The sequence below is a fragment of the Caballeronia sp. LZ062 genome, assembly GCF_031450785.1.
Taxonomy (GTDB): Bacteria; Pseudomonadota; Gammaproteobacteria; order Burkholderiales; family Burkholderiaceae; genus Caballeronia.
In genome coordinates, this window is the sequence record NZ_JARTWB010000001.1 from 915,424 (window position 1) to 1,145,049 (window position 229,626).

Sequence of the window (229,626 nt, forward strand, 5' to 3'; positions counted from 1 at the left end):
CGCTGCTGGTTATCGGCGTGCTGAGTTTCTTCGTCGCGCCGCCGGTCATCCGGCACGTCGCCGAACAGCAGCTCGCCCGACAGCTCGACCGGCCGGTCAGCATCCGGCGCATCGCGCTCAATCCCTATACGCTCGATCTCGAAGCCGACGACGTGCATATCGGCGAAGCGCCCGGCCACGCGGCGAGCGCGCCGGGCTTCGTCGATGTCTCGCGGCTCGTCGTGCGGGCGTCGTGGGCGTCGCTCTTCCGGCTCGCGCCCGTCGTCGATGAACTGAAGATCGACTCGCCGCGCGTCAGCATCGTCCGTTACGACGCCGAGCATTTCAATTTCTCGGATTTGATCGCGAAATTCTCGAAGCCCGCGTCGCCGCCTTCGGACAAACCCGCGCGGTTCTCGGTGTCGAATATCCGGATCGAAAACGGACGCATCGACTTCGATGACCGGCTGACGAAAACGAAGCACATCATCGACCGGTTCGCGCTCGGCGTTCCGTTCATCGCGACACTGCCGTCCGCCACGGACATTTTCGTGACGCCGCTCTTGCAGGCGCGCATCGACGGCTCGCCGCTCGTGCTGAAAGGCCGCACCAAGCCGTTCGCGCAGTCGCGCGAATCCGAGATTGCGCTGACGCTCGACGGCCTCGACGTGCCGCACATGGCGTCGTATGCGCCCGCTTCGCTGCCGGTGGCCGTTAAAAGCGGGCGGCTTTCGACCGACCTCAACGTGCGTTTCGCTATTTCGGGCGACGTGCCGACCATTCGCATCGACGGCACCGCCGATCTCGCCGACGCCGCCGTGACCGACCGCGCGAACGCGCCGCTCATCGCCGCGCGGGCGCTGCACGTGAAGATCGCGAATATGGAGCCGCTGCGCAGCGTCTATCACTTCGACGAAATCACGCTGTCCGGGCCGGACGCGCATCTCACGCGCGATGCGTCCGGCGTCTTCAACGTGACCAAGCTCGCGTCGCCTTCGAAGCCTGAGACCGGCAAGCCGGACGACAACAAGTCGCCGCCGCTGGATCTCGCGATCCGCCACCTCGCCATCGACGGCGGGCGCCTCGCGTATGCCGACGATCTGTTGAAGCAGCACGTTGAAGCCGCGTTGACGGACCTCGCCGTCACGCTCGACGGTTTCTCCACGCTCGGGAAAACGCCCGCGCGCTACACGCTCAAGACCGCGTCGGACAAGGGCGGCACGCTCGGCGCCTCGGGCAACGTCACGCTTACCGCGCACACGGCAGACGCGAAGATCGCGCTCGACGCGCTGGCGCTGCCGCCGCTGCAACCGTACATCGCGAATCTGATCGCGGCGCGCGTCGTCGCGGGCACGGTGAGCGCGAATCTGCCGGTGTCGGTCGACTGGTCGAAGCCGGATGCCGGCGTGCAGGTCGGCGCGGGCGATGTCGCGCTCGCCGGACTCACGCTACTGCCGTCGAACGCCGCGGGCGCGACGCCGATCAAGCTCGGCTCGGCGGTCGCGAAGATCGGCAAGGTGGATGTCGCCGCGCGCACCGCCGCGCTCGATAGCGTGCAGGTGAGCGGCCTTGCGCTTGCGGCGACGCGCCGGAAAGACGGCAGCATCGATCTGGCCGCGCTCGCCGGCCCGCACGAGGCCGCGCCGGAGCAGACCGCGACGCGCAAGGTCCAGAAGGCGCAGCAGGCTGGTCCGGCGTGGCGTTATCAGATCGGGCAGATCGGGCTGGACGGCGCATCCGCTACGTTCATCGACGAGACGCCCGCGCGGCCCGTGAAGCTGACCGTCGCGCCGCTGTCGGTCAACGTCAGGCAGTTCAGCGACGACCTCACGAAGTCACTCGCCGTGGACGGCAAGCTCGCGCTCAACGGTCGCGGCGCGCTCGGCGTGAACGGCAATGTCACCGTCAGTCCGCTCAAGCTCGCGCTGCACGTGAAGGGCGATCAGGTCGATGCCTCCGCTTTCGAGCCGTACTTCGGCGACAAGCTCAACGTGGAAGTGGCGAGCGCATCGCTCAACGCGAACGGCGACGTGACGCTGTCGGGCAGCGGCAAGACGCTCGCGGCGACCTACAAGGGCGACGCGTCGCTCACGGACGTGCGCATGATCGACAAGGCGACCTCGGACCGCTTCGCCGGCTGGAAGCTGCTCGGCCTCACGGATCTGAAGGCGAGCTACCGTGAGCGCGGCACCGACGTTGAGGCGGCGCGCGTTACGTTCGCCAATTTCTACGGGCGCGTGTTGCTGGACGCGCAGGGCAAGCTGAATCTGAAGAACGTCGTCGCGAGCGACAACGCGCCCGCGCAATCGGTCACTCAACCGGCCGCGTCCGCGCCTGTTGCCGCGAGCGCGCCTGGCGAGACAGCGAAATCGGGGCCGCCGCTGAACATGCGCTTTGGGCAGCTCGTGCTGCAGAACGGCCGCGTCACCTACACCGACAACTTCATCAAGCCGAACTACACGGCGAATCTCGTCGCGATCAACGGGACCATTGGCGCGTTCGGCACGCATTCGACGACGCCCGCGCCCGTGGATGTCACCGCGAAGCTGGCGGCAAACGGGCCGGTGTCGATCAAGGGGCAGGTGAATCCGCTGATCGCGAAACCCGCGCTCGATCTGACCGCAAGCGCGCACGACGTCGAATTGACCAACCTCACGCCTTATTCCGCGAAATACGCGGGCTACCCGATCACGAAGGGCAAGCTGAACGTCGATCTGCACTACATGCTCGCCGACGACAAGCTGACGGCGAACAATCATCTTTTCATCGATCAGCTGACGTTCGGCGATCACGTGGACAATCCGAGCGCGACGAAGCTGCCGGTGCGGCTCGCCGTATCGCTGCTCAAGAATTCGCGCGGCGAAATCGACGTGAACATTCCGATTTCCGGATCGCTGTCGAATCCGGAGTTTTCGGTCGGCGGACTCGTTTGGCAGGCCATCCTCAACCTCGTGCAGAAGGCCGTCACCGCGCCTTTCTCGCTGCTGGCGCACGCGTTCGGCGGCAGCGGCGAAGAGCTGAACTACGTCGAATTCGACGCCGGATCGGCCACGCTCACCGATGCCGCGCAAAAGAAGCTCGACACGGTCGCGAAGGCGCTCGCGGACAAGCCGTCGATCCGGCTGGACGTGACGGGGCGCGTCGATCCCAAGGTGGACGAGCCGGGCTTGCGCAGCGCGTGGCTCGACGCTCAGGTCAAGCGCGCGAAGGTGCGCGACATGTCGGGCAACGGCGAGAACGTCGACTGGGCGAACGTTAAGGTGTCCGGCGACGACTACGACAAGTATCTGACGAAGGTCTACAAGTCCGCGGATTTCAAGAAGCCGCGCAATATGATCGGCCTGACCAAGAGCTTGCCGGACGCCGATATGAAGGCCGCGCTGCTAGAGAACGCGCCCGTCGACGAGGCGTCGTTGCGCGATCTCGCTCAGCGGCGCGCGCAGGCGGTGAAGGAGTATTTCGACGGCAAGATCGACAGCAGCCGGATTTTCGTGGTTGCGCCGAAACTGACCGCCGAGGGCATCGACGATAAAGGCGCTGGAAGCCGCGTGGATTTGGGCCTGAAGTAGCAGCGTTAGCCGAACGGACGATCTCGAAGAACAGCGGAGGGCGAATTAGGATGAGCGAAACCGGAGATTCGGAAGAAAACGGGAGTCAGCCGATGGGAACGCCTTACGAGCAGGACGTCGTCGCGTGGGCCAGGGAACAGGCCGCGCTGTTGCGTGCAGGAAAGCTCACGGCCATCGATATCGAGCATATCGCAGAGGAAATCGAGGACGTGGGCAAGAGCGAGCAACGGGAATTAGCGAGCAGGATGTCGGTGTTGCTGGCGCATTTGTTGAAGTGGCAAGTCCAGCCGGAGCGACGCGGAGCGAGCTGGCGAACCACGCTGCGCATCCAGCGCATGGCGATCGAGCGGCGTCTCAATAAGACGCCGAGCATGAAACCCATGCTTTCTGATCAAGACTGGATCAGCGATATGTGGGGCGATGCCCGCCAGCAGGCAGCGAACGAGACGGGGATCGGCGTGGCCGCCTTTCCCGAAACCTGCCCCTGGCCGATGACGCAAGTCCTCGATCCGGAGTTCTATCCCGAGTGAGCGCACGCGCGACCTCGCGTCAATGCGCCCCCGCCGCCGCTCCACCGCCGCCGCCCTTCGCCACCTTCGTGATCCATATCAGCGGAATGATCAGAATGAAGATCACCGCCGAGATCAGGAAGATATCGTTGAGGCCCATCATCGCGGCTTGCGAGTTGACGGTGAAGTTGAACATGCCGCGCGCCTGCGCTTCGCTGATATCGAGCGTCGATTGCGACGCGCCGAGCGACTGCCAAAACGTCGGGTTGAAGGCATTCGCCTGCTCGGTCAGCCGCTCGTGATGCAGCGCGATGCGGTCGTCCCATGCATTCCCCGCGAGCGACGTCCCCACCGCGCCGCAAAACACCCGCGCGAAGTTCGATAGGCCAGCTGCCGCCGGAATCTTCGAAGGCGGCAGGCCCGACAGCACGATGGCTGTCAGCGGCACGAAGAACATCGCCATTGGAATGCCCTGAAGCAGCGTCGGCAGCACGAGATGGAACGTGTCGATCTCGATCACGTACTTCGAGCGCAGCCAGAACACGAACGCGAAGCCGATGAACGCCATTGTCGCGATCACGCGGGCGTCGCTGCGCGGCAGGATCTTGCCCATGATCGGCGCGAGTATCACGGCGAACACGCCGAGCGGCGCAGTGACGAGGCCGGCATCGACGGAACGGTAGTTGAGGTATTGCTGCATCCACTGCGGCAAAAGCACGAGGTTGCCGAAGAACACGCCATACGCCACCGAAATCGCCACCGTGCCGCCGAAGAAATTGCGCCCGGTGAAGAGCCGCAAATCGACTACCGGATTCGCCTCCGTCAGTTCCCATACGACGAAGAACGCGAACGAGATAACCGCGACGATCGCCAGCACCACGATCACCGGCGACGAGAACCAGTCGAGGTCGCGTCCCTTGTCGAGCATGATCTGCAGCGACGCCACCCACGCGACGAGCAGCGCGAGCCCGATCACGTCGATGGGCGCTTTGCGTGTCGGCGATTCACGCGTGCGGTAGATGACCCACGTCACGCCCGCCGCGAAGATGCCGACCGGTATGTTGATATAGAAGATCCACGACCACGAATAGCTGTCGGTGATCCAGCCGCCGAGCGCCGGGCCGGCAATCGGGCCGACCGTCGCGGTCATCGCCCAGAGCGAGAGCGCCATCGACGCTTTCTCTTTCGGATATGAGCCGAGCAGAATGGCCTGCGAAAGCGGAATCAGCGGCCCGGCCACCGCGCCTTGCAGTACGCGGGCAATCAGCAGCACCGGCAGATTCGGCGCGAGTCCGCACAGCCACGAGGACAGCACGAACATCAGAATGGCGCCGACGAAAAGCCGGATCTGCCCGAGCCGTTGCGTGAGCCAGCCGGTCAGCGGGATCGAAACCGCGTTCGACGCCGCGAACACGGTGATGACCCACGTGCCCTCGTTGACCGACACGCCGAGGTTCCCGGAGATCGTCGGAATCGCGACGTTGGCGATCGACGAATCCAGCACGTTCATGAAGGTCGCGAGCGCCACCGCGAAGGTGGCGAGCACGAGCTGGCCGCCCTTGAGCGGCGGCGGAGGGGGTGCGGCGTTGGTTTGCGGCGGCGTGCTCATGCATCTCCCGGCGAAGCGCCGCGACGTTCAGGTCGCGGCCGGATGTCAACGAATCCGCCAGTGTGCCTGCGCTTCAAAAAAGCTGCAGAGCCGCCGTCCGCAGCTTACTTCGCTGAAATGTCGATATTGCCGAGATACTTCTTCGCATACTTGTCGATGGTGCCGTCCGCTTTCACCTTCGCGATGGCGGCATCGAGCTTCGCCTTCAGCGCACCGTCACCCTTGCGGACGCCATACGCGATGCCGCTGCCGAGAATCTTGTCGTCGCGCACCGGCGCGCCCGCGAACGAGAATCCTTCGCCATCCGGCTTCGACAGGAAGCCGCTCTGTCCGGCGGGCGCAAGCACGAGCGTCGCGTCGAGACGGCCGGATTTCAGGTCCGCATAGACCTGATTCTGGTCCTGATACGGCACGACCTTGACGCCTTCGTTTTCCCAGTGCGCCTTGGCGAAAGTCTCCTGAATCGAGCCTTGCAGCACGCCGACGCTCTTTCCCTTCAGCGCCGCCGCCGTCGGCTCGATCCCGCTGCCCGTCTTCGCGATGAGTTGCGTCGGCACGCGATACACGACCGTCGTGAAGTCGATTGCCTGTCGGCGCTGCTCGGTCGCGTTCATCGCGGAATTGATCGCGTCGAACTTGCGGCCCTGCAGCGCAGGAATCAGGCCGTCGAACGACGTTTCAACCCACTTGCACTCCATTTTCGCGGCGGCACAGACTGCGTTGCCGACGTCGATATCGAGCCCTTGCAACTCGCCCGTCGCCGATTTCGATTCGAACGGCGGATATTGTGCTTCGAGGCCGAAGCGCAGCGTGTCGGCGGCAAGCGCCGCGCCGCTCGCGAACGAGCACGCGACGAAAAGCGCGGCGGCGAGGTGATTCTTCTTCATCGTGGTCTCCAGGAGATCAAAGGGCTAAATCTGGCAAAGGCGGCGCGCGCCTTCGATGAGCGTATCGTCGTCCTTCGCGAACGACAGGCGAATCAGGCGATTGTCGGTGCCGTCCGCGTAGAACGCGGACAGCGGAATGGTCGCGACGCGCGCCTCGCGAATCAGCCGCAGCACGAAGTCGCTGTCGGGCGCGTCCGATATGGCGCTGTAGCGTGCCAGCATGAAGAAGCTTCCCGCGCTCGGCAGCAATTCGAAACGCGAGCCGGCGAGCGCACGGGCGAGCACGTCGCGCTTGTGCTGATAGAACGGCCCGAGATTCAGATAGCTCGATTCGTCCGCGAGCGCCTCGGCGAACGCCATCTGCATCGGCGTGTCGGCGGAAAACGTCATGAACTGGTGAATCTTGCGGATCTCGGCGGTAAGGGCGGCGGGCGCCAGGCAATAGCCGACGCGCCAGCCCGTCACGTGATAGGACTTCCCGAACGACGACACGATCACGCTGCGTTCGGCGAGCGCCGGATAACGCGCCATGCCGTGATGCGGCGCGCCGTCGAACACGACGTGCTCGTACACTTCGTCCGACAGCACGACGATCTTCGTGTCGCGCGTGAGCGCCGTGAGCCGCTCGATGTCGGCGGACGTGAACGCGCTGCCCGTCGGATTGTGCGGCGTGTTGACGAGGATCATGCGCGTCTTCGGCGTGATGGCGGCGGCGACTTCGTCCCAGTCGATGCTGAAGTCTTCGGGCGACAGCTTGATCGCAATCGGCGTTGCGCCCTGAAGCTGCACGATAGGCGCGTAGCTGTCGAACGACGGCTCGAAGTAGATCACCTCGTCGCCGGGATGCACGAGCGCGCTGATCGTCGCATACAGCCCTTCGCTCGCGCTCGCCACCACGGTCACTTCGGTGCCGGGATCGTACTGCGCGCCGTAGACCTTTTGCGTCTTCATGGCGATCGCTTCGCGCAGCGCGAGCACGCCGGACATCGGCGAATACTGGTTATGTCCTGCCTGCATGGCTCGCGTGACGCTTTCGACGAGCCTCGGATCGCACGCGAAATTAGGCGCACCTTGCGACAGGTTCAGCGCGTGGTGTTCGTCGGCAAGCTGGCCGATCACGGTGAAAATGGTGGTGCCGACCTTCGGCAGCTTCGATTCGGGAATGCAGGCGCTTTGCACGACGGCTCGCTCCAAAAGACAGTGCGTCGATTCAACCCCGGCAATAATCGGCCGACAATCGAAACTTTGTCATACTAGCCATGTGCGCCGCTCATGGCTAGATTCCATAACCCGATGAAACCGCTGCCCTCGCTCGACGTCCTGAAGACCTTTCTCGTGGTCGCCCAGAAGCTCAATTTCACGCGCGCCGCCAATGCGCTCAACGTGACGCAGGGCGCAATCAGCCGACAAATCGCGGGACTGGAAGCGCAGCTCGGCTACGCGCTTTTCGTGCGGCAGGCGCGCGGGCTCGCGCTCACGCATCACGGCGCGCTGCTGATCGCGCCGTTGCAACAGGCGTTCGCGCAAATCGACGAGGCGCTCGCCAAGGGCGGCGGCGCGTCCGGCGCGCTGCGGGTCAAATGTCCGACCTGCGCGATGCGCTGGGTGCTCCCGCGCGTGATCCGGCTGCAGAACGAACGGCCGGAGCAGGTCGTGGAGGTGACGGCGTCGGTGTCGCATGGCGTCGAGTTCAATGCCGAACAGTTCGACGCGGCCATCGTTTTCAGCGCGACGAACGCAAAGCCGTCGGGCAAGGGACTGACGGTGCATCATCTTTTCGATGAAGTGCTCACGCCCGTCTGCGCGCCCGAACTCTGGAAGCCGCGCGACACGACGGAGCCCACGCCAGGCGATCTCGCGGGTCAGACGCTGCTGCATCCGACGCGCGATCGCCGCGACTGGCTGCTGTGGCTCGGCGCGTATGGCTACAGCGGCTTGCCGTCCGCGAAGGCGCAGCACTTCGACACGCTCGACCTCGCCATTTCGTCGGCGATGCAAGGCTTGGGCGTGACCATCGGCGATGTCTCGCTGATCGAGGAAGACCTGCGCGCGAGGCGCGTGATCGCGCCGTTTTCGCTGCGCGTGCCGAGCGGCGCGGCGTATTACCTCGTGTATCCGGAACGGCCCGCGCCGTCGCCCGCGTTGCAGCAGTTCGCGCAGTGGCTGCAAGGCGAAGCAGCGGCCACGCGCGACAAACTGCGTCTCCAGTAAGGTCACATGCCGTGTTTGGTGACGACCGTTTCCCACTGGCCGTTCTTCACCTGATACAGCGTCGACGACGCGTTCTTCAGCGCGCCGTTGTCATCGAAGGCGATGGGTCCCGTGATGCCTTCGAACGAAATCTTCTTCAGCACGGGGCGATACACCTTCGGATCGGCTGAATTCGCCTTCTGCATCGCGTTGATCGCGGCCCACGCTGCGTCGTAGCCGAAAGGCGCGTAGGAAAGAATCGCCACGCCGAAGCGCTTCTGGAACTTGTCGCTGAACGCCTTGCCTTGCGGCAGCTTGTCGAGCGGGCTGCCGTATTCCCACGCTTGCGCGCCCTCGGCTGCGTCGCCGGCGAGCTTCAGGAAATCGGCGTCCATCACGCCGCCGCCGCCCACGAACTGCGCGTTGACGCCAAGCTGCTTCATGCGCTTGACCACGGCCGCCGCTTGCCGGTCAAGTCCGCCGAAGAAAATCAGGTCCGCGTTCAGGGCCTTGATGCGCGTGAGTTGCGCGCTGAAATCGACGGTCTGGTTGTCGCTGAATTCGCGTCCGACGATGTTGCCGCCTTTCGCCTTCACCGCTTTCTCGAACTCGTCGGCTTCGCCCTGACCGAAGGCCGTGCGGTCGTCGATGATCGCGATGCGTTTGGCTTTCGTCGTCGTGACGGCGTAGGCGCCCGCGTTGCCGGCGTTCTGCGCGTCGCTCGAAATGACCGTGAACACGTTTTCGAGGCCGCGCGTGGTAATGGTCGGGTTCGTCGCGGCCGGGTCGATCACCGGGATGCCGGCGTTGTTGTAGACGGGCGAAGCGGGAAGTGTCGTGCCCGAATTAAAGTGGCCGACGACCACGGCCACGCCGTCATCGACGAGCTTCTGCGCCGCCTGCACGCCGACGCGCGGGTCCGCCTGATCGTCTTCCGCCTGAATCTCGAACTTGGCTGTTTTGCCGCCGATGCTGATCTTCTTCGCGTTCGCTTCGTCGAGGGCAAGCTGCACGCCGTTCTGGAGGTCCTTCCCGTAACCCGCGTTTGCGCCGGTGAGCGGCGCGGCGAAACCGATCTTCACGGTGACGTCTTCTGCTGCGGCGGTCACGGGCACGACGGCGATTGCGGCGCTGGCGCACGCCACCAGCCATGCCAAGGGTTTGAGGCTCGTACGGACACGCATGGTTTCCTCTCCTTTTGTGGTTTGGCAATCCAGGGAACGCGGCTACTGCATGGAACATGACCAATTACCCGCCGGCAAGACGGAGTTGCCCTCGTTCGGACGAAACTCGCGCCCATGCCCCGCACGGCGGCGGACAAGCGCAATGTAGGGAGCCAAATTGGCCGCGTCTTGTCGATTAGTCGCGCGACGACTGCGGATTTCGGCACAGCCCGAACGAGCCGCTCGCGCAGACGCGACGCGGCACCGCGCGATCCGCCCGCCTTCGACGCACGACGATTTGCGCCGCTTCATGTACTGCGCCTATTACGCCGATGCAAACGTCGAACTTGACGGAAGTGCATATACACATCTATGCTTCGATCTATGACGACCCACTCATCTCCTCTCGACTGCAACTGCTTCGCCATCCGGCAGGCAGCGCGTTATGTGTCGCAACTGTATGAGCGGCACATGGGCGAAGTCGGCCTGACATCGGCGCAATTCACGCTGTTGGCGTCGATCGCGCGCAAGCCCGGCGTGCAGATGGTCGAACTCGCGGACGCCATGGTCATGGACCGTACGACGCTCGTGCGCGCACTCAAGCCGCTTCAGCGCGACGGCTTCGTTCAGGCGGAGCAGCAGTCGGCAAATTCGCGTGCGGTCGGCCTCACGCTGACGGCGGCGGGCAAGACGCTGCTGGCTCAAGGCGTCGAGAAATGGCACACCGCGCAAGCCGAGTTCGAGCAGAAATTCGGCGAGAAGCGCGCGAAATCGCTGCGTCAGATGCTGTTCGAGATGACCGCGATGGAATGATTCAGCAAGCGAGGCACGCATCGGCGGGTGCTTTTTCGACACTTCATTAGTGCATATGCACTGAAAGCGGAGCAGCCATGCAAGTCAAGGGAAAGGTCGTACTCGTCACCGGCGCGAATCGCGGGCTCGGTAAGCAATTTGCGAAGTCGCTGCTGCAGGCGGGCGCCGCCAAGGTCTACGCGGCGGCGCGCGATCCCGGCAGCGTGGATATCGAAGGCGTCGAAGCGATTCGTCTCGACGTCACGAAGCCCGCCGATATCGCCGACGCTGCGTCGAAGTATGCGGACGTGCAGATCGTCGTGAACAACGCGGGCGCGCTGGCGCGCGGCGCGTTGCTCGATGGGGCATCGACGCAAGACATGCGCGATCTCTTCGACGTCAACGTGATCGGCCCGCTCGCCGTGACGCAGGCGTTCGCGCCGACGCTGAAGAAGAACGGCGGCGGCGCGGTCATCAACGTGTTGTCGGTCTTGAGCTGGGTTGCGTTGCCGGATGCGGGCGCCTATAGCGCCTCGAAGTCGGCGGCATGGGCCGTGACCAACGCCCTGCGCGACGAGTTGCGCGCGCAGGGCACGCTCGTGGTCGGCGTGCATCCCGGCTATATAGACACCGACATGGTCGCGGACGTCACCGCGCCGAAAATCTCGCCCGCGAGCGTCGTCGAGCAAGTGCTTGCCGCCGTCGAACGCGACGAAGAAGAAGTGCTCGTGGATGACACCGGACGCGCCGTCAAGCAGTCGCTGTCCACCGCGAAGCCGATCTACATCACCGGCATTCCCCGCTAGGCTGGCTTCGGCGCCTTCTGCATCTCTTCGAAGCCGGCGGCGGCTTCCTGCACGTCAGGCGGGAAGTCGCCGAATTCCTGGACCTGCCGCACTTCGATGATCTCGTTCTCCGAAGCCGGACACCGTTTCGCCCATTCGATTGCCTCTTCGCGCGATTTCACCTGAATCATCCAGTAGCCGCCGAGCACTTCCTTCGCTTCGGCGAACGGGCCGTCGGTCACACGCGGCTTGCCGCCTTCGAACGTGACGCGCGCGCCCATCGACGGCGGATGCAGCCCGTCGAGCGCGAGCAGCACGCCCGCCTTCTGCAAGTCTTCGTTGTACTTCATCATCGCGGCGACGGCTTCGGCGCTCGGCATCGTGCCGGGCTCTGCGCTTTCGTAGCCGCGCGGGATCATCAGCATCATGAAACGCATGGGCGTATTCCTCGTCAAAGTCATGGACCGCGCAGGAGTGCGCGTTCAATGTTCACGACGAGCAAGCAGCAACGGGATCGACACGCGCGATAAAGCGCTGGCTTAGGCGTTTATCCCTATCCGATTCAGGTTGCCTTCCGGCTGGGCCGTGTCAAATAATGTAATCCATTACATCTCGTCCGCCGTCTGGCGTTCAGCATGTCTGAAACCGTGCGTCCCCGCGAGGAAGTGTCCATTGCCGATGTTGCCCGGCGCGCCGGTGTATCCGTCGCGACGGTGTCGCGCGTGCTCAACAGCCACAGCAACGTGCGCGAAGCGACGCGCGAGAAAGTGCGCGAGGCGGTGGCGGCGAGCGGTTATCGCGTGAACGAGCTTGCGCGCAATCTGCGCACGGCGGAAAGCCGCCTGCTGCTGACCATGGTGCCCGACTTCGGCAATCCGTTCTATGCGGCCATCGTGCGCGGAATCGATACAGTCGCGCGGCAGAACGGCTACTTCATGCTGCTGTGCGATACCGGCGCGGACCCGCTGCGCGAACGCAGCTATTTCGACCTTTTGCGGGGACGCCGCGCGGACGGGGCGATCTGCCTCGATCCCGCCGCCGTGCAGAAGGCGCTGGTGGAACAGGCATCGATGCTGCCGTGGGTCGCGTGCTGCGAGTTCGATCCGGCCGCGCGCGTGCCTTACGTGGGCATCGACAATCATCTTGCCGCGGGCGATGTCGTGCGTTATCTGCTGAAGAAGGGGCACGAGCGCATCGCGCTGATCAATTCAGGAGAGGGCTATCTGTATGGCCGTCAGCGGCTCGCGGGTTATCGTGATGCGCTGCAGGCTGCGGGTATCGCCGCGAATCCGGCATGGCAAGTGGAACTGGACAGCCTCGACTACGATGCCGGCGAGCGGGCCGCCGCGCAGCTCGCGTCGCTCGGGCGCGACCGGCCTACCGCCATCTTCGCCGTGTCGGATACGCTCGCCATCGGCGTGATGAACGGCCTGCGCGGCGTGGGATTGCGCGTGCCGGAGGATGTCGCCGTCGTCGGCTTCGACGATATCGCCGTGGCCGCGCACGCCGTGCCGCCGCTCACGACCGTCGCGCAGCCGATGCGCACGCTCGGCGAAACGGCGGCGAATCTGTTGCTCAAGCGCCTGCGCGATCCGCACGCGGACGTGCCCGGCGTGCTGCTGCCGCATCGCCTGATACAAAGAAGGAGCGCCTGACGATGAGCCTTGCCGTGCGCTTTGAAGCAGTCGAGAAACAGTTCGGGCCGGTGCGCGTGCTGCACGGCGTGAGCTTCGATCTCGCGCCCGGCCGGATCTACGGCTTGCTCGGTGAGAATGGCGCGGGCAAGTCCACGCTCATGAAAATTCTCGCGGGCTACGAACGCGCGAGCGCGGGCGACCTGCTGATCGACGGCAGGCCCGCCGCTTTCGCCAGTTCGCGCGATGCCGAGCGCGCGGGCATCGTGCTGATCCATCAGGAACTGAACCTCGCGGATCATTTGAGCATCACGCAGAACATGTTTCTCGGCCACGAACTGCGCAAAGGCTTCTTTCTGGATGAACCCGCCATGCGCGAGGACGCGCGCGCCGCGCTCGGCGAAGTCGGCCTGCACAAGAATCCGGACACGAAGGTGCGCGAGCTGATCGTCGCGGAGAAGCAGTTGGTCGAGATCGCGAAGGCCATGCTGCGCCGCGCGCGCCTGCTCATCATGGACGAGCCGACCGCCACGCTGACGCCTTCGGAAACGCAGCGCCTTTTCGCGCTGATGGCACGGCTGAAAGACGCGGGCACGACTATCGTCTATATCTCGCACAAGCTCGATGAAGTCGAACGCGTGACCGACGAAGTGATCGTGATGCGCGACGGCCGCTTCGTCACACGCGCGCCGACCGCCGACCTCACGCGCCGCGAAATGGCGAATCTGATGGTGGGCCGCGAAGTCTCCGACATGTTCCCCGCGAAACCCGCGCTCGCCGACACGGCGCCGCTCGCGTTTCAGGTGGACGGCGCGTCCGTGCCCGGATGGGCGGAAGGCGTGAGCTTTTCCGTTCGCCAGGGCGAAGTGTTCGGCTTCGCGGGGCTCGTCGGCGCGGGACGCACGGAGCTGTTCGAGGCGCTCGTCGGCTTGCGGCCGCTGGCGGCGGGGCGCGTCGCCATCGAAGGCGAGACGGTGAAGCTCAAGAACCCGCGCGACGCGATGCGCCACGGCATCACGTACTTGAGCGAAGACCGCAAGGGACGCGGCCTGCACGTGGACATGGCGCTGAAAGACAACCTTACGATGATGACGCTGGAACGCTACGCGCACCCGCTCATCGACTCGCGCGCCGAGCGCGACGCGCTGACGCTCGCGGTGAAGGACTTCGGCATTCGCACCGGCAATACGCGCAGCCGCGCCCGCATGCTGTCGGGCGGCAATCAGCAGAAGCTCGCGCTCGCGAAATACCTGCATCCGGATCCGCGCGTGGTCGTGCTCGACGAACCCACGCGCGGCGTCGATGTCGGCGCGAAACGCGACATCTATTTCCTGATTCATCGCCTCGCCGCCGAAGGCCGCGCGGTGATCGTCATTTCTTCCGAGCTGATCGAACTGATCGGACTGTGCCATCGCGTCGCCGTGATGCGCGCGGGCGAACTGGTCGCGACGCTCGGCATGGACCTTCTGACCGAAGAGAGGTTGATCGCGCATGCGACCGGCACACACTGAAGATACCGCGCAAGAAAGCCGTCTCACCGCCGTCGCGCGGTTTCTGCTCGGCGTCGGGCCGCTGATCGGGCTGGTCGCGCTGTGCATCGGCGGGACGCTTCTGAACGGCGACTTCGCCACCTTCGACAACGCGATGAACGTGCTCACGCGCACGTCGTTCATCGGCATCATTGCGGTCGGCATGACCTTCGTCATCATCTCGGGCGGCATCGACTTGTCCGTCGGGTCGATGGCCGCGCTCATCGCGGGCAGCATGATCTTCATGATGAACGGCTTGCTTCAGGGCGTGCGCGGCCATGCGCTGCCGCCGCTTCTGATCGTGGCGCTCGGCATCGTGCTGGCGCTCGTGCTCGGCGCGCTCTTCGGCTTCGCGCACGGACTGCTCGTGACCAAAGGGCGCATCGAGCCGTTCATCGTGACGCTCGGCACGCTCGGCGTGTTCCGCGCGCTTCTGACGTGGCTCGCGGACGGCGGCGCGCTCACGCTCGACAATTCGCTCGTCGATCTCTACGGCCCCGTGTATTACGCGAACCTCTTCGGCGTGCCGGTGCCCATCTGGATCTTCGCGATCGTCGCGGCGGGCGGCGCGCTCGTCTTGAACCGCACCGTGTTCGGGCGGCACGTGCAGGCCATCGGCTCGAACGAACAGGTCGCGCGTTACGCGGCCATTCGCGTGGACAACGTGAAGATCGCGACCTATGTGCTGCTCGGACTGTGCGTGGCCGTGGCGACCGTGCTGTATGTGCCGCGCTTAGGGTCAGCTACGCCGACGACCGGCCTGTTATGGGAACTGGAAGCGATCGCCGCCGTGGTGGTCGGCGGCACCGCGCTCAAGGGCGGCGAGGGGCGCGTGATCGGCACGGTCATCGGCGCGATCCTGCTTTCGGTCATCAACAACATCCTGAATCTCACGAGCATCATCAGCGTGTATCTGAACGCGGCGGTGCAGGGCGCCGTGATCATTTTCGTAGCCTTCTTGCAGCGTGGCCGTCGGTGATTTTCTACTTCGAATAACAGGAGACTTCGTCATGAAAAAGCTGTTTCGCGCGCTCGGCGCGCTGACGCTCGCGGCGAGCGCGTTCGCCGCCGCATCGTCCGCCTTCGCCGCCGACAAGGTCGTGCTCGGCGTCGCCATTCCGACGGCCACGCACGGTTTCACGGGCGGCATCGTCTGGTGGGCGAACGAGGCCAAGAAGGAGCTGGAGAAGGCGCATCCCGATCTGAAGGTCATCGTGAAAACGGCGTCCGGCGCGCCGGAGCAGGCCAATCAGTTACAGGATCTCGTGACGGTCAACAAGATCAACGCGCTCGTGATCTTCCCGTTCGAATCGGCGTCGCTCACGCAGCCGGTCGCGCAGGTGAAGAAGAAGGGCGTGTATGTGACCGTCGTCGACCGCGGCCTGACCGACACCAGCGCGCAAGACGCGTATGTGGCCGGAGACAACACCGCGTTCGGCAAGCTGCCCGCCGAATATCTGGCGAAGACGCTGAACGGCAAGGGCGATATCGTCGCGCTGCGCGGCATTCCCACGACGCTCGACAACGAACGCTGGACGGCTTTCGAAGGCGTGATGAAGCAGCATCCGGACATCAAGATTCTCGACGCGAAGTACGCGAACTGGAACCGCGACGACGCCTTCAAGGTGATGCAGGACTATCTCACGCGCTTCAAGCATATCGACGCGGTCTGGGCCGCCGACGACGACATGATGATCGGCGTGCTGAAGGCGATTGACCAGGCGCATCGCACGGATGTCAAGGAAGTGTTCGGCGGCGCGGGATCGAAGGAAGCGGTCAAGCGCATCATGGACGGCGACCAGCGCGTGAAGGCGGACGTCTCGTACTCGCCGAAGTTCATCTACGACGCGATCAAGCTCACGGCCGAGGCGCGCCTGAAGGGCGACAAGCTGCCGCCGACGACCATCATCCCTTCCGTGCTCATCACGAAGGACAACGCAAAGCAGTTCTATTTCCCGAACTCGCCGTTCTGAGCGTTTCGGGTGCGGAGCCGGTCTTGCGCTGACGGCGCTGACCGGCGTTCATAGCGAGGCGAAAGATGAAGACCATCAACGGCCCGGCGATTTTTCTCGCGCAGTTCATGGGCGCAGAAGCGCCGTTCGATACGCTTGCCAGTCTTGCGTCGTGGGCGGCGGGGCTCGGCTACAAGGGCATTCAGGTGCCCGCTGACTCGCGTCTGATCGATCTCGAAAAAGCCGCTTCGAGCGATGCCTATTGCGACGACATCCGGCGCACGGTCGAAGATGCGGGCGTGGCGATCACCGAATTGTCGACGCATCTGCAAGGGCAACTGGTCGCCGTGCATCCGGCCTACGACACGCTCTTCGACGGCTTCGCCGCGCCGCACGTGCGCGGCAACCCGCAAGCGCGCACTGAGTGGGCGATATCGCAGTTGAAGCACGCGGCGGCGGCATCGAAGCGGCTCGGCTTGAATGCGCACGTCACGTTCTCGGGCGCGCTCGCGTGGCCGTACGTGTATCCGTGGCCGCAGCGCCCGGCGGGACTCGTCGAAGCCGCGTTCGATGAACTCGCCACGCGTTGGCGTCCTATTCTCGATGAGTTCGACCGCGCGGGCATCGACGTGTGTTACGAGCTGCATCCGGGCGAAGACCTGCACGACGGCGTGACGTTCGAGCGTTTTCTCGCGGCCGTGGACGATCATCCGCGTGCGAACATCCTCTACGATCCGAGTCACTTCGTCTTGCAGCAACTGGACTATCTCGCGTTCATCGACATCTATCACGCGCGCATCAAGGCGTTTCACGTGAAGGACGCGGAGTTCCGGCCAAACGGGCGGCAAGGCGTGTACGGCGGCTATTCGGGATGGGTCGAGCGCGCGGGGCGTTTCCGTTCGCTCGGCGATGGCCAGATCGACTTCAAGGCGATCTTCTCGAAAATGGCGCAATATGACTTTCCAGGCTGGGCCGTGCTGGAATGGGAATGCGCGCTGAAGCATCCCGAAGACGGCGCGCGGGAAGGCGCGGTGTTCATTCGCGATCACATTATCCGCGTGGCCGAGCATGCGTTCGACGACTTCGCTGGCAGCGGCGCAAGCCGCGAACAAATGCGCGAAGTGCTTGGCATCGGAGATAAGCCATGAGACGCGTGCGGCTCGGCATGGTCGGCGGCGGCGAGGGCGCGTTCATTGGCGCGGTGCATCGCATGGCGGCGCGGCTTGATGACCGGTACGAACTGCTGGCGGGCGCGTTGTCGTCCGATCCGCAGCGCGCGGCGGCGAGCGCTGCGGCCATCGGCTTGCCCCGCAGCTACGACGACTATCGCGAGATGGCGCGCGTCGAAGCGAGTCGCGCGGATGGCATCGAAGCGGTCGCGATCGTCACGCCGAACCATCTTCATGCGCCGATTGCGACGGCGTTTCTTGAGGCCGGCATCCACGTGATCTGCGACAAGCCGCTTGCGGTATCGCTCGATGAAGGCGAGGCGTTGGCGAAGCTCGCGCGGGAGAAGAATCGCGTGTTCGCGGTGACGTACACGTACACCGGCTATCCGCTCGTGCGCCATGCGCGCGCGCTGGTGCGGGACGGCGCGCTCGGCGATATCCGCGTCGTGCAGGTGGAGTATGCGCAGGACTGGCTCTCGATGCCCGTCGAGACGCAGGCGAACCGGCAGGCCGCGTGGCGCACCGATCCGGCGCTCGCGGGCCCGACGGGCTGTCTCGGCGATATCGGCACGCATGCGTATCAGCTGGCTGAGTATGTGACGCGCATGAGGCCTTCGGAGTTATCGGCGGAAGTGACGACGTTCGTGCCGGGAAGGCGCGTCGACGATCATGTTCAGGCGATGCTGCGCTACGCCAACGGCGCGCGCGGCATGCTGTGGGCGAGTCAGGTCGCGGCGGGCGAGGAAAACGGGCTGCGGCTGCGCGTGTATGGCACGAAGGCGGGTTTGATGTTCGATCAGCAGGCGCCGAACGAGCTGTGGTTCACGCCGGTTGGCGGGGCGTCACAGCGGATCACACGCGGGCGTGTGCAGAGCGCCGAGGCGCTGCATGCGACGCGCGTGCCGGCGGGGCATCCGGAAGGGTATATCGAAGCGTTCGCGCAGGTTTATGCGGATGCGGCGGGGTGTATTGCGCGAGGGGCGACGCAGGGCGACGAGTGGCTTACGACGGTGGAGGATGGGGTCGCGGGGTTGCGGTTTGTTGAGGCGGTGTTGCGGAGTAGTGCGGGGGATGGGGGATGGGTGGGGGTGGAGTAGAAAACGGGGCCGCGGGAGCCGCCCCGTCCACTAAATCATCAACGAGCGATCACGCCCAATTCGCGTGAAAACTCCCCGCCTTGTCCGTCCGTTCGAACGTATGCGCGCCGAAGAAATCACGCTGCGCCTGCACGAGATTCGCCGGCAGCCGCTCCGACCGATACGCATCGAAATAAGCAATCGCCGACGAGAAAGCCGGCACCGGAATACCCGCCTTCACCGCCGCGACGACCACATCGCGCAATGCATCCTGATACTTCGCGGCGATATCGCTGAAATACGGATCGAGCAGCAGATTCGCGAGGTCTTTATCCGTCGCATAAGCGTCGGTGATCTTCTGCAGGAAGCGCGCGCGGATAATGCAGCCCGCCCGGAAAATCTTCGCGATCTCGCCGTACTGCAGATTCCAGTCGTATTCCTCGGATGCCGCGCGCAATTGCGCGAAGCCCTGCGCATAAGAAACGATCTTCGACAGATACAGCGCACGCCTCACCGATTCGATGAACGCCGCGCGATCGCCGTCGAACTTGGGCGTCGGCCCCGACAGCACCTTGCTAGCCGCCACGCGCTGATCCTTCAGCGACGACAGCACGCGCGCGAACACGGCTTCGGTGATCAGCGGCAGCGGCGCGCCCAGATCCAGCGCATTCTGGCTAGTCCACTTGCCGGTGCCCTTCTGCGCGGCGCGGTCCAATATGACATCGACGAGATCCTTGCCGGTTTCCTCGTCTTTCTTGGAGAAAATCTTCGACGTGATCTCGATCAGATAGCTATCCAGCTCGCCCTGATTCCATTCGACATAGACCTTTCCGAGTTCTTCGTTCGACAGCCCCGCGACGCGCTTGAGCACATCGTAGCTTTCGGCGATCAGCTGCATGTCGCCGTACTCGATGCCGTTGTGAACCATCTTCACGAAGTGGCCCGCGCCGTCCGGTCCCATGTACGCGACGCACGGCTCGCCGTCCGGCGCCTTCGCGGCGATTTCAGTGAGGATCGGCGCGACGAGTTCGTAGGCTTCCTTCTGTCCGCCCGGCATGATCGACGGCCCTTTCAGCGCGCCTTCCTCGCCGCCCGACACGCCCGTGCCGATGAAATGCAGGCCCGACTTCGCGAGGTCCTGGTTGCGGCGGATGGTGTCGGTGAAATGCGTGTTGCCGCCGTCGATGAGAATGTCGCCTTTTTCCAGCAGCGGACGCAGCGCCGCGATGGTGTCGTCGGTGCCGGCGCCGGCTTTCACCATCATCAGAATGCGGCGCGGCGTTTCGAGCGACTGCACGAACTCTTCGAGGGTGTACGTGGGCACGAGCTTTTTGTCGGGGTGTTCGGCAATCAGTTCGTCGGTTCTGGCGCGGCTGCGGTTGTAGACCGACACAGCGTGCCCGCGGCTCTCGATGTTCAAGGCCAGATTGCTGCCCATGACGGCGAGACCCACTACGCCGATAGCTTGTTTGCTCATGCTTGATCTCCGGATGACCGAAGCGATCGCGGCTCGTGGCGCGGGCGCTCCGGGAAAAAACGTGTCGATTGAATGCGGCTCTCGCGCGAAAGGGGTCGTCCTCATGTCCGACCGGCGAAGGATTGCGCCGCCGCCCGGCCGGTGCGCGAGCGCAGACCGCCCGAATTTACCACTTTGGGCGCTATCCGGCAGCGTGCGCGGTCGAGCGCGGCGCGATGTGCCGGCATAGAATGGACGCCCGCCATCGGCGCGACATCTCGGCAACGCAATCAACGAACCATGGCGCTTTCCCGGCGCACGCGCGCGCATCACTATTCGGTTTATGTCGTCGAACTCTCGGACGCCGTCTGGAACGAGGCGCGCTTTCGTCGTGCGAATCCCGACTACGTGCTGGGCAAGCCGTTCGTGTATGTCGGGATGACGGGCGTGGACCCGGACGTGCGTTTCGACAAGCACAAGGCGGGCATTCAGTCGAACCGCTATGTGCGGGAATTCGGGCTGCGGCTCTTGCCGCATCTCTACGAGATGTACAACCCGATGCCCTACGACGGCGCGCGCGACATGGAAGTGGAACTGGCCATCGGTTTGCGTGAGGCGGGCTACGGCGTCTGGCAGGCATAGCGGAAGCATTGAACAACTATCGCGATAAGGAGCGAGACATGCGGATTCTGGTCGTGGGCGCGGGGGCGATTGGCGGCTATTTCGGCGCGCGGCTGCTGGAAGCGGGCAGGGGCGTGACCTTTCTCGTGCGCGAACGCCGCGCCGAGCGGCTGCGCGAGAACGGACTGAACGTGCGAAGTCCTGACGGCGATCTGAGTTTCGCGAATCCGCCCATTGTCGTTGCGCAAGAGATCGACAAGCCTTTCGATCTCATTATCCTGAGCTGCAAAGCCTACGATCTGCAAGGCGCCATCGATTCGTTCGCGCCTGCCGTCGGTCCCGACACGGCGATCCTGCCGCTTCTGAACGGCATGGCTCATCTCGATGCGCTCGACGCGCGTTTCGGCGCGGCGAACGTGCTCGGCGGCCAATGCGTGATCGGCGCGACGCTCGATGCCGAAGGCACCATCGTGCATCTGAACAACATGCAGTCGATGACGATCGGCGAGCGCGCGGGCGGCCGGACGGCGCGCATCGACGCCTTCGCGCAGCAACTCGGCGGCGCGCGCTACGAACTGAACGTGAGCGAGAACGTCCTCCAGTCGATGTGGGACAAGTGGGTCTTCCTCGCGACGCTCGCGAGCGGCACGTGTCTGATGCGCGCGCCGATCGGCGACATCGTGACCGCGCCGGGCGGCGAAGACCTGTTGCGCCGTCTCTTCGACGAATGTTGCGGCATCGCCGCCGACAACGGCTATGCACCCGGCGATGCCGTGGTCGCGCGTGCGCGTGCCTTCTTCTCCGAGCGCGGTTCGCAGATGACCGCCTCCATGCTGCGCGATATCGAGAACAACGCGCCCATCGAAGCGGACCATATCGTCGGCGATTTGCTCGCGCGACGAAAAACGGCGGTCGATGCGCCGTCCTCCGTGCTCGCAACTGCCTATGCGCATCTGAAAGCGTATGAGGCGAGGCGGGCGCGCTCGCTCCATGCATGAACGCACGCGGGCCGCTTTTGTCGCGCGGCCCGACGCTGTACGCTCTCGGCTTTTGATCTTGACCGCGCCATGCCACCGGATTCCGCCCGCCCCACGATTCCCGAAATCTTCTTAGGCTTCTTGACGCTTGGCCTGACGGCGTTCGGCGGCGCGCTGCCGCTCGCGCGACGTGAAATCGTCGAGCGCCGCCAATGGCTCGATGCCGATGCCTTCACCGATCTGCTCGGCCTCTGCCAGTTCCTGCCGGGCGGCAACGTGATCAATCTGTCGGTGGCCGTTGGCATGCGCTTTCGCGGCGTGCCGGGCGCGCTCGCCGGTCTGCTCGGGCTGCTCGTCGGGCCGTCGCTCATCGTCATCGGCCTTGGCGTGATCTATCAGCGCACGCATCAGGACCCGCGCGTCGCGCATCTGTTCGCGGGGCTCGCGGCGGCTGCGGCAGGACTTCTGATCGCGATGGCCGTGAAGCTGCTCTGGCCGCTGCGCAAGAAACCGGAGGCGGCCGCCGTCGCGCTCGTGATGTTCGCGGGCATCGCATTGCTGCGCACGCCGCTTCTTCCGTCGATGCTCGTGCTCACGCCTATTTCCGTGCTGATCGCCTGGAAGGTGCGCCGATGAAAGACGATCTCTTTTCGCTCGCCGCCATCTTCAGCCAGTTGTCCTTGCTCGCGTTCGGCGGCGGCAACACCATCCTGCCGGAGATGCAGCGGCAGGTCGTGCAGGTGCATCACTGGATGACGAAGGCGGATTTCTCCGCGCTTTTCGCGCTCGCGCAGGCCGCGCCGGGGCCGAACATGATGGTCGTTACGCTGATCGGCTGGCACGTCGCCGGATGGCCGGGCGTGCTGGTGACGTCCATCGCGAAGTTCGGGCCGTCGTCGCTCGTGACGATTTTCGCGCTGCACGCATGGGAGCGGTTCAAGGACCGCCCGTGGCGGCGCTATGTGCAGCTCGGGCTCGTGCCGATCACGGTCGGGCTCGTCGCGGCGAGTGCGCTTTTGATCGCCGAGGCGTCGGACCGCGCTGCGGTGCTCGTGGGTATCACGGCGGCGGTCGCCGTGCTCGCGTACAAGACGAAGCTGCATCCGTTGTGGCTTCTGGCGGGCGGCGCGCTGATCGGGCTGTCGGGCTTCGGGCAGTGACCGGGCAACGGCAAATAATCGGGACTGTCGGTTCTTCGGCAGCAAACGAGCAATACCGGCTAACGGCGCGCCGATGTCCGGCTCGGGACAGTAACCGACGAATGTCTAGCTGACTGTGCTCGGGGCCGCGACCGAAGAACGGCAAGCTGTCGCGCTTCGGTCACTAACCGGCTGAGCGGCAAGCTGGCAGGCTTCCTGCTGGCTTTCGATCCGATGCGAACACGAGGACACGCGCCATGACCATGACCACCGAATACGCGAAGACCGCGCCCGAACGCAGCGAAATCGACGCGATGACGGCGCCCACCGTCGTCGAATTCGGCACGGACTGGTGCGGCTTCTGCCGCGCCGCGCAGCCGCTGATCGCGCAGGCGTTTCAGGCGCATCGCGGCGTGCATCACATCAAGATCGAGGATGGCAGCGGCCGGCCGCTCGGACGATCTTTCCGCGTGAAGCTGTGGCCGACGCTCATCTTCATGCTCGAAGGCAAGGAAGTCGCGCGCCTGGTGCGCCCGGGCGACGTCGGCGAGATTCGCGACGCGCTCGCGCTCATCGACGAGCCGCTCGCCGAATAATCGCTCGCGCATTTCTTGATGCGCTCAGGGTTATCGCCAGCAAGACAGCGTCACGCCTGACTTGTAGGATGACCCGATGACTTTACAGCCGTCCCCGCCGCCCCGGTTTGAAAAGATTCCGCCTCGCGCGTTGTCGGACACGGTCGCGCAGCAATTGCAGCAGCTGATCGAGAATGGCAGTTTCGCCGCGAGCGGCAAGCTGCCGAGCGAAGCCGTGCTCGCGCAGGAGTTCGGCGTGAGCCGCACGGTGATCCGCGAAGCCGTTTCGCGTCTGAAGAACGAAGGCATGGTCGAGCCACGGCAAGGCAGCGGCGTGTTCATCGTCGAGCGCGCGGGCATTCGGCCGCTGCGCATCGACTACGCGCAGGCGGTCGAGCCGGGCGCGGTCGTGCAGATTCTCGCGCTGCGGCGGGCGATCGAAGCGGAAGTGGCATCCGAAGCGGCGATGCATCGCACGGACGCGCATTTGCAGGCTATCGACGCGGCGCTCGGCCGTATCGACGAAGCCGTGCGCGAAGGTCGCGACGGCGTGGCCGAAGACGTGGCGTTTCATCGCGAGATCGCGAATGCGACGGGCAATCCGTATTTTCTGAAGACGCTCGCTTTTCTGAACCAGTATCTGGAAGCCGGCACGGTCGTCACGCGCCGCAACGAGGCCCTGCGCGAGGACTTCTCGCGGCAGGTGCGCGAAGAGCACGCCGCCATTGCCGACGCCATTCGCGCAGGCGACGCCGTGGCCGCGCGTAACGCCGCGCAGACGCATCTCATGAACGCCGCGCGCCGTCTCGCGGAAGCGGGCATTCGCTAATACATCACACAGAGGAACGCCATGTCGAGAAACGTCGGGGTCATCGGGCTGGGCGCAATGGGAATGGGCGTCGCGCGCTCGCTCTTGCGCGCGGGCTTCGCCGTCCATGCGTGCGACGTGCGCCGCCACGTGCTCGACGCCTTCGCGGCGGAGGGCGGCATCGCGTGCGCGTCGCCGGCCGAGTTGGGCCGGAAGTGCGACGTCGTCGTGACGCTCGTCGTCAACGCGGCGCAAACGGAAGCCGTGTTGTTCGGCGAGTCCGGGGCCGTCGACGTGATGAAGCCCGGCAGCGTCGTGCTGGCTTGCGCGACGGTCGCGCCCGCGTTCGCCGCGCAATTGGGCGAGCGCATCGCGCAAAAAGGCGTGCTGATGCTCGACTCGCCCGTGTCCGGCGGCGCGGCGAAGGCCGCATCCGGCGAAATGACGATGATGACCTCCGGCCCCGCCGCCGCCTACGCCGCGTGCGAAGACGTGCTCGACGCGATGGCGGGCAAGGTGTATCGGCTCGGCGACGCGCACGGCGCGGGATCGAAGGTCAAGATCATCAATCAATTGCTCGCGGGCGTGCATATCGCGGCGGCCGCCGAAGCGATGGCGCTCGGCTTGCGCGAAGGCGTCGATCCGGAGGCGCTGTACGACGTCATCACGCACAGCGCGGGCAATTCCTGGATGTTCGAGAACCGCGTGCCGCATATCCTCGCGGGCGACACCACGCCGCTTTCCGCCGTCGATATCTTCGTGAAGGATCTCGGCCTCGTGCTCGATACCGCGCGCAGCACGAAGTTTCCGCTGCCGTTGTCCGCAGCCGCGCATCAGATGTTCATGATGGCGTCGACAGCCGGGTACGGCGGCGAGGACGATTCCTCGGTCATCAAGATCTTTCCCGGCATCGAGCTTCCGAAGGCGTCGGAGTGAAGCCTGACCGATAAGCCGCGCCGCCATAAAGACACTGAAGGAGAACAAGCGATGCCTCGCTTCGCCGCGAATCTGACGATGATGTACACCGAACACGCGTTCCTCGACCGCTTCGCCGCCGCCGCGAAAGACGGCTTCAAGGCGGTCGAATTCCTGTTCCCGTACGACTTTCCCGCCGCCGACATCAAGACGCGCCTGACGGACAACGGCCTCACGCAGGCGCTTTTCAATGCGCCGCCCGGCGACTGGGCGGCGGGCGAACGCGGCATCGCGTCGCTGCCGGGGCGCGAGGACGAGTTCCGGCAAAGCGTCGACAAGGCGCTCGAATACACGGCGGCACTCGGCAACAAAAAGCTGCATGTCATGGCCGGTCTGATCGCGCCGGACCAGCCGCGCGACGAACACGGCGCCGTCTATCTGCGCAATCTCGAATACGCGGCGAAGGCGGCGCAGACGGCGGGCATCGGCATCGTGATCGAGCCGATCAACACGCGCGATATTCCCGGCTTCTTTCTGAATCGCCAGGACGAGGCGCAAGCCATCTGCGATGAAATCGGCGCGCCGAATCTGCAAGTGCAGTTTGACATCTATCACTGCCAGATCGTCGAGGGCGATATCGCCGTGAAGCTCAAGCGCGATATGAAGCGGCCGAACGCGGGCATCGGACACATTCAGATTGCGGGCGTGCCGGACCGCAACGAGCCGGATATCGGCGAGCTGAACTACCCGTATCTGTTCGAACTGATCGATTCGCTCGGCTACGACGGATGGATCGGCTGCGAATACCGGCCGAAAGCGGGCACGTCAGAAGGTCTCGGCTGGCTCAAGCCTTATCTGTAACGCGTTCCGGAGCGACGACATGAAAATCCTGATCACGGGCGGCGCGGGCTTTCTCGGCCAGCGGCTCGCGAAGCGCCTGCTGGAACGAGGCACGCTCGACGGCCAGCCGGTCACGGAACTCGTGCTGCTCGACGTGGCGCGTCCCGCCGATGAGCGTCTCCTTTCCGATACGCGCGTGCGCGCCGAAACCGGCGATATCGCCGAGCGCGCCGTGCTGGAGCGCCTTATCGACGGCGAGACGGGCCCGATCTTTCATCTCGCGGCCATCGTCTCGGGTCAGGCCGAAGCGGAGTTCGATCTCGGCATGCGCATCAATCTCGACGCGTCGCGCACGCTGCTCGAAGTCTGCCGTGCGTCGGGGCACGCGCCGCGCGTCGTGTTCACGAGTTCGGTGGCTGTGTATGGCGGCGCGCTGCCGGAGATCGTGCAGGACGACACGGCGCTCAATCCGCAATCGTCGTATGGAACGCAGAAGGCCGTCGCGGAACTGTTGCTTTGCGACTATTCCCGGCGCGGTTTCGTCGATGGCCGCGTGCTGCGGCTACCGACCATCAGCGTGCGGCCGGGCAAGCCGAACGCGGCGGCGTCGTCGTTCGCGAGCGGCATCATTCGCGAGCCGCTGAACGGCGAACGCGCGGTGTGTCCCGTCGATGGTGAGACGCGACTGTGGCTGCTATCGCCGAAGAGCGCGGTGGACGCGCTGATCGCGGGTTGCGAGATCGAGCGCGCCGCGCTGGGCACGCGGCCTATCGTGAATCTGCCGGGGTTGTCGGTGAGCGTGAACGAGATGGTTGCCGCACTGCGCGAAGTGGCCGGCGACGGAGCTGTGTCGCGCATCGACTGGCAGCGCGACGAGCGCATCGAGAAGATCGTCGGAAGCTGGCCGGGCGCGTGGGACACGTCGCGTGCCCAGCAGTTGGGACTGGCCGGCGACCGGTCGTTCGCGGATGTGATTCGCGCTTATATCGACGAGATGCGCGGGTAGGGCGGCGCGGTCGCGACATTCGCGCGTGCGCCGGGGCGGCTTTCCGTGCGCTCGGTGCTTGGCATCGCCGAAGGGCGCGGGTCACCGTGAGCGGTGCGATTGGCGAGAAACACGTGGCGTCACGGTCGCCGTTGGCGAGGTGGCGGACTTGCGCACTGTGCGGCGCGTGCCGCGCTTTGAGCAAGCAAGCGGCTTGTCGCGAGTCCCGTTGCGGTTCGCGACATTCGCGGGCGTGCCGCGTCGGCTTTCCGTGCGCTCGGTGCTTGGCATCGCCGAAGGGCGCGGGTCACCGTGAGCGGTGCAATTGGCCAACAGCACGCGGCGTCTCGGCCGCCGTTGACGAGCTGGCGGACTTGCGCAGTATTCGGCGCGTGTAGCGCAGATCGCCGCGAAGCTCGCGCAGAGCAAGCGCGGCAGAGGCTAGAACCCTCGGGCGATGTTCGCCGCCGACGTTGTCCCCAATCGCTCCTCGCTGAACGCTCGCTCAACGCTCGCGCAGCGTTTAGTTCATCCACTCAAACCAGCGGAGCAGACTCGAGGAGCGTGTAGCTCACACCATCACGCTCGGCACGCCTCGCGCCTGTCACGCTTACATCCTTATTTCCGCGCTACACTCCTCTCTTCAGTGTGACGAAGGCCGCAGTGGATCACGGGCGTCGCACGCCCGTTCCTCCCTCGCTCGCGGCCGGATTGCCGCCCTCGCCGCGCTCACGGCAAGCGCCTCGGTCACGTCAGAACGCCATCGCGCACGCGGGAGAATCCCATGTTGCTCCATCAGCTAGTCGATCGTTTCGGCCCGGCGATCGTTTTTATCAACGTCATGGGCTCGGCGCTCGGGCTGCCCGTGCCCGCCATGCCGACGATGATCATCGTCGGTGCATCCACCGCGCTCATGGCCGTGAACGGCGGGGCGTTCTGGCCGCCGCTCGTCGGCGTGCTGGCCGTCGCGGTCGCGGGCGGCGTACTCGGCGATCTCGTCTGGTTCCAGGGCGGGCGCAAGTACGGCGACCGCACGCTCAAGACTATCTGCAAGCTGTCGCTCTCGCGCGATACCTGCGTGAAGAAGACCGAACGCTTCTTCGGGCGCTGGGGCGTGCGCGTTCTGCTCGTCGCGAAGTTCATCCCCGGTCTTTCGCTCGTCTCCGTGCCGCTCGCCGGCGCAATGGGCGTGCGGCTGCGCAGCTTCATCCTGCACGACGGCGCGGGGGTGGCGCTGTGGGGCGCAGTCGGCCTCTCCGTCGGCGTGGTGTTCGCGGCGGAGCTGGAGATGGTCTTCGCCATGATCTCGCGGCTCGGACGGCAAGCGGTGATCGTCGTCGCGGTGCTGCTCGCCGTCTATGTGACGTATCGCTGGTGGCGTCGCCGTGCGCTCATGGCGACGCTGGAAAAGGCGCGCATCACGGTGGACGATCTTTACGCGCTGATGCACGGCGATCCGCTGCCCGTCATCTTCGACATCCGTTCGGCGGAAAAGCGCATGCTCGACCCATACGTGATTCCGGGCGCGATGTTCGCGGACGAGCGCGAGTTGCAGAAGATCATCGAGAGCTACGACAAGGATCGCAAGCTCGTCATCTATTGCTCGTGCCCGAACGAAGTATCCGCCGCATGGATGGCGAAGACGCTGCGCAACGCGGGCTTTCGCGATGTCCTGCCGCTCACGGGCGGCCTCGACGCGTGGCGGCTCGCCGGCTTCGAAGTGGCGAAGCTGACGGAGTTCGGCGATATCGTCGCGGCGACGCCGGAGGAAGCGGAGCAAATGGCGAACACGTGTTCGCTGCCGATGGTGCGAGACGCGGCGTCCGCCAATACAGCGTCGGCAGCGTCGGCGCCCCTGCATGAACCCGGCTTACCTCACGGAGATCACGCATGAGCACCACCCCGAACGGCGATCACGCCGCACCGATGCCGAACGTCGTGGCGTGGAGTCCGGGCATGCCGCCGCCGGACGATTCGGACACGCCAACGCCGAACGCGGGCGCGCCCGAAGCCGAGAGCGCGCCGTTCTCGCCGCTGCAAACGCGCGCGCACCAGATGTTTCCGCGTCTCACGGACGACGAAATCCGGCGCATGTCCCGCTTCGGCAAGGCGGCGCGCTGGCGCGCGGGCGAGTGGATGTTCCGCACGGGCGAAGTCGGGCGCGGCATGGTGGTCATCCTGAAGGGGCTCGTGCGCGTCACGCGGCGCGATGCGCTCGGCAAGACGCATATCGTCGTCGAACACGGCGCGGGGCATTTTCTTGCCGAAGTCGCGCAGCTTTCCGGCAAGCCGTGTCTGGTCGACGGCATGGCGGCGGAAGATGTCGAAGGCTTCGTGATCGCGCCCGAACAGTTGCGCGCACTGCTCGTCGCCGAAGCGGAACTCGGCGAGCGCATCATGCGCGCGTTGATCCTGCGGCGCGTCGGCTTGATCGAGAAGGGCAGCGGGCCGGTGTTGCTCGGCCAGGCGGACGATGGCCGGCTCATCTCCCTGCAAGGCTTCTTCCGGCGCAACGGCTATCCGCACACGGTCATCGACGCGAGCACGGACCCGGACGCCATCGCGCTGCTTGAGCGCATCTCGGCCTCCACGGCAGATTTTCCGCTCGTCATTTGTCCGGACGGCACCGTGCTGCGCGCGCCCGACGAGAATCAGGTCGCGACGCAGCTCGGCTGGCTGCCGGAGTTCGATTCGAGTCACGTCTACGACGTCGCGATCGTCGGCGCGGGGCCGGCCGGTCTCGCGACGGCTGTTTATGCGGCGTCCGAAGGACTGTCGGTGGCCGTGTTCGATTGCCGCGCGCCGGGCGGGCAGGCGGGCGCGAGTTCGCGCATCGAGAACTATCTGGGCTTTCCTACCGGCATCTCCGGTCAGGCGCTCGCGGGCCGCGCGTTCGTGCAGGCGCAGAAGTTCGGCGCGCACATCGCCATTCCGACGCGCATCAAGGCGCTGCATTGCGGCGAGTCGCCCACCGAGATCGAACTGGAAAACGGCACGCGCGTCGCCACGCAGACGGTCGTGATCGCGTCGGGCGCGGCGTATCGGCGGCCGGCCATCGAAGGGCTCGAACGTTACGAGGGGCGCGGCACGTACTACTGGGCATCGCCTGTCGAAGCGAAGCTGTGCAAGAACGCGGACGTCGTGCTGGTCGGCGGCGGCAATTCGGCGGGGCAGGCGGCGGTTTACCTCGCATCGCACGCGCGGCGCGTCGATGTGTTGATTCGCGGCGCGAGTCTCTCGGCGAGCATGTCGCACTATCTGGTGGAGCGCATCGGCTCGTTGCCCAACGTGAAGGTACGCACGCATACGCAGATCGCCTCGCTGGAAGGCGACGATCGCATGCTCACGGCAATCAACTGCAAGACGCCGGATGGGCCGCTCCGGCTCGAATCGCGGCATCTGTTCCTGTTCACCGGCGCGGATCCGAACACCGACTGGCTGCGCGATTGCAGCGTGAATACCGACGCCAAAGGTTTCGTGCTGACTGGCCCCGAGGCGCACGGGGGACGCACCGAAGGCGTGATGGGACTCGAGACGAGCGTGCCGGGCGTGTTCGCCATCGGCGACGTGCGCTCCAGTTCGACCAAGCGCGTGGCGGCGGCCGTGGGCGAAGGCGCGGCGGTCGTCTCGCAGATTCACGCGTTGCTGGCGCAGCGCGAGTTGGCCAGCGTCGCGGGGACGTGACGGCCCGACGTGCGCGCTCAGGCTTCGGCGGGAAAGCGGAGCGTGAACTCGATCCAGCCGTCCGCCGAGCACTCCGCCGACGCGCTTCCGCCGTGCATCCGCATGATCGCCTGCACGATGGCGAGGCCCAGCCCGCTCGATTCGGTCCATTCGCTGCGCGCTGCGTCGCCGCGATAGAAGCGGTCGAAGAGCCGCGCGAGTGCTTCGCGCGGAATCGGCGCGCCGCGGTTTCCCACGACGATGCACGCGCCCCCGGCATCCGCATGGCCCGAAAGACGCACGACGCTATCCGGCGTCGCATATCGCACCGCGTTCACCACGACATTGCCGATAGCGCGGCGGCACATGATCGCGTTGGCGTGCATGTCGCCGGTTGCGTCGATATCGAACGTGATGCGGCGCTCTTCCGCGATGCCTTCGAAATACGCCGCGATGCTCTGCAATTCCTCGCGTAGGTCGAGACGCTCGCGCTCGATCGCCTGCTCGCCGTGATCCGCTTGCGCGAGAAACAATATGTTCTGCGCGATGCGCGCGAGCCGCTCCAGTTCTTCCAGATTCGATTCGAGCACGTTGCGATATTCCGGCGCGCTGCGCGCGTGCGCGAGCGTGACCTGGGTCTCGCCGATCAACACGCCGATGGGCGTGCGCAGTTCATGCGCGAGGTCCGCCGAGAATTGCAGCAGGCGCTCGTAACCGTTTTCCAGACGGTCGAGCATCGCGTTGAACGACGCGGCAAGCCCCTGCAGTTCAGTCGGCGCATGTGCTACGTCGAGACGCGCGGACAGGCGGTGCGGCGTGATTTCGGCGGCTTTGTCGGCCATGAGCTTGAGCGGTCGCAGGCCGCGGCTCGTGGCCCAGTACGCCAGCAACATGGCGATGAGCGCCGCGCCGATCATGTTGACCCACACGCGAACGAGATACGTGGACAAGACGCGCGCTTCCTGCGTCATCACGTGCGCCGCGATGATCTCGACCACTTCGCCGCTTTCGCCGATGCGTGCCTGCGCGCCGATCCAGCGCATCCGCACGCCATCCGCGCGCGTGCCTTCGTATAGATCATCGAGGCCGATTGCGCGGTTGACCGGCACGACATGCAGCGGCGGCAACGGCATATGGTCGGGATTGACGTTGATAAACGCCGCCGATCCCGCGCGCCGGAAAATGATCACGTCCTGCCTGTCGCCGAGCATGGTTTCGAAGAGCCGGGGGCGCGCTTCGATCTCGTTGATCGTATAGAGATCGTGCAGCAGCGAGCGGAAGTGCTCGACGCGTCCGATCAACTGATAGTCGGCGCGCGTGGACAGCGCCGAGTTCGTCGCCTGATACAGCGCCACGCCCACCATGCCGACCACGATCCACACGATGGCCGCGAACGACAGCGCAATGCGCAGCGCGAGCGAGCGCGAGCGCGGTATCAAGCGCCGGTTCAAGCGTCCTCTCCGAACGAATAGCCGATGCTGCGCACCGTGTGGATGAGCTTCGGCTCGAATGCATTGTCGATTTTCGCGCGCAGGCGCTTGACGGCGACATCGACCACATTGGTGTCGCTGTCGAAGTTCATGTCCCACACTTCGGATGCAATGACCGTGCGAGACAACGCTTCGCCGGGATGCTTGCAGAAGAGATGCAGCAGCGCGAATTCCTTGTTGGTCAACACGATGTCGATGCCCTTGCGCGTGACTTTGCGGCGCAAGACATCCACATGAAGATCGGCGATCTGAAACGTATCGGATTCACGCATCACGCCGCGACGCAGCAGCGTGCGAATGCGCAAGACAAGTTCCGTGAACGAAAACGGCTTGACGAGGTAATCGTCCGCGCCGAGTTCGAGTCCGTGAATGCGGTCCGTGACGTGATCGCGCGCCGTGAGAAAAATGACAGGCAAGTCACGTTTCGCGCGCAACGCGGCCATGACCTGCCATCCGTCGATGCCGGGCAACATGACGTCCAGCACAATCAGTTCGTATGGATTGGCGAGCGCCTGGTGCAGGCCGTCCGTACCGTTGCGCACGAGCTCCACCTGATAGCCGGACTCGATGAGCCCTTTTTTCAGGTAATCGCCGGTCTTGCGGTCGTCTTCGATCACGAGGATGGTCATGCGCGCGAGCTTCGTTATCAGGTTGACGTGATTCTATCGAGCGTCTGCCTTATCCCGCCGCAAATGACAAAAACGTCATGAAGACGTCATGGATCGATCAGTGCGGGGCCGCTACGATGCGTCCGTGCTCGATCATCAATCCGCGAGGCAACACGTGCAAGAACGAACACTTCGGACGGTCCAGCCGCTCTGGCTGCGCATTACGCATTGGGTGAATGCGCTCGCCATTCTCCTGATGGTGACGAGCGGCTGGCAAATCTATAACGCGTCACCGATCTTCAAGGCGCTCACGTTCTCGCCCGCCATCACGCTCGGCGGCTGGCTCGGCGGCGCGCTTCAGTGGCATTTCGCGGCCATGTGGCTGCTGGTCGCGAACTTCATCGTCTATCTTGCGATCAACGTGGCGACCGGCCGCCTGCGTCGGCGCATGTTTCCGTTGAGCATCAAGAGCGTGATGAGCGATGCATTCGCCGCGCTGCGCGGCAAGCTCACTCACGACGATCTCACGCACTACAACGCGGTGCAGAAACTCGCGTATCTCGCGGTGATCGTGGATATCGTCGTCATCATTCTGTCGGGGCTGGTGGTGTGGAAGTCCGTGCAGTTTCCGTTGCTGCGCACGCTGATGGGCGGCTATGACAACGCGCGCGTCGTGCATTTCTTCGGCATGAGCTTTCTCCTTGCGTTCGTCGTGCTGCATGTGGCGATGGTCGCGCTCGTGCCGCGTTCGCTCGTATTGATGATCAAAGGACGTTGACGCCATGCCGATCACCAAGCCCACACTCGACGCCGAGTCCATCATCAAGGACGCAGCGAAGGAATTGAAAGCGCCCGCGCGGCGCCTGTTCGGCAAGCGGATTCTTTCGCTGGGCGGCCTTGTCATGCTGTCCGGCTGCAATATCACCGACGACAAGTCCGTGAACGCGATGCTGCGCAAGATTTCCTCGCTGAACGACGACGCGCAGGCGCTTCTGTTCGATCCGAACAAGCTCGCGCCCACGTATCCCGAGTCGATGATCACGCGGCCGTTTCCGTTCAACGCGTTCTATGACATCGACGAAGTGCCGGAGGTCGACCCGTCCGCGTACAAGCTCGCGGTCGGCGGTCTGGTCAAAGGCAAGCGCGTGTGGACGCTCGACGAGCTTCACGCGATGCCGCAGGAAAGCCAGATCACGCGGCATATCTGCATAGAAGGCTGGAGCGCGATCGGCAAATGGGGCGGCGGCGCTTCGCGCACTTTCTCGCGCGCGCGGGCGCGGATACGAGCGCGAAGTATGTCGCGTTCCATTGCGCGGACAACTACTCGACGAGCATCGACATGCCGACCGCGCTGCACGCGCAAACGCTGCTGACGCTGACGTACGACGGTCAGATCCTGCCGCCGAAATACGGCTTCCCGATGAAGCTGCGCATGCCGACCAAGCTCGGCTACAAGAACCCGAAGCATATCGTCGCGATCACCGTGACCAACGAATACCCCGGCGGCTATTGGGAGAACCAGGGCTACAACTGGTTCGGCGGTTCCTGATCAGACGTTGATTCAACGCTTGTCTTTTGTTCAACCACAAGGAGATTGCATGTCGATTCGCATGAAACTCGGCGTCAGCATCGCGGCGCTCGCATTCACGGCTGGCGCGTTCGCGCAGACGCCCGCCGCCAAGCCCACGCGTATCCGCGGCGATATCGTCGCGCTGTCGGGCGATACGCTCACGGTGCATCGTCGCAGCGGCGATACAGTGAAGGTCACCGTCAAGGCCGATACGCCGGTGTCGGCGCTCAGGAACATCAAGCTGCAGGACATCAAGCCGGGGGAATTCGTCGGCACGGCCGCGACGACCGGCACCGACGGCAAGCTGACGGCGACCGAAGTGCTGGTGTTCCCGGAAGCGGCGCGCGGCACGGGCGAGGGTCACTACGCGTGGGACCTGGGCCCGCAGAGCTCGATGACGAACGCGAACGTCGATCAGGTCGTTCAGGGCACGAGCGGACGCGATCTGAAGCTGTCGTACAAGGGCGGTTCCAGTTCGATCACGGTGCCGGAGAACGTGCCGGTGGTGACGTTCGCACCTGCTACGCATGATGATCTGAAGCCGGGGAAGAAGGTGTTTGTCGTGGCGAGTCCGGCGGGCGGGGATTTCGCGGCGCAGCGGATTGTGGTGGAGAAGGAGGGGGTTGTGCCGCCGATGTGAGTAGGTGCACTGAAAGTGGGCGGCCCGCAGGGAATTTGCGGAATCCTTGCGGGCGCGCGTGGTTTGCGACCAACTATCAACGTGTCTGTGGAGGCCGCAGTAAAAGGCCTGCACGGCAGAGTTCGCTACGTGCGCCTATACAAGTTGACGCAGGTGCACAATTCACAAAGCGTCCCCGTTCGTCGTCCGTGAACGCTCGAGTCGTTGCGCAGGAGGCGAACTTACCATCGAAAGAAATTCCAGCCGTCGTCCTTCTCTGTGATGCAGCTTCCAGGCGTCAGCGGGGCGTTTTGAATTCCCACGCCGACATATTGGGGCGTGCGAGACTGCACGTCCATGGTGATTTCCACAACTCCGTTCGCGCCAACGTCCCTGAACACGTTCGATAGCACGTACCTTCCATCGGGCAGGATGGAGGAGTCACTGCCAACCGAGTCTAGTTTCGAGTAGAACGTCGCGTGACCGGTCATGTGCGTGTGACAATGCGCCGAGTCTAGCGTCATGTCGTATGACACGGTCCTGTTGCCCTCACTCCAACCTGCGCCTTTTGCGACTTTAATCTGTGCGTTGTACGGGACTTCGCCTTTTGAGGTTAATACGTAAAACTTATCGCCAGCATGTGCGGCCGTTATAAAAAGGGCCGGGGCGGCTAAGGCCAGATAAGAAATTACTGATTTCTTCATAGAGAATTTGCTTCGTCGATCCTAATGTGTCGATGCATAAGTCATCGTCGAGCCGTCTACACCGACGATGGGTAGATCGTAGTCTTCGTCCTTTTCGACATAATCTTTCGGAAATCGATAGTTAGTCACCCAGGCGAAGGGCAATGCGCTCTTCGTCACCCCGTGGTTAGACCCTTGATTGCCTCCGAGCGTCGCTAATCGCCTATTCGTAGTTTGACCGTTCACGAACGTGACGTGGTGGCCGCTGCCGATTTTGACGACGGCGACTGCCCCAAAGGCGGGTTGATTGTTTCGCGTCGGTCGTCCCCACGAGGCTAGGGACGCCGCCGTTGCGCTGTTGTTTCCTTCGATGCCAGCCTGCGTCAGACACCAGTTGACGAACGCGGCGCAGTACGCCAGCTTGTCGTCACGTTGCTTTCCTAGTGAGGTCGCAGTGAAATACTCTTCAATATGTTCGTCCGGGTGTTTGCCCCCGCGACGCCTAACACCCGCTTGAAACTCCTTCTCGGCTACGGCCATCCACGGAGCATGTTGTGAAGAAAAAACTTCGGTCAACGGGTGGTCTTGCGTTGCAGTGGTGTTGACTACATGGACCTCGGTATGTGGGCGCAACTGTGGACCGACCTGCTCGGTCTGCTCGCTGTTGCGCGAAGTGCTCGAATTGCTGTGTTCACTACTGCTTCCGGGCGTGGTCCGGGCATCGTGCGAGCGAGAAGAGGCTTGGCTTCGTCCCGACTGCAGCGGCACTTTGATGACCTGGCCGGGAAAAAGGCGGTACGGCGAGGCGATACCATTTAGATGCGCAATGAGCGCGTAGTGTGTCCCGGTCGAGCGAGCGATCTTACTAAGTGTGTCGCCCTTCCGGACTTTGTACTCCGTGTACTGCATCTTCGGCGTGGAGGCCGCAGCCGATTCCGTCGTCTTGCTAGCAGAAGTTGGTTGCTCCGAGTGCGCGGGCCCAGTTTCGCTCGCGACAGGGCGGTGCGGCTCCGTCTGTGCATCAACGACGATCGTCGGGGCCGTGATGGTGAGCAGGACCGGTGGCGACGTTGGAACGACATCCTCTGCGACCTTCGTCCACTTGCGGTCGTGGTCAGACCAGACGGAAATCGCAACGGTGCCGCCGGGGAGCGCGGCTTGAACTTGCGCGCGGCCGTCGGCATCCGTGGTGGTCGTCAGGGCTTTCGTCCCTTGCGATGCTTTGATCCTCGTACTGGCTAATGGGGTCTTGGCCCCGTCGAGGAGTTGAACATTTATCGTAGGCAGGCAGCCTTTGCAGCCTTCCTTTTTGGCTTCTGCGATCGCCTTCTGCATGGTGCGGCCTTGAAACACTTCGACGATGTGTGCCGCGTACGCTGGATCCGTCGCATACTTGGCCTTTTGCAAGGCATTGGCTTCGTTAGCGAGATCGCCGCGCACGTCGTCATCAAACAGGCCCGCGGTCTTGTAACGCGGTTGCGACGCCAGGAAGTTCTGTCGGTCGCGCAGGCTTTCCAATATCGATGGATAGACTCGGAAAGGTGCGTTGACCCACTCCGTCGCGCCGCTTGGCGTCACTTCCCATACTCGGTGGACGGTCGATTCTCCCGTCCAACTGGCATCGGCCTTGATATTGAAGACGTTATTGGTTCCGGGAAGAATCTTTTCTCCCCACCCCGTTTCCTGTGCAGCTTGTGCGAGAATCAATTCCCAGGAACAGCCCTGTTCTGCCGAGACTTGTCGAGCGGGGCAGTAGAGGCTTTTGATGAAATTGATCTTGTCTTCTTGGCTGTAACTCATTTCTTGACACTCAAAAGCTGTCGTGCATTAGCGACAACATTCCACCTTTTTGTTTCACTACCGCTGCCCAGCCGCTGTCGGTGAAACGCGCTACCAGTAGGTAACCTGGCAGTTCTCTGACGACTTTGGTGGTTCTGTGCTTAAGGTCTATCGAGATAAGTTCGCCTGTCGCCTCTTGATTGCACGCTGCGCCAAGTAAGTACAACGTATCACCGCTACTACCAATGGCTTTTACCTCGCAGACGGGCTTAGCTGTAGAGAACGTCTGAGCAACTTCGCCGTTGGCATTGACGACTGCCACTGTCATGTCATCCGGAGTGAGACCTACGTATAAATCGCTTCCGTCGCTCGCAAAAAATGATTTCTCGGATTTTGTCTTGGCTGGAGAGACGTATGTTGACCAGGAATAGCGACCGGTTCGCAGGTCAACGTCAGAAAACGCGAACGCCTGTCGGCCAGCTGCGTTCGCTACCGTGTCGGGCAGGAACTCACCGGCGATGCGAAGGCTTTCTTGTTGAAGACTGGCCTCCGAATTGGGTGCGAAAGCGCCATGCGGTATCGTCATGCTATGCGTGAGCTTCAGCTTCGCGTCGAACTGCTGGACGTACATACTGAACCGCCCTTGACTGTCGAGCGCGCTATTGGCGCCGCCGATGACAGATATTGCCTCAGGCGACACGTTCAACGCGGTCGCCCATTCATCGAAGCCGGCCGAAACTAGTGTTGAAATGCCTAGTTCGCCTTTCGGTGATAGCTGGTTGATGAACACCTTCGTCTGATTCAAGGTCGACTCCCAATGCGTGTAGGCTTGCGTGAGCACGAAATATGAGTGACCGTCGGTCGCGCAGCGAACAGCGGAGTTACCGATGTATTGACCTGGCGCGGGGAGACGTTGCGCCCAGGCAACCTGCTTAGGGACGACATCGACCAATGTGACCCAGGCGGTGCGTGACTCGCCGTCGTCGCTTGTCAAATCGCCAGTAATACAGAACTGGTCGTTTCTGACGGGATCAATGGAGACGGCGGTAAAGCCTGTCGGCGCTCTCAAATCGATTTGCACCGGCGCAGCCGGGGTCGAAAACGAGGCTATCGCAAGTAGTGCGACCGTGACGCCGGCACCGAGTTTTGGCCAAACGGATAACATCTGAGTTCAATTCCTTATCTGTGCGGAGACGTAAGTCTTGTGAATGGCGGACGTACCGTGAGCCAACCGTTCTTTGAATACGTCAGAAGCACTCGTGGTGATCGTCGTAGTCGAAGACGGCGGCTTCTGGGTGGTCGCTGCGGTTCTCTTCGAAGATGAACGGTTCACTGAACCGAAGGACGCTCCACTCCCCATTGGCGACATCCAGAACCGACTTGATCTTGGTTGGAGAGTCGGTGAATATCCGCAGCGTTGAGCCTTGTTTGTCGAGATTCCCGGCACCAAGGTTCTCACCAGCCTCGTTCTGGAAGTAGTATTTGACGAGCTTGTCGTTATGCGGACCGAGGGTTGTCTCGTCGACGCGTATCTGCTGGCTGTATAGCCGTTCAGACTGGCTTTCAAAAAATGTCTGCGTCTGCTGGTCGGCGCCGTCGGCCGCTTCTTTGCTCCAGACTGCCGCTTTCTCGAGAATCGCACCCGGCGAACCATTGACAATTCCCGTCCCATTGATGCGGATATACGAGCCCCCCGCACCAATCCAGACCTCTTCAGACGCGGTAATCACGATTTTTCCGTTGACGCTGGTCACCCCCACGTCCTTGAGGGCAGTCAGTGCGATCTGGTCACGTTGAGACTGGATTTCGACGTTGCCCTTGGCGGCTACAAGCCGTATTCCCAACTGTTGCGCAAACATTGAGATGGCTCCGCGGATGGATGCGAAAAACGATCGGCCGGAAGACAGACTCACGTCTCGACCAGCCGTCACCGCATGATCTTGCTGACTGGCAATGTGTGTGCTTTCAGTCGCCGTTGTCGCGATGCCCGCGCTGCTTGCCAATACGAAATCGGGTCGCGCCAATTCAGGCAGCCGTCCAGGCAGATCCGCCGCGGTGCCACAGATAGCACTGACTTGCGTTCCTATCGCGGACGCAATGTCGTCAAGATGTCCAGGCTGTTGGTGTGCTTTGTGCCGAAGTCCAAGCTCATGGAGCGTTTGATGTTGCGCGCTCGCTTCCGTCAGTCGCGAGACGGTTTCCTCCATGGCCTTGGCTGGGGCAGTCGCGCCGTTGCGCGGCTCCGTCGTAACCAACAGCCCTTTGTTCGCCCGCACTACGCCGTGCGCTTCTGTGGCAAGCTCGAACCCTTCGCCTCGCGCCTCCTTGCGGCCCGCGTGACCGTCGATGCGCGTGTTGTGGCCCAGCACAAGGCGTGATTGTGCGTGGTCGCTCGCCACCTGAACTTGCAGCTTGCCTGGCGTGTCGTCCGTCACGATGCTGTTAGCGGAGGCGCCGTTCAGTTCCTGACTCCGCCAGCCGGAGAGCGCATCGTTCTTGGGTAAAGCCCATGGAAGCTGGTGGAATTCCGTCGTGTGTTCGCATGACACGTACGGGCGATCAGGATCGCTGTCGTGATACCCCACGGAGACCATGTGGCCGACCCGCGGCACCCAGACCGCGCCGTGGTTTTGACCTTGCCAAGGCGAAGCGACCTGCAGCCAGCAAATCGCGGCTTGATCCTTCTCGCGACGACGGTCCCAGACGAAATGTACCTTCACTCTGCCGAACGCATCGGTCCAGATGGGCTCATTGCCATATCCGGTCACCATTGCTGTTTCCGAGAAGGCGCGGGGCTTCTTCGCCGTCTGTGGTGTGCGGTAGAAGACGTTAGCCGGTTGTGCCGTGAACGTCGTCTCACATGTGTACTGCTGTTCGGCTACGTTGTTTTGCGTGGCCGTGTCGTTATTGACAATCTCCATCTCGGTCGAAATCACGAGATACTCGCCGTCGCCGGGTTTGAGCGGATAGTCTCTGAGATGAAAGGTATGACCTGTCATCAGGCCGCGGAGATTGCCCTTGCCCTTTGCACGTAAGCTCTGGCATCGATTGGCATCGACTTTGATCCTCGCAAGGTGTTCGGCCTCGCACTTGTAGTTGTTCGGCTCGCCGTAAACCCCCATCGCGTCGGCGAGCGGTTGCGAGTAATCGCCCCAGTCGTAGTGCTCCGCGTTATCGAAGACTCGTTCGCTATGATCGGATTGCTGCGCAGTCAGCTTCGCGAGCGATCGGGTGTAGTCGTAGTCCACCAGCGATACCCTGCCGGTGGTGAGTTGGCGAGCCACACGGAACTCATGTATGTGCTCCTCGTCAATGCGTTGCGCGTTTCGGTCAAGATAGCGCACCGTCTCATATGCGGGGCCGTGCCTTCTGAATGCTGCGGGTGAGTCGCAAAGAACTAAGGTGATGCAATCGAAGAAGTAAGTGATGCCCCATTCTTGCCAAAGTCTGTCGAGCAGGGCGAAGTCACTTTCCCAATACTGGCGCTGATAATCGCGCTTCGGGTAGCGTCCGCCACCGTCGGGACCGGTCAAGCGAAGTTCATATGGAAAAGGATAGGCGTCGAGGACGTCCTGCGTGATCTGCACGATGTCCTGTCCAAGCCAAATACGGCTATCCTGATTAAGCGTCGATACAAATAGCCACGGCCTGACCTTCAGGCTGTAGCGGGCACGTCGTTCGTTGCTGCCGACACATTCCGCGGCCGTGACGAGTCCCGTTATTCTTCGCACATCAGCGCCGATGTTGCGGCAATCTTCATTGCCGGCTTGGCCTTGTACCCACGTGCCGTTGCCCTCGACTGCAATTGAAAGCGTGACTTCTTTCCCAATCAAGGAATCCAGGTCGACGAGCGCCTGAGCATCCGACGCGCATAAACGCGAGTCATCGATTGTGAGCAGATCCACGTCATATTCGTACAAGCGACCGAGTTCTTCGCTTCCCCTCACGCGAGCAACGGCGAAAAGCGGATTTCCCGCGAAGCGTGGCAGCGAAGCGCCCGACAGCTCGAGGGTTCGCGGCTGAGTGAACCATGACGTCTGAGAATAAGTTTCCATAGAGGTAAGTCAGAAGGCCGCGCGGCCACCTCTGCGTGGCGGCCATTGAGCGATGTCGTCGCCCTGCTTTGAACGGAGCACAGTCGTCGTGAACGAACTGTCCGAGACATGGCGAGCAAGATAACGCTCAAGCACTAGCCCTAAGGTATAAGGGCTGCCGTTGAAGGCGGTCTCGTCGATCGTCAATGCGCATTCGATACCCCTCCCATACGGCCGATCGAAGCTGCGAGGCAAGCGACGATTAACCGGCTTTGCAGACGCGCCGATCAAGGCTTCGATCTGGTGTAGATGAGCCGCATCATCCTCGGTCGCGTAGAGGCGAAGAAGTCGCCGCAGCCCTTCGCCGGACTGCGTGTTAGGGATTGGCTCGAATATCAGGTAATCGAGGTGAAGCTGGCTATAGAGTTGCCACGCGCGTTCCCCGAATCCTAGGGGTGGTTTGGAGTACGTCGGTCGGCGCAAAAGACCGATGCTCCGAACGGGTAATGAATCGTCGACTTCGAGATCACTCAGTCCGGTGACAGATAACAGGGACGGCAAATCGCGGTTGGTCAGCAGCGCGTCCACTTTCAAGTAGCGCATGCCTTCGGCATCGGGACGGCCTTCGCCATCGACGAGCGAAATGTAAGTACGCGTCTCGGTAAATCGGCGATGGGTACCGTAAGGACGCACTTGAAGCTGCGGTCGGTTCACCTGGCGGCGCAGTGTGAAATAGCGGTTCGCCTGAGCGGTGTCTTCGAAGTATTTGTCGTGCAACGGGTAGAACGTGACGCTCTCGGATGTATGCGCTATCTGCCCCTTTGCAAGGCTTACAGAATGCACTTCAAAGTCGTTGGGCCTGGATGGAACTGGTATGAGAAGATGCTCCGCTTTCTTCGGATCGATCTGGAGCCGTCCGCTGCTACGCGGAAAGAGATTGATAACAGGTGAGCAAAACAAAGCAAAATGAGTCGCGTCGACTGAGTTAGCGAGATGTCCAACCGGACGACTCAACAATAGGACGACTTCAGCATGCTTTCCGTCTATACCGGCAAACGCGCGCTTCAAGCCCGTGATGGTGAAAAACCAGAATCGTTCTGGAAAACAGAAATACTCCTGCACAAGGTTATGCCCATGAAGTTTGGTCGGAACCGCAGGCAGGAGGCTGTGTTCCGGTTCTAGTGCCTCGTGGACGACGGCATCGTGCGTGACGGGGTGAAATCGGTCGGACGCGAATCGCCCTGGTGCGCCAATAACGCTTGCTATGGTTGCCGCATGAATTAGTTCGAACAGGTGCGAGGCGACCGCCTCGTCACCGGAAAGGTAGAAGGGCAGTCGGTCGACACCATCCAATTCGTTGAACGAGGCATCGCCGATGATGCGCAGGGTTACTCGTAGCGCGCCTTGCACTTGCGCCCCAGCGGGCACAAAACGATCGAGCGCCGGAATATCCGGCGGAATGCCGGTTAGTCGTGCTTCACTGACTTCGAGTGGATATAGGGTGATATCCTGACTAGTCGTAAATTCACACGCCGTGTGCTCGTTGCTGGGTATACGAGATTTCAATACGCTGCCGCGCGGCAGCGTAATCCCCCGGCGAAGTGTACCTGTCTTCTCGCCTGGAACGAGACGGGCGATGGACATAGACGGTGTTGGCGTTATGTAGTTGGGGTATGTGGTTTGCAGGAGGGCTTGCGTGAAAAGGCCGAATTCATCGGCGAGACGCATGTCGGCACGCGCGGTCACAAACGACGACGACTGAATCAACCGATCGACATAGGTGTCGTTGATATCGCCGACTTGAAGCCCCATGCGCTGCGAGACCTTCTTGTGGGTTTCCGCGAACTCGAGCATGAGTTCCCTGTGGCGATGTAGCTCGCGATTGTAGTGGTCAAGCAGACGCGGGTCCATCGCTTGCCCTAGTTTACATGCGGTGCGAAAGATGGACGAGCGACTGTCAGTGACATCAGGAGTATCGCCACTTCACGCATTCTTTTAGATTGTTTTTCCTCAAAAGATGCGCCGAAGTTTAACTTCGACGAATGGTGAGCAGGTGCAAAAAATCGTGGTATTTCGCTCGACTCACGAATTACCGTAGCGGCTCTTACGTCTGCACTAGTACCACCTAGGCCAGTTGCAGAAGTTCGAAACGCGTGTTGCGACACGACGTTCGTCTCCGCCCGCTTTTGGGAGACAATGTCGTTGAGAAGCAGCTGGGGCTCACGATGCGAAAGAGTGAGGCGGCTCGGTCCATGTCCGAGCGCGGTTCCTAGTCGCGGCACATCGACGAGCCGCAAGCTTGCAAGTTTTAGCAGTGCGTACGGTTGTAATAACGCGGATCCCCGATGGGCCGGGGGATCGTTGAGCTTCGGCGCAGCACGCACGTCAAGTCGAGACCCTGACTCGCGCAGTCCGTGACCGATATATTGGGAATGCGGTCAATGCCGAATCGGTTGAAGTGCATCTGCACCCGCTGGCGCAGGTTCGCGTGGACATAAAATTTCAGTAATCAGTTGCGCCAAAAAAAAACCCGGCCAAGGCCGGGTCCAATGTTCCCGCGCCCTTTCGGGCGCGGTCACCTGCAAAACACTTCCACTCAAGCCGCGAGCAGCGATCGCAGCACGAACGGCAGAATCCCGCCGTGCTTGTAGTAGTCGACTTCGATCGGCGTATCGATACGCAGCAGCACCTGCACGCGATCTTCCTTGCCGTCCTTGCGGTGAATCACCAGCGTGACTTCCTGCTGCGGCTTGAAGTCCTCGCCGAGGCCTTCGATGTCATACGTCTCTTCGCCCGTGATGTTGAGCGACTGAACGCTGTCCGAGCCCTTGAACTGCAGCGGCAAGACACCCATGCCGACGAGATTCGAGCGATGGATACGCTCGAAGCTGCGCGCGACCACGGCCTTCACGCCGAGCAGTTGCGTGCCCTTCGCCGCCCAGTCGCGGGACGAACCCGTGCCGTATTCTTCGCCCGCGAAGATCACGGTCGGCGTTTCGTCGGCGATGTACTTCATCGCGGCGTCGTAAATCGACAGCTGTTCGCCGCTCGGCTGGTGAATCGTCAGGCCGCCTTCCACGCGCGTGCCGTCCGCTTTCGCCGGAATCATCAGGTTCTTGATCCGCACGTTCGCGAACGTGCCGCGCATCATCACGTCGTGGTTGCCGCGGCGCGAGCCGTAGCTGTTGAAGTCGGCCTTCTGCACGCCGTTCGCCTTCAGCCACACGCCCGCAGGCGACGATTCCTTGATCGAACCCGCCGGGCTGATGTGGTCGGTCGTCACCGAGTCACCGAAGATGCCGAGCGCGCGCGCGTTCTTCACCGCAGGAATCGAATCGGCCGGCTTCATCGAGAAATCGCTGCCGAAGAACGGCGGTTCCGCGATATACGTCGACTTCGGCCAGTCATACACCTGACCGGTTTCGCCCGCGATCTTGCTCCACAGGTCGCCTTCCTTCGTGAGCTGCGAGTAATTCTCGCGGAACGCTTCGGCGTCGAGCGCGAACTTGAGCAGCGCGTGCACTTCTTCGCTCGTCGGCCAGATGTCGCCCAGGAACACGTCGCGGCCGTCCTTGCCCTTGCCGACCGGTTCGGTCATCAGGTCGCGCGTGATGTTGCCGGCGATCGCGTAGGCCACGACCAGCGGCGGCGATGCCAGGAAGTTCGCGCGGATGTTCGGGTGAATGCGCGCCTCGAAGTTGCGGTTGCCCGACAGCACGGCCGCCGCGACGATATCGTTCTTCACGATGGCGTCGTTCAGTTCCGGCGTCAGGTCGCCCGCGTTGCCGATACACGTCGTGCAGCCGTAAGCGGCGAGCGTGAAACCGAGCTTGTCGAGATACTGGAGCAGGTCCGTCTTCGTCAGATACTCGGTGACGATGCGCGATCCCGGCGCGAGCGACGTCTTGATGTGCGGCGCCACCGTCAGGCCGGCTTCGACGGCCTTCTTCGCGAGCAGGCCGGCGGCGAGCAGCACGCTCGGGTTCGACGTGTTCGTGCACGAGGTGATGGCCGCGATCAGCACGTCGCCGTTCTTCACGTCGATGCCGTCTGCCGTTTTGTACGTGGCTTGCAGGTCTTCCGGCTTCTTCGCGAAGCCGTTTTCGCCGACCGGCTTCGAGAACAGGTCGGTGAACGTGCTCTTCACATTGCCGATCTCGATGCGGTCTTGCGGACGCTTCGGACCTGCGAGCGACGGCGCGACGGTCGACAGGTCGAGCGTCAGCGTCTTGGTGTAGTCGATTTCGCCGGCCTTCGGCACGCCCCACAGGTTCTGCGCCTTGAAGTAATTCTCGAACGCCGAGATTTCTTCTTCGGTGCGGCCCGTGCCCTGGAAGTAGTCGATGGTCTTTTCATCGACCGGGAAGAAGCCCATGGTCGCGCCGTATTCCGGCGCCATGTTGCCGATGGTCGCGCGGTCCGGCACTGCGATCGACGCCGTGCCTTCGCCGAAGAACTCGACGAACTTGCCGACGACCTTCTCCTTGCGCAGCATTTCGGTGATGGTCAGCACGAGGTCGGTGGCCGTGCAGCCTTCGCGCAGCTTGCCCTTCAGCTCGACGCCGACCACGTCCGGCGTCAGGAAGTACACCGGCTGGCCGAGCATGCCCGCTTCCGCTTCGATGCCGCCCACGCCCCAGCCGACGACGCCGATGCCGTTGATCATCGTCGTGTGCGAGTCCGTGCCGACGAGCGTGTCCGGATAGTAGACGCCGTCCTTCTTGTGGACGCCGCGTGCGAGGTATTCGAGGTTCACCTGGTGCACGATGCCGACGCCCGGCGGCACGACCTTGAACGTGTCGAACGCCTGCATACCCCACTTCATGAACTGGTAGCGCTCGTTGTTGCGCTGGAATTCCAGCTTCATGTTCAGGTCGAGCGCATTCGGTTCACGGAAGTGGTCGATCTGCACCGAGTGATCGACGACCAGATCCACCGGCACGAGCGGCTCGATCGCCTTCGGGTCTTTGCCTGCGCGCTTCGCCACGCCGCGCATGGCGGCGATGTCGGCGAGCAGCGGCACGCCGGTGAAGTCCTGCAGCACCACGCGCGCGACGACGAATGGGATTTCATCGACGCGGGCCGCGTTCGGCTTCCAGTTCGCGAGCTGCTTGATGTGCTCTTCGCTGATCTTCTTTTCGTCGTAGTTGCGCAGGACGGACTCGAGCACGAGACGAATGGAAACCGGCAGGCGCTGAATGTCGACGTTCAGTGCTTTTCCGAGTTGCGGCAGCGAGTAGTACTTGCCTTTGCCGGAGCCGCTGTCGAATTCCTTGAGCGTGTTATGGAGATTGTGGGCCATGGTTATTTTCCTAGGGCTAAACGAGGAAATAGCTTCGATGCAACGTTTCTGTATGACCGAGTCGATCGACTAAATCACGTACAGATCGACGTATTCATTGACCGGCATTGCTTCCAGCTTTGCCTGGTCCAGCGATACCGCGAGGATCGCCTGCTGTTGCCTGGTGGGAAAGCGCCGCGCGAGATTCGTCTTGAACTTCTCGACGAGCAGCGGAATGCCGTCCGCGCGGCGGCGCTTGTGTCCGATCGGATAGTCGACCGCGATCTCATCGAGCTTCGTGCCGTCGGTAAATTCGACAGTCAGCGCATTCGCGATCGAACGCTTGTCCGGGTCGAAATAATCCTTCGTGAATTGCGGGTCCTCCACGCATTCCATCTTTGCGCGCAAGGTGTCGATGCGCGGGTCTTTCGCCACGACATCTTCGTAATCCGCAGCCGTCAGCCGCCCGAAGATGAGCGGCACCGCGATCATGTACTGAATGCAGTGATCCCGGTCGGCGGGATTATCGAGCGGGCCTTTCTTGTCGATGATGCGAATGGCCGCTTCGTGCGTGCGAATAATGATCTTCTTGATCTCTTCGACGCCCCGACCGACTTCCTTCAACTTGCCGTGCAGCGTCATGGCCGCTTCCACCGCCGTTTGCGAATGGAATTCGGCCGGAAAGGAAATCTTGAAGAGCACGTTTTCCATCACATACGAGCCGTACGGACGCTGAAACTTGAACTCGTTGCCCTTGAAGAGGACATGGTAGAAGCCCCACGTCTTTGCGGTCAGCACGGACGGATAGCCCATTTCGCCGGTCTTCGCGATCAGCGCGAGGCGCACGGCGCGCGAAGTCGCGTCGCCCGCAGCCCACGACTTGCGCGAGCCCGTGTTCGGCGCATGGCGGTACGTACGCAGCGAGTGGCCGTCCACGAATGCGAGCGACACCGCGTTGATGAGCTCTTCGCGCGACAGCCCGATCATCTGCCCGACCACTGCCGTCGATGCAACCTTCACGAGCAGCACGTGATCGAGCCCGACCTTGTTGAACGAGTTTTCGAGCGCGATGCAGCCCTGAATTTCATGCGCCTTGACCATCGCGATCATGACGTCTTTCATCGTGAGCGGCTTCTTGTCGGTCGCGACGGCGTTGCGCGAAAGCCAGTCCGCCGTGGCGAGAATGCCGCCGAGGTTGTCCGACGGATGGCCCCATTCGGCGGCGAGCCATGTGTCGTTAAAGTCGAGCCAGCGAATCATCGCGCCGATGTTGAACGCAGCCTGAACCGGGTCGAGCTGGAATTGGGTGCCTGGCACCTTGGCGCCGTTGGGGACGATCGTGCCGGGCACGATCGGTCCCATCAGCTTGGTGCAGGCGGGGTAGGAGAGGGCTTCGAGTCCGCAACCGAGCGTGTCGATCAGGCAATTGCGCGCGGTTTCCAGCGCAAGCGTGCTGTCGACGTCGTAATTGAGAACGTAGTCGACTATGTCGACGAGTACCTTGTCCGGTTCGGGCCGGACATTGGAGATCGGTGCGGACATCGAGGATTCCTGTATTGAATACTGATGTGGCTTATTCCGCCGGCTTGAGCATCAGCGGGTTCTGCTTCAACGCTTCCGCTTGCGTCGGTGCGGTGGCGCCGGCAGCCATCTCGGCCGTCATGCACTCGTCGGCAAGGCGCGACGAGTCCTTGTCCGAGAACAGCATCGCCTTCGTCGGGATGACGACGAGGTCCATGCCGGTTGCCGCGTCGTGGAAGCGATCGGCGCCGGTCGTCGTGTCCTGACGCGGCAGCTTGTAGTCCTTCTTCGCCCAGTTCACCGTGACGATGGCGTCACGCTTCATGTCGCCTTTCAGGTAGAAAGCCGTGCCGTCCTTGCACGACCATTTCACTGCGCCTTCGGGAATCGGATCCGTCTTCGCTGCCGCAGCCGCTTCGGCCTTGGGCTTGCGCTTGATCAGACGGCGCGCGGGAGCGGGGCGTTTGGCCTTGGCCGCGCTCGATTCGGTTGTCGCGGCGAAGGCGTCGGCGCTCACGAACACGCTCGAGGTCGCGAGTGTGCCGACGATTGCAGCGATCAGAAGTTTATTCATCGGTAAAACCTTTCAGAAACATTTGGGTTGAGTGGCGGTTGCTGCGCGGATGGAAATCGCGCCTCGCGAATTCCGATCGCGCAGCCCGCTATTTTCGCTTATTTATCGGCACGAACTTCAAATTCTCCGGACCGGTGTAATTCGCGCTCGGCCGGATGATCTTGTTGTCGATGCGCTGTTCGATGATGTGCGCGCTCCATCCCGACGTGCGCGAGATCACGAAAAGCGGCGTGAACATGGCGGTCGGCACGCCCATCATGTGATACGACACCGCGCTGAACCAGTCGAGATTCGGGAACATCTTCTTCGCGTCCCACATCACCGTTTCGAGCCGTTCCGCGATATCGAAGAGCTTTGTGTTGCCGGCTTCTTTCGACAGCGACTTCGCGACTTCCTTGATGACCTTGTTGCGCGGATCGGAGATCGTATAGACCGGATGCCCGAAGCCGATCACGACTTCCTTGTTCTCGACCCGGCGCTTGATGTCGGCTTCTGCTTCGTCGGGCGTCTCATAGCGCGATTGAATCTCGAATGCGACCTCGTTCGCACCGCCGTGCTTCGGACCGCGCAATGCGCCGATAGCGCCGGTGATTGCGGAGTACATGTCCGAACCCGTGCCCGCGATCACGCGTCCCGTGAACGTCGACGCATTGAACTCGTGCTCCGCATACAGGTTGAGCGATACATGCATCGCCTGCACCCACGACTGCGACGGCTCCACGCCGTGCAGCAGATGCAGAAAGTGTCCGCCGATTGAATCGTCATCGGTTTCCACTTCGATGCGCTTGCCGTTGTGCGAATAGTGATACCAGTAGAGCAGCATCGAGCCGAGCGAAGCCATAAGCTTGTCGGCGATATCTCTCGCGCCCGCGATGTTGTGGTCGTCCTTCTCGGGCAGGACCGTGCCGAGCACGGAGACGCCGGTACGCATGACGTCCATCGGATGCGCGGACGCGGGAATCCATTCGAGCGCGGCCTTCAGGTTCGCGGGCAGTCCGCGCAGCGCTTTGAGCTTGGTCTTGTACGCCTTCAACTCGGCGACGTTCGGCAGCTTGCCATGCACGAGCAGATACGCGATCTCTTCGAACTCGGACGTGGTCGCAACATCCAGAATGTCGTACCCGCGATAGTGCAGGTCGTTGCCGGTCTTGCCGACCGTGCACAGCGCGGTGTTGCCCGCCGTCACGCCCGACAGCGCGACGGATTTCTTCGGCTTGAAACCACCGGCTGCGGGTGCGTCGCTCGATACCGTGTCGCTCATTGCTTCAAGTCTCCTGTGAACGCCGGCCCGCGGCGTCGTCTCTTTCGCTTGAAACGCGCGCGGGGCTTGCGCTCGCGCCGCGTGACCAAAGGCTCATGTCAGCTTGCATCCGGTTCGCGCCGAAAAAACGGCGCGCATTCGTCGGGCAGCGTGTGTCCGGTCGCGTGCGCCCGGCGCAGCACCGACCAGTAATAGCGATAACTCGCGCGGTCGTGCAGCGTGTCGCCGTGGCGCGTCGGCCCCCATTGCGCGTGCTGCGCCGCGAGCAGAATCTCGGCGGCGAGGGTGATCTCGTCGGCGCGCGGCGAGAAAGCCTCGACAATCGGGCGAATCTGTTCCGGATGAATGCTCCACATGCGCGTGTAGCCGAACTCGTTCCGGGCGCGCGCGGCGTCGCTCGCGACGACCGTCATGTCGCGCACTTCCGTCGACACGTTATGCGACGGCACCTTGCCGTGCGCGTGACATGCGGCCGCAATCTCCAGCTTGGCGCGGCGCACGAGCGGGTGGTCGAACTGGCCGGGCGAGCGCATCGCGGTATCCGGAATCGCGCCGTTGTGCGCAGACACGAAGTCCATGAGGCCGAAGCTCAGCGACTCGACGCCGGGCAGCGCGGCCAGTCTGAAAGCATCCGCAAGCGCGCCATGCGTTTCGATCAGCAGATGACAGGCGATGCCTTTCGCAATGCCCAGTTCGCGGCGCGTGGCCTCGATGAACGCGACCATCTCGGCGGCATCCGAGACGCTGCGGATTTTCGGCAGCATCACATAGGCCGGCGCCTGCTTTGCCTGCCGCAGGATGATGCGCACGTCGTCGCGCCACGCGGGATGCTGGAAATCATGGATGCGCACGCCGACGCGCCCGAAGCGGTCGTCTTCGCCCCCGACGAACGACGCCACCATCTCCGCATGTCCGGCTTCCCGCCCGACCTGCGCGCCGTCCTCGCAATCGAGCGTGATGTCGAACACCGGGCCGAGCTGCGCCTGCAACGCGAGCGACTTCCTGATCAGCTTCTCGCTGCCCGCGTAGTGGTCGCAGGGCGGCAGAACTGCGGGTTGCGGCTCGCCGTCAAACAGAACGTCGGCGGGGGTGAGAGCGGGCATTGTCGGCGTCGGGTCCGAGAAAATGTGAAGTCGATGCTGCTCGTGATGCTGATTCGGCCGCGCTCGCGAAGTGCTTAGGAGCGCGCAAACGCGGCCGGATCAGCCGCGAACTCCAAACGAAGTCCGCGCTTGAGGGAAGCGCGTGCGCTTCCCGTGTGCCGCCGTGCTTACTTGCCGAGCAAATGCGCGACGCCGTCGCGCTCTTCGAGCAGTTCGTTCAGCGTGCCGTCCATCTTCTCGCGCGAGAACGCGTCGATTTCCAAGCCTTCCACGCGCTTGTACTCGCCGTTTTCGCACGTGACGGGCACGCCGTAGATGATGTCTTCCGGAATGCCGTACGAGCCGTCCGACGGAATGCCCATGGTGACCCACTTGCCGTTGGTGCCGAGCACCCAGTCACGCACGTGGTCGATTGCCGCGTTAGCCGCCGATGCCGCCGACGACAGGCCGCGCGCCTCGATGATCGCAGCGCCGCGCTTGCCGACGGTCGGGATGAACGTGTTGCGGTTCCATTCGTCGTCATTGATCAGCTTGGTCAGGCTCTCGCCTTCGGCCGTCGCGAAGCGGAAGTCCGGGTACATGGTCGGCGAGTGGTTGCCCCACACGGCGAGCTTTTCGATCGACGCGACCGGCTTGCCCGACTTGGCCGCGAGTTGCGACAGCGCGCGGTTGTGGTCGAGACGCAGCATGGCGGTGAAATTCTTCTTCGGCAGGTCCGGCGCCGACTTCATCGCGATGTAGGCGTTCGTGTTGGCCGGATTGCCGACGACCAGCACCTTCACGTCGCGGCTCGCGACTTCGTTCAGCGCCTTGCCCTGAACCGTGAAGATTTCGGCGTTGGCCGAGAGCAGGTCCTTGCGCTCCATGCCCTTCGAACGCGGACGCGCGCCGACGAGCAGCGCGATGTCGGCGTCCTTGAACGCGACCTTGGGATCGTCCGTGACGACGACGCCTGCGAGCAGCGGGAACGCGCAGTCTTCGAGTTCCATCACGACGCCCTTCACGGCGGCTTGCGCTTGCGGCAGATCGAGCAGCTGAAGAATCACGGGCTGGTCTTTGCCGAGCAGATCGCCGTTGGCGATGCGGAACAGCAGCGAGTAGCCGATTTGACCTGCGGCGCCGGTGACGGCAACGCGCTTTGCGGACTTAGCCATTGAAACTCTCCTGGACGGTGCGTGGAACGCTAGGGAAAAACGCCATTTTATGCGCGTTACGCAAAGCGTTGATGATGTCATGCCGGACATGCCGCCCGCGGATAGCTGAGAGCTTTCCGCCACGCGGGCTGCGCACGACGCAAGGTTCGGCGCTGGCCCGCATGGCTGCGTGGCGGCATGACCGTCATGCCATGAATCCTTCGGTGAGCGGAAAGCGTGCGGGACTGCGCGCAAAGGCGCGTTTTCGCTAGAGTCTGACGGCAAGCGCCCATTCGAGACGGCGCTGGACGTTGCGAGGCGGTAGGCAGGCAGCGGCGCGCGAATCGTGTGGCCGATCGGCGTAAGGCGGAAGCGAAAGGGCGTGCCTGGCGGTTTGTGGCGTGGAACCGGCGTGTTCCCGGCGACGGCTTTTCCGGCGAAACCCGCTGGAAAACCTGCGCCGAACGAACGTTTTCCGGACCGCGCGACGACCCGCAAACCCTTGCTCGACAAGGAGTGTAGGATTGCCGGAAGGCAAAGTCAACACTATCTTATGTCTTATATAAGACATAGGAGAGCGCGCGAAAATGTGGACGCGCTGCGGGCCTTTGTGTTGAAATGCGCGGCATGAATTCCAACGCGCCAAACTCGGCGGGCACGCCCTCACAGAACGGTAGCGCACAAGCGGCCGAGCCCGCGGGCGCGCCGTCGCCGACGTTCAGCCCGCTGTATCAGCAAATCAAGGCGCTCATCACGCAGGGCCTCGAATCCGGCGAATGGAAGCCGGGCGAGATCATCCCGAGCGAGGTCGAACTGGCCGCACGCTATAAGGTGAGCCAGGGTACGGTCCGCAAGGCCATCGACGAACTGGCCGCCGACAATCTTCTCGTTCGTCGTCAGGGGAAAGGCACGTTCGTTGCGACGCACAGCGAAGATCGCGTGCAATTCCGCTTCCTGCGCCTTCTGCCCGACGATGGCGACATCCATCCACATGTCAGCCGCCTGCTCGAATGCCGACGCCTGCGCGCGCCCGCCGAAATCGCGCGCCAGCTCGATCTCAAGCCCGCCGATCCGGTCGTTCTTATCAAGCGTTTGTTGCAATTCGATGGCGTCACCACCGTTCTGGACGAAATCTGGCTGCCGGGCGCCGTGTTTCGCGGACTGACGGCGGAGCGGCTTGCCGACTATAAAGGCCCGCTTTACGCCATGTTCGAAACCGAATTCGGCACGCGCATGATTCGCGCATCGGAGAAGATCCGCGCAGTCGCGGCTGAGGAGCCGGTTGCGCAATTGCTGGATGTTCAACCGGGTTTTCCGTTGTTGTCGGTCGAGCGGATTTCGTACACCTACGGCGATCGCCCGGTGGAAGTGCGGCGCGGCTGGTATGTGACGACCGGCTATTACTATCAGAACGACTTGAGTTGAGTGCGCGGGCTTGGGTCGATTTGTCCGCATGGTTGTAAGCGGCCCGGCAAGGGCATACGAGGGCGCTATTTTCGCGTGGGCGGCAACAGTCTCTTGGGCCGCTTTTCGCTGCGGTGCGAAATCAAAAGGCGCTAAAATCGCGGGTTAGTGTAATAACAAGTTGGGGTCTAGCATGGCTGAAGCCGTAAAAAAACCAAGGCCCGAGTACCGGAACATCGGGCTTGGACAGATCGCGAAGTATCGCTTGCCGTGGGCGGGCAAGGTGTCCATTCTGCATCGCATCAGCGGTCTGTTGCTCTTCATCGCGCTGCCCTTTCTGCTGTATCTGCTCGACCAGAGCCTCACGTCCGAGATCAGCTTCGACTCGTTCAAGGGCTTTCTCGCGCACCCCATCGTCAAGATCATCACGCTCGTGCTGTCGTGGGCGTATCTGCATCACTTCTGCGCGGGTATTCGCTTTCTCGTGCTCGACATGCACGTGGCCGTTAACAAGGAAGGCGGGCGTCAGACCGCCATCGCGGTACTGGTCGTGTCGCTCGTGCTGACGCTTGCCGTCGCGCTGAAACTTTTCGGAGCCTTCTAACATGGGAACGCAAAACCGGGTCGGCCCGAAGCGCCTCGTCGTGGGCGCGCATTACGGCACAGGCGAATGGCTCGCGCAACGCGTGACCGCCGTCGCCGTGGCGGTGTACACGCTCTTGCTGCTCGTGCTCTTTTTCGGCGCGCATAACTTTTCTTACGAAGGCTGGGCCGGCATCTTCGCGATGCAGTGGATGAAGCTCGCCACCTTCGTCGCCTTGCTCTCGCTCTTCTATCACGCGTGGGTCGGCATGCGCGACATCTGGATGGATTACGTGAAGCCCGTCGGATTGCGCCTGGGTCTGCTGGTGCTGACGGTCCTCTGGCTTCTCGGATGCGCCGGCTACGCTGCACAGATTCTCTGGAGAGTTTAAAGAACATGGCTGCAATCAAGACTTCCTTGCCGCGTCGGCGCTTCGACGTGGTGATCGTGGGCGCGGGCGGATCGGGCATGCGCGCGTCGCTGCAGCTCGCGCGCGCGGGCCTGTCCGTCGCGGTGCTCTCCAAGGTGTTTCCGACGCGCTCGCATACGGTGGCCGCGCAAGGCGGCATCGGCGCATCGCTCGGCAACATGAGCGAGGACAACTGGCACTATCACTTTTACGACACGATCAAAGGCTCCGACTGGCTCGGCGATCAGGACGCCATCGAGTTCATGTGCCGCGAAGCGCCGAATGCCGTATATGAACTTGAACACATGGGCATGCCGTTCGACCGCAATCCGGACGGCACCATCTATCAGCGCCCGTTCGGCGGCCATACCGCGAACTACGGCGAGAAGCCCGTGCAACGCGCCTGTGCCGCGGCTGACCGCACCGGCCACGCGCTTTTGCACACGCTGTATCAGCAGAACGTCGCGGCCAAGACGCACTTCTTCGTCGAGTGGATGGCGCTGGACCTGATCCGCGACGCCGACGGCGACGTGCTCGGCGTGACCGCGCTCGAAATGGAAACGGGCGACGTCTACATCCTCGAAGGCAAGACGACGCTGTTCGCCACGGGCGGCGCGGGTCGCATCTTCGCGGCATCGACCAATGCGTTCATCAATACGGGCGATGGCCTCGGCATGGCCGCGCGCTCCGGCATCGCGCTGCAGGACATGGAGTTCTGGCAGTTCCACCCGACGGGCGTGGCGGGCGCGGGCGTGCTGATTACCGAAGGCGTGCGCGGCGAAGGCGGCATTCTGCGCAATTCGAACGGCGACCGCTTCATGGAACGCTACGCGCCGACGCTCAAAGACCTCGCGCCGCGTGACTTCGTTTCGCGTTCGATGGACCAGGAGATCAAGGAAGGCCGCGGCGTCGGTCCGAACAAGGATCACGTGCTGCTGGACCTGTCGCACATCGGCGCCGAGACGATCATGAAGCGTCTGCCGTCGATTCGCGAGATCGCGCTCAAGTTCGCCAACGTGGACTGCATCAAAGAGCCGATTCCCGTGGTGCCCACCATCCACTATCAGATGGGCGGCATTCCGACGAACATGCACGGGCAAGTCGTCGGTACGGCCAAGGGTTATGACGATCCGGTCAACGGTTTCTATGCAGTGGGCGAATGCTCGTGCGTCTCGGTGCACGGCGCGAACCGTCTGGGCACGAACTCGCTGCTGGACCTCGTCGTGTTCGGCCGCGCGGCGGGCAATCACATCATCAAGCACGCGCAGGAGATGAAGGAGCACAAGCCGCTGCCGGCCGATGCCGCCGACTTCGCGATGGAACGTCTCGCGGTGCTCGAGAAGTCGTCTTCGGGCGAATACACGCAGCACATCGCCAACGACATTCGCGCGACGATGCAGTCGCACGCGGGCGTGTTCCGCACCTCGAAGCTCTTGGAAGAGGGCGTGGGCAAGATCGCGGAATTGGCCGAGCGCGTGAAGCACGTGCATCTGAAGGACAAGTCGAAGGTGTTCAACACCGCGAAGGTCGAGGCGCTGGAGCTGGCGAATCTGATCGAAGTGGCGCGCGCGACGATGGTCTCGGCCGAAGCGCGCAAGGAAAGCCGCGGCGCACATGCGCATAGCGACTACGAGCATCGCGATGACGAGAACTGGATGCGTCATACGCTGTGGTTCAGCGAAGGCAATCGCCTCGACTACAAGCCGGTGCAGATGAAGCCGCTGACGGTCGAATCGGTGCCGCCGAAGGCGCGTACCTTCTAAGCAAGGGCAAGGATAGCGAAAATGGCAAAGAGAATTTTTGAGGTCTACCGGTACGATCCGGACAAGGACGCCGCGCCGCGCATGCAGAGCTACGAGCTCGATCTGACGCATGAGCGCATGTTGCTGGATGCGCTGGTGAAGCTGAAAGAAGTCGATGAAACGCTGTCGTTCCGTCGCTCGTGCCGCGAGGGCGTGTGCGGATCGGACGCGATGAACATCAACGGCAAGAACGGGCTCGCGTGTCTGACGAACCTGAACGACTTGCCGCAGCGCATCGTGCTGCGTCCGCTGCCGGGGCTGCCGGTGGTGCGCGATCTGATCTGCGACTTCACGCAGTTCTTCAACCAGTATCACTCAATCAAGCCGTATCTGATCAACGACACGCCGCCGCCGGAGAAGGAGCGTTTGCAGTCGCCGGTCGAGCGTGACGAGCTGGACGGCCTTTACGAGTGCATTCTGTGCGCAAGCTGCTCGACGTCGTGCCCGAGCTTCTGGTGGAATCCGGACAAGTTCGTGGGTCCGGCGGGCTTGTTGCAGGCGTATCGCTTTATCGCCGATAGCCGCGATCAGGCAACCGGCGAGCGGCTCGATAACCTGGAAGACCCGTATCGCCTGTTCCGCTGCCACACCATCATGAACTGCGTCGATGTGTGCCCGAAGGGACTCAACCCGACGAAGGCCATCGGCAAGATCAGGGAAATGTTGGTGCGGCGGGCGGTTTGACAAAGGACGATGACATGGTCGACAAGCAAGACGACTCGCATCAGTCCGACCCTCTTCGCCGTGCGCGTCTTCGCTGGCGCGCGCGGCGCGGCTTGCTGGAAAACGATCTGATCTTCGAGCGTTTTTTCAGCCGATATGAGCATGACCTCAGTGACGCCGACGTGGCCGCTTTGACCCGCCTGCTCGAGCTGAGCGACAACGAACTGATGGACCTGCTGCTCGCGCGCACGGAACCGGAAGGCGATCTCGCCACGCCGGACGTCATGCGCCTGCTGCAGTGGCTGCGTTCAGTGTGATTTCGGCAGGAATCCCGGGAGTTTTGCACAATACGCGCAGGAACCGGGCCGAAAGCCACGCAACGACCGGCTTGAACACTCGCGGCTACCGTAAAGCGTTGCCGCGCAGCTTCCGTCGTGCAAATTATCGAAAACCTGTATCCATACTTCGATTGAGGATGTGCTATGACCCCGTCAGATGTTAAAGCCACGCTATCGTTCAGCGACAACTCGCCGAGCGTCGAAATGCCGATTTACAAGGGCACCATGGGCCCGGACGTGATCGACATCCGCAAGTTGTACGGGCAGACCGGCAAGTTCACGTATGACCCGGGCTTCATGTCGACGGCGGCGTGTAATTCCGCCATCACGTATATCGACGGCGACAAGGGCGAGCTGCTGTATCGCGGCTACCCGATCGAGCAACTGGCTGTGAACGCCGACTTCCTCGAAACCTGCTACCTGCTGCTGAAGGGCGAACTGCCGAACGCCGCGCAGAACAAGGAATTCGTGGACACGGTCACGCGTCACACGATGGTGCACGAGCAGATGCACTTCTTCTTCCGCGGCTTCCGTCGCGATGCGCACCCGATGGCCGTGCTGACGGCCGCAGTCGGCGCGCTGTCGGCGTTCTATCACGATTCGTTGAACATCAACGACCCGCGTCATCGCGAAGTCTCCGCGATCCGCATGATCGCGAAGCTGCCGACGCTTGTCGCGATGGCGTACAAGTTCAGCATCGGCCAGCCGTTCGTGTATCCGCGCAACGAGCTGTCGTACAGCGCGAACTTCATGCACATGATGTTCTCGAACCCGTGCGAAGAGTACAAGGTCAACGACGTGCTCGTGCGCGCGCTCGACCGCATCCTGATTCTGCACGCGGACCACGAGCAGAACGCGTCGACGTCGACGGTGCGTCTCGCGGGCTCGTCGGGCGCGAATCCGTTCGCGTGTATCGCGGCCGGTATCGCGTGTCTGTGGGGCCCGGCGCACGGCGGTGCGAACGAAGCCGCGCTGAACATGCTCGAAGAGATCGGCTCGGTCGAGAATATTCCCGAGTTCATCAAGCAGGTGAAGGACAAGAATTCGGGCGTGAAGCTGATGGGCTTCGGCCACCGCGTCTACAAGAACTACGATCCGCGCGCGAAGCTCATGCGCGAAACGTGCCACGAAGTGCTGAACGAACTGGGCCTGCACGACGACCCGCTGTTCAAGCTCGCGATGGAACTGGAAAAGATCGCGCTGGAAGACGAATACTTCGTGTCGCGCAAGTTGTACCCGAACGTCGATTTCTACTCGGGCATCGTGCAGCGCGCGCTCGGCATTCCGACGTCGATGTTCACCTGCATCTTCGCGATGGCGCGCACCGTCGGCTGGATCGCGCAGTGGAACGAGATGATCGCCGATCCCGAGCAGAAGATCGGCCGTCCGCGTCAGCTGTTCATCGGCCAGACGCCGCGTCAGGCGAAGCCGCTCAATCAGCGGTAAGCCGATTCACGGTTAAGGTAGCCTTGAAGGCCCCGGCGGGCGACTGCCGGGGCCTTTTGCATTTTCATTAGCGGCTGTCGAGGCACGGAAAACGACATCAGACGATGCTATAATCCATGCTTACTTGATTGAGGAGAGCCGCCATGCGTACGACTATCGCACTGGACGATGACTTGCTGGCAAAAGCTCAGGCTTATACAGGTCTGACGGAAAAATCCGCGCTCGTGCGTGAGGCACTGAAGGCGCTCGTGCAACGCGAGGCGGCTCGGCGACTCGCGACTCTTGGCGGCAGTCAGCCGGGCATTGAAGGTGCTCCCCGTCGTCGCCAGGGGAAAGAATGATTCTCGTCGACACCTCAGTGTGGATCGACCACTTCAACGCATCAGAACCTCTGCTCGTAAACCTGCTCGGCGAGGAGCGCGTGCTTGCTCACCCGTTCGTCATCGCGGAGATCGCGCTCGGCAGCCTGCGCGATCGGAACGGCGTTCTAGGCGCGCTAAATGACCTGCCGGTTGCGCTTGTCGCGACCCCCGAAGAAGTGTCCTTTCTCATTGAGCGGCAACGGCTCTTCAATCGGGGGATCGGATATGTCGATACGTCGCTCTTGGCGTCCGCTCAATTGCGGCCGGGCGTAAAGATCTGGACGCGCGATAAGCGCTTGCACAAAGTCGCGGAAGAGCTCGGCGTCAATGCAGTGCTTGAACATTGACGGCAGGAAAACGGTAGGCTGGTAGCGCTCATCCGGGTACTGATACCACTACCATAACCTACTGTTTTCTATAGGTTTTTTGCCGTAGCCTAGTACCAAATGAGCGCGAAGAAGTGGCATAATCGTCCAACAAGCTGCCGACGAAGCGAAGCAGCGTCACCCCGCAGTCATCTGAGAAGCGCTCATCATGTCCCAGACTCTCTACGACAAGTTGTGGAACTCGCACGTCATCCACACGGAAGAGGACGGCACCTCGATCCTCTACATCGACCGTCATCTGCTGCATGAAGTGACGAGCCCGCAAGCCTTCGAAGGGCTGAAGCTGCATCAGCGTCCCGTCTGGCGCATTAGCGCGAATCTGGCCGTGTCCGATCACAACGTGCCGACCACCGACCGCTCGCAAGGCATCGCTGATCCGGTGTCGAAGTTGCAAGTCGACACGCTCGACGCCAATTGCGACGAGTTCGGCATCACGCAGTTCAAGATGAACGACTTGCGTCAGGGCATCGTGCATATCATCGGGCCGGAGCAGGGCGCGACCTTGCCGGGCATGACCATCGTCTGCGGCGACTCGCACACGTCCACGCACGGCGCGTTCGGCGCCCTCGCGCATGGCATTGGCACGTCGGAAGTCGAGCACGTGCTCGCCACGCAAACGCTGCTGCAAAAGAAGAGCAAGAACATGCTCGTCAAGGTGGAAGGTCCGCTGCCGCGTGGTTGCACCGGCAAGGACATCGCGCTCGCGGTCATCGGCAAGATCGGCACGGCGGGCGGCACGGGCTACGCGGTCGAATTCGGCGGGTCCACCATTCGTGCGCTCAGCATGGAAGGCCGCATGACCGTCTGCAACATGGCGATCGAAGCGGGGGCGCGCGCGGGCATGGTCGCCGTCGATGACACAACCATCAACTATCTCAAGGATCGTCCGTATTCGCCGCAGGGCGTCGAGTGGAATCAGGCAGTCGAGTATTGGCGCACGCTCAAGTCGGACCCGGACGCGCACTTCGATCGCGTCGTGGAGATCAACGCCGCCGAGATCGTGCCGCAAGTGACGTGGGGCACGTCGCCTGAAATGGTGACTTCCATCGACGGCCGCGTGCCCGATCCCGAGCGCGAGAAAGACCCGGTCAAGCGCGACGCCATGGAGCGCGCGCTGCAGTACATGGCGTTGCAGCCGAACACGCCGATCGAATCGATCAAGCCGGACAAGATTTTTATCGGCTCGTGCACGAACGCGCGTATCGAAGACCTGCGCGCGGCCGCCTTCGTGGTGAAGTCGCTCGGCAAGCGCGTGGCGTCGAACATCCGCACGGCGATGGTCGTGCCGGGCTCGGGTCTCGTGAAGGCGCAGGCCGAGCGCGAAGGGCTCGACAAGATCTTCACCAACGCCGGTTTCGAGTGGCGTGAGCCGGGCTGTTCCATGTGTCTCGCGATGAACGCCGACCGTCTGGAGCCGGGCGAACGCTGCGCATCGACGTCGAATCGCAATTTCGAAGGACGTCAGGGCGCGGGCGGGCGCACGCATCTAGTCAGCCCGGCAATGGCTGCTGCGGCGGCCATCGAAGGGCACTTCGTCGACGTGCGCAAGCTCGCGTAACTCAACGGGACACTGAGACAGATCATGGAAAAATTCACCGTGCATAGCGGCCTTGTCGCGCCGCTGGACCGCGAGAACGTCGATACCGACGCGATCATCCCGAAGCAGTTTCTGAAATCGATCAAGCGCACCGGCTTCGGCCCGAACGCGTTCGACGAATGGCGTTATCTCGACGTCGGCCAGCCCGGTCAGGACAACAGCAAACGCCCCCTGAATCCCGATTTCGTGCTGAACCAGCCGCGTTATCAGGGCGCGTCGATTCTGCTCGCGCGCCAGAACTTCGGCTGCGGCAGTTCGCGCGAGCATGCGCCGTGGGCGCTGGAGCAGTACGGTTTCCGCGCGATCATCGCGCCGAGCTTCGCGGACATCTTCTATAACAACTGCTTCAAGAACGGCTTGCTGCCGGTCGTGCTGTCGGAGCAGCAGGTCGACAAGCTCTTCAACGAGACATACGCGTTCGTCGGCTTCAAGCTGACCATCGACCTCGAAGCGCAAGTCGTGCGCACCGGCGACGGCACCGAGTACGCGTTCGACGTGCCCGGCTTTCGCAAGTACTGTCTGCTGAACGGTTTCGACGACATCGGTCTCACGCTGCGCCACGCGGACAAGATCAAGCAGTTCGAAGCGGAGCGGCTCGCGAAGCAGCCGTGGCTGAACAATCGCGTCATCGGATAAACGAAACACGCACACGTAGAAGGAAGCGACATGAAGATTGCAGTGCTCCCCGGCGACGGGATCGGCCCGGAAATCACGGCTGAAGCGGTCAAGGTGCTGAACGCGCTCGGCGAAAAGTTCGAGCTGGAAGAGGCGCCTGTCGGCGGCGCGGGTTACGAGGCGAAGGGTCATCCGCTGCCCGACGAGACGCTCGCGCTCGCCAAGGAAGCCGACGCGATTCTCTTCGGCGCGGTCGGCGACTGGAAGTACGACTCGCTCGAGCGCGCGCTGCGCCCGGAACAAGCCATTCTCGGCCTGCGCAAGCATCTGCAACTTTTCGCGAACTTCCGTCCGGCGATCTGCTATCCGCAACTGACGGCCGCTTCGTCGCTGAAGGCGGAAATCGTGTCGGGGCTCGACATCCTGATCGTGCGCGAGCTGAACGGCGATATTTACTTCGGCCAGCCGCGCGGCGTGCGGCAAGCGCCGGACGGCCCGTTCGAAGGCGCGCGCGAAGGTTTCGACACGATGCGCTATTCGGAGCCCGAGGTGCGCCGTATCGCGCACGTCGCGTTTCAGGCTGCGCAAAAGCGCCAGAAGAAGCTGACGAGCGTGGACAAGGCCAACGTGCTGGAAACGTCGCAACTGTGGCGCGACACGATTATCGACGTCGCGAAGGAATACGCGGACGTGGAGCTGTCGCACATGTATGTGGACAACGCGGCGATGCAGCTCGTCAAGGCGCCGAAGGCATTCGACGTGGTCGTGACCGGCAATATGTTCGGCGACATTCTGTCCGACGAGGCCGCGATGCTGACCGGCTCCATCGGCATGCTGCCGTCGGCGTCGCTCGACAAGAACAACAAGGGTCTGTACGAGCCGTCGCACGGTTCCGCGCCGGACATCGCGGGCAAGGGGGTGGCCAATCCGCTCGCGACTATTCTGTCCGCCGCGATGATGCTGCGCTATTCGCTCGGCAAGACGGAACAGGCGGATCGCATCGAAAACGCGGTGAAGAAGGTGCTGGAGCAAGGCTACCGCACGGGCGATATCGCGACGCAGGACGGACGGACCGTCGGCACGAAGGAAATGGGCGACGCGGTGCTCGCGGCGCTGTAGTATCCGACTCGGGATCGTCCCAATCGGTACAGTTGACGCGCGATCAGCGGCAATTTCGCCGGAAAGACGGTACTTCCGACGAAAACGCCGCGTTTCGTGTATATTCTTTAGTCATGGCGAAGAACTCTCAATTCTCTACGGATTGCATCGGCCGCGGCATCGACGCTCGCGCGAGCCGGCTCGCCATCGTCACGCGCATCGACGGCACCGCCATCATTGGCGCTATCGGCACGTCGAAAACGCGCATTACGAAACTCTCCATCAAAGCGATCACGATTCGCTGATCGTCCCTCGTGTCCGAGCGTCTTCCCCGCGCGGCCACGCCGGGTAAGGATGCGGGGAAGCCTCAACAAATAAGGTTAGTCATGAACGTAGGTCTCGTGGGTTGGCGCGGCATGGTCGGCAGCGTGCTGATGCAGCGCATGCAGCAGGAAGGCGATTTCGACCTGATCGAACCGGTGTTTTTCAGCACCAGCAATGCGGGCGGCAACGCGCCGTCGTTCGCCAAAAACGAGACGAAGCTCAAAGACGCGACGAGCATCGACGACCTGAAGAAGTGCGACGCCATCATCACCTGCCAGGGCGGCGACTACACGAACGACGTGTATCCGAAGCTGCGCGCGGCGGGCTGGAAGGGCTACTGGATCGACGCGGCCTCGGCGCTGCGCATGAAGGACGACGCGGTCATCATTCTCGATCCGGTGAACCTCGACGTCATCAAGGATTCGCTCGTCAAGGGCGGGCGCGATTTTATCGGCGGCAACTGCACGGTTAGCCTGATGCTGATGGCGTTGGGCGGCCTCTTCCGCGAAAACCTCATCGACTGGATGACGGCCATGACGTATCAGGCCGCATCGGGCGCGGGCGCGCAGAACATGCGCGAACTGCTGTCGCAGATGGGCGCGCTCAACGCGTCGGTGGCGGGCGATCTCGCGAATCCGTCGTCGGCCATTCTGGATATCGACCGCAAGGTGCTCGCCACGATGAACAGCGACGCCATGCCGACCGACCATTTCGGCGTGCCGCTCGCCGGCTCGCTGATTCCGTGGATCGACAAGGATCTCGGCAACGGCATGTCGAAGGAAGAGTGGAAGGGCGGCGCGGAAACCAACAAGATTCTCGGCAAGCCTGCGATGGGCCAGCCGGGGTCCATTCCGGTCGATGGCCTCTGCGTGCGCATCGGCGCGATGCGCTGCCACTCGCAGGCGCTGACCATCAAGCTGAAGAAGGACGTGCCGCTCGACGAGGTCAACGGCATTCTCGCCTCGGCGAACGACTGGGTGAAGGTCGTGCCGAACGAGCGCGAAGCGTCGATGCGCGATCTGTCGCCGGCTGTCGTCACCGGCACGCTGACGGTTCCGGTCGGCCGGCTGCGCAAGCTGGCAATGGGCGGCGAATATCTGTCGGCGTTCACCGTCGGCGACCAGTTGCTGTGGGGCGCGGCAGAGCCGTTGCGCCGCATGCTTCGCATTCTTCTGGACAAGTAAAGTAAACTACGCGCCTGAGAGCGCGGACCTCGTACAGAAAGCGTCGCGTTATCGCGGCGCTTTTTGTTTTGTGCAGCCGCTTTTTTGGGACTGCGAGCGAATCGGCCAGCTGTACGATTGCCGGTGCGCGTCAGTCCGCGTTTTTGTTTCAACTTTCGCCGTACTCTGGAGCCTCAATGATTCGACGACCCCGCCGGTCCTTCATCCCGTCATCGCGCGCGGCATTGGCCGCAGCAAGCGTCGCCATGAGCGCGGCGCTCTGGACGAACTCCGGCGCGGCGCTCGCGCAGGCGAGCGGCGCGGCAGCCGATGCAGGCGCATCGTCCGCGTCCGTCTCTGCGGACGCTCCTGTGCAGCGGTACGCCGTCAAGCCAGGCCAGTCGCTCAGCGACATTGCGGGCGAGCTGACCGGCTCGAAGGAGCGGGCCGTAAGGGAGAAGATGGCGCGCGCCCTCTTCGATGCGAACCCGAACGCGTTCGCCGGTCACGACATCAACCGGCTGAAGCTGGGCGCGGTGCTGAACGTGCCGGGTACGGATTCAGGCGCAGCATCCGCCGGCGCCGCTGCTTCGGCGCCTGCGCCGCAGGCCGTTCAGCAAAACGCGCCCGTGGCGAATCCTGCCAGCGCGGCACAGGCGGCGCCGGGCGCCGACACTGCGTCCGCGGCATCCGCCGTCGAACCGGCCGCGAGTGAGCCGGCCTCTGCTTCGGCCGCTTTGCAGGCGCCGGAGCCAGCGCCCGCCGTCGCGCCGGTAACGAGCGCGCCCACGCACGAGACCGCGCCACAAGCCCGCACGGGTTTCGATCCGAAGCTGATCGCGTTGGTGCTCGCGGTTCTTGCCGTCCTGCTGTTCTTCGTGCTCCGGCGCAACAAACGCCGCGCAGAAGGCGGCGCCGAAGCGCAGGCCCGCCAGCAGCCCGCGGCGCCGGTTAGCGCGCCTGTCCCGCCGCGTCCCGAATCGGCAGCCAATCTAGAAGGCACGGCCGTCGAGCGCGATCAATCCGAACTGAACGCCGTGGCCGCCAGCCTCGAAAGTTACGAGGCGGCTCAGTCCTTCGCCGCGCCATCCGAAGACGACGCACCTGACTCCGTCGAAGCGCGCGAAACGCACGCTGACCATCCGAATCGCACGGAACCGAGCGCGCCGTTCATTCCGAATCCGCCTGCTGCGGCCCACGCTGCGTTTGTTCCGCCGCTTTCACATGCGGGAATGTCGGACGCGGAAGCGCACGAAGCGCATGCACGGGAAGTTGCCGCCCGCGAAGCCGCCGCGCGTGAAGCCGAGAAATGGGAGGCCGAGGAGCGGGAAGCCGCGGCACGGCAGGCCGCCGCGCGAGAAGCCGAGGAGCGCGAAGTCCGCGCGCGCGAAGCAGCCGCGCGCGAAGCATTGGAGCGTGAATCGGCCGGACGCGATGAGGCGTCGCGTGAGGCCGCCGCACAGGAAGCACAGGCGCTCGAGGCCCGCGAGGCGGCTGCGCGGGAGATCATTGCGCGCGAAGCGGAGTTGCGCCAGGCGCAGGCGCTCGCCGCCCAGCAGCACGCGGCGGAGGAGCGCGCAGCGGAGCAGCGCGCCGTCGAAGAGCAAGCCGCACGCGACGCGCACGAGCATGAAGTAGCGTCCGACGACGAGCCGTCGTCCGGGGATCGTTTCCCGATGCCGAAGTTTCCGACGGAAGCCGTGCAGGCGCTCGACTCGCTGGACATGAGCCTGCCGCCGCGCATGGATCTGACGCTTGCGCCGCCTTCCGACGATCACGCTGCCCACGAAGTGCCCGCGTCGGCCGGCCACGAGCCGTTCGTTCCGCAGCCGATTGCCGAGCCCGATGCGGCGCACGAGGCGCAGGCTTTTGCACTGCCATCCGTCGCCGACGAAGTGCAGTCGTCCGCTGCGGCGCAAATCGAAGCGGGGACCGCCGGTGCGCCGGCGGTCGCTGGGCTGGGGGCGACGCAGTTCGGGCCGCTGAGCCTCGACTTCAATCTCGACCTGCCGTCGAGCCAGACGGAACCGCTGCCCGCGCTGACCGCCGCCCAGCTGGCGACGATTGCGCGTAATAAGCTTGAATTGGCTGTCGAATACATCGAATTAGGCGATCTTTCGGGTGCGCGCACGTTGCTGCAGGAAGTCATCGCGTCCAACGATCAAGCGACGCGCCAGCAAGCGGCCGGCTTGCTGTCGACGCTCGCGCCGCATTCCTGATATGCGGATCGCGTTAGGCGTTCAGTACGACGGGGCTGCGTTTTGCGGCTGGCAATCGCAGCCGCACGGAAATACGGTGCAGAACGAAATCGAGCGCGCGCTCGCGGAATTCACGCAGACGCCGGTTCAGACGGTGGTCGCCGGACGAACGGACACAGGCGTCCACGGCATCGGGCAAGTGGTGCATTTCGACACCGAACTCGACCGCGCGGATTTCTCATGGGTGCGCGGCACGAACGCCTTCCTGCCCACTTCCGTGGCAGTGCAGTGGGCGAAAGCGATGCCGGACGACTTTCACGCTCGTTTTGCCGCGTTCGAGCGCACGTATTTTTACGTTCTTTACGTCAATCCGGTACGTTCACCCATGTTGGCGAAACGCGCGGGCTGGGTGCACACGCCATTGGATGTCTCGGCCATGCGCAATTCCACCGCGTGCCTTATCGGCGAGCACGATTTTTCGTCGTTTCGCGCGGCCGATTGCCAGTCGAAGACGCCGGTCAAGCACCTCTATCAGATCGACGTGCGCGAGCAGGGCGATTTCGTTCACTTTCGGTTTCGGGCGAATGCGTTCCTGCATCACATGGTGCGCAATTTGATGGGATGCTTTGTGGCAATCGGGCGCGGCCGGCATCCCGCTTCGTGGATGGCCGAGGTGCTCGAAGCACGCGACCGCCGCGCCGCCGCGCCGACATTCATGCCGGACGGGCTTTATCTCGCGGAAGTCGGTTATCCCGAGCGCTTCGCGGTTCCGCCGCCGCATATCGCAAGCATGCCCTGGAGCGCAGTTTGGAGCGGTCAGTCATGAACAACCGAGATTTACATCGGACGAGAATCAAGTTGTGCGGCCTTTCCACGGCCGAGCACGTGCAGCACGCCGTCGGGCTGGGTGCCGACGCCGTGGGGTTCGTCTTTTATCCGCCGAGCCCGCGCTCGCTGACGGTGTCGGAAGCGGTCGAACTCTCGCGCCACGTGCCGCCGCTGGTGGCGGCGGTCGGCCTGTTCGTCAACGCGACGCCTGAATGGATTCGCGAGGTGACGTCGAATGTGCCGCTCTCGCTGCTGCAGTTTCACGGCGACGAAACGCCCGAGCAATGCGCCGAATTGGCCGCGATTGCGGGTTTGCCCTGGTGGCGCGCCGTGCGTGTTGGGCCTGATGCGGCTGCAAGCGATTTGGTAGAATCGTCGCTTCACTATGCGGCGGCGAGCGGTATTTTGCTCGACGCACTCGTCGAGGGCTTCGGCGGCGGCGGAAAGGTATTCGATTGGTCACTTATTCCAACAGATCTCGGGCATCGGGCCGTTTTGAGTGGTGGGTTGAACGCGCAAAACGTCAGTGACGCCATCCGGCGCGTGCGCCCGTTCGCGGTCGATGTCTCCAGCGGCATCGAAGTGCCGGGCGCGAAGGGCGTGAAAGATCCCGCCCGAATGGCCGCGTTCGTGCGCGCAGTGCGCGAAGCGGACGCCGGCTGATACCGACCGCGAGCCTGCCACGGCTCGCCACCGAGAGAGTGACGCAATGTACAACTTGCCTGATGAAAGAGGCCACTTCGGCCAATATGGCGGCGTGTTCGTCTCCGAAACGCTCATCCATGCGCTCGACGAACTGCGCCGCGCCTACGACGCGGCCCGCCAGGACCCGGCGTTCCAGGCCGAATACGACTACGAACTGAAGCATTACGTCGGCCGTCCTTCCCCGATTTATCACGCGAAACGCTGGAGCGAGATGCTCGGCGGCGCGCAGCTTTATCTGAAGCGCGAAGACCTGAATCACACGGGCGCGCACAAGGTCAACAACGTGATCGGGCAGGCGCTGCTCGCGCGCAAGATGGGCAAGCCGCGCGTGATCGCGGAAACCGGCGCGGGCCAGCACGGCGTGGCGACAGCGACCATCGCGGCGCGCTTCGGCATGGAGTGTGTCGTCTACATGGGCGCCGAGGACGTGAAGCGACAGGCGGCGAATGTCTATCGCATGAAATTGCTGGGCGCGACCGTCGTGCCGGTGGAATCCGGCTCGCGCACGCTGAAGGACGCGCTCAACGAGGCCATGCGCGACTGGGTGACGAACGTGGAAAACACGTTTTACATCATCGGCACCGTGGCGGGGCCGCATCCTTATCCGATGATGGTGCGCGACTTCCAGCGCGTGATCGGCGACGAATGCCGCGTGCAGATGCCCGAGATGACGGGCCGTCAGCCGGATGCGGTGATTGCGTGCGTCGGCGGCGGGTCGAACGCGATGGGCATCTTTTATCCGTTTATCGAAGACGAAGCCGTTCGTTTGATCGGCGTCGAGGCGGCGGGCGACGGTATCGATACGGGCCGTCACGCGGCTTCGCTGATGGGCGGAAGCCCCGGCGTGCTGCACGGCAATCGCACGTATCTGCTGCAGGACGACAACGGCCAGATCATCGAGACGCACTCGGTGTCGGCGGGCCTCGACTATCCGGGCGTCGGGCCGGAGCACGCGTGGCTGAAGGACGCGGGCCGCGCCGAGTACGTCGGCATCACCGACGATGAGGCGCTGAAGGCGTTCCACGATTGCTGTCGGATCGAAGGCATCATTCCGGCGCTGGAGTCCAGTCACGCGCTGGCGTACGGGGCGAAGCTCGCGAAGACGCTGCCGCGCGACAAGGTGCTGCTCGTCAACCTCTCGGGCCGCGGCGACAAGGACATGCACACGGTCGCCGAGCGATCGGGCATCCAGTTCTAAGCCGCAGATGCGCACCGTTATCGACGAACCGATGTCCGCCGGCGCGCTGCAAGGCGCCGGCATCGACATTTGGAACCGCGACTTTCTCGCCGATGCCGCCTCCATTCCCGATGCGTCGATCGATCTGATCGTCGCGGACCCGCCGTATGGGCTCGGCAAGGACTACGGAAACGACTCGGACATGCTGTCCGGCGAGGCCTTTCTTGCGTGGACGTACCGCTGGCTGGACATTGCGATACCGAAGCTCAAAAAAAGCGGGTCGATGTACATCTTCTGCACCTGGCAATATTCGCCCGAACTGTTCGTGTTCCTGAAGCGCCGGATGATGATGGTCAACGAAATCGTCTGGGACCGGCGCGTGCCGAGCATGGGCGGAACGACGCGAAAATTCACCTCGGTGCACGACAACATCGGTTATTTCGCGGTATCGAAGGATTACTACTTCGACCTCGATCCGGTGCGCATTCCCTACGACGCAGCGACGAAAAAGGCGCGCTCGCGCAAGATTTTCGAAGGCAGCAAGTGGCTCGAGATGGGCTACAACCCGAAGGACGTCTGGTCCGTGTCGCGGCTGCACCGGCAGCACGCGGAGCGGGTCGATCATCCGACGCAAAAGCCGCTGGAAATCGTCGAGCGCATGGTGTTGGCGAGTTGTCCGCCGGGCGGCCGCGTCCTCGATCCGTTCATGGGCAGCGGCACGACCGCCGTCGCGTGCGCGCGCCACGGCCGGCTTTTCACGGGCTTCGAAATCAACGCGGACTATTGCGCTATCGCGGAAAGCCGCCTCGCAAAGCTGGACGCGCCGCTGACCGCCGAAACCGAGACGGCCGAATAACGCGCGAGCCGCAGCTTCGTCGCTGATCGCGTCGAATGATCGACGCCAACGAATACGCTTAAGAGAATTCTCATGTCCCGTATCAAGAACACTTTCGCGACGCTTGCCGCGCAAGGCCGCAAAGGGCTGATTCCCTTCATCACGGCGGGCGATCCGAACCCCGAGCAAACCGTCGAATTCATGCACGCGCTCGCCAAGGGCGGCGCCGACGTCATCGAGCTGGGTGTGCCGTTTTCCGATCCGATGGCCGATGGCCCCGTCATCCAGCGTTCGTCGGAGCGCGCGCTGGCGCGCGGCGTCACGCTCAAGCGCGTGCTGGCCGATGTGGCGCGCTTTCGCGAAACCGACGCCGACACGCCCGTCGTGCTGATGGGCTACGCCAATCCCATCGAGCGCATGGGCGCCGACGCGTTCGCGCAAGCCGCGAAGCAAGCGGGGGTGGACGGCGTGCTCGTCGTCGACTATCCGCCCGAGGAAGCCAGCGATTTCGGCGCGACGATGCGCGCGGCCGGCATCGATCCGATCTTCCTGCTCGCGCCGACATCGACCGATGAGCGCGTGGCGGCGGTCGGCAAGATCGCGAGCGGCTACGTGTACTACGTGTCGCTCAAGGGCGTGACGGGCGCGGCAAATCTGGACGTTTCCAGCATCGCGAGTAAAATCCCGGCCATCAAGTCGCAGGTGCCGCTGCCGGTCGGCGTCGGTTTCGGCATTCGCGACGCAGAGACGGCCCGCGCCGTCGCGGAAGTCGCGGACGCGGTCGTTATCGGAAGCCGGCTCGTGCAGTTGCTCGAAGAGGCGCCGCCGGACACGGCCGCCGCGTCGCTCACGAGCTTCATCGCGGAAATTCGCGCGGCGCTCGATTCCGCCAAATAACATGTGCCGCCGCGGCCGTCATCGACGGTGCGCGGCGATGCCCCGATCAGTCAAGGAACAACGATGAGCTGGCTCGACAAACTGCTGCCGCCCAAGATCAAGCAAACCGATCCCAAGAACCGCAAGGGTATCCCGGAAGGGCTCTGGGTGAAGTGTCCGTCGTGCGAGGCGGTGCTCTACCGCAACGACGTCGAGGCGAATCTGCATGTTTGCCCGAAATGCAGCCACCATATGCGCATCGGCGCGCGCGAGCGGCTCGACCGCCTGCTCGATCCGGAAGGCCGCTATGAAATCGGCCAGGAAATCGTGCCGGTCGACGCGCTCAAGTTCAAGGACAGCCGGAAGTATCCGGACCGCCTGAAAGAGGCGATGGAAGACACCGACGAAACCGACGCGATGGTCGTCATGGGCGGCGCGATCCATACGCTGCCGTGCGTGGTCGCGTGCTTCGAGTTCTCGTTCATGGGCGGCTCGATGGGCTCGGTGGTCGGTGAACGCTTCGCCCGCGGCGCGCGCAACGCGCTGGAGCAAAACGTGCCCTTCATCTGCTTCACGGCGTCGGGCGGCGCGCGCATGCAGGAAAGCCTGCTTTCGCTGATGCAGATGGCGAAAACCACGGCCATGCTGACCAAGCTCGCCGACGCAAAGCTGCCGTTCATCTCCGTGCTCACCGACCCGACGATGGGCGGCGTATCGGCGAGCTTCGCATTCTTGGGCGACGTCGTGATCGCCGAGCCGAAGGCGCTGATCGGCTTCGCCGGCCCGCGCGTGATCGAGCAGACGGTGCGCGAGAAGCTGCCTGAAGGCTTCCAGCGCGCGGAATTCCTGATGCAGAAGGGCGCGATCGACATGATCGTGGATCGCCGCAAGATGCGCGAAGAAATCGCGCAGCTGATGGCGCTGATGACGCGACAGCCGGCCGATTCGGTGGCTTGACGCCGCTTTGTGCCCGCGCCGCGCCGCGCGTGAACCGCGAGGTTCCGCGCGGCGTTTTTGCTTCTCCGCATACCGAACATGAACACATTCCCAACTCTCGACGCGTGGCTCGCCCATCTGGAAGCGGCGCATCCGGTCGGTATCGACATGGGCCTCGCGCGCATCGGCCGCGTCAAGGAGGCGCTCGGCCTGCGCTTCGATTGCCCGGTAATCACCGTCGGCGGCACGAACGGCAAGGGCTCGACGTGCGCGATCCTCGAAGCGATCCTCCTGCGCGCGGGCTATCGCGTGGGCTGCCATACGTCGCCGCACTTGCTGTCGTTCAACGAGCGCGCGCGCATCGACGGTGAAGACGCGACCGACGCCGAACTGCTCGAACACTTCGAAGCCGTTGAGAAGGCGCGCGCCAGCCTGCCCGATCCTGTTTCGCTGACGTATTTCGAATTCACCACGCTCGCCATCCTGCATCTGTTCGCGTCGCGCGGGCTTGATGCCGTGATCCTCGAAGTGGGGCTGGGCGGGCGGCTGGACGCGGTGAATATCGTCGATACGGATTGCGCCGTGGTGACGAGCATCGACCTCGACCATACGGACTATCTCGGCGACACGCGGGAAAAAATCGGCTTCGAGAAGGCGGGCATCTTCCGTTCGGGCAAGCCGGCCGTGTGCGGCGATCCTTCGCCGCCGCAAACGTTGATCGACCATGCCGCCGCTGTGGGCGCGGACTTGTGGCTCGTCGGCCGCGATTTTCGCTACGAAGCGCAGCCGGGCAACGAACGCCAGCAGTGGAGCTACATCGGCCGCACGCAGCGGCGCGCGGCGCTCGCCTATCCGGCGCTGCGCGGGGCGAATCAGCTCATCAACACGTCGGCGGCGCTCGCCGCGCTCGAGGCGCTGCGCGACCGGCTGCCGGTGTCCGCGCAGGACATTCGTCTGGGGCTCGCGAACGTGGAACTGCCGGGGCGCTTCCAGGTGCTGCCGGGCAAGCCGCAGATCATTCTCGACGTTGCGCACAATCCGCACGCCGCAGCCGTGCTCGCGCAAAACCTCGGCAACATGGGCTATTTTCCTTACACCTACGCGGTTTTCGGCGCGATGGGCGACAAGGACATCGAAGGCATCGTGAAGCAGCTCGCGGGCGAAATCGACCACTGGAACGTGACCGCGCTGCCGACGCCGCGTGCCGCCGCGCCCGACCGTCTTGAAGCCGTCCTGCGCGATGCCGGTGTCAACGACGGCCCCGACAGCAGCGTTGCACGATTCGAGACCCCCGCCGACGCATTTCGAGATGCGTTAAGCCGGGCGTCCGAAAATGATAGAATCGTGGTTTTCGGTAGTTTCTATACGGTGGCTGGCGTCATGGCCTACCGCAAATCGCAGCATCACTGAGACGGCTGGCCGTCTGAAGCTTCTCGCACCAAGCCATACATGGGACTTTTCTCGTTCGGCAAGAAAGACGACGCCCGCGCCGCGAGCGACGCATACCCCGATTCCCCGCGCGGTTCGCGTCATACCGTGCGCACGGAGCGCCGCACCCGCCGCACCGAACGTCCTGATGCCGACGCCATGATGCTCGACCCGACGCTTCCCGAGAAGCAGCGCGCGCGCCGCAGGCTTGTCGGGGCTATCGCGCTGGTGCTGGCGGCGGTCATCGTCTTGCCGATGGTGCTGGATTCGCGCCCGAAGCCCGTCGCCGACGACATTTCCATCGATATTCCGAACCGCGCTGCGCCCGCCGCGAAGCCATCGCGCGAGGCGAACGACGCCGACACGCAGGCAGGCGTTGCGCATGAGACGCCGGCTGCTGCCGACAGTACTGTCGCCGCGGGCGTGACGCAGCCGTCGCCGCCGGCCTCCGCGTCCGCCGCCGTCGCACAGACGAAGCCGGAAGCGAAGGCTGAAAGCAAGCCGGCACCCATTGCCAAGCAAGCCGCCAAGCCGCAGGCTCAACCGGCCCCGGAAACGGACAGCACGGCAAGCCCGGCAACTCCAGCATCGAGCGCGGCGAACACGCCTTCGTCCCCGGCCGGCAGCCGTTTCGTGCTTCAGATCGGCACCTTCGACGACGACACGGCAGCGCAGAACTGGGTCAACAAGTTGAAAGCCGCGGGCGTGCCCGCATATCTCGAACATCGTCAGCAGTCGGATGGTTCATCGCGCGCGCTGTTGCGTGCGGGTCCGTTCCCGGATCGCGCGTCGGCGTCTGCCGCGCTCGTGAAGGTGCGGCAGGCAGGGCTCGCCGGCGGCAAGCGGTCGGCGTCGAACTAAGCGTCGATGCCGATGTTCACGAGCTTCGACTACGCCGTGATGGCCGTGATCGGCCTGTCTGCCTTGCGCGGCATGTGGCGCGGCCTGCTCGCCGAAGCCTTCGGGCTGGTCGGCTGGGTCGCCGCCATTTTGATCGCGGGACGCTTCGTGAGCGTGGTGGTGCCGTACATTCCGGCAAGCTGGCCGGGCGGCGCGCTGACGCAATGGCTCGTCGCGTTCCTGCTGGTGGTCGGCGCGGTGCTGTTGCTGTCGAGCGTGCTGTCGGCGCTGCTCACGCGCATTACGGAAGTGACCGGCCTGCGCGGCGTGGATCGCTCGCTGGGCCTGCTGTTCGGCCTCGTCCGAGGCGCTATATTGGTGGTGATTCTGGTCGCGCTCGCAGGTCTGACCGAATTGCCGCAGAAGGATTTTTGGCGTCACGCGCTGCTGCGGTCCATGGCCGAGCAAGGCGTGCGCGAACTGAGACCGCTTCTCCCCGATACGCTCGCCGCGTATGTGCACGTCGCACCGCAATCAGGCGACACGGCGCCAAGCGCCGCACAATAGACGAACGGCAGGCTACACGAGGAACGCGCGACGGCCACTTGCGCCGCCGAACGCGCCCGCTCGCGGGACTCGTTCGACCTGGCGCGACGCCGGCACGCCTCTCTACCGTTTCGACTCTTTGAAGGACCATGCCATGTGCGGCATCGTAGGTGTAGTTTCCCAAAGCCCCGTCAATCAGCTCATCTATGACAGCCTGCTGCTCTTGCAGCATCGCGGACAGGATGCGGCGGGAATCGCCACGGCGAACGGCAACAACTTCCACATGCACAAAGCCAACGGCATGGTGCGCGACGTGTTCCGCACGCGCAACATGCGCAGCCTGCCGGGCAACGTCGGCATCGGGCAAGTGCGCTATCCGACGGCGGGTTCGGCGTCGAACGAGGAAGAAGCGCAGCCGTTCTACGTCAACGCGCCGTTCGGCATCATCCTCGCGCACAACGGCAATCTGACGAACTGGATGCAGTTGAAGGACGAGATGTTCCGGATCGATCGCCGGCACATCAACACCGCGTCCGACACCGAAGTGCTGCTCAACGTCTTCGCGCACGAACTGCAACTCGCGAGTTCGGGCCTCGAACTCGACGAAGCCGCGCTGTGGAAGGCGGTCGCCGGCGTGCATCGCCGGGTGAAGGGATCGTATGCAATCGTCTCGCTGATCGCGGGCTACGGCCTCGTCGCTTTCCGCGATCCGTTCGGCATTCGCCCGCTCGTGCTCGGCAAGCTGGAAACGTCGACGGGCGTCGAGTGGATGGTCGCGTCGGAATCGGTGGCGATCGAAGGCATCGGCTTCGAATTCGTGCGCGACATCGAGCCGGGCGAAGCCATTTTCATCGACGCCGACGGCAATCTGCACAGTCACCAATGCGCCGAAAAGCCGGTGCTCAATCCCTGCATTTTCGAGCTCGTGTATCTCGCGCGCCCGGATTCGTGCCTCGACGGCGTGCCGGTCTACAACGCGCGTCTGCGCATGGGCGACTATCTCGCCGAGAAGATCAAGCGCGTGCTGCCGGACGTGCCGATCGACGTCGTGATGCCGATTCCCGATTCGTCGCGCCCCGCCGCGATGCAGGTGGCGGCGAAGCTCGGCGTCGAATATCGCGAAGGCTTCTTCAAGAACCGTTACGTGGGCCGCACGTTCATCATGCCGGGCCAGGCGGTGCGCAAGAAGTCGGTGCGCCAGAAGCTCAATGCGATGGGCATCGAGTTCAAGGGCAAGAACGTGCTGATCGTCGACGATTCCATCGTGCGCGGCACGACATCGCATGAAATCGTGCAGATGGCCCGCGATGCTGGCGCGAACAAGGTGATCTTCGCGTCCGCCGCGCCGCCGGTGAAGTTCCCCAACGTCTACGGCATCGACATGCCGACGCGTGGCGAACTCGTCGCGCACGGCCGCAGCGACGACGAAGTGGCGCGCATGATCGGTGCGGACTATCTGGTGTATCAGGACGTCGAGGACCTGAAGAACGCGGTGCGCGACATCAATCCCGCGCTGAAGGAATTCGAGGCATCGTGCTTCGACGGCAACTACATCACCGGCGACGTCACCACGGACTATCTCGACCGCATCGAAACCGCGCGTCTCGCGCCGCAAGAGCAGACGGACCGCGACATCGCCGGCGAGGCGCTCGAGGGCGGTCCCGCGCGTTCGCAACTGCATTTGCAACTGTCGGTGGAATAAGCCTTCGCGTGTGGCTCGCAGAAGCCCGCTCGGTCGATGAGACCAGCGGGCTTTTTCACGTCTGTTGCTCGGGCGGCGTCTTGAAGGCGCCGTTGCGCCACTGGCCCGGCGCTATGCCGAAGCGCTTCGAGAAAGCGTGCGTGAACGCGCTTTGATCCGCGAAGCCGACTTCGAGCGCGACATGCGTGAGCGACGCGCGTGGGTCAGCGAGCAAGGTCAGCGCTGTGTCGAGGCGCAAGCGATGCAGATAGCGATGCGGCGTCTCGCCGAACGCTTCGCTGAACAGCTGGTGGAAGCGCCGCATGCCGAAGCCGCAATGCGCGGCGAGGTCGGCAATGCGCAGCGGCTCGCAAAGATGCGCGCGCAGCCATCGGTCGATGCGCGTGAAGTCGAGGCCACGCAATTCCGCGTTCAGCGACGCGCTTGCATCCGCCATCAACGCGCCGCACAGATGCGTCGCGGTTTGCCAGGCCATACGCGAGGGTAGGGCGCTACCGTCGCCATCGAGGCGCAGCGCGACATTCGCGACGAGTTGCGTGAGAGACGGATCGAGATCGACGGTGCGCGCGCGTTCGAAGAAACGTGCAGGCACCGCGACCGATGAAGCGGGAAGGTCGAGCACGAGCTGGCGGTTCACGCCTTCGGCCCAATACTCGTGACGCGCGCCGGCCGGGATGATCCACGCGCGATGACGGTCGATATGCGATTCGTCGCCATCCACCGCCATGCCCATGGCGCCATCGAAACCGAGCACGATCTGGTGAAAGTCATGCTCGTCCGAGGCCTGCACCGCTTCATAGCGGCGCAGGGAAACGCTCGGGCGATGGACCGGCGCGTTCATGCCGCGATGCTCAGACGTCGAGCAGTTCCACTTCGAACACGAGCGTGGCGTTCGGCGGAATCACGCCGCCCGCGCCGCGCGCGCCGTAGCCGAGTTGCGGCGGAATGGTGAGGCGGCGGACACCGCCGACCTTCATGCCTTGCACGCCTTCGTCCCAGCCCTTGATGACCATGCCGCCGCCGAGCACGAAGGCGAAAGGATCGTTGCGGTCCTTGCTGGAGTCGAACTTCTGGCCGTCGGTCAGCCAGCCGGTGTAATGCACGCTGACCGTCTTGCCCGCGACGGCTTCGGCGCCTTCGCCGACGGTGACGTCTTCATACTTGAGACCGGAATCGGTCGTGACTGTCGACATTCTTTGCTCCTGGTTGCACGGCTCTACGCCGATGGTCGAAACCACCATTGTAGAGCGTGGCAACGAAGCGAGTCATGCGATCACGTGTGGCGGCCGCGCGGATTCATGCGGCTGCCGATGCGGGCCGGCTTGGCGCGCATCGGCGAACCGAGCCGCGTGCCGACGCCGGGACTCACGCTGACGCCGAACTCCGGGCTGATGTACGAAGGCTCCATGCCGCGGTCCGGCATGACGTCGCGCGCATCGCGCTTTGCGAGCTTCAGTGCGCGCACGCGGACGTAGGCCATCGCAATGAACGTCCACGGCGCGAGATACGCGAACTCGGGCACGGAGACCATCATCATGGTCCAGGTCGCCACGCAGCACTGGCGCAGCGCCATGCCGCGCGCGTCCCAGTCGAGCTTGAAAGCAGGGTAGAGCATGAGCACGCTGACGCCGACGAGACCGATCACGCCCGTATTGACGAGCAGTGTCGAAAAGAGGTCGGTGGAGCGGATATAACCGAAGCCGATGCCGAAGAGCTGATTCAACGGCGAAGCATGCACCCACAAGCGCAACGATTCGAAGAACAGCATGGCGCGGTCGGAGCCGGACTCGTTCTTTCCTTCGAGCTTGTCCATCACCATCTGCTGGAACAGGTCGGCAATGTAGTCCTGCAAGACGAACGCGACCACCGCGAGCAGAAAGACACCGATAAGCGCCTTGATCGGATTGATGCCGAGCTTGCGCATACGGATGAGCGCGAAGACCGCATAGCCGATCAGCACCGTCGACGACGTACTCATGATGAGCGACAGCCCGATGATCCACACCGGCCAGCGCAAACGTGCCGTCGCGTTGAAGTAGATCCAGAACGGGAAGATGGACATGGCGTACATCGACGGTTCGCCGGTCAGCGCCTTCAGACGCTGTATCGACATGCCGCCCGCGCTCACGGTCTGGAACGAACTGCCGTTCACGGTGCCGTCCGAGCGCACGATGCCTCGGCCGAACTGGTCGCCGAACGCGCGGTTCGAGATGAAATCGCCGGGCGAGCCCGTCAGCACGTAGAACACCACTTCATAGATGCCGTAGAGGGCGAACAGCGTCACCGCCGCGAAGATCCACTGGTCCCATGTCGGGCGGTAGTAGTAGTACACATAAGCCGCATACAGCACGACCGCCGCCACGTAGATGGACTGCGTGAACATGCTCTTGCGCAGGATGAACGTGAGCGGGTCCTTGTCGTCGACGAGCGCGATCTTGCTGAAGTCGGGATCGAACGGTGCCAGCACGTCCGCGAATTGCGTCGTGCACAGCATCAGCAGCCACACGAAGATGGCCGCGCCGATGAAGTGCATCCAGTTCTTGCGCGAACGGCCGCCGAAGAACAGCACGAGCGGCACGGAAAGGAAGCACATGAGATAGCCGATCGTCGTGCCCTGAATGGAAGGCATCACGAGGAACGACGTGACCGGCATCGCGAAAGCCCAGATGCGGTAATACTTGTCGAGCAGCGTTGCTTTGTCTTTCATCGTAGAGAGTGTGGCTGCGTCTTTTGTTTTGCTTGCCGTTGCCCGAGAAGGCCGTGCCGCTGAAACGCAACGCCGCGTGACGGGCACGCGGCGTTTCGCTCAAGCAATGTTGCCTTGCTTCGAGACGTCCATCAGTTCGCCGACTTGAAGCTGCTCGTGTAGGCCGCCGCGTAGCCATACGTGCGGCGGTTGCTGCGGCGCTTCGGAATCGCGTTGAACACCGAGCCGACCAGACGTCCGCCCGCGCGATGCACCTTCTTGACCGTCTCTTCGATCTCTTCTTCGCTCTGAATGCCCGAGCGCAACACGAGAACCGTCGAACCTGCGTCGCTTGCAACGATGGCCGCGTCGGTGACGGCGAGGAACGGCGGGGTATCGATGATGACGAGATCGTACTGGTCGCTCAGACGCGCGAGCATGTCGCGGAAGCCCGGCATCATCAGCAGTTCGGACGGGTTCTCCGGATAGCTGCCGCACGACATGAACGAAAGCCCCGGCACGCCGACCTGACGAATCGCTTCGGCCGTGCCCACTTGCCCCTTCAGCACTTCCGACAGACCGCCCGGATTCGATTGCTTGAAGAACGATGCGATATGGCCGCGGCGCAAATCGCCGTCGATCAGAAGCACGCGCAGGCCGATTTCGGCGAGCAGCACCGACAGATTCGCCGCGACGAAGCTCTTGCCCGCCGAGGGAATGGGACCGGTCAGCATCACGATGTTGTTCGGCGCGTTCACGAGATCGCGATACAGCTCCGTGCGCACGGCGCGCAGTGCTTCCACTGCCGGATCATGCGGATAGCGCGTGGCGAGCACGAATGCGTCGCGGTCGGTATCGCCGAGATTCGGCATCGTGATGTCATCGTGCGCTTCGCGCTTGACGTGCGGCAGTGCCTTCGGCGCGCTGCCAGCTTGCGTGCCCGAAGACCCAAGCGCGTGACCGACCGGCGAAACCGAGATTTCATGGTCGAGCAACTGCTGCTGACGGCTGAACAACACTTCGCCGAGCACCGGCACCGACAGGCGACGTTCGACGAACATCGGATCGGTCACGCCGATCATCGCGTGGCGGCGCAGGAAGATGAAGAAAGTGCCTACGAAGAAGCCCAGCGCCGTGCCCGCGACGATCACGAGCGGCTTGTTCGGCTTCACCGGACGATGCGGACGCAGCGCGTTATCGACGATATGCGCACCGCCGCTCGTGCTCGCGCGACGAATCGACAGCTCTTCGGCCTTGTTCATCATGCCGAGATAGACCGTTTCCGCGACGCGCGCATCACGCGTCAGTTCGGCGCTTTCGCGTTCCGAAGCGGGCATGCTGTCGAAGCGCGACTGAATCTGCTTGTTGGTCTGCTCGTATTGCGAGATCTGCTGGTCAAGATTGCGAACTTGCGGGCTGTCCGGCGTGAAGCGCTGCAACGCTTGCGTGCGCTGCAGTTGCAGCATCGCGAGTTGCTGCATCGAGGTGATGCTGCCTTGCAGGTACGCCTGCGCTTCGTTGATCGGCTGCACCGACTGCGACTTCGCGCGGAAGGCACTTAGGCGGCCCTCGGCGTCCTTCAGGTCGCGTTCGAGGCGCGGCAACTCCGAGCGGATGAATTCGAGCGTCTTCGTGTCGTTGGCCTGGCGGCTCGCGACCGCTGCCGCGAGATAAGCCTGCCCCAATGCGTTGGCGACATCGGCGGTCTGATCGGGATCGTCGCCGTTGTACGAGATCTGCACGATGCCCGTGTCTTTCGTGGACTCGGCGACCTTGATCGACTTCAGCAGCAAGTCGATTGCATCCAGCGTGTTGTAGCGCGTCACCGCGAAGTGCACGCCCGGATGACCGACCACGCCATCGACCAGCATCGACACCCCATGCGCCGATGCCGGACGGCCGATCGTGCCGCGCAACAGGACGTTGCCGTCCGGGTCTTCCAGTTGGTATTGGTTGTTGTCGAGCAAAGTGAAGTCGAGCTTCGCGTCTTCCAGCGACGGCGGAACGTCGAGGCGCGTGATGCGGAGATCTTCGCCGCCCCATGCATACGAGTTCATGCCGAACCAAGCGGGCGCGAGGTGGCCGTGCTTGGCGAACATACCCGCGATCGCGCCGAGCACCGGCATCGTATGCGGCTTGACCTTGATATCGAAATGGAACTGGTTGACGACGGGTTCGAGCACGGAGCGGCTCTTCATGACCGAGATTTCAGCCGGCGCCAGTTGGGTCACGGACACTTGCTCCTGCGAGCCCTGCATCTGGTTCTGCGGCGCGATGCCGAGCGCGTTCGGATCCGGCGGATCGACACGCACGACGACGTCGGCCGAATAAATCGGTTCCGCGAGGAACGCATAGGCTGTGGCGAGCGCGGCGGCTGCAGCGATGAACATCAGCAACATGCCGATGTGATCGCGCAGCAGCTTGATCATGTCGCCCGCTGTGAATTTATTGTCGTCCTTGCCAGGACGCGAAGATCCGGAGTTGACGTATAGCGTGTTCAAAGGCGGCATCCTCTGTTCGAATGTTGAGCGTGGTCTTCCGGGCCAGACAAAAACGCAAAGCCCGCGCGGTTGGCCGCGTACGTCGTTCGTGTGTTGTGTCCGGCGTGGCCGGGAGAATCAAGGCTTCAGGCGGTGTGGCTCGTCGAGTTGCGCCCGAACGAGAGGAGCGCGAATCGGCGAGGCGCTCTATCGATCTGCAACGGCAGGGGTGTTCGCCCCACGCTGCGTGTGCGAATCGACACCATACGCCCGAAAATATTTAGCGTCAGACTAATCTTCCAGTCCCGCAGTGCTTCCGTCTGTTAAGTAGCGAACGAAATACAAGGCGAATCGAGCGGAAGGCGCTTGCGCGCTGAGCAATTGAGGCGATAATTACTGATTCGCCCTACGCGTCGTTTTTCATACCTAACGTTCTTTCCGTTCGTCGGTAACTTTTGTTACGGCATCGGATTCGCTTTGATGAAGTCGCGCACGACGTTGAAGCGCGGCTTGCGCGTCTGGCCGTCGTCGTGAATCACGCCGTAATTCCCGTCGCCGCCGAAGCGTTCATCGTCGTAAAGCTCATACAGCGTGACGTTTTGAATGTCGTAGGTTCTCGCTGCCTTGACGAAGCCTGCCAGCGCGTCCTTGCCGGTCAGGTAGCCGCCCGGGTCCGCATGGTTCGGGCGCACGCCGAATTCTGTGATCCAGATGGGCTTGCCGTAGCTATCGCGCAGGCGTTCGAGCACATTCACTTTCTGCGGCCCTGCGGCCGTGATCGAGCCCATGTTCGAATACCAGTGCCACGCAGTGATGTCCCAGCGCGGAATGGGATGGCCCTTGGTGCCGTCAGGCTGAGTGCCGGCAAAGAGCATGTCCGTGAAGCCGTAATGCAGCCATCCGAAGGACGTCAGCAGAATCTTCGCGTCCGGATTCGCTTCGCGTATGCCTTTGATGAGACCGAGTATCGACCCGCGCGCTTTCATGAACCTCGCATTGTCGTAGTCCGACGGATGTTCACCGCTGCGATCGGAACCGAGAATGGTCCAGTTGTCGTACTCGTTGCCGACCTGATAGTAAGTGACGAGGCCTTTCAGCACGCGGCCCGCCGTCTTGCCGAGCGCATAGCCCCGCTCGAAAGTTTCTTGTTCGTTCGCGCGCTTTTGCGGCTCGAACGGAGTCACGAGCGCAAGCACGCCAATGCACGATTTCGCGGCCCGGCGCGCGAAGTCGGCCACCAGATGCGCGCTGTCCTCACTCGATACGTCCTGCGCGTACATCGTGACGCCGAGGTCGCGCAATTGCGAAATCTGCAGGTCGAAGTCGGTCGTGCGATACGCGCCGCGATGTTCGAGATGGCCGACGACGCCATAGAACACGCCGTTCGTGCGGTCGCCGCATTGCATTTTCGGCGCTTCCGATGGTGCGGACTGCACCGAAGCGGTTCGCGCCTGCACCATCGTCGAGCCGCACAGCAGCGCGCCGACAAACGATATCGCCACCCACAGCCTTCGCTTCAACATTCATTCCTCACGAGAAGTTCGGTCAGCCCGGAACATCGGAGTGCTGCGGCGATGCCGGATCGAATGCCCCGCGGCACGGCATGGCGGGCATCATCACGTTTTGCGCTTGAGCGTCGAACGCTTCGCGCGAGAAGCGTCGGCGGAAGCTGCTGGCGAGCGCGGTCATCGGCACATCCCGCGCGGCGAAAATGCGTTCGACGAAGGCGTCGTGGTCGCCGGGAGGGAAGAGCAGCGTATTCGGCAAGTACGAATCGAGGCCCGAAATGCGCGATACGACGATAGGCCGCTCCGCGAGCACTGCTTCGATCATCACGAGCGGCACGCCTTCGAAGGCCGACGGCAACACGAGCGTATCGCTCGCGACAATGTAGGGCAGCACGTCGTTCTTCGGCCCAACGATGCGCACGCAGGCCGACAACACCGGACTCGCATCCACGATCTCCGCCAGGCGCGCCGCATCCGGTCCTTCGCCGACGATCAGCACGACCGTATGCCTGAACGCGTCCGCGTGTCGCTCGATCGCTTCCATCAGGAAGTCCTGCCGCTTCTGCTTGAAGTTGATGCGGCCGATGTGCGCGATGATCGTCGTCCCATCGTCGGGCAAGCCGAGCGCCGTGCGCGCTGCGGACTTGGTCAGCATCGTACGGCTGAAGCGGTCGTCGACGTAGTTCTCCAGGATCATCGTGCGCGCCTGAGGCGCGAATGCGCGCAGCTTTCCGCGCAGATGTTCGTTAAGCGTGACGAATTCATCCGGCATGCGGTACAGCACGCGTTTGACGAGCCATTTGATCTTCTCGCTCACGCCCGCATTCTCGGGCGCTTCATCGACGAGCGGTAGATAGCTCAGCGTCGGCACGCGCGCATAACGCGCGGCAAGCAGGCCTGCAATGCCGGACGCGATGGTGCCTTGCGCGATCAGCAGCTTCGAAAGATGCAGCGTGCGCAGCGTGGCCGCCGTCGAGCGAATGGCGCGCAGCAGCGCGAAGAGATCGCCGCGAATCGATTCCGCCGTATACGCGAGGCCGATGGTGCGAACCTTCGAATGCTGGCGGCTCAGATCGCTGACATAGCGGAAAAGGGCTGCATTGCTCTTCGGCACGAGAATGTGGAGCGTGCCTACGTTACCGCTCGAAATCAGTGCGAGCATGAAACGCTTGAGCATCTCCTCGTGCCCACCGTTGATGCCCGAATCGCAATAGATTCCAACGTTCACTGTGTTTCCCCTGTCGCACGCGTGCGCGCGCGTCATCGTCTGCTTATCGTCTGTTTATGAACTGCATCAGCATTCGCGCACTTTCGGTCCAGCGGTAACGCTCTGCATGAGCCAGTCCCCGGCTTCTGAGTTCGTCGCTCAGTCGCGGCGAGTCCAGCAGTTCACGCAGTTTCGCGGCGATGTCTTCGACCGAGAAGGGATCGCAGTAGATGGACGCATCGCCGCAGGTTTCAGGCAGCGCGGCCGCGCGCCCGACGAGCGTGGGGCATCCATTGCGCATGGCTTCCAGCGGCGGAATGCCGAAGCCTTCATAAATCGAAGGGTAGAGAAAGCAGGCTGCATGCTGATAGAGCGCCTTGAGCTTTTCATCGCTCACGTAGCCCGCCTGCTTGATGTTAGGTGCGCTCGACAGATCCTGCGCCTTGCCGAAGATCGTCGCATTCTTCATGCCGACAATCACGAGGTCGATGGAAGGATCGTTCAGTCGCATGAACGCTTCGACGAGACGCTTGAAGTTCTTCGTCGGATTCATGCTGCTGACAGCGAGAACGTAACGGTTCGGCGTGAGCTTCAGGTCGCCGATGACCGACGTATCCGGCACGATGTGATCCAGATGGTCCGCCGCGAGCGGCACCACGCCGATACGCTGCGGATCGACGCCGACATGATGTGCAAGACGGTCGCGCGAGAACTCGGAGTTCGTCATGACGCAGCTCGAGGTGCGCGCGAGTATCCAGAACATCACGCGATACCACATGCGGAACTTCCACGAGAAATGCGCGGGCGTATCGAATACCGCTGCATCGTGCATGTAGATGATCTGGTTCGGCCGGAAGATCGAGCCCGAGTTGCTGAGATTGACGATGCGCGAACGTCCCGCGAAAAGCGGCAGGACGATCTGCTCCCAGAACACGCCCTTGCCGAAGCCGAGTTCGACAGTCGGCACGCCGTCCACCGGTACGAGGCCGGGTTGCGGCGGCACGGCGAGCGTCACATGCGACCCCTCGGGCAGCTTCATCAACGCAGCGACGAGTTCGCGGGCGACGCGCTGCACGCCGGTGGTTTTCTGGCTCGTGAAGCGGCCGTTGTAGACGAGCTTGTTTGGAGCGAAGGAGGTATCCATGTCTTACGCGTCAGAACTGTGAATCGGAGCTTGTTTCGTACGAGGCGACGTCATTCGTACCGAGCGGTTCTCGCGAAGGTCTGTCCGAGCCGAATTCATACATCGAAAGCCATTGGCGAAAGATCGTTTCCATGGAAAAGCGCTTGTATGCGGATGCTCGCGCGACGGCGCCCATGCGCGCGCGCAATTCGCCGTCGTCGCGCAGGCGCACGATGTAGCCTTCCATCTCTTCGGCAGTCTTCGCGACGAAGCCCGTCACGCCGTGCTGCACGACATCGCGATTGCCGACCACGTCGGTGACGACGGCCGGAATGCCGGCCACCTGCGCTTCGATCAGCGCGATGGGCATGCCTTCCCAGCGCGACGTCTGCACGTAGATGTCCAGCTCCGATGTCAGTTCGAGCGCGCGCTCACGCGTCACCCAGCCGCTGCATGTCACCGCGCCGCTCGACTGACCCGGCAGCTCTTCGACGTTGCCGCCGATCCACAGAAACTTAACCGATGGCGCGTGCAAGTCTGTGGCGAGCTTCACAAAGGCTTCATGATTCTTCTGGTACGAAGCGCGGCCGCTCATGCCGATGACGAGCTCGCCGCTCGTCTTCTCGATGCGAGGCGGAATCTCGGCCACGTTCACGCCGTTCTCGATCATCCGTGCGTCGGGCGGCTTGACCTTCGTTTCGATCTCGCGCAACTCGCTCGTTGAACACGCGACGATGGTCCCGCCCATGCGGGCCGCGATCCGCTCGAAGGTGAGATACGCAAACTGCTTGGCAGGCGAAACATCGCGACGCAGAAAGGAGAGTCCGTGCGGCGAGTAAAACACGCGCGCTTCGGGCGCGGCGATGCGCGCGGCGACGCGCCCGAGCACGCCAGCCTTCGATGAATGCAGATGCACGACCGACGGATCGCATTCGCGCAGCGCGCGTGAGAGGTCGCGGACGCCGACAAAGTCGTTCTTCGGATGCACTTCGCGGCACATGCTGACGTGCCTGAGTCTTACTGCGGGGTGAAATAGCTTGTCGAAATTCTCTGGGGTTTCCTGGCGGATGGAATGAAGGATCGTTACGCCGACTCCTGCGGCCGCTGCGCGATTCGAAAGCTGGGTGAGCATCGAGAGAACCCCGCCTCCGAACGCTTCTGTTATATGGACGATCTCTTTCATATATGACTCTTCGAATAGCGTATTACCGTGCGCCCCGCGGTAATCGCATTGGAGAAGAACAGCGGTCTTGTCGTTATCAATGGTCGGTAACCCACATATCGCCATGTCGAGCATGCTCTGACGTCAAGGGCGCATCCACGTTCAAAGGAAAACACAAAAAACGAGATTCGGCGCGCGGCATCGCTAACCGAGTGTGGTTTCGACCACTCGGTCCGCGTGCACCTTGCATGCGATCGAACTCATCGCCTCCTCGTGCGTCTTGCGCGTTATTTCCTCAACATCGGCGAACGCGTGATCCCCGCCGGAACTGCACTGTTCGTCCGCACAGGCGAGCCCGGTAAAGCGCCAACTCACTTCTTTCCGGTGGACAAGGCAGGACCATCAGCGCGCACAGTCACGCGACCGATGGCTTGGGTGTGCCTAAGTATCCGTACCGGACGTAAAGCCCATCTGTCATTGATTCATGGCCTTACCGGCTTGTCGACGTGCACGCTGACAAGCGCGGGCATGTCTTGCATTCCCGCGTTCGGCCATTCCAGGCGGACTTTACTGATGAGGGTGAAGTCAATTGACTTCGGGTTCTGTCTTGATGTCGGACATGGTCCGTTGCGCGAAGGCGATTTCGCATACGTCCAGCAGGATACGGAGATCCTTGACCGGCACCGCAGCGGATTGCATACGCAGGTTTTCAGCGCGCTCAACGAGTCTTTGCACGCGCTCGAACGATAGGTCGTCTGGTTTCATGCCGCCGCTCACAATAAGGATTGATACCTAGTACCATAAGCCCCGAAATGTCTTCCGTCCGTGCGCTATCCCACATACACCGGTGCAACTTTCGGAGTAGCGGGCGAGCGCGCCGCCATAGCCTGACAGGGCGACATGCACGTTTGGCATGTCACCGTGAAATTTTTATAGCAGGACAGATGACGCAAGGTCGGGGTGCGAAGGAAAACCGGGGCGATCAGACTGAACAGCCCACGCATAGATGCAGGAAACGGGCCAGGGCTTCAACCTGCGCCCCCCGGCGTCATGGGGCGCTTGAGCAAAGGCACGCCTTCGAGATGCAGCGTGAAGGCCATGGCCGCCGCTATCGCCGTTTCAACGATGAGGACCGTCGCTGCCGCGCCCTGTTCGCCGAAGAGCACGGCAAGCACTGCAAGCAGGCTGAAGTTCAAAATTGCGGAGCCGATCAGTACGCGGCTGAAGTGTGACTTCATGCCGAGCGGAAGCATGGTCTGAACGCCGAAGAGATCGGTCAGTCCGGACATCAGCGGTACGAACGCCATCCAGCGCAGCACGTCGACCGTCGGTCCGAACTGCGGGCCGTACAGCAGCTTCACGGCGAGCGGGGCGCCGAAGAAGATGCCGACGGAGATGAGCGAAACGATGGTGCCTTGCACGACGAACATCTTGCGCAAGAAGGCAAAGGCATCCTCGCGTGCATGGTGCATCAGGAAGCTCACGCGCGGATAAGCCGCTGTCTTGAGCGGTCGAAGCATGTTCAGCGCCGCACGTATCAGCTTGTCGGCTGCTGCGAAGTAACCGCCTGCCACGTTGCCCGAGATGAACGTCAAGAGCACGATGTTGCTCGACGCATAGATGTCCACGAGCGATGTCGCCATGAAGACGCTCCATCCGTCCTTGAGCCGATCGATGACCGTCTTGAGCGACACATGAACGAAGTCGATATCGCGTCGAAAGTACAGGTAAATGCAAATGGCGATACCCGAGCCGAGCGGCACGAGCGTGTTCACGAGCATGGCGTTGTTCACGTCGTCGTGATGGCGCACGAAGAGATACATCGCGGGAATGCTGAGCGCCCGGCCGACGAACACGAGCGCGCTGATCACGCCAAGGTCTTCGACGCCCTGAAAGTACCACGTGGGAATGAGCATGGAGCCGATTGCCATGCCGAAGCCCACGAGCAGCAGCTGGCGATTCTCGGCAAGCGTCGGCACGACGAACGTCAGCACGAGAAGCACGAGAAAGCCCAAAGCGGACAGCGCTATCTGCGCATACATGGTCTCCCAGAAGATCTGGGAACGCATCGCACGGTTATCGCGATTGATGGATATCTTGGGTGTTGCAGTCAGTGAGAAGCTGAAGTTGGTCAGGGTGATGAAATAGGCCGTGAAAGCCATTGCGAACGAAAGCCGCCCATACTCGCTCGGACCCAGAACGCGTGCGAGCCACGGCAGCGTCAGGAGCGGTGCGAGGTAAGTCGATACCTGCAACGTCATCAGAATCGTGAAGTTCTTTCGAAAAGATGCCATTGAGCGATTTTTCCCGGCTTGAGTGCTGCGCTGATTTCGATGACGCAAAAAATGCTGACTCACACATGACTAACCATGTTCGCCCTTTTGGCGAGCCATTGCCAGACAACGCATCGGACGAATAGTTTCGTCGGATGCGTGATTTGCAACGGCAGGACGCTAGGCCAAAGAGGGTGAAGCACCCGCGTCTTGGCCTGACAGCGAGTGAGCGAAGGGTCATGCACGAGGTGACGATGCAACGCCATGACGGCTGCGCGTCCGTATCGCACGATCAAGCACGAGTATGACGCGGACACACGTAACGCGTATTTAACAGGAAAAAAAAAGAATTGTTCAGTGGGTTTCCACACGAACGAGTCGGCGCACGTGTGCATGCGCGGCGCGGGAGCGCAACGCATCGAATAATGACAGCTAGACGACCTGACTTACGCGACTGCGTTGTCGAGATGGTCGTGCACGCGAGCGCTCGCTTCGTCGACCAGCACGTCATCGCGCGCGATGCAACGCGGTGGCAAGCCGATGAACTTGCGCACGACATTGCGCGTGATCTGATCGACGACAGGGCGGCTTTCGGCGTTCATGTCCATGAGCACGCGCGGCCAGTCGGTCGTGCCGCCGTTGAATACGAGTCCTCGCGCAAGGCCACCATCACTGTCCGGTTGGAAGACGCCCATCGCACCGGCGCCGCCCACGTCCCAGCCTTCGAGCTTCACCGTATCGCCGAGCGTCACGAAGCCGTTCGGCGCGTGCGGTACGCCGTCGACTTCGTAGCCGACGAGCCGGTCCTCGGCGCCGAACGTTTGTCCGTCACGCAGTCCCGTGCCCGCGAACACCCAGTGATCCGCTTGACGCACCGTATAGCCGATCGCTTCGCGCTCGCGTCTGATCCAACCGCCGCGCAGGCGCTTCCACACGCCATACTTGCCGCCGCCGTAGCCATAGCTGAGACCAATGAGATCCGACTCATCGTGTCCAGGCCATTGCTCGCCGAGACGATCCATGATGGCGTAGTGGCCGTCGCGCGAAGCATCGCCGAAATCGACTGGACGGAAGCACGTATTGCCGCTGAAGATCGCGAGGTTGCCGCCTTGCGCGATGAAGCGCGCGACACGCGTGCGCATCTCCTTGGACCAGTATTCGTGGTGCCCCACGCTCAACATGCAGCGATAGTCTTCCAGCTTTAGATCCGTACCGCGATGCAGATCATGGTCCGTGTAGAAGTCGCATGCGATGCCTTCGTCACGCAGCCAGCGAATGAACTTGGCGTCCCAATGCGTGAACTGTTGACGCGGCGAGCGCGGATCATAAGGATCGGTCGGCTCGCCGAGTTGCGCGCCGAGTCCGCCGCCGGGACGCAAGAGGCTCACGCGCGTTTGCGGCTGCGTGCGATGAATGGGATCGCCGTAATAGCATCCGCCGCCCATCGAGTTGTAGGCGTGGTACGTGTTGATCGGCACGATATACGCAATGTCGGCCGAGGGCTTGCGCGGCCTCGCAATGACGAGCGCCATGCTGTCGCTGTCGGGTGGCCCCGCGAAGATGGGCTTGTGTGCAGCGGCGCGGCGCCCGAGGTCGGTGAGCGGTTCACCATTCGCATCGACTTCATAGGCGATAGCCGCATACGCGCCGCTTTCGAGCGTCGCCGTGTTCGGCCTGATCGTGATCACAGGCCATTGCCAGTCTTCGTCGAAGCGCATGGAACGCGCCTTTCCCGGCGAGTGAAACACGACCCGGCCGTTCTTTACTTCGGCACGCACGCTGCCGCCCGACTTGACGGCCACTGCCCCGACGCTCTCCATATTCTCGCCGCTACGCTGCTGATAAAGGGCGATGCGAAAACGCGAACCCGGCTGTACCGCGAGTTCGAACCAGTCACCTGCGGTGAACCCCGGTTTTGGCGGATAGATTTGCATGCGTGCGCTCGGTCGTTATTGTCATTGATGCGCGGCCGAATTGCCGGCCAGATCGCTCGTGGCCAGCACACGCGGCTTGGCGGCCGGCGGGCGCAGTTCCATGCCGAGCGCGCGCTTCACCATGCGCTTGGTCTGGAACCATCGCCGGTCAGCGACGATGCCCTTATGGAAGCGCAAGTCTCTCGGCGTGTCCGTGCGGTGCGCAGCAAAGGACCGATAGCGCACGGCAGTGGCCTCGACGATGCGCATCGCTTCGTCGAAGGCCTGCGCATCGACGCGTGCCGCCTGAAAGCACGCATAGGCGAAGACCTTCTGAAACATGGCGAGCCAGAACGGGTCATGCGGGCCGCCATTGCAGCGCGCGAGCGTTTCCTCCGCGCAGGTCGCGAGGCTCGTCACCGTGTACGGCGTCGCCTTCGTCGTGATGCTGCCCGCGCGCCGGCGATAGAAATAGAGTTCATCCGACAGACGATGCAAACGCTTCGCGCGCGCATAGACGAGCGGAATCGCGGACGCGTCTTCATAAACGCGGCCCGCCGGAAAGCGGATGCCGTCCCACAGTTCGCGTCTGTACACGCGCGCCGCCGGAAAGACTTGATACACGCGCGCAAAATCGAGCAGCGCGTAAAGATCGCAGTAACGCGGGCCCACGGTCGCGGGATCGATCAATCGCACGTGGTCGATCACCTTGCCGCCCGCATTGATGATCCCGACGTTGAACTCGATGATGTCGGCCGTCGTGTTGTCGAGCAACGGCATGATCTTCGCGGTGAAATCCGCGGACCATACGTCGTCCGCGTCGAGAAAGCCGATATACGGCGACGACGCTTGTTCAATGGCGCGGTTGCGCGCCGCCGACACGCCCCGGTTTTCCTGATGAATGACGTGGATATGCGCGCCGCGCTGCGTGCGCTGCACGGCGCGAATGCGTTCGAGCGTGCGGTCGGTCGAACCGTCGTCGATCACGATGATTTCCAGCTCGTCGGAGCGCGGCTGAGAAAGCGCCGATTCGAGCGAGTCGGCGATGTAGTGTTCGACGTTGTACGCCGGGATGATGACCGACAGCAAGGTCGGCGCGTCGCTGCGGGCGCGTGTCATAGGCTCGTGTCACCGGTTGAGGTTTTTTGAGTTGATTACCGTGGCCGAGAGCGGCGTTGTCAGACCGGTGTCCGTGCGACACCCCGTCCATGGCTCATGAAGCCATGAGGACGACCGTTCCGTGCGCTATCTTGGGAACGCAGCATATAGCTTTCTGTAAGGCGCCAACGTTCGACGACGCACGCATGCCGCACGAGCATTCGCAAACCGCGCAGTGCGCGCCGGCGGCCACGCACGGGGCTTGCTCAGGCGGAACGGACGGCGTCAATCCGGGCGAATACAGCGCGGGTCATTTCGCAGGGCGAGGGCGTTCGGCGCTCACCTATAATGGGCTGACGAAACGCGACACGACAGGCCAGACAAATGGCCCGCACGGCTTGCATCGCTCTCGGCGCCTAATGGGCGACCGGAACGCAATCGCTTCGGCGTCATCAACTGCAACATCGATACATGCAAGGACCAACAACCGTGACCACGTCTTTCTCAAGTACGGTCGAACGCGGAGGCGCCCAGTCCGGCGATCCGGTCGTCGCAGGAAATGACGGCGTGCTGGTGCTCGATGCGGCGCTGCGCTGCATCTCGGCCGACGCCACTTTCGTCCATCTCTTCGACATGGACGCCGCGGCCCTCGTCAATCGCCCGCTCGCCGACACGCCGCTGCCGAAGCCGCTTATTGCCGCGCTCGGCGAGGCCGTGGACGCCGCGCTCGCCGGCAACGGCATACGCCGCGCGCAGGTCGCTTTCGACGACGACAACGCCGCGCGCAGCTTCGCCATTCTTGCGCTGCCCTCGGCGGACACCGTGACGCTCGTCGTTTCGCCATGCGCGAACGGGTCCGGCGAGGTGTCTGCTGGCCGCATCGCGCATTTGCGGGCGGAAGCCGCGCTCTTCATGCGCGATCACGTGCTGTCCATCGTCTCGCACGACCTGCGCGGCCCGCTCAACGCCATTCATAGCTGGGGCTACGTGCTCGAACGCAAGGTGGATGCGAAAGATCCGGCCGCTCAACGCGCGTTGACGGGCATCCGCTCGGGCGTCGAGCAGCAGGTCAAGCTGATCGAGCAATCCGTCGATACCACGCGCGCCGAAACGCGAGCCGTCGCGCTGTCGCTCGCGCCTGCCGCCGTGCGTCCGCTGCTCGAAAAAAGCGTGGCGCTTGCGCGTGGGAGCATCGCGCAATCTCGCGGCATCACGTTTGCGGTGGAATCGCCATTGGCTGAAGAGCAGGTCGAAGGCGATGCCGAGCGTCTCACGCAAATGCTCTGGCTGATGCTCGTGTTCGCCGCCGAAGCCAGCGCGCGCGACGCGACCGTGCAGGTGTCGAGCGTCGTCGAAGGCGGCATGTGGCGCACGGATGTGCGCTTCACGACATCGGCGCAGGCGCTCACCGATGCGTCGTCGCCGCACGCGCTCGAAGCATTCGCGCGCAGGCAGTCGCTCGAGCCGCGCGAAGCCGGACGCATCGCGTGGGGACTCGCGTTGTGCAAGCGCGTCGCCGAGGCGCACGGCGGGGGCTTCGAACAGGCGAATATCGTCGATGGCCAGGAAGCCGTGCTATCGGCGCGGATCGCGGTCGCGGGAATGTGATTTGACTTTCGATTGCCTGTCGCCCATATACTGACGCTTTCCCTTTTCGAAGAGAGTTGCTTTGGCTCAGGTTGTCGCGCTGGTCGGCGCAATGTTGTTGGTCGCCCTCAACGGCTTTTTCGTTGCGGCGGAATTCGGCCTCGTCAAATTGAGGGCGACGCGCGTCAAGGCCATCGCGCGGACCAACGGCTTGCCCGGCCGGCTGCTCGAAAAGGTGCACGGGCAACTCGACGCCTATCTCTCCGCCTGTCAGCTCGGCATCACGCTGGCGTCGCTCGGGCTCGGCTGGATCGGCGAACCTGCATTCGCCGCGCTGCTGCATCCGCTCTTCGCGCTCGTCGGCGTGCACTCGGAGCAGGTGGTCGAGTCCGTCTCGCTGTTCTTCGCGTTCTCCGTCATTTCGTTCCTGCATATCGTCGTCGGCGAACTCGCGCCCAAGTCGTGGGCCATTCGCCGCGCGGAACAGGTGGGTCTGTGGCTCGCCACGCCGCTCTACGGCTTTTACTGGCTAATGTACCCGTTCATCTGGGTGCTGAACACGAGCGCGAATCTGGTGCTGCGGCTTTTCGGCATGTCCGGCGAACACGGTCACGACGCCCAATATTCGACCGATGAACTCAAGCTGATCCTGCGGGGCCGCCGTCATGGCGGCGCGTCGTCATATAACGCCGACGAGTGGAACACCATCGCGCATTCGCTCGATTTCAGCCGCATGACCGTCTCGGATTTGATGCGGCCGGCGCATGAACTCGTCGGCCTGCGCAACGACTTGCCGGCTCGCGAGAACCTCGCGGTGATCTCGCGGCATCGCTTCAGCCGGTATCCGCTATTCGCGGATGCTTCCGGCGAGCGCGTGATCGGCATGGTTCATCTCAAGGACTTGCTGCTGGATCGCGGGCTAGCGAGCCGCACGTTCAGCTTCAGCATCACGAAGGACGCGAGCAAGCTGGAGAAGCTCGCACGGTATGCGCGCCCGGTGCAGTACGTCGCGCCGAATCTGTCCGCGCTCGAACTCTTCCGGCGCTTTCGCAAGGGCGCGCCGCATCTGGCCATCGTCGGCAGGAAGGGGGCGAAGCCGATCGGCTTCATCACGCTCGACAACCTGCTAGGCGCGCTCGTCGGCCAGATTCACGATGAATTCCGCCAGGGCGATGCAGACTGGTCGCGCATGGACGACGGCACGCTGATGGGCAAAGGCTCGTTGCCTGTGGTCTCGCTGGAGCGCGCGCTCGGTATCGACATCGACGAAGGCCGCGCGGAGTCGGTCGGCGGGCTCGTCATCAACGCGCTGGGCGATTTGCCATCGGAAGGGCAGCGCGTGGGCTTCGACCGCTTCGATATCGTCGTGAAGAAGATGAACGGGCCGCGAATCGTGCTCGTTCGCGTGTATCCGCGCGAGGAGGCGCTCGAAGGCGCCGAATAACGGTAGGCCGCGAGCAGCGCTCGCGGCCATGAAACGCTCAACCGCCCGGCACGCCTTCTTCCACCAGCAATGCCACCGGCAGCGCGCCTAGTACGTCGCGCACGAACAACCGCTCGCCGTCGGCTTTGGGCGCGTTGGGACTGAGCCAGTCGAAGAGCGCGCGCGAATGCAGCGCTTCGGGCAGCACAATCGACGTATCGCCCCACACCGAAGGCTCGACCAGCGGCACATCGCGCTTATCGCCGAGCAACGGCGCTGCATGCCGCGTCGCGACGACGATCGCATAGGCGCTGCCCGCATGCCGCGCATACGCGATCACATGCTTCGCGTGTTCGCCTTGCACGGTCAAGGGCACGTAGTCCCCCTGCGCGAACAGCGACTCGCAGTGCTTGCGCAGCGCGAGCGCGCGCCGCACCAAGCCGAGCTTCACGCGGCCATCGCGCCAGTTCTCCAACTGCTCGGACGGCGGGCCTTTCTCGTCGATCTCTTCGAGCCACTTGCGGCGCAGCGCGTAGTTCACCGGGCGGCGGTTGTCCGGGTCGACCAGACTGAAATCCCAAAGCTCGGTGCCCTGATACAAGTCCGGCACGCCCGGCGACGTCAGCCGCAAGAGCGTCTGCTGGAAGCTGTCGATGGCGCCCAGCGGCCCGATCCGCTCGACGAACTTCGATAGCTCCTGCAGAAAGCCGCTGCGGCGCTGCGGCGCGACGATATCGAACAGGAAGTCGCGGCAGGCCTGCTCATAAGCCTCGTCGGGCGCGAACCAACTCGTGCGCAGCTTGCCTTCGCGCAATGCCTTCAGCTGCCATTGGGCGACGCGTTCGGCGAGTTCCTGCACGCCCGCTTCGTCGTCAGGCGAAAGCGTGAGCGGCCAGCAGCCGACGAGCGTCTGATACAGCATCGATTCGGCGGCGGGGCCGGGCGCCCAGTCGTGGCTGTCGCTCGTTTCGTTGTGGCCGCCGTTCGGGCCGCGCCGCAACGGTGCGTTGAGCGTGGACCACGCCTTCTGCGTCGCGGCCCATTCGTCGGGAATTTCGCTCAATGCGGCGATGCGCGCGCGCACGTCCTCGCCGCGTTTGTGATCGTGCGTCGCGGTGCAGAGCATCGCGTGCGGGAAGGTGGCGAGCCGCTCGCGATTAGCCTTGTGGAACTCTTCGAGCGACAGCGAAAATTCGCCCGGATCGGCGCCCACTTCGTTGCGCGAAATGAGCCGGCCATAGCGATAGCACGCCGTATCCTCGACTGCCTTCGCCGCGACTGGCGACGTGAGCTGCGAGAAAAGCGTCTGCGCCGCGCGCCGTTGTGAGCCTGCGGACGCCTGCGGATTCTGATTCGGATTCGGGTTTTGACCCGCCTGGACCTGCGCGTGATTGCGGTCGCGATTCCGTTCGGCTGCGCGATCCCGCTGACGGTCGTTCTTCTCACCGCGTTCGTGGTGCGCGCCGTCGTCGGGCAGCTTGCCGCCCAGCCATTGCGCGACCTGATCGAGTATCTGGTGATCCGCATGCGCAAGCGACGCGCGCGCGGCTTCCAGCGCCTGTGAGAAATACCGCTCGTCCTCGGGGCTGCGCACGCCGCCGACCGGATAGATGCGATACACCGGAAAATGCACGACGAGTTCCGCCACCACGCGGCGAATCGACGTGAACGTGTAATCGCGCGTGGTCTGCGCGTCGCGTGCAATGCGATGCAGCGCACGCGTCACGCGATCCAGTTCCGCCGACAGGTTCTCCGCGAGAATCTTGCGGCGCGCGATCAGCGCTTCGTCCGAGAATTCGCTGCTCTTGCCCGTAAGTTCGGCCCACAGCCTGGCAAGCGGCTCCGCGCCCGCCGGATCGTGCAGCAGCGCGCCGACATCGTTCATGAAGTCGTAGCCGGTCGTGCCGTCCACTTGCCAGTCGCGGCGCAAGGGCTCGCCGCGCGCCAGAATCTTCTCGACGACAAAATACGTGTGGCCATTGCCGTTGCGCAACGCTTCCGGCCGCTCCGCCGACAGTTCTTCGAGCCGCGCGCGCAGGCGCTGGCAATATTCGCGCGGTTCCGCGAGACCATCGACGTGATCGATCCGCACGCCGTCGATCAGCCCTTCCGTGAAGAGCCGGAAAATCAGCGCGTGCGATGCCTCGAAGACTTCGGGCCGCTCGACGCGCACGCCGCCGAGCGTGCTCACGTCGAAGAAGCGCCGCCAGTTCACTTCGTCCGCCGCCGTGCGCCACCACGCGAGCCGGTAATGCTGCCGCTCCAGCAGCCGGTGCAGACGCTCGCGGCCCGCCGGCGTGTCCGGCGAATGCGCGGCGAGCACCGCTTCGATTGCGGCCCGGCCGCCTTCCGTGCCCGCGATGGTCACGAGCGCGGTGCGCGCTTCGGCGGCGCGCGGCTGATCGGCCGGCTGCGTCGTCAGACCGGCGAAACGTTGTGCAAGCTCGGGCGCTTCCTGAAGCACGGCGGGGTAATCCACCGGACACACCGGAAACACGTGCGAGTAATACTCGATGACGAACCGCCCTTCCTCCGGCCGATACGCGAGCTTGATTTTGCCGCCTTGCAGTTCGTCTCCGTAAGCCGCGCCGAGAAAAGGCGCGAGCACCTTGCCTCGCAGCGCGGGATCGGGCGAGTGCCAGTCGACATCGAAGAAGCGCGCATGGGCCGCGTGACGTCCCCATTCGAGGATGTCCTGCCACCACGCGTTCTCCGATCCGCCGACGCCCATGTGGTTCGGCACCACGTCGACGATCAGCCCCATCTCGTGCGCGCGCAGCTTCTCGACGAAGCGGCGCAGGCCTTCCTCGCCGCCGAGTTCGGGATTGACCTTTGTGTAGTCGACGGTGTCGTAGCCGTGCGTGGAACCGGAGGTCGCGGTCGTGATCGGCGATGCATACGCGTGGCTCACGCCGAGCGACGCGAAGTAGTCCACTTGCGCGGCGGCGTCGTCGAAAGTGAAGCCCTTGTGAAGCTGGAGCCTTAGCGTGGAGCGCGGTACGGTCATGGTGTTTCGGATGTGGGGGTGTCTGAGTTGTCAGGGCGCACGGCGCGCTTGCGGGCTGATTCGACGGCGAGCAGGCGGTCGCGGAACCCATCGTCGTTCATCATCTCGTCCACCGGCAGCGCGAGACGCCGCCGCCAGTTCGGATGTTCGTCGATGGAGCCGGGCAGATTCGGCTGCTCCACGAGTCCGAGCAAATCTTCGAGCGGATACGTGACGAGCGGCGCAGGCGTCATGCCGACGAAGGCCAACGCTTCGTCCACGGGCGCGTTGTCGATCGGCGGCGGCGGCACGTCCTTCGGCGCGATGCCGGCTTCCTGAAACGCCTGCCACAGATGCCCGCGATCCACGCCGCGTTCTTCCATCGCCGCCTCGACCGGGTCGCGGCCATCGGCGCGCGCCATCGTCTGGCCGATCTTCGAGCGCCATTCGATGTCTTCGCCGTGCCACCATCCGTTGACGGTCGGCAGGTCGTGCGTCGTCGTCGTTGCAGTCACGCCGTTGCTCCACTCGCCCGGCGGCTTGAATCCTTCGCCATCCTGAGCACGTTCGAACCAGAGTACACGGATGCCTAGCAAACCCTGCTCCTGCAAACGCTCGCTGAAGCCCGGCGGCACGGTGCCCAGATCTTCGCCGACCACGATCGCGCGATGCCGCCACGATTCCAGCGCGATCAGCCGCAGCAGATCTTCGAAGGGATAGCGCAGATACGCGCCGTCTTTCGCACTCTCGCCTTCGGGCACGAGCCATAGCCGGCGCAGCCCGAGAATATGATCGATGCGAATGCCGCCCGCGTGCGCGAACGCGGCGCGCAGCATGTCGATGAACGCGGCGAAGCCCTGCATCCGCATGGCGCGCGGCGAGAACGTCGTGAGGCCCCACGATTGCCCGGCCTGATTGAAGAGGTCGGGCGGCGCGCCGACGGATACGCCCGTCAGCATGTCGTCGCGATACGACCACGCGTGACTGCCCGCGCTGTCGCAACCGACCGCGAGATCCGCCACGAGACCGACCGCCATGCCCGCATCGCGCGCGGCGTGCTGGGCGTGCGCGAGTCCCTTGGCCGCCAGCCACTGTGTGAAGAGATAGAAGTCCACTTCGCGCCGATTCGCCTCGGCGAACGCGGCCACCGCTTCGCTGCGCGGATCGCGCAGTTCCTCGGGCCAATTGCGCCAGTGGCCTTCGCCGTTCTGCGCGATCTGTTCGGCTTGCAGCGCCTCGAAGCGTGCGTGGTCTTCGAGCGCGCGCCCGCCTTTCTCGACGAACGATGCGAAGTCCTTTGCGAAGGGCGAATCGTCGTCTCGGGTGAAGCCGTCGAAGAGGGCGCGCAACACGGCCACGCGCGCTTGCATCAAACGCGGCCAGTCGATCAGCGGCAGTCCTTCAAGCGCAGCGAGTTCATCGGCGACGCCGGCTTTCTCGATCGCGGCGCGCGCAGCCGGCGCGCCGAGCACGGCGGCGGGATCGATATGCGCGATGTTGACGAAGAGCCGCGACGACGGCGAGTACGGACTGCACTTGTTCGGCTCGGCGGTGAACATGGCGTGCATCGGGCTGATGGCGAGCGCGTGGCTGCCTTGCTTCGCCGCCTGTGTCGCAAGCGACGCGAGCGCGGTGAAGTCGCCCACGCCGCCGTCGCCGTTGCGGCGCAATCCATATACTTGCGCGGCGATGCCCCAGAGCGGCGGGGCGTTCACATTGTCCGCGTCGTCCTGCAACGCGCGCCATGCGTCATCGACCGTGTAGCAGCGCGCCGGTGCGACGGCGAGCGTCGTGCGGTGGTCGTTGATCACGAGCGTGTGATAGCCCGGCTCTGCAATCGGCGCGAGCAGCGCGGTCTCGCCTTTGGGCGACGTGAAGCGTCCGTCGATGACCTCGCCGTTCTCCAGCTCGACGCGATAACGCGCGCCCGATTTGGCCGCCGCCGCCGGCAGCGCGATGCCGCGATCCACTTCCGCGGTGATCAGCGGCGGCAGCTTGCGGCCGCTCATTTCGGCTTCGATGGCGGTCATGCTCTGCTTGATCTGCGTGGCGTTCCCGCACGGCAGGCCGAGCTTCTCGAGCAGGATGCGCAGCGTGTTTTCCGGCACGCGCTGCGTCTTCTTGTGCGCGTCCTGCCACTCGACTTCGAAACCCGCGCGCTCGGCGAGGGTTTCGATCGGCGAGCGTGGGCGCTTACTTTTGCCTTGATTCGCAGCGGTCACGAGCGTTGTCCTTCAGTCGGTTCGAAGCGGCGCGCGTCGTGCGCGGTCGCGTATTCGTTCACTTCGCCGGTGAGCCACGCGACGAACGTGCGGCCGCTCAGTTCGCCTTCTGCCGTGCGATCCTGCGCGCGCGGCGGCGTCTCGAAGATCACCTTGCCTTGCGGCGCATCCGAGAGTTGGACGGGCGCATCGGCCAGATTCAGCGCGATGGTGAGCGTCTCGCCGTCGCCCAGCTTCCAGCGCGCAACGAGCGCCTTCTCGCCCAGCACGTTCGCCCCGAGCGCCTTCGCGCCCTTCAGACGCGGCGTGACGAGCTTCGCGCGCACCGTCAGCCCCGAGCGATAGAAATGCAGCCATTCGAGGCGATCGAGTTCGTCTTCCTTGTTCGCGATGTTCGGCGACGACATTTCGAAGGTGCGCTTGTCGTTCGGATCGGGAATCTGCGCGCGGCGCTTTTCATCCGTGAACGCGGAGAACTTCGCGAATTCCTTGCGACGCCCTTCGCGCACGGCGTCGGCCAGCTCATCGTGATAGTCGGTGAAGAACAGGAACGGCTGCTTCGAGCCGTATTGCTCTTCCATGAAAAGCATCGGGATTTGCGGCGAAAGCAGCAAGAGGCCCGTGGCCGCATAGAGCGATTCGTCGTCGGTCAGCGCGCGCAGCCGATCGCCCATTGCGCGATTGCCGACCTGATCGTGATTCTGCAGGAACATGACGAAGGCCGTGGGCGGCAAGTGGCCGCTCGGCTCGCCGCGCGGCGCGCCATCGTGGATCGGCGACGGATCGCCCTGATACACGAAGCCTTCGGACAGCACACGCGCGAGCTTCTGGATGGGCTCTTCCGCATACGCGCCGTAGTAGCTTTCGTTCTCGCCCGTGAGCAGAACGTGCAGCGTGTTGTGCGCGTCGTCGCTCCACTGCGCGTTGAAGTGATTCTCCAGCAGGCTCGCCGTGTTGTGCTCATTCTCCAGCACGAGATGCACGTGACGTCCCGCTTCAACGGAACTGCGCACGCGGTCCGCGAGTTCGCGCAGCCATTCGTCGTCGTTGATGGCGTGCACCGCATCGAGGCGCAGGCCGTCGAAACGGTACTCGTTGAGCCAGTACAGTGCGTTGTCGAAAAAGAAGTCGCGCACTTGCGGACGTTCGAAGTCGATTGCCGGACCCCACGGCGTGTTCACGCCTTCGCGGAAGAACGTCTTCGCGTAGGCGTGCAGATAATTGCCGTCCGGGCCGAAATGGTTATAGACGACATCGAGAAAGACCATGAGACCCAAGCCGTGCGCGGTGTCGATCAACTGCTTCAACTCTTCGGGGCGGCCATACGCCGAGTCCGGCGCATACGGCAGCACGCCGTCATAGCCCCAGTTGCGCGTGCCGGAGAAGTCGTTGAGCGGCATCAGTTCGATGGCCGTGATGCCGAGCTGCGCGAGTTCCGGCAAGCGCGCCGTGACGCCCGCATAGCCGCCCATCGCGCCGACGTGCAGTTCGTACAGCACGGTCTCTTCCCACGGCCGGCCGTGCCAGTTGGTGTTCGTCCAGCGATAAGCGCGCGGATCGACGACTTCGCTCGGACCGTGCACGTCCTGCGGCTGAAAACGCGATGCCGGATCGGGTACGGCGAGGTCGGCATCGAGTCGATAGCGATACAGCGTGCCAGCGCCGCCATCGGCTTCGGCTTCGAACCATCCGTCGCCGGCTGCCTGCATGTCGACGAGGTCGGGCGTCGTGCTGCCGGGGCGTTCAATCTCCACTTGAACGTGGTCGCGAGAGGGCGCCCAGAAGCGGAAGCGCGTGCGAGGGTTGTCGCCCGCGGCGCCGGTGAGGTGCGCGCCGAAAGGAAGGCAATGCGCGTGTTGCTGCTGATGAGGATCGATCGGACGTTCGGACATGATTGAGTGCCAGGGTTGCGTGTCGCATTGCCTAAGGTGAAGCGTGCCGCGCGAGCCTCGACGCCGTGAATCCCGATCCCAGCGCTACTCCGTCGAATCGATCTCGGGCGGCCGGTACGATGGCAACGTGCCGGGGTCCGGCGGCAGCGCAGTCAGGAGACGCGGGCCCTGATGCGCGCCCGCCATCCATACGGCCTGCCAGTCGGCTTCGCCGGACGGCTGCGCGAGCAACACGACGATGCTGTGCGCTTCCAGTTGCAATTCGCTGCCGACGAGCGGCCGTTCGACGGCGTCAGGCTCCGCGCTGTCTAGCAGCACGTTCCATTCCAAGTGCGGCGCGGGCGGCGCGAACGCGAGCTTGCTCGCCGAGCCGTTGATCATGATGAGGATGACGTCGATTTCGCTGTCGATGCCCGGCCCTGCGCGACGCAATGTGAGCGCGCGGCCTTCGGGGTCTTGCCACGCTTCGATGGCGAGCGCGTTGCCGCGTTCGTCGAACCAGCTCACGTCGTAAAGGCCCGGCAGCACTTCGCGGTCGCCGTAGAGAAAGCGCGTTTCGCGGAGCACCGGGTACTTTTTTCGCAGTGCGATCACGCGCGCGACGAACTCCGTCATTTCCACGCCGCGCGGGCTCTTTGCGGCGTCCCAGTCCATCCACGACAACTCGTTGTCCTGGCAATATGCGTTGTTATTGCCGCGCTGCGTGCGAAGGAATTCGTCGCCGCCGAGAATCATCGGCGTGCCGAGCGAGAGCAACGTTGTGGCGATCATCGAGCGCGCGAGACGCGCGCGGATGTCGAGGATCGCCGGATCGTCGGTCGGACCTTCGACGCCCCAGTTCGCGCTGCAATTCTCGTTGTGGCCGTCGTTGTTGCCTTCCTGATTCGCTTCGTTGTGCTTGTGCGTATAGGCGGTGACGTCCGCGAGCGTGAAGCCGTCATGCGACGCGACAAAATTCACCGATGCCCACGGCTTGCGAAAGCGCCGGTTGAAAAGCTCCGCCGAACCGGTGAGACGCGCAGCGAGGTCGGGCCGCATGCCAGCGTCGCCGCGCCAGAAGCGGCGCACGCCGTCGCGGAACTTGTCGTTCCATTCCGCGAACCCCGGCGGATGATTACCCACCTGATAGCCGTCCGGCCCGATATCCCATGGCTCGGAAATGAGCTTGCGCGTGGAGAGAATCGGGTCCTGCCGAATGGCGTCGAAGAAGCCGGAACCCGGATCGAAGCCGTGGCCTTCGCGCCCGAGCGTGACGCCGAGATCGAAGCGGAAGCCGTCGATGTTGAACGCCGTGCACCAGTAGCGCAGCGAATCCATCACCATTTGCAGCACGCGCGGATGCGAGAGGTTCACGGTGTTGCCGCAACCCGTCTCGTTGATGTAGTGCCGCTCGTCGCCCGGAATCAGACGATAGTAGCTGGCGTTGTCGAGGCCGCGCCACGATAGCGTCGGGCCGAGTTCGCTGCCTTCGCACGTGTGGTTGTAGACGACATCGAGTATCACTTCGATGCCTGCCGCGTGCAGTTGCCGCACCGCGATGCGCATTTCATTGAGCCGATGCGTCGACAGATACGTGGGCTCGGGCGCGAAGAACGCGGCAGTGTTATAGCCCCAGTAATTGCGCAGGCCGCGCTCGACGAGAAAGCGGTCGTTCAGGAACGCATGCACCGGCAGAAACTCGACGGCGGTGATGCCGAGCTTCTGCAAGTGCTCGATGAACCACGGCGAGGAGAGCGCCGCGAAGGTGCCGCGTTCGTGCTGACGAATGTCGCTGCGCATCATCGATGCGCCGCGCACGTGCGTTTCGTAGATGATGGTTTCGCCCCAGGGCGTATCGGGACGCACGTCGCGGGACCAGTCGAAGGCGTCGTCGGTGACGATGCACTTGGGCATGGCGGGCGCGGAATCGCGGCGGTCCATGGACATATCGAGCCGGTTCGAATGCACGCGATAACCGAAGAGCGCATCGGACCATCGCCACGGGCCGACGAGTTTCTTCGCGTACGGATCGAGGAGCAGCTTGTGCGGATTGAAACGATGCCCTTGCTGCGGCTGATACGGCCCGTGCGCGCGAAAGCCGTACACGGTGCCGGGATGCGCGCCGGGCAGATAGCCGTGCCATATTTCGTCGGTGCATTCGGGCAGGTCGAAGCGCATCAGCTCCTTGCGGCCGGTGCTGTCGAAGAGACACACCTCGATGCGGTGGGCATTCGACGAGAACACGGCGAAGTTGACGCCTAAACCGTCCCAGTTGGCTCCGAGCGGGTACGGAGCGCCCGGGAGCAACTTCTCGGGGAGTGCGTTCGGCATTTTTCGTTTTGAGCTTCGCTCGGAGTTGGGGTTGTTTCCGTGTTTCGGTGTTTCGGGGAACTTGATTTCGTGTCGGTCTATTGGCGTTGCCCCTCCCCGGGGCGGGGGTCACTTTCTTGGCTGTCGACCAGAGTAGGCGCTTTAGCGCCGTACTCTGGTCCCATGCAAAGAAAGTAACCAAAGAAAGCAGCTTTTCTTAGCCCGCAGCAGTAACAGTGTGGTCACTCCGCAGCAAGTCATTGGCACTCAGTTTGAATTAGCCCTGAATCACCTTCCACGCCCGCTGTGCGCCACGTCCTCCGAGCCCCTTGGCTCGTCAAAACCTTCGGGAACATCGCTCGTATGATGCTTGCCATTAGCGCGGTTGAAGTTGAACCTTCCACGCCTGCTGACCACCACGTCCTCCAAGCCCTCTGGCTGGTCAAGACCGTCGGGAACATCGGTCATGTCGCTCTTCTGGCGTTGCCCAAGCCAATCGAAGCGCGCAGGTAGTTCGAGATCGTTGGACACAGGCACTTCCTTCTTCCATGCGACACGCGCAAACGCACGTTGGTGTTAACGAGCCAAGGGGCTCGGAGGACGTGGCGCTCAGCGGGCGCGGAGGTGATTCAAGGCTGTATCCAACTGAGTACCACGGTCTCTCTGCGAAGTGACTACCTTCTCGGTGCTGCGGGCCCAGAAAAGCTGCTTTCTTTGGTTACTTTCTTTGCATGGGACCAGAGTACGGCGCTAAAGCGCCTACTCTGGTCGACAGCCAAGAAAGTGACCCCCGCCCCGGGGAGGGGCAACGCTAATAGACCGACGACAAAGCAAGTTACCCAAAAGAGCGCCGCAGGCAAAAGCAAAAAATCTAATCAGCCCGCAAAACAATAGCCGCCAAAGGAGGCAAAGTCAGTGCAGCAGACTGCTGCTTCCCATGACTCGCATGGTCATCAGCATGAATAACGCCTCCATTCCCCATATTGGACCCGCCATAAATGGCGGCATCCGAATTGAGGATCTCACTCCAGCGCCCGCCGCGCGGCAACCCCACGCGATATCCATGCCGCGGCACCGGCGTCATATTGCATATGACCACGAGTTCGCGCCCCTCGGCGTCCGTGCGTCGAAACGCAAAGACGCTATTGCCATTGTCGTCGCCGACGATCCACTCGAACCCGCGCGGATCGCTATCCAGCTTGTGCAGCGCAGGCTCATGCGAATAGAGCAAGTTCAGATCGCGCACGAGCTTTTGCAGCCCGCCGTGCATCGCGTCATCGAGCAGATGCCAGTGCGGCGATTGGTCATGATCGAACTCCGCGACCTGACCGAACTCGCCGCCCATGAAGAGCAGCTTCTTGCCCGGATGCGTCCACATGAAGCTCAAATACGCACGCAGATTCGCAAACTTCTGCCAGCGGTCGCCCGGCATCTTGCCGATGAGCGATCCCTTGCCATGCACCACTTCATCGTGCGATAGCGGCAGCACGAATCGCTCCGAATACGCGTACACCATGCCGAACGTGAACAGGTGATGGTGATACTGCCGATACACCGGGTTTTCCTGCATGTAGTGCAGCGTGTCGTGCATCCAGCCCATGTTCCACTTGAAGTCGAAACCGAGTCCGCCGCTGTCGACACTCGCCGTCACGCCCGGCCATGCGGTCGATTCTTCGGCAATCGTGATCGCGCCGGGAATGTGCCGCACTTCCTGATTCAGCCGCTTGAGGAACGCAATCGATTCGAGGTTCTCGCGGCCGCCATAGATGTTCGGCACCCATTCGCCCGCCTTGCGCGAATAGTCGCGATACAGCATCGACGCCACCGCATCGACGCGCAGGCCATCCACGTGATAACGCTTCAGCCACGCAAGCCCGGATGCGATCAGGAACGCGCTCACCTCGTTGCGGCCGAGGTTGTAGATCATCGTGTTCCAGTCCTGGTGATAGCCCTCGCGCGGATCGGCGTGCTCGTAGAGCGGCGTGCCGTCGAACTGGATGAGACCGTGCGCATCGTTCGGGAAGTGCGCCGGCACCCAGTCGATGATCACGCCGAGTCCCGCCTCATGCGCGCGATTCACGAACTCCGCGAACTGCTCCGGCGTGCCGAAGCGTGCGGACGGCGCGAACTGACCGAGCGGCTGATAACCCCACGATCCGCCGAACGGATGCTCCGCGACCGGCATGAACTCGATATGCGTGAAGCCCATGCCCTTCGCATACGGAATGAGGCGCTCGGCCAGTTCATGCCAGTTCATGCCGCGATTGCCTTCTTCCGGCACGCGCAGCCAAGATTCCGCATGAGCTTCGTAAATGGCGATCGGCGCCTGCGGCGTCTGCTTGCCGGCGCGCGCGTCCATCCATTCGGAGTCGGTCCATGCGTAATGGTCGATGGCGTCCGCATCCGCCACCACCGATGCCGTGGAAGGCGGCTTTTCGCTTTGCATCGCGCACGGATCGGCCTTTAGCGGCAGCGTGTAGCCTTCGCGTGCGACGATCTCGTACTTGTAGCGGGTGCCCGCGCCGATGCCCGGAATGAACAGTTCCCACACGCCCGCGCTATGACGCAGACGCATCGGATGACGGCGTCCGTCCCATGTATTGAAGTCGCCGACCACCGACACGCGCCGCGCATTCGGCGCCCATACCGCGAAGCGCACGCCCGCCACGCCGCCATGCGTGATCGGCCGTGAGCCGAGACATTCGAGCACCGCATACGGATCGGCTTGCGAGAGGCGGTGCAGCCAGTCATCGGAGAGAACGGGGCCGAACGAATACGGATCGTGCGTGTCCTGCGGCGTGCCGTGCCAGTCGATCAGAAGCCGGTATGCCGTCGGCCTCTCGACGAATCCCGCGAAAAGACCGGCATCGTGAATGCGCGTGAGCGTGCCGAGCGGCTCGCCGCTTCCTGCATCGACCACGCTCACGCCCGCCGCGTTCGGCAGAAACACGCGCACGACGTAGCCGTGCTCGGTCTGATGCAGGCCGAGCATCGAGAACGGATCGGGATGCCGCGCCTCGACGAGCGCATCGATGTCGAGCGGATTCAGGCCGTGTGCCGGATTCCTCGTATCCGCTCCCGGATCGCTACGGTTATTCATGGTGAGTTCCATCCGGATTGTCCTTGGTTGCATCGAACACGGGGCGCGTGCCGGGCGCGGGCGGCTCGCCCGTGTCGCCGAGCAGGCGGCTCGCGAGCGACGCGAGGCCCCGCAGCGGAAGACCGATCCACGTCGGCCGGTTCGCCGCTTCGTAGCGGATTTCGTAGGCGGCTTTTTCGATCAGGAACAAATCGAGCAGCGCAGGCAGCACGCTTTCGCCCGCAATCGGCTCGGGCGATGATGCAATCGCTTCGCGGTACTGCCGCATGAAGCTCTGCTCCGCGACGGCGCGCATACGCTCGAACAGCGCGCGCTTGCGGTCGGCCGTTTGCGCGGGCGCGGCTTCGGTAGTCGGTTGCGCGGCGGCGCTCGCATACGAAAGCGAACGCAGCAGGCCGGCGACGTCGCGCAGCGGACTCGTCTTTCTGCGGCGCTCGTCGAGCGTGCGCGCGGGTTCGCCTTCGAAGTCGATCAGATACGCATCGCCCTGTGCCATCAAGACCTGTCCGAGATGGAAGTCGCCGTGAATGCGGATGCACAGCGCATCGGCGTCCGACGTCACGAGCTGCTTCACCGCTTCGACAAGCTGGTCGCGGCGGTCCAGCAGGCTTTGCGCGAGAAAGCGGTCGTGCTCATTGAAGCTGCCGATTTTCTGCGCAAGGATGTCGAGCGCGCTCGTCAGCAGTTGCAGCGTGCCCTCGATCCAGCCTTGCACGTCTTCGGCGGTCGCGCGGTGCGGCGCGAACGCTTCGTCGTCCGTCGGCGTGGCGAGCGCGACGTGCAACTCGCCGAGCCGCTTGCCGATGATGCCGATGATATTGGCGTAGCCTTCGAAGCCGTTGAGCTGCGCGTTCTGATCGGGCTTGCCTTCCTCGGTATCCACGGTAACCGCGAGCTCATCGACTACGCGGCGCAGATAGTCGAGCGCGTAGTTCCACGCATCGCCCTGATTGTCGACGAAGCCTTGCAGAATGACGAGCGTATGCGGCACGCCTTGCGGGTCGACGCGCACGACTTCGCCATACAGCGGCCCGGTATTCGCGTAGCCGAGCTTCGTGAGATAGCGGCTCATCTCCGCTTCCGGATGAATGCCGCCAACCACGCGCCGCACGAGCTTCAGCACGATCTTGTCGCCGATCACGAGCGAGCTGTTGCTCTGTTCGGCCGCGAGCCAGCGGATCTCGGGCGGCGACGCCGGATTCATGTCGAGCGTAGCGAAGCGTTCAGTTGGCAAGAAGCGGATCTCGCTCTTTTGCACGGTCGGCACCACGGCGCGTTGCGCGAGCTTCTGCAAGATGCCATAGGTGAATTGCGGCACCGCGAACGCATCCGTGATATGCCCGATCGTGCGGCCGCGCCGCACTCGCGCGAGCGCGAGCTGCATGTAGAGCGGCGACGTCGTTTCAGTGCCCCACGCGATGGAAAGCGGCAGCACGTAGCGTTCGGTGTGATCGCCGACGTCCGCTTCGATTTCCGTGAACGCGAAGCCGGCGCCTTCTATCGTGGTGAGGGCGGCGAGGCGCACCGCATGCAGCGTCTGATCCTTCGATGCGAACCAGCGCCGCTTGCTGAGATAGCTCGGCAGCACTTCCGATTCGAGCAGACGCACGTTTTCGGGCGTCGGTCCCGTTTGACCTGCGCGAATCACCATGGTGACGAACTCCGGTAACTGCTCCGACGGTGCCTGCGACCACGCAGGGCGCATGTTGCCGGGGCAAAGCTGGAACCACAAGAAGCCGTAAGGCGGGAAGGTCAGCAAATAGGTCAACTGACCGATGGCGGGGAAAGGCTGGTCCGCCGTCATTTCGAGCGGCACCGAGCCCGCGAATTCCGACAGATCCAGTTCCACCGCTTGTGGCGCACGCGAAAGATTCGCGACGCAGAGAATAGGCGGCTCGCCCTTCAGTTCGCGCAGATACGCGAGAATCTTGCGATTGCTCGGCTTCAGAAAGCGGATTGTGCCGCGTCCGAACGCATGCTTCGAGCGGCGCACCGCGAGCATCTTGCGCGTCCAGTTCAAGAGCGAATGCGGATCGCGGCTTTGCGCTTCGACGTTGATCGCGTCGTAGCCGTAGAGCGAGCCCATCACGGGCGGCAGCACGAGCTGTTCCGGATCGGCGCGCGAGAAGCCGCCGTTGCGATCGGACGACCATTGCATCGGCGTGCGCACGCCGTCGCGGTCGCCCAGGTGGATGTTGTCGCCCATCCCGAGTTCGTCGCCGTAATAGATGACGGGCGTGCCCGGCATCGAAAAAAGCAGCGAATTGATGAGTTCGATGCGGCGGCGGTCACGCTCCATCAGCGGCGCGAGACGCCGGCGAATGCCTAAATTCAGGCGCGCGCGGCGGTCGCTCGCGTAGGTGTTCCACAAATAATCGCGCTCCGAGTCCGTGACCATTTCGAGCGTCAGTTCGTCGTGGTTGCGCAGGAAGATCGCCCACTGATTCGTTTCGGCGAGGTCCGGCGTCTGCCGCATGATGTCGGTGATCGGGAAGCGGTCTTCGCTTGCAATCGACATGTAGATGCGCGGCATCAGCGGGAAGTGGAACGCCATGTGGCATTCGTCTTCGTCGCCGAAGTACTCCTTCACGTCTTCCGGCCACTGGTTCGCTTCGGCGAGCAGCATGCGGTTCGGATACTCCGCGTCGATGGTCGCGCGAATCTGCTTGAGAATAGCGTGCGTCTCGGGCAGGTTCTCGTTGTTCGTGCCTTCGCGCTCGACGAGGTAAGGCACCGCATCCAGCCGCAGACCGTCGATGCCCATGTCGAGCCAGAAGCGCATGATCTGCAGCACTTCCTTCATCACGGCCGGGTTGTCGAAGTTGAGGTCCGGCTGGTGCGAATAGAAGCGGTGCCAGTAGTACTGTCCCGCGACGGGATCATGCGTCCAGTTCGAAGGCTCGCTGTCGATGAAGATGATGCGCGTCTCTTCGTACTTCTTGTCGGTATCGGACCACACGTAGAAGTTGCGGTGATTCGATCCCGGCTTCGCGCGGCGCGCGCGCTGAAACCACGGATGCTGGTCCGACGTGTGATTGATGACCAGTTCGGTGATGACGCGAATGCCGCGCGCGTGCGCTTCCTGAATGAAGCGTTTGACATCGGCGATGGTGCCGTAATCCGGATGCACGTTGCGGTAATCGGCGATGTCGTATCCGTCGTCACGGCGCGGCGAGGGATAGAACGGCAGCAGCCAGATGGCGTCGACGCCCAGCTCTGCAATGTAGTCCAGCTTCGCGAGCAAGCCCGGGAAGTCGCCGATGCCGTCGTTGTTCGCATCGAAGAACGACTTGATGTGCACCTGATAGATGATCGCGTCCTTGTACCACAGCGGATCGTCGCTGACTGTCGACGACTTCTTGCTGCGCTTCACCCTTGTATCCACGGTTTGCTCCAGTGCTCTTGTAGGCGAGCTTCTGCCCTGTTATCGGTTTGCTATCAGCGCTGCCGTTCGCTGCGCGTCTCTACCGCGTCGCAATTAACGTTCTCCGTCCGGCGAAGGCTTCGGCAGACCCCACGTCGGCGAGATGCGCCAGATCGCGAAAGGCAGCGAATGCGGGTTCAGGCGCACATGCTGACGCCGGCCGCGCCACTCGAAACGCTCGCCGGTCATCTGATCCTCGACGGCGATCGCGTCCCATTCCCGCACGCCCCAGCGTTCCAGCGTCTGCCACGGCAGTTCGATATCAGCGCCTTGCTCGTTGAACGGGTCGAGATTGATCGCGACGAGCACGACGTTGTCGCCCGACGAATTCGCCTTCTCGAAGAACAGAATGTGATCGTTATGCGCGGGCAGGAAATTGACGCCGAGATGCGTCTGCAACGCGGGATTCGCGCGTCGGATGCGGTTGAGCGCCGTCACTTCGCCGACGATATTGCCGGGCCGGTTCCAGTCCCACGCCTTCAACTGATACTTCTCGGAATCCAGATACTCTTCGCTATTCGGCAGCGCGGCGGACTCGCACAACTCGAAGCCGCTATACACGCCCCATAGCCCGGACAGCGTCGCGGCGAGCGCTGCGCGAATCACGAAGCCGGGACGCCCCGAGCTTTGCAAAAAGCGCGGGTTGATGTCCGGCGTGTTGACGAAGAAGTTCGGCCGGAAATAGTCCTTCGCATCCGTCTGCGTCAGGTCGTGCATGTATTCGACGAAGTCGCGCTTCGTCTCGCGCCACGTGAAGTACGTGTACGACTGCGAGAAGCCGAGCTTCGCAAGCCGGTTCATCACGCGCGGCCGCGTGAACGCTTCGGCGAGGAAGATCGTATCGGGATGACGCGCGCGTACGTCGCCGATGACCCATTCCCAGAACGGGAAGGGCTTCGTATGCGGGTTATCGATGCGGAATATGCGCACGCCCGCCGCGATCCAGTGCAGGAACACATCGCGCAAGGCGATCCAGAGATCGGGCTTCGCGTCCTGCGCATAAAAGTCCGGATTCACGATGTCCTGATACTTCTTGGGCGGATTCTCCGCATAGCGCAGCGTGCCGTCGGGGCGCCACGCGAACCACGTCGGATGCTCCTTCAGCCACGGATGATCCGGCGAGCATTGCACCGCGAAGTCCAGCGCAATCTCCAGGCCGTGTTCGTGCGCGGCTTCGAGCATGCGCTTGAAGTCGTCGAGGTTGCCGAGTTCGGGATGCACCGCGTCATGCCCGCCTTCCTTCGCGCCGATCGCATACGGGCTGCCCACATCGCCCGGCTCGGCCGTCAGCGAATTGTTCCTGCCCTTGCGGTTCGCCATGCCGATAGGATGGATCGGCGGGAAGTACAGCACGTCGAATCCCATTTCGCGAATGCGCGGCATCTTGCCGATCACGTCGATGAACGTGCCGTGACGGTTCTCGTCGTCGCTCATCGAGCGCGGGAAGATCTCGTACCAGCTCGCGAAGCGCGCAGCCGCGCGTTCCGAGTCGATGCGATACACGACCGGATCGCGCGACAGGAAAGGACGGTGCCGCGCCGCCGCGACTGCCTTCGCCGTCGCAGCCGAGAGCACCAATTCGAGCTTGCGCGCGGATTCCGCCTTCGTGAATTCCTTGACGATGGCTTCGAGCGGCGCGCTGTCGGAGTCCTCGACGGTCTTGACTTCGGCGAGGATCAGCGCGAACAGGTGCTTGGCTTCTTCGAGTTCCAGCTCGACCGTCTGACCGGCCTTCAGCTTCTTCTGCATGTGATCGACGAGCGACGCGAAGTCGTCGCGCCATGCCATCACCACGAATTCATGACGTCCCACGCGTTCGAGCGGAATGCGCGTCGTCCACAAGTCGTTGCCGAGCGGAAGCACGAGCGACATCGGCGTTTCGTGCCACTCGGTTTCGTCGGCGGCGCGCCACTGCACGGCTGCCGCGATCTTGTCGTGACCTTCGGCGAAGATCGCGGCCTGAATTTCGACCGCTTCGCCGACAATGCGCTTGGCCGGAAAGCGACCGTGATCGACCGAAGGCGTGACGCTTTCGATCGACACGCGCGGCGCGGCTATCGCTTCGGCCACGGACTTCTTGTCGGCGGTTCTCGCGCCGCGCTTCACTTGCGGCTGCGCGAGCAGAATGAACGGCTCGGCCTCCGCACGGAAGAGGCGCACTTCGCCCGCCTTCAACGTCAGCCCCGCGAGGCGCTGTGCCTGCGCGCTCGCATCGTCGAGCGGCGCGAAACGCGTGTAGTTGCCGGGCACGGCTTCCAGCAGATGCCGCGTGTCCACATTCACAGGCGCCACGAGATCCGGGTTGACGACGACGAGCACTGCCGAATCGCTGTCGCGCAAGTCGCCGCCGGCTGCGCGGATGAGCGCGGCGTAAGGCGTGCCCGCGCCCGTCAGCGAACGCAATTCGCCTACATCCGAGAGCGTTTCGGTATTGCGCTGCAACGCGTTCGCACGCTTGATCTGCTCGCACAAGTCGATGCGCGCTTCGCTTTTCGCGCGCTGATATTCAGCCGCGACGCCGTACTGCTGCGACATCGGCAGGGCGACGCCGTATTCGAAGCCCATCGGCACGAGAACGCCCGTGCCGAGCGCCGTCGCGGTGTAGAGCGCGCGGCAATACGCGCGTTCGACGAGCGCGGTATCGCTCGTATCGCTCAGGTCCGCGATCAGTCGCGTGCCGAACGGCTCTTCGGGGAACGCGACGGGCGGCGCGATACGCGAGAGCGCCGCGTGCTCGTCCACGAGCCAGGCGCCCTTGAAGTCCCACCAGCGCGTCGACGCGAAGACGGCATCGAACTCGGCGTCGGCGAGTGCGCGCAAGTCGTCGCGCGATACGCCGACCGTCCACGCAAGCCAGCGCGTCTCAGCGTGCTTCTCGCGCACCGCGGCCCCGAGCCGCCGCCATACATGCGCCGGCACCGCTTGCGGCGAGTCGAAGCGAAAGCCGCCGATGCCGGCATCCGCGATCAGGCTCAACTCGCGCGCCCACCACTGCGTGAGTTGATGCGCGGCTTCCCCGTCGGCGAAATTGGCGAACGCGACGTCGCGCTGTTGCGGCGGACGGCGCGGATCGAGGCGCGCATCGGCGCTTTCGAACGGCTGAAACCAGTGCTTGTTCTCCTGATACAGGCCGCCTTCCGCGCTTACGCGGTTGATGACGATGTCCACGAGTAGCGTGAGGCCGTGCGTTTTCGCTGCGTCGGCGAGCTGGCGCAGGCCGTCGGCGGCGCTCGTGTCGCATTCGAAGACAGGGTGCAGGCGATGATGATCGGCGACGGCTTCGCGATGCCCGTTACTGCCGGGCACGAAGGGCGAGCCGATCAGGACATGGTCGAAGCCGAGCGCCGCCGCGTGTTCGAACTGGGCTGGCCAGTTGGACAGCGGGCCGACGAGCAGGGGATCGATGAAGTAGATACGGGGCGCGTAAGCATGATGAGCTTGATGGTTTTCCATCGTTCGTCTTTTCCAGAGTCGTCCTGCGGTGGCGGGGATGCGGGCAACGAATCGCGATCACGCTCACGGGTCAAACTGGCTGAAGAGCCGGTCCGCACGTTACGCCGCATCGTGCGCATCGCGCGGCGCGAACCGAGGCACACCGCTACGCCGTCCATCGGCGCAGGCCCCGGTCGCGTCTCGCGTGCAACGTGCATCGAGCGAGGGCTGCCGCTTCGTCGCGCTCGCCTGTGGGCGCCACGGTCCCAAACGGGATTTCCTGCGGGCATTGCACGGGCTTGGGAGCACGTTGCGTGCCGCGCCCGGGCGGACCGGGGCGGCTCTTCTCTTGCATGGCTACTATGAAGTAAAGCAGGGGAACACGCGCGCTCTGTGCTCAGGCGGTCTTCGCGACGAGCGGCTTGCCGCTCTCGAGCGTCCGGCGCGCGCCGTGGTCGAGCACATGCGCGGCGCTGTCGGCGGCGCGGCGCAGACGGACGGCGGCGCGGCTCGGGCGCAAACCGGTGAGATCGGTGTACAGCGCGACCATCTTCTCGACGGCTTCGCCCCAGCCGAAATCGCATGACATGGCGTTGCGCTGCATCGCGCGCCACACGGGCGGGCGCATGTATGCGTCGAGCGCGCGGCTCGCAGCGGCAATCACGTCGTCGGGCGTTTCGCCGTCGAAGAGAAAGCCCGTGGGCGCGGGCGCCGCGTCGTGCGTGTCATGCATCGCAATGGGCGAATCGTGCGTGCCGTCACGGACGTAGATCGTCTCGCGCGAGGCGATTTCCGCGCGTTGCCCGGCGTCGACGATGGTATCGGCGAGGCCGCCCACACGCGAGGCCACGGGCAGCGTGCCGTAGCGCATCGCGTACATTTGCGTGAGACCGCACGGCTCGAAGCGGCTGCCGTGCAGAAGAATGTCGGCGCCCGCGTGCAGCGCGTGCGCGCGGCGCTCGTCATAGCCGATGTGCACACCGACGCGATCCGGCCACTGCTGCGCGAGCATCCTGAAGCCGCGCTCGATATACGCCTCGCCCTGACCGATCACGGCCAGTTGCAGACGCGGATGCTTTTCGAGCAGGCGCGGCAGCGCTCCGATCACCACGTCGGCGAGCTTCTGGCCGGTCATGCGGCTGCCGATGGCCATGAGCGGCGCGAACGGGTCCGCCGGCAGGCCGAACATGCGCTGAAGGCGGCGCTTGCACGCGTGCTTGCCGCGCATGTCGTCGAAGGAATAAGTGCGCTCGATCAGCGGGTCGGTCGCCGGATTCCACACCTCATCGTCGATGCCGTTCACCACGCCCGAGAGCTTGTCCGCGCAGCTTTGCAGCACGCCTTCCATCAGATGCCCGAAGCGCGGCGTGAGAATCTCCCGCGCGTAGGTGTCGCTCACGGTCGTCACGCGGTCGCTGTGGACGATGCCGGCTTTCATCAGACTCAACGCGCCGTAGAACTCGATGCTCTGCGGATTGCTCAACGCATGCACGAGCCACTTCTCCGGCACGCCGAGCGACGCGCCCAGCGAGAGCGCGTAGTTGCCCTGAAACGCGAGGTTGTGAATCGTGTAGACGCTTTTCGCCTGCACGCCTGCGTCTTTCATCAGCAGCGGCGTGAGGCCGGTGTGCCAGTCGTGTGCATGGACGACATCCGGCTTCTTCACACCGCGCACGCCTTGCGCCACCCGCACCGCGGCGGCCGACAGCGTCGCGAAACGCACGGCGTTGTCCGGATAGTCGCGGCCCTGCGCATCCTGATAAAGCCCGGTGCGCGCATACAGTGCATCGCAGCGCAGCAAAAGAACGGGCACGCCGGTGTCGGGCATGCGGGCGCGCAGCAGATCGGCGTCGCCGCCGGGCAGACCGCGCAAGGTGCAGAGCTTGCTGACGCCTTCGGCCTGGGCAATCGCCTTCGGATAGGCGGGAAGGAGGATGGTGGCATCGACGCCTGCTGCGCGCAGGGCGGCGGCGTAGGCGCTGACCATGTCGCCGAGGCCGCCGGTCTTGGCGAGCGGGACGGCCTCGGAGGCGACCAGCAGAACGTTCAAAGGCAAAGTGGGACTCCTGTGCGGAATACCGCGGGACGATGGCCATGCGCCTCGTTCACGTTCATCGACGTTCGTGTTCGAGTGACGAGGAAAGGCCGGGCCGCGCGATCCTGGTGCTGATCGGGGTTTATTCGGTGTTGCTGGCGCAGTGCAGCAATCTATGTGCCAATGGGCGTCTAGGTATGTGCGCTGGCCCACGATCAATTCGGACTGATGTTCGACGAGGGTCCGCTTGCCCGCACGCGAAAACCCTAAGCGCACGAAGTCGTCGCGCATGTAAAAGTGACAGCGGCGCGCGCCGCGTTTTTACATGGGCGCTTAGTCCAGCGCTCGGATACAGCTTATGGACGAGATGTGACAGGCGCGTTGCGCGCCGCATCGAAACGGGGCAGGGAGACGAACGTCCGGCTTTAGCCGCCGACGAGGCTCGCGGCAATATTCACGGACAGACCGAGCACCGCGAGATTGAAGAAGAAGGACAGCACGGATTGCGCGAGCGCCGTACGGCGCGCGCTCGTCGAACAGAGCACGACGTCGGACGTCTGCGAGGCGACGGCAATCGTGAAGGAAAAGTATAGAAAATCCCAATAATCGGGTTTCAGATGCCGGTCGGGGAACCGCAGCGCCGGGTTTCCCGGCGGCGACCGATAGTAGTGCCGCGCGTAGTGAAGCGTGAACATGGTAGGGATGAGAAACCACGCGCCGAGCATCGTCGCGCCGGTCAGCACGTAGTTGGGGAACGCGTGAACGCCGAGGCTCTTTGCCGCCGACAGTTCGACGACGATGGCCACGAGGCTCGCAATGGCCGCGAGGCTGACGATCACCAGCACGGCGGCGGCGTTCTCGTCTTCACGTTCGGCGAGCGCCTGCACGTTGCTCTGGCGCGCGGTGGCCATCTGCACCCAGATCAGCACGAGATAGAGCCAGACGGCCGAGTCCCAGCCGATCAGCGCGCGGGCGGTCGCCCGAACGTGCGCCGGAACCAACGCGGCGATGACGCAACCAAGCAGCAGGCCGATCATGGCGCGCGGGCGCGTGCGCAGAACGGGCGGAAGAAGATTCATCGCTCGAGGCCGAGGGCTGGTTGGAAGGACGGCACCGATTATTACTGATGCGCCTTACATCGACATGAGGATGACCGATGGCTGAACGTAAGCGCGTGTCCTTCGCGATGCGTCGCGCAATGCTGGCGGGCGCGGGCGCGTCGGCTGCGATCGCGTTCGCGCCGTCGCGGGCGGCGTCCGCAGATGAGGCGGCCTTCGATACGTTCATCGCCGTGTCGATGAAGCTGACCGGCCGCGCGGGCTTCGATCCGCTCGTCGCGGAGCGCGTGCACGCGGCGCTGGCTCGCGCCGAAGCCGGTTTCGACGCGAAGATGCAGCGGCTCGATCACTGGCTTTCGACGCACGGCGGCACGCCGAGCGATGTCGTGACCGCCGCGCTACGGGCGACGCAGCCGGATCTCGCGAAGGCGGTCGGCAGCGTGATGCGCGCGTGGTATCTGGGCGTCGCCGGCGAAGGCGAGCAGGCGGAGGTCGTTGCGTTCGAACGCGCACTGATGTTCGATCCCGTCCGCGACATGCTCACGGTTCCCTCGTACTGCCGCGGTGAGCCGGCCGACTGGGCGAAAAAGCCGTAACGGACACCTCGACTCCAAAACGACAACGACGAACGAAGGCAAGCGCATGGCGGGATCGACAGCGGCGGACGTGGTCATCGTCGGGTCGGGGGTGGCGGGCAGTCTCGTCGCGTACCGGCTGGCGAAGGCGGGCGCGTCGGTCATCCTGCTCGAAGCGGGGCCGCGTCTTCCGCGCTGGCAGATCGTCGAGAACTTCCGGCGCGCGCCGGAGAAGCGCGATCTTTCCGCGCCGTATCCGCTCCCGCGTCACGCGCCGCGTCCCGAGCCGATGAATCCGGGCAGCTATCTGGTGAATCGCGGGGCGAAGGCATACGAGCCGCAATATCTGCGGCTCGTCGGCGGCACGACGTGGCATTGGGCGGGCGCGGCGTGGCGGCTGTTGCCGGCGGACTTTCGGTTGCACACGTTGCATGGCGTCGGGCGCGACTGGCCGTTTCCCTACGAAACGCTGGAGCCGTGGTACGGGCAGGCCGAAAACGAACTGGGCGTGGCGGGCCCCGTTGTCGATCTCGGTTCGCCGCGCTCCACGCCGTATCCGATGCCGCCGTTGCCGCTTTCTTATCTCGACCAGCGGTTCGCGCAAGTGCTCGCCGCGCAGTCGCTGCGCGCGGTTCCCGAGCCGATGGCGCGCAACAGCCGCGCGTATGACGGGCGGCCGCCGTGCTGCGGCGCGAACAGTTGCATGCCCGTGTGCCCCATCGGCGCGCTGTATCACGGCGCGACGCACGCGGACAAGGCCGAGCGCGCGGGCGCTAAGCTGATCGCGCAGGCGGTCGCGTATCGCATCGAGGCGAACGACAAGGGCGAGATCGTCGCGATTCATTACAAGGACCCGAACGGCGTGAGCACGCGCGTGACCGGCAGGCGCTTCGTGATCGCGGCGAACGGCATCGAGACGCCGAAGCTCCTGCTGATGTCCGCGTCGGCGCGCTTTGCGAAAGGCATCGCGAATGCGTCGGATCAGGTCGGACGCAATCTGATGGACCATCCCGGCGTCGCCGTGAGCTTTCTCGCAAACGAGGCGCTCTGGCCGGGGCGCGGGCCGGTGGAAATGAGCTCGGTCGTCGATTTCCGCGACGGCCCGTTCCGCGCGCAGCAAGCGGCGAAAAAGCTGCATCTGTCGAATGCGTCGCCGACGCTCGTCGTCACCTCGAACCTGATTGAAGCGGGGCTAAGCGGCGGCGAACTCGACCGGCAAATTCGCGAGCAATCCGCCCGACGGCTGACGCTCGGCAGCTTTCACGAACAATTGGCGTCGCCCGACAACCGCGTGTCGCTGTCCGCAGAGAAGGACGTGCTCGGCCTGCCGCGCCCGGAAATACGCTACGCCATCGACGACTACGTGCGCCGCAGCGCCGCCGATACGCGTGCGCTGTTCGACCAGATCGCGGGATGGTTCGGCGGCGAGCAGATCGAGCATGACGACGGTCTCGAGCCGAGCAGCCACATCATGGGTACCGCGATCATGGGACGCGACGCCAGCGATTCCGTCGTCGATGCCGACTGCCGCGCGCACGATCACCCGAATCTCTTCGTCGCCGGGAGCGCCGTGATGCCGGCGGGCGGCTCGGTCAACTGCACGCTGACGATTGCCGCGCTCGCGCTGCGGCTTGCGGGCACCATCGAAGCGTCGCTGCGATGACGCGGCGGCGTTCGCTCCTCTTGCGGGCGATGCTCGCGCTCACGGCCGCGTTCGGCCATCTCGCGGCGGAAACGGGGCGCGGGCAGACGCCTGCGCCGGCGCGGGCCGCGAGCGTCGCGCGCGGCGAATATCTGGTGCGCGCGGGCGGCTGCGTGGCGTGCCACACGGCGGACCCGGCGCGGCCGTTCGCGGGTGGCCGCGCGATGCAAACGCGCTTCGGCACGTTCTACACGCCGAACATCACGAGCGATCGCGCGACGGGCATCGGCGCGTGGACCGACGCGCAGTTCGTGCGCGCGATGCGCGAGGGCATCGGCAGAAATGGCGAGCGTCTCTATCCCGCGTTTCCGTTCACGTCGTACACACGGCTTTCCGACGGGGACGTGCTCGCCATGCGCGCCTATCTGGCGACGGTGCCGCCCGTGCGCTACACGCCGCCGCCGCACGCGCTGCGATTTCCGTTCGGCTGGCGCGGGCTGATGATCGCGTGGAACGCGTTCAATTTCTCGCCGGGCCGGTTCGTGCCGGACGCGGGCAAACGCGCGGAGTGGAATCGCGGCGCGTATCTCGTGGAAGGCCTCGCGCATTGCGGACAATGCCATACGCCGCGCAACGTGATCGGCGGGCTGAAGGAGAGCGAGCGGCTTGGCGGCGCGTCGGTGGCGGGCTGGACCGCGGGCAACCTGACGCCGGATCGCGTGACGGGCATCGGCGCTTGGCGCGACGACGAATTGCTGCGCTATCTCGCGAGCGGCGCCGCGCCGGGACGCGCGTATGCAGTCGGGCCGATGGCGGAAGTGGTGGCGAACGGCACGCAGTTCCTGACCGCCGACGATCTTCGGGCGATGGTGACGTATCTTCGCTCGATGCCGGTCGTCGCAGCGCAGAACGGCGCGCGCTCGCGATGGAGCTTCGGCGCGGCCGGGCGGGCGGACGTCACGGCGCTGGATGCGGCGGGCGCGTTCGAAGGCGAAAAGGCTCGCGGGCGGCGAGATCCGCGAGCCGAGATGGATTCGAATCGCGACGGCGCAGGCCACGGAAAACCGCCGGATGCCGCGACGCGTTCAGGTCAAACGACGGCAGGCGCCGCGAACAACGCACGAAGCGCGGCGGACTCTAATCGCGACAGCGCAGTCCCCGGAAAAACGTCGGATGCGGGGACGAGCCCGAATCGCGAGACGGCAGGCGCTGCGAGAAACGCAGGAACTGCGATCGACTTCGATCGCGACAGCGCAGGCCCCCGAAGAACGTCAGACGCGGCGACGAGCCTGAACCACGACACGGCAGGCCCCGCGAAAAACGCACGAACTGCGGCGGACGCAAACAGCGACAGCGCAGGGCCCGCAAGAACGCCGGATGCCTCCACGAACCCGACCCGCGAAACGGCAGGCGCCGCAAAAGCCCCACAATCCGCGACCAGCACAGCCAATACCGCCAACCCCGAAGGCGCTCGCCTCTACGCCGCAGCCTGCGCGAGTTGCCACGGCATCACGGGCGAAGGCTCGGGCGACCACTTTCCGTCGCTCGTACATGACGCGCTGACCGCCGCGCTCGGCTCGATGGACACAAGCAACCTCGTCCTCGTGATCCTGCACGGCGTGAACCGCGAAACCCGCGATGCCCCGGCGTTCATGCCCGCGTTCGGCGCGTCGCTATTGGACGAGAACATCGCGGCTCTCAGCAATTACCTGACACGGCAGTTCGGCGACCCGCGTGCGACCACTCGCGCGGAAGACGTCGCACGGCTGCGCTCGATCGCGCAATAATGGTGCGTCGCATGGCCCGATTCCCAGAAAACTGAAATGGACTCGCTGTCGGGCAGGCGCACCGAAGCCGCACGAAAGCCGCACGCAATGCACGCAGAATCGCAGCGAAAGCGACCCAACACGCACACGTTCCATTGACCCGGCGCTAAGATCGACGCATGAATGATCCTACCTATTCCGCCGTTTGCAGGCATCCCGCCAACGATATCGGCCGCGATTTCGTCGTCGGCGATGTTCATGGCTGTGTCGATGCGCTGCGCTATCTCTTGAGCGAAATCCGCTTCGACGGCTCACGCGACCGCCTGTTTTCGGTCGGCGATCTGGTCGACCGCGGCACGGACTCGCTGGCGGCGGTGGAACTCATCGACAAGCCTTGGTTCTATCCCGTGCTCGGCAATCACGAGGACTCGCTGATCGCGGTCGCAGCGGGGCAGATGCGGCGGCAATCGTGGTACGCCATCGGCGGCGCGTGGGCGGAGACGCTTCCCGACGACCGGCTGGCGGCGCTTGCCACGCGGCTTTCCACGCTGCCGCTCGTGCGCGTGGTCGGCGAAGGCGAGCGGCGCTTCAACGTGCTGCACGCCGAGTTCTTCGGCAGCGACGCCGACCTGGACGTCGGCGTCTTCTCGGAAGACACCCGCAGTCAGATGTTGTGGGGCCGAAGCCTCGCGCTCGGAAATGCCGATCCCTCGGGTCAACTCGGGCTTTCGCCGACCTATTGCGGCCACACGCCGATGCGCGCGGTGCGGCAGATCGGCTCGCAGATTTATGTCGACACGGGAGCGTTCGCGGCGGAAGGGCGGCTTACCATCGTCGAAGTCGGCAGCGATGAAATCTGGTCCGTCAAGGAACGCTGGGCGGCATCGGAAGGGGCGCGGGAACTCGCCTTCCCTTGAGCGTCGGCGCGTTTTCGATGCGCGGCATCATCACCGAGGCACACGCGTTGCTTTGAAACTCGCTACGAATCGAAAGCAACGAGTCGAGGCATGCAAGTGGCGAGGATCGGACGAAACGCTGGACAGAACGCCGCACGCCGAGGCGGCAACGGGGCGGCGGAAGAATCGCGCGACGCGCAGAACGCCGTCGCGCAGTCGCTCGCGGAAGAACTCCCGCCCGGCCTGCGCTACGTCGACGATTCCCGTCGCGGCTACACGCGCGAATGGATCGACGGCGCGTTCGTCTACTTCAACACGCAGGGCAAGCGCATCGAGGACGAAGCGGAGATCCGGCGCATCAACGCGCTCGCGATTCCGCCCGCTTATTCCAACGTCTGGATTTGTCCTGACTCGCGCGGCCACTTGCAGGCGACGGGCCGCGATGCGCGCGGCCGCAAGCAGTATCGCTATCACCCGCAATGGCGCGAAACGCGCGACGCCAACAAGTACGAGCGCATGCTCGCGTTCGGCGCGGTGCTGCCGAAACTGCGTGCGCGCGTGTCACGCGATCTCGCGCTCGACGGCATGCCGCGCGACAAAGTGCTCGCCACGGTCGTGCGCCTGCTGGATACGACGCTGATTCGCATCGGCAGCGAGGAATATGCGCGGGAAAATCGCTCATACGGACTGACGACGCTCAGAAAGCGGCATCTGAAAGTGTCGTCGGGGACGCTGCGTTTCAAGTTTCGCGGCAAGAGCGGCATCGAGCATGACGTCGCCGTCAGCGACGCGCGCGTCGCCCGGATCGTGAAGCGGTGCATGGACTTGCCGGGCCAAGACCTCTTTCAGTATCTCGACGCCGACGGCGAGCGCCATTCCGTCGATTCATCCGACATCAACGATTATCTGCGCGAGATCACCGGCGCGGATTTCACCGCGAAGGATTACCGCACGTGGGCCGGCAGCGTGTTCGCGCTCGCGGCGCTGCGCAAGCTCCAGTGGGAGACGGTGACGGAAGCGCGCAAGCACGTGGTCGGGACGATCAAGGAAGTGTCGCAACTGCTGCGTAACACGCCGGCCGTGTGCCGCAAGTGCTACGTGCATCCGGCCGTGATCGAGGCGTTCGAGGCGGGCGAGCTGGCCGAGGCGCTGCCGGCGTCGCGGCGGCACGGGCTCAAGACGGACGAGGCCGCGCTCGTCATCTTTCTGGAAAAGGACGCGAAGCGCCGCGCACGCGAGGCGGCGCGCGCAAACCGCAAGGGCGCTGCGGCAAGCGATGCACGGCTGACCGGCCTGCTGGCCGAATCGAGCCAGAAGGCGCGCGCGGGCGCGTTGAAGGGAAGCGCGAAGGGCGCTGCGGCGCAGGCGCTTCAGACGGTGGCGCGCAAGACGTCGCCGAAGGCCGCGCGGCCCGCGACGAAGAAGCTGTCGCGCACGCGCAGTTCGACGGCCGTCGCCATCAACTAACGCGAATCGAGGCGCGCGCTAGCCGACCTGATTCAGCTCGAACACGCAATCGATTGCGTGACCGTTCCAGTTGTATTCGAGATACGCGGCGTGATGACAGTCGCGCAAGAGCGTCGTGCGCAGCGCGGCCAGACATTCGCCGCGCGGATCGCGCACCGACGGATACACGATGCCCGGCGCGCCCGCCGCCCGCACCGCGCGCCCGAGCGCCATGCCGGGCGCGTAGTCGTCCGGCGCGAGAATCTGCGGATTCAGACCGGCTTGCGCGATGCAATCGCCGCGCAGATCCACGACTTCGCCGCGCGCCGTCACCCGGTACAGCCGCATCTGCTGACGCAGCGGCGCTTCGTTCGTGGCCGCGAGAAAAAGACTGGCGTGATAGCGCGTCTCCGCAATCGCGGTCTGCCGCTCGCGCGCGCAATAGAACACGCCGTAGCTGCCGTCCGAAAAGCGGCTGCCGTTCGGATTCAGATGTGTGAAAGCAGCCATGATGGGACCGCATCCTGGCCCGAAGCAACGTTCTTCGGGCGGCACGAGATCGAGTTCGCCGACTTCCGTGCGCAGACGGTCGTTGGTCATGGCTTCGAGCGCATAGAGCGCGTCGAAATCCTGCGGTGACGCGACGCGGTCGAAGAGATTCACGGCGGGAAAGCGCGTCGGAATCACGCGATACGCCGGCGACCAGTCCAGTTCGCTGTGCGGCCAACGGTCCCGCCAGTTCGATTCAGCCTGTTTTCCGGTCACGCCCAGCCGCCTCGCATTGCGTCGAGATACTGGCGCACGGCGACCAGATCGCTGACATTGCCCGCGAGCATGCGTTCCAATGCGGGCCGTCCGCCGAACGCCGGCGCGTTGTTGGGGCGCTTGACCCACGTATCGGCGGCTTGCGGGTCGGGCAAGAGAATCTGCAGCGCCTTGTAGATGCCGAGAATCAGCGAAAGGCGTTCGAGCGTGTCGCGCCCGAGCCGGGCGGATTGCGGCGTGCCTTTCCACTTGAAGAAGGTGGAACGCCCTGGTTTGCCGAGCAGAACGATTTGCTCTTCGGCGGAAAGCGCCCAAGCTTCGGCAATCTTGAAGAAGGCGCGCAGGCCGGCAGCGGACAGGTCGCTTAGATCCGGCGCCGGACGCGGTGCCGGATGGCCGGTCGCTGTGGAAGCGGCACGTGCGGCGTGAGGCATGTCGTTAAGTCTCCAAAGGAACTCTTAACGCATGTTAGTCCATATCTGGATTTATACAAGATAAATCTCGCTTCCGGGCGCGTTACATGGGTTATTCGTCGTCGTCATCGGACGGACCGAATCGGCGGCCGGGCGTGTGCGACTGCAACGCATCCGCGATATCCGAAGGCGTGCAATCGGCGCGCAGCACGCATCGTTGTACACGCGGATCGCTCTTCAGCGTCCATTCGACGGTGCGGTACGGTTCACCCCATAGGCGCTCGATCGGCGCAGAGAGGCGGCAGCGGCTCAGCTTCAGCGCGGTATGGCGACGCATGGCGCGGGCAAGATTGGCGAACGTCGGGCGGGCGGCGGTGTTGGCAGACATGGCACTTTCCTCACGTTGATGCCCGGCTGTGGCGGCCGAGCCTGATCGCGAATCGAGTGTGTTCGTGGAGAATTAAGCCCGACTTAACCGCTCCGGTCGCTTCGTCCGACGCGGCAAAACGTCGCGCGTCACCGTCTTGCGACGCGCGGCCAGCTGGTCAATAGGCGCTTCGGCATTTTCACCACGGCGCGCGCCCCCTGTTTGCCGGCCCGTCGCATTACTGTATATTCGTACAGCTTGTCCGCAACGAGGAGTTTGCCGATGATTTCCCGCAACGATTCGATCGAAGCTGCCGCCCTTGAGCGCTTCATGCGCGCGAGCCGCGCCGTGAACGTCGCGTTCGACGCCACGCGGGGCGAACCGCCTCTCGAAGGGGGCACGCAGTCTGTCGCGCGTTCGCTTGCCCGCCTCGACGCCGCGCTGCGCGAACTCGAAACCTCCGAACGCTCGCTGGACGCGATCCTGTCGCGCGGCGCACGTCACGGTCACTGAGTCCAACCATGGAGCGAAACGACTTGAAGCTCGCCTGCCTGACGATAGCCTTCGCGCTCGGAACGTCGCCGGTGTTGGCGGCGCAGCGGTACACGGAAGTCTGGAACCCCCCGGAGGTGAAGTCGCAATCGGCGAAGGGCAAGGCGAGGACGCACACCGCCTCCCGCGCAGCCGCGAAGAAAAAGCCCAGAGGGACGGCGGCGGTGAAGCAGATTGCCGACAAGGCGGCCATCGAGCAACCTGCCGTCACGCCCCGGGCAAACGCTGCATCCACGAAGCAGACGGAGCCGGTCATTCCCCGCAAGATCGAACCGAACGGTCAGGTCATGCGGGTCTGATCCATGGAACGCGGCACGCAATAAAAAAGGGCGCTCAATCGAGCGCCCTTTTTCATTTACCAGCAGCGGACGCCTCACGGCACCCGCAAGATGTCATAAGCGGCCCATCAAAAGCAGAACGATCACCACGATCAATACAACGCCGAGAATACCGCTAGGCCCGTAGCCCCAGCTTCGGCTGTGCGGCCACGAGGGAATGGCGCCGATCAGCAGCAGAATGAGGATGATGAGCAGGATGGTTCCGATCGTCATTTGACTTCTCCTTATAAAAGACCGCGCCACCATCCGGCTCGACGTGGACCTCCCAGCCTGCTTACACGTCTTAGCGCAGCGGCATTCCAGCCGCTGGCCGTCCGGCGTTGCGATCGACGAGGAGCAAAAAGCAAAGCTCGTGCCATTCAGCGTCAAGGCGCAGCAGCAAGGCGCCGCACGCGTCTGCGGCGCAGCGCGCGGCGACAGCGATTGTCAAAATGAAAGACCGGGTATCGGCGTGAGCAAGATTTTCAAAGCGTCGCGTGCGCCGGGTCTCCGCGTTAGAAGAGGCTGCGAAACGCCCAGAAGAGGGCTGCGGAAAGCGCGATCGACACCGGCAGCGTCAGCAGCCACGCGAGCGCCAGGCTGCGCACCGTGCGCCATTGCAGGCCCGAGCCGTTGGCCGCCATCGTGCCCGCAACGCCCGATGACAGCACGTGCGTCGTGCTGACGGGCAGGCCGTAGACGTCGGCGGCGCCGATGGTCAGCATGGCGACGAGCTCGGCCGACGCGCCCTGTCCATACGTCAGATGCGTCTTGCCGATGCGCTCACCCACCGTCACGACGATGCGCTTCCAGCCGACCATCGTTCCAAGACCGAGCGCCACGGCGACCGCGACCTTTACCCACGTCGGAATGAACTTTGTCGCGTGATCGAGTTGATGCTTGTAGTTGTCGAGCACGGCGGTATCCGCAGGCGCGAAGGCCGGCGTCTTCTGCTTTTCCATCACCCGCAGCGCTTCCGACGCGATGTACATCTCGTTGCGCACGTTCCGCACGTTGCCTTGCGGCACCGAAGCGATCGTCTCGCTCGGGCGAATCTGCGATTCAATGGATCCGATCAGCGCGGTCAGCGACGCGATGGTATCGGGCGCAAGCGTCTTGGTCTGCACGAATTTCTCGACCTGCGCGCGCGCGTCCGGCGCCGGTGCCGCGTTGCCGCCGTACCGCCGGAGCGTCTCGGTCGCGCTGTGGCTCACCGCGAGGAAGGTCTGAGTTTCGGCCGGCGTAACGGCCTTATTCAGCGCGTAGGCCGTGGGCACCGTGCCGATCAGGATCAGCATGATGAGGCCCATGCCCTTCTGGCCGTCGTTGGAGCCGTGCGCGAACGACACGCCCGTACACGTGAGAATCAGCAGGCAGCGGATCCAGAAGGGCGGCGGCGTGTTCTTCTTCGGCTCCTGATAGAGCGCCGGCACGCGCACGACCAGCTTCAACACGTACAGCAGAAAGCCCGCGAGCACGAAGCCGACGATCGGCGAAAACAGCAGCGACTTGCCGACCGACACGGCCTGGCTCCAGTCGACGCCCGACGTGCCGGTCGATCCGTGCAGCATCTGGTTCATCAGGCCGACGCCGATCACCGAGCCGATCAGCGTATGCGAACTGGACGACGGCAAGCCGAGCGCCCATGTCCCCAGGTTCCAGATGATCGCCGCGATGAGCAGCGCGAAGACCATCGCGAAGCCCTGCGAACTCCCGACGCCGATGATCAGTTCCACCGGCAGCAATTGCAGGATGCCGAACGCGACGGCGCCGCTCGAAATCAGCACGCCGATGAAATTCCACGCGCCGGACCAGACGACGGCCAGATTCGGCGTCAGCGAGTGTGTGTAGATGACGGTCGCGACCGCGTTCGCCGTGTCGTGGAAGCCGTTCACGAACTCGAAGCCGAGCGCGATCATGAGCGCGATGGCAAGCAGGATGTACGGAAACGCCGACGATTCGCGCACCGGCGCGAGATCTTCGAACAGGTGCAGGATGCAGTACACGACGCCCGCCGCGATGGCGAGCAGGAACACCAGAAACGCGAAACGCTGTCCTGGCGTGCGGCCTTGCGTCTGGGGAAAAACAACCTGGTTCATGGCACGTCCTTGGGGCGAGGAACTCCGGCGACGACGGGGCGGAAGCCGGGAAAGGGAAAAGGCCATGTTTCCCGGGCCGTGTGTCGGTTTCATGACCCCGTGAACAATTCCTATTTCCTCTGATGTGTCGTTCGAAGGACCGCAGCGAGCTGCGCGGAAGACGCCGATATAATCCGGCGGCGCGTTTTGCGTTTTGTTTTGCGTTTCGTGCATCCGTTTCACTCAAGAGGCGACCCGATGATCAAGACGACACCCCCCGCCGCGTCGGAACCGCTTGAGTTCGGTGGCTCGGTATGGGTGAAAAGCGGCGGCGAAACGCTCGGCGGGGCGGCACGGATCGCGTTGCTGGCGGCGATTAGCGATACCGGTTCGATCACCGCGGCGGCGAAGCGCGTCGGCATGAGTTACAAGGCGGCGTGGGACGCCGTCGATACGATGAACAATCTCGCCGGCGAGCCGCTCGTGACGAGCGCGACCGGTGGTCGGGGCGGCGGCGGCACGCGGCTCACGGCGTCGGCGCTGCGGCTCATCGACACTTATCGCGCGGTGGAGCGCGAGCATCGCAAGTTTCTTCAGCACGCGAGCGAAGCCATCGAAGGTTTCGAACGCGATTGGCAACTTATCGGGAGATTGGGGATGAGAACGAGCGCACGAAACCAACTGGCAGGCAAGGTCACGAAAGTCACGCGCGGCGCGGTGAACGACGAAGTCGAACTCGGCTTGCCGGGCGGCCAGACCATCGTCGCCGTTGTCACGCACGAAAGCACGGAGGCGCTCGGCTTGCAGGAAGGCAGCGACGCGTTTGCGCTCATCAAGGCGTCGTGGGTCATGGTGATGGAAGATGCGCCCGCGAAGCTGTCGGCGCGCAATCAGTTACGCGGGACCATTGCCAGCCTGACGCGCGGAGCGGTCAACGCGGAAGTCACGCTTTCCCTCGACGACTCGACGACCATCACCGCGATCATCACCAATCAGAGCGCAGACACGCTCGGACTCGCCGAAGGCCAGAAGGCCGTCGCGGTGATCAAGGCGTCCAGCGTGATCATCGGCGTCAACGACTGAGGCCGACCGGAACTTACGCGGCGGCGCGCTCGCGCGGCACTTGCAGATCGGCGCGTCGCTCAGGCGCGCGATAGATCTTCGCCTTCCAGCGCGCTCGCACGTAGGGGCGCTCGTGGCCGGACAATCCGAGCGCGATCTCCGTGATCCAGTGCTGCGTCGGAACCGGCACGCCGTGCAGCGCCACGACGACCGCGCCGAGACTTGCCGCGACGGGCGTCGGCGAGAGCTTTCCCGGCTCCGCTTTCCGCGCAATCCAGGCGAAGGCAATCGCGACGGCACCACCGAGCACACATCCCGCGACGACCTCCGACACCGAGTGGGCGTTGACCACCACGCGCGACCCGCCAACCACCACGCCCAGCAGCAAACCCACGGCAACGCCTGCCGCCCGCAGTGCGCCGCGCGCCGGCAAAAGCGCGACGAAGAGAGCGACCGGCAGCACCGCAGTCGCCATGAAGGCATGCCCGCTGATGCCCGTGAAGTCGAGGGTGCGCACGCCGATTCCCCAGCCGATGAAGGCAATCTTGCTGAATGCGACGCATGCGCTGCCCGCACCCAGCAGCGCGAGCCATGCGAACGTGTACTTGCAGCGATAACCGAGCGCCAGCCACGCAGCGGCGGCAAGCCCGACCGGCAGCATCACGCCGATGCTGCCGAGCGCGGTGATGCTCATCCAAAGCGAAGCGGGTAGATCGAAATTCATCTGGTTCGATGGGAATAGGGGTTGCTGCGATGCGGCAGTAAGGCGGCAAGCGGGGTGGGGCAGGCGCAAGTATACCTGCTCGGAGGAGGACGAAATTCGCGTGCGCGAGCTACTCCTATTTGCGCGCATTTGGGCCTAAATACGTTAAACCGTGGTCAACAATATGTAACGCCGCGCTTCAAAGCGTGTGTCGGGCAAGCCGGTCCACTTAATTAGTGGTATTGTGCAGTGCAACACGACGCTTGCCTGTATCCGCGCGTCATCTGACACATGCTTTAGGAGAACCAGCCGAATGTCGAAAAGCCTTACCAAGCTCTGGTTGCGTGGCTTGAGACGCCTGGTCGCTGGCCAAGCCGATATCATTCGCCCGCCGAAACCGCGCCCGGCCGTGAAGCCCACGCGCGCCAAAACCAAAACCGTCCGGTCCAAGCTGAAATCCGGCGCGGCGACAAAGGCCGCGTCCGCACCGCAGGTCACCGCCCGCCCCGATATGGGCGAATCGCGTGTGAGGCCGCGGGCTTCGGCGTGGGCGCGCGGAAAGTGGGACCGCTCGTACCACTCGGCCCCGCCGGCCGCCGGCCGGTTCGTCAACCATCTGGCGTATGCGCTGTACGTGCCGCCCAGAACGGAACTCGGACCGATGCCGCTCGTCGTCATGCTGCACGGTTGCAAGCAAACCGCGGACGAATTCGCGCAAGGCACGCGGATGAACCTGCTCGCCGATAAGTACGGCTTCGCGGTGCTTTACCCGGAGCAGTCAAAGCACGATCATCCGCATCGCTGCTGGCGCTGGTATGACGATTCGGCGACTGGCGGCGGCGGCGAGGCCGCGTCCATCGTCTCGCTGATCCGCGCGACCGTCGCCGAGCACGAATTCGACGCCGAGCGCGTCTATTTGGCGGGGATGTCCGCGGGGGCGGGCTTGGCCGCGATGCTTGCGGTCCGCTATCCAGATATGTTCGCTGCTGTCGGTCTGCACTCGGGCGTAGTGTTCGGCGAGGCAAGTTCGGGAATCGGCGCGATGGACGTCATGCGCCGAGGAAGCCGCACCGACCCGGTCACGCTCATCGACGCGGCGCTGGACGTGCGCGACTATCCCGGCATGCCCGCCGTCATTCTTCATGGGGAGCTCGACTCGGTTGTGTCGGCCCAGAATGCAGAGCAGCTGACGCAGCAGTTTCTTCGGCTGAACGGCTTCATAGACGCAGCGGGCAAGCCTCGCGCCGGCGAGGTGCGGGAAGAAACGCATGCCGATGGCGTCGTGCGCGACTACTTCAAGAACGGGCGGCGCGTGGTGAAGACATCGATCGTGCGCGGGCTCGGCCATTCGTGGGCGGGCGGCGACGACACGGTGGCGTTCCATTCGTCGAAAGGGCCGGATTCGTCGGCTGTGCTGTGGGAGTTCTTCAAGCACCAGCGACGCTCTAGCGAAGCCGCGCGCGCCGCCTTCGTCGCCTAACGGCCGGGGCGTCGTTTCGGGTGTTGCAATTTTGTCTTTAGTATCAGCGTTCTAACGGTAAATGCTGGCGTTGGATCAGGGATTACCCTATAATCACGTTCATAGGTAGTTACCCCAGTATCCCAGCGAGGCCAATCATGTTCCTGCTTTCCCGCATTTTCCTTTTCCTGACCAAGACCGCTGAAGAGCGTGACCGCGAGCGCGACGACGCGTACCTCGCTGAAGCCACCGACATCTACGATCTCGAATATCGCATGAAGAAGCTGGACCAGCGCGCAGCGGCACGTCACCCGTCGTGGATGGCGCACTGAGTCGCTCGAAAGCGCAGTCGCAGTTGATGAAAAAAAGCCGGCATTCGCCGGCTTTTTTGTTACTTGCTCGCGTCTCTGCGCGGGACACTCAGTTCCCTGACGCGCCGGAGGCAGTCGGCAGATCCGGCGCGTCCGGTGTCTGTACGCCGAAGCAGCCGCGGTACGTCGCGTAGAAAGAGCAGTAAAGCGCGGTCGTGACGAGGATCGACGCCGGCATCAGCACGGCGAACGCCATCTCCTGCCCGGCGCCGATAGCCTGCATCAGCGCGGTCAGACCGAACGATACCGCGAGCGCCACCGCAATCCACAGGATGCCGTACAAAACGAACGCGCCGCGATTGCGCCAGCATGAGACGAGGCTGAAGAACAGCGCCTTCGCGGTCGGGACCTCGTGCCAGGCGATCAAAACCGGCGAGAACCAGAACAGCATGGCGACCGGCAGGTAGCACGCCATAGCCACCAGCACCGCCAGCGGACTGAAGCCGGCCGCGACGGTTTCGGGGTCGCCGGACGGGCCGTTGCCCATCATCAGGTTGAGGAGCGTCCCGCCGTCGACCAGGGCGGAGATGCCGAAGATCGCGGCCATCGCGACGACATACAGCGCGCCCAGCACCAGCAGGCGCCGCGCAACCACGCTGCCGTAGGAGCGGAATCCGTCGACGAGGATGGTCGGCCAGACCGGTTTGCCGGCGATCGTGTTTCGGCACGCCGCCATGAAACCCACGGCGATGCCCGGAATGAACAGGAGCGGCAGCAACGGGCCGACGAGCGGCACCCGTGAGATCAGCGTCATCACGAACAGATAGGCGAAGAAAACCGTGAGGAACGCAAACGGGTTGCGGCGAAAGAGCCAGATGCCCTGGCGAAACCACACGTAGCCGGTCTTGGCGGGAACTTCGATGAGTCGCATGAGGAGTCGCTGGATTACCGTTTGGCGGAAGAGGACGCGGCTTGAACGCGCTCGCGCAGAATGCGCTCGAAATGGCCGGGGTCGTGCGCCTTCAGCATCTGTGCTTCTCGCGGGCGATGGAAGTCATACAGCCGCGACACCCAGAAGCGCATCGCCCCCGCGCGCAGCATATCGTTCCAGTGGCTTTCTTCGGCCGGCGTGAAAGGACGCACGGTTTGATACGCACGCAACAGGGCATCCACGCGAGCCGCATCGAGCGCACCTGTGGCCAGGTCGACGCACCAGTCGTTCACGGTCACGGCGACGTCGAAGAGCCACTTGTCCGTGCCTGCGAAGTAGAAGTCGAAAAAGCCGCCCAGCCGCGCGTGCTCACGCCCATGCGCGAACAGCACGTTGTCGCGGAATAGGTCGCAGTGACACGGGCCGACGGGCAGCGCGGCGTAATCGGCCGAGCCGAAGAACGCGGTCTGATGCGCGAGTTCGGCTTCGATCAGTTCGCGCTGGCTGTCGCTCAAAAATTCGACGATGGCCGGCACATTCTCTTGCCACCAGGGCAGGCTGCGCAGATTCGGTTGATGCCGCGTGAAGTCGCGCCCCGCGAGGTGCATGCGCGCGAGCATATTGCCGACTTCTATGCAATGCGCGGGCGTAGGCGCAAGTTCGGGCGCGCCTTCGAGCTTCGTCACGATGGCCGCGGGCTTGCCGCGCAGCATGCCGAAGAGCGAGCCGTCGCAGCGCGGCATCGGATCGGGAACCGGCACGCGATGCGAGGCGAGATGCCGCATCAGGTCCAGATAGAACGGAAGCTGCGTGGCCGTGAGGTTCTCGAAGATCGTCAGCACGTATTCGCCGTGCGTCGTGGTGAGAAAGAAATTGCTATTTTCGATGCCCGACTGAATGCCGCGAAATTCGACGACATCGCCGAGATCGTAGTCTTGCAGCCAGTCGCCGAGCTCGGCGTCAGAGACGGGGGTGAATACGGCCATGCAGAGAACGTCGGTCTGGTTGATTGGCCCGCGCGGGCCGAATGACGAAGCCCGCTGGTGGACAGCGGGCTCGAAGCTATCTTACTTGAGTCAATAACGCAGATTGACGGACGGCAGGCGCGTGCTCGCGCGGCCGCTGTCGCGCACTTGCGGCGACGTATCCGCAGGCGCGCTCATCTGATAATGCGTGCCGAAATTAGAGTGGACGTTGATCTCGACAGGCTTGCCCTTGTCGCGGTACTCGGTGATCTCGGTGCCGTTCGGACTCACTTCGTGAAAGCTCGGCGTGCGCGGCGGCGAAATTTCTACCTTGGAGCTGACGTTGGCAGGCGGCCGGTTAATGGCCTTCAGATCGGGAAGGCCGGCGGCTTCTTCCGCCGACATGGTGTGCTGAGCCGGTTGCGCCGCCGGCGGATTCGCGTCGGATATCGGCTGCGCGAACGCGCCAACGCTTGCGGCGGCGAGGACTGCCGCTGTAGCGACAGAAAGAAGCGGCTTCATGATAGTTCTCCAGGGATGGCCGGATTCTAGCAAACCCTAACGAAGCGCAACGTCCCGCGTGGTAGGGACTTCATGGTCCGTGCATTCTTCCGTGTTAATGTCGATTCATCGAGAGGGCATTGGAGCACACGCATACAAGACCATGACAAACGACCGCACTCAAACTACTCAAGGCACGCCGGCCAACGATTTCCCGACCGAATCCTTCGATGACCCGGTCGCCGCCGTCACGCGCCTGTCCGCCATCTATGAAGCAAACACTGCATTCCTGCGCGATGCCTTCGCGCGATACCGGCGCAACGAGCAATTCACGCATCGCGTGCGCGCGTGCTATCCGTTCGTGCGCGTGCGCACGGAGCTGAATACACATATCGATTCGCGCCGCTCGTATGGATTCGTCGCGGGGCCGGGCATTTTCGAGACAACGCTCACGCGTCCCGATCTCTTCGGCGATTACTATCGCGAGCAATTGCGCCTGCTGACGAAGAATCATCACGTGGGCATCGAAGTAGGCGTGTCGGCGCAGCCCATTCCCATTCACTTTGCGTTCGCGGAGGGCATTCACCTCGAAGGCGATCTGGACCGCGACCGCCTGCTCGCCATGCGCAATGTCTTCGATACGCCGGACCTCGCGCTGCTCGACGACCGCATCGTCAACGGGACCTACGAGCCGGGACCGGGCGAGCCGCATCCGCTGGCGCTTTTCACGGCGGCGCGCGTCGATTTCTCGTTGCATCGGCTGCGGCATTACACGGCAACGTCGCCAACGCATTTTCAGAACTACGTGCTGTACACGAACTACCAGTTCTATATCGACGAGTTCGTGAAGCTCGGCCGCACGCTGATGTCGCGCGCCGACGACGAAGAGACGCGCGCGTATCGCAGCGAATATTCGTCGTTCGTCGAGCCGGGCGATGTCATCACGTACAACGCGAATCTCGGCGAGCAGCCCGACGAAGGCACGGCGCTCGCGCGTTTGCCGCAGATGCCGGCTTATCACCTGAAGCGCGCGGACGGCAGCGGTATCACGATGGTCAATATCGGCGTCGGGCCGTCGAACGCGAAGACGATCACGGATCACATCGCGGTGCTGCGTCCTCATGCGTGGGTCATGCTCGGGCATTGCGCGGGCCTGCGCAACACGCAGCGTCTCGGCGACTATGTGCTCGCGCACGGCTATGTGCGCGAAGATCACGTGCTCGATGCGGATCTGCCGCTTTGGGTGCCGGTGCCGGCGCTCGCCGAAGTGCAGGTCGCGCTCGAAAAGGCGGTGGCGCAGGTGACGCAACTGGAAGGCGTCGAGCTGAAGCGCGTCATGCGCACGGGGACGGTGGCGAGCGTCGATAACCGGAACTGGGAACTGCGCGATCATCGCGAGCCGGTGCAGCGGCTATCGCAAAGTCGCGCGATTGCGCTCGATATGGAAAGCGCGACCATCGCCGCGAATGGATTCCGGTTTCGCGTGCCGTACGGGACGCTGCTATGCGTGTCGGACAAGCCGCTGCATGGCGAACTCAAGCTGCCGGGCATGGCCGATCAGTTCTATCGCGTGCAGGTGGATCAGCATCTGCAGATCGGCGTGAAGGCGATGGAGTTGCTGCGGATGAACGGCTTGTCGAGGCTGCACTCGCGGAAGTTGCGGAGTTTTGCGGAGGTGGCGTTTCAGTAAGGCGCATGGAGACGGGCGGCGTCGATTGCCGCCCGCGATGCCGTTGCTTATTGTTGCGGGCGCGGCGCGCTCAACAAGCGCGTGTAGTTCATCCAGCCGGTCACGGGCGCGTCGGTGCCGTGAGTGGGCATGCAGCCGGTCTGCGAGTCCTGCTCTGCGGACGTGCAGTACGCGCCCTCGTACGTCACACGCACCCACGGCGTGTTATTGCCGGACGACTCCGTGACGTCGCGCATCGTCGCTGTGTCCACGCTCACCTTCGAATCCTTCGGCACGATGATGACGGCCGCGCAAGTCGAACCCGGACACGAACGCATGTTCATGTCGATGCCGCCAAGATACATATCGACGACGCCGCGGTTCGTCGCGGCGCTCGGCTGCGGCTGGACGGCCACGGGAGCAGGCGCCGTTGCTTGCCCGGAGAGTGCGCCAATGCGATTCAGGTCGTCCTGAGTGACTTTGCGAACGAAGCTGTAGTTGCGCTGCGAGCCGTCGGCGGCAGTGATGGTGATAGTGCTCGGCCCCTGGCATTCTTCGCAGCTTACGAGGTTGATCGTGCGCACCTCCTGCTTGCCGCTCTTCCAGAAGAGCTTGACGTTGACCGTGTTGTTATCCACATCCACATCGCCCAGCGCGGCGGGCAGCAGCGTATCGCCCTGTGCGATCTGAATGTCGTTGCCCGATGCCGAAATGACCGTCAGGCCGGCGCCCGTTTCAGGCTTCCAGACCCCCGAAATTCCGTTTAGCAACGAGACCCGCGCTTGTTTCATGCGGTCGGCTTCAGAAGGCTGCGCTGCGCTCTGGGCGGCAGCACGCGCGCTCGCCGCCGCAACCGATGCGTCGTCGTGCTGCTTGTCATGACATCCCGCGAGCAGAGCCATCGCGGCCGCGACTGTGCCAACGAGCTTAAAAAGGGAGCTTGATGCGTGCTTCATGTTGCTTTCATCGCCTTCAGATCATGCGGAAGAGCGGCGCGTTCGATTAGCGCTCTATCTCAAAAACCGCAGTTCAATTAATTTAACCTATCGGCGGGCCGTAAAAATAGCCGCATACGTCTGTGACGCTGCGGCTGCTTTTGCCCGTTGCGCGCGATCTTAGCGATTCAACAAGAATCCATCAAGCCCGTTCGATGCTTAGCACCCCTACGCTTGCGCAAGAGACAGCGGACGCCTCGTTGCGACGCGTCCGTGCCTCTGCTCGATCAGAGATAAAACATTCGATCCTCGTCCGACTTACCCTCAGCCGGCTCTTCGACCTTCTCTACGCGGTCTTCATAGAACCGCAGCACGGCGTCGAGCACCTGATCCGGCTCGTCGATGACTTGCATCAGATCGAGATCCTTCTCGCTGATCACGCCGTTAGTCAACAGCGTCTTCTTGAACCAGTCGAGCAGCCCCGCCCAGAACTCCGCGCCGACGAGCACGATAGGCACATGACGCGACTTCTTCGTCTGGATGAGCGTGAGCACTTCCGCAAGCTCGTCAAGCGTGCCGAAGCCGCCCGGCATCACCACGACCGCATCCGAATTCTTCACGAACGTGACTTTGCGCGTGAAGAAGTGACGGAAACGCAGCGAGATGTCCTGCCACTGATTGCCCGACTGCTCGTGCGGCAATTCGATGTTCAAACCCACCGACGGCGACTTGCCCGCGTGCGCGCCCTTGTTGGCCGCTTCCATGATGCCCGGCCCGCCGCCCGAGATGACGGCGAAGCCCGCGTCGGAGAATTTTTGCGCAATTTCGATGGTGCGCTGATAGTACGGCGACTCCGGTTTCAAACGGGCCGAACCGTAGATGCTGATGGCAGGGCGGATCTCCGAGAGGTACTCGGTCGCCTCGATAAACTCTGCCATAATCGTGAACATCTGCCACGACGCGCGGGCCTTCTTGGCTGTCGCGCGCTCTTGATCTGCGAGTGATCGCAGACTCGGAATCACTTTTCTCTTGTTCATAATGCCTGAAGAACTCAGTCTTGAAGGTAAGACCCTGCTATTGGTCGACGGTTCTAGCTACTTGTACCGGGCTTACCATGCGATGCCTGACCTGCGTGGTCCCGACGGCGGTCCCACCGGCGCACTGTATGGGATGGTGAACATGCTGCGGCGCCTTCGCCGCGAAATCAATGCAGAGTATAGCGCGTGCATCTTCGACGCCAAGGGCAAGACCTTCCGCGACGACTGGTACGCCGACTACAAAGCCAACCGTCCTTCGATGCCCGACGACCTCAGCAAGCAGATCGAGCCCATTCATGTCGCCGTGCGCGCGCTGGGCTGGCCGCTCGTCATGATCGAAGGCGTGGAGGCTGACGACGTCATCGGCACGCTCGCCGTTCAGGCCGAAAAGCGCGGCATGAAGGTAATCGTGTCGACGGGCGACAAGGATCTGGCTCAGCTCGTGACGGATCATGTCACCCTCATCAATACGATGACCAACGAAACGCTCGATCGCACAGGCGTCGTGAACAAGTTCGGCGTGCCTCCAGAGCGCATCGTCGACTATCTGTCGCTCATCGGCGATACCGTCGACAATGTGCCCGGCGTCGAAAAGTGCGGACCCAAGACTGCGCTCAAGTGGCTCACGCAATACGAAACGCTCGATGGCATCGTCGCACACGCAGGCGAGATCAAAGGTGCGGTAGGAGACAATCTGCGCAAGGCTCTCGACTTCCTGCCGATGGCCAGAAAGCTCGTCACCGTGCACACGGAATGCGACCTCGCTTCGCAGATCGACTCCATCGAAGAGACGCTGCTAACGCGGCCCGAATCGCGCGACGAGCTGCGCGACGTCTTCCTGCGTCATGGCTTCAAGACCTGGCTGCGCGAGATCGAAATCGCGGATGCCGTCGAAGGCCCGACCGATACGCCGCCCGCCGAAGTCACCGAGATCGTTCATCACTACGAGACCGTGCAGACGTGGGAACAATTCGATGCATGGCTCGCGCGCATCGAAGCCGCCGAGATCACGTCGTTCGACACCGAAACCACGTCGCTCGATCCGATGGTCGCGCAGATCGTCGGCCTGTCCGTGGCGGTCGAAGCGGGGCATGCCGCGTACATTCCGGTGGCGCATCGCGGGCCGGACGCGCCCGTGCAGTTGCCGCGCGATGAAGTGCTCGCAAAGCTCAAGCCGTGGCTCGAGAATGCGTCGAAGAAGAAGGTCGGCCAGCATCTCAAGTACGACGAGCAAGTGCTCGCGAATCACGGCATCGAACTGAACGGCGTCGAGCACGACACGCTGCTCCAATCGTACGTGCTGGAGTCGCATCGTCCGCACGACATGGACAACCTCGCGTTGCGGCATCTCGGCGTGAAGACCATCAAGTACGAAGACATCGCGGGCAAGGGCGCGGCGCAAATCGGCTTCGACGAAGTGGCGCTGGACAAGGCCGCCGAATACGCAGCGGAGGACGCGGACGTCACGCTGCGCCTGCATCAGGCGCTTTATCCGCAGGTCGCGGAAGAGGAAGGCCTGCTGCGCGTGTACCGCGATATCGAGATGCCGACCGCCCGCGTGCTGCGCAAGATGGAGCGCAACGGCGTGCTGATCGACCGCGAGAAGCTCGACGCGCAAAGCAACGAAATCGCCAAGCGCCTGATCGAACTACAGGGGCAAGCCTACGAGCACGCTGGCGGCGAATTCAATCTAGGATCGCCGAAGCAGATCGGCCAGATCTTCTTCGAAAAGCTGCAATTGCCCGTCGTGAAAAAGACGCCGAGCGGCGCGCCTTCCACGGACGAAGAAGTGCTGCAAAAGCTGGCCGAAGACTATCCGCTGCCGAAGGTGCTGCTCGAACATCGCGCGCTCTCGAAGCTCAAGTCCACGTACACGGACAAGCTGCCGCGCATGGTCAATTCGGCCACGGGGCGCGTGCACACGAACTACGCGCAGGCCGTCGCGGTGACGGGGCGCTTGTCGTCGAACGAACCGAATTTGCAAAACATCCCGGTGCGAACGGGCGAAGGCCGGCGCATTCGCGAGGCATTCATTGCGCCGCCGGGCAGCAAGATCGTGTCGGCGGATTATTCGCAGATCGAACTTCGCATCATGGCGCACATTTCGGGCGATGCATCGCTCATGCGCGCGTTCACGGAAGGCGAGGACGTGCACCGCGCGACCGCATCGGAAGTGTTCAGCGTGACGCCGCGCGAAGTGGACAACGATCAGCGGCGCATCGCGAAGGTCATCAACTTCGGCCTGATCTACGGCATGAGTTCGTTCGGTCTCGCGTCGAATCTCGGGATCACGCGTGATGCGGCGAAGCTCTATATCGACCGCTATTTCGCACGCTATCCGGGCGTGGCCGCGTACATGGAAACCACGCGCGTCACGGCGAAGATGAACGGCTTCGTCGAGACCGTGTTCGGGCGGCGCCTGTGGCTGCCCGAGATCAATGGCGGCAGCGGTCCGCGCCGTCAGGCGGCCGAGCGCGCCGCGATCAACGCGCCGATGCAGGGCACCGCCGCCGACCTCATCAAGATGTCGATGATCGCCGTGCAGGACTGGATCGAAAAAGCGGGGATGCGCACGAAGATGATCATGCAGGTCCACGACGAACTCGTGCTCGAAGTGCCCGAAGAAGAACTGCCGGACGTGCGCAAGCGCCTGCCCGAACTGATGTGCGGCGTCGCCGAACTGAAGGTGCCGCTCGTGGCGGAAGTGGGCGTCGGCGACAACTGGGAGGAGGCGCACTGAGGCGCACGGAGAAGTCTGCGCCAAGAAAAATGCTGGACATGCGACGGCGGTGCTTGTGAACGCGGCGCCGCGTCACCCACAATGAGATAGCGAGGCGAGGGGACAACGCCGTCCATTTCTACAGGCATAGGGAGAGTTCTTCATGCATCGCTTCATTATCGTCGGCGGCGGGGCCGGCGGTCTCGAACTCGCGACGCGTCTCGGCGACCGCTTCGGCTCCGGCGAAGGCAAGGCAGACGCGAAGACGAACGCCAAAGCGCCGCGCGCGCAGATCACACTCGTCGACCGCAATCCGACGCACATCTGGAAGCCGCTCTTGCACGAAGTCGCGGCGGGCAGCATGGACCCGTTCACGCAGGAACTCGAATACGCGGCGCAGGCGCTGTGGCACGGCTTCGAGTTTCAGCAAGGCGAGCTGATCGGCCTCGACCGCGCGGCGAAGCGCATTAAGATCGGCGCGCTGCGCGACGACGAAGCCGGCGAGCTGTTGCCCGAGCGCGAGCTGGAATACGACACGCTCGTGATCGCCATTGGCAGTACGACGCACTTCTTCGGCGTCGAGGGTGCGCAGCAGTATTCCATTGCGCTCGATACGGTCGGTCAGGCCGAGCTTTTTCGCAAACGGCTGATCGCCGCGTGCATGCGTGCCGAGCACGTCGTGCCCGAACTGGCCGTTGCAGGCGCAGCAGACGCGCAAGAGCCGGTAATCGTGGAAGCCGCGCCGCGCATTCAAATTGCGATTGTCGGCGCGGGCGCGACGGGCGTCGAACTCTCGGCGGAACTGCGCAATACGGCGCAAGTGCTGTCGGCATACGGCCTGCACAAGCTCGATCCGAAGAACGACATTGGCATCGTGCTGATCGAAGCGGGGCCGCGCATTCTGCCGGCGCTGCAGGAGCGCGTATCGACCGCGACGGCCGAGCTGCTCACGAAGCTCGGCGTGAAGCTGATGACGGGCGAGACCGTGGCGCAAGTCTCGCGTGACACCATCCGCACGGCGAGCGGCAAGATCATCCGCGCGGACCTGACGGTGTGGGCGGCGGGCATCAAGGCGCCTGCCGTGCTCGGCCAACTCGACGGTTTGCCGACGAATCGTCTCGGCCAGCTCATCGTGCGCCGCACGCTGCAAACCGAAATCGACGACAACGTCTTCGCGCTCGGCGATTGCGCGGCCTGTCCGTGGCCCGGCAACGAACGCAATGTGCCGCCGCGCGCGCAGGCGGCGCATCAGCAGGCGAGCTTTCTCTTCAAGGCGTTCGCGCGGCGCATGGACGGCAAGCCGCTGCCCGAATACACCTATCGCGATTTCGGCTCGCTCGTGTCGCTCGGGCATTACAGCGCGGTCGGCAATCTGATGGGCGGGTTGATCGGCGGCAACATGCTGATCGAAGGGCTCTTCGCGCGCTTCATGTACATGTCGCTGTACCGGCTGCACGTCGCGGCGCTGCATGGCTACGCGCGCATGGTGCTCGATACCTTCGCGCACTGGCTGCGCAGGTCTACCGCGCCTCGCGTGAAGCTGCACTGACCGCTTAAGCGCTTGCGGAACAAAGCTGTTTAGAATGGGCGGCACGCGCGGTGTCGTGCGCGCCCGGGCGATGCGACTTGCCGCCCGAGTCTGGTCGTGTAGCGCCGCGCTGCGACGTTCCAGCGCGGTTTCCGGTTCAGCGCCATCGGTGCGGCTGCGGCTCGACGACGCGAGCGCGCGCATCGGCGGCGCCTTGGCGGCGCTTGCCGCAGGAGCTTCGTATGCTGACACCCGAAGTCGACAGCCTCATCCCGCACATTCCCTTCAACCGGCGTACGTTCATCAAGGCCGCTTTCGGCACGGGCTTCGCGGCCGCGGTGCTGCCCGTCTCCGCCCAGACCATTCATACCGATTCCGACGGCCTCGAAGCCGGCGCTGTCGGCGTGCGCGGCGCGGACGGCACGCTCGTGCCTGCATATCGTGCGCAGCCGTTGGGCAAGACGCATCTGCCGGTCATCATCGTGGTCCACGAGATTTTCGGCGTGCACGAGCATATCGCCGATGTGTGCCGTCGCTTCGCAAAGCTCGGCTATCTGGCTATCGCGCCGGATCTTTACACGCGGCAAGGCGATGCCTCTGTGTATCCGTCGATTCAGCAACTCAACGATCAACTCGTCTCGAAGGTGCCGGACTCGCAGGTAATTTCCGATATCGACGAGACCGTGAAATGGGCCGGCGAGCATGGCGGCGATGTGAAGCGGCTCGGCATCACCGGCTTCTGCTGGGGCGGGCGCATTGCGTGGCTGTACGCCGAGCACAATCCGCGCGTGAAGGCGGCGGTGGCGTGGTACGGGCGACTCACCGGGAACAAGACGGCGAATTCGCCGAGCAATCCCATCGACAACGCCGCCGAGTTGAAAGTGCCCGTGCTCGGCCTGTATGGGCGGCAGGATCCGAGCATCCCGCAGGACACCATCGAGCAGATGAAGCAGGCTATCGCGAATGGGCCGCCGAGCGCGCGCGGCTCGCAGTTCGTGGTCTACGACGACGCGCCGCACGCATTTTTCGCGGATTATCGGCCGAGCTACCGCAAGGCGGACGCCGAGGACGGCTGGAAGCGCGCGCTCGCGTGGTTCAGCGAGCACGGCGTCAAGTAAGAAGGCGTCACGGATTCGCGCCGGTCGCGACGGGGCGGCCCGGATCGGCGCTCCATTCGCTCCATGAGCCGGGATACAGCGCCGCGCCGTGCAGCCCGGCTATTTCCATGGCGAGCGCGTTGTGGCACGCCGTCACGCCCGATCCGCACTGCAAGACCACGCGATCCGCCGGCGTCCCGCCGATCAGCGATTCGAACGCTTCGCGCAGTTCGTGCGCGGTCTTGAAGCGGCCTTCCTGCGTCAGATTGTTCTTGAAGAAGTGATTCAGCGCGCCGGGAATATGGCCGCCGACCGGATCGATGGTTTCGTTCTCGCCGCGATAACGATCGGTGGCGCGCGCATCGATCAACAGATGATCGCGTGTGCCGATGCTGCGCTCGATCGCTCGCGCATCGACGGTGACTTGAAGCGGCTGGCCGGCCTTGAAGGTACCCGGCGTCTTCGGCGGCACGGCTGTGTTGAGCGGCTTGCCCGCTGCTTCCCACGCCTGCAGACCGCCATCGAGCAAGGCGACGGAATCATGCCCGAGCCAGCGCAAGAGCCACCAGAGACGCGCGGCGTACATGCCGCCCTGCGCGTCGTAGGCGACGACCTGCTGACCTTCATTCAAGCCGAAGCTGGCGAGCTTCTCGACGAGCGCCGCGCGCTCCGGCAACGGATGCCGGCCGTTCGTGCCGGTCTTAATACCGGAGAGGTCGCGGTCCAGATGCAGGTAATGCGCGCCGGGGATGTGCCCAGCGGCGTAGGCGGTCTCGCCCGCTTCCGGGGCAGCGAGATCGAACCGGCAGTCGAAGACGAGCACGCTGCCGGGCGCGTCGGCGAGCCGATCGGCGAGATTGGCCGCGGAAATGAGCGTGGTGTAGTGAGTGTGCGGCATGGCGGCTCCTGATGTCTTCGGCACGGACTTCGAAGTGAACGAACGCCTAGTGTAAACAAGAAAACGGGCCCGAAATCCCGTCTTCTTTCATATGGCGCTGCGCTCAGATGGTGCCGAGCTGATGCCGCAGGAACTCGTGGAAGTGCTGCATGCCGGATTCCATCGGGCTTTGATACGGCCCGACCTGATTTTCGCCGCGCGACATGAGCGCGCGACGGCCGGCGTCCATGCGCTCGGCGATTTCGTCGTCCTCGCGCGCCGTTTCCATGTACGCCGCGCGTTCGGCCTCGATGAATTCGCGTTCGAAGAGCGCGATTTCTTCGGGGTAATAGAACTCGACGATGTTCGTGGTCTTCTGTGTGCCGCGCGGAATGAGCCACGACACGACGAGCACGTGCGGATACCACTCGATCATGAGACCGGGGTAGTACACCATCCAGATGGCGCCGAACTCCGGCGGCGCGCCGTTGCGAAAGCGCAGCACCTCGTCGTGCCACTTGCGATACGTCGGGCTGCCGGGCTTTTCCAGATTCTTGTGGACGCCCACCGTCTGCACGCTGTACCAGTCGCCGAATTCCCACTCCAGGTTGTCGCACGACACGAAACTGCCGAGGCCCGGATGGAAAGGCGCGACGTGGTAGTCCTCCAGATAGACCTCGATGAAGGTCTTCCAGTTGTAGTTGCACTCGTGGACTTCGACGTGATCGAACATGAAGCCCGAGAAATCGAAGTGACGCGCCGTGCCGAGCTTGGCGAGATCGGCCGCGACGTTGCGGCCCTGCGCTTCGAAGAGCAGCCCTTGCCAGTTCTGCAGCGGCGTGGCGCCCAGATTCAGGCACGGTTTGTCCGCGAAATGCGGCGCGCCCAGTAACTGACCGCTCAGATCGTACGTCCAGCGATGCAGCGGGCAGACGATGTTGTCCGCGCTGCCGCGCCCGTTCAGCATGATCGCCTGACGGTGACGGCACACGTTCGACAGCAGCTCGATGTCGTTTTGCTGGTTGCGGACGAGCACGCGCCCTTCGCCCTCGCCCGGAAGCGCGAAATAGTTCCCCGCTTCGGGGACCATGAGTTCGTGCCCGATATAGCGTGGACCTTGCTTGAAAAGTATGTCGAGTTCGCGCGTAAGAAGCGCTTCGTCAAAGTAAGCCGTGACTGGCAGTTGACTATGAACAGCCTTCAACTGCAATGCATTGCTCAGATTGGACATTCCCACTCCCGATGAAGACGTGAAAGCAGTGAACAACCCAACCATCGAAGATTCGATTTAGGGAGCCCGCGATTATACCGAAATCCGCCTCGCTGGGGCGCATAAGGTCTTGATTTGGGTATAAATTGTCGTCAGAGTTCCGACAAAAGCGCATTTCGCAGACATTGCGCAAGCCCCGTTCCCCGTGCTTTCGCCGCCGCAGCGCATAGCTGGGGACGGCGCGCGCCGATGCAGCACGCGCACGGGATGCGGGTCGAAAAATTAGCTTTTGCCGTAGAATGTGCGACTTGGTTCCAATTTTCACCGCACATCCACGATTCATGGCGAAGACCGCAGAAGACGCAACAAGCGAAGAAGCCCGCGCCGATGCGCCGGGCGCGGACGCCTCGCCGCCTCCGCAGAATTACGAAGCGGCGCTGGCCGAACTCGAATCGCTCGTCGCGCGCATGGAAGAGGGCGCGCTCAGCCTCGAGGAATCGCTTGCGGCGTACCGCCGAGGGGCGGCGCTTGTAGGCTTTTGCCAACAGCAGCTCGAAAAAGTCGAGCAGCAGGTGCGCGTGCTCGACGGCGAGACGCTCAAACCGCTGCCTGGCGACGTTCAGCGCGCGACGAACGACAACGGGGACGACGACCTATGACTTTCGAACAATGGATGCGCGGCACGCTCGACCGCGTCGAAACCGCGCTCGAGCACTATCTTCCCGGCACGGACATCGCGCCGGCGCGTCTGCACGAAGCCATGCGCTATGCCGTGCTCGGCGGCGGCAAGCGCGTGCGTCCGCTTTTGGTTCACGCGGCCGGCGAACTCACGGGCGCGCGGCCGCAGGCCGTCGAAGCCGCGAGCGCCGCGCTGGAAATGATCCACGTCTATTCGCTCGTGCACGACGACATGCCCGCGATGGACGACGACGCCCTGCGTCGCGGCAAGCCCACGGTACACATTCAATATGACGAAGCGACGGCGCTGCTCGTCGGCGACGCGCTTCAGTCGCAGGCGTTCATTGCGCTGACGGCAGAGGGCAATGGTCTGTCGGATCGCCAGCAGGCTGCGCTCGTGCGCGAACTGGCGGTCGCGAGCGGCTCGGTCGGCATGGCCGGCGGGCAGGCCATCGACCTCGAAAGCGTCGGGCGCAAGCTGTCGCGGCCCGAACTGGAAACCATGCATCGCAAGAAGACGGGCGCGCTGTTGCGCGCGTCGGTGCGCATGGGCGCGCTTGCAGGCGACGAGCTGGGCGCGGACGTGCTCGCCGCGCTCGATCAATACGCCGCCGCCGTCGGGCTCGCGTTTCAGGTCGTCGACGACATCCTCGATGTCACGGCGGACTCCGCGACGCTCGGCAAAACCGCCGGGAAGGACGCGCAGCACGACAAGCCGACCTACGTGTCGATCATCGGTCTCGATGCGTCGCGCGAACTCGCGGCACAGCTTGGCCGCGACGCGCACGCCGCCATCCAGCCGTTCGGCGCGCGCGCCCAGCGCCTCGCCGAACTCGCCGACCTGGTCGTGAACCGGGCGCACTAATTGTTGAACGCGTGACGAAGCCCACGGCGCGAAAGGTCAAAGTCAATCGTGCCGAACGAATCACGCCAGTTTTCCTAAATGGGACGACGATGTACGACTTGCTGAAAACAATCGACGATCCGGCCGATCTGCGTGCCCTCGATCGACGCCAACTGCAGCCGCTTGCCGACGAACTGCGGGCCTACGTGCTCGACAGCGTGTCGCAGACGGGCGGCCATCTGTCGTCCAACCTCGGCACGGTCGAGCTGACGATCGCGCTGCATTATGTGTTCGATACGCCGAACGACCGCATCGTCTGGGACGTCGGTCATCAGACGTATCCGCATAAGATCCTGACCGGACGCCGCGACCGGATGCCGACGCTGCGCCAGCTGAACGGCATATCGGGCTTTCCGCGCCGTAGCGAATCCGAATACGACACCTTCGGCACTGCGCATTCGAGCACGTCGATTTCGGCCGCGCTCGGCATGGCCGTCGCGAACAAGCTGCAAGGCGACAACCGCTATTCCATCGCCGTGATCGGCGACGGCGCGATGACTGCCGGCATGGCGTTCGAGGCAATGAACAACGCGGGCGTTGCCGACGACGTGCCGCTGCTTGTCATCCTCAACGACAATGACATGTCGATTTCGCCGCCGGTCGGCGCGCTGAACCGCCATCTCGCGCGTCTGATGTCGGGCCGCTTCTATGCCGCCGCGCGCGCAGGCGTGGAGCGCGTGCTGCGCGCCGCGCCGCCGGTGCTCGACCTCGCGCGCAAACTCGAAGAGCACGCGAAGGGCATGATCGTGCCGGCCACGCTTTTCGAAGAGTTCGGCTTCAACTACATCGGCCCGATCGACGGGCACGATCTCGATTCGCTCATTCCGACGCTGCAGAACATCAAGGAACTGCGCGGCCCGCAATTCCTGCACGTCGTCACGAAGAAAGGTCAGGGCTATAAGCTCGCGGAAGCCGACCCCGTGCTCTATCACGGTCCCGGCAAGTTCAATCCGGCCGAAGGCATCAAGCCCTCGACCGCACCGTCGAAGAAAACCTACACGCAGGTTTTCGGCGAATGGCTCTGCGACGCCGCCGCGCAGGATTCGCGCGTGGTCGGCATCACGCCGGCCATGCGCGAAGGCTCGGGCATGGTCGAGTTCGAGAAGCGCTTCCCGGACCGTTACTTCGATGTCGGCATCGCCGAGCAGCACGCCGTCACGTTCGCGGGCGGGCTGGCTGCGGACGGCATGAAGCCGGTCGTCGCTATCTATTCGACATTCCTGCAACGCGCCTACGACCAGTTGATTCACGACGTCGCGTTGCAGAATCTGCCGGTCGTTTTTGCAATCGACCGCGCGGGTCTCGTGGGCGCGGACGGCGCGACGCACGCGGGCAATTACGACCTCGCGTTCCTGCGCTGCATCCCGAACATGACGGTGATGGCCGCCTCCGACGAGAACGAATGCCGCCAGATGCTCTACACGGCGCTTCAGCAGCCGAACCCGACGGCCGTGCGCTATCCGCGCGGCGCGGGCGCGGGCGTCGCGACCGTCAAGCAGATGACTGCGATTCCGCTCGGCAAGGGCGAAATCCGCCGTCAGTCGTCACAGAAGATGGGTTCCGGCAAGCGCATCGCAATTCTGGCGTTCGGCACGATGGTCGCGCCGTCGCTGGCCGCAGCCGAAGAACTCGACGCGACCGTCGCGAACATGCGTTTCGTGAAGCCCGTCGACGCAGATTTGCTGCGCGAACTCGCCGCGACACACGACGCGCTCGTGACCGTCGAAGAAGGCACGATCATGGGCGGCGCGGGTTCCGCGTGCGTCGAGGCGCTGCTCGCGAGCGGCGTCGTCAAGCCGGTGCTGCAGCTCGGCTTGCCGGACGTGTTCATCGACCACGGCGATCCTGCCAAGCTGCTCGCGAGCGTCGGGCTCGATGCAGCCGGCATCGCGCGCTCCATTCGCGAGCGCTTCCTGTCCGCCGTCGAAGCGGCGGACAAGCTGACCAAACGCGTCGCCTGACGCGGAATCGGCCACGGGCGCTCGGGGCGCGCCGTTCATCGGCCATTGGCTGACAATTGATTCGCATACGGCGCGGGCCGAGTCCCGCGCCGTATGCGTTTTATCGTGCAGCGCCGCGCCCGAGCGCCGGTGCAAAAAGGACATAACAAATGAATCAGATGAATCCCGCCTTTGTGATGCCAGATGTCCAAAGCACGCCCGACACGCGTCAGATCGAGATCCAGCGCGTCGGCGTCAAGGGCGTGCGGCATCCGTTGTCGGTGCGCACAGAAAGCGGTGTGCAGCCGAGCGTCGGCGTATGGAATCTCGACGTGCATTTGCCCGCCGAACAGAAAGGCACGCACATGTCGCGCTTCGTCGCGCTGCTCGAAGAGCATCGCGAGCCGCTGGATCAGGCCGCGCTGCGTGCCATGCTCGCGTCGATGCTGGCGAAGCTCGAAGCGCATTCCGGCCGCATCGAAGTGACGCTGCCGTATTTTGTGATGAAGACGGCGCCGGTGTCCGGCGTGCAGAGCCTGCTCGACTATGAGGCGACCTTCATCGCCGAGAAGCGCGACGGCGAAACGCGTCTGTCGCTCAAAGTGCTCGTGCCGGTAACGAGCCTGTGTCCGTGTTCGAAGAAAATCTCGCAGTACGGCGCGCACAATCAGCGCTCGCACGTGACTATCTCGGCGCAATTGTCGGGCGACGTGGCGGTGGAAGACTTGGTGCGCATCGCGGAGGAAGAGGCATCGTGCGAACTGTGGGGCCTGCTCAAGCGCCCCGACGAGAAGTTCGTGACCGAGCGCGCCTATGAGAATCCCAAGTTTGTGGAAGACCTCGTGCGCGATATCGCGACGCGGCTGAACGCGGACGAGCGCATCGCCGCCTATGTGCTCGAAGCGGAGAACTTCGAGTCGATCCACAATCACAGCGCGTATGCGGTGATCGAGCGCGACAAGCCGTGATTGCGTGCGGGAAAACGTCGAGTGCAAGCCGGTCCGAGCGACCGGCTTTTTTCATGCGAATTCCATTTGCGCCGACGCATGCGTCTGGCGCACCGAGTCCACGACAAGCGACGCCAGCCGGTCGATTGGCGGCGAGGCGCTTCCCGGTGCACGATGCAGCGCGAGCGTGATGGCGGGCAGTGTCGGCAGGCCGTGTTCGGCTTCGTCGAGCGCGCGCACGGTGGCAGGCAGGCCGTAGCACGTGCGCACGGTCACGCCGAGTCCTGCGGCGGCTGCCGCCCACAAACCGGAGAGGCTCGGGCTCGTGAAGGCGACGCGCCATTTGATGCCCGCGCGATCCAGCGCCGCCGTCGCCGCGCTGTGAAACAGACAGGGACGGTCAAACGCGATGAGCGGCAGCGGCTCGTCGCGGCTCATTTGCCACGGAACGGTTGACGAGCCGATCCAGCGCATCGACGGGGAGGCGAGCGGCTGCATCTGCGCCGCGCCCGTCGTGCCCCACACGAGCGCGAGGTCGAGCTGCCCGGCGTCGATGCGTTCCAGCAGTTCGGTATTGCGCGCGACGCGTGCCTCAATCCGCACTTTCGGATGCGCCCGCGCAAAGCGGCCGAGCACGTCCGGCAGCACGACTTCGCCGAAATCTTCCTGCAGACCGAGCCGAATCCAGCCTTCCAGATCGACGCCGCGTACCGCGACGGACGCTTCGTCGTTCAGTTCGACGAGGCGTCGCGCGTAAGCGAGCATGACTTCACCCGCGTCCGTCAGCGCGAGCCCGCGCCCGGATTTGCGAAAGAGCCTGATGCCGGCTTGCTCTTCTAGCTTGCGAATCTGCGCGCTGATCGCGGACGTCGAGCGCCCGACGCGATCCGCCGCTTTCGCAAAGCTGCCGAGGTCCATGCCGGCGACGAAGCTGCGCAGCACGGCAAGGTCGAACGTAACGTGATTCATCGCAACCATCCTGGTTTTTCGGACGACGCATCCGAAAATTTGTGATTTTCAGGACGATGCTAAGCGGTCAGACTGCTCCGAGTCAAACTAAAAACGAGGACAGCGATGGCAACACTTCCATTATCAAATGCGCCCACGCTAAGGGCTGCACACCGATGGAAAGTGCTCGGCGTAGGCGTGGCGGCGAACGCGAGCTTCTCGGCTGCGGCGACGGGCATTCCAACCACAGCGGTGTGGCTGCGCAGCGGCTATCACCTCGACAATGGAGGCTTGGGACTCGTGCTCGGCGCGCTGGGGCTGGGCGTCGCGGTCTCGGAATTGCCGTGGGGCGTGCTCACGGACCGTTGGGGCGACCGGCCCGTTCTGCTGACGGGCCTGTTCGCCACGGCTGCCACGCTGCTCGCAATGAGCGTCCTCGCGACGCCGCCCGCGGCCACGCTCGGCTTTCTCGTCTTCGCGATGTGCCTGCTCGGATTGCTCGGCGGCAGCGTCAACGGATCGAGCGGGCGCGCGGTCATGTCGTGGTTCGCCGAAAACGAGCGCGGCCTCGCGATGAGCATTCGCCAGACGGCGGTCCCGCTGGGCGGCGGAATCGGCGCGGCGCTGCTGCCGTGGCTCGCCTCGACGCATGGCTTCACGGCGGTGTTCGGCGCGCTCGCCGCGATGTGCGCGGTCTCGGGTGCATTCGCGTGGCGCTGGCTGCGCGAGCCGCCGGTGGCCGCGCATCGGCCAGCCGCGCTCCTCACCGATCCAGCGAATCGCAGCCCGCTTCGGCGCCCGTGCATCTGGCGGATGGTGACGGGCATCGGCGTGCTGTGCGTGCCGCAGTTCGCGGTGCTGACCTTCGCGACCGTGTTCCTGCACGATGCGGGCGGCTTCGGCGTCACGGCGATCAGCGCGACGATGGGCGCGATCCAGCTCGGCGCGATGGTCATGCGCGTCGCGAGCGGCCGTCTCACGGACCGGCACGGCAATCGGCGCGCGTATTTGCGTGCTTCGACGCTCGTGGCGTCGGCATCGTTCGTCGCGCTGGCGGCGGCCACGGCGTTCGGCGTTGCGCGCGCGCCGGTGCTGCTTGCCGCGATCCTCGTGCTCGCGGGCGTGTGCGTGTCCGCATGGCACGGCGTCGCGTACACGGAACTGGCAACGCTCGCCGGCACCGCGCACGCGGGCACCGTGCTCGGCATGGCGAATACGGCGGTGTACGTCGGGTTCTTTCTGACGCCGCTCGCCATTGCGCAAGTGTTGTCGTTCGGCTCGTGGACGACCGTATGGCTCGTGGCCGGACTGTCTGCGCTCTTCGCGCTGCCGTTGTTTCCGCGGCGCGCCCGGCCGTAGAATGCTTTCCCGGCAATGGCAACGAGGGAGCGCATCGTGATTCTGATCGGCCAATACGACTCGCCGTTCGTGCGGCGCGTCGCCATCGCGTTAAGGCTCTACGACATGCCGTATGAGCATCGCCCGTGGTCCGTGTTCGGCGATGCCGACAAGATCGCGCCGTTCAATCCGCTGATTCGCGTGCCGACGCTCGTGCTCGACTCGGGCGACGTGCTCATCGAAAGTGCGATGATCCTCGATTATCTCGACGAAGAGGCGGGCCCCGAGCGCGCGATGATTCCGCCGGCGGGCGCCACGCGGCGCCACGCGCTGAAGGTTTGCGCGCTCGCCACGGGTCTTGCCGATAAAGCTGTCGCGCTCGTCTACGAACGCGTGCTGCACAGGGAGAAGTCGCAGGCGTGGGTGGATCGCTGCACGGGGCAAGTCGAGCGCGTGCTGGATGTGCTCGAAGCGGACCGCGCCGCGCGCCCGACGCCGTTCTGGTACGGCGATGCCATCGGTCAAGCGGACATCGCGGTGGCGTGCGCGCTGCGCTTTGCCCGCGAAGCGCATCCGCAGCTTTTCGCGGAAACGCGCTGGCCGTCGCTCATCGGCCACGCGGACCGCTGCGAGACGCTGCCGGTTTTCAGCGCCGTGGTGCAGCCGTTCAACCCGCCGAAATAGCGGTCAGCCTCCCGCGAGCGAAGTCAGGTCCCAGCGCGGCTTCACGGTGAACGCGTAATCGCGCACGGCCTGGTCCGGCCAGCGCGCGAGCCGCAGCGCGCCCGCCAGCGCGATCATCGCGCCATTGTCGGTGCAAAGCGATAAATCCGGATAGTGCACGTCGAAGCGGCGCTTCTTCGCCGCAGCCGAGAGCGCCTCGCGCAACTGCCGGTTCGCGCCGACGCCGCCCGCCACGACGAGCCGCTTGAGGCCCGTCTTCTTCAGCGCGGCGAGCGACTTGGCGACCAGCACGTCGACGGCGGCATCGACGAAACCGCGCGCCAGGTCGGCTTTCGCCTGCTCGCAGACGTTCCCGCCCGACGCACCGAGCTTGCGGCTATGCGTCAGCACGGCGGTTTTCAGGCCGCTAAAGCTGAAGTCGAGGTCGCCCGAATGCAGCATCGGGCGCGGCAGCGCGACCGCGCCCGGCGTACCGAATTCGGCCAGACGCGACACTTCCGGCCCGCCCGGATAGCCGAGCCCGAGCAGCTTCGCGGTCTTGTCGAAGGCCTCGCCGGCGGCATCGTCCAGCGTTTCGCCGAGCGTCTCGTAGACGCCCACATCGGTGACGCGCATCAGTTGCGTATGGCCGCCCGACACCAGGAGCGCGACGAACGGAAACGGCGGCGGCGAATCGACGAGAAGCGGCGAGAGCAGATGCCCTTCCAGATGGTGAATGCCGACAGTCGGCTTGTCCCACGCCATGGCGAGCGCATTGGCGATGCTCGCGCCGACCAGCAGCGCGCCTGCCAGACCCGGTCCTTGCGTGAACGCGATCGCGTCGATGCTGTGGCGCTCGACGCGCGCCTCGTTCATCACCTGTTCGAGCAGCGGCAGCGCGCGGCGGATGTGATCGCGCGACGCGAGTTCCGGCACGACGCCGCCGTACTCGCGATGCATGGCGATCTGCGAGTGAAGGGCGTGCGAAAGCAGGCCGCGCTCTGTGTCGTAGAGCGCGAGGCCGGTTTCGTCGCAGGAACTTTCGATGCCGAGAACGAGCATGGCGGTGACATCCACTGGGTGCATCAAGCGAACCGAAAAGTATAGCAGCGGGCCGCGCGGCGCGTTCGCGGCGGCAGTTACAATGCGGCATGGAATCCTTCGATATCGCCGTGATCGGCGCGGGCGCGGCCGGCATGATGTGCGCGGCCGTTGCGGCTCAGACAGGCCGGCGCGTCGTGCTGATCGACCACGCCGAGCGTCTCGCCGAGAAAATCCGAATCTCGGGCGGCGGGCGCTGCAATTTCACGAACGTCAACGCGCAGCCGGCCAATTTTCTCTCGGCGAATCCGCATTTCTGTCGCTCGGCGCTCGCGCGCTACACGCCGCGCGATTTCCTCGCTTTGCTCAAGCAGTATCGCGTGAAGTGGCACGAGAAGCACAAAGGCCAGCTTTTCTGCGACGACTCCAGCGAGACGATCATCGACGTCTTGCGCAGCGAATGCGAGGCGGGCGGCGTTGCGTGGCGGCGTCCGGTGAGCGTGCACGCGATCCGTCACGACGGCGCGCGCTTCGCACTCGATACGACCGCCGGCGCTATTGGTGCGCCTGCGCTCGTCATCGCGACGGGCGGCCTGTCGATACCGAAGATCGGCGCGACCGACTTCGGCTACCGCATCGCGAAGCAATTCGGCCACAAGCTCGTCGATACGCGGCCCGCGCTCGTGCCGCTCACGTTCACGTCCGCCGACTGGGCGCCGTTCGCCGCGCTGTCCGGGCTTTCGCTGCCGGTACGCATCAGTACCGGAAACGGCAAGACGCGCGGCGAATTCGACGAAGACTTGCTGCTGACGCATCGCGGGCTCTCGGGTCCGGGCGTCCTGCAAATTTCAAGCTACTGGAATCCGTCCGAGCCGATTCGGGTCGATCTGCTGCCGGAACTCGACGCCACCGAATTGCTGCTGGAAGCGAAAGCCGAATCGCGCAAGCAGATCGGCAACTTCCTCGCCGAATATTTGCCGGCGCGCCTCGCGCACGCCTGGCTCGACGCGCAGCGCGTGCCGCTCGATGCGCGCCTCGCCGATCTGCCCGACCGCACGCTGAAGGCAATCGGCGCGTCGTTGTCCGGCTGGTCACTCACGCCGAGCGGCACCGAGGGCTATCGCAAGGCGGAAGTCACCCGCGGCGGAGTCGATACGCGCGAACTCTCGTCGTCCACGATGATGAGCGAACGCGTGCCCGGCCTCTACTTCGTGGGCGAGGCGGTGGACGTCACCGGCTGGCTCGGCGGCTATAACTTCCAGTGGGCGTGGGCATCCGGCGTGGCGGCTGGAAAGGCTGCGGCGGAGTACGCACGCGGCGTCGCGAAGGTAGCCTGAGACGTCCGCCCGGCAGGTGTTTCACCGGTCTCGGATCACAGACCCGTTTGCTATACTCGGACGGTCATCGAAGGAGCCCGCGCGCCTTTTTTCGCGCTTCTTCGCTCTGGCTGACGCGACAGCGGCGCGCATCGCTGCAAGCTCCAGACGGCCCGCTTACAGTCCCGCTTGAGGAACCTCCCCAAGCGGGTTTTTGCTTTCGCGGCGCAAGGCAGTCGGCAAGTCGGCCGGAATTTCTTTTTCGCAATTGCACCGGGTGAAAGATGAGCCTCAAGGACCAGATCAACGACGACATGAAGACTGCCATGCGCGCGCGCGAAACCGAGCGCCTCGGCACGATTCGCCTGCTGCTCGCGGCGATCAAGCAGCGTGAAGTCGACGATCGCGTGACGCTCGACGACGCGGGCGTGACCGCCGTCATCGACAAAATGATCAAGCAGCGCAAGGATTCGGTCAGCCAGTTTCAGGCGGCGGGCCGCGACGATCTCGTCGCGAAGGAAAACGCCGAACTCGCCGTGCTCGCCGCGTACATGCCGGAGCAGCTTTCCGCCGATGCGATCGCCGCCGAAGTGCAGGCCGCCGTCGCCGCGACGGGCGCCACCGGTCCGCAGGACATGGGCAAGGTCATGGGCGTGCTCAAGACGAAACTCGCGGGCAAGGCGGACATGACCGCCGTTTCCGCGCAGGTGAAAGCGGCGCTCGCGAAGTAACCGCTTCCGCGCTCTCATCAGGTGATTCCTCACGCATTTCTGCAGGATTTGCTCAACCGCGTCGATATCGTCGACGTGGTGGGCCGCTACGTCCAGTTGAAGAAGGGCGGCGCGAACTTCATGGGCCTGTGCCCGTTTCATAACGAGAAAAGCCCGTCGTTCACCGTGAGTCCGACGAAGCAGTTTTATCACTGCTTTGGCTGCGGCGCGCACGGCACGGCCATCGGCTTTCTCATGGAGCACACGGGGCTCACGTTCCCCGAAGCCGTGAAGGATCTGGCGCAAGGCGCGGGTTTGACGGTGCCGCAGGAGCCGTCGAATTCGTTCCGCGGCGGCGGTTATGGCAGCGAAAGCGCGCCGAGCAAGGCGGTGAGCGTCGCGCTGACGGAAGTCATGCAGACGGCCTGCGATTTCTACAGGAAGCAGTTGCGCGCGGCGCCGAACGCCATCGCGTATCTGAAAAAGCGCGGATTGACCGGGGAGGTGGCGGCGCGCTTCGGCCTGGGCTACGCGCCGGACGGCTGGCAGAACCTGGAAGCCGCGTTCCCCGACTACCGCAACGACAATCTCGTCGAAGCGGGCCTCGTCATCGTCAGCGAGAAGACTGACGCGCAAGGCCAGCCGCGCCGCTACGACCGCTTTCGCGAACGCGTGATGTTCCCCATCCGCAACGTGAAGGGCAACGTTATCGGCTTCGGCGGGCGCGTGCTGGATGGCGGCGAGCCCAAGTATTTGAATTCGCCGGAAACGCCGCTATTTAGCAAAGGCAGCGAGCTGTACGGCCTCTTCGAAGCGCGCCTCGCCATTCGCGAATTGGGCTACGCGCTCGTCGTCGAAGGGTATATGGATGTCGTCGCGCTCGCCCAACTCGGCTTTGCGAACGCGGTCGCCACGTTGGGGACGGCGTGCACGCCCATCCACGTGCAAAAGCTCTTCCGGCAGACCGACACCGTGGTGTTCAGCTTCGACGGCGATTCGGCCGGCCGACGCGCCGCGCGCCGCGCGCTCGAAGCGGCGCTGCCGCACGCGGCGGACAATCGGACCATCAAGTTCCTCTTCCTGCCGAAGGAGCACGATCCGGACAGCTACGTGCGCGAATTCGGCACGGACGGCTTCGGCGAACAGGTCGATCGCGCTATGCCGTTGTCGCAATTCCTCTTGAACGAGGTGCTGAACGACAAGGAACTGGAGCAGCCGGAGGGCCGCGCGAAGGCGCTCTTCGACGCAAAGCCGCTCCTGCAAGCCCTTCCGGCGAACGCGTTGCGGGTGCAGATCCTGCATATGCTGGCAGACCGGCTCGCGACGCCGTTCACGGAAATTGCGGCGCTTTGCGACATCGACTCACGCGCCGCGGCCGTCGCCCGCGCGTCGGTGCCGAAGAGCGAGCGGCGTCGCGTGACGGGCCAGGAGCAGCGGGCGCTGCGCAATCTGGTGATGTATCCGGGCATCGCGGCATCGCTCGATGAAGAGAGCGAACGCACACTCGTGACCATGACCGAGCACGGTGAATTGTTTAGCGAAGTGCTCGGCCATGTGCGCGAGTTGGGCGGCGCGGCGGAATTTCAGATGTTGTCGGACGTTTTGAGAAATGCAGCAAATGCACCGACCTACGAGGATATCTTCCAGGAAATTCTCGCCTATGATGAAAACGTGCGGGATTTGCTGTTACGCGACCCGTCCGACGAAGACGCTGCGCAGCGCGTCGACGAGCAAAAGCGGCTGTTGACGGAAGAACTGCTTGCAACGGTCGTCAAGCTGCGCCACGACAGTTACCGTGCGCGGCTCGATCAACTGGCGCGGCAGGCAAGCCTCTCGGCGGAGGAGGTGGCGGAGTTCTCGGATCTGTCGGCGAAAGTCGCGCAGATCAAGGCGGGACGGGGCGCAAGCCCGGATCGCGGGAGGTGAACTGCTATAATAAAAAGTTGAAATTCGTTGCTTTTTTTCAACGATTTGTACGATTGCGCTGGCTGTCGACTTTGGTGGCGGCGAGACGTGCGAAACGTTTCAGAGAAGTTACGAGAGTTGCAAGGGCGCTGACTGAATCGGCAATCGAAGCCCGATGAAGCGGCGAAAGTGCCGCGAAAGCGAGGCTCGACACATACAAGAGGCGGATAAGCACGCCGACGAACAGACGGGCGCAAGGGTAGCGGCTGCTATTGCGAGTAGGAGCGATTCACGTTCGGGCGCGTTGCTCGAACCGCGATAGCGCCCCGGGCAGGGCACGCAGCCACGCAGTGAGGCACGTGCGCATTGGGTATTCACGGTTCCATCGGTTGCCGTCCGGCAGCCGCGAGTCGAGACTAGAGCCTGTATGGCGAACTCCATGACGAAAAAGCTGAACGATGTACCCGTCGAAGACGACGCAACGCAAAACGCAGAGCCTGCCGCCGCACCTGCGGCGAAGGTCGAGAAGGCCAAGGCACGCGACCGCCGCGCCAAGGAGAAGGCGCTGCTGAAAGACGCGTTCGCGTCGAGCGCGCCCGGCACCGTCGAAGAGCTGGAGGAGCGCCGCTCGAAACTGCGCGCGCTCATCAAGCTCGGCAAAGAGCGCGGGTTCCTCACGTACGCCGAAATCAACGATCACCTTCCGGACAATTTCACGGAAACCGAGGCGATCGAAGGCATCATCAGCACGTTCAACGACATGGGCGTGGCGGTGTACGAACAGGCGCCCGACGCCGAGACGCTGCTTCTGAACGACAACGCGCCGAACGCCTCCGCCGACGATGAAGTCGAGGAAGAAGCCGAAGTCGCGCTGTCCACGGTCGACTCCGAATTCGGCCGCACGACCGATCCCGTGCGCATGTACATGCGCGAAATGGGCACGGTCGAGCTGCTGACGCGCGAAGGCGAAATCGAGATCGCGAAGCGCATCGAGGACGGCCTCAAGCACATGGTCATGGCGATCTCCGCGTGCCCGACGACCATCGCGGACATTCTCGCGATGGCCGAACGCGTGCAGAACGAGGAAACGCGCGTCGACGAACTCGTCGATGGTCTCATCGACCCGAACGCGGAAGACACCGACGGCTTCTCCGAACAGGAAGCCGAGGCGATCGAATCCGAGGACGAGGAAGCCGACGAGGAAAGCGACGAAGAAGAGGACGACGATGACGGCGCCGCGCAAGCGAGCGCAAACGCCGCTCAACTCGAGGCGCTGAAGCGCCAGTCGCTCGAGAAGTTCTCGCTCATCAGCGAGTGGTTCGACAAGATGCGTCGCGCCTACGAGAAGGAAGGCTACAAGTCGAAGGCGTACCTGAAGGCGCAGGAAGCCATTCAGACGGAGCTCATGTCGATCCGCTTCACGGCCCGCACCGTCGAGCGCCTGTGCGACACGCTGCGCGCTCAGGTCGACGAAGTGCGTCAGGTCGAGCGGCAGATCCTGCATACGGTCGTCGACAAGTGCGGCATGCCACGGGCCGAGTTCATCGCCCGTTTCCCGGGCAATGAGACGGACCTCGACTGGGCCGACAAGGTCGTCGCGGAAGGGCACGGTTACAGCGCCGTGCTCGAGCGCAACATTCCCGCGATCCGCGAGCAGCAGCAGCGGCTGCTGGACTTGCAGGCGCGCGTCGTGTTGCCGCTCAAGGACCTGAAAGAAACGAATCGCCAGATGGCGGCGGGCGAATTGAAGGCGCGTCAGGCGAAGCGCGAAATGACGGAGGCGAATTTGCGTCTCGTGATTTCGATTGCGAAGAAATACACGAACCGCGGATTGCAATTTCTCGATCTGATTCAGGAAGGCAATATCGGCCTGATGAAGGCGGTGGACAAATTCGAATATCGTCGCGGCTATAAGTTTTCGACTTACGCGACGTGGTGGATTCGCCAGGCTATTACGCGGTCGATTGCGGACCAGGCGCGCACCATTCGTATTCCGGTTCACATGATCGAGACGATCAACAAAATGAACCGTATCTCACGGCAGATTTTGCAGGAAACCGGTCTGGAGCCCGACCCGGCTACGCTTGCCGAGAAGATGGAAATGCCCGAGGACAAAATCCGCAAAATCATGAAGATCGCGAAGGAGCCGATCTCCATGGAAACGCCGATCGGCGACGACGACGACTCGCATCTCGGCGATTTCATCGAAGATACGAACACGGTGGCGCCGTCGGATGCCGCGTTGCATGCGAGCATGCGCGATGTCGTGAAGGATGTGCTCGACTCGCTGACACCGCGCGAGGCGAAGGTGCTGCGGATGCGCTTCGGCATCGAAATGAGCACGGATCACACGCTCGAAGAGGTAGGCAAGCAGTTCGATGTGACCCGTGAGCGCATTCGCCAGATCGAGGCAAAGGCATTGCGCAAGCTGCGCCACCCGAGCCGGTCGGACAAGCTGAAGTCGTTCCTCGAGGGCAATTGATGCGCGTCTCGGGCTTGTATTGAGAGACGTTGTAAGGCAAACTCGCAAACCTTCGAGAGTCGCCTTTGGCATCCTTCTGACGCATCAGAAAGCGCCGCACGGCGCTTTCTTTTTGCCCTCCGTTTTTGCCCGGGCCGGAAGCTTAACTGGTATAAGCTGTCGACTCATAATCGACCGATAGTGGGTTCGAGTCCCACCCGGCCCACCAGTAGTTACTTCAAAATATCATAGGGTTAGCGGGGGTTTGGTCGCTGACGGTTGCCTTCAGGGACACTTCGGGGACGCTGGTGAGTTGCGGTGTCCACTCGGGCCTTCAACCGTCGCCTTGTCCAGTTAACCTTTGCGGCGCGCCGCCGACCATCTTACCTTCAGTCCATCAGCCTCTTCTGCGTGGACGCCCCGTTCCCCAGAAGACAAGCCCAGCCGAAAATCGAGTATTAGCCGGCACGAGCGGGCGGGCATTGCGTGTAGCGTAGAAAGACCGAGGGCGGTTCAGTGAATACGCGGCTTTCACAAGACGGTTCTTATAGGACCGAACTTGCGGATAGAAATCCACGTGGACGTCCGTCGCGTACATCGTCGGTGGTGGACAGCTAGTCTGACGCCGTGCGGGCTACCGCGGGCGTCCAGACGGCTCGAACAGTAGCACGTCCAATCCCGCTGCCGACCCTGACGGAATCGGAGAATAAGCTGAGGGCGGCGCCCGTCGCAGCCTCTACGGACAATCACCGCCGGGACGCATTCCAGCGTCGTTATCGCACGTTTTCATGACGAGAAGTTCTCGCGCGCATCCACGTTACTGCTGCGCCAATGCCAATCCAGATTATCCCGCCAGTAATGCCCTTCATACCACTTGCGACGAGCAGCAGCACCGTCATCGCAAAAGCCGATGGCAAAATGCTTTGCGGCAAAGGTGTCTCAAATGCTGGGGAAGCACTGTCCCTTCGACGCAGTTGCAGGAGCACAAGCAACGGCGGTATGAAATGCAGGACGTACAGAAACCCACTGACCGCCGTTGCACTTGCCGGCGAGCCGAACATCGCCATCACGATCAGCAGGCTTCCGCTCAACAGGACCGCAAGAAGTGGAGTGCCGGTTCTTGGTTGCAACCTCGCAAGGCATTGCTACGGATCGGAATGTCGTTGTTGTTGGGTTGATCATCGTGCATAAATGCTTGCTACCCGCACAACTCCGCAAGGTAGGATTGGTTAAGTAGTCGTAAAACGAGACAAGCGACGCCCACCAAGCAGGGAAACAGGAATGAATTTGAAGCGCCTCTACGCGAGCGTGCAGATAGTGTGTGTCGGACGGGGCTCCGCGACGCGCGAAGCCAACGATGCGCTGCAAGCGACCATCGGCGAGAACGTCGGTCGTATCCGGTCGATCGCCGCGCAGCACGTTGCCGACGTCGAGGGCGCGGTGATGCGCAGCGTGCAGACCGGGCGAGATCGCGGCAGTCTGACGGATAAGCTGCAGGAGCGGTACGCGCCGACCCGCTCGCGTGCCGCTTTCATCGCGCGCGACATAATTGCAAGGCGATGGAGACGGTCGTGCGCGTGCGTCAGGAGGGCTTGGGCATCACCGAGGCGATCTGGATGCACAGCCACGGCGGCAAGCATCCGCGACCGTCGCACGTGGCCGCCGACGGCAAGCGTTACACGATCAGCGAGGGCATGTATCTCGACGGCGTGTGGGCGTGGCAGAGACGCGAGCCGAAGTGCCGGTGCGTGAGCCGGTCCGTGATTCCGGGGCTGGACGCGGCATCACCCTGAGCGGCGACCGATACCAACTTGGTTCTGAGGAAGGGCCGCCCGGGCCGCTGCATGGATCCAGTTGCTCATGGAGCCGGTATCTTCGCAGCCAGCGCCGCCGCCTCCTCGGCACAGTCGCGTGTCGGCGTATTACCCTTGGCCCGCTGCGACTGGATTTCGCTCTTGGCTGCTTTCATGTCTGCCATGAACTCGTCGCTGCCATGTAGTCGGGCTACGGTGGCGGCACCCATCAGACGGCCTGCTGCAATATCGCTCATCCAATGCACATTACAAATGGCGCGGCTTTCACCATAACTCAGTCCGCGCGCCAACAGCGCATCTGATTGGGACGGCGACAGTTCACTGAGCATCAGCCCCCAGGCCCAGCCGATTGCGGCATGGCCGGAAGGATACGAGCCGTCCTGTCGAAGCGAAGCCTCTTCGCTCGGCGTGCAGGTCGGTTGATCCGCGATGACGAATGGACGCGGCCGGTTATAAGTGTTCTTAGCCCGATAAGTCGAAAGGCCGACGTCCGTTAGACTGCGACGCAGCAACTGATAAAGGAAGGGCGTTTCCACGTCGTTGATGCGTGTGCCGAGGGCACAGGAGAATGATTCGGCCGCCGAGGGAAAGGACAGTTGCGCGTCCTCTGTCGCCAGTCGGATTCGCTTTGAATCGCGAACCTCCTGGCTGGCATCGTCAAAAGCGCGATCCGCCTTTGCTGCCGCCGAGCCTTTTGCCGGTGGAGGGGGCAAGAGGCTCAGGCTATCGGGCAGTTCGCTGGTGGCGAGGTAGCCGGTTAGGTAGCCTGGCCGTAGTTCCTTGACTGCAGCAGGGCGGGGCGGCTGAGCCCAAACGGCCGAAGTGGATGCGAGCAAAGCGCCATAGAGTAGCGCGGCGACAGTCGTGTTTCTACAGGTTTTCATTTCGTACACGTTCAATGTGTTGGCGCAGATAAGAAGCGTGATCAACGGCTGTGGGATGCCTGTCGTCGACATCGCGTCATGGGACACCGGCAAAATCTGACTTCGCTCCGCTCAATTATCGCGCGTGTGCTCATTCTAAGATTGCCGCGCGTTGGCATGAACCCCTCCAACTGAGTGGGTGAATGAAACGGCGAATCTGTTATCGTTGAGCCTTCAGTTCTGCAGAAATGCTGGTGAGCGTCGGGTGTCACAGTTAGCTGTTCGAACGGTTTGAAAACGAGTTTGGGGGAAAGTCGCTAATCAGTGATATCTTCAAATAGCTGGGCGCCATGTGAATAGCGCGATTGCCAGAATGCGCTCTCGCGGGGCTGAAGGTCATTGAGTCGAGCTGGATCACTTGCTGTTGATGTACGGAGAGTAGCTTCCGGAAGGGCAAGGCACTCCTCTAAGTAGCCTCTCGAACGCTTTGGCTAGTTTGTCCTTGATTTCTCTCACCGTGGACTAGTCACGCGGAGGGGAAGACTTCCATGTCCTGACCGATAGCAGAACCACTCAAGCTCCAAACGGAGAAACAAACCAACGCGGTTAACGCGCGCCGGCATTTAATTCTAAGAGGATCAAGCGCCGCGCGGCGCATGATTGTCAGTGGTGGGTCGATCAACGCGACGTTACTTGATTCATCCGTCTTTGTAGTCGGCTGTAAGTTAGTCCAGCGGGCCATTATGCATCGATATTTCGGATCGCTAATGATCGGTGTGGAGCTGACTGTCGTGTGCTGGCTGCATAGTATCGGCTCCTTCGCCGCGACGTTGGTGGCTCATCGGAAAGGGCGGCCCGTCGGACGTGCGCGCTGGTTCGTGCATTTGCAACGGAGCTCGAGGACAAGCGTAGCGGTCCGGGAACCGTATGGCGGCGGCACGTGGGAGCAAAAAGGAAGCGAACGTTGCGCACCGACACGCAGGTGAGGGTCCGAGGGCGATTCCGTCCAAACAGTGAAAACCGTGATTGAAATGCGCTAGCATGCCTCTGATTCCTTTTCCAAACGTCCCGCCTGAGGCGGGTGTGCCGGACCTCAATCGTTCACCGCTGGCGGCGAGCGTGCTCACTGACGTGACGCAGGCGCTGCAGGGGCTCAATTACTTCGGCTTACAGGGCCAGCGACGCGCCGCAATCGATCGTGTGCGACGATGAGGGAAACGCGCTGGTGACGCCGGACGCAGTCGTCGACATCGGCTTTCGCGGCGAGCAGCGCGTCGCGTCCTTTCCCGTCAGGCAGCGCGCGTTTGATTCCTATGACAGGTGGCGCAGCTGGAGAACTGACGCTGCGGCTCGCGTGCGGCGGCCGAAACATGAACCGCGACGCATTTCTGACGGCGCTTGAGTCGCTGCTCGGGTCGCTCGCGCGCGTCAACGTCAGGACGCCCGACGGGACGTATCGTGACCATAGCCAACGCGCGCAACAAGCTCAATGACGCAATGGAATCGCAGCGCCTGCAGATCACGGCAGCCGAACACGATGTTGAGCAGGCGCAGACATCGTTTCGGGCTTGGGCGACCACGCGGCAAGTGACGCAAAGCGCCGGGAACGATCCCGAGGTGGCGAAGCGGGTTCGACAGATCGACGCGCTTATTGCGCATCAGCGCGAAGTTCAGCGCGCGGCCGAAGAACTGACTCAGCAGGACCTTCGACTCAGCGCGCTGGAGAAGGAAGATCAGGAAAGGCTTGGAAAGCTTCAGGATGATGCAAATAGTCGATACGACGTCGCACTGCGCGAGCAGGCTCTACGCGTGTTCGGCTGGCGGCTCGCGGTAACTTTACCGCTGCTGCTAATTGCGGGCTGGCTTTTGATTCGCCGTCGTCATTCGGCATATTGGCCGTTTGTCTATGGATTCGGGGTCTTTGCGGCGTTCACCTTCTTTGTCGAGCTCGTGCCGTATTTGCCTGGCTATGGCGGCTACGTCCGCTATGGAGTGGGTATTGTGGGTACGCTGATCGGTGGACAGTACCTCATCCGCGCACTTACGCGCTATCGCGAACAGCAACGAATCGCCGAAGCGCAGAGCGAAGATCAGCGGCGCGCGTCGCTGAGTTATGACATGGTCATGGCCAGACTCGCGAAAAACGTGTGCCCTGGTTGCGAACGCGCTCTGCCTGCGGACAGTTTGAACGAGAATTTCTGTCAGCACTGCGGGATGTGTTTGTTCAATAAGTGCGGTCCCTGCAATTCCCGCAAGAATGCGTTTGTCCGCTTTTGTCAGTCGTGCGGTAGTCCAGCGGCGTTAGGCTCGTTCCAGCCCGACGCGCCTGCTGCCGGGCGATCGAGCGCCTAAGTGTTCCGCTGTACCGTCCGATCCTGGGGTATTTGTCGAACGGGCGGAGCCGAAGCATCAGGCAGTGGCTGCGTGGCAAGCCATACTCGCGGCACATTCCGCCTACTTCATGCCAGCCTTGTTAGTACTTAGGAAGCCGATGGTTTGTCGTTTGGCAGAAACGCTTTTTTCATTGGCTTCCCTCTCTGCAACGGACCTTACACCGTCACCGTAATAGACGCGGGGAGCAGGTCAGCATCAATCAAAGCTCGGTTTTAACGGGTCTAGCGCGCGATCAAGCGACGTTATGTCCGCCTCCCCGCCAATCAGAAACGAGCGTTCGACATATGCCGTCGCTTCGATGAAAAGCGCACTATGGTCGAAAAAAGCGCCTATAACTGAACGCAGCGCAGCGAACCCGTTGCTGTCATCAAGGAGGCGTTATGGACCAATTGAACTCTCAGAAGGCGAGCCTGGAAGCGAACGCGTCGACGACGGACGCAGCCTGCGGATTCAATGAGGCAACGAACCAAGACTATGCGGACTGGAAGCGATTGCGCCTTGTCATCGAGCACGAGAATACCCTGGTCAATCATCGCCTCACCTGGCTGTTGACGTCGCAAACCGTCGCGTTTGCCGCAATCGCGGTCATTTTCAAAGAGTGGCTGCCCGATCGCAAGGACGGCGGCACGTACGACTTGCTGCTTGCTCTGATGATTCTGGTCTGCCTCCTTGGCTTCGGAACCGCGCTACTCGTCTCGCGCGGTCTCTTGCATGCACAGACGCACATCGCCCGGCTGGACCGATGGTGGTACTCCCCGGACCGTGCGAACATGTCCATGGATTTCCCCAGAACACGAAACGAACGGCTCGAGGAACGACGGGCAAGAATGGAGTTGGCGCAGGAGAAGCTTGGTTCGCATCCGCCGCTTCAGCATCAAACCGACTTACGATCTGATGACCTGCTGAGTCCATCTAACCTCCCCGCGTGCTTCATGTATATGTGGCCGGTGATCGGGGCGATCCTCGTTTTCGTTCGTCTTGCGATATAGGTGATGCCGTAAGCGGCTGCATCATAAGTGACGATCGACTGTTGGGCCGAGCTGTCGCATCGAGCGATGCGTGTGAGATTGGCAAAGGCGTCGTTGAGCGTGAACAACATTTTCGTGGGTGAAGGCCGGTCCGACGAGATGCGCGACGTTCCGACTCGCAGCGAAATTCGCACGACGAACACCAGCGGCACGCTGCGCTGCTGCTAACAACACCAACAGGGCTGGCCATCGAACCATGGCCGCCGCCGCCAGACGTTGCTGATCACATCAAAACGCGTGACGCAACGCGACACGTGCAACGAACTGATTCAATGCCGATGACACCCCTGCAATCGGCTTGCTCGGGCTCCGTAAAGAGAACATGGCGATAGACTTCCGGCTTATACAGTGCAAGGTACTGGCCGCCGGGACACAACGTACTTCTTCCGCTCCAGTACGCCTCGCTGAATGGAATCTGGACGTTCGAACGATCGACCTGCGAGGTAGCCGTCGTGCTGTAAAGGTAAGTCTTGTGGCGAGACCACACCAACACTCGCCATTCACACTGCTCTTTGAACGACCCGGCGAGACCGGGCATAGTTTCAGCAGACGTCTTCACGCATCACAGACGCGGCGACCACCACATCGCTCAAACCCCATCCCACGAATCCTCAAGCTCAAGCCCAGAAATCACCGCGGATGGTTCTGCACGAAAGTCCGAAAAGACGCATAGGCCGGCTTCTGCGTATGTCCATCACCTTGCATCATTCCATACGCGCCTTCCGCATCGTCGTAAAGCTCATACGCCTGAATAGACTGAATGTTGTATTTGGACGCCACGCTCACATATTGGGACATCATGTCGTTGCCGGTGAGATACGAAGCGATCTGAAAGAGCGATCCCAAGCTCGGCCGCACGCCGAATTCGTTGATCCAGATCGGTTTGCCCATTTCATGCAGAACCGCCAGCACGTCATGGCATCCCGTGCCACCGCATGCGTTGGTGATGTCGCCTTCGTTGGAATACCAGTGCCATGCCGTGATGTCCCAGCTAACGGCCGGATGGCCCCACGTGCCGTCAGGTTGTGAACCGTCGGCAAGCATCTGATAGAACGCATAGTGCAGCCACGTGCCGCCCAGCACGATCTTTCCCTCGGTGTCTTCGGATTTGACGCCCGCGATCAGGCCGCGAATGATGCCTCGGGCGATCTGATACTTTCGGCTGTCGTAGTGTTGCCAGACGACGCCGTCGACATTCCCGTTCAGCGTCGCAGCCTCCAGTTCATTGCCGACCTCGTAATACTTGTAGTGGTATGCACTGGCCGTCTGCTTTCCGAGCGTATAGCCCGCGTTATACGCGTCCTGCTCGTTGCTGTATCCGAGGCCCAGCAGCATCACGGGATACACGGTGACGCCACCCGCAGCCATTATTTGTGCAATGCCGGCGAGCTTGTTCGCAGAGGCCTGGTTATAGACCTCGTTTCGGTAGATGGTGGCGCCCAGGTCGTGCAGTTGAGAAAGCTGCGTTTGAGGACTGGAGATGTCGTACGCACCGCCGCTGTTGTTATGGCCGTTCATGCCATAGAAGATCGAACTGCTTGTATTTGCGCTTTTGGCCGTCGCAGCGAGCGTGCTGCTCTTGCCCGTCGCTGCGTCAACGGCACTGCCGTTGTCCCCGCCGCAAGCTGCAAGCAGCAAGCTCGTCGTGACCGCGCCGACAATCGCAATATGCTTAAGCGACATGAAAGGGCGAGTAATGGAAGGGCAAGGGCGAGTCGATTTCTTCATGATTATTAGTCGTACTAAATGGCGTGCCGTATTGAGTGCGATGAGATGGTGCATCCATCGTGATGGACGGCTCGGACGGAAAACGCGAGCGGACCCGCGCGGATAAGCGAACGCGGCGCCGAATCAACCCGCGAGCGGATCAAACGGATGCTTCGGAACGCGCTGCCGACTCATGAACAGCAGTCGAAGACGTTGATGTATGCGCGACTATGGCGCATTCTCGGCGAAGGCTCGCCGAAACGTATCAAGAACAAGGCTTGATCACGCTCTGTCCAGACTGAACTGCAACAGTAGATTGCAGTCAGAATTACTCGTTCGATGCGAAGCAATGCCGTAAGTAGGCAAGCGTTGCCGGTGACTGAGACAGCGGCGAAAGGTTACTTGGTTCTCGGTTCGATGTAAACCTCAGCCGCAACAAAATGGCTGTCGCGAATGACGAGTAAAGTGAAGTAGTTGGCGAACCTAAACAAATATCAATCGCACGTGAAAACGGCGCACGCATTGAGGGAAAAGCGTTTCAGGCAGTCAGCGATCCATTCGCATGACTAAGCAAGGTAAAAGATACGAGGAATGCCTGCCGCGTGAGAAAAATTGCATACGAACGACCGATGCCGATATCTCGCTCTGCCTCGGAACATGTTAGCCTCTCGTTTTTTTGTCACTGCGGCGGGGCACCGGCCGCTGCGGAATTTAACGCACATCGCCCATATGACGTACAGAAGTCCGCAAGTCGCCGAGTTGATGGCGCAAAGAGAGTCGCTGGAGAAGGAGCTGGCCGAAGCACGGCGCAAAGAAGAGCGCCTTGCGCTGATCGAGATCGTGGAGAAGATGCGTCAATACGGCATCACGTTGAACGAACTGATGGGACGTAAGACCGGCACGCAGTCGGCTGTGCCTGACGTGGCGATCAAGTATCGCGACCCGGCAAGCGGCGCGACGTGGAGCGGGCGCGGTCGTGCGCCGCAATGGCTTGCGGGCAAGGACCGCGACGCCTTCCTGGTCGAGCGATCCGCGAACCTGTCGCCGCGACAGGCTTCGCAGGCGTCGCTCTTTGCGGACGAAGACTGAGCGCGCAGGTCGTTGACGGCTGCGCGTAAGCCGATCTGCGTGCTTCAACGCGGTATCACTGCGCCAGTACGACCTGCGCGATCAAGCCTGTCGCAGCAGCGACGAGCACATAGTCCGCGCCGACGCCGACCCACTGATAGCCGCGCGGCGGCTGACGCAGGCCGTGGCCGCGCCAGTCGTCGACCACATATTGGTGATCGCGATATTCGCTCGACAGGCGATCGCCTTTGTGCCAGTCAGGATGACCGCGATCACGGCCGGCCTGCTCAGGCGGACGCGGCTCGTCGTGGCCATGCATCATCGGCGCGTGATGGCCGTCCGGGCCGTGATCGCGATCCGGACCGTGCGACGGCTGCGCGAAGCTTGCGCCCGCCGAGAGACCCAGTGTGGCCGACAACAGCGCAACCAAGATTCCTTTCTTCATGAAACGCTTCTCCTCGTAGAGTGATGATCGATCGCTTGCAGGGATCGTCGTCCCTTGGCGCGAACAGGCGGTCACTCTACGTGGTGAGGCGGCGGGATGCCGTGAGAATGTGTAAGCAACGCTTACTTCGCGTTACTCAGCGGAGCGCCAAGCGCCGCAATGCCGTATCCGCCCATACATAACGCTGAATGAGAACAATAAAAATGTTTTGCTATCGGCGCACGTAATTCTGGCCCACCATGAAACGATTTAATAAAGCATGGAGAGGGACATGGATAGCAAAGCAGAAGTGGAGCGCTACGAGTTGTTGATTGGCGGTGAATCCGTCGCGCCGAGCGGCGGCGAATATTCGACGAACCTCGATCCGGCAACTGAAAACACGATTGCTTATGTCGCGCAGGGCACGTCGGCCGATGTGGATCGCGCGGTGCAGGCCGCGCGCGCCGCGTTGAAACCCTGGAATGCAATTCGCGCCGCCGAGCGGGGCCGCATTCTCATGCGGCTCGCGGACCTGCTGCGCGAGAATCAGGAAGAACTGGCGGCGCTGGAAAGCCTCGACGCCGGCAAGCCCGTTGCCGGCGTCCAGCGTCAGGACGTGCCCGCGGCCATCGATACACTCGCGTATTACGCCGGCTGGTGCGACAAGATCAACGGTCAGGTCGTGCCCGCGCGTCCCGACGCCCTCACGTACACGGTGCGCGAGCCGGTCGGCGTGGTCGGCGCCATTGTCCCGTGGAATTTCCCGCTGATGATTGGCATGTGGAAAATCGCGCCCGCGCTGGCGTGCGGCTGCACCTTGATCGTCAAGCCCGCCGAAATCACGCCGCTTTCCGCGCTGATGGTCGGCCGGCTCGCGCTCGAGGCGGGCGTTCCGCCGGGCGTGCTGAATATCGTGACGGGCAAGGGCTCGGTGGTCGGGGATTCCATGGTCGCGCATCCGGGCATCGACAAGATCACGTTCACGGGTTCGCCTTCGGTCGGGCGCGGCATTCTGCAGGGCGCGGCGGGCAACTTTAAGCGTGTGACGCTGGAATTGGGCGGGAAATCGGCCAACGTCATCTTCGCCGATGCAAACATCGACAGCGCCGTGCGCGCCGCGGCATCGGGCATCTTCTTCAACGCGGGACAGGTGTGCTCGGCGGGGTCGCGCGTGCTCGCGCAGCGCGCGGTCTATGACGAAGTAGTCGAACGCCTTTCGCTGCGCGCGCAAACGATCAAACTCGGCGATCCATCGGCACGCGAGACGAACATGGGCCCGCTCATCTCCGCGAAGCAGATGAAGACCGTGCTCGATTATGTGGATATCGGCAAGGGCGAGGGTGCGTCGCTGGTGACAGGCGGACGGCGCGCGGGCGAGCGCGGCTACTTCGTCGAGCCGACCGTGTTCGCGAACGTCCAGCACGAGATGCGCATCTCGCAGGAAGAAATCTTCGGGCCGGTGGCGAGCGTCATTCCTTTCGACGATGAAGCCGACGCACTGCGCATCGCCAACGGCACCGCTTACAGTCTCGCGGCGGGCGTCTGGAGCGCGGATATCGGCCGGGTGCATCGCATGGCGGCCGAACTGAAGGCGGGTACCGTCTGGGTCAATACTTACGGCTATACGGACGTGCGGCTGCCGTGGGGCGGTTCCGGCGATTCGGGCTTTGGTCGCGAGCACGGCGACGTGGCCATCGAAAACTTCACGGAGCCGAAGGCGGTATGGGTGTCGTTGACGCCTTGAGCGACCAGGATCGCCGCGCCGGGCGCGGTGGTTTGCGAGCAGGAATGCGCAAAGGGCGGCCGAAGCCGCCCTCAAAGAGAAAACTGAATCGACTCAAACGCGAGCCTGCGCGCTTTCCTTGTCGCGAGAGCGCCAGAGCCGAGCGCGCTGCGTGCTGTCCTCATACTGAACGGTGTTCTGCCGGCAAGCCTCGATGGTCATGTTCTTGCGCTCGACAATGGCCTGGCAAAGAAACTCGGCGCTATATGCTTTGAGCAGATGCGGACACTGCGTTCCGATGTATTGCGCGATTTTCCCGTAGTCGCTGTCCGCCGATGCCAGCGAGCGATACGTGTCCGCGTCCCAGCGGAACATCAGATCGAGTTCTTCGAAAGCGGTATTGAATGCGCAGACTTGCACCAGAACTTCGCGGTCGTCGCTTTGCATGGCTTGGCTCATGATCGTCTCCTCAGTGGCCGCAGGGCATAGAGCGAGAATAGGCAAAGCCATTCATACACGACAGTCAAAGTTTCTTCGCTTACTCATTCCCTAAAGGTTATGGGTCGGCTTTCCCGTCTTGGCGACGATATGCGTTATCGCCTCGATCTGGGCCGCGCCTTCTTCGATCAGGAAATGCTTGAACGCCAGCGCCACTGGCGGCAGACGCTTGTTATTGCGGTGCACGACAAACCAGTTGAGCATGACCGGAAAGCCTTCGATGTCGAGCACTGCCAGCTTGCCGACCTGCAACTCCATGCTAATGGTATGCGCCGATAGAAAACTCAGTCCCATTCCCGCGATCACCGCCTGTTTGATGGTCTCGGTGCTCGTAATCTCCATCGCGACGTTCAGGTTGGTCAGTCTGCCCGCGAAGCCTTCTTCCATGGAATTCCACGTGTCCGAGCCGCGTTCGCGAACGATGAACGGCTCATCGGCGAGTGCTTCCAGCGGAATATCGCTTTGCCCGACGAGCGGATGATCCGGTGGCGCGACGATCACATAAGGATGCGGCGCAAACGATACGTTGACGGTATCCATATCGCGCGGCGGCCGCACCATCACGGCCAGATCCGTCAGATTGTCGGACAGTTGATGCAGCAATTCCTCGCGGTTATGAACAGCGAGATTGAGCCGCACATCGGTATTACGTTTGGTGAATTCGGCCAGAAGCCGGGGAAAGAAGTAATCGCCCGCGCTAATCACGGCGACGTTGAGCGTGCCTCCGGAAATACCCTTGAGACGCGCCATTGCGTCGTCGGCTTCGCGGAATTGCTCCAATATCGCCCTGCTGTAATGGAGCATTTCGTTGCCGGCCGGAGTGAGATAGATTTTCTTGCCGAGCTGTTCGAAGAGAGGCAAACCGGCGTGTTCCTCCAGCTGCTTGACCTGCGTGGAGACGGCCGGCTGCGTGAGATAGAGCTCTTCCGCCGCACGCGAAAAACTGAGCCGCCGCGCGACCGTTTCGAAGATTTTGAGTTGGCGCAGGGTGGCGTTCCTTAGCACGGCAAGCTCTCATCCATTCACGATAGCTAACTTATACAATAATTTTTTTTAACTTTCCTTAATCATTTTTGTACCGCACGATGCTTTCACGTGCCCCGCAGTTGTAAGCCGCTTTATAGCTGACGCTTGCTAGGCGCACGGCATCGCCGCAGTACACCAAGCCCGAAAGGGCTGCATCGCCCATCCGGACTTATTGGGAATCGCTCGAAATGATTCTTCGATCGCCTGACGCGGATGTTGCCCACATGTGCGAACCCATCGCCCTCCGGGACACGCGACGCCACGCCCGCGCCGCCTGGCCCGAGCATCTTCCCTGACCGACCGCATCGCCCGCCGGCTTTTCGCCGGTGATCTCGCTGTACATCAAGCGCCGCACGAGCGCAGAGACAGATATCGGAGACAGACATGGCAAGCGCAGACACGATGGTGTCCGGGCAGTCGCACGGGCGTCATCACAACCGGTGGATCCAACTGGCGATCGGCATCGTATGCATGGGCCTCGTCGCCAATCTTCAATACGCCTGGACCCTTTTCGTTGTTCCGATGGATGCCAAGCACCATTGGGGTCAAGCGGCGATTCAGACGGCATTCACCATCTTCATCGTCACCGAAACATGGCTCGTGCCGGTCGAAGGCTGGCTCGTCGACAAATTCGGACCGCGCCCGGTCGTGATCGGCGGATCGGTTTGCGCGGCCATCGGCTGGGTCATCGATGCGCACGCGACGAGTCTCGTCCACCTCTACATCGCGGCGGTGATTGCCGGCATCGGCGCGGGCTGTGTGTACGGCACGTGCGTCGGCACGGCGCTCAAGTGGTTCCCGGACAAGCGCGGACTCGCGGCGGGCCTGACGGCGGCGGGCTTCGGCGCGGGCGCGGCCGTCACGGTCATCCCGATCTCGAACATGATCCAGTCGTCCGGCTACGAGCACGCGTTCATGTTCTTCGGCATCTTCCAGGGCGTGTGCATTTTCCTGCTCGCGCTGATGCTGGTGCGGCCGAAGCCGCCGGTGAACGTCGCGCCGGCCAGGCGGATCGTGTCCACGAAAATCGACTACACGACCGGCCAGATGGTGCGCTCGCCGCTTTTCTGGGTGCTGTACCTCATGTTCGTGTTCGTGGCGGCGGGCGGCGTGATCGCCACGGCGCAGTTCGGGCCGATAGCGAAGGAATACGGCTTCGCGAAGATGCCGGTGAACCTGTTCGGCATCACGCTGCCGCTGCTGGCGATGACGCTTTCCATCGACAACCTGTGCAACGGCTTCACGCGTCCGCTGTGCGGTTTCATTTCCGACCGGATCGGCCGCGAGAACACGATGTTCATCATCTTTCTAGGCGAAGGCGTGGCGCTGCTCGGGCTCATGCAGTTCGGCCATCATCCGTATCTCTTCATGCTGTTCGCCGCAATGACCTTCCTGTGCTGGGGCGAAATCTTCTCGATCTTCCCGGCGACCTGCGCGGACACGTTCGGCAGCAAGTACGCCGCCGCCAACGCGGGTACGCTGTACACCGCGAAGGGCACGGCGTCGATGCTGGTGCCGCTCGCGTCGGTGCTCGCGTCCATCGGTTCATGGAACGCGGTGTTCATCACGGCCGCGACGACGTCGATTGCCGCGGGCCTGTGCGCCAAGTTCGTGCTCGCGCCCATGAGAAAGCGCTGGATCGAGAACACCGTTGCAGCGACCTCGGGCGATTCATCGGTCAACGCGTCCTTTCAGGCCGGCTGGCCCGAAGCGCCGGGCAAGACGTCGGTCCAATAAGGAAAGCAGCGCATGCGCGTACGTACGGCCGCTCCCGCGCATGGGCCTTCGGTATCGCTGCATCAGTTGCGGCTCTTCGTGACGCTCGCGCGATATCGCAGCTTCACTCGCGCGGGCGACGAATTCGGCATCACGCAATCGGCGGTCAGCCGCAGCATTCGAGAGCTCGAAGAAGAAATCGCGCTACGGCTCTTCGACCGGACCACGCGGCAGGTCACGCTGACTGATACGGGGCGCAAGCTGCTCGCGCGTATCGCGCCGCTCGTCGAGGAACTGGAAGCGACGCTGCGGCCTTCTCCGGACAATTTCACCGGACGAGGCGTCGTTCACATAGCGAGCAGTTGCGGTCTGACGGCGAGCGTCTTGCCGGCGCTGCTCGCGTCCTGCAAGGAGCGGCTGCCGGATGTGACGGTTGCGGTCATCGACCGCCCGCAGAATGCCGTGCTTCAGCTCGTGCGGTCGGGCGAGGCGGAAATCGGCATCGTGATCGCGCCGGACACCTTGGACGAACTGGCCGCCGAACCGCTTTTCGCCGATGCTTTCGCGGCCGTCGTCGGCGCGTCGCATCCGCTGGCGCAGGCGTCGCGTCTGGACTGGCATCAGTTGCGCGCCACGCCGCTCCTTCTCCTCGACGACGATACGGGCAGCCTTGCCTCCGTCGAGGCCGCGCTCGCCCGCCACGCGGTAGCGGGCGCCGTGCGCCAGCGGCTGACGCAACCGGCAGCCGTGGCGCGCATGGCCGAGGCGGGTCTCGGCGTCGGCGTGCTGCCCATGCACACGCGGCTCGTTTGCAACAGCGCACGCACGCGCTTCATTCCCCTCACGCCCGAAATTGCTCGCACAGTCATGATCGTGCGTCGCCGAGGCCGCGCTTTGCGCGAGAGCGCGGCGAACGTCTGGTCGCACATCATCGCTTCGACGCATACTCTGAATACGTTGCAGGCCGTCGAGGCCTGACCTCTCACGAATCGGAAGGCGCCGCCGCATACGGGTTTTCGCTCGTCTGCCGTCGCACGAATCGCCTTGTTCTGGCGGAACGTGGAATGTAGTATCTTGTATATCAGAAGCTGCAAGCCTACGACTCTAGGAGACAACCATGAAGATCTGCGTGTACGGCGCCGGCGCCATCGGCGGTTACATGGGCGCGCAACTCGCGCGCGCTGGAGCGGACGTCAGCTTCGTCGCGCGTGGGCCGCACCTCGCGGCGATGCAGGCGAACGGCGTGCGGCTACGGATCGACGGGGCAGAGCACACCGTCAAGGTACGTTGCACGAACAATCCCGCCGAACTCGGGCCGCAGGACTACGTGATCATCGCGCTGAAGGCGCATTCGGTGCCGGGCGTGGTCGATCTGATGCCGCCGCTGCTCGGACCCGACACGGCGATCGTGACTGCGGTCAACGGCTTGCCTTACTGGTATTTCTATCAGCACGGCGGCGCGCTCGCCGGCACGACACTGCAAAGCATCGATCCGGGCGGCAGGCAGTGGAGCGTGTTCGGACCGGAGCGGGCTATCGGCTGCGTGCTGCTGCCCGCTGCGGAGATTGCGGAGCCGGGCGTGATCGAGCATCACTATGGCAAGAAGTTTCCCATCGGCGAGCCCAGCGGGGAGACCACGCCACGCCTTCAGGCGCTGCACGACATCATGGCCGCCGCCGACATGGAAGCGCCGATGCGCGACAACATCCGCGACGAAATCTGGCTGAAGCTCTGGGGCAACCTCTGCTTCAACCCGATCAGCGCGCTCACGCACGCTACGCTCGATGTCCTCACGAGCGATCCTGGCACCCGCGCGCTGTCGAAGGCGATGATGCTGGAGGCGAAGGCGATCGGCGACAAGCTCGGCGTCAACTTCCGGGTGGACGTCGAGCGGCGCATCAACGGCGCGGGCGCGGTGGGCGCGCACAAAACGTCGATGCTCATGGACTGCGAAGCGGGCCGGCCGATGGAAATCGATCCGCTCATCACGGTCGTGCAGGAAATCGGGCGCCTGGTTAATGTCGAGACGCCGATGATCGATGCCGTCCTTGCATTGATCAAGCTGCGCGAAGCCGTCAATCAGGGAACCGCCCGGGCCCAGCCGACGCCGCAGACGCAAAAAGCAGCCTAAACTGCATCCAACGGCACCCGCGTTGTTTCTGATATACAAGATGCAAAATATGTTGCGTCCTGCTGCGTTGCACCATATACTGAAGGCTCTTGAGTGATTTGACCGGAGCCTGAAATGAGCATCGCCTTGTTGGTTGTCGTTGGAATCGCGCTGGTTGCCGTGGGTGTGGGCGTTACGTTTATGATTGCGTCGGCGGTGCCGCAGGACATGCTGCAACGCGCACAGGAACACGGTCGGTTTGCCGGACTCGCGGCGGACGACCAGAATGGCGGTTCGGGCAAGCGCGTCGTCGCGGACCGTCCGCAAATGGGAAACCAAGCCATCAATGCCATCTGATACTCAATCCGTAGACAGGCCGGAAGTTCGCCCGAGCGGGCTGGCGCTGTCGCTCGAGCCGATTAACGCCACGGTCTCGCTGCGCGATCAGGCGTACGCCAAACTGCGGCAGGCCATCGCGGAGGCGGACATCTACCGTTCGCGGGAAGAAATCCGTCTGGACGAAAAAGAGCTGACCGAAGCGCTGGGCGTTTCGCGAACGCCTATCCGGGAGGCCATGACGCTGCTGGAGCAGGAAGGCTTTCTGCGCACGGTGCCGCGTCGCGGGGTGTATATCCTGCGCAAGACCAAGCGCGAGATCGTCGAGATGATCCACATGTGGGCGGCGCTCGAAAGCATGGCGGCGCGCCTTGCCACGCAGCGCGCGACGGACGAGGAAATCGCGCAGCTTCGTCACATGTTCGACAATTTCCGCGACAGCACGCCGGCCGAGCATATCGACGAGTACTCGGAAGCGAATATCGCGTTCCATCAGGCGATCGTGCGGCTGTCGAAGTCGCAAATCATCTTCGACACGATCAAGAACATCTTCGTGCACGTGCGCGCCATCCGGAAGATGACGATCTCGCAGAGCGACCGCGCGTCGCGCTCGATCGTCGATCACATGCGCATCATCGAGGCGTTGGAGAAGCGGGACACCGAGCTCGTCGAGCGGCTCGTGAGGCAGCACTCGCTGGATCTGGCGGCGTTCGTCGAGGCAAACTGCGATTTCCTGGATTGAGCTTCGAGCAGCGCGAATAGTCACAAGCAAAAGGCCGCACGGTAATCGCCGTGCGGCCTTTTTTTGCGCCCGCAGAACCCGCTAGCGCATCGCCCGCAGCATCGTTTCGCCGAGCGCCGCGGGCGAATCCGCGACATGGATGCCCGCCGATCTCATCGCGTCGATCTTCGCGCTCGCCGTGCCCGAGCCGCCCGAGACAATCGCGCCCGCGTGCCCCATGCGGCGTCCCGGCGGCGCGCTCGTACCGGCGATGAAGCCGACCACCGGCTTTTTCGTTTTCGCGTCCTTCAGGAACTGCGCCGCTTCTTCCTCCGCCGATCCGCCGATCTCGCCGATCATGATGATGCCTTCAGTCGCGTCGTCGGCGAGGAAAAGCGAGAGGCAGTCGATGAAATTGGTCCCGTTCACCGGATCGCCGCCGATGCCGATGCACGTCGTCTGGCCGAGCCCGGCCGCCGTCGTCTGCGCGACGGCTTCATACGTCAGCGTACCCGAGCGCGACACCACGCCGATCTTCCCCGGCTGATGAATATGCCCCGGCATGATGCCGATCTTGCACGCGCCCGGCGTAATGACGCCCGGACAGTTCGGCCCGACGAGCCGGCTCGGCGAACCCGCCAGTGCGCGCTTCACGCGCACCATGTCGAGCACCGGGATTCCTTCGGTGATGCAGACGATCAGCGGCACTTCGGCATCGATGGCTTCGAGGATCGCATCGGCGGCGAAGGGTGGCGGCACGTAGATCACGGAAGCGTCCGCGCCGGTTTTGGCGACCGCGTCGGCGACGGTGTCGAAGACCGGCAGATCGAGATGCGTCGTGCCGCCCTTGCCGGGCGTGACGCCGCCGACCATTCGCGTGCCGTATGCAATCGCCTGTTCCGAGTGAAAGGTGCCTTGCGCGCCGGTGAAGCCCTGGCAGATCACCTTCGTGTGCTTGTCGATCAAGACGCTCATGGGGCTTCCTCTCAATGGTGGACGGCGCTGACGATCTTGTCGGCGGCATCGGCGAGATTGTCGGCGGAAATGATGGTGAGTCCGGACGCGCGCAGAATGTCGCGTCCTGCATCGACGTTGGTGCCGGCCAGACGCACCACGAGCGGCACGCGCAGATCGACTTCGCGCGCCGCCGCGACGACGCCTTCTGCGATCACGTCGCAGCGCATGATGCCGCCGAATATGTTGACCAGAATGCCTTGCACCTTCGGATCGCGCAGGATCAGCTTGAAGGCGGTCGCCACCCGTTCCTGCGTCGCGCCGCCGCCCACGTCGAGGAAGTTCGCCGGCTCGCCGCCGTAGAGCTTGATGATGTCCATGGTGGCCATCGCGAGGCCCGCGCCGTTCACCATGCAGCCGATGCTGCCGTCCAGCTTCACGTAGTTGAGGCCGTGCTTCGCGGCTTCGATTTCGGCGGGATCTTCTTCGTCTTCGTCGCGCAGGGCTTCCACGTCCGGACGACGGTACAGCGCGTTGTCGTCGAAATTGAGCTTCGCGTCGAGCGCCATGACGTCGCCGGAGCCGGTCACGACGAGCGGATTCACTTCGACCACGGACGCATCGAGCTCGACGAACGCCTGATACAGCGCGGCGATGAACTCCGCCGCCGCTTTCACCTGATTGCCGGTGAGCCCAAGCCCGAACCCGATCTTCCGAGTGTGAAAGGGCTGCAGGCCGGTCGCCGGATCGATCGCGACCTTGAGAATCTTCTCGGGCGTGCGATGCGCGACTTCCTCGATCTCCATGCCGCCTTCCGTCGACGCCATGATCGTGATGCGCGACGTCGCCCGGTCGACGAGCATCCCGAGATACAGCTCGCGTGCGATATCGCAGCCTTCCTCGATATAAAGACGCTTCACCTCCTTGCCGGCCGGTCCGGTCTGCTTCGTGACGAGCACCGACGACAGCATCTTCTGAGCGTTCTCGCGCACGTCTTCCACCGACTTCACCACGCGCACGCCGCCTTTGGCCTCCGGATCGTTGGCGAAGCGGCCCGCGCCGCGCCCGCCCGCATGAATCTGCGACTTCACGACCCACACCGGGCCGCCGAGCGCGCTGGCCGCATCCGCGGCTTCCTGCGCCGTGAAAGCGACGCGGCCATGCGGCACCGCGACGCCGTACTTTCGCAGTAGCGCCTTCGCTTGATATTCGTGGATGTTCATTCCGTCTCCTGTTGCGACCAGGCGTGCGGCCGGAGCCGGCCGGTGCAGTCGCTTGTCAGCACGTCTCATGGGATGGCGCAGACTGAAGACGCCGCTGCGCGTATTAGATATATCACATATCAAGGTGTGCGCGGAATCGTTACTTGATGCTTCAGTGCAGCATATCGAGCCGCTTTAATCCCGTCGCAACAGGCGACGGAGCGATGATGCGCCGCGTCACAGGGTTTGTTCCAATCAGATGTTCGTTGACTAATACTGTGTGTGGAATATTGTATATCACAGCAACCGGACGAACAGCGCGACGTTCGGCGAGAGAGAAATCACCCATTCGAGGAGGAGACAACACATGTCCGAAGTCGTCAGCAGCCGTCCGGAAGTCGCTCCAGCCACCACCACCGCCGATGACACGCTCAAGCAAAAGACGCGCGGCGCGGGCGTCGTTTCGGGCGGCCATCTCGTCGCGCGAGCGCTCAAGAACGAAGGCGTCGATACCATCTTCACGCTGTGCGGCGGTCATATCATCGATATCTACGACGGCTGCGTCGATGAAGGCATCCGGATCATCGACGTGCGCCACGAACAGGTCGCCGCCCACGCCGCCGACGGCTACGCGCGTCAAACCGGCAAGCTCGGCTGCGTGGTGACGACCGCCGGCCCCGGCTGCACGAACGCGGTCACGGGCGTCGCCACGGCGTTTCGCTCGGAAAGCCCGATCATCCATATCGGCGGGCAGGGCGCACTCACGCAGCACAAGATGGGCTCGCTGCAAGACCTTCCGCACGTCGACATGATGTCGCCCATCACCAAGTTCGCGGCGACCGTGCCGAGCACGGAGCGCGTCGCCGACATCGTGTCGATGGCCGCCCGCGAAGCCTTCAACGGCGCGCCCGGCCCGGCGTATCTGGAAATCCCGCGCGACGTGCTCGACCGTGAAATCGACGTGAGCAAGGCCGTGATTCCGCAACCCGGGCGCTATCGTGCATCGACAAAATCGGTCGGTGATCCGAAGGACATCGAAAAGCTCGCCGATCTGCTTGTGAACTCCGAGCGCCCGGCGATCCTGTACGGCCAGCAAGTGTGGACGGCGCGCGGCCATGAAGAAGCGATCGCGCTGCTGCGCGGCCTCGATATTCCCGGCTACTTCAACGGCGCGAGCCGCGGCCTCTTGCCGCCGGGCGATCCGCATCACTTCGACCGCACGCGCTCGCAGGCTTTCGCGAAGGCGGACCTGATCGTGATCGTCGGCACGCCGTTCGATTTCCGGATGGGTTACGGCAAGCGCATCAGCAAGGAACTGAAGCTGGTGCAGATCGACATGGATTACCGTACGGTCGGCAAGAATCGCGATATCGACCTCGGTCTTGTCGGCGATCCGGGCGCGATTCTCGGCGCGGTGCTGCAAGCCGCGAGCGGCCGGTTGAAGAACGACAAGCGCCAGTCGCGCCAGGCCTGGATGCGCGAACTCGCGGCGGCGGAAGAAACCGCGACCGCCAAGCTCATGCCGCTCTTCACGTCCGATGCCAGCCCGATTCATCCGTATCGCGTAGCCCACGAGATCAATCAGTTCCTGTCCGACGACACCATTTATATCGGCGATGGCGGCGACGTCGTCACGATCTCGGCGCAAGCCGTGCGTCCGCGCCGCCCCGGCCAGTGGATGGACCCCGGCGCGCTCGGCTCGCTCGGCGTCGGCACGGGATTCGCCATCGCGGCGGGCCTCGCCAATCCGGAGAAGGAAGTGCTCTGCTACTACGGCGACGGCGCGTTCTCCATGACCTCGTTCGACATGGAAACGGCCAACCGCTTCGGCGTGCCGTATATCGCGGTGATCGGCAACAACTCGGCGATGAACCAGATTCGCTACGGCCAGCTCGCGAAATACGGCGAAGAGCGCGGCAACGTCGGCAATCTGCTCTCGGACGTGCCGTATGGCCGCTTCGCTGAGATGCTCGGCGGCTACGGCGAGGAAGTCTACGAGGCGTCGAAAATCGCGGGCGCGTTGCAGCGCGCGCGCGAGTCCATCGCGAAAACCGGCAAGAGCGCGGTCATCAATATTTGGGTCGATCCTACGGTGTACGCGCCTGGCACGATGGCCCAGACGATGTACAAATAAAGAACGCGATCGAAGACACAGGGAGACAGCCATGAACACCTCGGGCAAGGCACTGGATGGCGTTCGCATCCTCGATTTCACGCACGTTCAATCGGGTCCGACCTGCACGCAGTTGCTGGCGTGGTTCGGCGCGGACGTTATCAAGGTAGAGCGCGCCGGCGCAGGCGACATCACGCGGGAGCAATTGCGCGATATCCCCGACGCGGACAGCCTTTACTTCACGATGCTCAACCACAACAAGCGGTCGATCACCATCGACACGAAGAATCCCGAGGGCAAGAAAGTGCTCGAAACGCTCGTCAAGAAGTGCGACGTGCTGGTCGAGAACTTCGCGCCGGGCGCGCTCGACCGCATGGGCTTCTCGTGGGAGCGCATCCAGGAACTGAACCCGGCGATGATCGTGGCGTCGGTCAAGGGCTTCGGGCCGGGGCCGTACGAAGACTGCAAGGTCTACGAGAACGTCGCGCAGTGCGCGGGCGGCGCGGCATCGACCACGGGTTTCGACGACGGTCCGCCGACCGTCACCGGCGCGCAGATCGGCGATTCGGGCACGGGGCTGCACCTCGCGCTCGGCATTGTCACGGCCCTGTATCAGCGCAACCGCACCGGACGCGGGCAGAAAGTGCTCGCGGCCATGCAGGACGGCGTGCTCAATCTGTGCCGCGTGAAATTGCGCGACCAGCAGCGCCTCGAACGCACCGGCGTGATGAAAGAGTACCCGCAGTATCCGAACGGCAAGTTCGGCGAAGCGGTGCCGCGCGCAGGCAACGCATCCGGCGGCGGCCAGCCGGGCTGGATTCTCAAGTGCAAGGGCTGGGAAACCGACCCGAACGCGTACATCTACTTCATCACGCAGGCGCCGGTGTGGGGCGAAATCTGCAAGGTCATCGGCAAGGAAGAGTGGATCGAGCATCCGGACTACAAGACGCCCAATGCGCGCCTGCCGCGGTTGAAAGAAATCTTCGCGGAAATCGAGCGCTGGACCATGTCGAAAACCAAGTTTCAGGCCATGGAAATCCTGAACAAGCACGACATTCCGTGCGGCCCGATTCTCTCGATGAAGGAGATTGCCGAAGAACCGTCGCTCAGAAAGACCGGCACGGTCGTGGAAGTGGACCATCCGGTGCGCGGCAAATACCTGACGGTCGGCAACCCGATCAAGCTCTCGGACAGCCCGACGGAAGTCGTGCGCTCGCCGCTGCTCGGCGAGCATACCGATGAAGTCATGGCCGAACTCGGCTACACGCAGGACCAGATCGCCACGCTGAAGAGCCTCGGCGCGATCTGAACCCTTACTCCCGATGCGGACGAAACTCGTCCTCTAATAAACGGAGACACGCCAAATGAACAGCACGGTCGTCCAGGAACGCAGCGAAGCAGTCCAGTCTTTCCCGCCCGCATCGAATGTCGTGCCGTTGCACGCAGCGGACGCAAAGCGCCGTGTCGCGGAGATCTTCGAGCGCGTGAAGGCCGAGGGCCGCACGTCGCTGACTGCGCCGGAAGGCAAGCTCGTCTGCGACGCCTACGGTATCTCGGTGCCGCAGGAAGGCGTGGCGACCAGCGCGGACGACGCCGCGAAGCTCGCGTCCTTCATCGGCTTCCCGGTGGTGCTGAAGATCGTCTCGCCGGAGATTCTGCACAAGACCGAGGCGGGCGGCGTGCTCGTCGGCGTGAAGAACGAAGCCGACGTGAAGGCAGGCTACGCGACGATCATCGAAAATGCGAAGAAGTACGATGCGAACGCGACCATCGTGGGCGTGCAGGTGCAGCAGATGGTCGGCGCGGGACAGGAAGTGATCATCGGCGCGGTCACGGACCCGTCGTTCGGCAAGCTGATCGCGTTCGGGCTCGGCGGCGTGCTTGTCGAAGTGCTGAAGGACGTGACGTTTCGCTTAGCTCCGGTGACGCGCGAAGAAGCCGAGTCGATGCTCGACGGCATTCAGGCCGCCGATGTGCTGCGCGGCGTGCGTGGCGCGGAAGCCGTCGACCGCGATGCACTGGTGACGCTGATCGAGCGCGTGTCGCGCCTCGTCGACGACTTCCCGCAAATCTCCGAGATGGATCTGAATCCGGTCTTCGCGAGCCCGAACGGAGCGGTGGCGGCGGACGTGCGCATCGTGATGGACTTCGAGCCGGCCGAGCCGCGCTATCGCCCGACGCAGGAGCAGATCGTCACGCAGATGAACCGCATCATGAAGCCGGATGCCGTCGCGGTGATCGGCGCGTCGAACGAGGACGGCAAGATCGGCAACTCGGTCATGAAAAACCTGATCAACGGCGGCTACCAGGGGACCATCTATCCGATTCACCCGAAAGCCGACGAAATCATGGGCCGCAAGGCGTACAAGAGCGTGAAAGACGTGCCGGGCGTGATCGACGTGGCCGTGTTCGCGATTCCCGCGAAGTTCGTCGCGCAGGCGCTCGTCGAAGTGGGCGAGAAGCAGATTCCCGGCGCGGTGCTGATTCCGTCCGGCTTCGCCGAAACGGGCAATCAGGAGGGGCAGGAAGAGCTGGTGCGGATTGCGCGTCAGTACGATATCCGCATGATGGGACCGAACATCTACGGCTTCTATTACACGCCGAAGAATCTGTGCGCGACGTTCTGCACGCCCTACGACGTGAAGGGCAAGGCGGCGCTCTCGTCGCAATCGGGCGGCATCGGCATGGCGATCATCGGCTTTTCGCGCTCGGCGAAGATGGGCGTTTCGGCTATCGTCGGCCTCGGCAACAAGAGCGATATCGACGAGGACGATCTGCTCACGTTCTTCGAGCAGGACGACAACACGGAAATCATCGCGCAGCACTGCGAAGATCTGAAGGACGGCCGATCCTTCGCCGAAGCCGCGCGGCGCGTGTCGAAGAAAAAGCCGGTCGTCGTGCTGAAGGCGGGCAGAACGAGCCTCGGCGCGCGCGCGGCGAGTTCGCACACCGGCGCGCTCGCGGGCAACGACAAGATCTACGAGGACGTGTTCGCGCAATGCGGCGTGATCCGCGCCCGGTCGCTGCGCGACTTGCTCGAGTTCGCGCGCGGCATTCCGAAGCTGCCGACGCCGAAGGGTGAAAACACCGTCATCATCACGGGCGCGGGCGGATCGGGCGTGCTGCTCTCGGACGCCTGCGTGGACAACGGCCTTTCGCTGATGACCATGCCCGACGATCTCGACGCCGCGTTCCGCAAGTTCATTCCGCCGTTCGGCGCGGCGGGCAATCCGGTCGACATCACCGGCGGCGAGCCGCCGACCACGTACAAGAACACGATCAAGCTCGGACTCGAAGACGACCGCATCCATTCGATCATTCTCGGTTATTGGCACACGATCATCACGCCGCCGATGGTCTTCGCCAAACTCGTGATCGAAGTGAAGGAGGAGATGAAGGCGCGCGGCATCGAAAAGCCGATCGTGGCGTCGCTCGCCGGTGACGTGCAGGTGGAGGAGGCCGCCGAGTATCTGTACGAGCACGGCGTGCCGGCTTACGCGTATTCGACCGAGTTGCCCGTCGCGGTGCTCGGCGCGAAATACAAGTGGGCGCGCGGCGCGGGCCTGATCTGATCCAAGAATACGGCGCGGGCCGCGGCTCGCGCCAACTAGAAAGGGATTTCCGTGACCACCTGGATACGTTTTCGCGATGCCGACGGGCATATCGGCTTTGGCACGCTCGACGAGCGCTCGGGCCGCGTCGTGCAGCACGACGGCGCGCTCTTCGAGCAGCCGCGCCCGACCGACATCTCCTTTGCCGTGGACGACCTTACTCTGCTCGCGCCCTGCGAGCCGAGCAAGGTCATCGCGCTGTGGAACAACTACTACGCGCTCTCGCAGAAGCTCGACAAGGCGCCGCCGCAGCATCCGCTCTTTCTGATCAAGCCGCCGATGTCGGTCATCGGGCCGAACGAGTCGATTCGCCGGCCGAAGAATTACCACGGCAAGATTGCCTACGAGGGCGAACTGGGTGTCGTGATCGGCAAGAAGGTGTCGTGCGCGTCGGTGGAAGAAGCCGAGGACGCGATCTTCGGCTACACGTGCGTGAACGACGTCACTGCCATCGAGCTGCTGCAGGAAGATCCCAACTTCGCGCAATGGTGCCGCTCGAAGGGCTTCGACACGTTCACGTGCCTCGGGCCGGGAATCGTCAGCGGTTTCGACTGGCGCAGCGCGAATGTCGTCACGACCGTCGACGGAGTGGAGCGCCAGAACTACCCGCTCGACGACATGATTTTCTCGCCCGCCGAGCAGGTCAGCCTGCTTTCGCACGACATGACGCTCGCGCCCGGCGACGTGATCGCGTGTGGAACGTCCGTCGGCGTCGGGTCGATCAAGGACGGCGCGCGTGTCGATGTGTCAATCGGAGGGATCGGCACGTTGTCGAATGTGCTGGCGGCGTAGGCGTCGAGAGAAAGCAGAAACGGCAAAGCCGGCGCGCGAGGCGCCGGCTTTGCCGCTCAAGCGTGTGCGCGCTGCCGTGAAGCACAGCGCGTCGCCTTTACCTTACCGATCGCGATTCCACAATGCGCCCAGCAGGAATCCGACGGCCGCGGCGATCAGCACGCCGTTGATCGGCTGATCGGAGACGGCGCTGCGAACGTTGTCGAGCGTCTGCCCGTACGTCTGCTGCAGCGAGCCGAGCGCCTGACGCGCCTTGCCTTCGACCTGCGTGCCCGAATCGCCCGTCAGCGCGCCGACCGCGTCCTGCACCTTGCCGACCACGTTTTGAGCCGTGCCTTCCACTTGATCTTGCACCATGGTGCCTCCCATTCTCGTTGAAGCGGTTTGCGTTGGTCTTGCCCCGATACTGCTTCGATTCAACCGGCAGCGCCGGAACGGACGATAGAGCACGGTTCATGCCCAGCGCGCGTTTCGCTCACGCGGGGTCCACGAGATGAGCCACGAGCGCGAGCAAATCGTCGATGGAAAGCGGCTTTCTGCGAAAACGCGCGTCGGGATGATGCAGCTCCGGCGCGTGCGCGGCGGCGCTCATAAGAATCACCGGCACCTTGTTGAGCGTGTCGCTCGCCGCGAGAGTGCGGATCAGCTCGACGCCGTCCATGTGCGGCATCATCCAGTCGGTGATGATGACGTCCGGCGCGTTCATGTTGGCCGCGTCGAGCGCAAGGCGCCCGTTCGACGCCGTCGTCACCTCGTAGCCTTCCATTTCGAGCACGAGCCGCCACGTGGTCAGGATGTCGAATTCGTCGTCGACGACAAGGATCTTTTTCATGTGCGCGGGCCGGGGTCCGACACGGACAGCGCAGGGGAAAGCGACGGATGCCCGGACAGGATGCCCGTCGGCCCGATGAAAGTCTCCGTGATGTGCAAGCCGCGAGAATCGATCGTCAGGCGGCGGATCGTCGAGTCGTGCGCGCTTTCGCGCTGCTTCACGACCGTCACCATACGGTGCAGCGCGGAATCCGCTTCGACGTAGCGCATGAGCACGATGTTCTCGGTCATCGCCGATGCGCGCATGGTCGCGGGCGGCGCCGGTTCGCCATACAGCGTCAGTTCTTCGGTGATGATCGTCGTGACGCCGGCATCGCGCAGCCGCAGCGTGAGCGCGTTGAGAAAGAGGCCGAACCGTTCAACCCGGTTCGCAGACTGACCGAAGCCGTCGATGCCGTCCACCACGAGCCGCGACGCATTCGTGCGCCCGACGACGGCGAGCAGTTCCGCGGCGAGTTCGTCGATGGACAGCTCGACTGCCGAATGCCAGTCGATGGTGAGGCGCCCGTCCTTCACCGCATCGGTCAGATCGATGTTCACTTGCCGCGCTTTCGCGATCAGCCGCTGCGGCGATTCGTAGAGGCCGAAATAAACGCACCGCTCGCCGTTTGCGACGCCTGCCTGCAAAAACTTGAGCCCGAGCAACGTCTTGCCGACGCCGGAAGGCCCGACGAGCGTGGTCGTGGAGCCGCGCGCGACGCCGCCGCCCATCATGCGGTCGAATTCGGGGAAGCCGAACGTGAGCTTTGAATCGTAGTGGCGCGGGGCGTTTTGATTAGCGGGCGAAGCCTCCAGACGCGGGAACGCGACAAGGCCGTTTGTCGAGATATTGAAGAAATGCTTGCCGAGCAGATGATCGCGGGCGCGCAGCTTGTGCACCTCGATCTCGCGCGAGCGGCGCATGCCGTTGCTGAAACGGTTCAGTTCGATCAAGCCGTCGACGAGCGTGTGTTCCGGATGCGGCTCGTTGCCGGAAAGCGGCGCGAGAATCAGCGTGGTGCAGCGCGCCGCGCTCACGAACGCCGAGAGTTCATGGATGAACTGCGAAAGCGCAAGCTCCGTCGAACTGAACTCGCGTGCGCTGCGAAAGCCGTCGATGACCATGAAGCGCGGGCGGCTCGACTTGATCGTCGAAGCGATCAGCGCCAGAAAGCCCGAGAGGCCGTCGCGCATCAGTTCGTGGTAGCCGCTCACGAAGAGCATGCGGTCGGAGATGGCGTCGGCGTCGTAGAACGACAGCGCGCGCAAATGCGACAAGAGCTTCGTGTGCGATTCGGCGATGAGCGTGACGTACAGCACCTTGTCGCCCTGCGCGACGCGGTGAAAGGCGATTTGCGAGGAAAGAATCGTCTTGCCCGCGCCCGCCATGCCTTCGATCATATAGAGCCCGCCTCCGACGAGGCCGCCGCCGAGTATTTCGTCCAGCCCCGGGACGCCGGTTGTGACGTTGTCGTCGTTCGCAGTGCGCTCGGGGGATGGCTCGGAGGGAAGATTGTCGTCTTGGCTCATGAATTTTCGTTTTTACCGGCGAAACCGCTCATACAGGACGCGAATTATGGCTGACTATCGGCAACGTGTCGCTATTTGATGCGCTCGCATCCTTACGCGCGCGCGTGCGCACTGGCTTCGCAATGCGTCCGGGCCGCAGCGGAAACGGCCGCGCGAGCGCATTCGCGGTTCGCCGTGCATATTCCGAGCCCGTGAAGATGGGGGCTGCAGATTTGTCCGGGACAGACGACTTTGAGAACCCTCTCATGGGCGGCGGGCGGCGGCGCTGGTCAAATACGGTCTCGATGTCCTGGATGCCGTGAGTTTCCGGCTCCGCTCTTCGGCGCTCTGCGCCAGCCTCTGCTTTCCATGCCATGAAACGTTCGCACTCGATCTTGGGCGCCGTCGCGCTCGCCGCTTGTCTGGCTTCTCATTGGGTTTCGTCGTCCGCCGCTTCTCGCCCGGTCGAGCCGTTGCCGGACCCGCATATTCTGTCCGCCGCGCCGTTCGAATTTCGCGCGGACAGCGGCATTTTCTCGCCCATGCACGCCCCAGTAACCGATTCTCGTATTTTCTCGCCGCTTCCTGCACCGGCCAGTCACGACACCATGCAGTTGTCTCAGGCGCATTACAGGCGCCGGCAATTCGCTTAACGGGCCGCGCATTATCTGGCATTCACCGCCGCGTGTCGCCATAATCGAATGCGAATCCCATTGCCGATATTCTGGGAAATCGCAATGAAATGCTTGGGTGTTTCATATTCAGCGTTGATCGCGGCGCTTTGCATGTTATGGCTTGGTCTGTGCGCCCCGGCCAGTCAGGCGCAATCCGGCCGTGCATCTGATTCGCCGGACAATGCGGCGTCCGCGAACGGCGACATTGCGGAACTGGAAGCGTTGACGCGCGACGGCAAAATCACGACGCTGCGGAAAGCCGTGAACGGCAGTTACGGCGCGAGCCTCGCGTATTATCGCGAGCAAGTGACGTATTATGCGGCGTTATTTCAAGTCGATAAATCCTGGCGCGTAGTCAAGACGCAAAATGAGGCGCGCGCAGAATCCGTCTTTGCGGATTTTGCGAAGACGTCCGTATCGCTCGCCGATGCCGAGATTCGCCGCATCAAGCTCGAAGCGGAAACGGCCTATGCGCAAAGGCTGATCGCGGCGCAACAGGCGCGCGCGAGCAGGCTGCAGGCGGACCTAAATGTCGCGCACGCCCAGCAGAGCGAAGTGGCCAACCATCAGCAAGCGGAGCAGGACGCCATCCGTCAATTGCGCACGGAACAGGCGGCGGCGCAGGCGCAACTTCGCGCGCTGCAATTGCGTGTGCAGGAATTGCAAAAGCAAGCCGACGGTGATCTTCCCGCATCTGGAAAATAAGCGACTCGTTCGACGCATCGGAAAAGTTCTGGAAATTGGGATTTATCTCGGCGGGAGATTCAATACGCGTTGCTAGAATCGCAGCGCTTCAGAAATTCCCGGTTCCGTTCGGGCGTCACATCGTATTACAAACCGCACCTGATTCCAGGTCTCGCGTTTCCCCAGTCGAATCAAAAGATGCTTAAAAATACCGTTGCCGTCGTTCTCGCTGCCGCCGCTGTGCTCGCAGGTTGCTCAACCACTTCCGGTCCCACGTTCAATATCAATGAAATCCAGACGTCGAACGGGCAGAAGGCATTCCGTTCCGAATGCTATGGCGCGTTGCAGAGCGGCAGTTCCTGCATGGAAGCCGCGCAGAAGATGTGCGGCAACCAGCCGGTGAACGTATTGCAGAACGTCGAGGGCACGAACGCGCCGGGTAATGCTCGCGAAGTCGTCTTCACCTGCGGTATGCCGCCGCAGCCGGCGGCCGTGCAGCAGGCCGAACCGCAGCCTGTCATCGCCGCGGCGCCGGCTGTCGCTCCGGCTATCGCGCCGGTACGCAAGGTAACGCTCGACGAAAAGACCAACTTCGCCTTCGATAGCGCGCGACTCACGCCGAAGGCCCGCGCCATTCTCGACCGCCTGATTGCCGAAGGGCGCGGCGTGACGTTCTCGTCCGTGGTCGTGGAGGGTTATACGGATTCGACCGGTTCCGCGTCGTATAACGTGGCGCTGTCCGAACGCCGAGCGCGCGCCGTGCTCGAATACCTGAAAGGCCACGGGTTGCAGGCGCAGGACTTCGCGACGAAGGCCCTCGGCGAGTCGAATCCGGTTGCATCGAACGCCACCAGCGGCGGCCGTGCCGAGAACCGTCGCGTGGAAGTCGTCCTCACGCAATAACGCGTTCGGATGTCGCTGTCGAAGAAGCTCGCGGACCTCACGGTCCGCGAGCTTTTTTTCGTCTGCGTCGCGGTGTTCAGAAGAGCGCGAGTTGCTCGCGGCCCCGGCCACCTTCGAGCGTCAGCAGCCACCTTTTGCGATCGACGCCGCCAGCGTAGCCCGTCAATTCACCGTCGCCGCCGATCACGCGATGACACGGCACGATGATCGCCACCGGATTGCGCCCGTTCGCGCCGCCCACCGCCCGCGATGCGCCCGGCGGCAAGCCGAGCCGCCGCGCGAGATCGCCGTAGGTCCAGGCGTCGCCGAAAGGAATCTGGCGCAGGAGATCCCAGACCTGTTGCTGGAACGCCGTGCCGTGCAGTTTGACCGGCACCGAGAAAGTCAGCCGCTCCCCCGCGAAGTATTCGGCGACCTCATTGCAGGCGGCTTCGATGACGCGTGGCGCGGGCCTCTCGTCGTGGACAATCGCGTGCGGCGGCACATCCGCCGGAAAGTGCTTCTGCCCGACGAAGAAAAGTCCGGTCAGACACGCATTTTCGGCGCGATACACAATCGGGCCGAGCGGACTCGGGCGGACGTGGCACTCAATCACGCTGCGTCTCCGCGCTCAGGCGGTGCCGTCAGATGAACGGGTTATCGGCGGTGCCGGTCGGCGCTGTGGGTTCGTCCGGCAGCTTCGCCGGGAGCTTCGCGTCCTTCGCGAGCGCCTCGACGATTGCGCCGAGCGCATCGTGCAGCGCCTTCGCGGCGGCAAGGCCGGTCTGGTCCCGCGCGATGGTGAGATCGCCGCTGATCGTCACGCGCGTCTTGCCGTTGACGATGTTGATGGCGTCGCCCGCGATGTTCATCGCGTCGGTATCGTTGGCAAAGGGCTTAAACACCTCTCAATCCTCCAATTCGTTTGTCTTTCAGCGAATCCGGAATCCCGGGAAACGCGAGACCGCTCATCGCTTCCAGTTCGCGCACGGTCTTCATCGTATAGGTATTCGTCGGCGTGTTCTCGACCACCACCGCGAACGCAATCTGCCGCTGCGGCAAATACACGACCTTGTACAACTGCGTCGGCACCAAGACGCGCGATTCGCCGATGGTCTGCAACTGCCGCCCCGCGAACAGCGGTCCGGTGACGACATACGCCTCGCCCGATTCCTCGGTGAGCCGGCGCACGGCCTGCTCGATGCGCGACCAGATGCGCCGGTTGTTCGACGGGTCCTGCGGCACGATGTTCGCCAGCGAAAACGATTCGGCCATGCCCTGCTGGCTCGCGCGATCGCCCGCCGGGCTCATGTGGCCGCGGTCGTAGCCGCTGCGCTTGTAGTCGTCGAGTTGCGCGCTATCGCCGCGCGGCAGCCGCTTGTCGACGAAAAAGCGGTTGGTGCGCGTGTTGTCCTTCGCGTCGTCGACGCTTTGCGCCGTGAGATGCTCCGCCGACCACAGCGGCCCGTGCGTGACGCCCGAGTGAAGGAGCGCGAAATCCGAATAGCAGATTTCCTGCGTGGCCGCGCGCATCTTGGCATTGGTCACGACGGGTTCGCGCCCGGACGGGCTGAACTGCGGGCAGTCGTTGGCGACCGCGCTGATGCACACCGCGCCGAAAAGCGCGGCGACGAGTGCCTTGAACCTTGCTTGCATGCTTTGAAAATCCCGACTGATTGCGATGCTTCGAAACGCCCCGGCTGCGCCCGCTTCGATCCGCGGCCGGCGAGGGCGGCACAGTATAAGGGCTTGTCGCGCGCTAGAATCGCTCGGGCCATTCATCTCGATAAAAACAGCCCATGAAATCGATGCCTCTTTCCGCGCGATCCTTGCTGCTGACGCTGGCTTCCTGCGTGTCATTGGCGGCGGCCGCGCCCGCATTCGCCGAGGAACCCGCCTACGGCCCCGAGTTGCAGGGCTTCGAGTATCCGTATCCGGTCGCGCGCTTCGCGTTCACGTCGCAGCGGCAGGTCGTGCGCATGGCCTATATGGACGTGCATCCGGCGCATCCGAACGGGCGCACGGCGGTGCTGCTGCACGGTAAGAACTTCTGCGCGGCGACGTGGAAAGAGACCATCGACACGTTGAGCGACGCGGGCTATCGCGTGATCGCGCCGGACCAGATCGGCTTTTGCAAGTCGACCAAGCCCGAGCGTTATCAGTACAGCTTCCAGCAACTCGCGCGCAACACGCACGCGCTGCTCGGCGCGCTCGGCGTGAATCGCCCGACGCTGATCGCGCATTCGACGGGCGGCATGATCGCCGTGCGCTATGCGCTGATGTATCCGCAGGAGACCGAGCAACTGGCGCTCGTCAATCCGATCGGGCTGGAGGACTGGAAGGCGAAGGGCGTGCCCTCCATTTCCATCGACGACTGGTATGCCCGCGAACTGAAGACGAGCGCCGAAGGCATCCGCATTTACGAGAAGAACACGTATTACGCGGGCCAGTGGCGCGACAACTACGAGCCGTGGGTGCAGATGCTCGCCGGTATGTATCGCGGGCCGGGGAAAGATATCGTCGCGTGGAATTCGGCGCTGCTGTACGACATGATCTACACGCAGCCGGTGGTCTATGAGTTCCCGAACTTGAAGACGCCGACGCTGCTTCTGATCGGCGACAAGGACACGACGGCCATCGGCAAGGATCTCGCGCCGCCGGAGATTCGTCCGACGCTCGGGCGTTATCCGGAGTTGGCGAAACAGGCGAAGGAGCGCATTCCGAACGCGACGCTCGTCGAGTTCCCCGACGCCGGCCACGCGCCCCAAATGCAGGAGCCGGCTGCGTTCCACAAGGCGTTGCTCGACGGCCTCGCGGCGTTGCATCCGAAAGCCGAATGACGCTTCAGCGCGAATCGCCTGTGCAGGACGCGCGCTCGATCGAAGGCAGCTGAATCAGCAGCGCGACGCCGCGCGCGGCCATGAAAACGGTGAGCGCGAACCATAGGCCGTGATTGCCGAGCGCGCCCGTGAACGCCCACGCCGCAAGCAGGAAGACGGCGAGCGACGCGGCCATCGCCTGCATCAGCTCGCGGGTGCGCGTTGCGCCGATGAACACGCCGTCGAGTTGAAAGCCCGCGACGGACGCGAGCGGCAGAATCGCCGCCCACGGCAGATAGCGCGACGCCGCCGCGCGCACGACGGGCTGATCCGTCAGCCGGCCGATGATCCATTCGCCGCCCAGCCAATAGACGACGCAGAAGCCCGCCGCGCCGATGGCGGACCACAGCATCGTCACTTTGACGGCCTGACGGAACGCGTGACGGTCGCGCGCGCCGGTCGCCGCGCCGACCAGCGCTTCGGCGGCGTGCGCGAAGCCGTCGAGGCCGAACGCCATGAAGGTCTGGAAATTCAGCAGGAGCGCGTTCGCGGCGAGAATCGTGTCGCCCTGACGCGCGCCCACATGCGCGAACCAGCCGAACGAAGCCAGCAGACACAGCGTGCGGATGAAGATGTCGCGGTTGATCGCAACGAGGCGTTTGATCGCGCGGGCGTCGATCAGGCTGCGGAGCGCGAGCGGCGCGAGCCCACGCTCACGCAGACGCCAGAGCATCGCGAGCCCGAACGCGAAGCCGCAAAAATCGGCGAAAGCGGTCGCCGCGCCGATCCCCGCAATGCCCCAGCCGAAGCGATACACGAAGAGCAGCACCGCGCCGATGTTCACCGCGTTGATGAACACCTGCGTCGCGAGCGCGAGCCGCACGCGCTGGCAGCCAAGCAAAAAGCCCAGCACCGCGTAGTTGCCGAGCGCGAACGGCGCGGCCCAGATACGCGCGTGGCAATACGCCCTCGCCGTCTGCTGAACGGCCGCGCTGCCGCCGAGCGCGGCGAGCGCATAGCGGATTATCGGCACCTGCAGCGCAAGCACCGCCGCGCCGATGGCGAGCGACAGCATCAACGCGCGCAGCACGTGGGCGCGCAGCGCGGCGGCATCGCGCGCGCCGAACGCCTGCGCGACGAGGCCCGTGGTGCCCATGCGCAGAAAGCCGAAGCTCCAGAACACGAAGCTGAAAACCAGTCCGCCGAGCGCGACGCCGCCGAGATAGTGCGGGCCGTCGAGATGCCCGGCGACGGCGGTATCGACTGCGCCGAGAATCGGCTGCGTCAGATTCGCGAGGACGATGGGAAACGCGAGCGTCAGTACGCGGCGGTGCCAGTGCGTCGGCAGGGCGGCGGATTGCGGCTTGTCGGCGGGCGCGGTCAAGTGAGATTCGCAGAGCGTCGGTGGAAGACGCGACATTGTCGCGAGCGCGCGTCGCCGGCGCAACGCCCCGCGGGCAGCCGATAATGCGAGTCCGTTCGGCCCGTTCGCGCTCGATGAAAACCTTTCTGCTTTATGCCGTGACCGCCGTCGCTGAGATTGCGGGCTGCTATTTCCCGTATCGATGGCTCAAGGGCGGCGGCTCGCCGTGGCTTGTCGTGCCGGGGGCGCTGTCGCTCGCGCTTTTCGCGTGGCTCTTGACCTTGCACGATGCCGCCGCCGGACGCGTCTACGCGGCTTATGGCGGCGTCTATATCGGCGTGGCGATTGCGTGGCTGTGGGCGGTCGAGCGCATTCGGCCAAACGCGTGGGACGTGGCAGGCGCGGCAATCGCGCTTATCGGCATGTGCGTGATCGCCTTCCAGCCGCGTTGACGCATCACGTTGGCATCACGCTTCCAGCGCGAGCAGCGCGAAGGTCGCGAGCCAGTGTTCGCCCATGTAATCGCCCGCGACGTGCGCGATGCCCGAGGCCAGATGCTCGGCGGCGCTCGCCTCCAGCACGGCGACGCGCGCGTCGCCTGCCGGGAGCGCCCGCGCGATTGTCCGCTGGCACCAGGCGCGGCTCAAATTGAGCCCGTCGAGGTGCGCCAACTTGCCGTCGCTGCGATCCGTGACCGTGGCAGGCACGAAGAGCGTCGCAGGTTCGCGCTTGGCGAGGCGGGGCAGGAAGGCATCGAGCCAGCCGGCGAAGCGGCCTTCAGGCAGAACGTGGCGCATGAGCACCGCTTCCATCAGCGAGGGCGACAAGAATTCGTCGCCCGCAGGTTCCCACGCCTGACAATCTGCATCGTCCTGGAACCAACGCAACGCTGTTTCCGTCAGCAGGCGTTCGAACGGCGCATTGCCGACGGTGCGCGCATAGCCGAGCGACAACGTCAGCGCAAACGCCATATTGAAGTGCGTGCCGACGCGCAGCGGATACGTCGATTTGGGCAGAAACTCGGTGAAACGGTCGACGAAGGCATCCGCGAGCGGTTGCAGCGTGCGCGCCCAACGCGCGCCGTCTTCCGATTGCATCGCGTGCAACTGACCCGCGAGCGCCAGCAGCCACGCCCAGCCGTAGGGGCGCTCGAAGCCGCGCGAAGCCGGACGCTGCAAATAGGCGACTTCTGCCGCGACGTTTGCCTCGGTGAAATGCTCGTCGATGACCGCGCGAATGCGCCCGGCTTCGGCCAAGCCGGGAAAGCGGTCGAAGAGGCGGGCGATCAGCCAGTAACCATGCACGCACGAATGCCAGTCGAAGCTGCCGTAGAAGATCGGATGCAGCGCGCGCGGGCTTTGCGCGTCGGCGTCGCTCGCGAGCACGTGATCGAGCTTGTTGGGGTACTCGCGTGTCAAATGGCCGAGCGCCACTTGCGCGAATCTCGACGCAAGCGAGGCGTCGAGCGTGACCGGTTCGTGCTTGTCCATGCAAACCTCGCTTTTCCGTTATTCGATGCAAACCGAAACCGAGACTTTATCGATAAATGATCGATAAAGTCTTTGACTCGGGAAATCACCTAGTCGCTGGCGCGAGAGGGCTTCGCGCCGGGTAGGCAACAATCGGTTTGCGCGCCGTGCGCCGACGCGTCGTTTAAACTTGCGCCCGAGCGCCGACAGAGCGTGCCGTCCCGGCCTTTTGCGCCGGGCCTGACATCCGACAGAGACAAAAGAGTTCATTGCAACCATGACCGATCTTCCCCATTACACCGCAGAGGACACCCGGCGACGCGTTTTCGCGATTGTCGGTGCATCGTCGGGCAATCTCGTCGAATGGTTCGACTTCTATATCTATTCGTTCCTCGCACTGTACTTTTCAGCCGCGTTCTTTCCCGGCAGCAATCCGACCGTGCAGCTACTGAACACGGCGGGCGTGTTCGCGGCGGGCTTCCTGATGCGTCCGATCGGCGGCTGGCTATTCGGCCGGATCGCCGACAAGCACGGCCGCCGCAACGCGATGATGATCTCCGTCCTGATGATGTGCGGCGGCTCGCTCGTGATCACCTTTCTGCCGACCTACGCGAGTATCGGCGCATGGGCGCCGCTGCTGCTCTTGATCGCGCGGCTGTTCCAGGGCTTGTCGGTGGGCGGCGAATACGGTACGAGCGCGACGTATATGAGTGAAGTGGCGCTGCGCGGGCGGCGCGGTTTCTTCGCATCGTTCCAGTACGTCACGCTGATCGGCGGACAGCTTGCCGCGCTGCTCGTGCTCGTCATTCTCCAGCTTTTCCTCTCGACGGAAGAACTGAAGGCGTGGGGCTGGCGCATTCCGTTTTTCGTCGGCGCGTGCGCGGCGCTGGTTTCGCTGTACCTGCGCCGCTCACTCGATGAAACCACGACCGCCGAGACCCGCGAACGCAAGGAAGCCGGCACGATCGCCGGGCTGATGCAGCACAAGGCCGCGTTCATGACGGTCGTGGGATTCACGGCGGGCGGCTCGCTCATCTTTTATACGTTCACCACGTACATGCAGAAGTATCTGGTCAACACGGCGGGCATGCACGCGAAGACCGCCAGTAACGTGATGACCGTCGCGCTCCTCGTCTATATGCTGTTGCAGCCGGTGTTCGGCGCGCTGTCGGACCGCATCGGCCGCCGCCAGTCGATGCTCTGGTTCGGCGCGCTCGCCACGCTTTGCACCGTGCCGCTGCTGCACGCGCTGCGCGACGTGACGAGCCCGGTCATGGCGTTCGTGCTCGTCGTCGCGGCGCTCGCCATCGTGAGCTTCTATACCTCTATCAGCGGTCTCATCAAGGCCGAGATGTTTCCGCCGGAAGTGCGCGCGCTGGGCGTCGGGCTTTCGTATGCAGTGGCGAACGCGGTGTTCGGCGGATCGGCGGAATATGTCGCGCTCAAGTTCAAGACGGAGGGCATGGAATCCGGCTTCTACTGGTATGTGACGGTGATGTGCGCCATCTCGCTCCTCGTCTCGTGGAGGATGATGGACCCGAGCAAGGAAGGCTATCTGCGCAACGAGCCGTAAGTGTCCTGCCGCGTCCGGACCGGCGCGGCATTCTCAATCCGGCGCGCCCGGCGCGGACAAGGAAGTCCGTCCGGCTTGCCGATGACGGTAGTATGGTGTTTTATGCGGTATGTGTCGGTAGACGACGCGCCGGGCCCGGCGTACGGTGGCAATCGGAAACAGGATAAGCATGTGCGCGGCCGGATTGCGCGCTACAGCGAGGCGCGGCGCGCTGCGCCTCGGTCTGCAGGGAGCCTGTCCATGGAAGATTTCGACGAAACGTTGTTTGTCGTCTGGCGATCGAACCTGAACGTTCTGGTCGGTTCGCCCGGCGGCGCGGCGCGTCTTGCGCGCATGATGAACTTCTCGCCGTCGTTCATGAAGCTCATCGTGGCCGGTCAGCGGGACTTCAACGAGGAGTTCGTGCGCGGCATCGAACTCGTGTCCGGCTTGCCGCCGCACTGGATGGACGAGCGCCGCAACGCCGCTGACGTGCCTGCCGAAGTCAAGCGCGCGCTCGACGAGGAAAGGCCGTTCGCCGTGTTTCGCGGCACGGCGCACCCCGCGCCCAAGCGTTCGGTGCTGCGCGGCCCCGAGCCGCTTCTCTCGCAGACGGAAGCCACGCGGCGCGTCGCCGATCTCGCGCAACAGCAGGCCGAGGTCAACCGGCGCGATCTGCTTTTCAGGAAGAATCGCGAGCTGCTGTCACAGGATTTGCGCCGGCTCGAACGCCAGCTTGGGTTGTTGCAGGTCGAACCGATGCTGCCGCGAGCCGACGAACTCATCGCCTCCGACCGCATGAGCGAAGCGGCGAAGGCCGATCTGTCCGGGCGGCTCGAACAGATCGACAAACACGTGAAGCTCTTGCATCAACACGTGGAGAAACTGGTCGCGCTGCTTTCATCGCCCGACGAGCCGGGCGCGAACGACAGCTGATTTACTTCTTCGCTCGCTTGTCTTCGGCTTGTGACTCCGGCTCGGGATGCACGGCAATCGGATCGCTGGCCGGGAACGTCTCTTCGAGGGCTTCGTCGAGCAAGTCCTCTTCGTTCGCAGGTTTCTGCTCTTTCGTCGCTTCGGTCTGGCGTGGCTGCGTCATGATGCGCTCCGCGATGTGGATCGAGCGTCTCAATATAGCAGCCATGCCATCAGCGCGCCCAGCGGTAGTCCGCCGGGCGCACGCCTGTCCATTTCCGGAACGCCCGCCGAAACGCGCTCGGTTCCGAAAAGCCGAGCGCAGCGGCAATCTCGGGAATCGTCTCGTTGGTGTCCGCTAGACGCGAAATGGCGAGGTCGCGCCGCAGCGCGTCCTTGATGGCCTGAAGCGTCAGGCCTTCCTGTTTCAGACGCCGCCGCAGCGTGGCTTCCGCCATGTTGAGCGATACGGCCATGCGGTCCGCATCGGGCCAGTCGGCGGGCGTCGTTTCGCGCAGCCGCTTGCGAATGCGCGCCGCGAGCGACTCGGGATTGCGATATTTCACGATGAAATTCGCGGGCGCGTCGCGCAGAAACGTCTTGAGCGTCGATGGTGTCTGCACCACGGGAAGCGTCGCGCACTCGGGCGCGAGATCGACATAGGTTTGCGGCTGATCGAAGCGCATGGCGTCGCAGAACATCAGGCGGTATTCGTCGCTATCGCGCGGCTCGTCGCAGCGCAGGTTGGCGGCGAGCACCGGAACGCGCCGCCCGACGAGCCAGCACAGCAAGCCATACACGAGGATGAAGCCCGTGGCGTAAGCGAACATCGTCTTCGGCGCGCGGGCGTCGCGCAGGACGATCCGCACGCGCGTCTCGTCAATTTGCGCCTCGAAGGTCAACTCGTCGAGCACGAGCCGCATGAAACCCGCGATACGTCCGAGCGCCTGCGCGCCGTCGCGTGCGCCGAGCGCCGCCTGCGACATCAGCACGAAGCTGCCGCGCCGCATCGGGTGCGCGTCTTGACCGAAGAACTCGTCATCGAGCGCGTCGGCTATCGCGTGCCACAGGCGGCCGTATTGCGCGGGCGAGACGCGGGCGCGCGGCGAATCCAGCATTGCGTGCGCGATGCCCGCTGCATCGAGCAGCGCCGCGCGCCCGACGCCGCGCGCTTCGGCGCATCGCAGCGCCGCGTCGACGAGACTCACGGCGATCGAATCGCGCTCGAACTCTCTTCTGCGGATTGGGGTTGTCACTAGGTGGCGAAAGCGTTCAGTTAGCGTGATCGTTCTGGTCATCGGCCGGGCGCGGACGATTGCCTAGACTGGCGAAGCGCCCGCCGCGCATCGGCGAGCCAGTGTATCCGAACGACTGACGAGGCCATCTGCGAGTTCAACCATGATCGACAGTTTTCTCACCGAAGAGCAGCGCATGATTCGCGACGCGGCGCGCCAGTTTTCGGCTGAAGTGCTCGCGCCGAACGCGAGCCAGTGGGACCGCGACGGCGCGATTCCCGATGCCGTCGTGCGCCAGTTGGGCGAACTCGGCCTGCTCGGCATGATCGTGCCGGCGGAACTCGGCGGCACCTACAGCGACTACACCGCCTACGCGCTCGCGATGGAGGAAATCGCGGCCGGCTGCGCGTCGTGCGCGACGATGATGAGCGTGCACAATTCCGTCGGCTGCGGGCCGATTCTCGCGTACGGCACCGACGCGCAAAAGGCCGAATGGCTGCCGAAGCTCGCGAGCGGCGAAGTGATCGGGGCGTTCTGCCTGACCGAGCCGCAAGCCGGCTCCGAGGCGAACAATCTGCACGTGCGCGCCGTCGAGCGCGACGGGCAGTGGATCATCTCCGGCAGCAAGCAGTTCGTGACGAACGGGCGGCGCGCGGGCGTCGCCATCGTGTTCGCCGTTACCGACCCGGAAGCGGGCAAGCGCGGCATCTCGGCTTTCATCGTGCCGACGAACACGCCGGGTTTCAACGTCGGACCGCCCGAGCACAAACTCGGCATCCGCGCATCGGATACGTGTCCGATCACCTTCGACGACTGCGCGATTCCCGCCGCGAATCTGCTCGGCGCGCGGGGCGAAGGGCTCAAGATCGCGCTGTCGAATCTGGAAGGCGGGCGCATCGGGATTGCGGCGCAGGCGCTCGGCATCGCGCGCGCCGCCTTCGATGCAGCGCGCGCCTACGCACGAGATCGCGTGCAGTTCGGCAAGCCGATCCGCGAGCATCAGTCGGTCGCGAACATGCTCGCCGACATGCAGACGCAGATCAACGCCGCGCGGCTTCTGGTACTGCACGCCGCGCGGATGCGCACCGAAGGCGTGCCGTGTTTGTCGGAGGCGTCGCAGGCGAAACTCTTCGCATCCGAGATGGCCGAGCGCGTGTGTTCGGATGCGATTCAGATCCATGGCGGCTACGGCTATCTTCAGGACTACCCGGTGGAGCGGCATTATCGCGATGCGCGCATCACGCAAATTTACGAAGGCACGAGCGAAGTCCAGCGCATGGTGATTGCGCGCAACGTCTAGCGGCATATAAGGAGGAGACGCCATGAATCGAGCCGGGCCGTTCATCGAAGCGAGAGACTTTCTGCTGCGTCACCGAACCGACTACGACACCGCGTACCGCAAATTCAGATGGCCCGTGCTGGACCGCTTCAACTGGGCGCTCGATTATTTCGATCCGATGGCGCGCGGCAACGACGCGCCCGCGCTTTGCATCGTCGACGAAAGCGGCGATGAAACGCGGCTCACGTTCGCCGAGATGAGCGAGCGGTCGGCGCGTGTGGCGAATCATTTCCGCGCAATCGGCGTGAAGCGCGGCGAGCGTATCTTGCTGATGCTGCCGAATCGCGTCGAGTTATGGGAGACCATGCTCGCCGCGATGAAGCTCGGCGCGATCGTGCTGCCCGCGACGACGCAGCTTGCAAGCGGCGACCTGCGCGAGCGCATCGCGCTGGGACGCGTGGATCATGCTATCGTCGATGCGAACGAAACGCACAAGTTCGACGGCATCGACTTGCACGGACTGCGCATGTCCGTCGGCGGCGCGCGCGACGGCTGGCTCGGCTACGACGCGGCCTACGATGCATCGCCCGAATTCGATGCTGACGCCGAAACAATGGCGAGCGATCCGTATCTCTTGTACTTCACATCGGGCACGACGTCGAAGCCGAAGCTCGTCGCGCATACGCACGAGAGCTATCCGGTCGGGCATCTTTCGACGATGTACTGGATCGGCCTGCAACCCGGCGACGTTTATTGGAATATAAGTTCGCCCGGCTGGGCGAAACACGCGTGGAGCTGCTTCTTCGCGCCGTGGAATGCGCAGGCGTGCGTGTTCATCTACAACTTCAGCCGCTTCGACGCCGCGCGCACACTGAACGTGCTCGTGACGCACGACGTCACCACGCTCTGCGCGCCGCCGACCGTGTGGCGGATGCTCGTGCAGGAACCGCTGGCGCAGTACAAGGTGAAGCTGCGCGAGATCGTGGGCGCGGGCGAGCCGCTGAATCCGGAGGTCGTCGAGCGCGTGCAGGCGGCGTGGGGCGTGCCGATTCGCGATGGCTACGGGCAGACGGAAACCACCGCGCAGATCGTGAATTCGCCGGGCCAGCGGCTCGTGCCCGGCTCGATGGGCCGTCCGCTGCCGGGGTATCGCGTGGTGCTGCTGGATCCGGAGGGCAATCGTGCCGACGAGGGCGAAATTGCGCTCGCGCTCGATCCGCCGCCGCTCGGCCTCATGACCGGTTACGCTGACAACCCCGCCGCCACCGAAAACGCAATGCGCGGCGGCTTTTATCGCACATCGGATGTCGCGGCACGCGGTGCAGACGGCTATTTCACGTACGTCGGCCGCGCGGACGATGTCTTCAAATCGTCCGATTACCGTCTGAGCCCATTCGAACTGGAGAGCGTGCTGATCGAACACGAAGCCATTGCCGAAGCGGCTGTCGTGCCAAGTCCCGATGCGCTGCGGCTTTCGGTGCCCAAGGCGTTCGTCACGCTGCGGCACGGCTTCACGATGGGACCGGACCTCGCGCGCAGCGTGTTCGCGTTCTCGCGCGAGCGGCTGGCGCCGTACAAGCGCATCCGGCGTATCGAGTTCGCGGAGTTGCCGAAGACGATCTCGGGCAAGATCCGGCGCGTCGATCTTCGCAGACAGGAAGCGGCGCGCGTGCAGGACGGCGCTCGCGGTGAGTTCGAGTTCTGGGAGGACGATTTCCCCGATCTACGTCAGCCGGGCGTGGCCGATACCGCGAAATGATCAGGCGAGGCGTTGCATCGTTGATCGGAGGAATTGGCAAGCAAATGTAACGCGGGGCGCTGCGCCGCGAACCGTCGGGAAGGCCGCTGGTCGAAACGGCTCATTCACGTCGGAACATTTGAAGGAGGAACCCGATCATGTCGAATCGGTCGCTACGGATCGCGCTTTCTGCAACGGCTCTCGCAGGCGCGCTCGCGACGCCGGCCGCGTCTTATGCACAAATCAATCTCCAGCAATTCGGCTTCGGTAACAAGTCGGAGTCGTCGGGCCAGTCCGGCGACAGCGCGGCGCAGCCGTCCGCGCTCGGCTCGCTCGTGCAGAACTATCTCGGCGCCAATCAGCAGGTATTGAGCGGACAATCGAGCCTCGCATCGGCGATGGGCATGTCGAGCGTCGCGAGCCAGGCTCAGTCGGCGGCGGGCATGTTGTCGGGCGCCACCAGCGGCGGCGCGCCGAGCACGAGCGTGTTGTCGCAGCTTGGCGGCACGCAGCAGAGCGTGTCGCAATCGCTGATGCAGGCATTCGCGAACAAGTCCGCGACGCCGCCGACGGCCGCGAGCAAGCAGTCCTTCACGGACGGACTGGCGTCATTGGGGCAGGGCGTGAAGCAATATGCAGGTCTTCAGTCGGACCTGGGCGCGGTGAAGAACACGATGGATGTCTCGTCGCTCTTGCAGGCTGGAACGAATCCGGGCACGGCGCAGGCAGCGACTTATATTGCGCAATCGGCGCCGGGCCAGTTGCAAACGCTCGTGCAGACGTTGACGCAAGCGGTTCAGTACGCCAAAACGAACGGCATTTCGGTGCCTTCCATCGCGACGTCGGCGCTCGGCATGGCGAAGTAAGCGGCTGTTGGCGCAGGCAGGAAAAAGACGCAGGCACGAAAAAGGCGAGGCACCGGGCCTCGCCTTTTTTGTTTCGTGTTCTTGCTCGAGTGGCTGCTTACATCGAAGCGGAGCGCCGCAGCGACAGCCGCGTCAGAATTGGCAGCGTATGCGCGCGACGCTGCTGCGAAACCAGCGGCGGCAAGAAAGAAATGTCGGCGCTCTCGGCGAGACGCATACGTGGCTCGGGGTCGAGCACTTCGAGCGCAGGCGGTTCGACCAGTTCGTCGACCTCTTCCGCGATCATGGCGTGTGCCGGTTCTTCAGACTTGAGTCCTAGGGAACGGCGCACGTCCACGCCGCGCGTGCGGACGGAGAAACCGGCGCCACGAATGAGACTTTCGCGCGTTCTCCAAAACGCGGCAGCGGACGGGGGCATGGCGTGCATCGAAACATATTCGATCACGATTTCATAACCCCGCACTTTGGGATAATTCAGCAACAATTGACCCGAGCGGATATATCGGGTGTAGCGGTCGATTTTCTTCGTCAGTAAATCCTGATGCTCTTGTTCGTCTTGCCAGTCGAGATCATCGAAAAGCCCGACATACACTTGCTTGAACAGGATATTGATTCCGATGTAATCGATGGCGTCCACGTCGCGCAAAGACATGGTCATTCCCCTACGCCCTTCAGCGGGCAAGTATCAAAGACCCGCATTGTAACGGATGTGTGCCGTCGATTTCGCGCGAAACGCCGTGTGCCGTAAGGCGCAAAAGCGATTTTAGTCACACTCCTAGTACACATCTGGAACAAATCCGATCATCGGGACGATTCTGTAAAAAATGATTATGAGACAGATTACGGGCGCGGTCGCGATGTATCCGCCAAATCCTTTGCGGACGCGGGCCTAGCGATTTCTTCATTGGTTATTGCGTCGACTTGGGGCATGGACGGCTGCTCGTTAATCCATGCGTTAAGAATCGTGAAAGTGACGGCAAGAATAACGGGCCCGATGAATAATCCGACTATTCCGAATGCAAACATCCCGCCGAGCACGCCGGAAAGAATCAACAGCATCGACAAATTGACGCCGCGCTGAATGAGCAGCGGGCGCAGGAAATTGTCGAGCATGGCGATCATCAGCGACCATACGAGCAGCAAAGCGGCCGCGACGTGCGATCCGTGCCAAAAGAGCCAGGCCACGCCGCCGAGCAGCGGCAAAAGCGGACCGATTTGCGCGAGGCAAAGCATGAGCATGACCGCCGTGATGACGCCCGCCGCCGGCACGCCCGCAATCCACAGACCGATTCCGCCGAGCGCCGACTGCGTGACCGCGGTCACGACGATGCCGAGCGCCACCGCGCGCACGGCCAATCCGGCGAGCTTGACGGCTTCGGCGCCGCGCTGGGCAGCCACCCGCGTGGCGAAACGCAGGACGAAAGTGGCGGCGGCCTCGCCGCGCGTGTACAGAATGCCCGCGATGATGATGGTGATGACCATGTGCATGACGAACACGCCGACGACTGCCGCGTGCGAGAGCATCCAGCGCGCCGCAATGGTCACGTAAGGTTCGAGTTTCGCGAGCATGCCGCCGGGGCCGGCGTCGGAGAGCGATTGCCATTCGGCCGAGGCGCGCTGCCCGACGAGCGGAACATCGTGGACCCAGCCGGGTGGCGGCGGCAGCGCATACGTCGGCAGGCTCTTGATGGCGGACATGATCTCGCTGCCGTGCAGCGCAAGCGTGCTGATCGCCTGATAGAGCGGCAGCACGATCACGATCAGGAGCACGAGCAGCATGATCGTCGTCGCAATCCATCGACGGTTGCCGCAGCGGCGCTGCACCGCGAGCATGAGCGGCCAGGTCGCGACGACGATGGTCGTCGCCCAGATCAGACCGGGGAGAAACGGGCGCAGGATAAAGAGGCTGCCGGCCGCCAGCGCCGAAAGAATGGCGATGACGAGCAGAATGCGGGCGATGTCGACCGGCTGACGCGGATTCGGGTTCGGCTGCCCGTTGGAGGAAATTGCCATGATGCGTGGTGCCAAGAAAGGTCGGTGGGCGCGGCGAACGAGCGCATCCGCCAAGGGATAAGTCAAAGCGGTTGAGCAAGCAAGCGTCTTGCAGTGGATGACCGCGATCATACGGTATCCGATGCATGGTACCGCGCCGCCCGGCCGCTCACTCGTAGTGATACACCCCGCGCTTCGTCTTGCGTCCAAGATGCCCTGCGGCGACGAGTTCACGCAGCAGCGGGCACGCGCGATACTTCGAATCGCCGAAGTCTTTCAGGAACACGTCCATCACGGAGAGGCACACGTCCAGACCGATCAGGTCCGCGAGTGCGAGCGGGCCGATCGGGTGATTCGCGCCGAGCTTCATGCCCGTGTCGATTTCCTCGGCCGTCGCGACGCCTTCGTACAGCACGAAAAACGCTTCGTTGATCATCGGCACGAGCACGCGGTTGACGACAAAGCCGGGCGAATTACGAACGCCGATGGGCGACTTGTCAAGTTTCTCGGTCAGTTCCCGCACGGCGGTCACTGTTTCGTCGCTCGTCTGGACGCCTCGGATCACTTCGACTAGCTGCAAGAGCGGCACCGGATTGAAAAAGTGCATGCCGATGAACCGCTCGGGATGGCCAAGCGTGGCGGCGAGCGCGGTAATCGAAATGGACGACGTGTTCGATGCGATGATCGCATCGGCTCGCGCCGCCGCCTCGATTTGCCCAAGAATGCGGTGCTTGAGCTCGACGTTCTCGGTCGCCGCCTCGATGACGATGTCCGCCGCGGAAACCCGCGCATAATCGGTGGACGTCTCGATGCGCGCGATGGCCGCGTCGCGCGTGCCGGCGTCGAGCTTGTCCTTCGCGACGAGCCGCTCGAGGCTCGCGGTCAGCGTGGCGACGCCCTTGGCGAGCGCGGCGTCGGTGACGTCGATCAACACGACCTTGAACCCCGCGACGGCGGCCACCTGCGCGATGCCGTTGCCCATGGTTCCCGCGCCGACGATCCCGACGGTCTGAATGTTCATGCTGCGTTCCTCCTCGTTTGCGTTGAGATTGTGCGGCGCGCCCACGCTGATTCCAGATAGCCGCGTCGCGCCTCGCCTTGGCGATGCGATATTTCCTAATCTTTGACCTACACTCAGTTGATCAAACGACGGCCCCCGGAGCAGTTGATAGAATGCGCGGCCCTTGATTCGCCGGTCATTGCATCCGATGCCGCGTGAACATCGCGCGGTTTCCCGCTTCAACGAGACATTAACGAGACATTAACGCGAAAGCCGCTTCGCGTTCGATACGACCGTCGCAAGATTGTTTCGAGCGTCGGTTCGGTTTTGTTTCGCTTCGTTCGTTTCGTGCTTCGGTCATTGTCCTGAATCGCATTTCGAAGCCGCGCCGGTCTTGCTGAACGACGGTGTGTCGTGCTTGCGTCGCCGCTCGTCCGGCAGCGTCTTTTCGGAGTATTGAAAGTGGTGTCAATGAGAATCGGCATTTCAATGGCGAGCTACGAAGGACATAGCATCTGGTCCAACGGGATGGGCCAGAACATCGTCTTTCTCGCGGAACTGTTTCAGCGCCTGCCGTTCGTTTCGTCGGTCGTGTTGATCGATGTCGGCGCGCTCGCGGCCATGCCGCAAGACGTCGATGTCGCCGGAAAGACGCTGCGCGTGATCAACATGCGCGAGGCGACCGATGCCGTCGATGTCGTGATCGAGCTCGGCGGCGCGCTCGACGTCGGCTGGCTCGACCTGATGCGCGCACGCGGCCGCAAGGTCGTGTTTTACGTGGTGGGACAGCCGTATCTCGGACTCGTGGAGCCCGCGGTGTTCGAAAAGCCGAGCCACATGTCGCGCCCGGACCGCTGCGACGAAGTGTGGCTGCTTTCCAAGGACGCGCCATCCGCGCCGATCATGCGCACGCTGCATCGCTGCGACGTGTTCGAGGTGCCGTATGTCTGGCATCCGCAATTCCTGCAGGCGCGTATCGCGCATGTCGCACAACACGGTTATCGCTACGGCTACCGAACGAGGGCGGAAGCAGGCGCGCGTGGGCTGCGCGTCGGATTGCTGGAGCCGAACATTTCGGTGCAGAAAGCCGCGGCCATTCCGATGCTGATCTGCGAGGAAGCATATCGCGCGGACAGCGGCAGTGTCACGTCGATGATCGCGCTCAACACCGTCCACATGAAAGAGCACCCGACGCTCCTGCACATGGCGAACTCGCTCGACCTCGTGCGCGATCACCGGGCGCTTTTCGAAGGCCGGCACGATGTCGTCAGCTTCATGGCGATGCACGGCGACGCGATCGTGTCGCATCAATGGGCCAACGACCAGAATTATCTCTATCTGGATGCGCTGTACGGCGGTTATCCGCTGATCCACAACTCGCCGTGGCTTGCAGATGCGGGCTACTACTACCCAGACTTCGACATTCAGGAGGGCGCGCGCCAGTTGCTGCGCGCGCTCGGCGAGCACGACGCGGCGCTCGACGATTACCGCGCCCGCGCGGCACGCGTGATCAAGAGCGTCGATCCGCTCAATCCGGCTAATCTGGACGCTTACGCGCATCGTCTGATGTACCTATGGAATCGACCCAACGGGAGCGCCGCACGATGAGCTCCACTCATACCGCGGCCAAGAGAGCGCCGCGCCGCCTGCGCGTGGGCGTGTCCGTGTATGTCCGCGCGGGCGGGCAGTCGATGTTCGAAAGCGGCATCGCGCAAAACGCGCTGTTCCTCATTCAACTGCTCGCACGCTCGCCGCGCGTGGAGGCGGTCTATATCGTCGCGAGCGGGGACGGCACGCGCGAGGACGCGAAACGCTTCATGGCGGACGCGCCCGCGCCGATCATCGAGCCGGAATCGGCGCTGGGCCGTCTCGACGTGATGATCGAGCTGCATGCGCAGGTTCAGCGCGACTGGGTGCTCAAGTTCCGCGAACGCGGCGGGAAGATCGTGTCGATGCGCGTGGGCAATGATTACGTGCTCGACATCGAGCGCATGATCTTCTCGCTGCCGCCGGCGGGACTCGTGCCGCAAGTGCCTTACGACGCCGTGTGGACACTGCCCGAGTACGAGCGGTCGTGCAAGCCGTACTTCCAGGCGCTCGGCCGCGCGCCGGTCACCATCGTGCCGCACATCTGGAGCCCCATGCTCCTGGAAAAAGACGCGCGCAATCTGCCCGATGGCCTCACGTTCGGCTACCAGCCGGGAAAGCGGCGCTGGCGCATCGGCATCTTTGAGCCGAACGTCTCCATGGTGAAGACGAGCTACGTGCCGCTTCTCAGTTGCGAATGCGCGCATCGCGCCGATCCGAATGTGATCGACGCCGTGCGCGTCTACGGCACGGCCAAGCTCAAGGAGCAGCCGACGTTCGTCGAGTTCGCGCGCAGTCTCGACGTGGTGAGACACAGCCTCGCGTCTTTCGAAGCACGCTTTCCGTTTGCGCAGATCGTGCCGCGCGAAGTCGATGCGGTCGTGAGTCATCACTGGGAGAACGCGCAGAACTATCTGTATTACGAGGCGCTTCACGGCGGCTATACGCTCGTTCACAACTCGCGTCTGATCGGAGCGTGCGGCTATCGGTATCACGGTTTCGACTGTGAAGACGGCGGCCGCGCGCTGCGCACGGCGTTCAGAGAGCACGACGCGAATCTCGACGCTTATCGTGCCACCGCGCAGGCGTTCCTGCGCACGCTCGATCCGCTGCACGAGGCCAACGTGCGCGCCTATTCGGACGCGCTCGACGCGTTGTTCGTCAAGCCTTGATGTGTGCAACCGCCCCGCGCTAGCCGAACGCCGTCAGATCTTTCGGCGTGAGGCCATGCGCGCGGCAGTAGCCCGCGTATCGCTCCCAGCCGCTGCGCCAGTTTTCGGTCGCGAGCGTGCGCCCGTTCTCGTCCACGAACACGAGATCGCCTTGAATGATGTTCAGCGTGACGATGTCCGGCGCGCCCGGCTGCGGCGCCACGGCTTCCGGCGTATGACTGGACCCGGCGGTCTCGTACACGATGCTTCCTTTCTCGGCGACCCAGTCGTGCTCGCGATACTTCCAGCGCCCCTCGACCGTATACACGATGACCGTGCCCGTGTGCCGGTGCCGCGGCATCTCGCCCCTCGCCGGCGCTTTCAGTAATGCGATGGTCTCGCCGCGAATCGGATCGAGCTTGAAGTACTTCACCATCACATGGTTGCTATAGGGCGTGAAGGGCACCCACGGCAAGTCAGCGTCGTTGAGGCACGCGGTCTGAATCTGTTCGAAAAGCATGTCGGCTCCCTGGCTTTGGCGGACACATTGTAGGCAGCGCGTGGCGTCCCGAACATCGGCCATTCGGACTATCCCTCCGATTAAGCCGAATCGCGCGGTATCTGCTATCGTCCACGCCATGCCGAATATCATCACTATTTCCCATCTCTCCAAGACCTACGCGTCGGGATTTTCCGCGCTCAAGGACGTGAATCTGGAGATCCGGCGCGGCGAGATTTTCGCGCTGCTCGGCCCGAACGGAGCGGGCAAGACCACGCTCATCTCCACCGTCTGCGGCATCGTGCGGGCGAGCCAAGGGCAGATCACGGTCGCGGGTCACGATATCGTCACCGACTATCGCGCGGCGCGCGCGATGATCGGACTCGTGCCGCAGGAACTGACGACAGACGCCTTCGAGACCGTGTGGGCCACCGTGTCGTTCAGCCGCGGATTGTTCGGGCGCGCACCGAACCCGGCGCATATCGAACAGGTGCTGAAGTCGTTGTCGCTATGGAGCAAGAAGGACAACAAGATCATGACGCTTTCGGGCGGCATGAAGCGCCGCGTGCTGATTGCGAAGGCGCTTGCGCACGAGCCAAACATTCTCTTTCTCGACGAGCCGACCGCCGGCGTCGATGTCGAACTGCGCCGCGACATGTGGAATCTGGTGCGCGCGCTGAAAGAGAAGGGCGTCACGATCATTCTGACGACGCATTACATCGAGGAAGCGGAGGAGATGGCCGACCGCATTGGCGTCATCAATCGCGGGGAAATCGTGCTTGTGGAAGAGAAAGCTGAACTCATGCGCAAGCTTGGGCAAAAGAATCTCACGCTGCAACTGGAACAGCCGCTCGCCGCCGTGCCCGCGCCGCTCACGCAGTATGGTCTCACGCTGTCGGCAAGCGGCACCGAGCTCACTTATACGTATGACGCGCACGACGAGCCGGGGCGCATCATCGCGCTGCTGCGCCATGTCGACGAAGCAGGCGTGCGCTTTAAGGATTTGCAAACGACGCAAAGCTCGCTCGAAGACATTTTCGTGAGCCTCGTCAGGGACGCCAAATGAATCTACACGCAGTTCGTGCAATCTACCGTTTCGAGATGGCGCGCGCCGGCCGCACGCTGATGCAAAGCATCGTGTCGCCGGTTATCTCGACATCGCTTTACTTCGTCGTGTTCGGCGCCGCCATCGGCACGCGCATTCCGCAAGTGGACGGCATCAGCTACGGCGCGTTCATCGTGCCTGGGCTGGTCATGTTGTCGCTACTTACGCAAAGCATCGCGAATGCGTCCTTCGGAATCTATTTCCCAAGATTCACCGGCACGATCTACGAGTTGCTGTCCGCGCCGGTGTCGTATCTCGAACTGGTCATCAGTTACGTCGGCGCGGCGGCCACGAAGTCGATCATTCTCGGTCTCATCATTCTTGCCACCGCGCGGCTTTTCGTGCCGCTGCGGATCGATCATCCGGTATGGATGATTCTGTTCCTGCTGCTCACCTCGGTCACTTTCAGTCTGCTCGGTTTCATCATCGGAATCTGGGCGGACGGCTTCGAGAAGCTTCAGATCATTCCGCTTCTGATCGTGACGCCGCTCACATTTCTCGGCGGCAGCTTCTACTCGATCAACATCCTCCCGCCGTTCTGGAAGACAGTTGCGCTGTTCAACCCGGTCGTCTATCTCATCAGCGGATTTCGCTGGAGTTTCTACGGTCTCGCCGACGTGCAGGTCGGCACGAGCCTTGCGATGACGCTCGTGTTCCTTGCGATCTTCATCGCTATCGTCGCGTGGATTTTCAAGACAGGTTATCGGCTGAAGGCGTAGCAAAGAGCCGCACCACGCGACGGGGAAAATGGAGGGCGTTCATCCGATGAAAATCATCAGACGCACGAAACGAAATTTCCTCGGCGCGATGGCGGCGACGCTGGCGGGCGGCATCGCGCCGTGGCGCCAGGGCATGGCGGGCATGAGGGCTGCCGCGCTCTCCGAATTCGAGATCGAGCATAGCCGCACGAACTGGCGGCGGCGTTTGTCTTCGCAGCAATATCGCGTGCTGCGGCGTGGGGCGACCGAGGCGCCGTTTTCAAGTCCGCTTCTCGGCGAGCAACGCTCGGGTAACTTTGCCTGCGCCGGATGCGGCTTGGCGCTCTTTTCGTCGGACACCAAGTTCGACAGCGCGACTGGCTGGCCGAGCTTCTGGCGGCCGCTGGACGGCGCCGTCGGGACACACGTGAGCAACGGGTCACAGCCATTGCCGAACGAAGTGCATTGCCGCCGCTGCGGCGGGCATCTCGGCCATGTATTCGACGACGGCCCCCATCCGACAGGCCTTCGGTATTGCATCAACGGCACCGCACTCGTCTTCCGACAGACGTGAAACGAGCGTGGCCATGAACGTTCCCGAATGGCGGCTCGATACGCGCAACAGGGCGCTCGTTCTGATCGACTTGCAGAGCGGCATCACCGCGATGCCCGTGCAGCCGGACAGCGCGGCGAGCGTTGTGGCGAACGGGCGCTTGCTGGCGGATCGCTTACGGGCGGCGAATGCGCTCGTCGTGCTGAAGTAGCGTTTCCCGGCGCTGCGGGCGGGCTGCGGCCGGTCGCAATATAACCGGCCGGCTGAGCAAGCTGTGTCCCGAACTGGGCGCGCAGGCGTCCCATGTCATCATCGTGAAGCGCAGTGGGGCGCGTTCTACGGCACCGAACTCGATGTGCAATTGCGGCGCCGGGGTAACAGGACTATCGGACTCGGCGGCATCGCGACGCATATCGGCATGGAATCGACTGCGCGCGACGCCTACGCGCGCGGTTATCAGCAGACTTTCGCGGAAGACGCCATGAGCGACCTGCACGCGGAAACGCGAGGGTCCACTTGCCGCCATATCTTTTGCGCGCATCGGTCGAATCCGGTCGACGGAGCAGGTTCTGACGGCGCTCAGGTGATGGATGGCAAGAAACTTCGTACTCCCTGACGATCGACAAGAGCCGCCGCTCGCCGCCAGTCACTTTAGGAAATATCTAGTGGCTGATGATCCGGCACTTCTTTAATTTGTCGCTGCTTCCTTGGCAGGGGTCCCGCTTGCCGACGAAGGGCGTCCGTTCATTCCCGTGTCCGGGCGTCGCGCTTGCCCTGAGCGCCGGACGCGCGGCATCGACGCGCGTCCACTGGGTCGCCCGTGTCACGCGGTTGCAGGCACGAGCCGGACGCGCGTAATCTCGGACGGCGCGCCGAGGCGTTTGGGCGGACCCCAGTATCCCGTTCCGCGACTCGTATAGACCCAAAGGCCGTTGAATTTCACGAGCCCCGCCACGAACGGCTGTTGCAAGCGCACGAAGAAGTTCCAGGGCAGAAACTGGCCGCCGTGTGTATGTCCCGAAAGCTGCAGCGTGAAGCCCGCTTCCGCCGCTGCGGGCGCGCTGCGCGGCTGATGCGCGAGCAAGACGCGCACGGAAGCATCGGCTGGTGCGCCGCTGATCGCCTGTGCCGGATCGCTGCGGTGCGCCGGGTCGAAGCTGCCCGCGCCGTAATCGGTGACACCGGCAATCACGGCTTGCGCGCCGTCATGATTCAGCACCACGTGCTGGTTCAACAGTACCGTCAGCCCGAGCCGCCTGAACTCCGCGACCCACTTGTCCGCGCCCGAGTAGTACTCGTGGTTTCCCGTCACGAGGAACGTGCCGTGGCGCGCGCTCAAGCCGGCGAGCGGGCGCGTATGTTCCGCGAGGTGCGGCACCGCGCCGTCCACTACGTCGCCCGTGACCGCGATCACGTCCGGCGCAAGGCCGTTCACCGCCGCGACGATGCGCTCCACATACGGCCGCTTGATGGTCGGGCCCACGTGAATGTCGCTGATCTGCACGATGGTGAAACCGTCGAGCGCAGCGGGCAGATTGGGAATCGGCACATCGACGCTGACGACGGGCGCGCGTTTGCGCGCGTTATAGAAGCCGATCGCCGACAGCAGCACAGCCAGAATCGGCACGGCCAGCGCGCTGTTGGCCACGAGCGCCGGTGAACCGACCGGCACGCCGCGCAGCCAGTCGGCGAGGTGCACGCAAAGCAGCATGACGTCGCGTGCGAACGTCAATATCAGCAGCGAGGAGAAAAACCCCAGCGCGGTGAGGCCGCACCACGCGAGCCGGTCGGAAAGCGGCTGCGCCTCGATGTTTCGCGCCATCATCCCGAGCGGAATCAGTATGAGCGACGCGACGAGCCACGCCGCCGCGAGCACCTTCAGCGGCATGCCGACGGGCGCGGCCGGAATGAGCCGCATGCCGACGTAAACATGGAACAGAACACCGATACCGATGAACCGGATGAAAAATGCGGAACGTCGCATAGCGCCCCTGCCGGGCCGGTTCGCGCTTTTGCGCCGCGCTCCGCCCCGTGGAAGATGGTTGGTGTGGAATCGACAAGACGCGACGCAGACGGTCGTCATCAGGCAGCCGATTCTACCGGTTCGCCGGAAATCGCGCGTCGCGTGGCGCAAGTCGATGGAGATGCCGCCGGGATCGACGATCTTTCACAGTCGATCAGATGATTCTCTTGGCTTGGCCGAGCGCATAGCGCGATTCGATTTCCAGCGCGTTCGCGACGTGATATTGAATGGCAGGCACTGCTCATCACGGCAAGGAGCCCAACAGACATGCACACGAAACGGCGCGCAATTCCATTTCTCACGGCGACGGCCTTGGTCGTCATTTTCGGCGCAATACCTCACGCAGTATCGGCGCAGGAAAACGAAGAACTGAGCAAGCAAGCCCAAGAAGTCATTGCTTCCGCGCAGCCGATCCACATTCAGGCGACGATCACGGGCATCGATCCCGCGAGCCGCATGGTGATGATTCACGGTCCGCGCGGCGACGCCTCGGTCATCGTCAGCAAGGACGTGACGAACTTCGATCAGCTTCGCGTCGGCGACAAAGTGGACGTGCTCTATAAGAACGCGCTGCTCGTCACCGCCGAGAAAGTGAGCGCAAACGGCAAGGGCGTGCGCTCGCGCGTCGATACGCAGTCGATCACGCCCGCCTCCGGGCCGGGCGGCACGAGCGGATTCGAGTCGTCGCGCCGCGTCGAGATTCTCGCGACGGTCGAAAAGATCGACAACAAGCGGCATACCATCACGCTGCGCGGCCCGTGGCGCACAGAGACGCTCGACTTCGGGCCGGCGCTCGAAGCGCAGAAGTTGAAGAAGGGCGATACGGTTCACGCCGTGTTCGTATCGGCGGCGGCGGTCAAGGTGACGCCCGCCAGCGAGGCGAGCGCCGCGCAGTAACCGTGTCCGCGCTCACACCGCCATGCACAGGTACTTGATAACAAGATAATCGTCGATGCCGTAATGCGACCCTTCGCGGCCGAGTCCCGACTGCTTGACGCCGCCGAACGGCGCGACTTCGTTCGAGATCAGCCCGGTATTGATGCCCACCATGCCGTATTCCAGCGCCTCGGCCACGCGCCAGACGCGGCCGATGTCGCGGCTGTAGAAGTACGCGGCCAGTCCGAACTCGGTGTCGTTGGCGAGGCGGATCACTTCTTCGTCGGACGAAAAGCTAAAGAGCGGCGCGAGCGGCCCGAAGGTTTCTTCCTTCGCGATTCTCATGTCCGGCGTGACGCCCGTGAGCACCGTCGGTTCGAAGAAGCCGTGACCGAGCGCGTGACGCTTGCCGCCTGCCGCCACGCTCGCGCCTTTGGTCAGCGCGTCGTCGATATGCGACTCCACCTTCTTCACCGCCGCTTCGTTGATGAGCGGCCCCAGCGCCACGCCGCTTTCCGTGCCGCGCCCGACTTTCAGCGCGCCGACCGCATCGGCCATCTTGCGGGCGAAGGCGTCGTAGACGCGTTCGTGCACGTAGAAGCGGTTCGTGCAGACGCACGTCTGCCCGCTATTCCGATACTTCGACGCAATCGCGCCTTGGACGGCGGCGTCGAGGTCGGCGTCGTCGAACACGATGAACGGCGCGTTCCCGCCCAGTTCGAGCGTCACTTTCTTCACGGTCGGCGCGCTCTGCGCCATCAGCAGACGCCCGACCGCCGTCGATCCCGTGAACGACAGCTTGCGCACGATGGGATTGCCCGTCATTTCGCCGCCGATGGCTTTCGGGTCGCCGGTGACGATACTCAGCACGCCCTTCGGCACGCCCGCGCGCTCGGCCAGCACCGCGAGCGCGAGCGCCGAGAAGGGCGTCGCCTCGGCCGGTTTCACGACGATCGGACAGCCCGCCGCGAGCGCCGGTCCCACCTTGCGCGTGATCATCGCGGCGGGAAAATTCCACGGCGTGATGGCGGCGCACACGCCGATCGGCTCCTTCGTCACGACGATGCGCTTGTCGGCGGCGGGCGTGGCGAGCGTATCGCCGGCCACGCGCTTGCCTTCTTCCGCGAACCATTCGATGAACGACGCCGCATACGCGATCTCGCCGCGCGCTTCGGCGAGCGGCTTGCCTTGCTCTGTCGTGAGAATGAGCGCGAGGTCGTCGGCGTTGGCCATCATCGAGTCGAACCAGCGCCGCATGATGGCGGCGCGTTCCTTCGCGGTTTTGGCGCGCCACGCGGGCCACGCGGCGTTCGCCGCCTCGATTGCGCGGCGCGTTTCGCCCGCGCCCATCTGCGGCACGTGCCCGAGCAAGTCGCCATTGGACGGATCGCGTACTTCGAAGGTCGCGCCGTCGTCGGCGGCTTGCCATTCGCCATTGATATAGGCGTCGTGACGCAGCAGCGTCGGGTCTTTCAGTTGATCTCGGAGGGTCATGGCGCGTCCTTAAGCCGTCGCGACGACGCTTTCCGTCAGCACGTCTTCGAGAATGCTCAGGGCTTCGTCGAAAACCTGCTGCTGGATAGTCAGCGGGAAGAGGAAGCGCACGACGTTGCCGTACACGCCGCACACGAGCAGCAACAGGCCGCGTTCGAGCGCGCGCGCCTGCACGCGCTTCGCGTAGTCCGCGTCCGCTTTGTGCGTGCCGGGCTTGCAGAACTCGACCGCCACCATGCCGCCGGGACCGCGCACGTCCGCGATCTGCGGGACGTCGCGCTTCAACGCATCGAGCTTCGCCTTCAGCGTATCGCCGAGCGCGACGGCGCGTTCGCACAGCCGTTCCTCGTCGATCACGTCGAGCACCGCGTGCGCCGCCGCGACCGCCAGCGGATTGCCCGCGTAAGTGCCGCCGAGCCCGCCGGGCGCAGCGGCGTCCATCACGTCGGCGCGGCCCACGACGCCCGACAGCGGCATGCCGCCCGCGAGACTCTTCGCGATGGTCATGAGATCGGGCACGACGCCGTAGTGCTCCATCGCGAAGAGCTTGCCGGTGCGTGCGAAGCCCGTCTGCACTTCGTCGGCGATCAGCAGAATGCCGTGCGCGTCGCAGATTTCGCGCAGGCCGCGCACGAATTCCACGGGCGCGGGATTGAAGCCGCCTTCGCCTTGCACCGGCTCGAAAACGATGGCCGCGACGCGGCTCGCTTCGATATCCGCCTTGAACAGATGTCCGATGGCGGCGAGCGAGTCATCGACCGACACGCCGTGCAGCGGGTTCGGGAACGGCGCGTGATAGACATCCGACGGAAACGGTCCGAAGCCGATCTTGTACGGCGCGACCTTGCCGGTGAGCGCCATGCCCATCATCGTGCGGCCGTGAAAGCCGCCCGTGAACGCGATCACGCCCGGCCGGCCGGTCGCGGCGCGCGCGATCTTGACGGCGTTCTCGACCGCTTCCGCGCCCGTCGTGAAAAATGCGGTCTTCTTCGCGTGCTGGCCCGGCGCGCGCGCGCTGATCTTCTCGGCGAGCGACACGTACGATTCGTAGGGCACGACCTGATACGCGGTATGCGTGAAGCAGTCGAGTTGCGCGCGAATGGCGGCGACGATTTTGGGGTGACGATGCCCCGTGTTGCACACCGCGATGCCCGCCGCGAAGTCGATGAAGCGCCGGCCCTCCACGTCCCACAACTCCGCGTTCTCGGCGCGTGCGGCGTAGAAGTCGCACATCACCCCGACGCCGCGCGGCGTCGCGGCGTTCTTGCGGGCTTGCAGGTCGGCGTTGTTGGAAGAGGCGTTCACAGCGGGATCTCCTTATGTGCGCGTCGGCGCGGCGATTCTGTCGGGGAGTCGTCGCGGGCGGCGCCGCGAGGACAGAGCCGACTATAGTGAGATTTGGCCCTTCGGTTCAGGTCCATTTCATAAAGTCCGGGGGAGCCATTCGCGCGCCGCGTGAGCGGCGGTCGTGCGAAAAACGCACAGCGCGTTGCGCGGAACTGGCAAGCGGCGCGCGACTGGAGGAAGATGTGCGCCTTTTCCAGTTACGCAGTTCAGGCGCGCCGCCAGACTCATCTCAGCAAGGGCTTCTTTCATGACGACCGTTTCGTCCGACCACCGCTACACCGAAATCGCCGATCTCGCCGACGACGCGCTCTCGCTGCGCGAGATTCGCCACGACATCCACCGTCATCCGGAGTTGTCGTACGAAGAGACACGCACCGCCGCGCTCGTCGCCGGGAAGCTCGAGGAATGGGGCTGGCAGGTGACGCGCGGCGTGGGCGGCACGGGCGTCGTCGGCACGCTGAAGGCGGGCGACGGGACGAAGAGCATCGGCCTGCGCGCGGACATGGATGCGCTGCCGATCCTCGAACAGTCCGGCAAGTCCTACGCGAGCGAAACGCCCGGCAAGATGCACGCGTGCGGCCACGACGGCCACACGACCATGCTGCTCGGCGCGGCCCGCCATCTCGCGCGCACGCGGCGCTTCAACGGCACGGTGCATCTGTACTTTCAGCCGGCGGAAGAGCACGGCGTGCCGAGCGGCGCGCAGAAGATGATCGAAGAAGGTCTCTTCGACCGCTTTCATTGCGATGCCGTGTTCGGCGTGCACAACCATCCGGGCGCGCAGCCGGGCACGTTCCTGTTCCGCAAGGGGCCGTTCATGGCAGCCGGCGATCAGGTGTCGATCGTGATCGAAGGCGTCGGCGGTCACGCGGCGCGGCCGCATCTGTCGGTCGATCCGGTGGTCGTCGCGGCGAGCATCGTGATGGCGCTTCAGACGATCGTCGCGCGCAATGTCGATCCGGCGCAGCCCGCTGTCGTGACGGTCGGCTCCATGCACGCGGGAACGGTCAACAACGTCATTCCGAACCGCGCGACGCTCGAACTGTCCGTGCGCTCGTTCAGCCCGCAGGTGCGCGAGCTTTTGAAGCGCCGCATTCAGGAACTGGTGGAGTCGCAGGCGGCGAGCTACGGCGCGAAGGCGACGGTGAAGTATCTGGAAGGCTATCCGGTCGTCGTCAATTCGGACGCGCAGACCGAATTCGCGACCCAAGTGGCGCGCGAACTGGTCGGCGAAGAGAACGTCGTGGCGCACGCGGACCTGCTGATGGGCAGCGAGGACTTCGCGTTCATGCTGCAGGAGCGGCCGGGCACGTTCCTGCGCATCGGCAACGGTGCGGGCGAGGACGGCTGCATGGTCCACAACCCGCATTACGACTTCAACGACAAGAACCTGCCGGTCGGCGCGGCGTACTGGGCGCGCCTCGTGGAGCGGTTCTTGGAGGACTGATCCCGGCTGCTTGCAAACTACGCGGGCAGCTTGAAACTGCCGATCGCCTCGCGCAGCACGTCCACCTGATCCTTCAGCGAATGCGCGGCGGCGGCGGCTTCTTCGACGAGCGCGGCGTTTTGCTGCGTCACCTGATCCATCTCGACGACCGCGCGATTCACCTGTTCGATGCCCGCGCTCTGCTCGCGCGAGGCGTCGCTGATTTCGTCGAGAATCTCGTTCACGCGCCGCACCGACTGCACGATCTCGCTCATCGTCGCGCCCGCGTTCGAGACGAGCGACGCGCCTTGCTGCACCGTCTGCGTCGACGTCTCGATCAGCGCCTTGATTTCCTTGGCGGCCGTTGCGGAACGTTGCGCGAGGCTGCGCACTTCCGCCGCCACGACCGCGAAGCCGCGCCCCTGCTCGCCGGCGCGCGCCGCTTCGACTGCGGCGTTCAGCGCGAGAATGTTCGTCTGAAACGCGATGCCGTCGATCACGCCGATGATGTCGCCGATCTGCTGCGAACTCGCGGTGATGCGCGTCATCGTGTCGATGACTTCGCTGACTACGCCGCTGCCGCGCGTCGCGACGTCCGCCGCCTGTTCCGCGAGCCGCGCGGCCTGCGCTGCGCTTTGCGCGTTGTTCTTCACGTTGGCGGTCATTTCGTCCATGCTCGACGCCGTCTGCACGAGCGCGGCCGCCTGTTCCTCGGTGCGCTGCGAGAGGTCGGTGTTGCCCGCCGCGATTTCAGATGCGCCCACGTTGATGTTTTCCGTGCCGTTGCGCACGCGCGAAACGGTCTCGACGAGTCCGCGCTGCATCGTCGAAAGCGCGTGGAGCAGACTCGTCGTGTCGTCCGGATGCACGCTCACGGCGGTCGTCAGATCGCCCTGCGCCATGCGGTGCGCAGCGCCCACCGCCCATTCCAGCTCGCCGCCGAGATTACGCTTGATGCTGCGCACGACGACGAGCATCGCTGCGGTCGCCGCCGCGCCCAGCAGCGCCGTGACGAGGAGCCAGCGCAACGCGCTCGCGTAGAACGCGCTTTGCACGTCGTCCATGTACATGCCGGTCACGATGTACCAGTCCCACGGCGCAAACCGTTGCGAATATGAGAGTTTCGCCACCGGCTTGTCGCTGCCCGGCTTCGACCAGAGATAACTGACAAAGCCGCCGCCCGGCTGGTCGCCCGCCTTGACGATGTCCACGAAAAGCCGCGTGCCGGCCGGATCGGTGTAGCCCGACATGTCCTGGCCGATCATCGCGGGCTTGATCGGATGCATGACCATGGTCGGGTGCGAGTCGTTGATCGACAGGTAACCGTCCGTGCCGTAACGGATCGCGCCGACCACGGCCAGCGCCTGCTTCTTCGCTTCGTCGTCGGTCATGGTCTTGTTGGCGGCGAGCGCGGCGTAGTGCGACACGATTGCGTGCGCCTCGCCGACGAGCGACTTCAGCTGCTCCTTGCGGTCGTCGATCATCGACGCGCGGTTTTGCCACGCGCCGATCACGCCGATGGCGACAAGCCCGATCCACAGCACGGCGATCAGCGAGCCGAGCTTCTTGTTCAACGTCATTTTGTTCATAGATGCGCCCGCGATGTCTTCGTTGGATTCACGTGTCTTCCACGAAGCGACGGCGCGCGCCGCCGCTTGCCTGCTTTACGGCAGGCGACGCGGCGGTTGAAGGGCGGGGATACCCGTAAAAAGAGGTTCGGGCGGCGCCTCAGAAGCGCCGGATCGGGTCTTTGTCGGGCGGTGCGTCGGGATGCTGCGGCTCATCCGGACGATGCCCCGGCGAAGGCGGCGTGAGCGGATCGGCTTCCGGGTCGCGGTTCGGATCTGCGATCGGGTCCGGAACGGGCGTGGTCTGCAGGTCGAATTTCATTGTGGTCCCCGAATAAATGTCACAGAGCATCGTGTACGGCGGGCATATGCAACGTGAACGGACGGCCTGGATGCGCGTTTTCGACATCGGACAACTCGGCGCGGGCGCGGCGCGTGATCGCGTCGCTGCCGACGCCGTCCGGCTGCTCCGCCAGCACGATATGCGGCGTGCCCAGCGCGCGAGCGACGGCCACCGGCGAGGGCGCGGCGGCATCGTCGGAGAGAAGCAGTTGCGCATCGGCGATCAGACGCGGCAGCGTGCGCGGCCCGACCGCGCCCGCCAGAAAGAGCGCCGCCGTCTGCATGGCGCCGAGCACGCCGGCGGTACGCTCGGGATCGGGCGCGTCGCCGACGATGGCGATTTGCCAGCCATCGGCCGCGAGTTCGTCGGCGACATGGGCGTATTGCTCGGCGGCCCACGCGGGCGTGGAGTGGTGGCTACCCGGATGAATCAGCACGAGCCGCTCGCGTTCGATGCCATGAAACGCGACGAGTTCGTCGTATTGCGCGTCCGACATGTCGCCGGACGGCGCGCGCGGCGCGGCGCTGGGTGTGTCGGGAATGAGCGCGAGATCCGGTGAGAGCACGTCCGTCAGCTGGGAAAAGGGATGGGCTCGCATTCTGACTCCTGCAATTGGCGTGGCCGCGTGGGCGGATGCTGGAGTCGTGCAGCACGTCCCATGCCCAGATGACCGTACGTCGTAGCACAGACCCAACGTAAAACCGCCGCTTCGCGTCAGCGGAAGCGGCGGTTTGCGGCATGCAGCCGAAGCGCGGAGGCGCTTACGTCTCGGAATGGCCGTCGTCGGCGGGCAGTGTCTTCGGCGTGAAGGCGTCGGCGCGGCGCCGGATGCCGTCGATTTCGCCGGTCACGAAAGTGCGATTGTCGGCGGCCAGCGCCTGCTGATACGACGCGCCTTCCGGCACGCGATGCAAAAGCGCGCGCAATTCGCCTTGCGTCGTCTGCTCGACCGGCTCGTAATCGTAGAGGCCGAGCATGAGTTCTGCGCGCTCGTGCAGCAGGAACAGGCACGACGCGAAGGTCGCGACGGCCAGCACTTCCTGCACGCCGAAGCGAATTTCGCGCAGCAGCGGCGAAAACGGCAGCCACGCGACGAGCGCCGCGCCGACGAGCGCCAGCGCGAAGGTCGCATTGAGCAGCCAGCCGGCGCGGGCGACGATGCGCTCGCGTTCGGTCGACAACTGCCGCGCCGACTTCGGCACGAGCGCGGCCACGGAGAGTTGGTGCTGAAGGGCGTCGAGCGGGAGAGCGGCCATGGAAGCGTCTTGGAAAAGCGCCAGAGCGGCGCGACACCCGTATAACGCGCGCCTTACAGGACCGTTGACGATGCTTTCGTCTTGTTGCGCTCTGTTTCCGCTTGTTGCAATTGCCAGTGAGACGGGGCCGCGTTCAAGGAAGCAGAAATCGCCGGAAGCCGTTGCGGGCCGTTCCCGTCAGCCTTGCTGCAAATCGCCCGGCTGATCGACGTCGCGCAGCACGTTCGGATCGTCGACTTCCACCAGAAGCGGCGCCGCTGTCGAGAAAATCGCGCGCGCCCCGGCGTCGCCGTCGAGCGCGGCGAGCGTCGCGCGATGCGCCATGCCGAATCCCGCCGGATGCCCGCGCTGGCCGCGATACGACGGCGCGACGAGCGGCGCGCCCGCATCGACCCGGCGCGCGACGGCTTCGATGGTCGCGGGCTCGATCCACGGCATGTCGCCGAGCGCGACGATCCATCCTTCGGCCTCGGAGGTCGCGCGCACGGCGGCCGCCAGCGTCGCGCCCATGCCGCGCGCGGCGTCCGCGCTGAAGATCACGTCGCAGCCGGCTTCGTTCAGCACGTCCGCGAGTTTTTCCGCGCCGGGCCGCACGACCGCGATCACTTCGGGTACGACCGAAAGCAGCCGCCGCGCGGACTGGAACACGACCGGCGTGCCGCCGGGCAATGTTGCGAGCAGCTTGTTGTGCAGACCGGAAGGATCGAAGCGGGTGCCGAGACCCGCAGCCAGCAGGATGCCGGTCGCATTCGACGAATAGGTCATCGCGCGGCTCGTGGGGAGAGGAACGTCGATTGTGCAGCGCGTCGAGAAGCGGGGCAAGCGCGAACAGAAGCCGCGCCCGCCCCGCATCGAACGTTCAGGCGGTGCGCGGCATCACCTTGTCGAGCGTGATCGGCAGATCCCGCACGCGCACGCCCGTCGCGTGATACACGGCACTGCCGAGCGCGCCGGCCACGCCCGTGATGCCGATCTCGCCGATTCCGCGCACGCCAAGCGGATTGATGAGCGGATCCGGCTTGCCGATGAAGGCAATGTCGATCTGCCCGATGTCCGCGTTCACCGGCACGTGGTACTCGGCGAGATTGGCGTTGGTGTAGCGGCCATAGCGCGGGTCCAGATCGCTGCGTTCCATCAGCGCCGAGCCGACGCCCCACACAATGCCGCCCATCAGCTGGCTATGCGCGGTCTTTTCGTTGAGCAGGTTGCCGACGTCGTACACGCCGACGATGCGCGGCACGCGAATCGTGCCGAGGTCCGCATCGACATGCACTTCCGCAAACACCGCGCCGAACGAGTGGAACGCGTACTCCTTCTTCTCGTCGCCGGGTTTCGTGGTCGCGACCGCTTCGATCGGCTTGCCGCCGTTGCGCGCGATCACAGCCGCCGCCGGATCGCGCTTGTCCGGATTCGAGCGGCTCACAACCCAGCCGTTGGCCACGGTCACGTCCTCGCGCGCCAATCCTGCGACGGGCGAGCCGCGGTCGGCAATCGCCATAGCGATGAGTTGATCGCGCGCCTGTCTCGACGCCGCCTGCACCGCCGGCGACACGCTCGCGACCGACTGCGAGCCGCCCGAGCCGGGCGCTTTCGGCAGCGACGAATCGCCGAGCGCGAAATTGACGTAGTCGGGCGGAAAGCCGAGCGCGTCCGCCGCCACTTGCGTCATCACGGTGTACGTGCCGGTGCCGAGGTCCTGCGTGCCGGCGGCGACCATCGCGGTGCCGTCGGGCAGAATGCGCGCAATCGCCGACGACTCGCTGCGATTGGCCGGATATGTCGCCGTCGCCATGCCCCAGCCGATGAGCGTGTTGCCTTCCCGCATCGACCGCGGCGCGGCGCGGCGCTTCGACCAGCCGAACTTCTCGGCGCCTTCCTGATAGCACTCCATCAGCGCCTTGCTCGACCACGGCTTTTTCTCCTGCGGCTCCATGTTCGCGTAATTTTTGATGCGAAACGCGAGCGGGTCCATCGCGAGCTGATACGCCATTTCATCCATCGCGGTTTCGAGCGCGAAGGAGCCGCTCGTCTCGCCCGGCGCGCGCATGAAGGTCGGCGTGCCGACATCGAGCTTCACGAGCTTGTGCGATGTCGCCAGATTCGGCACCGCGTACGACATGCGCGTGACGATGGCCGAGCTTTCGGTCCAGTCCTCGAACGTCGACGTGGTGGAGATCACGTCGTGGCGCATGCCGGTCATCGTGCCGTCCTCGCGCGCGCTCACCGCGATGCGCTGCTCGGTGAACGGCCGGTTGCCGACCATGCCGAACATCTGCGTGCGGTCGAGCACGAGCTTGACGGGCCGCCCCGTCTGCTTCGCGGCCATTGCCGCCAGCACGACGTGCGACCACACCGAGCCCTTGCAGCCGAAGCCGCCGCCGACGAAAGGGCAGATCACGCGCACGTCGTCCTCCGGAATGCCGAAGAACTTCGCGACCGAACTCCGCGCGCCGGAAACACCCTGCGTCGTGTCGTAGAGCGTGAGTTTCGGGCCGTCCCAGCGTGCCAGCGTCGCGTGCGGCTCCATCGGATTGTGATGCTCGTTGGGCGTCGTATAGACCGCGTTCAGGCGCGTCGGGCCCTGGCGCAGGCCGGCGTCCACGTCACCGCGCTGGGTCGTGATCGCGCGGCCCATCATCTTTTGCGGCTGATACGCGCTGGGCCGCGCGCGATCGAAATCCGCGTTCGGCGTGGCGGCCTCATAGCGGATATCGACAAATCGCGCCGCGCCTTGCGCGTGCTCCAGCGTATCCGCGACGACAACCGCCACCGGCTCGTTGCTGTAGCGCACCTCGTTGTTCTGCAGAAGCGACAGGCCGCGAATCGCTGGCGGCTGCGCGTCGGGCACGCCGCTGTGCGGCAGGCGCATCGCGTTGCCATGCGTCATCACGAAGAGCACGCCGGGCATCGACTGGGCGCGGCTCGCATCGATCGACGCAATGCGGCCTTTCGCCACCGTGCTCGTGATGAGCACCGCGTGCGCGAGCTTGGCCTCGCTGTTGTCGCCGCAATAACGCGCCTGGCCCGTGACCTTCAGCACGCCGTCCGTGCGATCCATCGGTTGACCGACGACACTCATGCGACACCTCCTGCCATGTTTGCTGCCTGTTGGACGGCGCGTACGATCGCCCGCTGCGCGAGCGTCACCTTGAATGCGTTGTCGCGGCGCGGCTGCGCGCCCTGCACCGCGAGCGCGGCGGCGCTTTGCAGCGTCGCGGCATCGAGCGTCTTGCCGACGAGCGCCGCCTCCGTCGCATTCGCGCGCCACGGCTTGTGCGCGACGCCGCCGAGCGCGATGCGCGCGGTCCTGACCGTGTTGCCGTCCATCTGCAACGCGGCGGCGACCGAGACGAGCGCGAATGCATAACTCGCCCGGTCGCGGATCTTCAGATACTTCGAATGGCCGGCGAAGAGCGGCGGCGGCAGATCGACGGCGGTGATCAGCTCGCCCGGTGCGAGCGTCGTATCGAGATCGGGCCGGTCGCCCGGCAGCCGATGGAATTCCGCGAACGGGATCGTCCGCTCGCCGTGCGGACCGGTCACGCGCACGACGGCATCGAGCGCGGCGAGCGCGACGCTCATGTCCGACGGATTCGTCGCGATGCACTGATTGCTCGCGCCGAGAATCGCGTGAATGCGCGTGTTGCCGTCGAGCGCGGCGCACCCGGTGCCCGGCGTACGCTTGTTGCACTGGGGGAAGCCCGTGTCGTAGAAGTAATAGCAGCGCGTGCGCTGCATCAGATTGCCGCCGACAGTCGCCATGTTGCGCAATTGCGCCGATGCGCCCGCGAGAAACGCCTGCGAGAGCAGCGGATACCGCTCGCGCACCCATGTGTGATTGGCGGCGTCGCTGTTGCGTACGAGCGCGCCGATGCGCAGGCCGCCGTCCGGCAACGGCGTGATGCCGCCGAGACCGTCGATATGCGTGATATCGACGAGCCGCGCGGGGCGCGCCACGCCGTTCTTCATGAGATCCAGCAGGTTGGTGCCGCCGCCGATGAACACCGTGCCCGGCTGCCCGCCCGCCTGCACCGCCGAGCCAATGTCGGCGGCGCGCTGATAGGAGATCGCGTCCATGTCGTCTCCTTAACCGCGCGTCGAAGCGACGGTTTTCACCGCCGCGACGATGTTCGGATACGCGCCGCAGCGGCAGATGTTGCCGCTCATGCGCTCGCGGATTTCGTCGTCGGAGAGTTGCGGCGGGCGAAAGCGCACGTCGGCGGTGGCGGCGCTCGCGTCGCCGTTCCTGTATTCGTCGATGAGCGCCGTCGCCGAGCACAACTGGCCCGGCGTGCAGTAGCCGCACTGGAACGCGTCCTTCTCGATGAACGCCTGTTGCAGCGGGCTCAAGCTGTCGGCGGCGGGCGCGAGACCTTCGACGGTCGTCACGCTTTCGCCCTCGTGCATGACGGCGAGCGTCAGACACGAGTTGATGCGCCTGCCGCCGACGATGACCGTGCACGCGCCGCACTGGCCGCGGTCGCAGCCTTTTTTCGTGCCGGTGAGGCCCGCGTATTCGCGCAACGCATCGAGGAGCGTCGTGCGCGCTTCGACCTGAAGTTCGTAAGGATGGCCGTTGATGGTGAGCTTGACCGGCATCACCGGCGCGGCGGAAGGCGGCATCGGCGTCGATGCCTGCGCGTCCGCTTGCTGCGCGCCTGCTTGCTGCGCGTGCGCAAGCGGCGTCGCGCTGACGGCCGCCGCCGCTGCGGCCGATTGGAGAAAGCGCCGGCGCGACGGCTTTTGTGCCGCGTCGTCGACGTGTTGTGAAGGCCTATTGACTGGGGACATGGCGAAAGAAGGCTCCTCGCTCGTTCGGAAGGGCGCCGTCCGGCTCGGGTCTCCGTGGGCTTTTCGCTCGCGACCGACGCGACTTTCGGTCGATGAGCGCCAGTGCCCGGGTCCGCGCGGCGTAAGGTGTCTGCGAGCCGGAACGCCGTCGGCTGTAAGGCGACCGAACGTTCGACAATTCGCGACCGCATGTCCATGCAAGTCGGGTGCCACGCGCCGCCGGGCGGGCGTCCTACAGCGAGCCTGCGAAACGGAGCATGTAAATCCTGCATGCGTAAGTAAAAGCGCGTTCGCTTCGAATCCCGATTGTTTCGGCAATTGTCAGGAAGAAGCCGCACTTTGTGACGTTTCCCGTGCGGCGCACGTCGCACAATCGCACTCAGTCCTTTTGCATGTGTCGTCCATGACAACTGACGCCGACCGCTATCAGTGCGCCGTTTCACACTATTCGAACGCCCGCTTCGCCGATGCGCTGCAGACGCTCGCGCCCATGCTTGCGCGCCGTCCCGCTGACGTCGATGTGCTGAATCTCGCGGCGATATGCGCGTTCCGTGCGGATCGGCAGGAACTGGCCGAAGCCTATTGGCGTCGCGCGATGGAAGAGCATCCCGGCAACGCGGGATCGTGCAGCAATCTCGCCAACGCATTGACGGCGCGCGGGCGCCTGACCGACGCGCGGACGCTGTATCGCCGGGCGATAGAACTGTGGCCGGCGTTCGTGGAGGCGCATTACAACCTGGCCAACGTGCTGGAGAAGCTCGGTCATGCGGAAGAGGCCGAAGCGTCGTACCGGCAGGCGCTGCGCCTGAAACCGGATTTCGCGGACGCCCACTACAACCTCGCCAACCTGCTGGCCCTCGCGCGCCGCTTGCCGGAAGCCGAAGCTGCGTACCGGCAGGCGCTTGCCGCGCGGCCCCGTTACGCGGAAGCGCACAACAATCTCGGCAATCTGCTGAAAGACGCTGGCCGGCTCGATGAGGCCGTGGCGCAGCTTCGCCAGGCCGTCGCGGCGCGCCCGGACTGGGCCGACGCGCTTTTCAATCTCGGCAACGCGCTAAAAGCACGCGGATCGCTCGGGGATGCACGGCTCGCATATCGGCAGGCCGTCACGCTGCGTCCGGACTTCGCCGGCGCGCTGACCAACCTCGGCGGCGTGCTGGATGCGCTCGGGTGCCTGACGGACGCCGAAGACGCGTATCGGCGGGTGCTGGAGATCGAGCCGTATTCGGCGGACGCGCATTGCAATCTGGCGAATCTAATCCATCGCGATGTCGCGCTCGGACGCCGCGAGCGGTTCGCGGAAGCGGAAGCGTCGTATCGCCGCGCGCTCGCGCTTCGGCCGGAATTCGGTGCCGCGTTGATGAATCTCGGCAATCTGCTCCGAGAGGACGGTGCGCGTCTTGCCGAGGCGCAGGCGCTTTTTCGCGAAGTGCTGCGCGTCGATCCCGAATCCGCCGATGCGAGGCTGAACCTCGCAACGGCGCTTCTTCGCGCGGGCGACTTCGCACTAGGCTGGGCGGGCTTCGAAGCGCGCTACGACGCGCGTTTGTCGCAGCGTTCCGTTGTCCCGCCGGGAGTGGCGTATCCGCAATGGCGCGGTGAACCGCTCGCGAGCAAGTCGCTTCTCGTGGTCACGGAGCAGGGCTTCGGCGACAGCATTCAGTTCATTCGCTATCTGCCGATGCTGACGGCACAAGGCGCGGCGAAGCTGAC

198 protein-coding genes, 1 tRNA gene and 1 pseudogene (2 of these 200 cut by a window edge) are annotated in these 229,626 nt (G+C 63.6%); 111 read left to right on the plus strand and 89 right to left on the minus strand.

Annotated features, from left to right (window positions below; translation table 11 throughout):
• Both P9239_RS04275 and P9239_RS04280 read left to right on the plus strand, forming a co-directional pair.
• A protein-coding gene (locus P9239_RS04275; RefSeq protein ID WP_309749241.1) for a DUF748 domain-containing protein crosses the window boundary here: on the plus strand, nt 1-3,548 show its 3' portion. 103 nt of this gene lie to the left of the window's left edge; 3,548 of the gene's 3,651 nt are visible here — the last part of the coding sequence; its start codon lies beyond the left edge, outside the window; the stop codon is at nt 3,546-3,548.
• A gap of 92 nt (nt 3,549-3,640) precedes the next feature.
• Nucleotides 3,641-4,078: a DUF29 domain-containing protein gene (locus P9239_RS04280; protein ID WP_309749622.1), complete on the plus strand. Its 438-nt coding sequence runs from the start codon at nt 3,641-3,643 to the stop codon at nt 4,076-4,078.
• Between the two features lie 19 nt (nt 4,079-4,097).
• Here the strand turns inward: P9239_RS04280 and P9239_RS04285 are convergent, their stop codons facing one another.
• The 3 genes from P9239_RS04285 to P9239_RS04295 form a co-directional block, all read right to left on the minus strand.
• The gene (locus P9239_RS04285) at nt 4,098-5,666 is read right to left on the minus strand and encodes a DHA2 family efflux MFS transporter permease subunit (protein ID WP_309749242.1); all 1,569 of its coding nucleotides are present in this window, start codon (nt 5,664-5,666) and stop codon (nt 4,098-4,100) included.
• A gap of 104 nt (nt 5,667-5,770) precedes the next feature.
• Nucleotides 5,771-6,553, minus strand: a complete 783-nt coding sequence (locus P9239_RS04290; RefSeq protein WP_309749243.1) for an ABC transporter substrate-binding protein — start codon at nt 6,551-6,553, stop codon at nt 5,771-5,773.
• 24 nt (nt 6,554-6,577) lie between these two features.
• Nucleotides 6,578-7,732, minus strand: a complete 1,155-nt coding sequence (locus P9239_RS04295; RefSeq protein WP_309749244.1) for a methionine aminotransferase — start codon at nt 7,730-7,732, stop codon at nt 6,578-6,580.
• Between the two features lie 114 nt (nt 7,733-7,846).
• Between P9239_RS04295 and P9239_RS04300 the strand changes: the two genes are divergently transcribed.
• Entirely contained in the window at nt 7,847-8,764 is a 918-nt protein-coding gene (locus tag P9239_RS04300; RefSeq protein WP_309749245.1) for a LysR substrate-binding domain-containing protein, read from the plus strand.
• Nucleotides 8,765-8,766: 2 nt separating this feature from the next.
• On the opposite strand, the gene P9239_RS04305 is transcribed toward P9239_RS04300, so the two are convergent.
• Complete coding sequence (locus P9239_RS04305) at nt 8,767-9,927, minus strand: branched-chain amino acid ABC transporter substrate-binding protein (protein ID WP_309749246.1); 1,161 nt, start codon at nt 9,925-9,927, stop codon at nt 8,767-8,769.
• 363 nt (nt 9,928-10,290) lie between these two features.
• On the opposite strand from P9239_RS04305, the gene P9239_RS04310 reads away from it, so the two are divergent.
• Nucleotides 10,291-10,719 carry a MarR family winged helix-turn-helix transcriptional regulator gene (locus tag P9239_RS04310; protein ID WP_309749247.1) on the plus strand — a complete coding sequence of 143 codons (429 nt, stop codon included), beginning with the start codon at nt 10,291-10,293 and terminating at the stop codon, nt 10,717-10,719.
• 77 nt (nt 10,720-10,796) lie between these two features.
• Nucleotides 10,797-11,504 (plus strand): SDR family oxidoreductase, encoded by a 708-nt coding sequence (locus P9239_RS04315; protein ID WP_309749248.1) that lies wholly within the window; start codon nt 10,797-10,799, stop codon nt 11,502-11,504.
• Here the strand turns inward: P9239_RS04315 and P9239_RS04320 are convergent.
• Nucleotides 11,501-11,920 (minus strand): YciI family protein, encoded by a 420-nt coding sequence (locus tag P9239_RS04320; RefSeq protein WP_309749249.1) that lies wholly within the window; start codon nt 11,918-11,920, stop codon nt 11,501-11,503. The genes P9239_RS04315 and P9239_RS04320 overlap by 4 nt on opposite strands.
• 198 nt (nt 11,921-12,118) lie before the next feature.
• Between P9239_RS04320 and P9239_RS04325 the strand changes: the two genes are divergently transcribed.
• The 6 genes from P9239_RS04325 (at nt 12,119) to P9239_RS04350 (ending at nt 18,864) form a co-directional block, all read left to right on the plus strand.
• Nucleotides 12,119-13,138, plus strand: a complete 1,020-nt coding sequence (locus P9239_RS04325) for a LacI family DNA-binding transcriptional regulator (RefSeq protein WP_309749250.1) — start codon at nt 12,119-12,121, stop codon at nt 13,136-13,138.
• A gap of 2 nt (nt 13,139-13,140) precedes the next feature.
• Nucleotides 13,141-14,628, plus strand: a complete 1,488-nt coding sequence (locus tag P9239_RS04330) for a sugar ABC transporter ATP-binding protein (protein WP_309749251.1) — start codon at nt 13,141-13,143, stop codon at nt 14,626-14,628.
• The gene (locus P9239_RS04335) at nt 14,609-15,625 is read left to right on the plus strand and encodes an ABC transporter permease (protein ID WP_309749252.1); all 1,017 of its coding nucleotides are present in this window, start codon (nt 14,609-14,611) and stop codon (nt 15,623-15,625) included. Before P9239_RS04330 ends, P9239_RS04335 begins: the two co-directional genes overlap by 20 nt.
• 31 nt (nt 15,626-15,656) lie before the next feature.
• The gene (locus tag P9239_RS04340) at nt 15,657-16,619 is read left to right on the plus strand and encodes a substrate-binding domain-containing protein (protein ID WP_309749253.1); all 963 of its coding nucleotides are present in this window, start codon (nt 15,657-15,659) and stop codon (nt 16,617-16,619) included.
• A gap of 65 nt (nt 16,620-16,684) precedes the next feature.
• The gene (locus P9239_RS04345; protein ID WP_309749254.1) at nt 16,685-17,746 is read left to right on the plus strand and encodes a sugar phosphate isomerase/epimerase; all 1,062 of its coding nucleotides are present in this window, start codon (nt 16,685-16,687) and stop codon (nt 17,744-17,746) included.
• Nucleotides 17,743-18,864: a Gfo/Idh/MocA family oxidoreductase gene (locus P9239_RS04350; RefSeq protein WP_309749255.1), complete on the plus strand. Its 1,122-nt coding sequence runs from the start codon at nt 17,743-17,745 to the stop codon at nt 18,862-18,864. Before P9239_RS04345 ends, P9239_RS04350 begins: the two co-directional genes overlap by 4 nt.
• Nucleotides 18,865-18,913: 49 nt before the next feature.
• Here the strand turns inward: P9239_RS04350 and gndA are convergent, their stop codons facing one another.
• The gene (gene gndA / locus P9239_RS04355; RefSeq protein WP_309749256.1) at nt 18,914-20,320 is read right to left on the minus strand and encodes an NADP-dependent phosphogluconate dehydrogenase; all 1,407 of its coding nucleotides are present in this window, start codon (nt 20,318-20,320) and stop codon (nt 18,914-18,916) included.
• A 279-nt stretch (nt 20,321-20,599) separates the two neighbouring features.
• Here gndA and P9239_RS04360 point away from each other — a divergent pair, with 279 nt between their 5' ends.
• From P9239_RS04360 to P9239_RS04410, 11 genes are all read left to right on the plus strand, one after another.
• Complete coding sequence (locus P9239_RS04360; protein ID WP_206469091.1) at nt 20,600-20,941, plus strand: hypothetical protein; 342 nt, start codon at nt 20,600-20,602, stop codon at nt 20,939-20,941.
• Nucleotides 20,942-20,979: 38 nt separating this feature from the next.
• Nucleotides 20,980-21,918, plus strand: coding sequence for a 2-dehydropantoate 2-reductase (panE, locus tag P9239_RS04365; protein WP_309749257.1), 939 nt, complete (start codon nt 20,980-20,982; stop codon nt 21,916-21,918).
• A 69-nt stretch (nt 21,919-21,987) separates the two neighbouring features.
• Nucleotides 21,988-22,533 (plus strand): chromate transporter, encoded by a 546-nt coding sequence (locus P9239_RS04370; protein WP_309749258.1) that lies wholly within the window; start codon nt 21,988-21,990, stop codon nt 22,531-22,533.
• Nucleotides 22,530-23,057 (plus strand): chromate transporter, encoded by a 528-nt coding sequence (locus P9239_RS04375; RefSeq protein WP_309749259.1) that lies wholly within the window; start codon nt 22,530-22,532, stop codon nt 23,055-23,057. The genes P9239_RS04370 and P9239_RS04375 overlap by 4 nt, the downstream gene beginning before the upstream one ends.
• A 236-nt stretch (nt 23,058-23,293) precedes the next feature.
• The gene (locus tag P9239_RS04380) at nt 23,294-23,632 is read left to right on the plus strand and encodes a thioredoxin family protein (RefSeq protein ID WP_250474455.1); all 339 of its coding nucleotides are present in this window, start codon (nt 23,294-23,296) and stop codon (nt 23,630-23,632) included.
• 76 nt (nt 23,633-23,708) lie between these two features.
• A complete protein-coding gene (locus P9239_RS04385) occupies nt 23,709-24,440 on the plus strand; it encodes a FadR/GntR family transcriptional regulator (RefSeq protein WP_309749260.1) in 732 nt (243 codons plus the stop codon).
• A gap of 21 nt (nt 24,441-24,461) precedes the next feature.
• Nucleotides 24,462-25,355, plus strand: coding sequence for an L-threonate dehydrogenase (gene ltnD / locus P9239_RS04390; protein ID WP_309749261.1), 894 nt, complete (start codon nt 24,462-24,464; stop codon nt 25,353-25,355).
• Nucleotides 25,356-25,406: 51 nt separating this feature from the next.
• Entirely contained in the window at nt 25,407-26,195 is a 789-nt protein-coding gene (otnI, locus tag P9239_RS04395; RefSeq protein WP_309749262.1) for a 2-oxo-tetronate isomerase, read from the plus strand.
• Nucleotides 26,196-26,214: 19 nt separating this feature from the next.
• Nucleotides 26,215-27,180, plus strand: a complete 966-nt coding sequence (gene denD / locus P9239_RS04400; protein ID WP_309749263.1) for a D-erythronate dehydrogenase — start codon at nt 26,215-26,217, stop codon at nt 27,178-27,180.
• 766 nt (nt 27,181-27,946) lie between these two features.
• The gene (locus P9239_RS04405; RefSeq protein WP_404980173.1) at nt 27,947-29,053 is read left to right on the plus strand and encodes a DedA family protein/thiosulfate sulfurtransferase GlpE; all 1,107 of its coding nucleotides are present in this window, start codon (nt 27,947-27,949) and stop codon (nt 29,051-29,053) included.
• Nucleotides 29,050-30,843, plus strand: a complete 1,794-nt coding sequence (locus P9239_RS04410; RefSeq protein ID WP_309749265.1) for an FAD-dependent oxidoreductase — start codon at nt 29,050-29,052, stop codon at nt 30,841-30,843. Before P9239_RS04405 ends, P9239_RS04410 begins: the two co-directional genes overlap by 4 nt.
• A 17-nt stretch (nt 30,844-30,860) precedes the next feature.
• Here P9239_RS04410 and P9239_RS04415 read toward each other — a convergent pair whose 3' ends face one another.
• A complete protein-coding gene (locus P9239_RS04415; protein ID WP_309749266.1) occupies nt 30,861-32,273 on the minus strand; it encodes a heavy metal sensor histidine kinase in 1,413 nt (470 codons plus the stop codon).
• Nucleotides 32,270-32,941, minus strand: a complete 672-nt coding sequence (locus tag P9239_RS04420; RefSeq protein WP_309749267.1) for a heavy metal response regulator transcription factor — start codon at nt 32,939-32,941, stop codon at nt 32,270-32,272. The genes P9239_RS04415 and P9239_RS04420 overlap by 4 nt, the downstream gene beginning before the upstream one ends.
• A gap of 235 nt (nt 32,942-33,176) precedes the next feature.
• On the opposite strand from P9239_RS04420, the gene P9239_RS04425 reads away from it, so the two are divergent.
• The 3 genes and pseudogenes from P9239_RS04425 to P9239_RS04435 all read left to right on the plus strand — a co-directional run bounded on the left by P9239_RS04425 (nt 33,177) and on the right by P9239_RS04435 (nt 35,130).
• Nucleotides 33,177-33,698 carry a cytochrome b/b6 domain-containing protein gene (locus P9239_RS04425; RefSeq protein WP_309749623.1) on the plus strand — a complete coding sequence of 174 codons (522 nt, stop codon included), beginning with the start codon at nt 33,177-33,179 and terminating at the stop codon, nt 33,696-33,698.
• Nucleotides 33,699-33,702: 4 nt separating this feature from the next.
• Nucleotides 33,703-34,469: pseudogene (locus tag P9239_RS04430) on the plus strand (molybdopterin-dependent oxidoreductase).
• A gap of 49 nt (nt 34,470-34,518) precedes the next feature.
• Nucleotides 34,519-35,130: a DUF5666 domain-containing protein gene (locus P9239_RS04435; RefSeq protein WP_309749268.1), complete on the plus strand. Its 612-nt coding sequence runs from the start codon at nt 34,519-34,521 to the stop codon at nt 35,128-35,130.
• Nucleotides 35,131-35,351: 221 nt separating this feature from the next.
• Here P9239_RS04435 and P9239_RS04440 read toward each other — a convergent pair whose 3' ends face one another.
• The 11 genes from P9239_RS04440 to P9239_RS04490 all read right to left on the minus strand — a co-directional run bounded on the left by P9239_RS04440 (nt 35,352) and on the right by P9239_RS04490 (nt 52,499).
• The gene (locus P9239_RS04440) at nt 35,352-35,813 is read right to left on the minus strand and encodes a hypothetical protein (protein WP_309749269.1); all 462 of its coding nucleotides are present in this window, start codon (nt 35,811-35,813) and stop codon (nt 35,352-35,354) included.
• Nucleotides 35,814-35,834: 21 nt separating this feature from the next.
• Nucleotides 35,835-37,592, minus strand: coding sequence for a TIGR02594 family protein (locus P9239_RS04445; protein ID WP_309749270.1), 1,758 nt, complete (start codon nt 37,590-37,592; stop codon nt 35,835-35,837).
• A 10-nt stretch (nt 37,593-37,602) separates the two neighbouring features.
• A complete protein-coding gene (locus tag P9239_RS04450) occupies nt 37,603-38,736 on the minus strand; it encodes a hypothetical protein (protein ID WP_309749271.1) in 1,134 nt (377 codons plus the stop codon).
• 82 nt (nt 38,737-38,818) lie between these two features.
• Nucleotides 38,819-41,626 (minus strand): type VI secretion system tip protein TssI/VgrG, encoded by a 2,808-nt coding sequence (locus P9239_RS04455; RefSeq protein WP_309749272.1) that lies wholly within the window; start codon nt 41,624-41,626, stop codon nt 38,819-38,821.
• A gap of 9 nt (nt 41,627-41,635) precedes the next feature.
• Nucleotides 41,636-43,516, minus strand: a complete 1,881-nt coding sequence (gene tssF, locus P9239_RS04460; RefSeq protein WP_309749273.1) for a type VI secretion system baseplate subunit TssF — start codon at nt 43,514-43,516, stop codon at nt 41,636-41,638.
• Between the two features lie 685 nt (nt 43,517-44,201).
• Nucleotides 44,202-46,907 (minus strand): aconitate hydratase AcnA, encoded by a 2,706-nt coding sequence (gene acnA, locus P9239_RS04465; RefSeq protein ID WP_309749274.1) that lies wholly within the window; start codon nt 46,905-46,907, stop codon nt 44,202-44,204.
• Between the two features lie 69 nt (nt 46,908-46,976).
• Nucleotides 46,977-48,428 (minus strand): bifunctional 2-methylcitrate dehydratase/aconitate hydratase, encoded by a 1,452-nt coding sequence (locus P9239_RS04470; protein ID WP_309749275.1) that lies wholly within the window; start codon nt 48,426-48,428, stop codon nt 46,977-46,979.
• A gap of 31 nt (nt 48,429-48,459) precedes the next feature.
• Nucleotides 48,460-48,981, minus strand: a complete 522-nt coding sequence (locus P9239_RS04475; RefSeq protein WP_309749276.1) for a hypothetical protein — start codon at nt 48,979-48,981, stop codon at nt 48,460-48,462.
• A gap of 88 nt (nt 48,982-49,069) precedes the next feature.
• On the minus strand, nt 49,070-50,242 hold the full coding sequence (gene prpC / locus P9239_RS04480; protein ID WP_309749277.1) for a 2-methylcitrate synthase: 1,173 nt from the start codon (nt 50,240-50,242) through the stop codon (nt 49,070-49,072).
• Between the two features lie 98 nt (nt 50,243-50,340).
• Complete coding sequence (locus P9239_RS04485) at nt 50,341-51,345, minus strand: aldolase/citrate lyase family protein (RefSeq protein WP_309749278.1); 1,005 nt, start codon at nt 51,343-51,345, stop codon at nt 50,341-50,343.
• A 167-nt stretch (nt 51,346-51,512) separates the two neighbouring features.
• On the minus strand, nt 51,513-52,499 hold the full coding sequence (locus P9239_RS04490; protein WP_309749279.1) for a malate dehydrogenase: 987 nt from the start codon (nt 52,497-52,499) through the stop codon (nt 51,513-51,515).
• 597 nt (nt 52,500-53,096) lie between these two features.
• On the opposite strand from P9239_RS04490, the gene P9239_RS04495 reads away from it, so the two are divergent.
• The 25 genes from P9239_RS04495 (at nt 53,097) to purF (ending at nt 76,739) form a co-directional block, all read left to right on the plus strand.
• On the plus strand, nt 53,097-53,903 hold the full coding sequence (locus P9239_RS04495) for a GntR family transcriptional regulator (RefSeq protein ID WP_309749280.1): 807 nt from the start codon (nt 53,097-53,099) through the stop codon (nt 53,901-53,903).
• 172 nt (nt 53,904-54,075) lie between these two features.
• Nucleotides 54,076-54,486, plus strand: coding sequence for a succinate dehydrogenase, cytochrome b556 subunit (sdhC, locus tag P9239_RS04500; protein WP_309749281.1), 411 nt, complete (start codon nt 54,076-54,078; stop codon nt 54,484-54,486).
• Between the two features lies 1 nt (nt 54,487).
• Complete coding sequence (gene sdhD / locus P9239_RS04505; protein ID WP_244849780.1) at nt 54,488-54,856, plus strand: succinate dehydrogenase, hydrophobic membrane anchor protein; 369 nt, start codon at nt 54,488-54,490, stop codon at nt 54,854-54,856.
• Nucleotides 54,857-54,861: 5 nt separating this feature from the next.
• Nucleotides 54,862-56,637 carry a succinate dehydrogenase flavoprotein subunit gene (gene sdhA / locus P9239_RS04510; protein WP_309749282.1) on the plus strand — a complete coding sequence of 592 codons (1,776 nt, stop codon included), beginning with the start codon at nt 54,862-54,864 and terminating at the stop codon, nt 56,635-56,637.
• A 21-nt stretch (nt 56,638-56,658) separates the two neighbouring features.
• Nucleotides 56,659-57,360: a succinate dehydrogenase iron-sulfur subunit gene (locus P9239_RS04515; RefSeq protein WP_309749283.1), complete on the plus strand. Its 702-nt coding sequence runs from the start codon at nt 56,659-56,661 to the stop codon at nt 57,358-57,360.
• Between the two features lie 14 nt (nt 57,361-57,374).
• A complete protein-coding gene (locus tag P9239_RS04520; protein WP_175940910.1) occupies nt 57,375-57,656 on the plus strand; it encodes a succinate dehydrogenase assembly factor 2 in 282 nt (93 codons plus the stop codon).
• 165 nt (nt 57,657-57,821) lie between these two features.
• A complete protein-coding gene (gltA, locus tag P9239_RS04525; protein ID WP_309749284.1) occupies nt 57,822-59,123 on the plus strand; it encodes a citrate synthase in 1,302 nt (433 codons plus the stop codon).
• 143 nt (nt 59,124-59,266) lie between these two features.
• Nucleotides 59,267-59,464 (plus strand): type II toxin-antitoxin system VapB family antitoxin, encoded by a 198-nt coding sequence (locus tag P9239_RS04530; protein ID WP_309749285.1) that lies wholly within the window; start codon nt 59,267-59,269, stop codon nt 59,462-59,464.
• Nucleotides 59,461-59,832, plus strand: coding sequence for a type II toxin-antitoxin system VapC family toxin (locus tag P9239_RS04535; protein WP_309749286.1), 372 nt, complete (start codon nt 59,461-59,463; stop codon nt 59,830-59,832). The genes P9239_RS04530 and P9239_RS04535 overlap by 4 nt, the downstream gene beginning before the upstream one ends.
• Before the next feature lie 187 nt (nt 59,833-60,019).
• Nucleotides 60,020-61,429 (plus strand): 3-isopropylmalate dehydratase large subunit, encoded by a 1,410-nt coding sequence (gene leuC, locus P9239_RS04540; RefSeq protein WP_309749287.1) that lies wholly within the window; start codon nt 60,020-60,022, stop codon nt 61,427-61,429.
• 24 nt (nt 61,430-61,453) lie between these two features.
• A complete protein-coding gene (gene leuD / locus P9239_RS04545) occupies nt 61,454-62,104 on the plus strand; it encodes a 3-isopropylmalate dehydratase small subunit (protein ID WP_309749288.1) in 651 nt (216 codons plus the stop codon).
• 30 nt (nt 62,105-62,134) lie between these two features.
• Nucleotides 62,135-63,202, plus strand: a complete 1,068-nt coding sequence (gene leuB, locus P9239_RS04550) for a 3-isopropylmalate dehydrogenase (protein WP_309749289.1) — start codon at nt 62,135-62,137, stop codon at nt 63,200-63,202.
• Nucleotides 63,203-63,234: 32 nt separating this feature from the next.
• Nucleotides 63,235-63,486: a hypothetical protein gene (locus P9239_RS04555; protein WP_309749290.1), complete on the plus strand. Its 252-nt coding sequence runs from the start codon at nt 63,235-63,237 to the stop codon at nt 63,484-63,486.
• A gap of 81 nt (nt 63,487-63,567) precedes the next feature.
• Entirely contained in the window at nt 63,568-64,689 is a 1,122-nt protein-coding gene (gene asd / locus P9239_RS04560; protein WP_309749291.1) for an aspartate-semialdehyde dehydrogenase, read from the plus strand.
• 176 nt (nt 64,690-64,865) lie between these two features.
• The gene (locus tag P9239_RS04565; RefSeq protein ID WP_309749292.1) at nt 64,866-66,887 is read left to right on the plus strand and encodes a FimV/HubP family polar landmark protein; all 2,022 of its coding nucleotides are present in this window, start codon (nt 64,866-64,868) and stop codon (nt 66,885-66,887) included.
• A 1-nt stretch (nt 66,888) separates the two neighbouring features.
• Nucleotides 66,889-67,692, plus strand: coding sequence for a tRNA pseudouridine(38-40) synthase TruA (gene truA, locus P9239_RS04570; RefSeq protein WP_309749293.1), 804 nt, complete (start codon nt 66,889-66,891; stop codon nt 67,690-67,692).
• Nucleotides 67,689-68,357 carry a phosphoribosylanthranilate isomerase gene (locus P9239_RS04575; protein WP_309749294.1) on the plus strand — a complete coding sequence of 223 codons (669 nt, stop codon included), beginning with the start codon at nt 67,689-67,691 and terminating at the stop codon, nt 68,355-68,357. Before truA ends, P9239_RS04575 begins: the two co-directional genes overlap by 4 nt.
• Before the next feature lie 46 nt (nt 68,358-68,403).
• The gene (gene trpB, locus P9239_RS04580; protein ID WP_309749295.1) at nt 68,404-69,597 is read left to right on the plus strand and encodes a tryptophan synthase subunit beta; all 1,194 of its coding nucleotides are present in this window, start codon (nt 68,404-68,406) and stop codon (nt 69,595-69,597) included.
• A 7-nt stretch (nt 69,598-69,604) separates the two neighbouring features.
• Nucleotides 69,605-70,432 (plus strand): site-specific DNA-methyltransferase, encoded by an 828-nt coding sequence (locus P9239_RS04585; protein ID WP_309749296.1) that lies wholly within the window; start codon nt 69,605-69,607, stop codon nt 70,430-70,432.
• A 72-nt stretch (nt 70,433-70,504) separates the two neighbouring features.
• Nucleotides 70,505-71,308: a tryptophan synthase subunit alpha gene (trpA, locus tag P9239_RS04590; RefSeq protein ID WP_248322954.1), complete on the plus strand. Its 804-nt coding sequence runs from the start codon at nt 70,505-70,507 to the stop codon at nt 71,306-71,308.
• Nucleotides 71,309-71,371: 63 nt separating this feature from the next.
• Nucleotides 71,372-72,244, plus strand: coding sequence for an acetyl-CoA carboxylase, carboxyltransferase subunit beta (accD, locus tag P9239_RS04595; RefSeq protein WP_309749297.1), 873 nt, complete (start codon nt 71,372-71,374; stop codon nt 72,242-72,244).
• 78 nt (nt 72,245-72,322) lie between these two features.
• Nucleotides 72,323-73,633 carry a bifunctional tetrahydrofolate synthase/dihydrofolate synthase gene (folC, locus tag P9239_RS04600; protein WP_309749298.1) on the plus strand — a complete coding sequence of 437 codons (1,311 nt, stop codon included), beginning with the start codon at nt 72,323-72,325 and terminating at the stop codon, nt 73,631-73,633.
• A gap of 39 nt (nt 73,634-73,672) precedes the next feature.
• Nucleotides 73,673-74,512 (plus strand): SPOR domain-containing protein, encoded by an 840-nt coding sequence (locus P9239_RS04605; RefSeq protein ID WP_309749299.1) that lies wholly within the window; start codon nt 73,673-73,675, stop codon nt 74,510-74,512.
• A 12-nt stretch (nt 74,513-74,524) separates the two neighbouring features.
• Nucleotides 74,525-75,058 carry a CvpA family protein gene (locus P9239_RS04610; RefSeq protein ID WP_309749624.1) on the plus strand — a complete coding sequence of 178 codons (534 nt, stop codon included), beginning with the start codon at nt 74,525-74,527 and terminating at the stop codon, nt 75,056-75,058.
• 133 nt (nt 75,059-75,191) lie between these two features.
• Nucleotides 75,192-76,739 (plus strand): amidophosphoribosyltransferase, encoded by a 1,548-nt coding sequence (gene purF, locus P9239_RS04615; protein ID WP_309749300.1) that lies wholly within the window; start codon nt 75,192-75,194, stop codon nt 76,737-76,739.
• A 55-nt stretch (nt 76,740-76,794) separates the two neighbouring features.
• On the opposite strand, the gene P9239_RS04620 is transcribed toward purF, so the two are convergent.
• The 12 genes from P9239_RS04620 to P9239_RS04675 form a co-directional block, all read right to left on the minus strand.
• The gene (locus P9239_RS04620; protein ID WP_309749301.1) at nt 76,795-77,580 is read right to left on the minus strand and encodes an AraC family transcriptional regulator; all 786 of its coding nucleotides are present in this window, start codon (nt 77,578-77,580) and stop codon (nt 76,795-76,797) included.
• 10 nt (nt 77,581-77,590) lie between these two features.
• The gene (locus tag P9239_RS04625; protein ID WP_040049973.1) at nt 77,591-77,932 is read right to left on the minus strand and encodes an FKBP-type peptidyl-prolyl cis-trans isomerase; all 342 of its coding nucleotides are present in this window, start codon (nt 77,930-77,932) and stop codon (nt 77,591-77,593) included.
• An 80-nt stretch (nt 77,933-78,012) separates the two neighbouring features.
• Entirely contained in the window at nt 78,013-79,446 is a 1,434-nt protein-coding gene (locus P9239_RS04630; RefSeq protein WP_309749302.1) for a hypothetical protein, read from the minus strand.
• 131 nt (nt 79,447-79,577) lie between these two features.
• Entirely contained in the window at nt 79,578-81,935 is a 2,358-nt protein-coding gene (locus P9239_RS04635; protein WP_404989708.1) for a polysaccharide biosynthesis tyrosine autokinase, read from the minus strand.
• A gap of 428 nt (nt 81,936-82,363) precedes the next feature.
• Entirely contained in the window at nt 82,364-83,428 is a 1,065-nt protein-coding gene (locus P9239_RS04640) for a glycosyl hydrolase (protein ID WP_309749304.1), read from the minus strand.
• Between the two features lie 22 nt (nt 83,429-83,450).
• Entirely contained in the window at nt 83,451-84,641 is a 1,191-nt protein-coding gene (locus P9239_RS04645) for a glycosyltransferase (RefSeq protein WP_309749305.1), read from the minus strand.
• Between the two features lie 43 nt (nt 84,642-84,684).
• On the minus strand, nt 84,685-85,764 hold the full coding sequence (locus P9239_RS04650; RefSeq protein WP_309749306.1) for a glycosyltransferase family 1 protein: 1,080 nt from the start codon (nt 85,762-85,764) through the stop codon (nt 84,685-84,687).
• Nucleotides 85,765-85,774: 10 nt separating this feature from the next.
• Complete coding sequence (locus tag P9239_RS04655) at nt 85,775-86,926, minus strand: glycosyltransferase (protein ID WP_309749307.1); 1,152 nt, start codon at nt 86,924-86,926, stop codon at nt 85,775-85,777.
• A 564-nt stretch (nt 86,927-87,490) separates the two neighbouring features.
• Nucleotides 87,491-87,670, minus strand: a complete 180-nt coding sequence (locus P9239_RS04660; protein ID WP_250500218.1) for a hypothetical protein — start codon at nt 87,668-87,670, stop codon at nt 87,491-87,493.
• Between the two features lie 263 nt (nt 87,671-87,933).
• Nucleotides 87,934-89,199, minus strand: a complete 1,266-nt coding sequence (locus tag P9239_RS04665) for a flippase (protein WP_309749308.1) — start codon at nt 89,197-89,199, stop codon at nt 87,934-87,936.
• Between the two features lie 425 nt (nt 89,200-89,624).
• Nucleotides 89,625-91,112 (minus strand): N,N-dimethylformamidase beta subunit family domain-containing protein, encoded by a 1,488-nt coding sequence (locus tag P9239_RS04670; protein WP_309749309.1) that lies wholly within the window; start codon nt 91,110-91,112, stop codon nt 89,625-89,627.
• A 21-nt stretch (nt 91,113-91,133) separates the two neighbouring features.
• A complete protein-coding gene (locus P9239_RS04675; protein WP_309749310.1) occupies nt 91,134-92,210 on the minus strand; it encodes a glycosyltransferase family 2 protein in 1,077 nt (358 codons plus the stop codon).
• A 468-nt stretch (nt 92,211-92,678) separates the two neighbouring features.
• Here P9239_RS04675 and P9239_RS04680 point away from each other — a divergent pair, with 468 nt between their 5' ends.
• Both P9239_RS04680 and P9239_RS04685 read left to right on the plus strand, forming a co-directional pair.
• Nucleotides 92,679-93,797, plus strand: coding sequence for a HAMP domain-containing sensor histidine kinase (locus tag P9239_RS04680; RefSeq protein ID WP_309749311.1), 1,119 nt, complete (start codon nt 92,679-92,681; stop codon nt 93,795-93,797).
• A 61-nt stretch (nt 93,798-93,858) separates the two neighbouring features.
• Nucleotides 93,859-95,220 carry a hemolysin family protein gene (locus P9239_RS04685; protein ID WP_309749312.1) on the plus strand — a complete coding sequence of 454 codons (1,362 nt, stop codon included), beginning with the start codon at nt 93,859-93,861 and terminating at the stop codon, nt 95,218-95,220.
• Nucleotides 95,221-95,257: 37 nt separating this feature from the next.
• On the opposite strand, the gene treY is transcribed toward P9239_RS04685, so the two are convergent.
• From treY to P9239_RS04735, 10 genes are all read right to left on the minus strand, one after another.
• The gene (gene treY, locus P9239_RS04690) at nt 95,258-98,206 is read right to left on the minus strand and encodes a malto-oligosyltrehalose synthase (protein ID WP_309749313.1); all 2,949 of its coding nucleotides are present in this window, start codon (nt 98,204-98,206) and stop codon (nt 95,258-95,260) included.
• On the minus strand, nt 98,203-100,407 hold the full coding sequence (gene malQ / locus P9239_RS04695; RefSeq protein WP_309749314.1) for a 4-alpha-glucanotransferase: 2,205 nt from the start codon (nt 100,405-100,407) through the stop codon (nt 98,203-98,205). The genes treY and malQ overlap by 4 nt, the downstream gene beginning before the upstream one ends.
• Nucleotides 100,404-102,299: a malto-oligosyltrehalose trehalohydrolase gene (gene treZ, locus P9239_RS04700; protein ID WP_309749315.1), complete on the minus strand. Its 1,896-nt coding sequence runs from the start codon at nt 102,297-102,299 to the stop codon at nt 100,404-100,406. The genes malQ and treZ overlap by 4 nt, the downstream gene beginning before the upstream one ends.
• A gap of 84 nt (nt 102,300-102,383) precedes the next feature.
• Nucleotides 102,384-104,609 carry a glycogen debranching protein GlgX gene (glgX, locus tag P9239_RS04705; protein ID WP_309749316.1) on the minus strand — a complete coding sequence of 742 codons (2,226 nt, stop codon included), beginning with the start codon at nt 104,607-104,609 and terminating at the stop codon, nt 102,384-102,386.
• Between the two features lie 267 nt (nt 104,610-104,876).
• A complete protein-coding gene (locus P9239_RS04710) occupies nt 104,877-105,119 on the minus strand; it encodes a hypothetical protein (protein WP_309749317.1) in 243 nt (80 codons plus the stop codon).
• Nucleotides 105,120-105,459: 340 nt separating this feature from the next.
• On the minus strand, nt 105,460-107,688 hold the full coding sequence (glgB, locus tag P9239_RS04715; RefSeq protein ID WP_309749318.1) for a 1,4-alpha-glucan branching protein GlgB: 2,229 nt from the start codon (nt 107,686-107,688) through the stop codon (nt 105,460-105,462).
• Entirely contained in the window at nt 107,681-111,061 is a 3,381-nt protein-coding gene (gene treS, locus P9239_RS04720) for a maltose alpha-D-glucosyltransferase (RefSeq protein ID WP_404980172.1), read from the minus strand. The genes glgB and treS overlap by 8 nt, the downstream gene beginning before the upstream one ends.
• 105 nt (nt 111,062-111,166) lie before the next feature.
• Nucleotides 111,167-114,565, minus strand: a complete 3,399-nt coding sequence (locus P9239_RS04725; RefSeq protein ID WP_309749320.1) for a maltotransferase domain-containing protein — start codon at nt 114,563-114,565, stop codon at nt 111,167-111,169.
• A 376-nt stretch (nt 114,566-114,941) separates the two neighbouring features.
• Entirely contained in the window at nt 114,942-116,600 is a 1,659-nt protein-coding gene (glgA, locus tag P9239_RS04730) for a glycogen synthase GlgA (protein WP_309749321.1), read from the minus strand.
• A 404-nt stretch (nt 116,601-117,004) separates the two neighbouring features.
• Nucleotides 117,005-117,658 (minus strand): DUF1345 domain-containing protein, encoded by a 654-nt coding sequence (locus tag P9239_RS04735; RefSeq protein WP_309749322.1) that lies wholly within the window; start codon nt 117,656-117,658, stop codon nt 117,005-117,007.
• 77 nt (nt 117,659-117,735) lie between these two features.
• Here P9239_RS04735 and P9239_RS04740 point away from each other — a divergent pair, with 77 nt between their 5' ends.
• The 5 genes from P9239_RS04740 to P9239_RS04760 all read left to right on the plus strand — a co-directional run bounded on the left by P9239_RS04740 (nt 117,736) and on the right by P9239_RS04760 (nt 123,983).
• Nucleotides 117,736-118,233: a sugar dehydrogenase complex small subunit gene (locus P9239_RS04740; RefSeq protein WP_309749323.1), complete on the plus strand. Its 498-nt coding sequence runs from the start codon at nt 117,736-117,738 to the stop codon at nt 118,231-118,233.
• Between the two features lie 46 nt (nt 118,234-118,279).
• Nucleotides 118,280-119,875: a GMC family oxidoreductase gene (locus P9239_RS04745; protein ID WP_309749324.1), complete on the plus strand. Its 1,596-nt coding sequence runs from the start codon at nt 118,280-118,282 to the stop codon at nt 119,873-119,875.
• Nucleotides 119,872-121,641 carry a c-type cytochrome gene (locus P9239_RS04750; RefSeq protein ID WP_309749325.1) on the plus strand — a complete coding sequence of 590 codons (1,770 nt, stop codon included), beginning with the start codon at nt 119,872-119,874 and terminating at the stop codon, nt 121,639-121,641. The genes P9239_RS04745 and P9239_RS04750 overlap by 4 nt, the downstream gene beginning before the upstream one ends.
• A 158-nt stretch (nt 121,642-121,799) precedes the next feature.
• The gene (locus P9239_RS04755) at nt 121,800-122,537 is read left to right on the plus strand and encodes a metallophosphoesterase (RefSeq protein WP_309749326.1); all 738 of its coding nucleotides are present in this window, start codon (nt 121,800-121,802) and stop codon (nt 122,535-122,537) included.
• Nucleotides 122,538-122,627: 90 nt separating this feature from the next.
• Complete coding sequence (locus P9239_RS04760) at nt 122,628-123,983, plus strand: DNA topoisomerase IB (protein ID WP_309749327.1); 1,356 nt, start codon at nt 122,628-122,630, stop codon at nt 123,981-123,983.
• 18 nt (nt 123,984-124,001) lie between these two features.
• On the opposite strand, the gene P9239_RS04765 is transcribed toward P9239_RS04760, so the two are convergent.
• From P9239_RS04765 to P9239_RS04775, 3 genes are all read right to left on the minus strand, one after another.
• Nucleotides 124,002-124,727, minus strand: coding sequence for an RES family NAD+ phosphorylase (locus P9239_RS04765; RefSeq protein ID WP_309749328.1), 726 nt, complete (start codon nt 124,725-124,727; stop codon nt 124,002-124,004).
• On the minus strand, nt 124,724-125,161 hold the full coding sequence (locus P9239_RS04770; RefSeq protein WP_309749329.1) for an MbcA/ParS/Xre antitoxin family protein: 438 nt from the start codon (nt 125,159-125,161) through the stop codon (nt 124,724-124,726). The genes P9239_RS04765 and P9239_RS04770 overlap by 4 nt, the downstream gene beginning before the upstream one ends.
• Nucleotides 125,162-125,252: 91 nt before the next feature.
• Entirely contained in the window at nt 125,253-125,528 is a 276-nt protein-coding gene (locus tag P9239_RS04775; protein WP_309749330.1) for a DUF2866 domain-containing protein, read from the minus strand.
• A 261-nt stretch (nt 125,529-125,789) separates the two neighbouring features.
• On the opposite strand from P9239_RS04775, the gene P9239_RS04780 reads away from it, so the two are divergent.
• Together P9239_RS04780 and P9239_RS04785 are read left to right on the plus strand one after the other, a co-directional pair.
• Entirely contained in the window at nt 125,790-126,020 is a 231-nt protein-coding gene (locus tag P9239_RS04780) for a hypothetical protein (RefSeq protein WP_309749331.1), read from the plus strand.
• A 23-nt stretch (nt 126,021-126,043) separates the two neighbouring features.
• A complete protein-coding gene (locus P9239_RS04785; RefSeq protein WP_309749332.1) occupies nt 126,044-126,358 on the plus strand; it encodes a hypothetical protein in 315 nt (104 codons plus the stop codon).
• A gap of 93 nt (nt 126,359-126,451) precedes the next feature.
• Here P9239_RS04785 and P9239_RS04790 read toward each other — a convergent pair whose 3' ends face one another.
• Together P9239_RS04790 and P9239_RS04795 are read right to left on the minus strand one after the other, a co-directional pair.
• Nucleotides 126,452-126,610 (minus strand): DUF3309 family protein, encoded by a 159-nt coding sequence (locus P9239_RS04790; RefSeq protein ID WP_244849826.1) that lies wholly within the window; start codon nt 126,608-126,610, stop codon nt 126,452-126,454.
• Nucleotides 126,611-126,891: 281 nt separating this feature from the next.
• Entirely contained in the window at nt 126,892-128,475 is a 1,584-nt protein-coding gene (locus tag P9239_RS04795) for an inorganic phosphate transporter (protein ID WP_309749334.1), read from the minus strand.
• Between the two features lie 237 nt (nt 128,476-128,712).
• Between P9239_RS04795 and P9239_RS04800 the strand changes: the two genes are divergently transcribed.
• Nucleotides 128,713-129,537, plus strand: a complete 825-nt coding sequence (locus tag P9239_RS04800; protein WP_309749335.1) for a TOBE domain-containing protein — start codon at nt 128,713-128,715, stop codon at nt 129,535-129,537.
• A gap of 13 nt (nt 129,538-129,550) precedes the next feature.
• Here P9239_RS04800 and P9239_RS04805 read toward each other — a convergent pair whose 3' ends face one another.
• Nucleotides 129,551-130,240: a phosphatase PAP2 family protein gene (locus P9239_RS04805; RefSeq protein WP_309749336.1), complete on the minus strand. Its 690-nt coding sequence runs from the start codon at nt 130,238-130,240 to the stop codon at nt 129,551-129,553.
• Nucleotides 130,241-130,532: 292 nt separating this feature from the next.
• Between P9239_RS04805 and P9239_RS04810 the strand changes: the two genes are divergently transcribed.
• On the plus strand, nt 130,533-131,699 hold the full coding sequence (locus P9239_RS04810) for a PHB depolymerase family esterase (protein WP_309749625.1): 1,167 nt from the start codon (nt 130,533-130,535) through the stop codon (nt 131,697-131,699).
• 137 nt (nt 131,700-131,836) lie between these two features.
• On the plus strand, nt 131,837-132,010 hold the full coding sequence (locus tag P9239_RS04815; protein ID WP_309749337.1) for a DUF3563 family protein: 174 nt from the start codon (nt 131,837-131,839) through the stop codon (nt 132,008-132,010).
• Nucleotides 132,011-132,098: 88 nt separating this feature from the next.
• On the opposite strand, the gene P9239_RS04820 is transcribed toward P9239_RS04815, so the two are convergent.
• From P9239_RS04820 to P9239_RS04830, 3 genes are all read right to left on the minus strand, one after another.
• Nucleotides 132,099-132,920 (minus strand): BPSS1780 family membrane protein, encoded by an 822-nt coding sequence (locus tag P9239_RS04820; protein WP_309749338.1) that lies wholly within the window; start codon nt 132,918-132,920, stop codon nt 132,099-132,101.
• Nucleotides 132,921-132,934: 14 nt separating this feature from the next.
• Nucleotides 132,935-133,906: a homoserine kinase gene (locus P9239_RS04825; protein WP_309749339.1), complete on the minus strand. Its 972-nt coding sequence runs from the start codon at nt 133,904-133,906 to the stop codon at nt 132,935-132,937.
• 90 nt (nt 133,907-133,996) lie between these two features.
• The gene (locus tag P9239_RS04830) at nt 133,997-134,407 is read right to left on the minus strand and encodes a hypothetical protein (protein WP_309749340.1); all 411 of its coding nucleotides are present in this window, start codon (nt 134,405-134,407) and stop codon (nt 133,997-133,999) included.
• 142 nt (nt 134,408-134,549) lie between these two features.
• On the opposite strand from P9239_RS04830, the gene P9239_RS04835 reads away from it, so the two are divergent.
• Nucleotides 134,550-136,076: an AMP nucleosidase gene (locus P9239_RS04835; protein WP_309749341.1), complete on the plus strand. Its 1,527-nt coding sequence runs from the start codon at nt 134,550-134,552 to the stop codon at nt 136,074-136,076.
• A gap of 47 nt (nt 136,077-136,123) precedes the next feature.
• Here the strand turns inward: P9239_RS04835 and P9239_RS04840 are convergent, their stop codons facing one another.
• Both P9239_RS04840 and P9239_RS04845 read right to left on the minus strand, forming a co-directional pair.
• Nucleotides 136,124-136,846, minus strand: coding sequence for a hypothetical protein (locus P9239_RS04840; RefSeq protein WP_309749342.1), 723 nt, complete (start codon nt 136,844-136,846; stop codon nt 136,124-136,126).
• 431 nt (nt 136,847-137,277) lie between these two features.
• Nucleotides 137,278-138,027, minus strand: a complete 750-nt coding sequence (locus P9239_RS04845; RefSeq protein ID WP_250473489.1) for a TIGR00730 family Rossman fold protein — start codon at nt 138,025-138,027, stop codon at nt 137,278-137,280.
• A 1-nt stretch (nt 138,028) separates the two neighbouring features.
• Between P9239_RS04845 and polA the strand changes: the two genes are divergently transcribed.
• The 3 genes from polA (at nt 138,029) to P9239_RS04860 (ending at nt 143,392) form a co-directional block, all read left to right on the plus strand.
• Nucleotides 138,029-140,767 (plus strand): DNA polymerase I, encoded by a 2,739-nt coding sequence (gene polA, locus P9239_RS04850; RefSeq protein ID WP_309749626.1) that lies wholly within the window; start codon nt 138,029-138,031, stop codon nt 140,765-140,767.
• A 142-nt stretch (nt 140,768-140,909) separates the two neighbouring features.
• Nucleotides 140,910-142,295, plus strand: a complete 1,386-nt coding sequence (locus P9239_RS04855) for an NAD(P)/FAD-dependent oxidoreductase (RefSeq protein ID WP_309749343.1) — start codon at nt 140,910-140,912, stop codon at nt 142,293-142,295.
• Between the two features lie 221 nt (nt 142,296-142,516).
• Nucleotides 142,517-143,392: a dienelactone hydrolase family protein gene (locus P9239_RS04860; protein ID WP_309749344.1), complete on the plus strand. Its 876-nt coding sequence runs from the start codon at nt 142,517-142,519 to the stop codon at nt 143,390-143,392.
• A 7-nt stretch (nt 143,393-143,399) separates the two neighbouring features.
• Here the strand turns inward: P9239_RS04860 and P9239_RS04865 are convergent, their stop codons facing one another.
• Together P9239_RS04865 and P9239_RS04870 are read right to left on the minus strand one after the other, a co-directional pair.
• Nucleotides 143,400-144,269, minus strand: a complete 870-nt coding sequence (locus tag P9239_RS04865; protein ID WP_309749345.1) for a sulfurtransferase — start codon at nt 144,267-144,269, stop codon at nt 143,400-143,402.
• Between the two features lie 103 nt (nt 144,270-144,372).
• Nucleotides 144,373-145,479 carry an aromatic ring-hydroxylating dioxygenase subunit alpha gene (locus P9239_RS04870; protein WP_309749346.1) on the minus strand — a complete coding sequence of 369 codons (1,107 nt, stop codon included), beginning with the start codon at nt 145,477-145,479 and terminating at the stop codon, nt 144,373-144,375.
• Between the two features lie 320 nt (nt 145,480-145,799).
• On the opposite strand from P9239_RS04870, the gene P9239_RS04875 reads away from it, so the two are divergent.
• From P9239_RS04875 to folE2, 4 genes are all read left to right on the plus strand, one after another.
• The gene (locus tag P9239_RS04875; protein WP_309749347.1) at nt 145,800-146,117 is read left to right on the plus strand and encodes an exodeoxyribonuclease VII small subunit; all 318 of its coding nucleotides are present in this window, start codon (nt 145,800-145,802) and stop codon (nt 146,115-146,117) included.
• Nucleotides 146,114-147,001: a farnesyl diphosphate synthase gene (locus P9239_RS04880; protein ID WP_309749348.1), complete on the plus strand. Its 888-nt coding sequence runs from the start codon at nt 146,114-146,116 to the stop codon at nt 146,999-147,001. The genes P9239_RS04875 and P9239_RS04880 overlap by 4 nt, the downstream gene beginning before the upstream one ends.
• Nucleotides 147,002-147,090: 89 nt before the next feature.
• A complete protein-coding gene (gene dxs, locus P9239_RS04885; protein ID WP_309749349.1) occupies nt 147,091-149,001 on the plus strand; it encodes a 1-deoxy-D-xylulose-5-phosphate synthase in 1,911 nt (636 codons plus the stop codon).
• Nucleotides 149,002-149,150: 149 nt separating this feature from the next.
• The gene (folE2, locus tag P9239_RS04890) at nt 149,151-149,948 is read left to right on the plus strand and encodes a GTP cyclohydrolase FolE2 (protein WP_309749350.1); all 798 of its coding nucleotides are present in this window, start codon (nt 149,151-149,153) and stop codon (nt 149,946-149,948) included.
• Nucleotides 149,949-149,999: 51 nt separating this feature from the next.
• On the opposite strand, the gene P9239_RS04895 is transcribed toward folE2, so the two are convergent.
• Nucleotides 150,000-150,896, minus strand: coding sequence for a LysR substrate-binding domain-containing protein (locus P9239_RS04895; RefSeq protein WP_309749351.1), 897 nt, complete (start codon nt 150,894-150,896; stop codon nt 150,000-150,002).
• A gap of 105 nt (nt 150,897-151,001) precedes the next feature.
• On the opposite strand from P9239_RS04895, the gene P9239_RS04900 reads away from it, so the two are divergent.
• Nucleotides 151,002-152,234 carry an MFS transporter gene (locus tag P9239_RS04900; protein ID WP_309749352.1) on the plus strand — a complete coding sequence of 411 codons (1,233 nt, stop codon included), beginning with the start codon at nt 151,002-151,004 and terminating at the stop codon, nt 152,232-152,234.
• Nucleotides 152,235-152,249: 15 nt separating this feature from the next.
• Nucleotides 152,250-152,897, plus strand: coding sequence for a glutathione S-transferase N-terminal domain-containing protein (locus P9239_RS04905; protein ID WP_309749353.1), 648 nt, complete (start codon nt 152,250-152,252; stop codon nt 152,895-152,897).
• A 3-nt stretch (nt 152,898-152,900) separates the two neighbouring features.
• Here the strand turns inward: P9239_RS04905 and tsaD are convergent, their stop codons facing one another.
• Complete coding sequence (gene tsaD, locus P9239_RS04910; protein WP_309749627.1) at nt 152,901-153,938, minus strand: tRNA (adenosine(37)-N6)-threonylcarbamoyltransferase complex transferase subunit TsaD; 1,038 nt, start codon at nt 153,936-153,938, stop codon at nt 152,901-152,903.
• 89 nt (nt 153,939-154,027) lie between these two features.
• Between tsaD and P9239_RS04915 the strand changes: the two genes are divergently transcribed.
• The 5 genes from P9239_RS04915 to P9239_RS04935 all read left to right on the plus strand — a co-directional run bounded on the left by P9239_RS04915 (nt 154,028) and on the right by P9239_RS04935 (nt 160,538).
• On the plus strand, nt 154,028-155,254 hold the full coding sequence (locus P9239_RS04915; protein WP_309749354.1) for an NAD(P)/FAD-dependent oxidoreductase: 1,227 nt from the start codon (nt 154,028-154,030) through the stop codon (nt 155,252-155,254).
• Between the two features lie 263 nt (nt 155,255-155,517).
• Nucleotides 155,518-155,964: a GatB/YqeY domain-containing protein gene (locus P9239_RS04920; RefSeq protein WP_309749355.1), complete on the plus strand. Its 447-nt coding sequence runs from the start codon at nt 155,518-155,520 to the stop codon at nt 155,962-155,964.
• A 21-nt stretch (nt 155,965-155,985) separates the two neighbouring features.
• The gene (gene dnaG / locus P9239_RS04925; RefSeq protein ID WP_309749356.1) at nt 155,986-157,869 is read left to right on the plus strand and encodes a DNA primase; all 1,884 of its coding nucleotides are present in this window, start codon (nt 155,986-155,988) and stop codon (nt 157,867-157,869) included.
• A gap of 418 nt (nt 157,870-158,287) precedes the next feature.
• Nucleotides 158,288-160,330, plus strand: coding sequence for an RNA polymerase sigma factor RpoD (gene rpoD, locus P9239_RS04930; RefSeq protein ID WP_309749357.1), 2,043 nt, complete (start codon nt 158,288-158,290; stop codon nt 160,328-160,330).
• 131 nt (nt 160,331-160,461) lie between these two features.
• Nucleotides 160,462-160,538 (plus strand) — tRNA-Ile (locus P9239_RS04935).
• A 544-nt stretch (nt 160,539-161,082) separates the two neighbouring features.
• Here P9239_RS04935 and P9239_RS04940 read toward each other — a convergent pair.
• Nucleotides 161,083-161,400, minus strand: coding sequence for a hypothetical protein (locus tag P9239_RS04940; RefSeq protein ID WP_309749358.1), 318 nt, complete (start codon nt 161,398-161,400; stop codon nt 161,083-161,085).
• Between the two features lie 468 nt (nt 161,401-161,868).
• Between P9239_RS04940 and P9239_RS04945 the strand changes: the two genes are divergently transcribed.
• Nucleotides 161,869-162,102: a hypothetical protein gene (locus P9239_RS04945; protein ID WP_309749359.1), complete on the plus strand. Its 234-nt coding sequence runs from the start codon at nt 161,869-161,871 to the stop codon at nt 162,100-162,102.
• Nucleotides 162,103-162,167: 65 nt separating this feature from the next.
• Here the strand turns inward: P9239_RS04945 and P9239_RS04950 are convergent, their stop codons facing one another.
• Nucleotides 162,168-163,079, minus strand: coding sequence for a phosphatase PAP2 family protein (locus P9239_RS04950; RefSeq protein ID WP_309749360.1), 912 nt, complete (start codon nt 163,077-163,079; stop codon nt 162,168-162,170).
• 1,365 nt (nt 163,080-164,444) lie between these two features.
• Here P9239_RS04950 and P9239_RS04955 point away from each other — a divergent pair.
• Nucleotides 164,445-165,338 (plus strand): zinc ribbon domain-containing protein, encoded by an 894-nt coding sequence (locus P9239_RS04955; protein ID WP_309749361.1) that lies wholly within the window; start codon nt 164,445-164,447, stop codon nt 165,336-165,338.
• Nucleotides 165,339-165,760: 422 nt separating this feature from the next.
• The gene (locus P9239_RS04960; RefSeq protein ID WP_309749362.1) at nt 165,761-166,369 is read left to right on the plus strand and encodes a hypothetical protein; all 609 of its coding nucleotides are present in this window, start codon (nt 165,761-165,763) and stop codon (nt 166,367-166,369) included.
• Nucleotides 166,370-167,038: 669 nt separating this feature from the next.
• Here P9239_RS04960 and P9239_RS04965 read toward each other — a convergent pair.
• Entirely contained in the window at nt 167,039-168,091 is a 1,053-nt protein-coding gene (locus P9239_RS04965; protein ID WP_309749628.1) for a lipopolysaccharide biosynthesis protein, read from the minus strand.
• 753 nt (nt 168,092-168,844) lie between these two features.
• On the opposite strand from P9239_RS04965, the gene P9239_RS04970 reads away from it, so the two are divergent.
• Nucleotides 168,845-169,204 carry an H-NS histone family protein gene (locus tag P9239_RS04970; protein WP_309749363.1) on the plus strand — a complete coding sequence of 120 codons (360 nt, stop codon included), beginning with the start codon at nt 168,845-168,847 and terminating at the stop codon, nt 169,202-169,204.
• A 55-nt stretch (nt 169,205-169,259) separates the two neighbouring features.
• On the opposite strand, the gene P9239_RS04975 is transcribed toward P9239_RS04970, so the two are convergent.
• A complete protein-coding gene (locus tag P9239_RS04975; protein WP_309749364.1) occupies nt 169,260-169,628 on the minus strand; it encodes an RcnB family protein in 369 nt (122 codons plus the stop codon).
• 271 nt (nt 169,629-169,899) lie between these two features.
• On the opposite strand from P9239_RS04975, the gene P9239_RS04980 reads away from it, so the two are divergent.
• Complete coding sequence (locus P9239_RS04980) at nt 169,900-171,351, plus strand: aldehyde dehydrogenase family protein (RefSeq protein ID WP_309749365.1); 1,452 nt, start codon at nt 169,900-169,902, stop codon at nt 171,349-171,351.
• A gap of 93 nt (nt 171,352-171,444) precedes the next feature.
• On the opposite strand, the gene P9239_RS04985 is transcribed toward P9239_RS04980, so the two are convergent.
• A complete protein-coding gene (locus P9239_RS04985; RefSeq protein ID WP_309749366.1) occupies nt 171,445-171,789 on the minus strand; it encodes a hypothetical protein in 345 nt (114 codons plus the stop codon).
• Between the two features lie 90 nt (nt 171,790-171,879).
• Nucleotides 171,880-172,833 (minus strand): LysR substrate-binding domain-containing protein, encoded by a 954-nt coding sequence (locus P9239_RS04990; protein ID WP_309749367.1) that lies wholly within the window; start codon nt 172,831-172,833, stop codon nt 171,880-171,882.
• Nucleotides 172,834-173,238: 405 nt separating this feature from the next.
• Here P9239_RS04990 and oxlT point away from each other — a divergent pair, with 405 nt between their 5' ends.
• From oxlT to P9239_RS05015, 5 genes are all read left to right on the plus strand, one after another.
• Nucleotides 173,239-174,591 carry an oxalate/formate MFS antiporter gene (oxlT, locus tag P9239_RS04995; RefSeq protein ID WP_309749368.1) on the plus strand — a complete coding sequence of 451 codons (1,353 nt, stop codon included), beginning with the start codon at nt 173,239-173,241 and terminating at the stop codon, nt 174,589-174,591.
• Nucleotides 174,592-174,603: 12 nt separating this feature from the next.
• Complete coding sequence (locus P9239_RS05000) at nt 174,604-175,548, plus strand: LysR family transcriptional regulator (RefSeq protein ID WP_309749369.1); 945 nt, start codon at nt 174,604-174,606, stop codon at nt 175,546-175,548.
• A gap of 139 nt (nt 175,549-175,687) precedes the next feature.
• The gene (locus tag P9239_RS05005) at nt 175,688-176,701 is read left to right on the plus strand and encodes a 2-dehydropantoate 2-reductase (protein WP_309749370.1); all 1,014 of its coding nucleotides are present in this window, start codon (nt 175,688-175,690) and stop codon (nt 176,699-176,701) included.
• A gap of 114 nt (nt 176,702-176,815) precedes the next feature.
• On the plus strand, nt 176,816-177,037 hold the full coding sequence (locus P9239_RS05010; RefSeq protein ID WP_244849861.1) for a hypothetical protein: 222 nt from the start codon (nt 176,816-176,818) through the stop codon (nt 177,035-177,037).
• Nucleotides 177,027-177,758, plus strand: coding sequence for a GntR family transcriptional regulator (locus P9239_RS05015; protein WP_309749371.1), 732 nt, complete (start codon nt 177,027-177,029; stop codon nt 177,756-177,758). Before P9239_RS05010 ends, P9239_RS05015 begins: the two co-directional genes overlap by 11 nt.
• Nucleotides 177,759-177,839: 81 nt before the next feature.
• Here the strand turns inward: P9239_RS05015 and sucD are convergent, their stop codons facing one another.
• Both sucD and sucC read right to left on the minus strand, forming a co-directional pair.
• Nucleotides 177,840-178,712, minus strand: a complete 873-nt coding sequence (gene sucD, locus P9239_RS05020; RefSeq protein WP_309749372.1) for a succinate--CoA ligase subunit alpha — start codon at nt 178,710-178,712, stop codon at nt 177,840-177,842.
• Nucleotides 178,713-178,723: 11 nt separating this feature from the next.
• Entirely contained in the window at nt 178,724-179,914 is a 1,191-nt protein-coding gene (gene sucC / locus P9239_RS05025; protein ID WP_309749373.1) for an ADP-forming succinate--CoA ligase subunit beta, read from the minus strand.
• A 346-nt stretch (nt 179,915-180,260) separates the two neighbouring features.
• Here sucC and P9239_RS05030 point away from each other — a divergent pair, with 346 nt between their 5' ends.
• The 4 genes from P9239_RS05030 to P9239_RS05045 are packed head-to-tail and all read left to right on the plus strand — an operon-like array spanning nt 180,261 to nt 186,409.
• On the plus strand, nt 180,261-182,027 hold the full coding sequence (locus P9239_RS05030) for a thiamine pyrophosphate-binding protein (protein WP_309749374.1): 1,767 nt from the start codon (nt 180,261-180,263) through the stop codon (nt 182,025-182,027).
• Nucleotides 182,028-182,058: 31 nt separating this feature from the next.
• The gene (gene frc, locus P9239_RS05035; protein WP_309749376.1) at nt 182,059-183,315 is read left to right on the plus strand and encodes a formyl-CoA transferase; all 1,257 of its coding nucleotides are present in this window, start codon (nt 182,059-182,061) and stop codon (nt 183,313-183,315) included.
• Between the two features lie 55 nt (nt 183,316-183,370).
• On the plus strand, nt 183,371-185,578 hold the full coding sequence (locus P9239_RS05040; protein ID WP_309749377.1) for an acetate--CoA ligase family protein: 2,208 nt from the start codon (nt 183,371-183,373) through the stop codon (nt 185,576-185,578).
• Between the two features lie 51 nt (nt 185,579-185,629).
• Nucleotides 185,630-186,409 (plus strand): fumarylacetoacetate hydrolase family protein, encoded by a 780-nt coding sequence (locus P9239_RS05045; RefSeq protein ID WP_309749378.1) that lies wholly within the window; start codon nt 185,630-185,632, stop codon nt 186,407-186,409.
• Between the two features lie 102 nt (nt 186,410-186,511).
• On the opposite strand, the gene P9239_RS05050 is transcribed toward P9239_RS05045, so the two are convergent.
• The 3 genes from P9239_RS05050 to P9239_RS05060 form a co-directional block, all read right to left on the minus strand.
• Nucleotides 186,512-186,766 (minus strand): CsbD family protein, encoded by a 255-nt coding sequence (locus P9239_RS05050; RefSeq protein WP_175941047.1) that lies wholly within the window; start codon nt 186,764-186,766, stop codon nt 186,512-186,514.
• Between the two features lie 118 nt (nt 186,767-186,884).
• Nucleotides 186,885-187,241, minus strand: a complete 357-nt coding sequence (locus tag P9239_RS05055) for a response regulator (RefSeq protein WP_309749379.1) — start codon at nt 187,239-187,241, stop codon at nt 186,885-186,887.
• The gene (locus P9239_RS05060; RefSeq protein WP_309749380.1) at nt 187,238-188,749 is read right to left on the minus strand and encodes an ATPase domain-containing protein; all 1,512 of its coding nucleotides are present in this window, start codon (nt 188,747-188,749) and stop codon (nt 187,238-187,240) included. Before P9239_RS05060 ends, P9239_RS05055 begins: the two co-directional genes overlap by 4 nt.
• Nucleotides 188,750-189,513: 764 nt before the next feature.
• On the opposite strand from P9239_RS05060, the gene P9239_RS05065 reads away from it, so the two are divergent.
• Together P9239_RS05065 and P9239_RS05070 are read left to right on the plus strand one after the other, a co-directional pair.
• Nucleotides 189,514-190,107 carry a DUF2968 domain-containing protein gene (locus tag P9239_RS05065; protein ID WP_309749381.1) on the plus strand — a complete coding sequence of 198 codons (594 nt, stop codon included), beginning with the start codon at nt 189,514-189,516 and terminating at the stop codon, nt 190,105-190,107.
• Nucleotides 190,108-190,284: 177 nt separating this feature from the next.
• Nucleotides 190,285-190,989 (plus strand): OmpA family protein, encoded by a 705-nt coding sequence (locus P9239_RS05070; protein ID WP_309749382.1) that lies wholly within the window; start codon nt 190,285-190,287, stop codon nt 190,987-190,989.
• A 76-nt stretch (nt 190,990-191,065) separates the two neighbouring features.
• Here P9239_RS05070 and P9239_RS05075 read toward each other — a convergent pair whose 3' ends face one another.
• The 3 genes from P9239_RS05075 to P9239_RS05085 are packed head-to-tail and all read right to left on the minus strand — an operon-like array spanning nt 191,066 to nt 192,624.
• A complete protein-coding gene (locus P9239_RS05075) occupies nt 191,066-191,584 on the minus strand; it encodes a methylated-DNA--[protein]-cysteine S-methyltransferase (RefSeq protein ID WP_309749383.1) in 519 nt (172 codons plus the stop codon).
• 28 nt (nt 191,585-191,612) lie between these two features.
• Nucleotides 191,613-191,873, minus strand: a complete 261-nt coding sequence (locus P9239_RS05080) for a hypothetical protein (RefSeq protein WP_309749384.1) — start codon at nt 191,871-191,873, stop codon at nt 191,613-191,615.
• Nucleotides 191,866-192,624, minus strand: a complete 759-nt coding sequence (locus P9239_RS05085) for a DNA/RNA non-specific endonuclease (RefSeq protein WP_309749385.1) — start codon at nt 192,622-192,624, stop codon at nt 191,866-191,868. The genes P9239_RS05080 and P9239_RS05085 overlap by 8 nt, the downstream gene beginning before the upstream one ends.
• Nucleotides 192,625-192,767: 143 nt before the next feature.
• Here P9239_RS05085 and P9239_RS05090 point away from each other — a divergent pair, with 143 nt between their 5' ends.
• Nucleotides 192,768-193,808: an alpha/beta hydrolase gene (locus tag P9239_RS05090; RefSeq protein ID WP_309749386.1), complete on the plus strand. Its 1,041-nt coding sequence runs from the start codon at nt 192,768-192,770 to the stop codon at nt 193,806-193,808.
• Between the two features lie 4 nt (nt 193,809-193,812).
• Here P9239_RS05090 and P9239_RS05095 read toward each other — a convergent pair whose 3' ends face one another.
• Nucleotides 193,813-195,207 carry an MATE family efflux transporter gene (locus P9239_RS05095; protein ID WP_404980140.1) on the minus strand — a complete coding sequence of 465 codons (1,395 nt, stop codon included), beginning with the start codon at nt 195,205-195,207 and terminating at the stop codon, nt 193,813-193,815.
• Between the two features lie 77 nt (nt 195,208-195,284).
• Here P9239_RS05095 and P9239_RS05100 point away from each other — a divergent pair, with 77 nt between their 5' ends.
• Nucleotides 195,285-195,602, plus strand: coding sequence for a YnfA family protein (locus tag P9239_RS05100; RefSeq protein ID WP_309749388.1), 318 nt, complete (start codon nt 195,285-195,287; stop codon nt 195,600-195,602).
• Nucleotides 195,603-195,617: 15 nt separating this feature from the next.
• Here P9239_RS05100 and P9239_RS05105 read toward each other — a convergent pair whose 3' ends face one another.
• Nucleotides 195,618-196,640 carry a DUF2891 domain-containing protein gene (locus P9239_RS05105; RefSeq protein WP_309749389.1) on the minus strand — a complete coding sequence of 341 codons (1,023 nt, stop codon included), beginning with the start codon at nt 196,638-196,640 and terminating at the stop codon, nt 195,618-195,620.
• A 256-nt stretch (nt 196,641-196,896) separates the two neighbouring features.
• Between P9239_RS05105 and P9239_RS05110 the strand changes: the two genes are divergently transcribed.
• Nucleotides 196,897-198,192, plus strand: a complete 1,296-nt coding sequence (locus tag P9239_RS05110; RefSeq protein ID WP_309749390.1) for an MFS family transporter — start codon at nt 196,897-196,899, stop codon at nt 198,190-198,192.
• A gap of 240 nt (nt 198,193-198,432) precedes the next feature.
• The gene (locus P9239_RS05115) at nt 198,433-199,107 is read left to right on the plus strand and encodes a hypothetical protein (protein ID WP_309749391.1); all 675 of its coding nucleotides are present in this window, start codon (nt 198,433-198,435) and stop codon (nt 199,105-199,107) included.
• A 1-nt stretch (nt 199,108) separates the two neighbouring features.
• Here the strand turns inward: P9239_RS05115 and P9239_RS05120 are convergent, their stop codons facing one another.
• Both P9239_RS05120 and P9239_RS05125 read right to left on the minus strand, forming a co-directional pair.
• Nucleotides 199,109-199,270 (minus strand): hypothetical protein, encoded by a 162-nt coding sequence (locus P9239_RS05120; RefSeq protein WP_309749392.1) that lies wholly within the window; start codon nt 199,268-199,270, stop codon nt 199,109-199,111.
• Between the two features lie 49 nt (nt 199,271-199,319).
• On the minus strand, nt 199,320-200,384 hold the full coding sequence (locus tag P9239_RS05125) for an AraC family transcriptional regulator (protein ID WP_404980139.1): 1,065 nt from the start codon (nt 200,382-200,384) through the stop codon (nt 199,320-199,322).
• A gap of 103 nt (nt 200,385-200,487) precedes the next feature.
• Here P9239_RS05125 and P9239_RS05130 point away from each other — a divergent pair, with 103 nt between their 5' ends.
• The 3 genes from P9239_RS05130 (at nt 200,488) to P9239_RS05140 (ending at nt 204,204) form a co-directional block, all read left to right on the plus strand.
• Entirely contained in the window at nt 200,488-201,621 is a 1,134-nt protein-coding gene (locus P9239_RS05130; RefSeq protein ID WP_309749629.1) for an acyl-CoA dehydrogenase family protein, read from the plus strand.
• Between the two features lie 22 nt (nt 201,622-201,643).
• Nucleotides 201,644-203,359, plus strand: a complete 1,716-nt coding sequence (locus P9239_RS05135) for an AMP-binding protein (RefSeq protein ID WP_309749394.1) — start codon at nt 201,644-201,646, stop codon at nt 203,357-203,359.
• A 137-nt stretch (nt 203,360-203,496) separates the two neighbouring features.
• Nucleotides 203,497-204,204, plus strand: a complete 708-nt coding sequence (locus tag P9239_RS05140) for a hypothetical protein (RefSeq protein ID WP_309749395.1) — start codon at nt 203,497-203,499, stop codon at nt 204,202-204,204.
• Nucleotides 204,205-204,301: 97 nt separating this feature from the next.
• Here P9239_RS05140 and P9239_RS05145 read toward each other — a convergent pair whose 3' ends face one another.
• The 3 genes from P9239_RS05145 to P9239_RS05155 all read right to left on the minus strand — a co-directional run bounded on the left by P9239_RS05145 (nt 204,302) and on the right by P9239_RS05155 (nt 207,217).
• Complete coding sequence (locus P9239_RS05145; RefSeq protein ID WP_309749396.1) at nt 204,302-204,856, minus strand: DUF6572 domain-containing protein; 555 nt, start codon at nt 204,854-204,856, stop codon at nt 204,302-204,304.
• Between the two features lie 188 nt (nt 204,857-205,044).
• Nucleotides 205,045-206,217: an AI-2E family transporter YdiK gene (gene ydiK, locus P9239_RS05150; RefSeq protein WP_309749397.1), complete on the minus strand. Its 1,173-nt coding sequence runs from the start codon at nt 206,215-206,217 to the stop codon at nt 205,045-205,047.
• Nucleotides 206,218-206,365: 148 nt separating this feature from the next.
• Nucleotides 206,366-207,217, minus strand: coding sequence for a 3-hydroxybutyryl-CoA dehydrogenase (locus P9239_RS05155; RefSeq protein ID WP_309749398.1), 852 nt, complete (start codon nt 207,215-207,217; stop codon nt 206,366-206,368).
• A gap of 468 nt (nt 207,218-207,685) precedes the next feature.
• On the opposite strand from P9239_RS05155, the gene P9239_RS05160 reads away from it, so the two are divergent.
• The gene (locus tag P9239_RS05160; RefSeq protein WP_309749399.1) at nt 207,686-208,804 is read left to right on the plus strand and encodes a DUF2827 domain-containing protein; all 1,119 of its coding nucleotides are present in this window, start codon (nt 207,686-207,688) and stop codon (nt 208,802-208,804) included.
• The gene (locus P9239_RS05165; RefSeq protein WP_309749400.1) at nt 208,801-209,955 is read left to right on the plus strand and encodes a DUF2827 domain-containing protein; all 1,155 of its coding nucleotides are present in this window, start codon (nt 208,801-208,803) and stop codon (nt 209,953-209,955) included. Before P9239_RS05160 ends, P9239_RS05165 begins: the two co-directional genes overlap by 4 nt.
• A 19-nt stretch (nt 209,956-209,974) precedes the next feature.
• Here the strand turns inward: P9239_RS05165 and P9239_RS05170 are convergent, their stop codons facing one another.
• On the minus strand, nt 209,975-210,454 hold the full coding sequence (locus P9239_RS05170) for a 2,4'-dihydroxyacetophenone dioxygenase family protein (RefSeq protein ID WP_309749401.1): 480 nt from the start codon (nt 210,452-210,454) through the stop codon (nt 209,975-209,977).
• A 118-nt stretch (nt 210,455-210,572) separates the two neighbouring features.
• On the opposite strand from P9239_RS05170, the gene P9239_RS05175 reads away from it, so the two are divergent.
• The 5 genes from P9239_RS05175 (at nt 210,573) to P9239_RS05195 (ending at nt 213,405) form a co-directional block, all read left to right on the plus strand.
• On the plus strand, nt 210,573-211,499 hold the full coding sequence (locus P9239_RS05175) for an ABC transporter ATP-binding protein (protein ID WP_309749402.1): 927 nt from the start codon (nt 210,573-210,575) through the stop codon (nt 211,497-211,499).
• Nucleotides 211,496-212,257 carry an ABC transporter permease gene (locus tag P9239_RS05180; protein WP_309749403.1) on the plus strand — a complete coding sequence of 254 codons (762 nt, stop codon included), beginning with the start codon at nt 211,496-211,498 and terminating at the stop codon, nt 212,255-212,257. Before P9239_RS05175 ends, P9239_RS05180 begins: the two co-directional genes overlap by 4 nt.
• Before the next feature lie 46 nt (nt 212,258-212,303).
• Entirely contained in the window at nt 212,304-212,810 is a 507-nt protein-coding gene (msrB, locus tag P9239_RS05185; protein ID WP_309749404.1) for a peptide-methionine (R)-S-oxide reductase MsrB, read from the plus strand.
• 13 nt (nt 212,811-212,823) lie between these two features.
• Entirely contained in the window at nt 212,824-213,000 is a 177-nt protein-coding gene (locus tag P9239_RS05190; RefSeq protein WP_309749405.1) for a hypothetical protein, read from the plus strand.
• Nucleotides 213,001-213,063: 63 nt separating this feature from the next.
• A complete protein-coding gene (locus P9239_RS05195) occupies nt 213,064-213,405 on the plus strand; it encodes an isochorismatase family protein (RefSeq protein ID WP_309749406.1) in 342 nt (113 codons plus the stop codon).
• A 207-nt stretch (nt 213,406-213,612) separates the two neighbouring features.
• Here the strand turns inward: P9239_RS05195 and P9239_RS05200 are convergent, their stop codons facing one another.
• Nucleotides 213,613-214,773, minus strand: coding sequence for a metallophosphoesterase (locus tag P9239_RS05200; RefSeq protein WP_309749407.1), 1,161 nt, complete (start codon nt 214,771-214,773; stop codon nt 213,613-213,615).
• Between P9239_RS05200 and P9239_RS05205 the strand changes: the two genes are divergently transcribed.
• Together P9239_RS05205 and P9239_RS05210 are read left to right on the plus strand one after the other, a co-directional pair.
• Nucleotides 214,720-214,974, plus strand: coding sequence for a hypothetical protein (locus P9239_RS05205; RefSeq protein ID WP_309749641.1), 255 nt, complete (start codon nt 214,720-214,722; stop codon nt 214,972-214,974). The two genes, P9239_RS05200 and P9239_RS05205, sit on opposite strands and share 54 nt — an antisense overlap.
• Before the next feature lie 105 nt (nt 214,975-215,079).
• Nucleotides 215,080-215,709, plus strand: coding sequence for a hypothetical protein (locus P9239_RS05210; RefSeq protein WP_309749408.1), 630 nt, complete (start codon nt 215,080-215,082; stop codon nt 215,707-215,709).
• A gap of 12 nt (nt 215,710-215,721) precedes the next feature.
• On the opposite strand, the gene P9239_RS05215 is transcribed toward P9239_RS05210, so the two are convergent.
• Nucleotides 215,722-217,182, minus strand: coding sequence for an NAD-dependent succinate-semialdehyde dehydrogenase (locus P9239_RS05215; protein ID WP_309749409.1), 1,461 nt, complete (start codon nt 217,180-217,182; stop codon nt 215,722-215,724).
• 9 nt (nt 217,183-217,191) lie between these two features.
• Nucleotides 217,192-218,487, minus strand: coding sequence for a 4-aminobutyrate--2-oxoglutarate transaminase (gene gabT, locus P9239_RS05220; protein WP_404980138.1), 1,296 nt, complete (start codon nt 218,485-218,487; stop codon nt 217,192-217,194).
• Nucleotides 218,488-218,776: 289 nt separating this feature from the next.
• Between gabT and P9239_RS05225 the strand changes: the two genes are divergently transcribed.
• Nucleotides 218,777-219,976 carry a M20 aminoacylase family protein gene (locus P9239_RS05225; protein WP_309749410.1) on the plus strand — a complete coding sequence of 400 codons (1,200 nt, stop codon included), beginning with the start codon at nt 218,777-218,779 and terminating at the stop codon, nt 219,974-219,976.
• A gap of 17 nt (nt 219,977-219,993) precedes the next feature.
• On the opposite strand, the gene P9239_RS05230 is transcribed toward P9239_RS05225, so the two are convergent.
• The 8 genes from P9239_RS05230 to P9239_RS05265 all read right to left on the minus strand — a co-directional run bounded on the left by P9239_RS05230 (nt 219,994) and on the right by P9239_RS05265 (nt 227,913).
• Nucleotides 219,994-221,535: a methyl-accepting chemotaxis protein gene (locus P9239_RS05230; RefSeq protein WP_309749631.1), complete on the minus strand. Its 1,542-nt coding sequence runs from the start codon at nt 221,533-221,535 to the stop codon at nt 219,994-219,996.
• A gap of 148 nt (nt 221,536-221,683) precedes the next feature.
• The gene (locus tag P9239_RS05235) at nt 221,684-221,845 is read right to left on the minus strand and encodes a hypothetical protein (protein WP_244816917.1); all 162 of its coding nucleotides are present in this window, start codon (nt 221,843-221,845) and stop codon (nt 221,684-221,686) included.
• 19 nt (nt 221,846-221,864) lie between these two features.
• Nucleotides 221,865-222,464 (minus strand): glycosyltransferase family 9 protein, encoded by a 600-nt coding sequence (locus tag P9239_RS05240; protein ID WP_309749411.1) that lies wholly within the window; start codon nt 222,462-222,464, stop codon nt 221,865-221,867.
• Nucleotides 222,465-222,627: 163 nt separating this feature from the next.
• Nucleotides 222,628-223,122 (minus strand): hypothetical protein, encoded by a 495-nt coding sequence (locus P9239_RS05245; RefSeq protein WP_309749412.1) that lies wholly within the window; start codon nt 223,120-223,122, stop codon nt 222,628-222,630.
• Between the two features lie 177 nt (nt 223,123-223,299).
• Nucleotides 223,300-223,887 (minus strand): nucleotidyltransferase family protein, encoded by a 588-nt coding sequence (locus P9239_RS05250; protein ID WP_309749413.1) that lies wholly within the window; start codon nt 223,885-223,887, stop codon nt 223,300-223,302.
• A gap of 94 nt (nt 223,888-223,981) precedes the next feature.
• Nucleotides 223,982-226,201, minus strand: a complete 2,220-nt coding sequence (locus tag P9239_RS05255) for a xanthine dehydrogenase family protein molybdopterin-binding subunit (RefSeq protein WP_309749414.1) — start codon at nt 226,199-226,201, stop codon at nt 223,982-223,984.
• Entirely contained in the window at nt 226,198-227,199 is a 1,002-nt protein-coding gene (locus P9239_RS05260; protein ID WP_309749415.1) for a xanthine dehydrogenase family protein subunit M, read from the minus strand. The genes P9239_RS05255 and P9239_RS05260 overlap by 4 nt, the downstream gene beginning before the upstream one ends.
• Nucleotides 227,200-227,208: 9 nt before the next feature.
• A complete protein-coding gene (locus tag P9239_RS05265) occupies nt 227,209-227,913 on the minus strand; it encodes a 2Fe-2S iron-sulfur cluster-binding protein (protein ID WP_309749416.1) in 705 nt (234 codons plus the stop codon).
• 403 nt (nt 227,914-228,316) lie between these two features.
• On the opposite strand from P9239_RS05265, the gene P9239_RS05270 reads away from it, so the two are divergent.
• On the plus strand, nt 228,317-229,626 hold the 5' portion of the coding sequence (locus P9239_RS05270) for a tetratricopeptide repeat protein (protein ID WP_309749417.1). It continues 730 nt past the right edge of the window; the window shows 1,310 of its 2,040 coding nt (coding positions 1-1,310); the start codon lies at nt 228,317-228,319; the stop codon falls past the right edge of the window.

What these genes read in the sequence shown, in the direction of transcription:
- P9239_RS04325 (WP_309749250.1), top strand. Translation starts at nt 12,119, where the DNA reads ATGTCTGAAACCGTGCGTCCCCGCGAGGAAGTGTCCATTGCCGATGTT.
- P9239_RS04960 (WP_309749362.1), top strand. Translation starts at nt 165,761, where the DNA reads ATGGACCAATTGAACTCTCAGAAGGCGAGCCTGGAAGCGAACGCGTCG.
- P9239_RS05070 (WP_309749382.1), top strand. Translation starts at nt 190,285, where the DNA reads ATGCTTAAAAATACCGTTGCCGTCGTTCTCGCTGCCGCCGCTGTGCTC.
- P9239_RS05255 (WP_309749414.1), bottom strand. Translation starts at nt 226,201, where the DNA reads ATGAGTGTCGTCGGTCAACCGATGGATCGCACGGACGGCGTGCTGAAG.
- P9239_RS04795 (WP_309749334.1), bottom strand. Translation starts at nt 128,475, where the DNA reads ATGAACCAGGTTGTTTTTCCCCAGACGCAAGGCCGCACGCCAGGACAG.
- P9239_RS04920 (WP_309749355.1), top strand. Translation starts at nt 155,518, where the DNA reads ATGAGCCTCAAGGACCAGATCAACGACGACATGAAGACTGCCATGCGC.
- P9239_RS04800 (WP_309749335.1), top strand. Translation starts at nt 128,713, where the DNA reads ATGATCAAGACGACACCCCCCGCCGCGTCGGAACCGCTTGAGTTCGGT.
- P9239_RS05260 (WP_309749415.1), bottom strand. Translation starts at nt 227,199, where the DNA reads ATGGACGCGATCTCCTATCAGCGCGCCGCCGACATTGGCTCGGCGGTG.
- P9239_RS04770 (WP_309749329.1), bottom strand. Translation starts at nt 125,161, where the DNA reads ATGCCTCACGCCGCACGTGCCGCTTCCACAGCGACCGGCCATCCGGCA.
- P9239_RS04340 (WP_309749253.1), top strand. Translation starts at nt 15,657, where the DNA reads ATGAAAAAGCTGTTTCGCGCGCTCGGCGCGCTGACGCTCGCGGCGAGC.
- P9239_RS04610 (WP_309749624.1), top strand. Translation starts at nt 74,525, where the DNA reads ATGTTCACGAGCTTCGACTACGCCGTGATGGCCGTGATCGGCCTGTCT.
- P9239_RS05085 (WP_309749385.1), bottom strand. Translation starts at nt 192,624, where the DNA reads ATGCAAGCAAGGTTCAAGGCACTCGTCGCCGCGCTTTTCGGCGCGGTG.
- P9239_RS04315 (WP_309749248.1), top strand. Translation starts at nt 10,797, where the DNA reads ATGCAAGTCAAGGGAAAGGTCGTACTCGTCACCGGCGCGAATCGCGGG.
- otnI (WP_309749262.1), top strand. Translation starts at nt 25,407, where the DNA reads ATGCCTCGCTTCGCCGCGAATCTGACGATGATGTACACCGAACACGCG.
- P9239_RS04725 (WP_309749320.1), bottom strand. Translation starts at nt 114,565, where the DNA reads ATGGAAAACCATCAAGCTCATCATGCTTACGCGCCCCGTATCTACTTC.
- P9239_RS05115 (WP_309749391.1), top strand. Translation starts at nt 198,433, where the DNA reads ATGGAAGATTTCGACGAAACGTTGTTTGTCGTCTGGCGATCGAACCTG.
- P9239_RS04535 (WP_309749286.1), top strand. Translation starts at nt 59,461, where the DNA reads ATGATTCTCGTCGACACCTCAGTGTGGATCGACCACTTCAACGCATCA.
- P9239_RS05040 (WP_309749377.1), top strand. Translation starts at nt 183,371, where the DNA reads ATGAACAGCACGGTCGTCCAGGAACGCAGCGAAGCAGTCCAGTCTTTC.
- P9239_RS04305 (WP_309749246.1), bottom strand. Translation starts at nt 9,927, where the DNA reads ATGCGTGTCCGTACGAGCCTCAAACCCTTGGCATGGCTGGTGGCGTGC.
- sucD (WP_309749372.1), bottom strand. Translation starts at nt 178,712, where the DNA reads ATGAGCGTCTTGATCGACAAGCACACGAAGGTGATCTGCCAGGGCTTC.
- P9239_RS04445 (WP_309749270.1), bottom strand. Translation starts at nt 37,592, where the DNA reads ATGAGTTACAGCCAAGAAGACAAGATCAATTTCATCAAAAGCCTCTAC.
- truA (WP_309749293.1), top strand. Translation starts at nt 66,889, where the DNA reads ATGCGGATCGCGTTAGGCGTTCAGTACGACGGGGCTGCGTTTTGCGGC.
- P9239_RS04975 (WP_309749364.1), bottom strand. Translation starts at nt 169,628, where the DNA reads ATGAAGAAAGGAATCTTGGTTGCGCTGTTGTCGGCCACACTGGGTCTC.
- P9239_RS04350 (WP_309749255.1), top strand. Translation starts at nt 17,743, where the DNA reads ATGAGACGCGTGCGGCTCGGCATGGTCGGCGGCGGCGAGGGCGCGTTC.
- glgX (WP_309749316.1), bottom strand. Translation starts at nt 104,609, where the DNA reads ATGCCGAACGCACTCCCCGAGAAGTTGCTCCCGGGCGCTCCGTACCCG.
- msrB (WP_309749404.1), top strand. Translation starts at nt 212,304, where the DNA reads ATGAAAATCATCAGACGCACGAAACGAAATTTCCTCGGCGCGATGGCG.
- gndA (WP_309749256.1), bottom strand. Translation starts at nt 20,320, where the DNA reads ATGAGCAAACAAGCTATCGGCGTAGTGGGTCTCGCCGTCATGGGCAGC.
- sdhC (WP_309749281.1), top strand. Translation starts at nt 54,076, where the DNA reads ATGGCTGAAGCCGTAAAAAAACCAAGGCCCGAGTACCGGAACATCGGG.
- dxs (WP_309749349.1), top strand. Translation starts at nt 147,091, where the DNA reads ATGTACGACTTGCTGAAAACAATCGACGATCCGGCCGATCTGCGTGCC.
- P9239_RS05200 (WP_309749407.1), bottom strand. Translation starts at nt 214,773, where the DNA reads ATGCGACGTTCCGCATTTTTCATCCGGTTCATCGGTATCGGTGTTCTG.
- P9239_RS04455 (WP_309749272.1), bottom strand. Translation starts at nt 41,626, where the DNA reads ATGGAAACTTATTCTCAGACGTCATGGTTCACTCAGCCGCGAACCCTC.
- P9239_RS05050 (WP_175941047.1), bottom strand. Translation starts at nt 186,766, where the DNA reads ATGGTGCAAGATCAAGTGGAAGGCACGGCTCAAAACGTGGTCGGCAAG.
- P9239_RS04970 (WP_309749363.1), top strand. Translation starts at nt 168,845, where the DNA reads ATGACGTACAGAAGTCCGCAAGTCGCCGAGTTGATGGCGCAAAGAGAG.
- P9239_RS04420 (WP_309749267.1), bottom strand. Translation starts at nt 32,941, where the DNA reads ATGACCATCCTCGTGATCGAAGACGACCGCAAGACCGGCGATTACCTG.
- P9239_RS05100 (WP_309749388.1), top strand. Translation starts at nt 195,285, where the DNA reads ATGAAAACCTTTCTGCTTTATGCCGTGACCGCCGTCGCTGAGATTGCG.
- P9239_RS04625 (WP_040049973.1), bottom strand. Translation starts at nt 77,932, where the DNA reads ATGTCGACAGTCACGACCGATTCCGGTCTCAAGTATGAAGACGTCACC.
- P9239_RS04825 (WP_309749339.1), bottom strand. Translation starts at nt 133,906, where the DNA reads ATGGCCGTATTCACCCCCGTCTCTGACGCCGAGCTCGGCGACTGGCTG.
- P9239_RS04660 (WP_250500218.1), bottom strand. Translation starts at nt 87,670, where the DNA reads ATGAAACCAGACGACCTATCGTTCGAGCGCGTGCAAAGACTCGTTGAG.
- P9239_RS04280 (WP_309749622.1), top strand. Translation starts at nt 3,641, where the DNA reads ATGGGAACGCCTTACGAGCAGGACGTCGTCGCGTGGGCCAGGGAACAG.
- P9239_RS04515 (WP_309749283.1), top strand. Translation starts at nt 56,659, where the DNA reads ATGGCAAAGAGAATTTTTGAGGTCTACCGGTACGATCCGGACAAGGAC.
- P9239_RS05095 (WP_404980140.1), bottom strand. Translation starts at nt 195,207, where the DNA reads ATGTCGCGTCTTCCACCGACGCTCTGCGAATCTCACTTGACCGCGCCC.
- P9239_RS05090 (WP_309749386.1), top strand. Translation starts at nt 192,768, where the DNA reads ATGAAATCGATGCCTCTTTCCGCGCGATCCTTGCTGCTGACGCTGGCT.
- leuB (WP_309749289.1), top strand. Translation starts at nt 62,135, where the DNA reads ATGAAGATTGCAGTGCTCCCCGGCGACGGGATCGGCCCGGAAATCACG.
- P9239_RS04775 (WP_309749330.1), bottom strand. Translation starts at nt 125,528, where the DNA reads ATGTCTGCCAACACCGCCGCCCGCCCGACGTTCGCCAATCTTGCCCGC.
- P9239_RS04370 (WP_309749258.1), top strand. Translation starts at nt 21,988, where the DNA reads ATGCCACCGGATTCCGCCCGCCCCACGATTCCCGAAATCTTCTTAGGC.
- P9239_RS05245 (WP_309749412.1), bottom strand. Translation starts at nt 223,122, where the DNA reads ATGGCCGCTCTCCCGCTCGACGCCCTTCAGCACCAACTCTCCGTGGCC.
- accD (WP_309749297.1), top strand. Translation starts at nt 71,372, where the DNA reads ATGAGCTGGCTCGACAAACTGCTGCCGCCCAAGATCAAGCAAACCGAT.
- P9239_RS05250 (WP_309749413.1), bottom strand. Translation starts at nt 223,887, where the DNA reads ATGACCTATTCGTCGAATGCGACCGGCATCCTGCTGGCTGCGGGTCTC.
- P9239_RS04985 (WP_309749366.1), bottom strand. Translation starts at nt 171,789, where the DNA reads ATGAGCCAAGCCATGCAAAGCGACGACCGCGAAGTTCTGGTGCAAGTC.
- P9239_RS04330 (WP_309749251.1), top strand. Translation starts at nt 13,141, where the DNA reads ATGAGCCTTGCCGTGCGCTTTGAAGCAGTCGAGAAACAGTTCGGGCCG.
- polA (WP_309749626.1), top strand. Translation starts at nt 138,029, where the DNA reads ATGCCTGAAGAACTCAGTCTTGAAGGTAAGACCCTGCTATTGGTCGAC.
- P9239_RS04520 (WP_175940910.1), top strand. Translation starts at nt 57,375, where the DNA reads ATGGTCGACAAGCAAGACGACTCGCATCAGTCCGACCCTCTTCGCCGT.
- P9239_RS05190 (WP_309749405.1), top strand. Translation starts at nt 212,824, where the DNA reads ATGAACGTTCCCGAATGGCGGCTCGATACGCGCAACAGGGCGCTCGTT.
- P9239_RS04425 (WP_309749623.1), top strand. Translation starts at nt 33,177, where the DNA reads ATGGTGACGAGCGGCTGGCAAATCTATAACGCGTCACCGATCTTCAAG.
- P9239_RS04285 (WP_309749242.1), bottom strand. Translation starts at nt 5,666, where the DNA reads ATGAGCACGCCGCCGCAAACCAACGCCGCACCCCCTCCGCCGCCGCTC.
- P9239_RS04760 (WP_309749327.1), top strand. Translation starts at nt 122,628, where the DNA reads ATGCAAGTGGCGAGGATCGGACGAAACGCTGGACAGAACGCCGCACGC.
- P9239_RS04865 (WP_309749345.1), bottom strand. Translation starts at nt 144,269, where the DNA reads ATGCCGCACACTCACTACACCACGCTCATTTCCGCGGCCAATCTCGCC.
- P9239_RS04900 (WP_309749352.1), top strand. Translation starts at nt 151,002, where the DNA reads ATGGCAACACTTCCATTATCAAATGCGCCCACGCTAAGGGCTGCACAC.
- P9239_RS05165 (WP_309749400.1), top strand. Translation starts at nt 208,801, where the DNA reads ATGAGCTCCACTCATACCGCGGCCAAGAGAGCGCCGCGCCGCCTGCGC.
- P9239_RS04780 (WP_309749331.1), top strand. Translation starts at nt 125,790, where the DNA reads ATGATTTCCCGCAACGATTCGATCGAAGCTGCCGCCCTTGAGCGCTTC.
- leuD (WP_309749288.1), top strand. Translation starts at nt 61,454, where the DNA reads ATGGAAAAATTCACCGTGCATAGCGGCCTTGTCGCGCCGCTGGACCGC.
- P9239_RS04670 (WP_309749309.1), bottom strand. Translation starts at nt 91,112, where the DNA reads ATGCAAATCTATCCGCCAAAACCGGGGTTCACCGCAGGTGACTGGTTC.
- P9239_RS05215 (WP_309749409.1), bottom strand. Translation starts at nt 217,182, where the DNA reads ATGACCCTCCGAGATCAACTGAAAGACCCGACGCTGCTGCGTCACGAC.
- folE2 (WP_309749350.1), top strand. Translation starts at nt 149,151, where the DNA reads ATGAATCAGATGAATCCCGCCTTTGTGATGCCAGATGTCCAAAGCACG.
- P9239_RS05180 (WP_309749403.1), top strand. Translation starts at nt 211,496, where the DNA reads ATGAATCTACACGCAGTTCGTGCAATCTACCGTTTCGAGATGGCGCGC.
- P9239_RS04750 (WP_309749325.1), top strand. Translation starts at nt 119,872, where the DNA reads ATGACGCGGCGGCGTTCGCTCCTCTTGCGGGCGATGCTCGCGCTCACG.
- rpoD (WP_309749357.1), top strand. Translation starts at nt 158,288, where the DNA reads ATGACGAAAAAGCTGAACGATGTACCCGTCGAAGACGACGCAACGCAA.
- P9239_RS04635 (WP_404989708.1), bottom strand. Translation starts at nt 81,935, where the DNA reads ATGCCGCCTTTGAACACGCTATACGTCAACTCCGGATCTTCGCGTCCT.
- leuC (WP_309749287.1), top strand. Translation starts at nt 60,020, where the DNA reads ATGTCCCAGACTCTCTACGACAAGTTGTGGAACTCGCACGTCATCCAC.
- P9239_RS04320 (WP_309749249.1), bottom strand. Translation starts at nt 11,920, where the DNA reads ATGCGTTTCATGATGCTGATGATCCCGCGCGGCTACGAAAGCGCAGAG.
- tssF (WP_309749273.1), bottom strand. Translation starts at nt 43,516, where the DNA reads ATGGACCCGCGTCTGCTTGACCACTACAATCGCGAGCTACATCGCCAC.
- P9239_RS04805 (WP_309749336.1), bottom strand. Translation starts at nt 130,240, where the DNA reads ATGAATTTCGATCTACCCGCTTCGCTTTGGATGAGCATCACCGCGCTC.
- P9239_RS04650 (WP_309749306.1), bottom strand. Translation starts at nt 85,764, where the DNA reads ATGGATACCTCCTTCGCTCCAAACAAGCTCGTCTACAACGGCCGCTTC.
- P9239_RS05230 (WP_309749631.1), bottom strand. Translation starts at nt 221,535, where the DNA reads ATGACGTTGAACAAGAAGCTCGGCTCGCTGATCGCCGTGCTGTGGATC.
- P9239_RS05240 (WP_309749411.1), bottom strand. Translation starts at nt 222,464, where the DNA reads ATGCGAGCCCATCCCTTTTCCCAGCTGACGGACGTGCTCTCACCGGAT.
- P9239_RS04810 (WP_309749625.1), top strand. Translation starts at nt 130,533, where the DNA reads ATGTCGAAAAGCCTTACCAAGCTCTGGTTGCGTGGCTTGAGACGCCTG.
- P9239_RS04855 (WP_309749343.1), top strand. Translation starts at nt 140,910, where the DNA reads ATGCATCGCTTCATTATCGTCGGCGGCGGGGCCGGCGGTCTCGAACTC.
- P9239_RS04980 (WP_309749365.1), top strand. Translation starts at nt 169,900, where the DNA reads ATGGATAGCAAAGCAGAAGTGGAGCGCTACGAGTTGTTGATTGGCGGT.
- P9239_RS04310 (WP_309749247.1), top strand. Translation starts at nt 10,291, where the DNA reads ATGACGACCCACTCATCTCCTCTCGACTGCAACTGCTTCGCCATCCGG.
- P9239_RS05000 (WP_309749369.1), top strand. Translation starts at nt 174,604, where the DNA reads ATGCGCGTACGTACGGCCGCTCCCGCGCATGGGCCTTCGGTATCGCTG.
- P9239_RS04385 (WP_309749260.1), top strand. Translation starts at nt 23,709, where the DNA reads ATGACTTTACAGCCGTCCCCGCCGCCCCGGTTTGAAAAGATTCCGCCT.
- P9239_RS05120 (WP_309749392.1), bottom strand. Translation starts at nt 199,270, where the DNA reads ATGACGCAGCCACGCCAGACCGAAGCGACGAAAGAGCAGAAACCTGCG.
- P9239_RS04835 (WP_309749341.1), top strand. Translation starts at nt 134,550, where the DNA reads ATGACAAACGACCGCACTCAAACTACTCAAGGCACGCCGGCCAACGAT.
- panE (WP_309749257.1), top strand. Translation starts at nt 20,980, where the DNA reads ATGCGGATTCTGGTCGTGGGCGCGGGGGCGATTGGCGGCTATTTCGGC.
- P9239_RS05030 (WP_309749374.1), top strand. Translation starts at nt 180,261, where the DNA reads ATGTCCGAAGTCGTCAGCAGCCGTCCGGAAGTCGCTCCAGCCACCACC.
- P9239_RS05015 (WP_309749371.1), top strand. Translation starts at nt 177,027, where the DNA reads ATGCCATCTGATACTCAATCCGTAGACAGGCCGGAAGTTCGCCCGAGC.
- P9239_RS05110 (WP_309749390.1), top strand. Translation starts at nt 196,897, where the DNA reads ATGACCGATCTTCCCCATTACACCGCAGAGGACACCCGGCGACGCGTT.
- P9239_RS04380 (WP_250474455.1), top strand. Translation starts at nt 23,294, where the DNA reads ATGACCATGACCACCGAATACGCGAAGACCGCGCCCGAACGCAGCGAA.
- purF (WP_309749300.1), top strand. Translation starts at nt 75,192, where the DNA reads ATGTGCGGCATCGTAGGTGTAGTTTCCCAAAGCCCCGTCAATCAGCTC.
- P9239_RS04495 (WP_309749280.1), top strand. Translation starts at nt 53,097, where the DNA reads ATGCGCGGCATGAATTCCAACGCGCCAAACTCGGCGGGCACGCCCTCA.
- P9239_RS04410 (WP_309749265.1), top strand. Translation starts at nt 29,050, where the DNA reads ATGAGCACCACCCCGAACGGCGATCACGCCGCACCGATGCCGAACGTC.
- P9239_RS04950 (WP_309749360.1), bottom strand. Translation starts at nt 163,079, where the DNA reads ATGTCGACGACAGGCATCCCACAGCCGTTGATCACGCTTCTTATCTGC.
- P9239_RS04845 (WP_250473489.1), bottom strand. Translation starts at nt 138,027, where the DNA reads ATGAACAAGAGAAAAGTGATTCCGAGTCTGCGATCACTCGCAGATCAA.
- P9239_RS04345 (WP_309749254.1), top strand. Translation starts at nt 16,685, where the DNA reads ATGAAGACCATCAACGGCCCGGCGATTTTTCTCGCGCAGTTCATGGGC.
- P9239_RS04815 (WP_309749337.1), top strand. Translation starts at nt 131,837, where the DNA reads ATGTTCCTGCTTTCCCGCATTTTCCTTTTCCTGACCAAGACCGCTGAA.
- P9239_RS04745 (WP_309749324.1), top strand. Translation starts at nt 118,280, where the DNA reads ATGGCGGGATCGACAGCGGCGGACGTGGTCATCGTCGGGTCGGGGGTG.
- P9239_RS05160 (WP_309749399.1), top strand. Translation starts at nt 207,686, where the DNA reads ATGGCGAGCTACGAAGGACATAGCATCTGGTCCAACGGGATGGGCCAG.
- P9239_RS04860 (WP_309749344.1), top strand. Translation starts at nt 142,517, where the DNA reads ATGCTGACACCCGAAGTCGACAGCCTCATCCCGCACATTCCCTTCAAC.
- P9239_RS04915 (WP_309749354.1), top strand. Translation starts at nt 154,028, where the DNA reads ATGGAATCCTTCGATATCGCCGTGATCGGCGCGGGCGCGGCCGGCATG.
- gltA (WP_309749284.1), top strand. Translation starts at nt 57,822, where the DNA reads ATGACCCCGTCAGATGTTAAAGCCACGCTATCGTTCAGCGACAACTCG.
- P9239_RS04665 (WP_309749308.1), bottom strand. Translation starts at nt 89,199, where the DNA reads ATGGCATCTTTTCGAAAGAACTTCACGATTCTGATGACGTTGCAGGTA.
- ydiK (WP_309749397.1), bottom strand. Translation starts at nt 206,217, where the DNA reads ATGGCAATTTCCTCCAACGGGCAGCCGAACCCGAATCCGCGTCAGCCG.
- P9239_RS04530 (WP_309749285.1), top strand. Translation starts at nt 59,267, where the DNA reads ATGCGTACGACTATCGCACTGGACGATGACTTGCTGGCAAAAGCTCAG.
- P9239_RS04435 (WP_309749268.1), top strand. Translation starts at nt 34,519, where the DNA reads ATGTCGATTCGCATGAAACTCGGCGTCAGCATCGCGGCGCTCGCATTC.
- ltnD (WP_309749261.1), top strand. Translation starts at nt 24,462, where the DNA reads ATGTCGAGAAACGTCGGGGTCATCGGGCTGGGCGCAATGGGAATGGGC.
- P9239_RS04575 (WP_309749294.1), top strand. Translation starts at nt 67,689, where the DNA reads ATGAACAACCGAGATTTACATCGGACGAGAATCAAGTTGTGCGGCCTT.
- oxlT (WP_309749368.1), top strand. Translation starts at nt 173,239, where the DNA reads ATGGCAAGCGCAGACACGATGGTGTCCGGGCAGTCGCACGGGCGTCAT.
- folC (WP_309749298.1), top strand. Translation starts at nt 72,323, where the DNA reads ATGAACACATTCCCAACTCTCGACGCGTGGCTCGCCCATCTGGAAGCG.
- P9239_RS05235 (WP_244816917.1), bottom strand. Translation starts at nt 221,845, where the DNA reads ATGAAATTCGACCTGCAGACCACGCCCGTTCCGGACCCGATCGCAGAT.
- P9239_RS04585 (WP_309749296.1), top strand. Translation starts at nt 69,605, where the DNA reads ATGCGCACCGTTATCGACGAACCGATGTCCGCCGGCGCGCTGCAAGGC.
- P9239_RS04565 (WP_309749292.1), top strand. Translation starts at nt 64,866, where the DNA reads ATGATTCGACGACCCCGCCGGTCCTTCATCCCGTCATCGCGCGCGGCA.
- P9239_RS05205 (WP_309749641.1), top strand. Translation starts at nt 214,720, where the DNA reads ATGGAACAGAACACCGATACCGATGAACCGGATGAAAAATGCGGAACG.
- P9239_RS04905 (WP_309749353.1), top strand. Translation starts at nt 152,250, where the DNA reads ATGGCAACGAGGGAGCGCATCGTGATTCTGATCGGCCAATACGACTCG.
- acnA (WP_309749274.1), bottom strand. Translation starts at nt 46,907, where the DNA reads ATGGCCCACAATCTCCATAACACGCTCAAGGAATTCGACAGCGGCTCC.
- P9239_RS04290 (WP_309749243.1), bottom strand. Translation starts at nt 6,553, where the DNA reads ATGAAGAAGAATCACCTCGCCGCCGCGCTTTTCGTCGCGTGCTCGTTC.
- treZ (WP_309749315.1), bottom strand. Translation starts at nt 102,299, where the DNA reads ATGTCCGAACGTCCGATCGATCCTCATCAGCAGCAACACGCGCATTGC.
- P9239_RS05225 (WP_309749410.1), top strand. Translation starts at nt 218,777, where the DNA reads ATGACGACCGTTTCGTCCGACCACCGCTACACCGAAATCGCCGATCTC.
- tsaD (WP_309749627.1), bottom strand. Translation starts at nt 153,938, where the DNA reads ATGCTCGTTCTCGGCATCGAAAGTTCCTGCGACGAAACCGGCCTCGCG.
- P9239_RS04755 (WP_309749326.1), top strand. Translation starts at nt 121,800, where the DNA reads ATGAATGATCCTACCTATTCCGCCGTTTGCAGGCATCCCGCCAACGAT.
- P9239_RS04735 (WP_309749322.1), bottom strand. Translation starts at nt 117,658, where the DNA reads ATGAATCTTCTTCCGCCCGTTCTGCGCACGCGCCCGCGCGCCATGATC.
- P9239_RS04895 (WP_309749351.1), bottom strand. Translation starts at nt 150,896, where the DNA reads ATGAATCACGTTACGTTCGACCTTGCCGTGCTGCGCAGCTTCGTCGCC.
- P9239_RS04440 (WP_309749269.1), bottom strand. Translation starts at nt 35,813, where the DNA reads ATGAAGAAATCAGTAATTTCTTATCTGGCCTTAGCCGCCCCGGCCCTT.
- P9239_RS04300 (WP_309749245.1), top strand. Translation starts at nt 7,847, where the DNA reads ATGAAACCGCTGCCCTCGCTCGACGTCCTGAAGACCTTTCTCGTGGTC.
- P9239_RS04945 (WP_309749359.1), top strand. Translation starts at nt 161,869, where the DNA reads ATGGAGACGGTCGTGCGCGTGCGTCAGGAGGGCTTGGGCATCACCGAG.
- asd (WP_309749291.1), top strand. Translation starts at nt 63,568, where the DNA reads ATGAACGTAGGTCTCGTGGGTTGGCGCGGCATGGTCGGCAGCGTGCTG.
- P9239_RS04830 (WP_309749340.1), bottom strand. Translation starts at nt 134,407, where the DNA reads ATGAAGCCGCTTCTTTCTGTCGCTACAGCGGCAGTCCTCGCCGCCGCA.
- P9239_RS04790 (WP_244849826.1), bottom strand. Translation starts at nt 126,610, where the DNA reads ATGACGATCGGAACCATCCTGCTCATCATCCTCATTCTGCTGCTGATC.
- P9239_RS04450 (WP_309749271.1), bottom strand. Translation starts at nt 38,736, where the DNA reads ATGTTATCCGTTTGGCCAAAACTCGGTGCCGGCGTCACGGTCGCACTA.
- P9239_RS04875 (WP_309749347.1), top strand. Translation starts at nt 145,800, where the DNA reads ATGGCGAAGACCGCAGAAGACGCAACAAGCGAAGAAGCCCGCGCCGAT.
- P9239_RS04620 (WP_309749301.1), bottom strand. Translation starts at nt 77,580, where the DNA reads ATGAACGCGCCGGTCCATCGCCCGAGCGTTTCCCTGCGCCGCTATGAA.
- P9239_RS05065 (WP_309749381.1), top strand. Translation starts at nt 189,514, where the DNA reads ATGTTATGGCTTGGTCTGTGCGCCCCGGCCAGTCAGGCGCAATCCGGC.
- P9239_RS04375 (WP_309749259.1), top strand. Translation starts at nt 22,530, where the DNA reads ATGAAAGACGATCTCTTTTCGCTCGCCGCCATCTTCAGCCAGTTGTCC.
- P9239_RS04470 (WP_309749275.1), bottom strand. Translation starts at nt 48,428, where the DNA reads ATGTCCGCACCGATCTCCAATGTCCGGCCCGAACCGGACAAGGTACTC.
- P9239_RS05125 (WP_404980139.1), bottom strand. Translation starts at nt 200,384, where the DNA reads ATGACCAGAACGATCACGCTAACTGAACGCTTTCGCCACCTAGTGACA.
- treY (WP_309749313.1), bottom strand. Translation starts at nt 98,206, where the DNA reads ATGACCGTACCGCGCTCCACGCTAAGGCTCCAGCTTCACAAGGGCTTC.
- P9239_RS05265 (WP_309749416.1), bottom strand. Translation starts at nt 227,913, where the DNA reads ATGTCCCCAGTCAATAGGCCTTCACAACACGTCGACGACGCGGCACAA.
- denD (WP_309749263.1), top strand. Translation starts at nt 26,215, where the DNA reads ATGAAAATCCTGATCACGGGCGGCGCGGGCTTTCTCGGCCAGCGGCTC.
- P9239_RS05010 (WP_244849861.1), top strand. Translation starts at nt 176,816, where the DNA reads ATGAGCATCGCCTTGTTGGTTGTCGTTGGAATCGCGCTGGTTGCCGTG.
- P9239_RS05060 (WP_309749380.1), bottom strand. Translation starts at nt 188,749, where the DNA reads ATGAGCCAAGACGACAATCTTCCCTCCGAGCCATCCCCCGAGCGCACT.
- sucC (WP_309749373.1), bottom strand. Translation starts at nt 179,914, where the DNA reads ATGAACATCCACGAATATCAAGCGAAGGCGCTACTGCGAAAGTACGGC.
- P9239_RS05140 (WP_309749395.1), top strand. Translation starts at nt 203,497, where the DNA reads ATGTCGAATCGGTCGCTACGGATCGCGCTTTCTGCAACGGCTCTCGCA.
- prpC (WP_309749277.1), bottom strand. Translation starts at nt 50,242, where the DNA reads ATGAGCGACACGGTATCGAGCGACGCACCCGCAGCCGGTGGTTTCAAG.
- P9239_RS05145 (WP_309749396.1), bottom strand. Translation starts at nt 204,856, where the DNA reads ATGTCTTTGCGCGACGTGGACGCCATCGATTACATCGGAATCAATATC.
- trpA (WP_248322954.1), top strand. Translation starts at nt 70,505, where the DNA reads ATGTCCCGTATCAAGAACACTTTCGCGACGCTTGCCGCGCAAGGCCGC.
- P9239_RS05170 (WP_309749401.1), bottom strand. Translation starts at nt 210,454, where the DNA reads ATGCTTTTCGAACAGATTCAGACCGCGTGCCTCAACGACGCTGACTTG.
- P9239_RS04360 (WP_206469091.1), top strand. Translation starts at nt 20,600, where the DNA reads ATGGCGCTTTCCCGGCGCACGCGCGCGCATCACTATTCGGTTTATGTC.
- P9239_RS04655 (WP_309749307.1), bottom strand. Translation starts at nt 86,926, where the DNA reads ATGAAAGAGATCGTCCATATAACAGAAGCGTTCGGAGGCGGGGTTCTC.
- P9239_RS04870 (WP_309749346.1), bottom strand. Translation starts at nt 145,479, where the DNA reads ATGTCCAATCTGAGCAATGCATTGCAGTTGAAGGCTGTTCATAGTCAA.
- P9239_RS04605 (WP_309749299.1), top strand. Translation starts at nt 73,673, where the DNA reads ATGGGACTTTTCTCGTTCGGCAAGAAAGACGACGCCCGCGCCGCGAGC.
- P9239_RS04630 (WP_309749302.1), bottom strand. Translation starts at nt 79,446, where the DNA reads ATGAAAGACAAAGCAACGCTGCTCGACAAGTATTACCGCATCTGGGCT.
- P9239_RS05135 (WP_309749394.1), top strand. Translation starts at nt 201,644, where the DNA reads ATGAATCGAGCCGGGCCGTTCATCGAAGCGAGAGACTTTCTGCTGCGT.
- P9239_RS04335 (WP_309749252.1), top strand. Translation starts at nt 14,609, where the DNA reads ATGCGACCGGCACACACTGAAGATACCGCGCAAGAAAGCCGTCTCACC.
- sdhD (WP_244849780.1), top strand. Translation starts at nt 54,488, where the DNA reads ATGGGAACGCAAAACCGGGTCGGCCCGAAGCGCCTCGTCGTGGGCGCG.
- P9239_RS05210 (WP_309749408.1), top strand. Translation starts at nt 215,080, where the DNA reads ATGCACACGAAACGGCGCGCAATTCCATTTCTCACGGCGACGGCCTTG.
- P9239_RS05155 (WP_309749398.1), bottom strand. Translation starts at nt 207,217, where the DNA reads ATGAACATTCAGACCGTCGGGATCGTCGGCGCGGGAACCATGGGCAAC.
- P9239_RS04485 (WP_309749278.1), bottom strand. Translation starts at nt 51,345, where the DNA reads ATGCCCGCTCTCACCCCCGCCGACGTTCTGTTTGACGGCGAGCCGCAA.
- P9239_RS04490 (WP_309749279.1), bottom strand. Translation starts at nt 52,499, where the DNA reads ATGGCTAAGTCCGCAAAGCGCGTTGCCGTCACCGGCGCCGCAGGTCAA.
- P9239_RS04675 (WP_309749310.1), bottom strand. Translation starts at nt 92,210, where the DNA reads ATGACACGCGCCCGCAGCGACGCGCCGACCTTGCTGTCGGTCATCATC.
- P9239_RS04640 (WP_309749304.1), bottom strand. Translation starts at nt 83,428, where the DNA reads ATGTTGAAGCGAAGGCTGTGGGTGGCGATATCGTTTGTCGGCGCGCTG.
- P9239_RS05175 (WP_309749402.1), top strand. Translation starts at nt 210,573, where the DNA reads ATGCCGAATATCATCACTATTTCCCATCTCTCCAAGACCTACGCGTCG.
- P9239_RS05055 (WP_309749379.1), bottom strand. Translation starts at nt 187,241, where the DNA reads ATGAAAAAGATCCTTGTCGTCGACGACGAATTCGACATCCTGACCACG.
- P9239_RS04820 (WP_309749338.1), bottom strand. Translation starts at nt 132,920, where the DNA reads ATGCGACTCATCGAAGTTCCCGCCAAGACCGGCTACGTGTGGTTTCGC.
- P9239_RS04840 (WP_309749342.1), bottom strand. Translation starts at nt 136,846, where the DNA reads ATGAAACAAGCGCGGGTCTCGTTGCTAAACGGAATTTCGGGGGTCTGG.
- P9239_RS05005 (WP_309749370.1), top strand. Translation starts at nt 175,688, where the DNA reads ATGAAGATCTGCGTGTACGGCGCCGGCGCCATCGGCGGTTACATGGGC.
- glgB (WP_309749318.1), bottom strand. Translation starts at nt 107,688, where the DNA reads ATGAATAACCGTAGCGATCCGGGAGCGGATACGAGGAATCCGGCACAC.
- sdhA (WP_309749282.1), top strand. Translation starts at nt 54,862, where the DNA reads ATGGCTGCAATCAAGACTTCCTTGCCGCGTCGGCGCTTCGACGTGGTG.
- frc (WP_309749376.1), top strand. Translation starts at nt 182,059, where the DNA reads ATGAACACCTCGGGCAAGGCACTGGATGGCGTTCGCATCCTCGATTTC.
- P9239_RS04475 (WP_309749276.1), bottom strand. Translation starts at nt 48,981, where the DNA reads ATGAATAAACTTCTGATCGCTGCAATCGTCGGCACACTCGCGACCTCG.
- P9239_RS05105 (WP_309749389.1), bottom strand. Translation starts at nt 196,640, where the DNA reads ATGGACAAGCACGAACCGGTCACGCTCGACGCCTCGCTTGCGTCGAGA.
- P9239_RS04740 (WP_309749323.1), top strand. Translation starts at nt 117,736, where the DNA reads ATGGCTGAACGTAAGCGCGTGTCCTTCGCGATGCGTCGCGCAATGCTG.
- P9239_RS04965 (WP_309749628.1), bottom strand. Translation starts at nt 168,091, where the DNA reads ATGTCGCTTAAGCATATTGCGATTGTCGGCGCGGTCACGACGAGCTTG.
- P9239_RS04880 (WP_309749348.1), top strand. Translation starts at nt 146,114, where the DNA reads ATGACTTTCGAACAATGGATGCGCGGCACGCTCGACCGCGTCGAAACC.
- trpB (WP_309749295.1), top strand. Translation starts at nt 68,404, where the DNA reads ATGTACAACTTGCCTGATGAAAGAGGCCACTTCGGCCAATATGGCGGC.